Annotated in this window: 207 protein-coding genes and 1 tRNA gene (2 of these 208 cut by a window edge); 83 read left to right on the forward strand and 125 right to left on the reverse strand. The window is 44.3% G+C overall.

Annotation, left to right across the window (positions count from 1 at the left end; translation table 11 throughout):
- The 5 genes in view from cysD to GPLA_RS02470 are tightly spaced (at most 18 nt apart) and all read left to right on the forward strand, a layout consistent with a single transcriptional unit that may run on beyond the window.
- A protein-coding gene (gene cysD, locus GPLA_RS02450; protein WP_007103224.1) for a sulfate adenylyltransferase subunit CysD crosses the window boundary here: on the forward strand, positions 1-737 show its 3' portion. 178 nt of this gene lie to the left of the window's left edge; 737 of the gene's 915 nt are visible here — the last part of the coding sequence; the start codon falls outside the window, past its left edge; the stop codon is at positions 735-737.
- Complete coding sequence (gene cysC / locus GPLA_RS02455; protein WP_007103225.1) at positions 737-1,333, forward strand: adenylyl-sulfate kinase; 597 nt, start codon at positions 737-739, stop codon at positions 1,331-1,333. The genes cysD and cysC overlap by 1 nt, the downstream gene beginning before the upstream one ends.
- Complete coding sequence (gene cysQ / locus GPLA_RS02460; RefSeq protein ID WP_007103226.1) at positions 1,333-2,121, forward strand: 3'(2'),5'-bisphosphate nucleotidase CysQ; 789 nt, start codon at positions 1,333-1,335, stop codon at positions 2,119-2,121. The genes cysC and cysQ overlap by 1 nt, the downstream gene beginning before the upstream one ends.
- Positions 2,122-2,123: 2 nt before the next feature.
- Positions 2,124-3,533, forward strand: a complete 1,410-nt coding sequence (gene cysN, locus GPLA_RS02465; protein WP_007103227.1) for a sulfate adenylyltransferase subunit CysN — start codon at positions 2,124-2,126, stop codon at positions 3,531-3,533.
- A gap of 18 nt (positions 3,534-3,551) precedes the next feature.
- Entirely contained in the window at positions 3,552-5,279 is a 1,728-nt protein-coding gene (locus GPLA_RS02470; RefSeq protein ID WP_007103228.1) for an SLC13 family permease, read from the forward strand.
- Between the two features lie 171 nt (positions 5,280-5,450).
- Here the strand turns inward: GPLA_RS02470 and rluF are convergent, their stop codons facing one another.
- From rluF to GPLA_RS02505, 7 genes are all read right to left on the reverse strand, one after another.
- Positions 5,451-6,308, reverse strand: coding sequence for a 23S rRNA pseudouridine(2604) synthase RluF (gene rluF, locus GPLA_RS02475; protein ID WP_264370808.1), 858 nt, complete (start codon positions 6,306-6,308; stop codon positions 5,451-5,453).
- A gap of 177 nt (positions 6,309-6,485) precedes the next feature.
- Positions 6,486-9,284, reverse strand: a complete 2,799-nt coding sequence (locus GPLA_RS02480) for a DUF349 domain-containing protein (RefSeq protein WP_007103231.1) — start codon at positions 9,282-9,284, stop codon at positions 6,486-6,488.
- Complete coding sequence (locus GPLA_RS02485) at positions 9,274-9,555, reverse strand: YeaC family protein (RefSeq protein WP_007103232.1); 282 nt, start codon at positions 9,553-9,555, stop codon at positions 9,274-9,276. Before GPLA_RS02485 ends, GPLA_RS02480 begins: the two co-directional genes overlap by 11 nt.
- Positions 9,555-9,881, reverse strand: a complete 327-nt coding sequence (locus GPLA_RS02490) for a zinc ribbon domain-containing protein (RefSeq protein WP_007103233.1) — start codon at positions 9,879-9,881, stop codon at positions 9,555-9,557. Before GPLA_RS02490 ends, GPLA_RS02485 begins: the two co-directional genes overlap by 1 nt.
- A gap of 92 nt (positions 9,882-9,973) precedes the next feature.
- Positions 9,974-11,647, reverse strand: coding sequence for an alanine/glycine:cation symporter family protein (locus GPLA_RS02495; protein WP_007103234.1), 1,674 nt, complete (start codon positions 11,645-11,647; stop codon positions 9,974-9,976).
- Positions 11,648-11,732: 85 nt separating this feature from the next.
- The gene (locus GPLA_RS02500) at positions 11,733-12,860 is read right to left on the reverse strand and encodes a M14 family metallopeptidase (protein ID WP_007103235.1); all 1,128 of its coding nucleotides are present in this window, start codon (positions 12,858-12,860) and stop codon (positions 11,733-11,735) included.
- Positions 12,861-13,112: 252 nt separating this feature from the next.
- Positions 13,113-14,564, reverse strand: a complete 1,452-nt coding sequence (locus GPLA_RS02505) for a glyceraldehyde-3-phosphate dehydrogenase (RefSeq protein WP_007103236.1) — start codon at positions 14,562-14,564, stop codon at positions 13,113-13,115.
- A gap of 187 nt (positions 14,565-14,751) precedes the next feature.
- Between GPLA_RS02505 and GPLA_RS02510 the strand changes: the two genes are divergently transcribed.
- The gene (locus tag GPLA_RS02510; RefSeq protein WP_007103237.1) at positions 14,752-15,537 is read left to right on the forward strand and encodes a DUF2989 domain-containing protein; all 786 of its coding nucleotides are present in this window, start codon (positions 14,752-14,754) and stop codon (positions 15,535-15,537) included.
- A gap of 452 nt (positions 15,538-15,989) precedes the next feature.
- Here GPLA_RS02510 and glgX read toward each other — a convergent pair whose 3' ends face one another.
- Genes glgX through malQ form a run of 3 tightly spaced genes read right to left on the reverse strand, consistent with a single transcriptional unit; the run spans position 15,990 to position 22,504 of the window.
- A complete protein-coding gene (gene glgX / locus GPLA_RS02515) occupies positions 15,990-18,065 on the reverse strand; it encodes a glycogen debranching protein GlgX (RefSeq protein WP_007103238.1) in 2,076 nt (691 codons plus the stop codon).
- A 3-nt stretch (positions 18,066-18,068) separates the two neighbouring features.
- Positions 18,069-20,258 (reverse strand): 1,4-alpha-glucan branching protein GlgB, encoded by a 2,190-nt coding sequence (gene glgB / locus GPLA_RS02520; protein ID WP_007103239.1) that lies wholly within the window; start codon positions 20,256-20,258, stop codon positions 18,069-18,071.
- A 50-nt stretch (positions 20,259-20,308) separates the two neighbouring features.
- Positions 20,309-22,504 (reverse strand): 4-alpha-glucanotransferase, encoded by a 2,196-nt coding sequence (gene malQ, locus GPLA_RS02525; protein ID WP_007103241.1) that lies wholly within the window; start codon positions 22,502-22,504, stop codon positions 20,309-20,311.
- 212 nt (positions 22,505-22,716) lie between these two features.
- Between malQ and gap the strand changes: the two genes are divergently transcribed.
- The gene (gene gap / locus GPLA_RS02530) at positions 22,717-23,712 is read left to right on the forward strand and encodes a type I glyceraldehyde-3-phosphate dehydrogenase (RefSeq protein ID WP_007103242.1); all 996 of its coding nucleotides are present in this window, start codon (positions 22,717-22,719) and stop codon (positions 23,710-23,712) included.
- A 74-nt stretch (positions 23,713-23,786) separates the two neighbouring features.
- Positions 23,787-24,626: a D-hexose-6-phosphate mutarotase gene (locus tag GPLA_RS02535; RefSeq protein WP_007103243.1), complete on the forward strand. Its 840-nt coding sequence runs from the start codon at positions 23,787-23,789 to the stop codon at positions 24,624-24,626.
- A 134-nt stretch (positions 24,627-24,760) separates the two neighbouring features.
- Here GPLA_RS02535 and pnp read toward each other — a convergent pair whose 3' ends face one another.
- The 7 genes from pnp to GPLA_RS02570 form a co-directional block, all read right to left on the reverse strand.
- On the reverse strand, positions 24,761-26,872 hold the full coding sequence (gene pnp, locus GPLA_RS02540) for a polyribonucleotide nucleotidyltransferase (RefSeq protein ID WP_007103244.1): 2,112 nt from the start codon (positions 26,870-26,872) through the stop codon (positions 24,761-24,763).
- Between the two features lie 234 nt (positions 26,873-27,106).
- On the reverse strand, positions 27,107-27,778 hold the full coding sequence (locus GPLA_RS02545; RefSeq protein ID WP_051997626.1) for a pseudouridine synthase: 672 nt from the start codon (positions 27,776-27,778) through the stop codon (positions 27,107-27,109).
- 148 nt (positions 27,779-27,926) lie between these two features.
- Positions 27,927-29,210 (reverse strand): pectin acetylesterase-family hydrolase, encoded by a 1,284-nt coding sequence (locus tag GPLA_RS02550; RefSeq protein WP_007103246.1) that lies wholly within the window; start codon positions 29,208-29,210, stop codon positions 27,927-27,929.
- A gap of 418 nt (positions 29,211-29,628) precedes the next feature.
- Entirely contained in the window at positions 29,629-30,519 is an 891-nt protein-coding gene (locus tag GPLA_RS02555; protein WP_007103248.1) for an OmpA family protein, read from the reverse strand.
- 25 nt (positions 30,520-30,544) lie between these two features.
- Entirely contained in the window at positions 30,545-30,907 is a 363-nt protein-coding gene (locus tag GPLA_RS02560) for a DUF4398 domain-containing protein (protein WP_007103249.1), read from the reverse strand.
- A 604-nt stretch (positions 30,908-31,511) separates the two neighbouring features.
- The gene (gene rmuC, locus GPLA_RS02565; protein ID WP_007103250.1) at positions 31,512-33,011 is read right to left on the reverse strand and encodes a DNA recombination protein RmuC; all 1,500 of its coding nucleotides are present in this window, start codon (positions 33,009-33,011) and stop codon (positions 31,512-31,514) included.
- A gap of 166 nt (positions 33,012-33,177) precedes the next feature.
- Positions 33,178-34,701 (reverse strand): fumarate hydratase, encoded by a 1,524-nt coding sequence (locus GPLA_RS02570; protein ID WP_007103251.1) that lies wholly within the window; start codon positions 34,699-34,701, stop codon positions 33,178-33,180.
- 184 nt (positions 34,702-34,885) lie between these two features.
- On the opposite strand from GPLA_RS02570, the gene pabB reads away from it, so the two are divergent.
- The 3 genes from pabB (at position 34,886) to GPLA_RS02585 (ending at position 38,454) form a co-directional block, all read left to right on the forward strand.
- Positions 34,886-36,322, forward strand: coding sequence for an aminodeoxychorismate synthase component I (gene pabB, locus GPLA_RS02575; protein WP_007103252.1), 1,437 nt, complete (start codon positions 34,886-34,888; stop codon positions 36,320-36,322).
- A gap of 4 nt (positions 36,323-36,326) precedes the next feature.
- Positions 36,327-36,917 (forward strand): CoA pyrophosphatase, encoded by a 591-nt coding sequence (locus GPLA_RS02580; protein WP_007103253.1) that lies wholly within the window; start codon positions 36,327-36,329, stop codon positions 36,915-36,917.
- Positions 36,918-37,080: 163 nt separating this feature from the next.
- Complete coding sequence (locus GPLA_RS02585; protein WP_007103254.1) at positions 37,081-38,454, forward strand: L-serine ammonia-lyase; 1,374 nt, start codon at positions 37,081-37,083, stop codon at positions 38,452-38,454.
- Between the two features lie 140 nt (positions 38,455-38,594).
- On the opposite strand, the gene cysB is transcribed toward GPLA_RS02585, so the two are convergent.
- Entirely contained in the window at positions 38,595-39,569 is a 975-nt protein-coding gene (gene cysB, locus GPLA_RS02590; RefSeq protein WP_007103255.1) for an HTH-type transcriptional regulator CysB, read from the reverse strand.
- Positions 39,570-39,763: 194 nt separating this feature from the next.
- Here cysB and GPLA_RS02595 point away from each other — a divergent pair, with 194 nt between their 5' ends.
- Positions 39,764-40,459, forward strand: coding sequence for a sensor histidine kinase (locus GPLA_RS02595; protein WP_007103256.1), 696 nt, complete (start codon positions 39,764-39,766; stop codon positions 40,457-40,459).
- An 85-nt stretch (positions 40,460-40,544) separates the two neighbouring features.
- A complete protein-coding gene (locus tag GPLA_RS02600; protein WP_007103257.1) occupies positions 40,545-41,267 on the forward strand; it encodes a hypothetical protein in 723 nt (240 codons plus the stop codon).
- A gap of 45 nt (positions 41,268-41,312) precedes the next feature.
- On the opposite strand, the gene GPLA_RS02605 is transcribed toward GPLA_RS02600, so the two are convergent.
- Positions 41,313-42,206 carry a LysR family transcriptional regulator gene (locus tag GPLA_RS02605; protein WP_007103258.1) on the reverse strand — a complete coding sequence of 298 codons (894 nt, stop codon included), beginning with the start codon at positions 42,204-42,206 and terminating at the stop codon, positions 41,313-41,315.
- A gap of 119 nt (positions 42,207-42,325) precedes the next feature.
- Here GPLA_RS02605 and GPLA_RS02610 point away from each other — a divergent pair, with 119 nt between their 5' ends.
- The 3 genes from GPLA_RS02610 to GPLA_RS02620 all read left to right on the forward strand — a co-directional run bounded on the left by GPLA_RS02610 (position 42,326) and on the right by GPLA_RS02620 (position 45,145).
- The gene (locus tag GPLA_RS02610; RefSeq protein ID WP_007103259.1) at positions 42,326-43,045 is read left to right on the forward strand and encodes a CoA transferase subunit A; all 720 of its coding nucleotides are present in this window, start codon (positions 42,326-42,328) and stop codon (positions 43,043-43,045) included.
- 9 nt (positions 43,046-43,054) lie between these two features.
- Complete coding sequence (locus GPLA_RS02615; RefSeq protein ID WP_007103260.1) at positions 43,055-43,711, forward strand: 3-oxoacid CoA-transferase subunit B; 657 nt, start codon at positions 43,055-43,057, stop codon at positions 43,709-43,711.
- Positions 43,712-43,804: 93 nt separating this feature from the next.
- Positions 43,805-45,145 carry a DEAD/DEAH box helicase gene (locus tag GPLA_RS02620; protein ID WP_007103261.1) on the forward strand — a complete coding sequence of 447 codons (1,341 nt, stop codon included), beginning with the start codon at positions 43,805-43,807 and terminating at the stop codon, positions 45,143-45,145.
- 142 nt (positions 45,146-45,287) lie between these two features.
- Here GPLA_RS02620 and GPLA_RS02625 read toward each other — a convergent pair whose 3' ends face one another.
- Together GPLA_RS02625 and GPLA_RS02630 are read right to left on the reverse strand one after the other, a co-directional pair.
- Complete coding sequence (locus GPLA_RS02625; RefSeq protein WP_007103262.1) at positions 45,288-45,839, reverse strand: NAD(P)H nitroreductase; 552 nt, start codon at positions 45,837-45,839, stop codon at positions 45,288-45,290.
- A gap of 115 nt (positions 45,840-45,954) precedes the next feature.
- Positions 45,955-46,575, reverse strand: a complete 621-nt coding sequence (locus tag GPLA_RS02630) for an HvfX family Cu-binding RiPP maturation protein (protein ID WP_007103263.1) — start codon at positions 46,573-46,575, stop codon at positions 45,955-45,957.
- Between the two features lie 157 nt (positions 46,576-46,732).
- Here GPLA_RS02630 and GPLA_RS02635 point away from each other — a divergent pair, with 157 nt between their 5' ends.
- Positions 46,733-47,221, forward strand: a complete 489-nt coding sequence (locus GPLA_RS02635; protein WP_007103264.1) for an HAD family hydrolase — start codon at positions 46,733-46,735, stop codon at positions 47,219-47,221.
- Between the two features lie 21 nt (positions 47,222-47,242).
- Here GPLA_RS02635 and miaE read toward each other — a convergent pair whose 3' ends face one another.
- Complete coding sequence (miaE, locus tag GPLA_RS02640; protein ID WP_007103265.1) at positions 47,243-48,007, reverse strand: tRNA isopentenyl-2-thiomethyl-A-37 hydroxylase MiaE; 765 nt, start codon at positions 48,005-48,007, stop codon at positions 47,243-47,245.
- Between the two features lie 373 nt (positions 48,008-48,380).
- Here miaE and GPLA_RS02645 point away from each other — a divergent pair, with 373 nt between their 5' ends.
- Positions 48,381-48,980: a Yip1 family protein gene (locus tag GPLA_RS02645; RefSeq protein WP_007103266.1), complete on the forward strand. Its 600-nt coding sequence runs from the start codon at positions 48,381-48,383 to the stop codon at positions 48,978-48,980.
- 152 nt (positions 48,981-49,132) lie between these two features.
- Here GPLA_RS02645 and purF read toward each other — a convergent pair whose 3' ends face one another.
- The 16 genes from purF to GPLA_RS23845 form a co-directional block, all read right to left on the reverse strand.
- Positions 49,133-50,650 (reverse strand): amidophosphoribosyltransferase, encoded by a 1,518-nt coding sequence (gene purF / locus GPLA_RS02650; protein WP_007103267.1) that lies wholly within the window; start codon positions 50,648-50,650, stop codon positions 49,133-49,135.
- Between the two features lie 13 nt (positions 50,651-50,663).
- On the reverse strand, positions 50,664-51,152 hold the full coding sequence (locus tag GPLA_RS02655) for a CvpA family protein (protein ID WP_007103268.1): 489 nt from the start codon (positions 51,150-51,152) through the stop codon (positions 50,664-50,666).
- A gap of 137 nt (positions 51,153-51,289) precedes the next feature.
- Positions 51,290-51,907, reverse strand: a complete 618-nt coding sequence (locus GPLA_RS02660) for an SPOR domain-containing protein (RefSeq protein ID WP_007103269.1) — start codon at positions 51,905-51,907, stop codon at positions 51,290-51,292.
- Complete coding sequence (gene folC, locus GPLA_RS02665) at positions 51,904-53,184, reverse strand: bifunctional tetrahydrofolate synthase/dihydrofolate synthase (protein ID WP_007103270.1); 1,281 nt, start codon at positions 53,182-53,184, stop codon at positions 51,904-51,906. Before folC ends, GPLA_RS02660 begins: the two co-directional genes overlap by 4 nt.
- Positions 53,185-53,199: 15 nt before the next feature.
- Positions 53,200-54,048 (reverse strand): acetyl-CoA carboxylase, carboxyltransferase subunit beta, encoded by an 849-nt coding sequence (gene accD / locus GPLA_RS02670; protein WP_007103271.1) that lies wholly within the window; start codon positions 54,046-54,048, stop codon positions 53,200-53,202.
- 137 nt (positions 54,049-54,185) lie between these two features.
- A complete protein-coding gene (gene truA, locus GPLA_RS02675) occupies positions 54,186-54,977 on the reverse strand; it encodes a tRNA pseudouridine(38-40) synthase TruA (protein WP_007103272.1) in 792 nt (263 codons plus the stop codon).
- A 182-nt stretch (positions 54,978-55,159) separates the two neighbouring features.
- Complete coding sequence (locus GPLA_RS02680) at positions 55,160-56,509, reverse strand: sigma 54-interacting transcriptional regulator (protein ID WP_007103273.1); 1,350 nt, start codon at positions 56,507-56,509, stop codon at positions 55,160-55,162.
- On the reverse strand, positions 56,506-57,108 hold the full coding sequence (locus tag GPLA_RS02685) for a hypothetical protein (protein WP_007103274.1): 603 nt from the start codon (positions 57,106-57,108) through the stop codon (positions 56,506-56,508). Before GPLA_RS02685 ends, GPLA_RS02680 begins: the two co-directional genes overlap by 4 nt.
- Positions 57,108-58,511 (reverse strand): sensor histidine kinase, encoded by a 1,404-nt coding sequence (locus GPLA_RS02690; RefSeq protein ID WP_007103275.1) that lies wholly within the window; start codon positions 58,509-58,511, stop codon positions 57,108-57,110. Before GPLA_RS02690 ends, GPLA_RS02685 begins: the two co-directional genes overlap by 1 nt.
- Positions 58,512-58,622: 111 nt before the next feature.
- Positions 58,623-58,829, reverse strand: a complete 207-nt coding sequence (locus tag GPLA_RS23840; protein ID WP_007103276.1) for an EF-hand domain-containing protein — start codon at positions 58,827-58,829, stop codon at positions 58,623-58,625.
- A 523-nt stretch (positions 58,830-59,352) separates the two neighbouring features.
- A complete protein-coding gene (locus GPLA_RS02695; RefSeq protein ID WP_007103277.1) occupies positions 59,353-59,802 on the reverse strand; it encodes a tellurite resistance TerB family protein in 450 nt (149 codons plus the stop codon).
- 96 nt (positions 59,803-59,898) lie between these two features.
- On the reverse strand, positions 59,899-60,945 hold the full coding sequence (locus GPLA_RS02700) for an ABC transporter ATP-binding protein (protein ID WP_007103278.1): 1,047 nt from the start codon (positions 60,943-60,945) through the stop codon (positions 59,899-59,901).
- Positions 60,946-60,969: 24 nt separating this feature from the next.
- Complete coding sequence (locus GPLA_RS02705; protein ID WP_007103279.1) at positions 60,970-62,613, reverse strand: ABC transporter permease; 1,644 nt, start codon at positions 62,611-62,613, stop codon at positions 60,970-60,972.
- Between the two features lie 41 nt (positions 62,614-62,654).
- Complete coding sequence (locus tag GPLA_RS02710) at positions 62,655-63,671, reverse strand: Fe(3+) ABC transporter substrate-binding protein (RefSeq protein ID WP_007103280.1); 1,017 nt, start codon at positions 63,669-63,671, stop codon at positions 62,655-62,657.
- 82 nt (positions 63,672-63,753) lie between these two features.
- The gene (locus tag GPLA_RS02715; protein WP_007103281.1) at positions 63,754-64,203 is read right to left on the reverse strand and encodes a GNAT family N-acetyltransferase; all 450 of its coding nucleotides are present in this window, start codon (positions 64,201-64,203) and stop codon (positions 63,754-63,756) included.
- 143 nt (positions 64,204-64,346) lie between these two features.
- On the reverse strand, positions 64,347-64,580 hold the full coding sequence (locus tag GPLA_RS23845) for a hypothetical protein (RefSeq protein ID WP_226993041.1): 234 nt from the start codon (positions 64,578-64,580) through the stop codon (positions 64,347-64,349).
- Positions 64,581-64,778: 198 nt separating this feature from the next.
- Between GPLA_RS23845 and yciH the strand changes: the two genes are divergently transcribed.
- From yciH to pheA, 3 genes are all read left to right on the forward strand, one after another.
- A complete protein-coding gene (yciH, locus tag GPLA_RS02725) occupies positions 64,779-65,099 on the forward strand; it encodes a stress response translation initiation inhibitor YciH (RefSeq protein WP_007103282.1) in 321 nt (106 codons plus the stop codon).
- A gap of 31 nt (positions 65,100-65,130) precedes the next feature.
- Positions 65,131-65,931, forward strand: a complete 801-nt coding sequence (locus GPLA_RS02730; RefSeq protein ID WP_007103283.1) for a response regulator — start codon at positions 65,131-65,133, stop codon at positions 65,929-65,931.
- Between the two features lie 217 nt (positions 65,932-66,148).
- Complete coding sequence (gene pheA / locus GPLA_RS02735; protein WP_007103284.1) at positions 66,149-67,360, forward strand: prephenate dehydratase; 1,212 nt, start codon at positions 66,149-66,151, stop codon at positions 67,358-67,360.
- A gap of 69 nt (positions 67,361-67,429) precedes the next feature.
- Here pheA and GPLA_RS02740 read toward each other — a convergent pair whose 3' ends face one another.
- Genes GPLA_RS02740 through GPLA_RS02750 form a run of 3 tightly spaced genes read right to left on the reverse strand, consistent with a single transcriptional unit; the run spans position 67,430 to position 70,378 of the window.
- Positions 67,430-68,101, reverse strand: a complete 672-nt coding sequence (locus GPLA_RS02740; RefSeq protein WP_007103285.1) for a YoaK family protein — start codon at positions 68,099-68,101, stop codon at positions 67,430-67,432.
- Positions 68,102-68,147: 46 nt separating this feature from the next.
- A complete protein-coding gene (tyrA, locus tag GPLA_RS02745; protein WP_007103286.1) occupies positions 68,148-69,275 on the reverse strand; it encodes a bifunctional chorismate mutase/prephenate dehydrogenase in 1,128 nt (375 codons plus the stop codon).
- 11 nt (positions 69,276-69,286) lie between these two features.
- Positions 69,287-70,378, reverse strand: coding sequence for a 3-deoxy-7-phosphoheptulonate synthase (locus tag GPLA_RS02750; RefSeq protein ID WP_007103287.1), 1,092 nt, complete (start codon positions 70,376-70,378; stop codon positions 69,287-69,289).
- Positions 70,379-70,782: 404 nt separating this feature from the next.
- On the opposite strand from GPLA_RS02750, the gene GPLA_RS02755 reads away from it, so the two are divergent.
- Positions 70,783-72,984: a M3 family metallopeptidase gene (locus GPLA_RS02755; RefSeq protein WP_007103289.1), complete on the forward strand. Its 2,202-nt coding sequence runs from the start codon at positions 70,783-70,785 to the stop codon at positions 72,982-72,984.
- A gap of 114 nt (positions 72,985-73,098) precedes the next feature.
- Here the strand turns inward: GPLA_RS02755 and GPLA_RS02760 are convergent, their stop codons facing one another.
- From GPLA_RS02760 to soxR, 4 genes are all read right to left on the reverse strand, one after another.
- On the reverse strand, positions 73,099-73,746 hold the full coding sequence (locus GPLA_RS02760; protein WP_007103290.1) for a DNA-J related domain-containing protein: 648 nt from the start codon (positions 73,744-73,746) through the stop codon (positions 73,099-73,101).
- A gap of 29 nt (positions 73,747-73,775) precedes the next feature.
- Positions 73,776-74,357 (reverse strand): sugar O-acetyltransferase, encoded by a 582-nt coding sequence (locus tag GPLA_RS02765; RefSeq protein ID WP_007103291.1) that lies wholly within the window; start codon positions 74,355-74,357, stop codon positions 73,776-73,778.
- 29 nt (positions 74,358-74,386) lie between these two features.
- The gene (rlmF, locus tag GPLA_RS02770; protein WP_040513847.1) at positions 74,387-75,313 is read right to left on the reverse strand and encodes a 23S rRNA (adenine(1618)-N(6))-methyltransferase RlmF; all 927 of its coding nucleotides are present in this window, start codon (positions 75,311-75,313) and stop codon (positions 74,387-74,389) included.
- Positions 75,314-75,449: 136 nt separating this feature from the next.
- Positions 75,450-75,905, reverse strand: a complete 456-nt coding sequence (gene soxR / locus GPLA_RS02775) for a redox-sensitive transcriptional activator SoxR (protein WP_007103293.1) — start codon at positions 75,903-75,905, stop codon at positions 75,450-75,452.
- Between the two features lie 92 nt (positions 75,906-75,997).
- On the opposite strand from soxR, the gene GPLA_RS02780 reads away from it, so the two are divergent.
- A complete protein-coding gene (locus tag GPLA_RS02780) occupies positions 75,998-76,381 on the forward strand; it encodes a VOC family protein (RefSeq protein ID WP_007103294.1) in 384 nt (127 codons plus the stop codon).
- A 68-nt stretch (positions 76,382-76,449) separates the two neighbouring features.
- Here the strand turns inward: GPLA_RS02780 and rplS are convergent, their stop codons facing one another.
- From rplS to rlmE, 12 genes are all read right to left on the reverse strand, one after another.
- A complete protein-coding gene (rplS, locus tag GPLA_RS02785; protein WP_007103295.1) occupies positions 76,450-76,809 on the reverse strand; it encodes a 50S ribosomal protein L19 in 360 nt (119 codons plus the stop codon).
- The gene (trmD, locus tag GPLA_RS02790; RefSeq protein WP_007103296.1) at positions 76,802-77,599 is read right to left on the reverse strand and encodes a tRNA (guanosine(37)-N1)-methyltransferase TrmD; all 798 of its coding nucleotides are present in this window, start codon (positions 77,597-77,599) and stop codon (positions 76,802-76,804) included. Before trmD ends, rplS begins: the two co-directional genes overlap by 8 nt.
- Positions 77,599-78,129, reverse strand: a complete 531-nt coding sequence (rimM, locus tag GPLA_RS02795; protein ID WP_007103297.1) for a ribosome maturation factor RimM — start codon at positions 78,127-78,129, stop codon at positions 77,599-77,601. Before rimM ends, trmD begins: the two co-directional genes overlap by 1 nt.
- Positions 78,130-78,159: 30 nt before the next feature.
- Positions 78,160-78,411 carry a 30S ribosomal protein S16 gene (gene rpsP / locus GPLA_RS02800; protein ID WP_006994621.1) on the reverse strand — a complete coding sequence of 84 codons (252 nt, stop codon included), beginning with the start codon at positions 78,409-78,411 and terminating at the stop codon, positions 78,160-78,162.
- 311 nt (positions 78,412-78,722) lie between these two features.
- The gene (locus tag GPLA_RS02805; protein WP_007103299.1) at positions 78,723-79,826 is read right to left on the reverse strand and encodes an ABC transporter ATP-binding protein; all 1,104 of its coding nucleotides are present in this window, start codon (positions 79,824-79,826) and stop codon (positions 78,723-78,725) included.
- Positions 79,827-79,921: 95 nt separating this feature from the next.
- Positions 79,922-80,006 (reverse strand) — tRNA-Leu (locus GPLA_RS02810).
- A gap of 12 nt (positions 80,007-80,018) precedes the next feature.
- A complete protein-coding gene (secG, locus tag GPLA_RS02815) occupies positions 80,019-80,390 on the reverse strand; it encodes a preprotein translocase subunit SecG (RefSeq protein WP_007103300.1) in 372 nt (123 codons plus the stop codon).
- A gap of 9 nt (positions 80,391-80,399) precedes the next feature.
- Positions 80,400-81,149: a triose-phosphate isomerase gene (tpiA, locus tag GPLA_RS02820; RefSeq protein WP_007103301.1), complete on the reverse strand. Its 750-nt coding sequence runs from the start codon at positions 81,147-81,149 to the stop codon at positions 80,400-80,402.
- Positions 81,150-81,278: 129 nt separating this feature from the next.
- Entirely contained in the window at positions 81,279-82,622 is a 1,344-nt protein-coding gene (gene glmM / locus GPLA_RS02825) for a phosphoglucosamine mutase (RefSeq protein ID WP_007103302.1), read from the reverse strand.
- 2 nt (positions 82,623-82,624) lie between these two features.
- Positions 82,625-83,449 carry a dihydropteroate synthase gene (folP, locus tag GPLA_RS02830; RefSeq protein ID WP_007103303.1) on the reverse strand — a complete coding sequence of 275 codons (825 nt, stop codon included), beginning with the start codon at positions 83,447-83,449 and terminating at the stop codon, positions 82,625-82,627.
- Positions 83,450-83,536: 87 nt separating this feature from the next.
- A complete protein-coding gene (gene ftsH / locus GPLA_RS02835; protein WP_007103304.1) occupies positions 83,537-85,513 on the reverse strand; it encodes an ATP-dependent zinc metalloprotease FtsH in 1,977 nt (658 codons plus the stop codon).
- A 52-nt stretch (positions 85,514-85,565) separates the two neighbouring features.
- On the reverse strand, positions 85,566-86,195 hold the full coding sequence (rlmE, locus tag GPLA_RS02840) for a 23S rRNA (uridine(2552)-2'-O)-methyltransferase RlmE (protein ID WP_007103305.1): 630 nt from the start codon (positions 86,193-86,195) through the stop codon (positions 85,566-85,568).
- A gap of 95 nt (positions 86,196-86,290) precedes the next feature.
- Here rlmE and yhbY point away from each other — a divergent pair, with 95 nt between their 5' ends.
- Positions 86,291-86,587 carry a ribosome assembly RNA-binding protein YhbY gene (gene yhbY, locus GPLA_RS02845; RefSeq protein ID WP_007103306.1) on the forward strand — a complete coding sequence of 99 codons (297 nt, stop codon included), beginning with the start codon at positions 86,291-86,293 and terminating at the stop codon, positions 86,585-86,587.
- Between the two features lie 132 nt (positions 86,588-86,719).
- On the opposite strand, the gene GPLA_RS02850 is transcribed toward yhbY, so the two are convergent.
- Positions 86,720-87,211, reverse strand: coding sequence for an FKBP-type peptidyl-prolyl cis-trans isomerase (locus GPLA_RS02850; RefSeq protein ID WP_007103307.1), 492 nt, complete (start codon positions 87,209-87,211; stop codon positions 86,720-86,722).
- A 94-nt stretch (positions 87,212-87,305) separates the two neighbouring features.
- Positions 87,306-89,693, reverse strand: a complete 2,388-nt coding sequence (locus GPLA_RS02855; RefSeq protein ID WP_007103308.1) for a Lon protease family protein — start codon at positions 89,691-89,693, stop codon at positions 87,306-87,308.
- Between the two features lie 429 nt (positions 89,694-90,122).
- Between GPLA_RS02855 and leuS the strand changes: the two genes are divergently transcribed.
- From leuS to GPLA_RS02940, 17 genes are all read left to right on the forward strand, one after another.
- Positions 90,123-92,726, forward strand: coding sequence for a leucine--tRNA ligase (gene leuS, locus GPLA_RS02860; RefSeq protein WP_040513821.1), 2,604 nt, complete (start codon positions 90,123-90,125; stop codon positions 92,724-92,726).
- Positions 92,727-92,741: 15 nt separating this feature from the next.
- A complete protein-coding gene (locus GPLA_RS02865; RefSeq protein ID WP_007103310.1) occupies positions 92,742-93,263 on the forward strand; it encodes an LPS-assembly lipoprotein LptE in 522 nt (173 codons plus the stop codon).
- Positions 93,263-94,285: a DNA polymerase III subunit delta gene (holA, locus tag GPLA_RS02870; RefSeq protein ID WP_007103311.1), complete on the forward strand. Its 1,023-nt coding sequence runs from the start codon at positions 93,263-93,265 to the stop codon at positions 94,283-94,285. Before GPLA_RS02865 ends, holA begins: the two co-directional genes overlap by 1 nt.
- Positions 94,282-94,941 carry a nicotinate-nucleotide adenylyltransferase gene (nadD, locus tag GPLA_RS02875; protein WP_007103312.1) on the forward strand — a complete coding sequence of 220 codons (660 nt, stop codon included), beginning with the start codon at positions 94,282-94,284 and terminating at the stop codon, positions 94,939-94,941. Before holA ends, nadD begins: the two co-directional genes overlap by 4 nt.
- A gap of 48 nt (positions 94,942-94,989) precedes the next feature.
- Positions 94,990-95,307 carry a ribosome silencing factor gene (gene rsfS, locus GPLA_RS02880; RefSeq protein WP_007103313.1) on the forward strand — a complete coding sequence of 106 codons (318 nt, stop codon included), beginning with the start codon at positions 94,990-94,992 and terminating at the stop codon, positions 95,305-95,307.
- Positions 95,308-95,352: 45 nt separating this feature from the next.
- Positions 95,353-95,823, forward strand: a complete 471-nt coding sequence (gene rlmH / locus GPLA_RS02885) for a 23S rRNA (pseudouridine(1915)-N(3))-methyltransferase RlmH (RefSeq protein ID WP_040513822.1) — start codon at positions 95,353-95,355, stop codon at positions 95,821-95,823.
- Between the two features lie 2 nt (positions 95,824-95,825).
- Positions 95,826-97,757 carry a penicillin-binding protein 2 gene (mrdA, locus tag GPLA_RS02890; RefSeq protein WP_007103315.1) on the forward strand — a complete coding sequence of 644 codons (1,932 nt, stop codon included), beginning with the start codon at positions 95,826-95,828 and terminating at the stop codon, positions 97,755-97,757.
- Positions 97,758-97,772: 15 nt separating this feature from the next.
- Positions 97,773-98,897 (forward strand): rod shape-determining protein RodA, encoded by a 1,125-nt coding sequence (rodA, locus tag GPLA_RS02895; RefSeq protein ID WP_007103316.1) that lies wholly within the window; start codon positions 97,773-97,775, stop codon positions 98,895-98,897.
- 81 nt (positions 98,898-98,978) lie between these two features.
- Positions 98,979-100,049, forward strand: a complete 1,071-nt coding sequence (gene mltB, locus GPLA_RS02900) for a lytic murein transglycosylase B (protein WP_040513848.1) — start codon at positions 98,979-98,981, stop codon at positions 100,047-100,049.
- Positions 100,039-100,998, forward strand: coding sequence for a septal ring lytic transglycosylase RlpA family protein (locus GPLA_RS02905; protein WP_040513823.1), 960 nt, complete (start codon positions 100,039-100,041; stop codon positions 100,996-100,998). The genes mltB and GPLA_RS02905 overlap by 11 nt, the downstream gene beginning before the upstream one ends.
- A 180-nt stretch (positions 100,999-101,178) precedes the next feature.
- Positions 101,179-102,351 carry a serine hydrolase gene (locus GPLA_RS02910; RefSeq protein WP_007103319.1) on the forward strand — a complete coding sequence of 391 codons (1,173 nt, stop codon included), beginning with the start codon at positions 101,179-101,181 and terminating at the stop codon, positions 102,349-102,351.
- A gap of 17 nt (positions 102,352-102,368) precedes the next feature.
- A complete protein-coding gene (ybeD, locus tag GPLA_RS02915; protein ID WP_226993048.1) occupies positions 102,369-102,635 on the forward strand; it encodes a DUF493 family protein YbeD in 267 nt (88 codons plus the stop codon).
- 37 nt (positions 102,636-102,672) lie between these two features.
- Positions 102,673-103,326: a lipoyl(octanoyl) transferase LipB gene (gene lipB, locus GPLA_RS02920; RefSeq protein WP_007103321.1), complete on the forward strand. Its 654-nt coding sequence runs from the start codon at positions 102,673-102,675 to the stop codon at positions 103,324-103,326.
- Positions 103,319-104,281, forward strand: coding sequence for a lipoyl synthase (lipA, locus tag GPLA_RS02925; protein WP_007103322.1), 963 nt, complete (start codon positions 103,319-103,321; stop codon positions 104,279-104,281). Before lipB ends, lipA begins: the two co-directional genes overlap by 8 nt.
- Before the next feature lie 100 nt (positions 104,282-104,381).
- Entirely contained in the window at positions 104,382-105,293 is a 912-nt protein-coding gene (locus tag GPLA_RS02930) for a peptidylprolyl isomerase (protein WP_007103323.1), read from the forward strand.
- Positions 105,294-105,381: 88 nt separating this feature from the next.
- Positions 105,382-105,669 carry a hypothetical protein gene (locus GPLA_RS02935; protein WP_007103324.1) on the forward strand — a complete coding sequence of 96 codons (288 nt, stop codon included), beginning with the start codon at positions 105,382-105,384 and terminating at the stop codon, positions 105,667-105,669.
- A 206-nt stretch (positions 105,670-105,875) separates the two neighbouring features.
- Positions 105,876-106,385, forward strand: coding sequence for a cupin domain-containing protein (locus GPLA_RS02940; RefSeq protein WP_153810525.1), 510 nt, complete (start codon positions 105,876-105,878; stop codon positions 106,383-106,385).
- 30 nt (positions 106,386-106,415) lie between these two features.
- Here the strand turns inward: GPLA_RS02940 and GPLA_RS02945 are convergent, their stop codons facing one another.
- From GPLA_RS02945 to ppnP, 4 genes are all read right to left on the reverse strand, one after another.
- On the reverse strand, positions 106,416-106,745 hold the full coding sequence (locus tag GPLA_RS02945) for a hypothetical protein (RefSeq protein ID WP_226993042.1): 330 nt from the start codon (positions 106,743-106,745) through the stop codon (positions 106,416-106,418).
- Between the two features lie 83 nt (positions 106,746-106,828).
- The gene (locus tag GPLA_RS02950) at positions 106,829-107,881 is read right to left on the reverse strand and encodes a GGDEF domain-containing protein (RefSeq protein WP_007103327.1); all 1,053 of its coding nucleotides are present in this window, start codon (positions 107,879-107,881) and stop codon (positions 106,829-106,831) included.
- Positions 107,882-107,907: 26 nt separating this feature from the next.
- Positions 107,908-108,255 carry a hypothetical protein gene (locus GPLA_RS02955; protein WP_007103328.1) on the reverse strand — a complete coding sequence of 116 codons (348 nt, stop codon included), beginning with the start codon at positions 108,253-108,255 and terminating at the stop codon, positions 107,908-107,910.
- Positions 108,256-108,282: 27 nt separating this feature from the next.
- Positions 108,283-108,564, reverse strand: coding sequence for a pyrimidine/purine nucleoside phosphorylase (gene ppnP / locus GPLA_RS02960; RefSeq protein WP_007103329.1), 282 nt, complete (start codon positions 108,562-108,564; stop codon positions 108,283-108,285).
- Positions 108,565-108,769: 205 nt separating this feature from the next.
- Here ppnP and GPLA_RS02965 point away from each other — a divergent pair, with 205 nt between their 5' ends.
- From GPLA_RS02965 to ansA, 3 genes are all read left to right on the forward strand, one after another.
- Positions 108,770-109,507 (forward strand): dienelactone hydrolase family protein, encoded by a 738-nt coding sequence (locus GPLA_RS02965; RefSeq protein ID WP_007103330.1) that lies wholly within the window; start codon positions 108,770-108,772, stop codon positions 109,505-109,507.
- Between the two features lie 5 nt (positions 109,508-109,512).
- Positions 109,513-110,412, forward strand: coding sequence for a hypothetical protein (locus tag GPLA_RS23850; RefSeq protein ID WP_226993043.1), 900 nt, complete (start codon positions 109,513-109,515; stop codon positions 110,410-110,412).
- 83 nt (positions 110,413-110,495) lie between these two features.
- Positions 110,496-111,503, forward strand: a complete 1,008-nt coding sequence (gene ansA / locus GPLA_RS02975; RefSeq protein ID WP_007103332.1) for an asparaginase — start codon at positions 110,496-110,498, stop codon at positions 111,501-111,503.
- Between the two features lie 165 nt (positions 111,504-111,668).
- Here ansA and cspE read toward each other — a convergent pair whose 3' ends face one another.
- The 4 genes from cspE to prmB form a co-directional block, all read right to left on the reverse strand.
- The gene (gene cspE / locus GPLA_RS02980) at positions 111,669-111,875 is read right to left on the reverse strand and encodes a transcription antiterminator/RNA stability regulator CspE (RefSeq protein WP_006994582.1); all 207 of its coding nucleotides are present in this window, start codon (positions 111,873-111,875) and stop codon (positions 111,669-111,671) included.
- A gap of 321 nt (positions 111,876-112,196) precedes the next feature.
- Positions 112,197-113,330 (reverse strand): MFS transporter, encoded by a 1,134-nt coding sequence (locus GPLA_RS02985; protein ID WP_007103333.1) that lies wholly within the window; start codon positions 113,328-113,330, stop codon positions 112,197-112,199.
- Between the two features lie 50 nt (positions 113,331-113,380).
- On the reverse strand, positions 113,381-114,481 hold the full coding sequence (aroC, locus tag GPLA_RS02990; protein WP_007103334.1) for a chorismate synthase: 1,101 nt from the start codon (positions 114,479-114,481) through the stop codon (positions 113,381-113,383).
- Between the two features lie 71 nt (positions 114,482-114,552).
- On the reverse strand, positions 114,553-115,482 hold the full coding sequence (gene prmB / locus GPLA_RS02995; protein WP_007103335.1) for a 50S ribosomal protein L3 N(5)-glutamine methyltransferase: 930 nt from the start codon (positions 115,480-115,482) through the stop codon (positions 114,553-114,555).
- A 111-nt stretch (positions 115,483-115,593) separates the two neighbouring features.
- Between prmB and smrB the strand changes: the two genes are divergently transcribed.
- Positions 115,594-116,154 carry an endonuclease SmrB gene (gene smrB / locus GPLA_RS03000; RefSeq protein WP_007103336.1) on the forward strand — a complete coding sequence of 187 codons (561 nt, stop codon included), beginning with the start codon at positions 115,594-115,596 and terminating at the stop codon, positions 116,152-116,154.
- Positions 116,155-116,190: 36 nt separating this feature from the next.
- On the opposite strand, the gene GPLA_RS23855 is transcribed toward smrB, so the two are convergent.
- On the reverse strand, positions 116,191-116,376 hold the full coding sequence (locus GPLA_RS23855) for an EAL domain-containing protein (RefSeq protein WP_007103337.1): 186 nt from the start codon (positions 116,374-116,376) through the stop codon (positions 116,191-116,193).
- Positions 116,377-116,806: 430 nt separating this feature from the next.
- Between GPLA_RS23855 and GPLA_RS03010 the strand changes: the two genes are divergently transcribed.
- Positions 116,807-117,580: a Rossmann-fold NAD(P)-binding domain-containing protein gene (locus tag GPLA_RS03010; RefSeq protein WP_007103338.1), complete on the forward strand. Its 774-nt coding sequence runs from the start codon at positions 116,807-116,809 to the stop codon at positions 117,578-117,580.
- An 84-nt stretch (positions 117,581-117,664) separates the two neighbouring features.
- Here GPLA_RS03010 and GPLA_RS03015 read toward each other — a convergent pair whose 3' ends face one another.
- Both GPLA_RS03015 and GPLA_RS03020 read right to left on the reverse strand, forming a co-directional pair.
- Entirely contained in the window at positions 117,665-118,006 is a 342-nt protein-coding gene (locus GPLA_RS03015; RefSeq protein WP_007103339.1) for a hypothetical protein, read from the reverse strand.
- Positions 118,007-118,063: 57 nt separating this feature from the next.
- Positions 118,064-118,315 carry a hypothetical protein gene (locus GPLA_RS03020; protein ID WP_007103340.1) on the reverse strand — a complete coding sequence of 84 codons (252 nt, stop codon included), beginning with the start codon at positions 118,313-118,315 and terminating at the stop codon, positions 118,064-118,066.
- A gap of 137 nt (positions 118,316-118,452) precedes the next feature.
- Here GPLA_RS03020 and GPLA_RS03025 point away from each other — a divergent pair, with 137 nt between their 5' ends.
- The 4 genes from GPLA_RS03025 to GPLA_RS03040 all read left to right on the forward strand — a co-directional run bounded on the left by GPLA_RS03025 (position 118,453) and on the right by GPLA_RS03040 (position 122,007).
- Positions 118,453-119,883 (forward strand): ATP-binding protein, encoded by a 1,431-nt coding sequence (locus GPLA_RS03025; protein WP_007103341.1) that lies wholly within the window; start codon positions 118,453-118,455, stop codon positions 119,881-119,883.
- A complete protein-coding gene (locus tag GPLA_RS03030) occupies positions 119,880-120,575 on the forward strand; it encodes a response regulator (RefSeq protein ID WP_007103342.1) in 696 nt (231 codons plus the stop codon). The genes GPLA_RS03025 and GPLA_RS03030 overlap by 4 nt, the downstream gene beginning before the upstream one ends.
- 106 nt (positions 120,576-120,681) lie before the next feature.
- Positions 120,682-121,701, forward strand: a complete 1,020-nt coding sequence (locus GPLA_RS03035) for a YHYH protein (RefSeq protein WP_007103343.1) — start codon at positions 120,682-120,684, stop codon at positions 121,699-121,701.
- Between the two features lie 12 nt (positions 121,702-121,713).
- Positions 121,714-122,007 (forward strand): hypothetical protein, encoded by a 294-nt coding sequence (locus tag GPLA_RS03040; RefSeq protein WP_007103344.1) that lies wholly within the window; start codon positions 121,714-121,716, stop codon positions 122,005-122,007.
- 68 nt (positions 122,008-122,075) lie between these two features.
- Here the strand turns inward: GPLA_RS03040 and tmpT are convergent, their stop codons facing one another.
- Both tmpT and GPLA_RS03050 read right to left on the reverse strand, forming a co-directional pair.
- A complete protein-coding gene (tmpT, locus tag GPLA_RS03045) occupies positions 122,076-122,735 on the reverse strand; it encodes a thiopurine S-methyltransferase (RefSeq protein ID WP_040513853.1) in 660 nt (219 codons plus the stop codon).
- 143 nt (positions 122,736-122,878) lie between these two features.
- A complete protein-coding gene (locus GPLA_RS03050) occupies positions 122,879-123,421 on the reverse strand; it encodes an NUDIX domain-containing protein (protein ID WP_007103346.1) in 543 nt (180 codons plus the stop codon).
- Between the two features lie 191 nt (positions 123,422-123,612).
- Between GPLA_RS03050 and GPLA_RS03055 the strand changes: the two genes are divergently transcribed.
- From GPLA_RS03055 to GPLA_RS22875, 6 genes are all read left to right on the forward strand, one after another.
- Positions 123,613-124,182 (forward strand): RNA polymerase sigma factor, encoded by a 570-nt coding sequence (locus GPLA_RS03055; protein WP_007103347.1) that lies wholly within the window; start codon positions 123,613-123,615, stop codon positions 124,180-124,182.
- Positions 124,179-125,171 (forward strand): FecR family protein, encoded by a 993-nt coding sequence (locus GPLA_RS03060; RefSeq protein ID WP_007103348.1) that lies wholly within the window; start codon positions 124,179-124,181, stop codon positions 125,169-125,171. Before GPLA_RS03055 ends, GPLA_RS03060 begins: the two co-directional genes overlap by 4 nt.
- An 85-nt stretch (positions 125,172-125,256) precedes the next feature.
- Positions 125,257-128,433: a TonB-dependent receptor gene (locus tag GPLA_RS03065; protein WP_007103349.1), complete on the forward strand. Its 3,177-nt coding sequence runs from the start codon at positions 125,257-125,259 to the stop codon at positions 128,431-128,433.
- A 74-nt stretch (positions 128,434-128,507) separates the two neighbouring features.
- A complete protein-coding gene (locus GPLA_RS03070; protein ID WP_007103350.1) occupies positions 128,508-129,674 on the forward strand; it encodes a M14 family metallopeptidase in 1,167 nt (388 codons plus the stop codon).
- Positions 129,675-129,687: 13 nt separating this feature from the next.
- Positions 129,688-131,133, forward strand: coding sequence for an amidohydrolase (locus GPLA_RS03075; RefSeq protein ID WP_226993045.1), 1,446 nt, complete (start codon positions 129,688-129,690; stop codon positions 131,131-131,133).
- A 317-nt stretch (positions 131,134-131,450) separates the two neighbouring features.
- Positions 131,451-131,927: a GNAT family N-acetyltransferase gene (locus GPLA_RS22875; protein WP_226993046.1), complete on the forward strand. Its 477-nt coding sequence runs from the start codon at positions 131,451-131,453 to the stop codon at positions 131,925-131,927.
- A gap of 66 nt (positions 131,928-131,993) precedes the next feature.
- Here GPLA_RS22875 and GPLA_RS03085 read toward each other — a convergent pair whose 3' ends face one another.
- From GPLA_RS03085 to rimK, 9 genes are all read right to left on the reverse strand, one after another.
- Positions 131,994-132,902 carry an SGNH/GDSL hydrolase family protein gene (locus GPLA_RS03085; protein ID WP_007103354.1) on the reverse strand — a complete coding sequence of 303 codons (909 nt, stop codon included), beginning with the start codon at positions 132,900-132,902 and terminating at the stop codon, positions 131,994-131,996.
- 337 nt (positions 132,903-133,239) lie between these two features.
- On the reverse strand, positions 133,240-136,326 hold the full coding sequence (locus GPLA_RS03090; RefSeq protein WP_007103356.1) for a DUF748 domain-containing protein: 3,087 nt from the start codon (positions 136,324-136,326) through the stop codon (positions 133,240-133,242).
- 82 nt (positions 136,327-136,408) lie between these two features.
- Positions 136,409-136,978, reverse strand: a complete 570-nt coding sequence (locus tag GPLA_RS03095; RefSeq protein WP_007103357.1) for a DUF2780 domain-containing protein — start codon at positions 136,976-136,978, stop codon at positions 136,409-136,411.
- Positions 136,979-137,411: 433 nt separating this feature from the next.
- Positions 137,412-137,681, reverse strand: coding sequence for a hypothetical protein (locus GPLA_RS03100; RefSeq protein ID WP_007103359.1), 270 nt, complete (start codon positions 137,679-137,681; stop codon positions 137,412-137,414).
- 368 nt (positions 137,682-138,049) lie between these two features.
- Positions 138,050-139,279 (reverse strand): ABC transporter permease, encoded by a 1,230-nt coding sequence (locus GPLA_RS03105; protein ID WP_007103360.1) that lies wholly within the window; start codon positions 139,277-139,279, stop codon positions 138,050-138,052.
- Complete coding sequence (locus tag GPLA_RS03110) at positions 139,276-139,998, reverse strand: ABC transporter ATP-binding protein (protein WP_007103361.1); 723 nt, start codon at positions 139,996-139,998, stop codon at positions 139,276-139,278. Before GPLA_RS03110 ends, GPLA_RS03105 begins: the two co-directional genes overlap by 4 nt.
- Complete coding sequence (locus GPLA_RS03115) at positions 139,998-141,479, reverse strand: efflux RND transporter periplasmic adaptor subunit (RefSeq protein WP_007103362.1); 1,482 nt, start codon at positions 141,477-141,479, stop codon at positions 139,998-140,000. The genes GPLA_RS03110 and GPLA_RS03115 overlap by 1 nt, the downstream gene beginning before the upstream one ends.
- Positions 141,480-141,689: 210 nt before the next feature.
- Positions 141,690-142,730 carry a succinylglutamate desuccinylase/aspartoacylase family protein gene (locus GPLA_RS03120; protein WP_007103363.1) on the reverse strand — a complete coding sequence of 347 codons (1,041 nt, stop codon included), beginning with the start codon at positions 142,728-142,730 and terminating at the stop codon, positions 141,690-141,692.
- A 2-nt stretch (positions 142,731-142,732) separates the two neighbouring features.
- Positions 142,733-143,641: a 30S ribosomal protein S6--L-glutamate ligase gene (gene rimK / locus GPLA_RS03125; protein WP_007103364.1), complete on the reverse strand. Its 909-nt coding sequence runs from the start codon at positions 143,639-143,641 to the stop codon at positions 142,733-142,735.
- A 198-nt stretch (positions 143,642-143,839) separates the two neighbouring features.
- Here rimK and GPLA_RS03130 point away from each other — a divergent pair, with 198 nt between their 5' ends.
- Positions 143,840-144,568: a hypothetical protein gene (locus GPLA_RS03130; protein ID WP_007103365.1), complete on the forward strand. Its 729-nt coding sequence runs from the start codon at positions 143,840-143,842 to the stop codon at positions 144,566-144,568.
- Between the two features lie 16 nt (positions 144,569-144,584).
- Here the strand turns inward: GPLA_RS03130 and GPLA_RS03135 are convergent, their stop codons facing one another.
- Positions 144,585-146,201 (reverse strand): GMC family oxidoreductase, encoded by a 1,617-nt coding sequence (locus GPLA_RS03135; protein ID WP_007103366.1) that lies wholly within the window; start codon positions 146,199-146,201, stop codon positions 144,585-144,587.
- A gap of 402 nt (positions 146,202-146,603) precedes the next feature.
- Here GPLA_RS03135 and GPLA_RS03140 point away from each other — a divergent pair, with 402 nt between their 5' ends.
- Together GPLA_RS03140 and GPLA_RS03145 are read left to right on the forward strand one after the other, a co-directional pair.
- A complete protein-coding gene (locus tag GPLA_RS03140; RefSeq protein WP_007103368.1) occupies positions 146,604-148,778 on the forward strand; it encodes a prolyl oligopeptidase family serine peptidase in 2,175 nt (724 codons plus the stop codon).
- 167 nt (positions 148,779-148,945) lie between these two features.
- The gene (locus GPLA_RS03145) at positions 148,946-149,548 is read left to right on the forward strand and encodes a DUF4202 domain-containing protein (RefSeq protein ID WP_007103369.1); all 603 of its coding nucleotides are present in this window, start codon (positions 148,946-148,948) and stop codon (positions 149,546-149,548) included.
- A gap of 6 nt (positions 149,549-149,554) precedes the next feature.
- On the opposite strand, the gene GPLA_RS03150 is transcribed toward GPLA_RS03145, so the two are convergent.
- Positions 149,555-150,493, reverse strand: a complete 939-nt coding sequence (locus GPLA_RS03150; RefSeq protein WP_007103370.1) for an AEC family transporter — start codon at positions 150,491-150,493, stop codon at positions 149,555-149,557.
- A 339-nt stretch (positions 150,494-150,832) separates the two neighbouring features.
- Here GPLA_RS03150 and GPLA_RS03155 point away from each other — a divergent pair, with 339 nt between their 5' ends.
- On the forward strand, positions 150,833-152,983 hold the full coding sequence (locus GPLA_RS03155) for a M3 family metallopeptidase (RefSeq protein WP_007103371.1): 2,151 nt from the start codon (positions 150,833-150,835) through the stop codon (positions 152,981-152,983).
- 114 nt (positions 152,984-153,097) lie between these two features.
- On the opposite strand, the gene GPLA_RS03160 is transcribed toward GPLA_RS03155, so the two are convergent.
- Positions 153,098-154,420 (reverse strand): amidohydrolase, encoded by a 1,323-nt coding sequence (locus GPLA_RS03160; protein WP_007103372.1) that lies wholly within the window; start codon positions 154,418-154,420, stop codon positions 153,098-153,100.
- 229 nt (positions 154,421-154,649) lie between these two features.
- Here GPLA_RS03160 and GPLA_RS03165 point away from each other — a divergent pair, with 229 nt between their 5' ends.
- From GPLA_RS03165 to dgcA, 3 genes are all read left to right on the forward strand, one after another.
- Entirely contained in the window at positions 154,650-155,534 is an 885-nt protein-coding gene (locus GPLA_RS03165; protein WP_007103373.1) for a LysR family transcriptional regulator, read from the forward strand.
- Between the two features lie 206 nt (positions 155,535-155,740).
- The gene (gene dgcN / locus GPLA_RS03170; protein ID WP_007103374.1) at positions 155,741-156,745 is read left to right on the forward strand and encodes an N-acetyltransferase DgcN; all 1,005 of its coding nucleotides are present in this window, start codon (positions 155,741-155,743) and stop codon (positions 156,743-156,745) included.
- Positions 156,746-156,802: 57 nt separating this feature from the next.
- Positions 156,803-157,822 carry an N-acetyl-D-Glu racemase DgcA gene (gene dgcA / locus GPLA_RS03175; protein ID WP_007103375.1) on the forward strand — a complete coding sequence of 340 codons (1,020 nt, stop codon included), beginning with the start codon at positions 156,803-156,805 and terminating at the stop codon, positions 157,820-157,822.
- 129 nt (positions 157,823-157,951) lie between these two features.
- Here dgcA and GPLA_RS03180 read toward each other — a convergent pair whose 3' ends face one another.
- The 9 genes from GPLA_RS03180 to fadR all read right to left on the reverse strand — a co-directional run bounded on the left by GPLA_RS03180 (position 157,952) and on the right by fadR (position 169,266).
- Positions 157,952-159,028 carry a HupE/UreJ family protein gene (locus tag GPLA_RS03180; RefSeq protein ID WP_007103376.1) on the reverse strand — a complete coding sequence of 359 codons (1,077 nt, stop codon included), beginning with the start codon at positions 159,026-159,028 and terminating at the stop codon, positions 157,952-157,954.
- 56 nt (positions 159,029-159,084) lie between these two features.
- Positions 159,085-160,191 (reverse strand): tetratricopeptide repeat protein, encoded by a 1,107-nt coding sequence (locus GPLA_RS03185; protein ID WP_007103377.1) that lies wholly within the window; start codon positions 160,189-160,191, stop codon positions 159,085-159,087.
- A gap of 70 nt (positions 160,192-160,261) precedes the next feature.
- Complete coding sequence (locus GPLA_RS03190; RefSeq protein WP_007103378.1) at positions 160,262-160,801, reverse strand: Ig-like domain-containing protein; 540 nt, start codon at positions 160,799-160,801, stop codon at positions 160,262-160,264.
- A 10-nt stretch (positions 160,802-160,811) separates the two neighbouring features.
- Positions 160,812-162,410, reverse strand: a complete 1,599-nt coding sequence (locus tag GPLA_RS03195; RefSeq protein WP_007103379.1) for a DUF4331 domain-containing protein — start codon at positions 162,408-162,410, stop codon at positions 160,812-160,814.
- 150 nt (positions 162,411-162,560) lie between these two features.
- Entirely contained in the window at positions 162,561-163,301 is a 741-nt protein-coding gene (locus GPLA_RS03200) for an anti-sigma factor (RefSeq protein WP_007103380.1), read from the reverse strand.
- Positions 163,298-163,828, reverse strand: coding sequence for a sigma-70 family RNA polymerase sigma factor (locus GPLA_RS03205; RefSeq protein ID WP_193362932.1), 531 nt, complete (start codon positions 163,826-163,828; stop codon positions 163,298-163,300). The genes GPLA_RS03200 and GPLA_RS03205 overlap by 4 nt, the downstream gene beginning before the upstream one ends.
- Before the next feature lie 213 nt (positions 163,829-164,041).
- On the reverse strand, positions 164,042-166,024 hold the full coding sequence (gene mdoH, locus GPLA_RS03210) for a glucans biosynthesis glucosyltransferase MdoH (RefSeq protein ID WP_083881977.1): 1,983 nt from the start codon (positions 166,022-166,024) through the stop codon (positions 164,042-164,044).
- A complete protein-coding gene (locus tag GPLA_RS03215; RefSeq protein ID WP_040513825.1) occupies positions 166,011-167,717 on the reverse strand; it encodes a glucan biosynthesis protein in 1,707 nt (568 codons plus the stop codon). The genes mdoH and GPLA_RS03215 overlap by 14 nt, the downstream gene beginning before the upstream one ends.
- An 838-nt stretch (positions 167,718-168,555) precedes the next feature.
- Positions 168,556-169,266 carry a fatty acid metabolism transcriptional regulator FadR gene (fadR, locus tag GPLA_RS03220; RefSeq protein ID WP_007103384.1) on the reverse strand — a complete coding sequence of 237 codons (711 nt, stop codon included), beginning with the start codon at positions 169,264-169,266 and terminating at the stop codon, positions 168,556-168,558.
- Between the two features lie 245 nt (positions 169,267-169,511).
- On the opposite strand from fadR, the gene nhaB reads away from it, so the two are divergent.
- Positions 169,512-171,092, forward strand: coding sequence for a sodium/proton antiporter NhaB (nhaB, locus tag GPLA_RS03225; RefSeq protein ID WP_007103385.1), 1,581 nt, complete (start codon positions 169,512-169,514; stop codon positions 171,090-171,092).
- A 78-nt stretch (positions 171,093-171,170) separates the two neighbouring features.
- Positions 171,171-171,686 carry a disulfide bond formation protein DsbB gene (gene dsbB, locus GPLA_RS03230; protein ID WP_007103386.1) on the forward strand — a complete coding sequence of 172 codons (516 nt, stop codon included), beginning with the start codon at positions 171,171-171,173 and terminating at the stop codon, positions 171,684-171,686.
- Between the two features lie 90 nt (positions 171,687-171,776).
- Here dsbB and ctlX read toward each other — a convergent pair whose 3' ends face one another.
- Together ctlX and GPLA_RS03240 are read right to left on the reverse strand one after the other, a co-directional pair.
- Positions 171,777-172,730: a citrulline utilization hydrolase CtlX gene (gene ctlX / locus GPLA_RS03235; RefSeq protein WP_007103387.1), complete on the reverse strand. Its 954-nt coding sequence runs from the start codon at positions 172,728-172,730 to the stop codon at positions 171,777-171,779.
- 4 nt (positions 172,731-172,734) lie between these two features.
- Positions 172,735-173,802, reverse strand: coding sequence for an ornithine cyclodeaminase (locus tag GPLA_RS03240; protein ID WP_007103388.1), 1,068 nt, complete (start codon positions 173,800-173,802; stop codon positions 172,735-172,737).
- Positions 173,803-173,964: 162 nt separating this feature from the next.
- Between GPLA_RS03240 and GPLA_RS03245 the strand changes: the two genes are divergently transcribed.
- On the forward strand, positions 173,965-174,399 hold the full coding sequence (locus GPLA_RS03245) for an Lrp/AsnC family transcriptional regulator (RefSeq protein WP_007103389.1): 435 nt from the start codon (positions 173,965-173,967) through the stop codon (positions 174,397-174,399).
- A 302-nt stretch (positions 174,400-174,701) separates the two neighbouring features.
- On the opposite strand, the gene GPLA_RS03250 is transcribed toward GPLA_RS03245, so the two are convergent.
- The 13 genes from GPLA_RS03250 to GPLA_RS03310 all read right to left on the reverse strand — a co-directional run bounded on the left by GPLA_RS03250 (position 174,702) and on the right by GPLA_RS03310 (position 186,789).
- Positions 174,702-175,196, reverse strand: a complete 495-nt coding sequence (locus tag GPLA_RS03250; RefSeq protein WP_007103390.1) for a YcgN family cysteine cluster protein — start codon at positions 175,194-175,196, stop codon at positions 174,702-174,704.
- Entirely contained in the window at positions 175,186-175,569 is a 384-nt protein-coding gene (locus tag GPLA_RS03255; protein WP_007103391.1) for a hypothetical protein, read from the reverse strand. The genes GPLA_RS03250 and GPLA_RS03255 overlap by 11 nt, the downstream gene beginning before the upstream one ends.
- A 65-nt stretch (positions 175,570-175,634) precedes the next feature.
- Complete coding sequence (locus tag GPLA_RS03260; protein WP_007103392.1) at positions 175,635-176,294, reverse strand: fumarylacetoacetate hydrolase family protein; 660 nt, start codon at positions 176,292-176,294, stop codon at positions 175,635-175,637.
- A complete protein-coding gene (locus GPLA_RS03265) occupies positions 176,295-177,290 on the reverse strand; it encodes a lytic murein transglycosylase (protein ID WP_007103393.1) in 996 nt (331 codons plus the stop codon). It abuts the gene before it with no gap.
- Positions 177,291-177,372: 82 nt separating this feature from the next.
- Positions 177,373-177,660 carry a YcgL domain-containing protein gene (locus tag GPLA_RS03270; RefSeq protein WP_007103394.1) on the reverse strand — a complete coding sequence of 96 codons (288 nt, stop codon included), beginning with the start codon at positions 177,658-177,660 and terminating at the stop codon, positions 177,373-177,375.
- Positions 177,653-178,810, reverse strand: coding sequence for a ribonuclease D (gene rnd, locus GPLA_RS03275; RefSeq protein WP_007103395.1), 1,158 nt, complete (start codon positions 178,808-178,810; stop codon positions 177,653-177,655). Before rnd ends, GPLA_RS03270 begins: the two co-directional genes overlap by 8 nt.
- A gap of 80 nt (positions 178,811-178,890) precedes the next feature.
- Positions 178,891-180,549 carry a long-chain-fatty-acid--CoA ligase FadD gene (fadD, locus tag GPLA_RS03280; protein ID WP_007103396.1) on the reverse strand — a complete coding sequence of 553 codons (1,659 nt, stop codon included), beginning with the start codon at positions 180,547-180,549 and terminating at the stop codon, positions 178,891-178,893.
- 153 nt (positions 180,550-180,702) lie between these two features.
- Positions 180,703-181,545, reverse strand: a complete 843-nt coding sequence (locus GPLA_RS03285; protein ID WP_007103397.1) for an alpha/beta fold hydrolase — start codon at positions 181,543-181,545, stop codon at positions 180,703-180,705.
- A gap of 100 nt (positions 181,546-181,645) precedes the next feature.
- Entirely contained in the window at positions 181,646-182,239 is a 594-nt protein-coding gene (locus GPLA_RS03290; protein WP_007103398.1) for a Slp family lipoprotein, read from the reverse strand.
- 111 nt (positions 182,240-182,350) lie between these two features.
- Complete coding sequence (locus GPLA_RS03295; protein ID WP_007103399.1) at positions 182,351-182,662, reverse strand: hypothetical protein; 312 nt, start codon at positions 182,660-182,662, stop codon at positions 182,351-182,353.
- A 78-nt stretch (positions 182,663-182,740) separates the two neighbouring features.
- Complete coding sequence (tsaB, locus tag GPLA_RS03300) at positions 182,741-183,448, reverse strand: tRNA (adenosine(37)-N6)-threonylcarbamoyltransferase complex dimerization subunit type 1 TsaB (RefSeq protein WP_007103400.1); 708 nt, start codon at positions 183,446-183,448, stop codon at positions 182,741-182,743.
- Positions 183,445-185,559, reverse strand: a complete 2,115-nt coding sequence (locus GPLA_RS03305; RefSeq protein WP_007103401.1) for an ATP-dependent DNA helicase — start codon at positions 185,557-185,559, stop codon at positions 183,445-183,447. Before GPLA_RS03305 ends, tsaB begins: the two co-directional genes overlap by 4 nt.
- 246 nt (positions 185,560-185,805) lie before the next feature.
- A complete protein-coding gene (locus GPLA_RS03310) occupies positions 185,806-186,789 on the reverse strand; it encodes a hypothetical protein (RefSeq protein WP_040513826.1) in 984 nt (327 codons plus the stop codon).
- Positions 186,790-186,988: 199 nt separating this feature from the next.
- Between GPLA_RS03310 and GPLA_RS03315 the strand changes: the two genes are divergently transcribed.
- The gene (locus tag GPLA_RS03315) at positions 186,989-187,732 is read left to right on the forward strand and encodes a flagellar basal body L-ring protein FlgH (RefSeq protein WP_040513858.1); all 744 of its coding nucleotides are present in this window, start codon (positions 186,989-186,991) and stop codon (positions 187,730-187,732) included.
- Positions 187,733-188,923: a flagellar assembly protein T N-terminal domain-containing protein gene (locus tag GPLA_RS03320; protein WP_007103406.1), complete on the forward strand. Its 1,191-nt coding sequence runs from the start codon at positions 187,733-187,735 to the stop codon at positions 188,921-188,923.
- A 9-nt stretch (positions 188,924-188,932) separates the two neighbouring features.
- Here GPLA_RS03320 and GPLA_RS03325 read toward each other — a convergent pair whose 3' ends face one another.
- Both GPLA_RS03325 and GPLA_RS03330 read right to left on the reverse strand, forming a co-directional pair.
- Positions 188,933-189,277 carry a cysteine-rich CWC family protein gene (locus tag GPLA_RS03325; protein WP_007103407.1) on the reverse strand — a complete coding sequence of 115 codons (345 nt, stop codon included), beginning with the start codon at positions 189,275-189,277 and terminating at the stop codon, positions 188,933-188,935.
- Positions 189,278-189,419: 142 nt separating this feature from the next.
- Positions 189,420-190,922, reverse strand: a complete 1,503-nt coding sequence (locus GPLA_RS03330) for an Hsp70 family protein (protein ID WP_007103408.1) — start codon at positions 190,920-190,922, stop codon at positions 189,420-189,422.
- 335 nt (positions 190,923-191,257) lie between these two features.
- Here GPLA_RS03330 and GPLA_RS03335 point away from each other — a divergent pair, with 335 nt between their 5' ends.
- The gene (locus GPLA_RS03335) at positions 191,258-192,229 is read left to right on the forward strand and encodes a mechanosensitive ion channel family protein (protein WP_007103410.1); all 972 of its coding nucleotides are present in this window, start codon (positions 191,258-191,260) and stop codon (positions 192,227-192,229) included.
- Positions 192,230-192,355: 126 nt separating this feature from the next.
- Here GPLA_RS03335 and GPLA_RS03340 read toward each other — a convergent pair whose 3' ends face one another.
- The 5 genes from GPLA_RS03340 to GPLA_RS03360 all read right to left on the reverse strand — a co-directional run bounded on the left by GPLA_RS03340 (position 192,356) and on the right by GPLA_RS03360 (position 198,122).
- Positions 192,356-192,862, reverse strand: a complete 507-nt coding sequence (locus GPLA_RS03340; RefSeq protein ID WP_007103411.1) for a DUF3087 domain-containing protein — start codon at positions 192,860-192,862, stop codon at positions 192,356-192,358.
- Positions 192,863-192,975: 113 nt separating this feature from the next.
- On the reverse strand, positions 192,976-193,707 hold the full coding sequence (locus GPLA_RS03345; RefSeq protein WP_007103412.1) for a tetratricopeptide repeat protein: 732 nt from the start codon (positions 193,705-193,707) through the stop codon (positions 192,976-192,978).
- Positions 193,708-193,750: 43 nt separating this feature from the next.
- On the reverse strand, positions 193,751-196,102 hold the full coding sequence (locus GPLA_RS03350) for an FdhF/YdeP family oxidoreductase (protein WP_007103413.1): 2,352 nt from the start codon (positions 196,100-196,102) through the stop codon (positions 193,751-193,753).
- Between the two features lie 61 nt (positions 196,103-196,163).
- Complete coding sequence (locus GPLA_RS03355; RefSeq protein WP_007103414.1) at positions 196,164-197,060, reverse strand: formate dehydrogenase accessory sulfurtransferase FdhD; 897 nt, start codon at positions 197,058-197,060, stop codon at positions 196,164-196,166.
- Positions 197,061-197,195: 135 nt separating this feature from the next.
- Positions 197,196-198,122 (reverse strand): sulfite exporter TauE/SafE family protein, encoded by a 927-nt coding sequence (locus tag GPLA_RS03360; protein WP_007103415.1) that lies wholly within the window; start codon positions 198,120-198,122, stop codon positions 197,196-197,198.
- Between the two features lie 372 nt (positions 198,123-198,494).
- On the opposite strand from GPLA_RS03360, the gene GPLA_RS03370 reads away from it, so the two are divergent.
- On the forward strand, positions 198,495-198,992 hold the full coding sequence (locus GPLA_RS03370; protein WP_007103417.1) for a DUF2244 domain-containing protein: 498 nt from the start codon (positions 198,495-198,497) through the stop codon (positions 198,990-198,992).
- A 50-nt stretch (positions 198,993-199,042) separates the two neighbouring features.
- Here the strand turns inward: GPLA_RS03370 and GPLA_RS03375 are convergent, their stop codons facing one another.
- Positions 199,043-200,164, reverse strand: coding sequence for a DUF2855 family protein (locus GPLA_RS03375; RefSeq protein ID WP_007103418.1), 1,122 nt, complete (start codon positions 200,162-200,164; stop codon positions 199,043-199,045).
- A 169-nt stretch (positions 200,165-200,333) separates the two neighbouring features.
- Between GPLA_RS03375 and GPLA_RS03380 the strand changes: the two genes are divergently transcribed.
- Positions 200,334-201,290: an MBL fold metallo-hydrolase gene (locus tag GPLA_RS03380; protein WP_007103419.1), complete on the forward strand. Its 957-nt coding sequence runs from the start codon at positions 200,334-200,336 to the stop codon at positions 201,288-201,290.
- 561 nt (positions 201,291-201,851) lie between these two features.
- The gene (locus GPLA_RS03385) at positions 201,852-202,691 is read left to right on the forward strand and encodes an Npun_F0296 family exosortase-dependent surface protein (RefSeq protein ID WP_007103421.1); all 840 of its coding nucleotides are present in this window, start codon (positions 201,852-201,854) and stop codon (positions 202,689-202,691) included.
- Between the two features lie 107 nt (positions 202,692-202,798).
- Here GPLA_RS03385 and GPLA_RS03390 read toward each other — a convergent pair whose 3' ends face one another.
- Positions 202,799-204,196 carry a hypothetical protein gene (locus tag GPLA_RS03390; protein ID WP_007103422.1) on the reverse strand — a complete coding sequence of 466 codons (1,398 nt, stop codon included), beginning with the start codon at positions 204,194-204,196 and terminating at the stop codon, positions 202,799-202,801.
- 483 nt (positions 204,197-204,679) lie between these two features.
- Positions 204,680-206,545 carry a methyl-accepting chemotaxis protein gene (locus GPLA_RS03395; RefSeq protein WP_161601744.1) on the reverse strand — a complete coding sequence of 622 codons (1,866 nt, stop codon included), beginning with the start codon at positions 206,543-206,545 and terminating at the stop codon, positions 204,680-204,682.
- A 448-nt stretch (positions 206,546-206,993) separates the two neighbouring features.
- Between GPLA_RS03395 and GPLA_RS03400 the strand changes: the two genes are divergently transcribed.
- Positions 206,994-208,916 carry an alkaline phosphatase D family protein gene (locus tag GPLA_RS03400; protein ID WP_007103424.1) on the forward strand — a complete coding sequence of 641 codons (1,923 nt, stop codon included), beginning with the start codon at positions 206,994-206,996 and terminating at the stop codon, positions 208,914-208,916.
- Positions 208,917-208,979: 63 nt separating this feature from the next.
- On the opposite strand, the gene GPLA_RS03405 is transcribed toward GPLA_RS03400, so the two are convergent.
- Positions 208,980-209,570 carry a 2-hydroxychromene-2-carboxylate isomerase gene (locus GPLA_RS03405; RefSeq protein ID WP_007103425.1) on the reverse strand — a complete coding sequence of 197 codons (591 nt, stop codon included), beginning with the start codon at positions 209,568-209,570 and terminating at the stop codon, positions 208,980-208,982.
- A 40-nt stretch (positions 209,571-209,610) separates the two neighbouring features.
- Complete coding sequence (locus GPLA_RS03410) at positions 209,611-210,339, reverse strand: SDR family oxidoreductase (RefSeq protein ID WP_007103426.1); 729 nt, start codon at positions 210,337-210,339, stop codon at positions 209,611-209,613.
- A gap of 133 nt (positions 210,340-210,472) precedes the next feature.
- On the opposite strand from GPLA_RS03410, the gene GPLA_RS03415 reads away from it, so the two are divergent.
- Entirely contained in the window at positions 210,473-211,369 is an 897-nt protein-coding gene (locus tag GPLA_RS03415; RefSeq protein WP_007103427.1) for a LysR family transcriptional regulator, read from the forward strand.
- Positions 211,370-211,880: 511 nt separating this feature from the next.
- Positions 211,881-213,860, forward strand: a complete 1,980-nt coding sequence (locus tag GPLA_RS03420) for a glycoside hydrolase family 127 protein (protein ID WP_007103429.1) — start codon at positions 211,881-211,883, stop codon at positions 213,858-213,860.
- 113 nt (positions 213,861-213,973) lie between these two features.
- Here GPLA_RS03420 and GPLA_RS03425 read toward each other — a convergent pair whose 3' ends face one another.
- Positions 213,974-214,723: a GntR family transcriptional regulator gene (locus GPLA_RS03425; protein WP_007103430.1), complete on the reverse strand. Its 750-nt coding sequence runs from the start codon at positions 214,721-214,723 to the stop codon at positions 213,974-213,976.
- Positions 214,724-215,074: 351 nt separating this feature from the next.
- Between GPLA_RS03425 and GPLA_RS03430 the strand changes: the two genes are divergently transcribed.
- From GPLA_RS03430 to GPLA_RS03455, 6 genes are all read left to right on the forward strand, one after another.
- Entirely contained in the window at positions 215,075-217,150 is a 2,076-nt protein-coding gene (locus GPLA_RS03430; RefSeq protein ID WP_007103431.1) for a glycoside hydrolase family 31 protein, read from the forward strand.
- Between the two features lie 26 nt (positions 217,151-217,176).
- Complete coding sequence (locus GPLA_RS03435; protein WP_007103432.1) at positions 217,177-217,728, forward strand: TRAP transporter small permease; 552 nt, start codon at positions 217,177-217,179, stop codon at positions 217,726-217,728.
- A 1-nt stretch (position 217,729) separates the two neighbouring features.
- On the forward strand, positions 217,730-219,016 hold the full coding sequence (locus GPLA_RS03440; RefSeq protein ID WP_007103433.1) for a TRAP transporter large permease: 1,287 nt from the start codon (positions 217,730-217,732) through the stop codon (positions 219,014-219,016).
- A gap of 1 nt (position 219,017) precedes the next feature.
- Positions 219,018-220,058 (forward strand): TRAP transporter substrate-binding protein, encoded by a 1,041-nt coding sequence (locus tag GPLA_RS03445; RefSeq protein ID WP_007103434.1) that lies wholly within the window; start codon positions 219,018-219,020, stop codon positions 220,056-220,058.
- 399 nt (positions 220,059-220,457) lie between these two features.
- The gene (locus tag GPLA_RS03450) at positions 220,458-222,854 is read left to right on the forward strand and encodes a TonB-dependent receptor (protein ID WP_040513827.1); all 2,397 of its coding nucleotides are present in this window, start codon (positions 220,458-220,460) and stop codon (positions 222,852-222,854) included.
- A 298-nt stretch (positions 222,855-223,152) separates the two neighbouring features.
- On the forward strand, positions 223,153-223,494 hold the full coding sequence (locus GPLA_RS03455; protein ID WP_007103436.1) for a hypothetical protein: 342 nt from the start codon (positions 223,153-223,155) through the stop codon (positions 223,492-223,494).
- An 81-nt stretch (positions 223,495-223,575) separates the two neighbouring features.
- On the opposite strand, the gene GPLA_RS03460 is transcribed toward GPLA_RS03455, so the two are convergent.
- On the reverse strand, positions 223,576-224,211 hold the full coding sequence (locus GPLA_RS03460; protein ID WP_007103437.1) for a cation diffusion facilitator family transporter: 636 nt from the start codon (positions 224,209-224,211) through the stop codon (positions 223,576-223,578).
- 70 nt (positions 224,212-224,281) lie between these two features.
- Here GPLA_RS03460 and GPLA_RS03465 point away from each other — a divergent pair, with 70 nt between their 5' ends.
- Positions 224,282-224,671: a MerR family transcriptional regulator gene (locus GPLA_RS03465; protein WP_007103438.1), complete on the forward strand. Its 390-nt coding sequence runs from the start codon at positions 224,282-224,284 to the stop codon at positions 224,669-224,671.
- A gap of 110 nt (positions 224,672-224,781) precedes the next feature.
- On the opposite strand, the gene GPLA_RS03470 is transcribed toward GPLA_RS03465, so the two are convergent.
- Genes GPLA_RS03470 through GPLA_RS03480 form a run of 3 tightly spaced genes read right to left on the reverse strand, consistent with a single transcriptional unit; the run spans position 224,782 to position 229,960 of the window.
- Complete coding sequence (locus tag GPLA_RS03470; RefSeq protein ID WP_007103439.1) at positions 224,782-227,838, reverse strand: efflux RND transporter permease subunit; 3,057 nt, start codon at positions 227,836-227,838, stop codon at positions 224,782-224,784.
- Positions 227,835-228,887, reverse strand: a complete 1,053-nt coding sequence (locus GPLA_RS03475) for an efflux RND transporter periplasmic adaptor subunit (protein ID WP_007103440.1) — start codon at positions 228,885-228,887, stop codon at positions 227,835-227,837. The genes GPLA_RS03470 and GPLA_RS03475 overlap by 4 nt, the downstream gene beginning before the upstream one ends.
- Positions 228,887-229,960, reverse strand: coding sequence for an efflux RND transporter periplasmic adaptor subunit (locus GPLA_RS03480; RefSeq protein ID WP_007103441.1), 1,074 nt, complete (start codon positions 229,958-229,960; stop codon positions 228,887-228,889). The genes GPLA_RS03475 and GPLA_RS03480 overlap by 1 nt, the downstream gene beginning before the upstream one ends.
- 194 nt (positions 229,961-230,154) lie before the next feature.
- Between GPLA_RS03480 and GPLA_RS03485 the strand changes: the two genes are divergently transcribed.
- Positions 230,155-230,686, forward strand: the 5' portion of a protein-coding gene (locus GPLA_RS03485) for a TetR/AcrR family transcriptional regulator (RefSeq protein WP_007103442.1). It continues 188 nt past the right edge of the window; only the first 532 of its 720 coding nucleotides appear in the window; it begins with the start codon at positions 230,155-230,157; its stop codon lies beyond the right edge, outside the window.

Consider the following 230,686-nt stretch of genomic DNA (forward strand, 5'->3'; position numbering starts at 1 on the left):
TCCCGTTACTGCATGTTGACACCACCTGGAAGTTCCAGGAAATGATTGCGTTTCGTGACAAGATGGCAAAAAAACATGAATTAGATTTATTGGTTCATATTAACCAAGACGGTGTTGATATGAACATTAACCCTTTCATTCATGGCAGTGCTAAGCACACTGATATCATGAAAACCGAAGGTTTAAAGCAAGCGCTAAATAAATATAAATTTGATGCCGCCTTTGGCGGTGCTCGTCGCGATGAAGAAAAGTCACGCGCTAAAGAGCGTGTTTATTCGTTCCGTGATGAAAACCATCGCTGGGACCCAAAAAATCAACGTCCTGAGTTATGGAACATTTACAACTCGCAGATCAATAAAGGCGAAAGTATACGAGTATTCCCTATGTCAAACTGGACTGAACTGGATATCTGGCAATACATTTATATGGAAAACATTGAGATCCCATCTTTGTATTTGGCTAAGCCCCGTCCAGTGGTGGAGCGCGACGGTCTATTGATCATGGTAGACGATGAACGCATGCCACTTAAAGAAGGCGAGAAGGCTGAAATGCGTTCCGTTCGTTTTAGAACGCTTGGCTGTTACCCTTTAACTGGTGCGGTTGAATCTACTGCCGATACCTTGCCTGAAGTCATCCAAGAAATGTTGCTAACCAAAACGTCCGAACGCCAAGGCCGAGTAATCGATAACGATTCATCAGGCTCCATGGAGAAGAAGAAGATGGAAGGCTATTTTTAATGGAAGACAACATAGTTTGGCATCAACATGAAGTGAACAAGGCGCGGCGCGGCGAAGCGAAAAAGCAAAAACCTTGCGTTATTTGGCTCACCGGGCTAAGTGGCTCTGGCAAGTCGACTATCGCTAATTTATTAGAAAAAAAACTGGCGGACAAGGGTAAACACACCTACTTGCTTGACGGCGATAATGTTCGTCACGGCTTAAATGGTGATTTGACCTTTAGTGATAAAGACCGAGTTGAAAACATCCGCCGTATCAGCGAATTGGCTAAGCTCTTTGTTGATTCAGGCTTAATCGTCATTACCGCTTTCATTTCGCCATTTAAAGGCGAACGTGATTATTGCCGGGCGCTATTAGAGGACAACGAGTTTGTAGAAGTATTTGTAAACACGCCAATAGAGGAGTGTGAAAAACGCGATCCCAAAGGTCTCTATCAGAAAGCCCGTTCAGGTGAAATAAGCGATTTCACTGGGATAAGTTCGCCCTACGAAGCCCCTGAAACAGCTGAAATCACCCTAGATTTCAGCGGTCAAAGTGCCCAAGAATCTGCTGAGCAACTGTTCTCTCAATTGCAACAAAAAGGATTGATTGACTGATGTTAGATGACAAATTAATAGCCAGTATCACTGCCATCGCCCATCAAGCGGGTGATGCTATAATGACCATATATCAACGTGATTTTGCCATCTACGAAAAGTCAGATGCGAGTCCGCTAACCGAAGCTGATTTAGCTGCTCATCATTGTATTGTGGATGGATTGCGAGCGGTTTCTTCGTTACCGATTTTATCAGAAGAATCCGCCAACATTCCTTGGTCTGAGCGTCAAACATGGAGCCAGTATTGGTTGGTTGACCCGCTAGACGGCACTAAAGAGTTCATCAAAAAGAACGGGGAATTTACCGTTAACATCGCCCTTATCGACAATGGCGAGCCGGTATTTGGTGTTGTATACGCTCCCGTACTTAAACAAACCTACGTGGGTGTTGTTGGCCAAGGTGCATACAAGCTTGAAGGCGATAGTCGCGTTGCAATCACTCCAAAAGTTAAGACTGATGATGAAGAGTGGCGCATAGTGGGTAGTCGTTCACACCAAAGCCCTGATATTCAAGCCTTGCTCACTAAACTTGGCGGAAGTCCTGAGCTTGTGGCCATGGGCAGTTCGTTAAAACTATGCTTAGTCGCCGAAGGTGCTGCACATTTGTACCCGCGCTTAGGCCCCACATCTGAATGGGATACTGGAGCAGCCGATGCTGTGGTGCGCGCCGCGGGTGGCAAAGTGACTGTCATCGAAAGTGCTGCAGATGTATTTAACAAGGACGCCAAGCCCCTTAGTTATAATCAAAAAGAATCCGTTTTAAACCCTTATTTTCTTGTGAGTTGCTGATCATGAATAGCGAAAATGCCTTATTACAATCCGACATCCTTGCCTACCTAGAACAGCATGAACACAAAGACATGCTGCGTTTTTTAACTTGCGGTAGCGTAGATGATGGGAAAAGCACCCTGATTGGTCGTTTATTACACGACTCAAAAATGATTTATGAAGACCAATTAGCCGCTATCACCAAAGACAGCAAAAAATCTGGTACCACAGGTGATAAAGTTGACTTGGCCTTATTGGTAGATGGTTTAGCTTCTGAGCGCGAACAAGGTATCACCATTGATGTTGCCTATCGTTACTTCTCTACAGATAAGCGTAAATTCATCATTGCGGATACTCCTGGCCATGAGCAATACACCCGCAACATGGTTACAGGTGCATCAACCTGTGATTTGGCCATCATTCTTGTAGATGCGCGCGCGGGGGTTAAAACCCAAACTCGTCGTCATTCGTTTTTAGTCTCTCTACTTGGCATTAAGCATGTCATAGTGGCGATCAATAAAATGGATTTGATGGAGTTCAGCGAAGACGTATACGAAAGCATCAAAAAAGACTACTTGGTATTTTCTGAGCAGCTTGATATTCCTGATATACAATTTGTGCCTATATCGGCGCTGGACGGCGATAACGTCGTCAATAAAAGCGAAAACACCCCTTGGTTTGAAGGCACAACACTAATGAAAACCTTGGAAAATATCGAAATTGCCGATGATGCAAATATCGATGACTTCCGATTCCCAGTGCAGTACGTCAATCGCCCCAACCTTAATTTCCGCGGTTTTGCCGGTACCGTTGTCTCAGGCCAAATAAAGAAAGGCGATAAAATTACCGCCCTTCCTTCTGGTAAGCAATCTAGGGTTCGCTCTATTGTTGGTTTTGAGGGGGAACAAGACGTCGCCCATACGCCACTAACTACCACTATCACCTTAGAAGATGAAATTGATATTTCTCGTGGTGACATGATTGTTAAGTCAGATAATTTGCCTTTGCAAAGCAACGCCTATCAAGTGAATTTGGTGTGGATGGACGAGACCCCGTTAATGCCTAACAAACAGTATGGCTTTAAGTTTGCCACTAAATTTGTGCCCGGTAGCGTGACAGATATCGAGTATCAGATTGACGTCAACACGATGGAACACAAAGATGCCGTGCGCCTTAATTTGAATGAAATTGGGGTCGGTAAAATCAAGCTCACGCAATCCGTTGCTTGTGATCCCTATACTAAAAATCGTGAAACAGGTGCGTTCATCATAATTGACCGATTAACCAATGGTACCGTAGGTGCTGGTATGGTTATCGATGCCGTTCAAGAGTCTGGACAGAAAGCTGAGTTTTCAGAATTCGAACTTGAATTCAATACCTTAGTTAGAAAGCATTTTCCACATTGGAATGCCACTGATATCACTAAGCTATAGGCGCGACGTCAATATTATATGGACATAAACCAGTTACTGGTAATAGCGATATTTGCCACCACATTAGTGGCGCTTATTCTTACGAATAAGCGCCCTTCTTCTATTTTTGCAGGCTCGTTACTGGCACTTATTCTTTGCCAGCAATTAAGTGTTGTCGACGTTGTTAACAACTTTACTAACCAAGGTTTAATCACCCTGATACTGCTGCTTATCGTCAGTACAGCGGTGGATAAAACCTCATTAGTAAAACGCCTAGGCCGGACACTTATTGTGGCCAGTTTTAAACACAGTTTCTGGCGCTTATTTGGCTTAACGTTCTTCTCATCAGCTTTTTTAAACAACACTGCTGTCGTCGCCAGCTTAATCGGCCCCACTAAGCAGAATCAATATCATCCTGCTTCACGTTTACTTATCCCACTTTCCTACGCGGCTATTTTAGGCGGCACGGTTACCCTTATTGGTACTTCTACCAACTTGATCGTGGATAGTTTTATGCGTGAGCATGGTCACCCGGGGTTTAATTTCTGGGACTTCACGTTATATGGACTAGTCGCAGGATTAAGCTGTGGTTTGTTGATGTTTATCCTTACCCCTTTGCTGCCTGTGATTGAAAATAAGAACCGTCAGTACAACAGCTATTTTATCGAAGCAAAAGTAGAAGCAGATTCTGAACTGGTCGGCAAAAGTGTTGAACAAAACCATTTGCGTAATTTGCCCGAGCTGTTCTTAGTTGAGGTGGTCAGAAATGGTAAACTCATCAGCCCGGTGAACCCCGAATTAGTCATTCAAGAGAATGACAAACTGATTTTTTCCGGGGATATACATAAAGTTGATAATCTCAGTCATATCAAAGGCCTTACCTTGTTTGCTGAATCAAACGGTTTGTTAAGAGAAAACCTCACCGAGGTGATCATTTCCAACCGCGCGCAAATTATCGGCAAGACACTTAAGAGTGTCGGTTTTCGCGCATTGTTTGATGCCGCTGTGGTGGCAATACGCCGAGACGGTGAAACCCTGTCCGGTAAACTAGGCGAGATTAAACTTCAGTCAGGTGATTTTTTATTGCTCGCCACAGGGCCAGATTTTGTTAAACGCCAAAATTTAACCAAAAACTTTTTTATCCTGTCAGAGAAAAAAGTCGCCACAAAATTACTCAATAAACAAGAGTGGGTTACATTAGGCGGGTTTGTCATCACAATTGCGTTAGCGGCCACGTCTATGATTTCACTGGCCACTGGTTTGGTGTTCTTTTTGGCACTATTAGTTGCTACAGGCGTCACATCCACAAACGAGATTAAACGTCACCTCCCCCTTGAATTAATCATTGTTATCGTCGGCGCGCTAAGCCTAGCCAGCGCTTTAGAAGGCGCGGGGGTGATTAACTCCCTTACCCACTTAGTTGAACCCTTAATGGCCAACTCAAGCCCATTTATGGCATTAGTAATGGTTTATTTAACCACCTTATTATTAACTGAGGTGGTAACAAACAATGCCGCTGCAGCATTAATGTTTCCGTTTGCGTATGGATTAGTAGAAAGTTTAGGTGTGCCCCTTATGCCATTCGCTTTAGCCGTTGCCTTTGCTGCTAGTGCTAGCTTTATCTCACCCTACGGTTATCAAACCAACTTGTTGGTATTCAGTGCGAGCAACTATAAATTCAAACATTTTATTAAATTCGGTTTACCGATTTCCATTTGCTATTCCACTATCGTTTTAGCCTTGCTTAAATATACCTATCAGCTGTAATCATTGCCGCTCATGTCTGGCCTATTCTATTAAACAGCTGCTAACGGGATTTAAACACGACAAATAAAAAGACGAGTGTGATAACACACTCGTCTTTTTCAGGTTCGGTAAAGTATTTCCAGTCAGCCAACAAGCCATAATCGGCCTTGATTATCCAGAACTCCCGCTTCATCAACTTGGTTTAATCGGACGCCTAGGGTTAACATTTTTACGCTGTGTATGCGTCTTTCTTGCAGGGTTGGAATTGGTTGCTCGCACACTTGGCCTGATAGCCTTCGGTAATGGCTTAGTCGAGGCATCATCACTTAGCAAACCCGCATCTGGGGTTAAAGCGGTCTTGTTCGAGTCTGCAACGACGCTGTTAATCTCGTTCATTTCATCAGCCGTTAAATCGCGCCATTGACCAACTTTGAGTCCAGCCAAGCGAATGGACATAATGCGACTGCGTTTTAATTTAGTTACACCGTAGCCTAAATACTCGCACATTCTGCGAATTTGTCGATTTAGGCCCTGGGTCAAAATAATACGAAATACAAACTTGCTCTGCATGGTTACTGTGCAGGGTTTAGTCACTGTATCTAGTATGGGCACTCCTGCGCCCATAGCATGTATAAAGCGTTCATTCAATGGCCGATCGACAGTGACAATATACTCCTTGTCGTGCGCATTTTCGGCGCGCAAAATTTTATTGACGATATCTCCGTCACTGGTTAGAAATATCAGTCCTTCAGACGGTTTGTCTAAGCGCCCTATTGGGAAAATACGCTCTGAGTGACCTATGGCATCAATGATATTGCCTTTAATATGGCGCTCTGTGGTGCATGTAATCCCCACAGGTTTGTGATAAGCCAAATAGACGCGATCAGATTTATTCTCTGCGCTGGCTTGAATTTGGCTTCCATCGACACGAACGTCATCGCCGGGCTGCACTTTTGTGCCCAATTCAGGTATCACACCATTGATGGTAACGCGTTTACTTTCGATCAGTTTATCCGCCTCTCGGCGCGAGCAAAATCCTGAGTCGCTAATAAATTTATTCAAACGAATGTTGGATGCTACAGAATTAGATGTATTCAAATTATTTCGCTACTTAATGTGAGAAAAAGCGCACAGGTGCGCAGTCCTGTACATTAAATATATATTCGCTAAGCCTAGGTGACTTTCTTCCCCTCAGGGCTATTGCACGCGAATTTAACCCTATAACAACTATATAAAACAGCGCTCGGCACGAAGCAATAACGCGTGTTCTTGCTGTCCGACAGGACCGTGCTGGATCCACCGTTTAAGCAACACATATTTATCGTATTCAACGCCTTGTTGCAGTTTATCAGCCATTAACTGTAACTGTATTTCTTTGCGTAACGCCACATCTGAGTCAGGAGACGATACATCGCTAAGTAATTCAAGCATTAAAGTTAAATTATGCCTAGGCACATCAACATCGCATTGGCCCTTAAATGACTGTTGCCACTGAGCCGGCAACACATCAATATTTTGAGGAATTTCAGGTGATTCCCAGCGTTTTAAAATGGCAAACAGTTCGTTGAAACTTTCCTTCTTAACTTGGCGTTTTAACACCTCAAGCTTAGCTTGTCTTTCATCAAAAAGTGCATTTAAACGGCGACGAAAATTGATACTTAGCGATTTTGGTAATGCCTCTAACAGCGTCTCAAGTTCGCTTTGTACGCCAAAAGCGTCATCAAGTTCACCGATTGTATTAGCGTTTTTTAGCGACTGCTGTATCTGTTTCAATAACCCGTTAGCAATTTCACCCTGCTCTGCATCCGCTTGTTTTTGCTGTAAATTAAACGCTTTACGCTGTGCAAACACGCTGTCATTGGCTTCACGAAATTGATTCCATAATGGATTCTCAAGTTTGCGCTGGGCCGGTCCTACTTGCTTCCATCTTTCTTGTAATACTTTGGCTTGCTCAATTGCACCAGAGATATCTTCAGCGGCAGACAATGCGAGTGCCTGCTTGATTAACGCCTGTTTTTGCAGTGCATTGTCGCTAAAGTATGCTTCGACTTGCACTTTAAGAGGCATGAGTGCCTGGCGATATTCGTTATTCAAATCAGCTTTAAGGGTAAAGTCTACATCCCCTATCGCCTGCCATTTTTGCTGAATTTGCTGGACAGTTTTTGCCAATACATCCAGGGCTAATGCTTGCTCGCTCAACTGCGCTATTTGCTGGAGTACGGCCTGTTTGTGCACTAGATTATCCACGCGTTGCTGCTGCTGCTTTTCAAAGTGCTCACGGCATGGAGCAAATGCCTGTTCAATCAACACGTCAAACTGCATGTTGAGCCCATCGTCTTCTGGTGTACTTAGCACTCCAAGACTATTCCAACGCCGGCGTAACTCTTTAACCTGCTCTGCGCGCAATGAAACAGATACGTTTGCGGCCACTAAGTCTTGTGCCTCTTCGATCAATGCAGGTTTACGTGGTAAAGCAATATATGCCTGTAGCGATTTAAGTTCTTCAACCTTCAAACTCGTTTGCTCAAAAATCCGAGCGTTGCGAGCTTGTTCTTGCTCGGGCAATAGCGCAAACCACTTACTGACTTTACTAAATAAGCCCATTGCTGCTTTGTATTTACCCTGCTCGATCAGTGACTCGATGGCTTTGGTTTTACTGCGTATGCGATTGACATCTTGTGTCACGCCTGCCGAGAGTGATTTAATCGCGCTTTGCCATGCCCCCTGCGCACTTGCAAACTGGCTATCGAGCTCTTTAGGCCAGCTATCTTGATAGGATACTCTTAGCTCGCGCCATTGGCCTTTTATTTGCTGTAACACTGATTTAGCATTCTCAACCTCTGTCCCCTGATTCGGCACCGTTCGTTCAGCAAAGTCAGCTAACAACGCTCGCGCTTGCTTAAGGGCATCTTGAAACGCAGGAAGATGGTTATAGGTATGTTGACGCGTGAGCAGCGCATGGTGCATGTCTTGCAGTTGTTTAACCGCTTGCTTCATCCCAGCTTTTTCAGCATCACTCATCAAGCTTTCAAGGCGCGAAGTACGATTTTGAATTTCGGTCTGTGCTTGTTCTGTTTGCGCTAACGTCACAGCTGAAATATCACCAGAGACCATGTCAGATAACCATACTAACACTGCTTGGGTATCTGCCATTGCATGTTGCACGTTATTGAGCACGTCTTGTTTTCTTTGCTGTGCATGGTACATAGGTGCAAGTTCAGCATCTAAGATCGTCAGCTTATTATCGAGTTCGGCGTATTTACTGTTGAACGCCTCACGCTTGTCACTGCTAAGGCAATCAAACTGTATTTCAAATGCCGCGTATTCCTTGCTTAGTTCACCGCGAATAGCGACGAGCTTCGCATAATCTCGCTGGTCTTTCAGTGCCAATAACCGAGATAATACCAAGCGGGTGCCTTTTTCGACTTCAACGGGCTGGACTTTACTGAACTGAATACGAGTAAGCTTTTCTTGCGCTTGTGCTTTGATTTGTTCTGAGCGCGTTTTTTTGATTACCTTTTGTAAGCTGCTTTCAGTATCGGCATACACCAATAACGCGCTTTGCAGTGCTTCATCATCACTTGCCAGTAAAATGGGCATAGCCAGCTGTGGCTTATTGAGCGTAGCTAGAATATTCAGCACCAGTTTTGGCTCATGTTGCACCCATGATTGTTTCAGTAAGCGTTCAAGCAATTTATTATTTTTGCATTCATAAGCGAAGGCGAGTTTTTCATCTCTTGCCATAGTGCTTTCGTCGTCACTGAACAATGTGCTTTCAACTACTTGTTGAGCACGTTTAGCGATCCGATCATTTTTGGCGATTTCGGCCATTTTATACCACAGCACAAAACTATTTAATTTAGCCAGTGCCGCTAAACTCACGTTAACGTCTTCATCGTTAAATGCCAATTCGTGTAGAATCGATTTTTGTTCAGGTACTTCCGCAGAAAGACTGCCTATCGCTGTTATTCTGACCGCGGGTTTGGGATCTTGATGCTTAGGACGAAACAGGTTTTTAAATATCATTTTGAGTGAACCGCGCTATGGTGTTTGTTTCATTAAGCTCTTGCTTGAATTGCTGACGACTCTTTTGCACTATCTCGCCATCAGCACCTACTGTCATATGTTGATCAGATTTAAGCACTTTGGCTTGATATAGCATCACGGCTTGCATTGTAGATTCCCTTTGACCGTCCGTTAATGGTTTTCCATCTAACCATTTACCTGTTTCTACCGTTTGCAATAATCTTTGATAGACCTCTGGGGTCATCGACTTCAGTAACATTTCTGGGTTCATTAATTAGACTTCTTGACAAAAACTAAACGCACTCGATTGACTATGTACCAAACAAAACCAATTATCGCGACACCAACGGCAATATTGTACTGAAGCTCTCCAGGCACTGCCCCTCCCCAATACATAAACCCGAAACCCGCCACAAACATTAACATCGCGATCAGGGACTGAGTTTGAATACTTTGGGATTTCAGGTATTTCTGTAAATTGCGTTTACGGGCAATATCGTCTTCGCTAGCATTGCCCATTGCGAAACCACAGTGGTTACATTGCTCAGTTTTATCAGAGATTTTTTTATTGCACGATGGGCAATCAATTAACGCCATTATTCACTCCACTACATTTTGGTTAAACAAATTATCGTGATACTAGATCACGAAAGCGCGGACGGTGCCGCGCTTATTTTCTTAGATGATCATTACGATTTATGTTCTTTATTGAAATCTTCCCAATATTTATTGACAGATTCTTTCATTTCTTTGCGAAGCAAAAATATGCCTAGCAAGTTAGGCAAAGTCATCACAACGATGGCGACCGCCGAAAGTGTCCACACGAGAGTGGTGTCTGATACTGCTGCCCACACAAAAGCAAATACATATACCACGCGATAAGGCATCACCGAACGCGGCCCAAGTAAATAGGTCATGGCCCGGTCCCCATAATACGACCACGCAATAGCAGTAGAAAATGCAAACAGCAATAAGCCAACCGACACTATGTATTTACCCGACTCACCGAAGAACCCCTTGGTAAATGCCAACGCAGTCAAGCTCGCAGAATGAATGAGTGACTTACCTGACACCACTATATTCTCTTTTATCAAGCCCCCATCAACCACCTTTAATTTACCGGTAAACAAATCGTCATCGTCACCAAAGGAGAACTTGACGTCTTCAGCCACCGAGCGGGCATTGAGCAAGGTGTAACCTGTGCTAATCGATTTACCATTTACAATTTGAATTTCACCATTAAAAGGCATGACTTCAGAGGTATCGAGATCATTGATGTACGCGTATAACTGCTGACGATCGCTGTCGACTGTATCTGTGTAACTACCCGCAACTATCATCATGTCGCTGCGATCAAACACATTTTGATGTTTCTCTTTCCACACACCTGACGACAGAATAACGAGACCAGTAAGGGTACAAATAATAATAGTATCGATAAATGGCTCGAGTATAGACACCATGCCTTCGGACACAGGTTCATCCGTTTTAGCGGCGGCGTGGGCAATCGGAGCAGAACCTTGACCCGCCTCATTGGAGAATAAACCTCGGTTTACGCCGCGGTTGAAGGCATAGGCTATTGTCGCGCCCAAAAAACCACCTGTGGCTGCTGAACCTGTGAAAACATCACCAATCACAGAGGCAAATGCAGGCCCAATATTTTCTAGGTTTGCAAAAATAACGGCTAACGCACCAATAAGGTAAATCAACGCCATCAAAGGAACAATTTTCGACGTGACAGCAGCGATACGCGTGATGCCACCTAAAATAACCAAGCCCAGTAATACTCCCAACACACTGCCGACCATTAACGGATCGAAGCCGAAAGTAGACTCAATACTGGCCGCTATGTTGTTACTCTGGGGCAAGTTTCCGGTGCCAAATGAACTGATAACAGTAGCGATGGCAAATGCCACGGCCAACCATTTCATGTTTAAACGTCGGTCCATGTAATACATAGGGCCGCCAGCCATAGTGCCATCGGCTGTTTTTACGCGATATTTATGTGAAAGCGTTACTTCAACAAATTTGGTCGTCATGCCAAAAAAAGCTGTGGCCCACATCCAAAATAACGCGGCGGGTCCACCTAAAAAGATGGCAAATGCCACACCACCTATGTTCCCTGTACCAACTGTGCCTGATAGCGCAGTTGTTAACGCACGAAAATGGGTGGTATCCCCTGGCGAGCCTTTTTTATCAAACTTCCCAGTGACCACTTGCCATGCATGTTTAAAAAAGCGTACCTGTGGAAACTTAAGATAGATGGTAAAAAATAAACCTGTTCCTAATAACACGTATGGAAACCACCACGCGCCCCCGAGCATACTATCTAATAACTTCAGTAAATCATGAAAGCCTTCCACACTGTTCCCCTTACTTTATTTTATTTATTTTATTTTAATAATTTTATTATTCTAAGTTGGTGCGTTAATGTCCCAAATAAGCTTATTAACGCAGCTCATCAACCACAGCGCGTATGGCAACAAGTACGTCTTGACCCAATTGCTTACAACGGATAGGTGACCAGCCATAAGCTGTGTCAGGTATTTCTATATTATCTTTAAAAGGCATTTCTAAGGTATACGCTAAACATGAAAACTCATGGCCCACAGCATTGGTGGCTACGGTCATATTAGCTTTCCCAGGCGCATCTTTTTCATATCCGAAGGTATCTTGAAATTCCGGAGTGGCAGTTAACAATGCGTTTTTGAACGCCGTCTCTAAGCTCGCGATACGTCCATCATAGTTCGGGTTGCCTTCACTACCGGCCACAAAATTGTACGGCAGGGCTTCATCTCCATGCATGTCTAAAAACAGGTCAACCCCTGTCTGTTGCATTTGCTGGGTGACCAAAAAAACTTCCGGGCTATTTTCCATGCTCGGCGTGGCCCATTCACGATTGAGGTTAACTCCGCTTGCATTAGTACGTAAATGCCCCCGGGCAGATCCATCAGGATTCATGTTTGGTACCACATAAAACACAGCTTTATCTAATAATAAACGTGCAAGTCCGTCATCTTTGTCCAGTAATCGCTCTAAAAGCCCTTCAACAAGCCATTCAGCCATCGTTTCGCCAGGATGCTGACGTGCGGTGATCCAAACGGACTTTTTGTCGTCACCCGGCTCGCCAATGGTCAGCATTGTCATATCACGACCGTCCAAGGTATTGCCGAGGAACCTTTGTTCACATAAGTCGCTGGTCTGCGCCCACGCCAGTAAATCTAAATGGCGCTCATAAGAATACGGCGCAAAATAAGCAAAATAAATGTGTCCTTGCTCTGGCGTGTGCTCAATAACAAGGTTGTCGCCATCAAATTGGGTCTCAACTCTGAACCATTCTTCTCTGTCGTATGAGGCTACCGCTTGGTAATTTTTCCAACCATCTGGGTAAGCTGATTTTTCAAGATCAGTGATGGTAAGACGATGTGATATCCACGGACGGGTATCTAATTTAAAGTGAAACCACTGATAAAAGTCTGATTGATTATCTTTATTGATAGCTAACTGAATGTCGCTTTCACTGTTTGCATGAATAACGCGAATATTTCCACTATCAAAATTGCTACTAATTCTCACATTTACTGTCCATCAAATTTAACCGCCGACAATTTAGCATATTGTCGGAGTAAAAAGCCAAAGATGCACAGCTTTTTGTAATGGAAATTTGCAACATTCTGCAACGCATAAATTAGCGTTTGAACCTTATTGAATTTTGCATCTCGCCTTACCTACTGCCGCCCTTAATACTTTGCAGCGACCAGAAACGAAAAAGGCGCGCTACTAAAACAAGAAAGTAACACGCCCACTCAGAAACTCGGTTCTATTAAATTATTTCACTGCTGGTAAGCTAGGATAATGCAAACCAGCCATATCTTGCACAACGCGCAGAACCTGACAACTGTATCCAAATTCATTGTCATACCACACATACAAAGTCGCTCGGTCACCCGCCACAATCGTCGCTTGAGAATCAACGACCGAAGCCGCTCTTGAGCCCACCAAATCGGTTGACACGATTTCTTTTGAACTGGTGTAATCCACTTGATGTTGCAATGTAGAAAATAGCGATATATCCCGTAAGAAGGCGTTAATTTGTGCTTTATCGGTTGTTTGCGCTAAATGCAGATTCAATATCGCTAAGGACACGTTTGGTGTCGGTACGCGTATAGAGCTTCCGGTTAATTTTCCTTCGAGTTGTGGATACGCCTTGGCCACAGCACTGGCAGCACCCGTTTCTGTGATCACCATGTTTAAGGCGGCACTGCGTCCTCGGCGATCAGCCTTGTGGAAGTTATCAATGAGATTCTGATCATTGGTAAACGAGTGAACGGTTTCAACATGACCACCATTGATACCATATTGCTCATCTAACGCTTTCAGTACTGGCGTGATTGCATTAGTGGTACAACTCGCCGCTGATAAGATAGTGTCCTGGGGTTTGATGTCATTTTGATTGACGCCATAAACAATATTTTTAATCGCCCCTTTGCCCGGTGCCGTTAACAGTACTTTTTTCACGCCCTTAGCGTTTAAATGCTGTCCTAGACCGGCTTCATCACGCCACATGCCAGTGTTGTCCACCACGATAGCGTTTTCGATACCATATTGGCTGTAATCCACTTCATTCGGTGAATTCGCATAAATAACCTGTATGTATGAGCCGTTGGCTTTAATTGCGTTACGTTCAGTGTCTACTGTAATACTGCCGTTAAATGGTCCATGTACTGAGTCACGACGTAACAAACTGGCGCGTTTTTCTAAGTCACCTTCTTTACCACCACGCACGACAATGGCGCGCAAGCGTAATTTATTGGTTTTCCCCTGACGTTCAATCAGCAAGCGCGCTAACAAACGGCCGATACGGCCAAAGCCATAAAGTACAACGTCTTGGGCGGGGTGATTATCATCAACATCTAATATGTCGGCCAATTCTTCGCGTAGATATTCTTCGATCCCCTTGCCCTTGTGCTCATCTTTAAAATGAAACGCGTAGGCTAGCTTACCTAAATCAATCTGAGCCGGTGCTAACGGCAATTTGCTTAGCTCTTCAAGTATTGGCCAACTCTCACGTAAGCGCAGCTTCGTGCCTTCTTTTAAACGAACCGTACGATGGGCTTTAATAATATCGATAGTAGAGGCGCCTAACATAGGGCGACCGTATATCGATATTTCAACTGCTTTATTGCGATACAAATTTCCCAATAGCGGCAACATACGTTCAGCGTATTCTTGACGTTCTTGCCAACTGCTCATTAATGCTTGTTCAGATTGTTGATTCATGATCTTTAAAAACTCTCAAAAAATGTGGGTTGGCTCATAAAAAGAGACGAGATCGCTTGGTTAAAGCAAAATTCGCCGTTATTCTAATCAAAGGAACTAATTGCGCCAAATTGTTGAAAATTTACTAAATTCAACAATTAGTCGTCTAAAATGGCGATATATTGGTAATTTAACTACAAGGGAATTTATGCGTATAGCTGGCATTGTACTGTCGATTTTTGCCATAACTGGATGTGACGTGTTGTTTCCCATGACCGCTGCAAAAATTTGTGAAGAGCATGCCGAGTTTTGTGCTGACTTAAACCCTGACGGATGGTGTTTAGCCGAGAAGAGCCGTATCATCAAGCATAGGTACACCTACCAACAATCCCCCAGTGAACTACTGGATTATTACCTACTAGAAGATTTCGAAAAGTACAAAGTGTGCATTAATAATGCCGCGCAAATCGAGCATATTGTACAGGTTGAAAAACAAACAAAACGCAGACAGGCTGCGGTTAACGCCGAGCGTGAGCTAAACCGCTTAGTGCGCAAAACACGTCACTCCAAAGAGCCTCATTTATTACTCTACCATTGGTCACGTTTTGGCAGAAAAGATGCGTTGGAACACTTTTTAGTCCTGGAAAAACAAGGCAAACTCAACACTCCGAGCTTGCAATTAGGTTTAGCATCGTATTATGTTAAGTTTGATTTGGAAAAAGCAAAACGAGCGCTCTATCAGGCGCTATCCCTCTATACCAAGGACGATGATATCGACACAGAAATTTTCATCAGCCTCAGTACCATCAACTTAAAGCAAGAAAATTCCCCTGACGCCTATGTATGGGCTTATGTCGCCAGGGAGTTTAAGGTTGCTAATATCAGTCTCGGGGATATCAAACTCGCCCTACCCACTTCAACCGATATAGAGCAATTGGAGAACAAAGCACAACGTTTAATTGACGATATAGAAGACCGCGTTTTTACCCTATAAGAAAAAAAGGTCAAAATCAGGTCAAAAAACACGCACTAACTGAAAGTAACTTTCAGAAAATAATTGAAATATTTTCATTTATTTCTTATTGCAGGCACATTATTTTCTCATTACCCAGTTAAATCGTTACGATTTGCAGTTTTCTATGATTTGTCAGCACAGCAAATGGCTATAATAACAGTTGCTTCCGGTTATACAGCGCGGTTAAAAAAATGCCTAACCACACCCCCACTTCATCACCTCATGACAAATCGGCCGTGACGTTTATAGGCAAGTACCGTTAGATCCTAGGTGCGCGTTTGTGAAAATACCTTAAATGGAGCTAACCTGACCAAGCAAAGGGCATACAAAAGCGGGGATTGATCAATGCAGTGTCTGTAATTGAATCGACGCTGTTTGCTATGTACCCCGCGCCGACATCTTACCCAAAATACCGTATATGATATGGAAATTTAAATAGCGTTAAACAAGCAAATACTGTTTCTGGCTTGTTTATAGCTATTTTGCACCACCACATCGGGTTGCTCACTCAGCTCGCTATAGCGGGTATCAAGAACTAACTTCCAACGCTGATCTTTGATATAGGTCGGGCAGTTAAACTGTACGTCATGATCGCTAGCATTGAACACCATTAACCAATGCTCAGTTGTCTCACCGGTCGAGAACTCTTCACCGCGCAATTCAAAGGCGAAACACTGGTTATTCGGATCGTTCCAATCATCCTCTAACTTACGTGCACCATCAGGACGATACCAATAGATCTTGGCCACATTATGCGCCATATCGAATTTATCATCTTGCAATTGCAAATGGTGCAGCAAAACACTTTGTTTACGAATGCTAATCACATATTGACAGAAATCTAAAAACTGCTGCTGAGGTTTATCCAATTCCCAGTCAAGCCAACTAATGGGATTGTCTTGGCAGTACGCATTGTTGTTCCCTTGCTGAGTGCGACTTAACTCATCGCCACCTAAAACGTGGGGTATGCCTTGCGATAATAACAAGGTGGTAAACAAGTTGCGTTTTTGTTGTTCACGAATTTCAGTGATTGAAGCATCGTCGGTAGGCCCTTCAACACCGTAATTAGCCGACAAATTATGCCCATGCCCATCACGGTTTTGTTCACCGTTAGCCTCATTATGGCGTTCTTGATAGCTAACCAAATCATGTAAGGTAAAGCCATCATGATAACTGATGTTATTCACTGAGGTTAGAATCGAACGACTTTCTTTAGGGAACACATCCCGGGATCCCAACAAACGCGTAGCAAAATCACTGGTAGTGCCTTTATCGCCACGCCAAAATGCGCGAACGGTATCGCGATACTTGTCATTACATTCCAGCCAATTGGATGGAAATTGCCCTAATCGATAACCGCCATGGCCAATATCCCAAGGTTCAGCAATAAGCTTGCACCCGATGAGCACCGGATCTTGACGTATGGTTCTAAAAAAGCCCGACAAGGCCGAAAATTCATAGGGATCACGACCAAGACTCGCGGCTAAATCGAAGCGGAATCCATCCACACCCATTTCTTGAACCCAATAGCGCAAGGCGTCCATTACCATCTTAAGTACATAGGGAAATGCGGTGTTAACACTGTTACCGCAACCAGAATTATTAACAAATTTCTGATAATCAATGGCGCCGTATTCATTACGTTCAAAGAGGTAAAAGGATGAATTATCTAAGCCTTTAAACGACAAAATTGGCCCCTCTAAGCCCCCTTCTGCAGTATGGTTAAACACCACATCCAATATGACTTCGATACCTGCTTTGTGGAAGCCATCAACCATGGTTTTAAATTCACCGATGGCGTCGTTAATCGCATATCTTGGCTCAGGACTAAAATAGTTGATAGGGTTGTATCCCCAATAATTGGTCAACCCCTTATTAGTAATATATGGCTCTGGCATGAATGCGGCCACTGGCATCAACTGCACAGCACTAATGCCCAGTTTTTGTAAATGCTCAATGACGACAGGCTGACACATACCCAAAAAGGTACCCTGTAATTCAGCAGGTACTTGCGGGTGTTGGGCAGTCATACCCTTAACATGAGCTTCATACAAGACAGTGTGATCAAGAGGCGTGTTAGGTTTAGCGGGGCGTTCGTTGCTTACCGTATTCGCCACTACCACACTTTTGGCTATCATCTTTTGACTATCGTCGGCGTATAACTTAGCGTCCCAATGCATGGGTCGGCTCAGCGCTTTCGCATATGGGTCAATCAACAGTTTTTCTGGCATGAAGCGATAACCCATTAAGCCTTGGCTTTCACCAGATGTGCGATAGCCATACAACTGACCGGCTTGGATCCCGTCTACGTAGCAGTGCCACACTTTGCCTGTTTTAGCTGGCATGTTGATCACCGCTATCTGTGTTTCGTCGATAGCGCTAAATAAGCATAACTGCACCAAATCAGCATTCGGGCAATGAACTGCAAAATTACACCCGCTCTCATCGAGTACCGCCCCTAAATACGTGGCGCTTCCTGATTGGACCCGATACGTTACCGCTGTCATCGTTTATTTACCCTTATACAAAATAAATACCGTCGCTAATGGAGGTAGCGAAAGCTCAATAGAATACGTTTGATTCTGCCATGGTGTCTTATCCGCTAGCATTTTAGCATTGAGGCTATTGCCGCTTCCCCAATATTGCTTGTCATCGGTGTTAAGCAACACGGTATATTCGCCGAGCGCTTTAACACCCAGTCGAAACGTGCTGCGTGGTACTGGCGTGAAGTTGCTTACAGCATAAATTTGTTGCTTGCCGGCTTTTGACTGGCGTAACATTGCCACTGTACTTTGCTCAGCATTTTCGTGGTCAATCCATTCAAAACCTGTGTGATCATGGTCGAGCTCATGTAATGCAGGATAGTCAGCGTATAATTTATTCAAATCTCGATATAGGGCTTGGATTCCACTGTGCTTTTCAAACTCAAGCAAGTGCCAATTGATGGAACTGTCGTGGTTCCATTCAGCAGCCTGACCAATTTCATTACCCATAAAGTTTAGTTTTTTGCCCGGGTGAGCATACATAAAGGCAGCGTAACATCGAAGGTTCGCGGCCTGCTGCCACTCATCGCCCGGCATTTTATGCAATAGGGACCCTTTTCCATGCACGACTTCATCGTGGGAAATCGGCAGCACAAAGCTTTCATCAAAGGCGTACACCATGCTAAAGGTAATTTCACCATGATGATAACGACGATAAGAAGGATCTTTAGAAATATAGTGTAATGAATCATGCATCCAGCCCATATTCCATTTAAACCCAAAGCCAAGTCCACCCTCAAATACCGGACGTGACACTTTGGCAAAAGAGGTGGACTCTTCAGCTATCGTCATCGCATTTGGATAATGGGAATAAACCTCTTTGTTCATCCACTGCAGCAAGCTGATAGCTTCATAATTGTGGTTACCACCATCAACATTCGGTATCCAGTCGCCATCTTCTCTGGAGTAATCTAAATACAACATGGATGCAACTGCATCCACACGCAGGCCATCAATATGGTATTTATCTAACCAAAATAGAGCATTAGCAACTAAAAATTGACGCACTGTGTCTTTGCCAAAATCGTAAATACACGAGTTCCAATCAGGATGCCAGCCTTTGCGTGGGTCTTCATATTCATACACGTGCGTACCGTCAAATCGAGCTAAGCCATGACCATCTTCAGGGAAATGTGCAGGCACCCAATCAATGATCACTCCAATGCCATTTTGATGGCACTGATCAACAAAATATTTGAAATCATCAGGGCTACCAAAGCGGCTTGTAGGGGCAAATAAACCAACCGGTTGATAGCCCCAAGAGCCATCAAATGGGAATTCAGATATGGGCAATAGTTCGATGTGGGTATAACCCATATCAGTGACATAGGGGATCAACTCATCGACTAACTCTCGGTAACTTAGATATCTGGCGTCCGATTCAGCGCTCGGACGCTTCCATGAGCCTAAATGTACCTCGTAAATACTCATGGCTTGGGTGTATTTATCACCTTTAACTTGCTCTTGCCATTTGCTGTCTTGCCATTGGTATTGTTCATGATCAAACACCACAGAAGCATGCGAAGGATATTGATCCGCGTAAAAGCCAATTGGATCAGCCTTGTGGGGTAACTCGTTGCCAGCGGCATCTTTTATTTGGTATTTATATTTATCGCCAGCGTTGACACCTGGCACAACTAAGACCCAATAACCAAAATCGGTTTTTTGCATGGGTAAGCATGAGCCGTCCCAATAATTAAAATCACCAATGATAGACACGGCACTGGCATTTGGAGCAAATACGGCAAAACGCGTCGCGCTGATAGACTTGGCTAATCCTACGTCTAAATCCATTAGCTGCGCACCCAGTTGTTGATAAACGTTCTTCGGTAAATGATCAACAAAATGCACCGCGTGAAACGCTTGGTCTTGAAATTGATATGGGTCGATTATGCGATACGCACCTTGGGGATTTTTCACTTCAAAAGCATACACAGCCGGCAGCTTGCCTTTCGTAAACTCAGCACTGAACAAATCACTTGCAGCTTGCTTTTTAAGCGTCCCGATTGCTTTCTCTGTGGCTAAGTCGATGACCTTAACCGCTGTTGCGTTAGGTATCCAAGCGGTAATTGAAAAAGCATTTTTTGTATGCGTTAAACCAAGATGAGTAAACGGAAAGGTACATTGTGCGTTTTTTAGCTGTGTTTCTATTTGCATTGCATCGCCTTGCTGTATTGGCGGCCTACATCAAAGACCGCCAGGATTATTTATTGCTTGGCTTGACGTCGTACCTCAGTCAAGCGTTGGGCTAATGTTGTTAATTCAGGGTTATCAAAAATCTGCTGCAAACTCTTAGATAACTTACGCTGCCAGTTCGGATATTCGTTAAACGTTCCTGGAATATTAACGGGTTTATCCATTTCTAACCAATCTTCTAACTGTAAACTTAACAGTGAACTTGAGCCACCCGCCATATGAGTTTGCATACCAAAGTTCAAATTTTTACTCATACCCACATGATTCACTTCCCTGCCAATATCAGCGGAAATGGATTGATGACCATGCAGGGTATCTAATATGGCTTGTTTGTTATCATGTCTGCTCAGATACAAGCTTGCAAGGATCTCTTCTGTTGGATACAGACCCAACTCCTTGCCTAATTGCAAGTCGTCACAGTGCCAAAAACCTTTCAAGGTGGGCATATCATGTGTTGTCAGTGTCGACATAGACTGCACGGGGTAATGACTGGGTGAATAGAATCCGCCGTCTTTCGCCTGTTCAAAGAAGAATACCCTATACGAATAGACACCGTTTTCGGCTAGTTTTTCGCGGATTTCTTCTGGCACCGTGCCTAAATCCTCACCGATAACCATTGACTGATTACGGTGACTTTCCAAAGCCAGAATGGCCAGTAAATCATCCACTGGATAATAAACATACCCACCCTGCTTGGCACTATCACCTTTAGGCACCCACCATAAACGCAATAAGGCCATAACATGATCTATACGCAGCGCGCCTGTGGCGTGCATGTTAGCGCTAAATAAGTCGATAATCGGCTGGTAGGCTTGCTCATAAAGCTTATGTGGATCCATTGGGGGTAAGCCCCAAGTTTGACCAAGAGGGCCTAAAATATCTGGCGGAGCACCAACGCTCGCTTGGGTACAGTATAAGGCTTTATTACCCCAAATCTCTGCACTGCCTTCACTCACACCGACCGCTAAATCGCGATATAAACCAATCTGCATATTGTGTTCTTGAGCGACATTATTGGCTTTTTCAAATTGCAATGCGGCTTGCCATTGCAGCCACAAGAAAAATTGCACTCGCTTAGCGTTTGCTTTAGCAAATTTAGCCACAGCCGGTGAGTTAAAGTCAGCATATTCATCCGGAAATACCGGCCATCCCCAAGACGCTTTGCCTTTACCGGCAAGATCTTCTTGCAAGGCATCATAAACAGCTATGGTTTGTAGGCTTTCGCCACCTTGAGTGATAAACGCTTTAAACGCACGATTCTTTGAAGTATTTTTAGAAAAATACTGGGTACGTTGCCAATCAAACACTGCACTTAACGCACTGAGTTTTAATTTGGTCACACTGGGATAATCCACTAAATCCGTTTCACGAGCCTGATTCAATGTCGCTTGAAAAGCAGCTTCATTCACGATGACCTGCACGCTGTCTTGCTCATACCCATCGGTTGCGGTGACATCGATATAGATAAAGTTCAGCCACCGACGCGACGAAGGTCCGTAAGGACTGCATGCGCTTGGGTTAGCAGGGTAAAGAGAATGAATAGGATTTAACCCGATAAAATCGGCGCCTTTTTGTGCCGCATTGGCAGTTAAATATGCCAGATCGCTAAAATCCCCCACCCCCCAGTTATTATCGCTACGTAGACAATACAACTGAACACTCAAGCCCCAAACTTTATTACCGTCGGTCAAGGTTTTCGGTTGATAACATGCCTGAGGCGCAACGATCACCCGCATTTCGGCAAGCGATTCGCCATCTATCATCAAGGCGAGGTTGTGATAACCCAGCGGCAACTCACATTCAATCGTAATGAAGTATTCGTGAAATTCTATTTCATCAATATGCGTTACATTGACCAGCTCACCATCGATAGGCTCAAATCGATGCTCAATCAACTCACCCGATTCCAACGTTAGTGTCGCAATATATTCATCGGTTACCAATTCGATAGGCAGTCTAACGCAAACTGAGAGCGGTGTTTTATCGCGTTGCACATGTACAGGATTCAGCGGCGTTAACCAATCTTTGATCATGCCCTGCTTTACTTGTTGCTCTAAGGCGGCTTGCTCGTCCACTTCATAGCCCATCACACTCAATAATTTTTTCTTGACGGAAGATTCTATGGTCGCGGGCTTACCCCAAGCATCGGTGTAATGTGACTCAATACCCCGATGCTCTACGAGCTGGTCAATCAATGAAGCAGTCATTAACGTTAAATTCCTATAAATGGATACTATTTTAGCTAGCTATTATTATGCAAACACGTCTTAAGACGAAGCTGAATACGTTTGCATTAAATAAAACTGTAACAAAATAACATTTTTCAGTGATTATTTTGCCTTATTTGGCGATTTAGTCCATAATTTCGTAATTATATTTCACAATTCGAAATTACGACCCGTCTAGAGGATGTATATATATGACTATTAAAATTGGTATCAACGGCTTTGGCCGTATAGGTAGATTTGTTTTTCGCGCAGCATGTGAGCGCAGTGATATCGAAGTAGTCGGTATTAACGATTTGTTAGATGCAGAATACATGGCTTACATGTTGAAATATGACTCAACGCATGGTCAGTTTAAAGGCACTGTTGAAGTGCAAAACGGACAACTAGTGGTAAACGGAAAAACCATTCGTGTCACCGCTGAGCGTGATCCTGCTGCATTAGCATGGAATGACATTAAGGCTGACGTAGTAGTTGAAGCAACAGGTTTATTCTTAACAGACGAAACCGCGCGCAAACACATTACGGCTGGTGCCAAAAAAGTGGTTCTGTCTGCTCCATCAAAAGATGACACACCTATGTTCGTTATGGGTGTTAACCACAACACTTACGCTGGTCAAGAAGTGGTTTCAAACGCCTCATGTACCACTAACTGTTTAGCACCGCTGGCTAAAGTATTAAACGATAACTTCGGTATTGTTGATGGTTTAATGACAACGGTACACGCGACTACTGCAACGCAAAAAACCGTCGATGGTCCTTCCGCTAAAGATTGGCGTGGTGGACGCGGCGCTTCACAAAATATCATTCCTTCATCTACAGGCGCTGCAAAAGCCGTGGGTAAGGTTATTCCTGAGTTAAACGGTAAATTGACTGGTATGGCTTTTCGCGTTCCAACCGCCGACGTATCGGTTGTTGATTTGACGGTTAACCTTGCTAAGCCTGCGACCTATGCGCAAATTTGTGCCGTAATGAAGGCAGCTTCTGAAGGCGAGCTTAAAGGTATTGTTGGTTACACCGAAGATGCAGTTGTATCACAGGACTTTATTGGTGACACGCGCACATCAATCTTTGACGCGACCGCTGGTATAGCACTGACCGATACCTTCGTTAAATTGGTATCTTGGTACGATAACGAAATCGGTTACTCAAACAAAGTATTGGACTTGGTTGCGCATATCAGCAAATAAATCCACAGAGCTTTATTCCAAAAAGGCAGTCATCTACACTAGGTGACTGCCTTTTTTTGATCTTAAGGAATCCAATGCATCTTTCACAGACGACATCTTCGTTACCCCAAGGCGAAATTGAAATGCTGGTCGTTGATAATGACTATGCCCATGCGACTATATCGTTATTTGGTGGCCACATACTCAGTTTTACACCCAAACACGACGGGATACAGCGGTTATGGTTAAGTAAAAAGGCACAACTTGATGCTAAGCACCCTATACGTGGCGGGATCCCAATTTGTTGGCCTTGGTTTGGCCCACATAACACTCAAACTAACTTAAGTGCCCATGGTTATGTGCGCACTCAAGCATGGCACGTCGTCAACTGCGTAGATAATGACGACCATACCACTATATGCCTCAAGCCGAGCGTCACCAAAGGAGAGGGTTTTGACGGAAAGACACAATTAACTCTGATCATAAGCATTGGCCGTGAATTAGGCGTGAAACTGGTCACAGAGAATACCGGTGAGCAACCTTTCACGTATACCGGTGCGCTGCACAGTTACTTTCATATTGAAGATATAAGTGACTGTACGGTCACAGGTTTATCAGGACAATATGAAGATAAACTGCAAGCCTATAAGCGTTTACCCACACCTATGCCGTATGCGTTTAACAGTGAAACCGACAGAGTGCATTTAGTCACGCCCAAGGAACTAGCAATTAAGAGTAATGGACATGTGACCCACATTCATTCTGTAGGTCATGACAGCATAGTGGTGTGGAACCCTTGGGCAGAGAAGTCACGAACGATGCATGATATGGAAGATAATGGATATCGCAAAATGCTCTGCGTTGAAACGTCGGTTACCCAAGGACAAACTGTTTTACCTGGTCAACAACATGTGCTTGAGCAAGTAATAAGATAAGCAGTGTATTCAGCATGGTTTGTTCCAATTACAGACAGATATAAACGGGCACAAAAAAGGGAGCCGAAGCTCCCTTTTTAAACAATCAACTTGGTTAGAGGATAAAAATAATCTGCTCCAAGTTAACGCTATCCTTACTCGTTGCCTTCAGCAGCTGCTTCTGGCTTTTCTAGCAATTCTTTAATGCTTAAACGAACACGGTTTTGACGATCAATTTCCATTACTTTTACGTTAATGATTTGACCTTCAGATAAATGGTCAGCCACTTTATTCACACGCTCATGAGCGATTTGTGAAATGTGTACTAGACCTTCTTTACCCGGTAAAATCTCAACGAATGCGCCAAAATCAACGATACGTGTCACTTTACCTTCGTAGGTTTTACCTGCTTCAACATCCGCTGTCACTTGCTCAATTCTGCTGATAGCGATATCGGCTTTAGCACGCTCGGTAGCGAAGATTTTGATAGTACCATCATCTTCGATTTCGATGTTTGTGTCAGATGCTTCAGTAATAGAACGGATCATTGCGCCGCCTTTACCGATAACCTCACGAATTTTATCTTGGTCGATTTTCAATGTGTAAATACGCGGTGCGAATTCAGACATCTCATCACGGTGACCAGAAATCGCTTGGTCCATCACACCTAGAATATGCAAACGTGCTTCTTTTGCTTGTTTCAAAGCAACTTGCATGATTTCTTGGGTGATACCTTCGATTTTGATATCCATTTGCAGAGCAGTAATACCTTCTGTGGTACCCGCTACTTTAAAGTCCATGTCACCAAGGTGATCTTCGTCACCCAGGATGTCAGAAAGAACAACAAAGTTTTCATCATTTTTCACAAGGCCCATGGCGATACCAGCAACCGATGCTTTAATCGGAACACCCGCATCCATCAACGCCAAAGACGTACCACAAACAGACGCCATTGAAGACGAACCATTTGATTCAGTGATTTCAGAAACAACACGTACTACGTACGGAAATTCTTTTTCAGACGGCATTACCGCTTGAATACCACGTTTCGCTAGACGACCATGACCGATTTCACGACGCTTAGGTGAACCAACAAAACCTGTCTCACCTACGCAGTATGGAGGGAAGTTATAATGCAACATGAAACGGCTATCAACTTTGCCATTCAAGCCATCAATCATCTGTGCATCACGCTCAGTGCCGAGTGTTGCAGCAACGATAGCTTGAGTTTCACCACGTGTGAACAAAGCAGAACCGTGAGTACGCGGCAAGATGCCAGTGGCAACGTCAAGTGCACGGATCATCGCAGGATCACGACCATCGATACGAGGCTGACCTGCTAGGATGCGTGAGCGCACTACGTCGCTTTCTAGTTCATGTAAAAGCTCAGATACTTCTTTAGAATCTTGCTCTGCGTCAGCTTCCACGATTGCCGCAACTGTTTTATCCGTTAGTGCAACGATAGCGTCTTTACGAGCCATCTTGTCAGAGATTTGATAAGCCTCTGTCATTTGTGCTTCAGCTAATGCTTTGATTTTATCTTTCAAAGTAACGTTAGCTGGCTCGGCAACCCAATTCCACTTAGGTGTGTTCACTTCCGCTGCAAATTCGCTTACTGCGTCAACGACGGTTTGCATTTGCTCGTGACCGTACATAACGGCACCTAGCATCACGTCCTCGGACAATATCTGAGCTTCAGATTCAACCATCAATACCGCACCTTTAGTACCGGCAACGACAAGATCTAATTGGCTGTTTTCAAGTTCTGACGTACGTGTGTTTAATACGTATTGGCCATCGGTGTAACCTACACGCGCCGCGCCAACAGGACCATTGAATGGCATGCCTGAAATAGCAAGAGCAGCAGATGTACCGATAAGCGAAATAATATCTGTTGGAATTTCAGGGTTAGCTGAAACAACAGTGACAATAATTTGTACTTCATTCATGAACCCATCAGGGAACAATGGACGAATAGGACGATCGATCAAACGAGACGTTAAGGTTTCGTATTCAGAAGGACGACCTTCACGCTTAAAAAATCCACCGGGGATTTTACCAGCAGCGTAGGTTCTTTCTTGATAGTTAACCGTTAGCGGGAAGAAGTCTTGACCTGGCTTGGCGTCTTTTTTACCAACAACAGAAACCAATACTGATGTATCGTCCATGCTTGCCATAACAGCAGCGGTTGCTTGACGAGCGATTACGCCCGTTTCTAGCGTTACAGTATGCTGACCATACTGAAATGATTTAGTAATAGGAGTCATTTTTTTCCTTTAAATTTTAACTAATGCTTTCTTTATCGCTTTTAAATGCGGCGCATAGTATAGCGGTATGAGGCTGTTAAAAACAGCGACTGGAGCAAATAACCTGGAAAAACGTACTTTTAATTAAGCTTGAATGTGTCCCAACTCTCAGCATCACATTTTTAAGAACTCTTCGTGCGTAAAACCAGCCTTTGCCGATAGAATAGGATCCAAAAAACGGATCATTGACCATAGTTAAAATGGGCAAGGAGCTTCGATTTGCATCGACGTCCCAGTGTGAGGATGGGAAAACTTAATCCAGTGAGCATGTAACATCAAGCGCTTAGCTAATCCTTCACTTTGACTGTTACCGTAAAGATCACAACCTAAAATGGGATGGCCCACCGCCAAACTATGTATCCGTAATTGATGGGTACGGCCGGTTTCTGGGGAGAATTCCACCCGGCTGCAACTTGGATTGTCTAGGTAGCGGATCACGCGATAACGGCTGACTGCCTCTTTACCCGCTTCCCAGCATATCTTTTGACGAGGAAAATTAGGCGGATCTCGGGCAATCGGAACAGATATCATACCCTCTGCATCTGCAATGTGGCCCATTAATAAACTGATGTAACGTTTCTGTACACTGCGCAGTTGAAACTGTTTGGTCAGATTAGCATTAGTGGTTTTATCAAGGGCTAAGAGCAACACCCCAGACGTACCAAAATCTAATCGGTGTGCCATCAGGGCCGACGGAAAATCTTGTACAAGACGATAATGCACCGAATCTTTGTTCAACGGGTTTTTACCGGATAAACTTAACAGACCGCTGGGTTTGTTAACCACCAATAGATATTCGTCCTGATACAAAATGGTCACAGCCTCCTTACAATGAGGAGCGATGAAGGTGTCAATCACTTGAGTCATGGGTATTTTTCGTCATTTTCATTACTTATGTCTTTTATGTCCTTCGCTAAATAATGCCCAACAATCGAATAGTACAACGGCGCACTCAATCTTTAAATCGGTTCATTTTGACAGGCAGGTTGCTTACCGAAGCAAGCAACCTGAATCATTATTCCTCGTAAGCCACACTCTTATCTTGGAATTTTTTCGCATTAGCAAAACGAGCCAACCAATCGCTAAATTTGACGCCTTGTGCGCTGACCTCATCGTAAAAAGGATGCGGCATTTCAGGCGTAGCAAACGCATCGGTCAGTATGGTATGCACACTGCCCGCACCTATATAATACTGGTAGTTATCTGTAGTGCTTGACAGATAATCAAATGACGCTGTCATTCTTGCGTTCCACTCAGCAAAGTACAAATAATCCTCTGGACCAATGGCCCATGAAAACGGGTTCATATTGCCTTGATCAACTTGATCCATCACTTTAAGAAACAATACCTGTACAAAATCTTGAGCCGTACTGTATTGGGCAAAGTGGTTATTAGGATAAGCATCTGTTAATCGCTGAAATAATTCGACATTTAATCCTTGGCCGGTAAATGTTCCCAATGCTCCGTTAAAGATAGGTGGCAATGATTCTTCCAGTTTCCAATTGTTGTCCAAGGCAAATACGTCATTAACAAACCCTTCGGTGACTACGCCTGCAGACGCATCAGCTAAGACTGACACGTTGGCATTAGGAAATGCCGTTTGCACATACGGAAAATTAAGAGTGGCACCATATCCGCCCGCGCTTGAACCTGTGACCAATACCTTTTTCACCTTGTCTTTATTACCAACGAATTGACTTTTCATCCACTCTCTAACGGCCATAAAGTTATCAAACCCACGGTGTTTAACCGTGATCGGCGCGCCAGGCACACCAGTAATCAAACCATCCACATCATGATAAAGCGCCTCGTTTGAACCCACATGGATATCGCCAGTGCAATAAGGAATAAATACTTTGCTCCAGTCTTTAAATGGATTTTCTTTATTGTCATCATCAAACACACCACCCGCCCCAACAGGGGAGTTTTCTATTAAAACCGATGGGTTATAAGTTGGACGATTACCGGGCACATTTGCTAGCGCTAAGGACGCAACACAAGTTGCATCGTTCCAGCATGAGCCGCCACCGTTAAAGAAAACCAGCACATTTTTGCTTTTACCTTCTTTAAAGTAAAAACGAAAGGCATTATCCAATGGCGTGCCATCCACTGGGCTGGGAACAGTATCAAAGGCACAAGCAGGATTGATGGTTTTAGGCGTGCCCTCATCATCTATAATATCAATTTGCGAGGCCACGGGAATAGTTTGCCAACCCCCATCTTTATCGTCTTTTGGTTTAGCCATCAGCGGCAATGAACCAATTAGCAATACAGTACAAAACAGATATTTTATTTTCATTATATTCACTCCATGAGTCAGGTATTTAAACAGTATTTTTAATAAGCAATTCCATTGGGGAAAACCAATATTTAGTTCATTCACTACTTGCAGAAGTGGTGGTTGCTTCCACATAGTCCGCCGTACAAAGCCGGTAAGAATCTTGTTTTTGTCCTCGTCAAATCAGTCAATCGCGCATTCTTTATAACGAATCATAGACGGGAAATAGTTATTTCCATGCAACTTTGTGGATACCTGTATATAGCAAATACAGCTGTTTTGCCAAAAGCGGTTGGTGGATGATGTCAGCTAAGTTAAGCCGGACAATCTCCATACCAATAGCCAAATAGTGTCATAGCTTGACTAGCAAAACCTCCAAGGACCTATGCTCAACCGGAACTAGGAGGTGTAACAGTATGACGCGGCAGTCGAGACCTATTCACTCAGGTTTTTCAATGATAATTTCGACCCGGCGGTTTTGCTGACGTCCAGCATCTGTGTCGTTACTGGCAACCGCAAATTCCTCCCCTAAGCCTTTACTCTGCACTTGACTGGGCTCAACACCATTGGCTATCAAGGCATTTTTAACCGAAAGTGCCCGCTGCTCAGACAAGCTCTGATTATAACGAGTATCCCCTACGGCATCTGTATGTCCTTCAACGACAATGGCACGTTCGGGGTAATTGGTTAGAAATGCACTAATTTGCTTGAGGCTACGCTCAGAACCCGACAGTAATTGTGCTTTCCCGAATTCAAATAAAATATCGTCCAAGGTTAACACTAAGCCCCTATCGGTTGTTTTGGCAGATATCGCCGTCACATCTTGTTGTAGCTGTGCTGCTTTTACCTCCATTTCTCGGGCGCGTTGTTCGGCTTGTTGCGCGCGAACTTGCATAGATTGAGTTTCGTCTTTTGCCAGCTCTGCCGTTAACAGCGCTTGCTGGGCACTGGTCTTAGCTTGCTCTGCTTCCTCGGTGCGGGCTGCGAGCATAATGTCTTTGCGCTTAAGTTCCGCGCCGCTAACCATATCATCCGCCCTACCTTTGCGGATTTTTTCTTCGACTATGCCTAACTTATATTTAGTGGTCTGGGCAGAAAGCGTAATATCTTCAAGGGGCTTTCGTTTATCTGCCAATGCTTGAGTTTGGTTCAAGGCACGTTGTGCTTCATTCAATGCCACAGGTGCATATTGAGCAGCATCGCCAGCACGCGCCAGTCTCTCGTAGTGCAACTGCAATTCATCCACCAAAGCCAAATTGTTGGGGGCAGTAGCACAGGCTGTAATTAGCGTGGCACCTGAAAGTAAAATAGTAAGCGGTAAGGTTTTCATGATTTTTTATGTCCCTTAGTTAGATTTAATTATTTACTTCTTGTTCAAGCTGCTGCAACCCTTGAGATATTTGCTCAGCGGCTTTCTGGGCCTGATCAGCTTCGGATTTAGCGATAGCATATTCCGCTTCCGCCATCGCTACCTCTAAAAGAGAAGAAGCCGCTTGAAAATCCCCTCGCGAATTTGCCGCTTCTGCACGCTGCATATGTTCCTGTGCAGCATTAAAAGCCACTGGAGCATTTTGCGCAGCTCCCTGGCTCTGTGCTTGTTCGATAGTTTTTTGGGTTTCGATCATCAATAAGTTGGGCGGATTTTGGCGACTCGAACAGGCAGCCAAGATAATAGATACAACTACAACTATGGGCAGATAACTGTAACGCTTATTCATAATGCTCTCCTTGTTACCGGATAGTGATTTTTCAAACCTATAACGCTAATAGAAAAATCGGGTTAGGCAGAAAAAAGCAAGATTTACGCCACGCATAATTTTCTCCCAAGGAAACATGAAGGCAAACTCGCGTTAGTTTAATTGTACATAAGATACTGCTTTAAATTGAGTCGGCACCTAACCCACCGAACCTAGGGAGGCCAATGCATGCAGAGCAGTTTACACAAATAGAGTCAATGAGATAGAGCACAAACATACAGCCCGGTGACTAGAACATAACAATGAGAAAATTCGCTGACTCAACTCGACAGACCGTCTTAAGCTCGTATTTTTATGAATGTATAGATGAGGTTTTGCGCAACTTGGGAATTCACTCGGTAATATTTACCGAGTGAATAAATACCTCGGAATTAAATGTCGGGGGAATTCCACAGTATAAATTGTGTACGCTAAAGGGCGATGACAGAATAAAATGTTATCGAGACATTATTGTTTCACTTATGAGGTGATTGATACATCGCCACTTAGCATCGTAAAGGCAGCTAGAACAGAGGTCTATGCTTCTTCTTATGGCAACCGTAAAAATGGCTGTCTGCCTGACGCATTATTCATCATGCTCAGAAAGGTCTTCTAATCCGGCAGTATCCAGTAATACGTCAGCTAATTTTTTATTGGACTGCACACCTAAGCTTCGAAACTGTTCAGCCTGGCGAATAAGATTCCCCTTACCTGTGGTCAGCTTATTCATGGCTGCATCATAATGACGCTGAGTAGATTCCATAGATTTACCCACTTTTTCCATGTCACTCACAAAGCCATGGAATTTGTCATAAAGCTTAGCTGCATTGGCCGCGATTTTTTGGGCATTTTGATTTTGGTATTCATACTGCCAAATATTATTAATGGTACGCAGTGCCACCAGCAAATTCGTTGGACTAACTAACATAATATTGTTATCAAAAGCTAGTTTCACTAGCTCTGGCGCATGTTCAGCGGCTAACAAAAATGCAGGCTCAATTGGAATGAACATCAGTACATAATCAAGCGTGCGTAAACCTTTTAAGTCTTGGTAATCCTTACAGCCCAATTCCTTTATATGATTTCTAAGAGATGCAACATGCTGATTTAAGTATACTTTTCGTGACTCTTCATGCTCTTCGTTAAAATAGCGTTCGTACGCCGCCAAGGATACTTTAGAGTCAATGACCACATCTTTATCATTAGGTAAATGCACCACGACATCAGGTTGATAACGCTTACCACTGTCATTTTTAAGGGCCACTTGGGTATCAAATTCATGGCCTTCACGTAAACCGGATTCTTTCAATACTCGCTCGAGCACCACCTCCCCCCAGTTACCTTGCTGCTTGTTATCACCTTTAAGGGCTTTGGTTAACGCAGCGGCGTCCTGAGTGATCTGTTGATTGAGCTCTTTTAAGCCTAATATTTCTGTTTTTAATGAGGCACGCTCCTGTCCTTCTCGCACGTATTGGTCACTGACTTGCTTCTTAAATCCTTCTATTTGGTCTTTCAACGGATTAAGCAAAGCATCAAGCCCTGCTTTACTTGACTGCTGAAATGAGGTGTTCTTTTGTTCAAAAATTTTATTGGCTAAATTCTCAAATTGTTGCTGTAGACGTTGCTCTGAGGATTCGAGTAACGCGAGTTTATCTTCGTGGGCAATTTTTTCTTGTTCAAAACGCGCCGTTTTCTCCGCCAGTTCCTCACGTAAATCAGCTGCATGCTGTTGAATTTGTTGATAGTGCCCTTGCCAGCGTTTACTTTCTTGTTCGATTAAAGGGATGCGTGCGACTTGCTGCGTTAGTTGTCCAAGCTCATTTTGCTGGCTTGCCCGTTGCTCTCGAGCGCTTTTGTTCTCGCTAATGGATTCGTGCAATGCACCTTTTAAATCTAATACCTGTTGTTGACTGTACGCCTGTGATTGTTGGAAATTATGCTCAAGTTGCGCGGTTAATTCTTTACGTTTACGAGTGGAAAAAATCGCATTCACCAACCAACCAAACACTAGCCCAGCACAGGTAGCTGAGCCAATCAGAAGCAGTAAATTTGGATCGTCAAAAATGGGATGCTCAAGAAAATTCATAAGGTAATACTGATCCTTGGAAAAAATATTGATTTACAGAAAATAATAGCGAGAAAAAACGGATAACTCAGCCTAAATGAAAAGCACCTGGCTGGAACCCAGTGTAAAGCGACATAAAAAAGGCGCCATCAATACGGCGCCTATTTCTATTCCTCTATGCTAAACATTACGCTTTGGCATTGGCTTCTTGGATCTTAACTTTCCAAATCGCAGGGCCTGTCTCGTGAGCGTTAGCTCCCGTACTATCGACCGCCACAGTAACGGGCATATCTTGCACGTCAAACTCATAAATGGCTTCCATTCCCAAGTCTTCAAATGCGACTACCCGTGACTTCTTGATTGCTTTGGATACCAAATACGCGGCGCCGCCTACTGCCATTAGATAAACAGCTTTGTGTTTAGCAATACTGGCAACCGTAGCAGGGCCACGCTCCGCTTTGCCTATCATACCGATTAGGCCTGTTTGCTCTAACATCAAATCGGTGAATTTATCCATGCGGGTTGCCGTCGTTGGGCCGGCAGGGCCAACTACCTCGTCGCCAACAGCATCCACAGGACCCACGTAGTAAATAAATCGATTGGTTAAATCGACCCCATCAGGCAAGCCTTCACCATTATCGAGCATGGTTTGAATACGTTTATGAGCGGCATCGCGGCCGGTCAACATCTTGCCTGATAATAAAACCGTTTCCCCGACTTTCCATTCTTGAATATCTTCTTTCGTGACATCATCTAAATTCACCCGGCGGGTATCTTTGCTAACTTCCCATGTGACTTCTGGCCAATCATTTAAGTCTGGCGGTGTAAATTCCGCTGGACCTGAGCCGTCTAAGTGAAAATGGGCGTGACGTGTTGCCGCACAGTTAGGGATCATAGTGACAGGCAAAGATGCCGCGTGCGTTGGCAACGATTTAATTTTGATATCAACCACTGTGGTTAAACCACCTAACCCTTGTGCGCCTATACCTAAGTCATTTACTTTCTTAAATATCTCTAAGCGCAGTTTCTCTTCTGTGGTTTGAGCTCCTCGGTCCATCAATTCTTGAATATCCACCGGATCCATCAAACTTTCTTTAGCTAACACCGCTGACTTCTCAGCCGTGCCTCCAATCCCTATGCCTAACATTCCTGGCGGACACCAACCAGCGCCCATAGTTGGTAACGTTTTCACTACCCAATCAGCAATGCTGTCGTTGGGGTTTAGCATCACCATTTTAGATTTATTTTCTGAGCCGCCGCCTTTAGCTGCGATCATGATTTCAATCCCGTCCCCAGCAACAGTATCGATATGCACCACAGCAGGCGTGTTGTCTTTGGTATTTTTACGCGTTCCCGCAGGATCAGCAACAATTGACGCACGTAACGGGTTCTCTTTATTGTTATAAGCTCGGCGCGTTCCTTCATCCACCATTTGCTGTACGGTCAAATCAGTTTTATCCCACTGCACTGCCATCCCTATTTTCACGAAACAAGTCACAATGCCGGTATCTTGACACAAAGGACGCTTGCCCTCGGCTGACATACGAGAGTTAATTAGAATTTGCGCCATAGCATCTTTCGCTGCCTGACTTTCTTCCATGTTATAGGCCTTTTCAACGGCCTTGATATAATCTAATGGATGGTAATAGGAGATAAATTGCAAAGAATCTTCAATGCTATCGATAAAGTCCTGTTGACGGATAACAGCCATATATGCCTCTTGTTTGATGTGTCACATAATTCGACAAAGTATTGCCAAAGAGATCGACAATTGTCGTTCGTAAGTGGTGCTTATGATAACCTGTGAAACAACATTGCTCCACGATAAATCGCCTAATACTCCTTGCAATAAGATGTGTAGGCTAAAATTAAACACTAAGACAAAGCGTTTCACCATGGAAAATTCAGATTTGCCAACCTTGACCATCACGTCTTTAAATATGCCTAAGCACTATGCAATGAGCAGTTTATTTTCGCATTATTCAACTCAAGATTGGGCCATGTTACTAGATTCCGCGAATAGCACTCACGTCGATGGACGTTACGATATTATGGTCGCAAGCCCGCTAGCCACTTTGGTTACACTAGGCAAGAAAACCCATATTTCTTACCCCTCTACCCCGCAAAATGATCATATTAGTGACGCTAATCCCATGGCGCTGTTGCAAACGACACTCGATACCTATTTAGGCCTTCAGCACGCAATCGAACATGAAACGTCACTGCCTTTTAAAGCTGGGGCATTGGGTTATTTTGCTTACGATTTAGGTCGCCTTTTCGAAGTATTGCCACAACAATCAAACAATCAATATTCGACACCAGACATGGCAGTAGGTATTTATAATTGGGCCGTCATTAAAGACAATAAAATCGATCAGTTTTATTTATGCCATGTACCTGTAACACAGGGCGACACAGTGCCAAATATCAACGCATTGCAGGCGCTGCCCAACAAGCCATTGAGCAATAAGACGGCGAGGAACAAACCGTTTACCCTTGAAAGTCCGTGGCAATCCAATATGGACAAAAACCAATATGTGGCAAAAATAGATAAAATCCATGCCTACTTACACGCTGGGGACTGTTATCAAGTCAATTTAGCCCAGCGCTTTAGTGCCTCGTATAACGGGGACGAATATCAAGCTTATCAACGCTTAAGAGACGCCAACCAAGCGCCTTTCTCGGCATTTATTCGCATCCCAAATTCGGTGATTATCAGCATTTCACCGGAGCGTTTTTTATCTGTTGATCGTAATGGAAAAGTACAAAGCAAGCCGATAAAAGGCACCCGCCCGCGCTCTGCCAATAGGGAAACTGACCAGCTGAATATTCAAGCCTTACAACACTCAGCGAAGGATCAAGCAGAGAATCTGATGATAGTCGATTTGCTGCGCAATGACTTAAGTAAAACCTGTGAGCCTGATTCGGTGGATGTGCCCGCTTTATTTAAAATCGAGAGCTTCGCAGCAGTCCATCACTTAGTCAGCACAGTGACCGGCCAACTTGCGCCAAATATGACAGCATTATCGTTATTGCAAGGCGCGTTTCCCGGAGGATCTATTACTGGTGCACCAAAAGTTCGCGCCATGGAGATCATAGAAGAGCTTGAACCAGACAGACGTAATATATATTGCGGCAGCATTGGTTATATAGGCGTTGAGGGTGACATGGATAGCAACATTTGTATTCGTACACTTTTATTAGAGAATTCGCATATTTATTGCTGGGCAGGTGGGGGGATTGTGCTAGATTCAGTGGCGTTAGACGAATATCAAGAAAGTCTCGATAAAGTGTGTAAAATACTGCCCGTATTACTAGAAGAGAATAGTTAAGCGCATGACAAAAAATGAATTTCTCGCCCGTTTTCATCATGCCCGTACGATCCCGTCAGAGCAAGACTACCCATTACACAGTGCAGGTAAACCTGCTGCAGTCTTAATGCCTATGTTAGAAAAGCAAGGCCAACTTAGCATGTTATTTACCCTGCGCTCTAGGCATCTCAAACACCATGCAGGCCAAGTGAGCTTTCCCGGTGGCAAACAAGAGCCGAGCGACAAAAATTTACTCAGTACCGCTTTGCGAGAAACGCACGAAGAGATTGGTATTCATCCCCAGTGTATTGACGTCATTGGCAACCTTCCTCTTTATCGCACCGTCAGTCGTTTTGAAGTCGTGCCTTATATTGGTTTTGTGCAAATGCCACTTGAGCTGACCTTGGACACAAACGAGGTAGAATCGGTATTTGAGGTACCTCTTAATTTCCTATTGGACCAAAACAATCATTTTATACATTGGGTTAAGCGAAAAAATGCTCAGCAACATCCAGTGTATTTCATTAAGTGGCACGATCAGGTCATTTGGGGAGCCACTGCGGCTTTCGTACGTAATTTATCAAATCACATTAGCCCCAGCGCCTATTTCAACTAAAAACCCAACGTCGACAGCACTTAGTACTCACAGATTCAACCCTACGTTATTGCAACAATATGTTTACATTGCCCAATGGCAATATATGCAAAGTACACGTTGTTCATTCACTTACAAACCTGCACAATTGTCGCCTTATTTATTAAATAGGTTTTGCGTTTTTATGATCAGTGTTTTTGATATGTTCAGTGTTGGCATCGGCCCTTCGAGCTCACATACGGTTGGACCGATGCGCGCGGCGAAAGAATTTAGTCAGCAATTAAAAACCCTGAACTTATTCGAAAAAACCGATGAAGTACGGGCTGAGCTCTTCGGTAGTTTAGGTCAGACAGGTAAAGGTCATGGCACAGGCAAAGCCGTGATTTTAGGTTTATTAGGTCACGCCCCCGAAAGTATCGACGCCAGTGCTGTGGATGACATGCTTGCAGAAGTCGAGCACAGCAAAAAGATACTATTAGACCAAGTGCATCTCGTTCGCTTCCCGGCTAAAGATGCCATAGTGTTTCATCGCCGTAAGACACTTCCCCATCATGCTAATGGCATGACAATTCACGCATTACATAAAGGCGATATCATTGCATCCCAATCATATTATTCTATTGGTGGTGGATTTATAATCCGCGCCGAGGACTTTTTGGAGCAAAAAACCGCGGCGCTGACCTTAGTTGAAAAACCTGTCCCTTTCGCATTTTCCAGTGCAGAAGAGCTGGTGCGCCTGTGTAAAGAGAACGGGTTTTCTATCAGCTCTTTAATGTACAAAAACGAACAGGTATTTCAATCGAAGCATGACATCACCGCCAAGCTTTGGCATATATGGCAGGTCATGCACGAGTGCATACAAACAGGTATTAAAACTGAGGGCATCTTACCCGGCGGCTTAAAAGTGACACGCCGTGCCCCTGGTTTACATAGACGTCTGCAAAGCGAGAAAAATGCCGATCCTATGGTGGCCATGGATTGGGTTAATTTATTTGCTTTGGCGGTCAATGAAGAAAATGCCGCAGGCGGTCGCGTTGTGACCGCTCCCACCAATGGCGCGGCAGGTATTTTACCTGCGGTACTCAGTTATTTTGATAAATTTGTACGGCCTGTTGATGAAGATATTGTCAGTCGTTATTTACTTACCGCTGCGGCAATTGGTATTTTGTATAAAAAGAATGCCTCTATATCCGGTGCCGAAGTCGGTTGCCAAGGAGAAGTTGGGGTAGCTTGTTCAATGGCTGCGGGGGCATTAACTGAAATTATCGGTGGCTCAGTAGACGCAGTGGAAAATGCCGCTGAAATAGGCATGGAGCATAACCTTGGCTTAACCTGCGATCCCGTCGGGGGATTAGTTCAAGTTCCTTGTATTGAACGCAATGCCATGGGCGCCATCAAAGCCATCAATGCTTCTCGCTTGGCACTGCGTGGAAGTGGTCAACATAAGGTATCCCTTGATAAGGTGATTAAAACCATGTGGGATACGGGAAATGATATGAAGTCAAAATACAAAGAGACCGCTAGGGGCGGTTTGGCAGTCAATATTATCGAGTGTTAGAGACAATTTAACCTGCTCGTGCTAAATCAAATTAACATTGAATTTGATGCACAAAAAAAGAGGCAATACATTGCCTCTTTTTTTGTGCATCGGCGATAAATCCCCGATGTGGAAACCACTGCCTAACTTAGCAACACTGATTATTTAACCGGTAAGGTTAAACCTTTAAACATACGCTCAACTTCATCGTTGTTTTTCTGCATCATGGCTTTTTCCACCACGCTCTTGGTCAAATGCGGTGCAAAACGTTCAATGAAATCGTACATATAACTGCGTAAGAACGACCCTTTGCGGAAGCCTATCTTGGTGGTGCTATATTCAAATAAATGACTAGCGTCTATTTTGACTAAATCGCCATCCAGTTTTTCATCCACCGCCATTGAAGCAATGACCCCTATGCCGACTCCAAGTCGCACATACGTTTTAATCACATCAGCATCAGTTGCCGTAAAAACAATTTTCGGCTCTAATCCCGCACGGCTGAAGGCCTGATCTAACTCTGAACGACCGGTAAAACCGAAGACATAAGTCACCAAAGAGTACTGGGCAATGTCCTCAATCGTAATTGAGGTACTTTTCGCTAGCGGATGATCACGGTTAACAATAATACTGCGATTCCAGTGATAACACGGCAACATCACTAAATCGTTATACAAATGCAGCGCTTCAGTCGCAATAGCAAAATCCGCTTCGCCCTTGGCAGCGAGATCACTGATTTGTGACGGCGTTCCCTGGTGCATGTGTAATGACACTCGCGGGTATTTATTCATAAAGCCTTTAATCACATCAGGCAATGCATAGCGTGCCTGAGTATGGGTTGTGGCAATATTCAATTTACCCTGATCCGGTAAGGTATGCTCTCTGGATACGGCTTTGATGCTTTCAACTTTGGCTAGGATTTGCCGCGAAATATTAATCACGTCCTGCCCAGCATCGGTTACATGCGTTAAGTGCTTACCGCTACGGCCAAAAATTTGTACCCCCAGCTCGTCTTCTAGCATACGAACTTGTTTGCTTATACCAGGTTGAGAGGTGTATAAACTTTCTGCCGTAGCCGACACATTTAAATTATTGTTGAGCACCTCAACGATGTAACGCAGCTGTTGTAGTTTCATGGCTATGCCTTGATTGTTATATTCAGAGTTCTATATATATTAATTTCTTATATACCTAGCGGACAATTAATTCCATAACATTTTAGCAAAAGCTAAAATAATTCTATATAGATAGTCACTAACGCATTGTAAATTAAAGGATACTCGATTTTTATGCTAGTGTATTCAAGTCATTTATCAGCTCACGGTTAAGTATGAACAACGACAACGGACAAATTGATTTTGCCACAGTATTAGCCTCAGCGGTGCACGACATGAAAAATTCTTTGTGTCTGCTTATTCAATCGATTGAAAATCTCGGGCATACCTTAAAGGATCAAGATAATGAGGTGGGCGAACACTTTGCCTCTGCCCACTATGAAGCCTCTCGCTTAAACACAGGATTAGTGCAGTTATTATCTTTGTATCGCGCCGGCATGGACAACATGCCTTTAAACATAGATGAGCATTATATAGAAGATGTGGTGGATGAAATTCTTGCCGCCAATGAAAGTTATATAAATCACAAAAAAATCACCTTAAACATTGAGCAAGAGCCTGACTTAATGGGATACTTCGATGCCGATTTAATCAGTTTATTACTGAATGACATGCTTATAAATTCAATGCGTTATAGTAACAAACACATTTTACTTAACGTGTTCAGTGACGAGCATCACCTGATATTCGAAGTTCAGGATGACGGCCCTGGTTACCCGCAAAGTATGCTAGAAGCAAATACGGTCACAATGCAAAATTACGATATTAGCCAAGGGCGCACAGGGCTTGGCTTATTTTTTGCTAGATTAATAGCTGAGGCCCATAAAGCGCACGATAGTGTAGGCTCAATATCGCTGGCTAATGGCGGCATATTGGGTGGCAGTGTATTTACCTTAAAAATTCCTGTTTGACACTTTTATATTCAGGTCAGTAATGAGAATAGAGTAATAGATGGTTTTCCCAATAATAATTGTCCTTATAGTGTCTTTGATCGTGATGGCGATCATTGTGAATGCAGTGCAACAACACCGTAATAAGGTTGAGGCCGAAAAACGTGTTGAAGTTGCAAAGCAGAAAAACGTAATAGACGAAACAGAAGAAATCTTACTGGCGGCTGAGCATATCCCAATAGGCCAACAACTGAAGTTCATTTTACAACAACGTATATTGAACGCCTTAAAAATCATTGCTCAGGTTAATCCTGGGGTCATGGATATTCGTAGTCGCATCGAAAGTGCGGCCAACAAGTTAAAATCTCTTGCGGGTGACCAAGAGACAGGTTTGCCTGACGCCTTCACTTTACCCAGCAATGACAAGCAAGTGGTGCAATACATCAAATGTGTCAAAAAGATGCGTGGCTTATTACGTTCTGAATATACAAAAGGTCGAGTGGATAGCAGTGCCTTTATGGTCGAGGACAAATATCTAGAGCGTCTACAATTGCGCGCTAATGTGGAAACATTGATGCGACGGGGTGATGCCTCTTTGAAAGCTCAACAACTGGGCTCTGCCCGTCAATGTATTGAAAAAGCCATTGCCGCGCTTGATAGCCAGTCGCAACCCGATGAATATATATTGCAAAGAAAACAAGAACTCGAACAGCAGCTTAAGCAAATTCAAGACAGCTTGCGTACCGCAAACACTGAAGATGTGCGTAAACGTAAAGAATCAGAGCGTAACGAATTAGACGAACTGTTTTCTGAAAAGAAAAAATGGTAATCAGCCTCATTGCGCCCAAGCAATTTTGCCGAACACCTTGGCTTATTATTCAAGGTGCGTGCTCTGACTGACCCAATCCCACAATGCTTGTGCTGACACCGACATGTTCCCCTGCTTTTTTTTGACCATACCCACGCGTTTACTCAACCCCTCACCTTGAATGGGTAAACATAGCAAGCCCAAGCGTTGCATTTGCTGGCGACATAAGCCAGGCACAATAGACACACCTAACCCATGCTCGACAAATTGTCCTAAAGTGGCCAACTGCGACGCCTCTGCCACCATATTTAGTTTTATGTTCAGGGTGTCATAATAACTGTCGACCCAACGACGAATAGCCGAACCTCTATTCATCGCGATGAACGGGTACTGAGCAAGCTCAGTCCAGCTAACTTCGCTGGCATGATTTAGCGGATGCAATCTAGGTAGCACGGCGATAAATTCATCGCTGAACATTGGGTAAAACTCAAGACCGTTCAGCTGCTCAGTTTCAAAAGTAAAGCCAAGAGCGACCCGTTCTTCGGACACCGCTTTGATCACTTGCTCCATCACAATGTCAGCAACACTGACCTTTACATTAGGAAACCGGGATTGAAACTTCAGCAAAATTGCCGGTAAATATCCGACCGCAAAAGACGGCATAGCTGCGATAGACAGCTTACCTCGCCCCATCGAAAACACTTGCTGAAGATCGCTAAATGCATCTTGCCAATCGTTTAACAAGCGTATTGCCGTCGGAAAAAAATCTTCTCCTTCCGGACTTAAGGTCACTTTACGGGTCGTTCGAGAAAACAGCGCACCGCCCACCTGTTCTTCCATCTTTTTGATGGCACTGGATAATGCGGGCTGAGATAAACACATCTTTTGTGCTGCCTCCGCAAAGGTGCTCGACTGAGCAACTTGTACAAATACTTGCAACTGACGATAAGAAACGGCCAATGGAAACCCCTGAACAAACCTATTAATAAAAAAATTTATTAATAGCTATATTAATTCAACTTTACTATCAAAAGATAGTCTCTATATTAATGTTAAATAAACGTAAATGAGGAATGGACATGGCAGGGTTTGATAAAGTTGTAACCAGTTACGCTGAAGCAATGGCTGGCTTAGAGGACAACATGACCGTCATTGCAGGCGGATTTGGTTTATGCGGGATCCCCGAAGGCCTTATTGGTCAAATAAAAAAAATGGCCACCAAAGGCCTAACTGTCGTATCAAATAATTGTGGTGTAGATGGCTTTGGTTTAGGACTGCTATTAGAAGACAAGCAAATCAAAAAAATGATTTCATCCTATGTAGGTGAAAATGCGTTATTTGAACGTCAATTATTAGACGGTGAACTGGAAGTGGAATTAACTCCCCAAGGTACACTCGCAGAAAAAATGCGCGCAGGAGGCGCAGGTATCCCAGCATTTTATACAGCCACAGGTTATGGCACCCCTGTAGGCGAAGGCAAAGAAGTCAAAGAATTTAATGGCCGACCTTACATCATGGAAGAGTCGATTACCGGAGATTTTGCCATTGTAAAAGCCTGGAAAGCCGACCGCTATGGCAATTGTATTTATCGTCATACTGCGCAAAATTTCAACCCAATGGCCGCCACAGCGGGCAAAATTACCGTACTTGAAGTTGAAGAGTTAGTGGAGCCGGGTGAATTGGAGCCAAGCCAAATTCATACCCCAGGAATTTACATTAACCGGGTAATAGTGGGCCAATTTGAAAAGCGCATCGAGCGTAAAGTATTAGCAAAAACATCTAATCAGCTAGAGCAATAGGAGATCATCATGGCATTATCACGAGACCAAATCGCCATGCGTGTGGCACAAGAATTTCACGACGGGGATTATATCAACTTGGGTATTGGTATACCCACTCTTGCCGCCAGTTTTGTGCCTAATGATATGCAAGTCATGTTGCAGTCAGAAAACGGACTACTAGGCATGGGTCCCTACCCCACAGAAGAAAACGTTGATGCAGATATGATCAACGCGGGCAAAGAAACCGTTACGGCAGGTATAGGTTCTTCAATTTTTAGCTCAGCAGAGAGTTTTGCAATGATCCGTGGCGGTCATGTTGACGTGACTGTGCTTGGGGCATTTGAGGTGGACGTGACTGGCAGCATTGCCTCTTGGATGATCCCGGGTAAGCTCATTAAGGGCATGGGGGGCGCTATGGACTTAGTCGCGGGTGCCAAGAATATTATCGTGACTATGACCCATGCAGATAAACACGGTAATTCTAAGTTGCTCGATGCTTGTACTTTACCTTTAACCGGTGTGAATTGTATCAATCGCATTATTACTGACTTAGCCGTGCTCGAAGTCAAAGATGGTGCCTTTCATTTAGTAGAGCGCGCACCGGGTGTGAGTGTCGACGAAATCAAACGTAAAACGGCTGGTAAATTGATTGTCGGCAACGACATTCCTGAAATGCAGGTGTGAGTTCATCACTTGTGCGCAAAAACTAAAATAAAGCTCCATAAATAGCGCGGCAATTGTATAATGCGCTTAATTACATATTAGAGTACTTATTTTTTGCAATTTAGCGATTTACCATTAGACCACCGCTTAGGTAAAGCCTTAGAAATTAAAGGCTTTGCCGAAGCGACCGAAATTCAAGCGCAAGCCATTCCTTATGCCCTCATGGGGAAGGACTTAATTGCCTCGTCTAAAACAGGCTCGGGCAAAACCTTGGCTTTCCTGCTTCCTGCGGTGCAAAGGGTGCTAACCAAGCAACCCCTTAGCCGTAAAGATCCCCGAGTGCTCATTCTGGCCCCCACTAGAGAACTGGCTAAACAGGTATTTTTACAGCTTAAATGGTTGATCGCTAAACACCAATTAAAAGCCGCCTTGATCCTTGGCGGTGAAAACTTTAACGATCAGGTTAAGGCACTGCGTCATTATCCTCAGTTCGTAGTCGGCACAGCAGGCCGGGTCGCTGATCATTTGACTGGCAAGTCTTTATACTTAAATGGCTTGGAAATGCTCATATTAGATGAAGCGGATCGCATGCTTGATTTAGGTTTTTCCGCCCAGCTGAAGCAAATTAATGCAGCAGCGGATCACAGGAAACGTCAATCGATGATGTTCTCGGCGACTTTAGATAACGCCGCTTTGCATTATCTCACCCAATCTATGCTTAAAGCACCCCAGCGCATCAGTATCGGTGTGTCCGGTGCTGAACATAAAGATATTCAGCAACGGTTTTTCTTAGCTGATAATGTGACTCACAAAGAGCGATTGTTGGCGCATATGATCAACGAAAAGGATCATCGCCAAGTCATAGTATTTACTGCCACACGAGCCGATACCGAGCGTTTGTCGAATCTACTAAAAGAGCAAAGCTTGTATAGCATCGCCTTAAGCGGTGATTTAACACAAGGTCAGCGTAACAACATCATGAGTGAGTTTGGGCGTGGCCAACAACACGTGCTGGTAACCACTGATATTGCGTCTCGTGGCTTGGATTTATTAAATGTATCCTTGGTGGTGAACTTTGACCTACCTAAATTAGCTGATGAGTACGTACACCGCGTAGGTCGAACTGGCCGCGCTGGTAACAAAGGTGAAGCCGTGTCGTTTGTCGGTCCGAAAGACTGGGCAAGTTATTTGTCGATTAAAGACTTTTTACAACAAGAAATAAGTTTCAGTATGATCGAAGGCTTAACGGCTAAATTCAAGGGCTTACGCCCACCGAAAAAAGCGAAAGCCGCGGTTAAAAAAACCACGAACAAAGGGGCAAATACCCAAGGGAAGTCTGGAACTGGTGCAAATAATCAGGGCCCTGAACGAATTAAACCTATGCAAGGTACCGAAGTAGGCGATCGCCCAATGAAACGCAAACCACGTCAAACCGTGGACGACAACGACGAATAGATCGCCGCTCGAACATCTAACTCAACTGTTATTTAGCACGTGCGAATATGGGTTAATGCATATTGAATTGGCTTAAGCTTCGCTCTACTCTGGAATAAAAGTATACCCACCAGAGTAGAGCGCTTTATACCCTTATACCCTGCTATTTCCAATATTCAAAAAACTCACTTACATCTCTTGCTGGCTTCGGCGAAAGCTCAGATGCTGGTGTGCCTAAATATAAAAAACCAACGATTTCATCCTGCTCAGCACAGCCTAATGCGGTCTTTACATTCTCATTTTGAGCATAACTGCCGGTGCGCCAAATACCACTGAAACCTTGAGCGACGGCAGCCATTTGCATAGCATGAACCGCGCATGACGCTGATGCGACCTGCTCAACCCATGGAACTTTGCCATGTTCAACATATTTAGCGATAGCCACTATCACCATAGGTGCACGTTTAGGCAGCTCAGGCGCACGTTCAATTTCTTTTTCGGTCATATCTGCATCAATTGCAGCCTGTTCAAAAATATCACCTAATTTAGCAAGCCCTTTTTTTTCACAGACGATAAAACGCCAGGGGGATAAACAAGCATGATCAGGTGCACGAAGCGCCGCTTGCATAATATTTTCTAATTCATCACCTGCTGGTGCGGGTGCTTGTAATCTGGGATGAGAACTACGATTCAATAATAGATTTAAGGCGTCCATAGAATAGTAAGACCTCTAAGGATAAGGAAAATTTTGATCGTTAGTATGGCGACTATCCTATGCAGGAGCAATAAAAAAGGCGCGAAATGCGCCTTGTTTTTTAAAGAGTTGGGTTCTAATCAAACATGAATTTTTTGCGGAGAAAGTGATCGACACTCGTGAACTTACCACCGCCAGTGAAAAATAATGACAGCAACATAAAAAAATATGTCATCGCAAACTCAATACCATTGTTCAGTACAACAAACTTGCCACTTGAGGTTAACCAATTATAGTTGCCGTGCTCTTGTAACAAGCTTTTAGCAGCAGCCAACTTATCCGGCGCACTCATTACGTTTTCATTTAGCATTATGGTGCCATCAGACAACCAGCTTGATGCATCTGCAATTGCTGACCAACCGTTTGGCCAATGCACGGAAAACGCTGCGACCAACATTGTAAACATCAACGGAATGGAAGCCCATCGCGTCGCTAAGCCAATCAGAATGAATACTCCACCGAGTAGCTCAGCTGCTATCGCAAGCGATGCTAATAAAGCCGGAGCCGGCAAACCTAAGCCATATTCAGTGCTGGCAAACCAATCGACTGTATTTTCAAAACTGCCCAGTTTTGTCCAGCCAGCTTGGATCATAATGGGTGCTAAATACAAACGAAGTAATAACGGGGCGATGCCTTCAAAGACAGACGTTTTTTCTAAAGCGCGTTGCGCGCGGATTGCTAAACTTACTAAACTCATAATCATTCCAATAAAAATTGTTACTCATTAGATAGCCAATGTGCGGAAAAACTTTCAACGAACAGTGAACAAAAATAGACTTCGAATATAGAATGCTCGTAACGCGGGATATAAGAAACCACGCCGCACCTCATTATTTTTTACTTTGAGCAAGACGATGAAAAAAACCTATTTGTTCGATTGGGGGGATACATTAATGGTCGATTTCCCTGGATCTCACGGCAAAATGTTTCTATGGGAAACCTTGGAATGTGTAGAAGGTGCTAAGTCGACATTAAGCACGCTATCCCAAAGCAATACGATTTATATCGCCACTGGCGCGGTGGACTCCCGTGAGCATGAAATCAAAAGCGCATTTGATCGTGTTGGCTTATCTGAATATATTTCTGGTTATTTTTGCCATGCAAATATTGGTTTGCATAAAACCTCAGCCGCTTTTTACGACGCAATTTCTCAGCGCTTACAAATACCAAAAAGTCAGATATTTATGGTGGGTGATACGTTTGACAAAGATATCTGCCCCGCATTAACATCGGGTATAAATGCCATATGGTATAACCCGTCTAACCTGCCTCAGCCTGAACTAGAACTATCGAAAGGGCAATCGTTTAGGCTGATACATAGTTTATACCAGTTGTGTGAATAGTAATTTCAATTGAAATCATCGCTATTCAGAGGACGGAACGCCGCTATGAAAACGAAAATCATCGTCTGTAGACTGAATAATTTTTGCTTCTAGCTGACCAAAGTAGTTAACCCTTTCACTAATATCACCACCTGCAACGGTTTCCGCCAGCGCTAAATAGTCTTGATAATGCCTTGCTTCGCTACGCAGCAGTGAAACATAAAATTTGCTCAACTCACTGTCCAAGTGGGGCGCCAATTTAGCAAAGCGTTCACAGGAGCGCGCTTCGATGTATGCGCCACATATCAGCTTGTCGATAAGTGTAGCGGGTTCATGGGTCCTAACTTGGCGCATTAACTCTTTTGCGTAGCGCCCTGCCCTGACATTAGAGTATTCAATGCCTCGCGCGGTCATAATGTCTAACACTTGTTGAAAGTGATGTAATTCTTCCTTAATCAACAGCACCATCTTATCAACCAATTCAGCTCCAAACCTGACGTCACCTTTCGCTACTATCGCTTTACTTAACCCCCCATGTTTACCATTGAAACGGCCTTCAAAATCACGACGATAAACAAAATCTTCATACGGTTTAAGCCAAGCTAAAAGTTCAGCGGCGTTTTCTTTGTCCACGGCATATTTACGGATCAGCAACATGGCAGTTTGAGCAGCCTTGAGCTCACAATTACAGTGATCGATAAGCAGAACACTTTGCTGTTCAGGTTGCTTGGCTTTTTCGACCCAGCTGTCGGATGTAGGGGCGTGCAGAAAATGATGTATAGGCTTAAGTAAATCTGAGTACGGCATGGTGATATAAACGTTTATTCTATAAAGGTGTAATCATACCACGAGTCCCAGCACATGTGGGCTAGCGGCACTGCAGAAAATATCCATCATATCTGAGCAAGAGTACAAAACACGGTTTAACGATTCGGCGTAAAACCACAAGTAATATGGTGGGCTTTACGCATAATTACATTGAAGAGACGTCAAGCACCATAACGTTTTGCTAGCTTTTTAATTAAAGTTTAATTGGATTGCCTTAGTCCTATTTATCATTATGGCGAATTTCGAAAATGGGTAAAACATATAAAAGTGTTGACGAATTAACCAACCTACAACAGAATAAGTGTTAACCAGTTGTAAATTCATTGTTAATAACGCAAGAGCGAGTAGCTATATGATATTGAACCATCTGTGGGGTTTGTATGCCCACCCAAAAGAAGAATGGCACAGCATTGACGACCGACACGAAACCTATTTTTACAGCTTGAGCCACATCGCCCTTATCTCTCTAATTCCCGCCATTATGACCTACTACTCAACTGCATATTTAGGTTGGAGTATTGGTGTTGGCGATATCATTAAATTAACCAAGGAAAGTGCCGGGATAATGAGTATTGGCACTTATCTGGGTCTAGTCGTTGGCGTTCTAGCTCTGTCTGTGTTGATACACGAACTGGCCAAGGCGTTTGATGCCACACCTACCTATACGCAATCATTAGAATTAGCGGCATATACGGCGACGCCTTTATTTATGGTGGGATTTGCCGCATTTTATCCTGTGCTTTGGTTCGTGATGCTGATTGGTTTGATTGGTCTAACTTACTCTGTGTATTTGCTCTACACAGGCACACCTATCCTGATGCATATCCCAGAAGAAAAAGGCTTTATTTACGCTAGTTCTGTTGTCACCTGTGGCTTGGTTTTACTCACGATTCTAATGGCTGCTTCCGTGATTTTATGGAGCATGGGTATGGGACCGGTATTTACCGGCTAGTCGCTATGTTTGGTCTGCAAACCAAAGCAGACGCCACACCAACAGATACAAAAAAGCGCTGAATTTATCAGCGCTTTTTTTATTCGTTTTTCCCATCATGAAACACGTTGACAAGACAGGTCTAATGAGCGGCCATTCTTACTATAAAGTGTCTAATCTTGTTGCATGTTATGCATTTCAAGGTTGCTTAATTCGGTTTGAATGCCGGCGTTTTTCGCCCCTTCATTGCGAAGCGTATCGATACGCTCTAAATAACTTTGATCAACATCGCCAGTAATATAATTGCCATCAAATACCGACGTTTCAAATCGTCCAATGGCTGGGTTAAGCTCATTAACCGCCTCAACTAAATCACTGATATCTTGGAAAATAAGACCGTCTGCGCGGATCAAGTCACTGATTTCTTCAATCTCCCGGCCGTAGGCAATAAGCTCGTTCACTGACGGCATATCAATACCATACACGTTAGGGAAGCGTATCTCTGGTGCGGCAGAGGCAAAATACACCTTCTTGGCACCTGACTCACGCGCCATGTCAATGATTTGCTCTGATGTGGTCCCGCGCACAATAGAGTCATCAACCAACAAGACGTTCTTACCTGCAAACTCTGACGGGATGGCGTTTAACTTACGGCGAACGGACTTACGACGCATGGTTTGGCCCGGCATGATAAACGTGCGACCAATGTAGCGATTTTTCACAAAACCCTGACGATATGGCAAATTCAGTTCTAGGGATATTTGTAACGCCACATCGGTGGATGTTTCTGGGATAGGGATAACCACGTCTATGTCTAAATCAGCCCATTCGCGGGCTATTTTCTGCCCTAACTTACGTCCCATATTAACCCGGGACGCGTACACAGAAATGCCATCTATAAACGAGTCAGGACGAGCAAAATACACAAATTCAAAAATACACGGTGCGTTGAATGCACCATGGGCACACTGCTGAGTATGTAACTCACCGTTTTCAGTGACATAAATGGCTTCGCCTGGCGCAACGTCACGTATAAAAGTGAAACCCACCGCATCAAGTGCAACACTTTCTGAGGCGACCATGTACTCATCACCAAACTCAGTTTTGCGTTTACCCAATGCCAAAGGACGAATACCAAAAGGGTCTCTAAAGGCCAACATACCATTACCAATGATGGCTGCCACCACAGCATACGCGCCACGTATTTTCTTGTGGACAGTCGTCACCGCTTTAAACACCTCTTCAGGCGTAAGGGTTAACCCTTCACAATTATGTAACTCATGGGCAATGATATTAAGCAGTAGTTCGGAGTCAGAGGTGGTGTTGATATGACGCTTTGCGACTCGGAAAACATCGTCTTTTAACTCGTGGGCATTAGTCAGATTACCATTATGGGCAAAGGCTATACCAAAGGGTGAGTTAACATAAAATGGCTGTGCTTCCGCTGAACTTGAGCTTCCAGCAGTAGGGTAACGCACATGACCGATACCCAATTGCCCTGTGAGTCGTTTCATGTGGCGAGTATGGAATACATCGCGAACCAGACCATTGTCTTTACGAAGATGAAATATGCCTTCATCTATGGTGACGATCCCAGCGGCATCTTGCCCCCGATGTTGCAACACAGTTAGTGCGTCATACAAAGATTGATTAACTGGGCTTTTACCTACGATTCCGACAATACCACACATGAGAGTTACCTTTTTATACGGGTTTGATAAAGCTTGAGTTGCCTTGCAAATATTGAAAGAACCACTCTATAACTAAACTGAATTCTGGAATGAGCAATGATGTTTGCCACGCGCTAGCATCTGCTAGAGGGGTAAATGTATCGAGGAAAAATAGCAAAGCGCTAACAATAAGCACACCTCGAAGCACACCAAAAATGGCACCTAATGCGCGGTCGGTGCCTGACAAGCCGGTATAATGAACCAACTGGGAAATTAAGTAATTGAGTAATCCACCAAGGATTAAGGTCACGACAAATAAGATAGCGATTGCCACACCATTACGTATGGTTTGATCATCTATGCTGGTAAGAAACGTCGCTAAGTCAGCGTAAAATCGGCTGGCAATAAAAAATGCACAAAACCAAACAGCCAACGAAATGGCTTCTTTGACAAATCCACGTATTAAACTGATAACCGTAGAGAGCAGAATCACACCGATGATGGCGTAGTCTATCCAGTTCATATAAATTGATAAATCCGCTGGTGATGCATAACGTGGGTTACTTGCCTAAACCCAACTTCATGACTCTAAATTCGCGCGCATACTACCAAAAATCATGGCTGAAATCTTGCTAATTTTTGCTTTTATAGGGAATCACATCACTGAATGGTAAAAGGGGTCACCCGACCTTTTAAACGGGTCAGTTCAGTTAAGTTATTCAGCGATTTTTCTAAGCGGTCTTTTTGCAAGTCAGGTCCCACAAATACCTTGGTTAGTGTGCCGCTACTGGTTTGTACGGGTCGTGAAAAAGCACGATAGCCGCCTTTTTTCAACTTAGTCAGTAACTCTTGCACATTTTTTTTATGCCTAAATGTACCCAATTGCACGACCCAGCCAGCACCTTCTAGTAACGCCTGACTGTCTTCTACTTGCGTATCAGACTCAATCGTTGATGGCGCTTGAGCTACACTTTGCTCAGTGGTATCAGGGACAGCGGCGGACACCTCGGAGGCTTCATTGGTTGACGTATTCTGGTCTTGGTCGTCAATGGCTTTATCGTCAACAATTTCGATATCTCGGGTCGCGAGACCAACCACTTCTTCACTGGAAAAACCACCGGGTCTTTGCACCGTTTTAACGGCGGGCCTTTTTGGAAGCTCGACAAAAAGCTCTTTTTCGCTTTGCGTTTTACCGCTCAATAAATCCGGTAAAAAAATCACCGCAACAGCCACAATAATAACAGTACCTATTAATCGGTTTTTCAACGCAGATGTCACTTGCTTAATCCTTTATTTGTTAACTTCAGAATGTCCGAAACGGTAAAAAACGAACCGAAAACGACGATCAAATCTTGCTCTTGCGCTGATAATTTAGCCTGTTCAAACGCCTGAATAACAGAGTCAAACTCTAACACCTTTTGTGCATTACCTAATACCGATTTAATTTCTGAAGCGCTAGCCCCTCTAGGCACATCTAGCGAGCCCAACATCCAATGCCCATCCAGTACAGAAAAACCCTTTAAGCTGGCGCGAATATCTTTGTCTTTGAGCATACCGACCACCAGATAAAGCTTATTATAGCTAAGCATGCGGATCTGTTTTAGCAAGTACGCGGTTGCATGGGGATTATGCGCCACATCGACCATCACAGTCGGTGACTGAGCAATATACTGACATCGGCCTGGCAAACGTGTGTTTTCTATAATGTGAGTCAGTTGAGAATGATTTAAGTGCAATTCAAGCAGTTGAATAACCTGTAAGCCAGTGGATACGTTTTGCGCCGGAATATGCGGTGATGGCAACCCAGTATAACTTACCTGATCATTTTGCCAATCGAATTGGTTTTGCCCCAGATGATAATCAAAATCCTGATGCTGCCAATATGCATTGGCATTTAGCCGAGAAATAGCGTTAATTAATCCGTTGTACTTTATCGGCTCACCCAACACAACAGGGATCCCTGCTCGCATTATACCTGCCTTTTCCACCGCCACTTGCTCTTTGGTGTCTCCAAGCCAATCTTGATGATCCAAATCAATGCTAGTAATAACTGCAATATCTGGTGACACTACATTCACCGCATCTAAGCGGCCGCCTAACCCTACTTCGAGTAACGCCACGTCTACATTTGCATCGTGAACCAGTTTAAGACCGGCTAACGTACCAAATTCAAAATAGGTAAGGGGTATTTCACCTCGTGCTCGCTCAACGGCTTGAAAAGCCAAACAATGCGCTTGCTCTTCTGCGTCTTGTCCTTGAATACGAACCCGTTCAGTGTAGTGAATAAGGTGCGGCGAGCTATATACCCCTACCCGTCTACCTGCCGTTAGGCACGCTTGTTCAAGAAAAGCGCATGTGGTGCCTTTGCCATTGGTACCGGCAACGGTTACGACCGTTTGGTCTGAAAATGAAATATCAAGTCGTTTGAATACCTCGGCAACGCGCTCTAGGCCCATTGAGATATTTTTTGGATGTAAAGTACTGAGATGGTTAAGCCATTCATTTAAAGACCAGGCCTCAATATTTGAGGCCTGTTTAGAAGATAATATTGTCATTAACGTACTGGAGTATTAAGTGTGTTGATGGTGCAATTTCGATAACATTGCATGTAGACGATCGCGCATTTCACGGCGGTCGATGATAGCGTCAATCGCCCCCTTCTCTAATAAAAACTCACTGCGCTGAAAGCCTTCAGGTAAGGTTTCACGTACGGTTTGTTCAATAACTCTAGGTCCAGCAAAGCCAATCAAAGCTTTAGGCTCAGCAACATTCACATCACCTAACATAGCTAAACTCGCTGAAACACCGCCCATGGTAGGATCGGTCAGCACAGAGATATAAGGTAAGCCTTTTTCACTCATTTTCGCTAATGCGGCACTGGTTTTAGCCATTTGCATCAAAGACAACAAGGCCTCTTGCATACGTGCCCCACCGCTGGTTGAAAAGCAAATCAACGGCATATTGTGCTCTAAACAGGCATCGACTGCTTTAACAAAGCGTGCACCCACAACGGATGCCATAGAGCCACCCATAAAGGCAAATTCAAAAGCTGCAACCGCAACGGGCATACCCTTTAGTTTCCCTTTCATGACCACCATCGCATCTTTTTCATTGGTGGACTTTTGTGCAGCGACAAGGCGATCTTTGTATTTTTTTGAGTCTTTAAATTTGAGTAAATCTTTTGGCTCAAGCTCTGCACCTAATTCAACACGCTCACCTTGATCTAAAAATTGGTTCAACCGAACTCGCGCAGAGACGCGCATGTGATGATTACACTTAGGACAAACGCCCAACTGTTTTTCTAGCTCAGTTTTATATAGAACCGCATCACACTGGGCGCACTTAGTCCAAATACCTTCAGGCACATTACTTTTAGTGGGTGATTTAGTACGCGGTAATATCTTTTCAATCCAACTCATTACATTAAACCTTCTTGGGCAATCATATCGTTGTTTTTATTAAGGATATGCAACGACAGACGCAACGATTAATTTTCTAGGCACATTTAAACCGTATTAAAACACAGTTATCGAAAGTTACGAAAATAAAACTGGTCTTAGAAGTCATCGGTTAAAAACAATGGGCCCATTTTCAAACTCGGTAACGCAAACGTTTCTGGGTAAGTGACATGGACTAAATACAGGCCGTTGGGCAATGCAGTAATGCCTGCTTGTGTACGGTCTTTCACCTCAAGTAATTCATCAACCCACTCAATAGGCTTTTCCTTGTGGCCTATGGCGACTAGAGTGCCGGTAATGTTACGTACCATATGATGCAAAAATGCATTGGCTTTTACGTCTATAACTATATAGTCACCCATACGTTTAACTCGTATATGGGACATAGTTCGAGTGGCCGTTTTTGCTTGGCAGTTGACGGCTCTGAATGAACTAAAATCATGTTTACCCACCAGTTTTTGGGCTGCTTGATGCATCAATTCGTGATCAAGGTCGCCGTAAATATGAGTAACGCCGTTGGCTAAAATAGCGCTGCGCAATGTACTGTTATAAATAATATAACGATAACGTCTGGCGGTAGCAGAGAAACGTGCGTGAAAGTCATCAGGCACAGATTTTACCCAACGCACCGAGACTGTGTCTGGAAGGTAGGTATTGACACCTAATGTCCAAGCACGATCAGGGCGTTGACTGCTCGTTTCAAAATGTATAACTTGACCTGTCGCATGTACACCTGCATCTGTGCGCCCAGCACAAATAACACGTATAGGTTCGTTAGCAATACGCGTTAAGGCTTCCTCTAAGTGTTGTTGCACACTTATGACTTCGTTCTGCCTTTGCCAGCCATGAAAACGGGCACCATCGTATTCAACCCCTAACGCTATTCGCATTTAGCTATCAACCCCTTTAATAAATTGCTGCGTATTGTAAGGCAGGAAATAAAAATGTGTAGCACTAATCCGACTTCACTTTAATCGAGCGCCTAATAGGAGATGGTCAAACTGGGCGCTAGAAGCAAAAAACGCGAATAGTCTCATTCGCGTTTTTATTTTTTAAGCATTTACGTTAGACACTACTCGTGCTTAAAGTCCGTTGAATGCAAGTCATGCTTTTTCATCAATTTATGCAGATCAGTTCGGTTACGCCCAGCAATTTCAGCCGCCCGGGTAACATTACCATCGGTCATTTTAAGCAATTTTAATAAGTAACTCTGCTCAAATGCATCCCGAGCCTCGGTTAGTGTGGGCCACTTTTGCTCTGACGTAGATAACGCTTGCTCAACCAAGTGAACAGCAATAACAGAGGTTTGTGTTAACGCTACACATTGCTCAACAACGTTGACTAACTGGCGTACATTACCAGGCCATAATTCGGTCGTTAACAGTTGCATCGCATCATCAGAGAAACGACTAACACGTACTTCATGGCGTTCAGCGCTTTTTTTCAATAAGTAGCGTGCCAATAAAGGAATATCTTCAGAGCGCTCACGCAAAGTCGGCAAGGTCAAATTCACCACATTTAAGCGGTAGTAAAGATCTTCACGGAAGTTACCTTCGCTCATCTCAGTGGTCAGATTTTTGTGCGTCGCCGAAATAATACGTACATCCACAGGGATCTGTTTACTGCTGCCCACAGGACGTATCACCTGCTCTTGTAGCGCACGTAACAGCTTAACTTGTAACGGTGTAGGCATATCGCCTATTTCGTCTAAAAACAGCGTTCCACCATCGGCTTCACGAAATAAACCTTGATGCTCATTCACCGCTCCGGTAAACGCACCTTTGGCATGGCCAAACAACTCAGATTCCAATAAGTTTTCTGGCAACGCGCCACAGTTAATGGCTACAAAGGGTTTGCTGGCCCGTTTACTGGCTTTGTGGATCGCATTAGCCAATAACTCTTTACCTGTGCCACTTGCCCCACTGACCAATACGCTGACATCACGCTGCGCCACACGATGGGCTTGGTCGAGCAGTTGTTCCATTTGCATGGAGCGCGTGATAATTTGCTCCCGCCAATCGCCGGTCTGTGACCCCTGACTTTGACTGACCGCTTTAGCTAATAGATCTCGTAGCTCAGTATGATCAATTGGCTTAGTTAAAAATCCAAATACGCCTCTTTGCGTCGCTTCTACTGCATCTTGGATCGTGCCATGGGCCGTCATTAAAATAACCGGAAGGTCTTTGCCGAGGGACATAATCTCTTCGAATAAGCTTAATCCGTCTAAACCTGGCATTCTTAGGTCGCTCAATACCACATCAAAATTTTGGGTATTCATCAAACGCAGGGCGTCTTTACCACCTTCTGCACTTTGCACACTGTAGCCTTCACCTTCTAAGCGTATGGCCATCAAACGTAGTAAACTCTCGTCATCATCGACGAGCAATATCTGTGGCTTTAACGACGCTTCAACTTTACTCACTTAGGATCTCCTTTAGCGTTATCCATAATCGATGCTTCAATCTTTAAAAGCTGCTCAATTTGGCTGCGCTGTTGTTCGATTTGTTCTTGTTGTTGATCAACTAACTCTTGTTGCTCTTCAATTCGTATTGACTGGCCACCATTAATTTTACTTAACGTCACCACTGCCGATTCTGACTCAAGTAATTCTTGGCTAGGGTGATAGACCATGACACTGAGGATTTCTTGCATACCACCATCAAGATCTTTAATCAGGTTTAACGCCCATGACTGTGAACGTAACTTATCTTGATAGGGAGTATCTTTGCCTTGGCAAAGTAAAATTTTACGTAGCTGGTCCTGAGGACTAGTGGATAACAGCGCTATTTCGGCTTTACGTTGTGCCCAGGTCATTTCATCTATGTCTAACCAGTAACTCAACCAATAATTAACATCACAATTATGTTCAACCGAGGCGTCTGGAGATTGATATAAGCAGAAAGTCCTTTCATTGCTGATGTCGCTCTGAACATACTGGGTATCGTTCTCAGGTAGTAATTTACAACCAGATAAACTTAGAACGAATAAGCTTATCCCTGCTTTTATTATATTGGCACTCATTATTTTTTCTCGCTTAAGGGGATCGAAACGCGGAAGCACACATCCGCGTAATCCACGTCGACAATTTCAACTTTACCACGCATCATACGCGCACAATCGGCAACGATCGACAACCCTAACCCTGAACCAATAATACGATCATTTCGTTTGCCGTCACCGCGATTGAAAGGTTCAAATAAAATAGCTCTTTGTTCCGGCGAAATTTTTTGTCCACGGTTCGCCACATCTAATATTTGCACATGTTCCTGTTGATACAATTTAATGTTAATAGGGCGTCCTTTGCTGCCGTGTGCAATCGCATTAGACAGTAAATTATCGAGTATACGGCGGAACAAATTAGCATCTGCATACACTTGTGATAATTCAATTTTAGTCGCTAACTCATGTTTATTCTGTTGCAGTGCTAAGCGATTATCAGTGATAAACTCATCCATGAAAGTCGGTGTTTTAAACCATTGAAAATCAGGTTTGGCTTGTTGTAATAATAAATTGTAATCGAGCAATTGCATGATCAAGGTATTCAGCCTGTCCGTACTGCTATTGAGCAATGACATGACTTCCATTTGCCGATCGTTTAATTCTCCCACCACCTGCTCGGTTAATAATGAGCAGCCTTCCTTGATACTTGCCAGCGGAGTCTTTAGTTCGTGGGAGGCGTGGCGCAATAAAGCATGCCGCAAATGCTCTAGCTGAGTCAGACGGTCAGCCAGACGGTGTAACTTGCGTTCAACCAAAATAAGTTCTTTTGGTCCTGAATTAGAAATCTCCGGTAACTCGTCTTCTTGTTGAGAAATAGCTTGGATCACATGTTCCAATTTACGCACCGGTCTTAAAATCAGCTGACTGCCAAAGATAATCAATAACAAGCTAATGCTCACCAGTAGCGCCGTCAACCACGCTTGGGTTTGCTGCACCGAGCTAACATACGCTTGACGCTTTTTGATCCTATCATCCAGCAGTGAATCAACACTCTGTCCTAATTCAGTCAATGCTCGGCGAAACTCTGCCAGCTGCGCGTCGAGCAGCAATTGATCGCTCAATCGGTCATAACTACGAAACCATCTCAGGCGCTCAGTCAACACATTGCATTCTTCAGAACCGTCGAGTTGCAGACATAAGCTATCAAGTGACTCGCTAAAACGCTGAATGTATTTATCGGACAGTTCTTTCAGTTCGGCCTTGTCTAAAACGTGGTACTGACGGATAAGGCGCTCAATGTCCACTGAAAAACTCTCAAGACTATTGACTTGCCGCACCATAGCAACAGAAAACTCGGCTTCGTTAGTGGCGATTTCGCCCATTCTGCCTAGGGTTATTTGGCTGTGCCACAACAGTACCACAAGCGGTACCAACACAAGAGCAAAGCTGACTAACGTAAGCTGGCGTAACGATCCGAGCTGCATTGGCAATCCTATCAATCTAATCCTTCCTAATTCGCCAGCATAATAACAAAAGGTTGTGCCACTAGGCAGAAAATATCACTGGCTGCCTCCAGATGAGTGCTGAATGTCGACTCAGTTCAAGCCGTGACCGTGAGAGCGCCGTAAATGCACCGAGGTTAATTCATGACGGCTAATAATACCGTCACCGTTAATGTCTATGCGGCTAAATGATTCAAGAATGAAAGGGTCAGCAACGGCCTCTTTTATGGATATTTGACCATCGGCATTTTTTGTCCAGACGTTGCAGAATGTCGTCTTGAGATTGATGGGGAATGGCATAAGCGGGAATGCTCAGCAAGCTAAAGGATAAGGTAATAAGTAAGGGGTAAACAGCTTTCATGGGGTTAACATCCAATGCAATGTGGCAAAAAAGGGGTTCATTGTAAAAATGATGAGTGGCATCCATGCCTTGCAGTAAGCGCGGCCCGTAAGCTCAGCTAAAAAAGATAAGAGTCATTAGTTGCAAACGCCATCGCAGCCAATAACAGTATTAGTCTTGACCATTATCATTTTCACCGTACTCGCTATCCGTGGATTATTCCCGAGGAACCAGTCGAGATAAGCACGATTACGACCTTCGTATAACAAGTTTCAAGCCAACAATAAAAAACCATTAAGTATCATATGGATATGAAAATTCGGTGGGGTATTTTTGCTACAAACACTGGGGTTGTGTCGCGAATATAATACATCTAGCACAATGTGATTAACATTCATCCTCAATCGCTTTAGAAAGGAGCTATCCTTATCAATTTACGCCGCGGCTTCATGTCTTATATTTGCAACACCATGCAAGTAGCGGTTAAAGCTGTCCTGCTGCGTCGAGTTTACTTTTAATAAATTGGCTGTGGGGAATGTATAACAGGTCGGCAATTTTCCTGATCAAGTACTCTTCTTCGGGGTCCAGAACGCTATCAGCATAGGCTATTTTCCATAAACCATCGATGATGCCGCGCTTCTGCTCGCCAGAGCTCACATCATTGATCACTCGAGTGAATTGCGCAAAGTCTGTGGCTTCAGCCGCTTTGTCTTTGGTTAGATTAAGTAGCTCGCTTAACTGGCTCTCACCTAAGGAAAAGTGACAACGCAATACTTGTTCGTATGCTTCTTGCTCTTGATCAGTAAACTCGCCGTCGGCACGCATCAATTCATACAATATTACAGCGGTCGCCACTTCTTGGCTGTTCCCCTGCCCTGATTGTATTTCTTGACGCGTTATCTCTTCAAACCAATTAACCAATTTAGTGATCATTACCCTTCCTAGTCGAGTTTCTCAATAGCTCTATATCTAACGATCATTTAAGGGAAATCAAGGTTATACCTAGCAAGTATCGATAAAACCCTGTGTTTATGCGTTAAACATCACTAAATGTTTAAGATCTAAACGAATACCAATTCGTTCACCGAGTTCATGGTCGTGATGGCTCGGAGCAAGGCAGAGTACTCTGAACGCGGGATCATCATTTAACGCAAGCTCGTATAATATGTGTGCGCCTTTAAATGCGCGAGATAAAACCATCGCCACATTCGTGCTGCTATCGTCGTGCACAATATCATCAGGCCGTACCAGCACATCTAGAATTTTTGCCCCAGCAAATTGGGTCACTTGCGGTGCGGTTAATTGAAACAAACCCAGCTCAGTTTGCAGCATACTATTGTCAATCAGTGTTCCGGGCAGCAAGGTGCCTTGACCGATAAAACCAGCCACAAACTTATCGGCTGGTCGGTGATACAATTGATAGGCGCTGGCCCATTGTAGTAACTGCCCGCCCTTTAGCACACCTATAGCATCTGCCATGGCAAATGCTTCATGCTGGTCGTGTGTCACCAATAATGCACTGGTGCCCTCATGTTTAAGAATACGCCGAATGTCCTGAGCCAACTCTTCCCGTAATTCTGCATCAAGACTTGAAAAGGGCTCATCAAGTAATAACAAGTCAGGCCTAGGCGCTAATGCTCTAGCGAGTGCAACGCGCTGCTGTTGTCCACCTGATAATGAATGCGCAAATCGCTCACTGATATCCGGTAATCCCACGAGCGCTAATAATTCAATTACCCGCTGAGATTTTTGTAATGCACTATGGCCGTGTAATCCAAAGGCGATATTTTGCCCCACATTTAAATGCGGAAATAAGGCAAAGTCCTGAAATACCACCCCTACCTTACGTCTTTCAGGTTCGGCATGGATATCCGCTCCTGCGACTAAAGTCCCTCTCAGGTGTATGTCACCTTCACTAACTGGTTCGAAACCCGCAATGGCCCGTAAAATAGAGGTTTTACCACAGCCAGATGGCCCTAATAGGCAACCAATTTCGCCACTTTCAATCGAAAAAGAAACCTTGTTGACCACAGGTTTATTATCATAAGCTACGCAAATATTGCTTAAACTGAGCATATATATTCGACTCTTTGCATAAGATTAATTCGCTTCATTTTTGCTTAGTTCCAATGCTCGCGTTAACAACACGACGGGTAATAAGCCTACCAACACGATCGCGACAGCGGGCACGGCAGCATCTTGAAGGCGCTCCTCAGAAGCGAGTTCAAAAGTGCGCACCGCCAAGGTATTAAAATTAAATGGCCTGAGAATTAAGGTAGCGGGCAACTCTTTAAGCACATCTACAAACACCAGTAATAAAGCACTTAGCACACTGGCGCGCAATAGTGGAATATGCACTTTTTGCAGCACAGCAAAGGGAGATAACCCCATAGCGCGCGCCGCATCGTCCATACTGGGTTTAATACGCTGTAATCCCGCTTCTACGTTATGTAAAGCCACAGCTAAAAAGCGTACCGAATAAGCCAATAACAAAGCCACTAGGGTGCCTGAAAAGACTAAACCTACACTGGTATCGAATAAGGCTTCGGTTAACTGGTTAAGGGCATCGTCTGCAGCACTAAGCATCAACATTGCTCCGATGGCTATGACAGTGCCGGGGATCGCGTAGCCCAAGCTAGCAAGTTGAACCTGACTATTTAGCAACCAATGGCTGCGCAAACGCTTTGCGTAAGCAAAGAGTATCGCCAAGCCCACAGCAATGAAGGCGGCACTGGCGGCCAAATAAAAACTGTTCCAAATGAGATTAACAAACTGCTCATCTACTTGACTAGTGGCACGCTCAATAGCCCAAAAAGTCAACTGCACACTAGGGATAATAAAGCCTAAGGCAACCGGTAACAGGCAGAATAATACGGTCCAAAGCTGTTGTACTGGGGACAATGTTAGCCGTTTAGCACTGTGCTGATTTTGTCCTTGATGAAAGTAACGTAACCTGCGACGGGAATGCTTTTCTATCAACAATAAAACCAATACAAAGCTGGTAAGGACAGCGGCCAATTGTGCCGCGCCAATTGCATTTCCGAGGCCATTCCAAGTACGAAATATACCCGTGGTGAAAGTGCTGATCCCAAAATACTGCACCGTTCCATAATCGGCAAATGCTTCCATCATAGCAAGCGCAGTGCCCGTTAAAATAGCAGGTCGAGCCAGGGGAAACGCTACTTTGCGAAAATATGCAAAACCACTCACTCCCATGCTACGACTTGCTTCATAAAAGCTGGCGGACTGTTCACTAAAAGCCGTTCGCGCCAGCATATACACATAGGGATATAACACCAAAGAAAGCATCACAATGGCACCGCCAAGCGAACGTACATCAGGAAACCAATAATCATGATACGTCCAGTTGAACGTGTCTCGCAGTTGAGTTTGCAGCGGCCCTGCCACATCTAACATGCCAGTATAGGTGTAAGCTAGGATATAAGCAGGCATCGCCATGGGAAGTAAAATAAGCCATTGCAGTGTACGCCTGCCAGAAAACTCATAACGGGCAACTAACCACGCTAAGCCGGTACCTAAAATTAAGGTAAGCGCACCTACGCTGAATGCAATCAATAAGGAGTGATAAACGTAATCGCTTAACACGGTTTCAAAAAGGTGATGCCACAATTCATATTGCGGCACTAACACACTGGTGAAGATCAATAAAACCGGCACTGCCAAGAGTAAACTAAAGACAGTAACGGCCCATAACCACGGCTCACGCCAATTACGTTTTTTCAAAGCAGTAGAAGCAAATTAAAGTATAAAAATTAGTTAATGTGTTATTTCCAGCCCGCTTTATCCATTAGGATTACCGCTTGGCGATTCAACTCGCCAACCCGAGACAAGTCAATATTCTCAGGTTTAAAGTCACCAAAGGAGGTTAATACCGCACTTTGCGCTACACCTTGACGCAAAGGGTATTCGTGATTGGTTTTTGCATACCACACTTGTGAATCTTCCTGCAGCATGAAATTGACTAACTTCTGAGCAGAAGCGGCATTTGGTGCATATTTGGCAATCGCGGCACCAGAGATATTGACGTGGGCCCCACGGTCTTGCTGATTTGGCCAAATAACCTCAACCTTGCTAGCCGTCTCTCGAATCGCCTCATCGTCATCGCTTGCCATACCGGCTAAATAATAGGTATTGGCAATCGCAATATCACACTGTCCTGCGACCACAGCTTTAATTTGATCTCTATCACCGCCTTTTGGTGTACGAGCAAAGTTTTTAACAAAATCATTTAACCAAGTTTGGGTTTTGTCTTCCCCCAGTTGCTCAATCATGGCAGCCACCATGGATTGATTATAGATATTGCTTGAAGAACGAACGCAGATCCGACCGCGCCATTGTGGGTCAGTTAAATCTTCCATTCGAGTCAATTGGGTTTTATCAACACGCTCAGGTGCCACCATTAACGGACGAGCTCGAAGGGTAAATCCAATCCAATGGCCTTGGGGATCAATATAATTCTGTGAAATCAGATTATTAAAAGAGGTGGTATCAATGGTTTGGGTCAGGCCCTGTTCTTTCGCTCGGTATAGCCTACCTACATCCGTCGTGATGAGAATATCTGCTGGGCTATATTTTCCTTCGCTTTTTAAACGTGTGATCAGTGCATCAGCATTGCCCGTTACCAGATTGACCGAAATTCCTGTACTGGCACTAAATTTATCCAGTAGAGGCTTAATCAAAGCCTCTTTGCGTGCCGAGTAAACATTTAGCTCTTGTGCATTAGCAAAAGACGCAACAGAAACACAACTTACTAGCGCAACTAATTTAAAAAAACGTTTCAAACCCATATCCTATATCAAATTAATATGTAACGAATACTAACCAGCCTACCCCAATTGAGAACTATTATCAATTAGATTCAGCTTATTTGCCTTCAAACATAAGGTAGTGACTTTCTTCCATATCCAGTGCTTGGTAAGTACGTTGGGCAACACGGTTTTCCCGCTCAACATACAAGCGGTAGCCACATACATTTTGAGCCTTATCCCCTAAAGCTTTAACCTCATTATACAGTGCGCTATATAGACCCTTGCGACGAAACTTAGGCACTATATACACACTCTGCACCCACCAAAATTCACTGTTACGCCAATCACTCCACTCCGTAGTCACCATCAAACTACCTACAACCTGCTTATCAACTTCGGCGACCAGATAAAAACCTTTATTGGCATCGTTGATAAGATTACTTACGCCCAACGTTAAAATGTCACCGTCGAGTTGCTTACCTTCGGTTTCTTTGGCCATTAATTGATTAAAATTAACCAAAGCCTCGATGTCACTAACCTGTGCTTTTCTAATTGTTGTTTGCATATTCTCACCTTTATAAATTGAATATTACTTCCACTACATTGCCGCGTTCTAAATAGCGTACCGAACCTGTTAATTCAGCCACTAGCTGCATTCCTCGCCCGAAGCAATCCTGCAAATCAGCCGGAATTAAGTGATGTTGGTAGTTAAACCCCGCCCGAATCCCTCACCACTATCTTGAGTAAACGTTCGGTCGGCTCATACGTAAGACTGAGCTTAATATTGATATTTTTCAATTGCACTAAACGCTGTGTCCGCAGTACAAAATATTCCTCCAAACCATCCGGTGAGTGTTTCAACTCGGAATCTAACGGTAACACGCCATGAGCCAGTGCATTATTATACAGTTCGCTTATCACAGTAAATAATCTTGTGTGCAAAGCAACCATACCTGTTTAACTGGATACCATGTTGATCAAGCCCCCTACCGGATCGCTCGTGCTAATTCCTCTCCCTAGTGCGGCACTTCATTGCTCATGTGCTAAATAGCAGTTCGCTCAATTTGCCTATAAAGATTGCGTTTTTTTTAATAGAATCACATTTAAAATCTACTCCCTTAAGCTAAAGCGATAGTGAAAATGAGCCAAAACAATCTTGTTTATAGCACTGACGGCGGCCGAATTGCCCCGAAAAAATCTCAACCATCTAGTGTCAAAACTGACGGTATTATCCGCATCCGCCGGGAAACTAAAGGTCGTAAAGGTAAGGGAGTCACCACCCTTTCAGGTATGGACATGGACGCTACGCAGATTAAAGCGTTATGTTCCGAGTTAAAGAAAATGTGTGGCACAGGCGGTGCCGTAAAAGATGCGGTGATAGAAATTCAGGGTGGTAATAGGGACAAAATAAAATTAGCCTTAGAAAAACGTGGGCATACTGTCAAACTCGCTGGCGGGTAATCCGTTAAATATCTCTACCATAAGGTTTACCATGCAAAAAGTATTATTAGCTGACTTAAGCATTATTTTAGTCGAGCCATCCGACACTCAACGCAAAATTATCAGTGCTTTACTACACAAAGAAGATGTAAAGAACGTCAATGCAGTGAGTAATGTAAAAGAAGCCATTGAAGCCATCAACAAACAGGGGGCTGATTTAGTGGTCAGTTCCATGTATATGGAAGACGGAACTGGCCTTGATATTCTGACTTCAATAAAAAATTCGCCTGAACATTGTGCTATCCCTTTTATGTTAGTTTCGAGTGAAAGTCGGGCTGAAAAGCTCGAGGAGTTTAAACAGGCTGGCGTTGCGGCAATGTTGCCTAAGCCCTTTAGCACCGAAAACTTATCTCGCGCGTTAAAGGCTTCTTTGGACTTAATAAACACCGAAGAATTAGACTTAAATTTATTTGATGTGCGCCAAGTTCGTGTGCTGTTAGTGGACGACAGCAAACTAGCGAGAAATCATATAAAACGTGTATTGCAAGGGCTAGGAATAGCCCAGATCATTGAAGCTGAAAACGGGGCGATGGCCCTGACCAAACTAAAAGAAAACACCTTTGATTTGGTGGTGACTGACTACAATATGCCTGAAATGGATGGGCGCGAATTATCAGAGTTCATTCGATTTAACACCGAAACTTCCCATATACCCATTATTATGGTGACGTCAGAATCGGTAAATAGCTTGCATATGGCCAATATACAGCAGACTGGTGTGAATGCCTTGTGTGACAAACCATTCGAAGTCGAGCAAGTCAAAATGTTACTTATGTCCCTTCTTGAAGAGTAAAATCGAAAGGAAAACATCTTCTTTTAGCTGGTTTATAGGAAATATCTACTCTAAAGGACTTTTTGGCATAAGGTAAAGATTGACATTGAACGCTCGACTTAATAGATTCGATAACCCAGTGTAGTCAACTGATAATAGTTTCAGCGCACCAAGCCTGTGTTAAATCATTTATGTACAAAGAACTTATGCCTTACTTTAAAGGCTTTTTAACCCATTTATGGAAGTGAATAAAATGTCGGTCGTGGAGCTAGATAAACTAAGAGAACAAATTACCTCAATTGATCAACAGTTATTAAAACTGTTAGCTGAGCGTCAGCAATGCACAAACCAGGTTGCTGAAACCAAAATTACCCATCATATTCCGGTAAGAGATCACAAACGAGAAGAGCAACTACTTGTTAGCCTTATTAAGCGCGGCCAAGGCCATGGCTTAGATGCCCATTACGTCACTCAGCTATTTCATGTCATCATCGAAGACTCAGTGCTTAATCAACAAGCATTACTCGCTGCACGTGCGAATCCTGGTAGCAGTTTACCGCTTAATCGCGTGGCATTTTTAGGCGATAAAGGCTCCTATAGCTACCTAGCAACACAAAAGTACTTTTCTCGACGTCCAGGTGAACTGTTAGAAATAGGTTGCCAGAGCTTTGGCGAAATCATTAAAAAGGTTGAAACCAATGAAGCAGACTATGCCGTTTTACCCATAGAAAATACCTCCTCTGGCAGTATCAATGAAGTGTACGACCAACTGCAACATACGCATTTATCTATTATTGGTGAATTGACCCACCCTATCAAGCATGCTTTGTTGGTGACTCAAACCACTGACGTAAATCGCATTAAAACCTTATACGCACATCCGCAGGTGTTTGCTCAATGTAGTCATTTCCTAGCCGAACTTGGTAATGTCGAGGTGATAACCTGTGACAGTACTTCTGCGGCGATGATGACAGTTAACGAGCTGCAAAGTGATACGGTTGCCGCAATTGGTAGCGAAGCAGGTGGCGCGTTGTATGGTTTGCATGCCATAAAGTCAAATTTAGCTAATCAGAAAGAAAACCACAGCCGTTTCTTTGTCGTCGCTCGTCAACCGGTCAATGTGCCATTACAGGTCCCAGCTAAAACAACCTTGGTCATGTCAACCGTGCAGAAATCCGGGGCACTAGTAGAAGCCTTGTTGATCCTTAAAAACAACAGCATTAACATGACAAAGTTAGAATCCAGACCGATTACGGGTAACCCTTGGGAAGAGATGTTCTACATAGATGTAGAAGGGAATATCCAAGACGGTCCCATGCAGGTTGCACTGGAAGAACTTAAAAACACCACCCGATACTTCAAGGTTTTGGGTTGTTACCCGAATGATGAAATCAATCCCACTAAGATTGCAGCTGTAACGGCGTTGGCTCAAGACAAGCAGGAGGGGTAGTTGTAGCAAGGGTCTTGTCTACTATGTGAAAGCAGAATTAGGATAGGCTCATCTCAAGTAAAAAGGCGCTTAGTTAGCGCCTTTTTGCATATCGGTTCGATAAAATCGATAACCCAAGGCTAAAAGAAAACACAAAGATGCAGGGGCCAACAAAGCATTAAACCCTATTCTTGCAAATAAGCTTGCCCCCACAAGGCCCCCACTAATAAAACCACTGATCAGTAGTAAAAACAAAATAGCCTTTCGCTTATCAAATACTTCATTACGTAAACGCGCACCTAACATGATACCCAGATCGGTGAATATCCCTGTCATATGTGTGGTGCGAATAATCGCACCACTATAGGTAGTAGCCAAAGCATTTTGTAATCCGCAGGCTGCAGACGCAGTGTAATGTCCAGCAGTTGAATTGCCATTAAGTAACCAGATAGAAATCAGGAGTAAACCGCCTTCAACAAGCAGCAGAGAATCATAATGACGGGATAACTTTAGTGTGCGGCTACGTAAGAAAAAACCGGAAAATGCCGCCCCAAACATGAAGCTAAATAAAATGGCAACGAGATGTAGCATGTCCGTCAGCGGAGCCGTTATTATGCTTGCACCGATAAGCGTGGCACTACCTGATAGATGTGAAATGGCTTGATGGGTAAAGCCTAATAAACCAACGGCGTTTACGCTACCAGCAATGAGAGCGAGCACAAAAGCGCCGTATTCAACCCATTTAGGTAACTTTGAGACCATTAGCCTAACAGTGTCTCAGCAAAGAAAATCAACCAGCAAACCATCACTACTCACTTATTGTACGGTCATCATTGGCTTTAAGGAGTAACTTTTTGCTATCGACTAAAGACTGTTTCGAGTAATCCCCAAACCAGGCTCCTATTTTAAAAAATAATTTAATAAATGCGCCTTTGTCGCCCTTTTTCAGCATATCAAGTGCATTATCAAATGTATCTCTAAAGCTAGTAAGCACTGCAACACTGTCTTTATTGTTAAAAATAATATCTGTATATAAAGCAGGGTCTTGAGCAAATAATCGCCCGACCATTGCAAGCTCTAATCGATATATAGGTGAACTCAATGAAATTAACTGATCAAGTGGCGGGTTTTCAGTGAGCAGGTGCGCACCGAACACGTAACTGGAGAAGTGCCGCATGACTTGAATAAAGACCATGGCATCATCATGTTCTTGAGCATCGGTTTCTTGCAACGCAGCGCCCCAAACTCGCATTTGTTGCAGCAACCACTGGTATTTCTCTTCACCACGTCCGTGGCAGACCACCACAACTTGTTTGACCATACTGGAAACGTCTGGTCCAAACATTGGGTGTAGACCAACCACAGGCCCCAAATGGACAGCCAACATTGCCTTGAGTGGAACGGCTTTGGTACTGGTAATATCCGCTAAAATACAATCAGTTGGCAGATTATCCAGCTTGGCAACAATTTGTTCCGTCAACTGAATGGGCACGGCAACCAAGACTAAATTTGCTTGCGCAAATATCTCATCCGCTCTTGGCCAATCCTTTTGTTCCAAAATGTCGACCGTGTAACCGCTACGAGTGAACATATCAACGAAGATTCGCCCTAAAGCACCTGCGCCACCAATAACGACAATTTTATGCACTTCTGGCGCACAACACATGTAGCGTTTATTTTGCGTGTGATAAGACTCACGCATTATCCGCCTTAATAAATCCTCAACCAAAGCAGGTGGCACGCCCAGCGCCTTTGCTTGCGCGCAGCGCTGTTCGATTAACTCAGCTTCCCTAGCGGGAACATAAATAGGTAAGCCAACCTTACTTTTATACATGCCAACCTGCTCAGTTAGCGCAGCACGTTTTGCCAATAACGCCACTAATTCAGAATCGACTGTGTCGATTTGATTGCGTAATTTTTCAAGTTCGGTTGACATCTAAGTTCCTTTTAGTCCGGGCTGTGGAGTTTATTTAACCGCAATGGCAATACCGTAATGAGTTTATCACGCATATGGTTAATTAACTCGTCTGTTGATTCCCAGTCAATACAACCATCGGTGATCGAAACTCCATATTCTAACTCACTAGCCGTTTTACCTTTATTGCTCTGATTGCCCGATTTCAAGTGACTTTCAAGCATGATCCCAATCACCGACTGATTACCTTCAAGTATCTGATTAACCACGTTTTTAGCCACTAACGGCTGACGACGATAATCTTTACTTGAATTTGCGTGACTACAATCAACCACCAAACCTGCACTGAGTTTTGCAGCGCGCATTTCTTCTTCACAATCAGCAACACAAACTGAGTCATAGTTGGGCTGCTTGCCGCCGCGCAGAATAATATGACCATCAGGATTACCCTGAGTTTTGATTACGCTGACTTGCCCTTGACCATTAATACCCATGAAGCTGTGACCTGATGCAGCCGATTGCAGTGCATTTATAGCAATATCAAGGCTACCGTCAGTGCCGTTTTTAAAGCCAACAGGCATTGAAAGACCACTGGCCATTTCACGGTGAGTTTGTGACTCAGAGGTACGAGCACCAATAGCTGACCAACTAAATAACTCTGCAAGGTATTGCGGACTAATCGGATCAAGTGCTTCAGTTGCAACAGGAATTTCCAACTCCGCTAACCAAATCAGCAATTCACGCGCCTTGCGCAAGCCGGTTTCAATGTCGAAAGTATCATCAATATGTGGATCGTTAATGAGGCCCTTCCAACCCACAGTGGTGCGAGGTTTTTCAAAATACACTCGCATGACTATATACAAAGTATCCTTACAGGATTCATGCATCTCTTTAAGTTTAAGGGCATATTCTTTTGCAGCGTCGATATCATGAATCGAACAAGGTCCACTGATGAGCAAGAATCGGTGATCTTTGCGATGAATAATATCGGAAATAATTTTTCGTGATGACTGAATAACTGACAAAGCATGGTCAGTCACAGGAAGCTCTTGCTTCAATGCTTCAGGGGTAATCAGTACCTGTTCAGAGGTAACGTTAATATTGTTAATGTTGTCGCGTAACATAATCTTGACTCACAGTAGTGATGGGTAATACACGATCTGCTAAAGCAGTCGCACTGGAAATGACAAATTCAAAGTAAGCGGCCAATTAAATGTAAACATATAATTACAACTGCAAATTAACTTTTTATGTAATTTAATTGACTTTTTAACAGTTCATTATTTTTTTCGCAAGGCTTAATTTGTTTAATCGCTATTTTGCGCAAAATACCCACACGTTAGCGGTAAAAATAAACCACGCTTATAACTGCACATCAACGCTTACACTTTGTTGACACAGTATAGAACAACAAATTTGCGGTTATACAACTGATCGCGATAGTCTTTAGTCGTAACCGTTGCAACGACACAATGGCCATAAAACGAACGACAACATAGTCGTCATTACACTGATATCAGGGATCCATATGAACAAAGCAATACTCAGCCCAATCGCACTGGCTGTCATGCTTGCTGCGTGTCAACCAGACACCAACAGCCAAGTAAATGAAGCGCTAACTCAACAACAAAAACGTAATCAAGAAAAAACAAAATCAGTACAGCAAAACAATCCATTGTTAACCGAATCAAACGCGCCATTTGGCGTACCGCAATTTGAAAAGATTAAGATCGAGCATTACGAACCGGCATTTGATTTCGCGATTGCGCAAAATAAACAACAAATTTCAGACATCGCCGCTAATAGCGAAATTGCCAGCTTCGAGAACACTATTGAGGCAATGGAAAAATCAGGTCAAACACTGAGTCATGTAACCACTATTTTCTATGCGCTAAATGGCACCGATACAACGCCTGAGATGCAAAAAATAGCTAAGAAAATGTCACCTCGTTTATCAGCATTGAACGATGATATTTACCTTAACGCTGCTCTTTTTGCTCGGGTTAAAGCCGTATATGAACAGCAAGAGCAGTTAACGCTTCGTGCTGACCAGAAAACGCTGCTGGCAGATAGCTACCAGTCGTTTGTGCGTGGCGGTGCTAATTTAAATGACCCTGATAAAGTTAAACTGCGCGACTTAAACGGTCAGTTATCCAAATTATCTGTTCAATTCGGTGAAAATTTACTCGCTGAAACCAACGCATTCGAATTGGTTATCGACAATAAAGAAGATCTCGCTGGTCTACCAGAAGATATTATTGCAGCAGCAGCGGTTACTGCCACAGAGCGAGATCACGATGGGAAATGGGTCTTTACTACCCATCGCCCGAGCAAAAATCCATTTTTAACTTATGCACATAACCGTGAACTGCGTAAAGCCTTATATGAAGGCTACATTCAACGGGGCGATAATGACAACGCTAACGATAATAAGAAATTAGCCTCCGAAATTGCCTCCCTTCGTTATCAAAAAGCTCAACTACTTGGCTACAAAACCTACGCGGATTTCGTGCTTGAAAAGGCTATGGCAAAAACCCCTGAGAATGTTTATGGCTTGCTTAACCAAGTCTGGCCTGCGGCACTAGCCCAAGCCAAAAACGAAGCCGCCGATATGCAAAAAATGATCAAAGCCGAAGGGGGTGATTTCACACTCGCAGGTTACGATTGGTGGTACTACGCCGAGAAAATTCGTAAAGCTCGCTACGATCTAGATGCAGCGCAAACCAAGCCTTATTTTTCACTTGATGCTACTCGTGAGGGGGTATTTTACACCGCAGAAAAGCTATGGGGTGTAACGTTTCAAGAGCGTCAAGATATTCCAAAATATCACCCTGATGTACGCACTTTTGAGGTTTTTGATAAAGGCGGATCAAGTATAGGCATATACATGGCTGACTACTACGTGCGTGAGAGCAAACGTGGCGGCGCTTGGATGAACTCCTACCGTAAACAGCAAAAAATGTTTGGCGAGAACGTTAAACCGATTATTTTCAATGTACTCAACTACCCTCGCCCCGTTGGTGATGCACCCGTTTTGCTTACATTTAATCAAGCATCTACTTTGTTCCATGAATTTGGTCATGCCATTCAAGGTTTACTATCAGACGGTTATTATCAATCACAGACTGGTACTTCTTTGCCACGAGACTACGTAGAGTATCCATCCCAGGTAATGGAAAACTGGATGATGGAGCCTGAAGTGCTAGCGCAGTTTGCCAAGCATTACAAAACAGGAGAAGTGATCCCCCAAGCGTTAATCGAAAAAATTCAAGCTGCGGGTAAATTCAACCAAGGTTTTGCCACCACAGAATACATGGCGGCTGCCTTACTGGATATGAAATGGCATACCCTTGAAACAGCCACTGAGCAAGATGCAGACGCATTTGAGAAAGCGGCAATGGATGAGATTGGATTAATTCCGCAAATCACTCCTAGATACCGTACAGGTTACTTCTCACATATATTCTCTGGTGGATATGCCTCTGGCTATTATGGATACATCTGGTCAAACATTTATGATGCCGATACGTGGCAAGTATTTAGTCAAAACGGTATTTTCGACCAAGATACCGCTAACGGTTATCGTAAACATGTGCTGGAAACCGGTGGCACTGAAGATCCAATGATAATGTACCGCCGTTTTAGAGGCCAGGATCCTCAAGTGTGGCCATTACTCGAGCGCCGCGGTTTATTGACTGAAGAGGAATTAAAAGCAGCAAAAAACCAGTAAAAATGGTATTGACTGCTCCGATTTTAACGTTCAAGCCCTGCTATGCAGGGCTTTTTTATACATGTCGCAAAACCCAAAAATGCTCTCGAGAAAATTTTTCGACTCAGAAATGCGTTATCCAAAACGGCGTATATAGGCATACGCCACTTGCACCTTTTGCGCATCACAGGTGTGGCCACCTTTATCAGGATGATATTGATGGAGCAATTTATGATATTGCTGCTTAACGTCAGCAAGACTGGCATTAACTGGAAGGTTTAACGCGGCGTAACTTAATAGCAGTTGCTCAGCTGTTTCGTTTGAACGCTGATGGCTCACGCCATTTTTATCTTTCGATAAACATTGCCAAAAGTCATCAAACAGATTGTCTACATCCTCTGCTGTGGTCTGTAGCAAATTTTGCCAATCTAAGTAATACTCGGCTAATAAGTCGGCCGCTAGTAGCGTATTTTCATAAGCGGCAGGCGTATATGCAACGGCTTGGATCTTAAGGGTGTGAATAGTAAGATCTCCTAGGCCACAGGCGCGCCAATCTTGTTGTAACTTATACAGAACGTGAAATAGCACAAAATGACTTTGAAACAGACGCAGGGGATCCTTTAGGGATAATTGGCTAAAAATCCTGTCGCTACCCTGATCATTTTGTAATTTCTTAAGTAAGTCATATTCACTTATTCCTTCGGGGTATGTTAACAACAGGGATTCAAGAGTCGCCAACAAACGCTCAGCGAGTAACGGCCATTTTTTACTATGGGAATTCATTTATCTTAGCTTCCCCTTTAGAACTCTGATTATACAGATATCGTATCTTCGTTTTCGATTTGGCGGATCACGACAGCAGGTACCCCCGCCACCACAGTATTAGCAGGCACGTCTTTATTGACCAACGCACCGGCAGCAATCACTGCATTGTCACCAATCGTAACGCCATCAAGGATTTTTGCTCCCATGCCGATCCATACACTGTTGCCGATGGTAATAGGCTTCGCTGTTTCTAGACCCTTGTTACGCCTTTTGGCATCCAGTGGATGAGATGCAGTCGAGATTAAAACCCCTGGGGCAAGCATGACATCATCACCAAAAGTCACTGGCGCAGCGTCAAGGATAACCACATTATGATTTGCATAGAAATTTCTGCCCATGTGAATGTTGTAACCATAGTCGCAATAAAATGTTGGCTCTATCCAAGAATTAGGAGAGGCTGCGAATAAACCCTGTAGAGCCCTAAGCGCAGATTTATTGGCAGATTCCGGGGCCAAATTAAATTGCTGGCATACTGCTTTCGCTTTAGCTCGGTCTTGCTGTAGGACCTTATTACTTGGGAAATAATACTCCCCGCTGAGCATTTTTTCTTTTTCGGTTAATGTTTGCATGTTTGCTCCTTAGGGGGATTGGTACATTTTTATGTGGCGACCGAGTCATTAAAGGTCCATGCGACAAAGCGACTTTGCTTCTGCCCTTGTCCCATATCAACTTTTACGAACTTAGCGGCACCATAGTATTTAATACTTGTTTTAATGGCCTTCAAGTGGGCACTTTTAGACACCAAGCACGTAAACCATTTAACCTGCCTTTTATATTCAACACTCTGGCTGATCATACGTTGAATAAATGCCAATTCCCCTCCTTCACACCATAGTTCATTACCAGTGCCCGAGAAATTAAGTGGGGCTAACGCAGAATGTGACTGATTTTTCGAGGTACGTTTTAAACGATTGTTTTTTAAACCTATGGTTTTGCGTTGGCTGCCAAGTGCAGCATCTTCTGGTGATTTATGAAAAGGCGGATTACACATGCTAAAGGCGAAATATTCATTTTCTTTGATGATACCTTTAAAAATATACGCAGAATTATTTTGCTTACGTACCGAAAGCAACGGGGCTAATCTAGGATTCAGACGTGCTAACGTATTTGCTGACTTCACCGATGCGGCATCAATGTCACTGCCAACAAAAGACCAGCCATAGCTGTGGCTCCCTATGATGGGATAAATAACATTAGCGCCAATGCCGACGTCTAACCCCCTAACTTCTTTACCGGTCGGAATATTCCCTGCGTAATCGCTTGCGAGTAAATCAGCTATACCATGAATATAGTCTGCTCGACCTGGCACAGGTGGGCAGAGGTATCCGTCAGGTATATCCCACACTGTCATACCGTAATAATAAATGAGCAAGGCTGCATTTAGTGCCTTAACGGCATCCGGATGTGCAAAGTTAATGCTTAACTTGCCGCTATTTGCATTAACTAGGTGGCGCTTTAACGCGGGATACGCTTGGCACAACTCAGTCATGGGGTAACCCTCTTTGTGGAGGTTACGGGGATGCATGCTGGTAGATAAATGTGTGACAGCCAATTAGCCATTCCTTTTTAAACATTAAGTGGATTAATCTTTTGTTTATCGCTGTAGCGATTTAAGTTTGCGTATCTACAAAACTATCGACCTTTCGTTCTAGCATAGTAATTCAAAGAACAGGACTATCGCCAAGTAAAAATCGCGCCCCGGACCCTTCTGATGCCATTTTATCTTCTTTGTTGTACAGGCGACACTTTTCTAGCGACAAACAACCACAACCAATGCATCCCGCTAGCGAAGATTTAAGTTGATTTAGCTCCGCAATGCGTTGCTCAATATGCGCATTAAAAATCTCACTCAAGCGAGCCCAATCTTTTTTGTTGGGGGTACGATTATCCGGTAATGCTCTTAGCAAGAGTTGAATTTCCTCTAAGCTGTAACCCATATTTTGGGCGATCAAAATAAAAGAAACACGCCTTATCACTGAGCGAGGAAATACGCGATTTCCCCCTTCAGTACGAACAAAAGGAATGAGTTGCTGATTAGCATAATAGCGAATAAGAGACACCGCATTGCCAGTGCGCTTAGCAATAAATCCAATACTGACCAAAGGCTCCGGGGGCATAAGAATTATCTCAACATTTTTCTTGATCTAAAGTTAGCTTTAGATATTAAACTTCCTACATACAATAATCCAGCAATGAAAGAGGAATCATTATGCGCCCAGCCATGTTTGAGCATGTTAATCTCACCGTCACCGATCCGGACAAAATAGCCAATATAATCTGTCTGTTATTTAATTGGCATATTCGCTGGTCAGGTCCAGCCAAGGACGATGGCTATACTGTACATGTGGGCTCAGAGACTGCGTACTTAGCACTTTATCAGCCAAAGCAATTTATCGATGCAGAAATCGATCACCGTCATGTTGGTAAAGTAAACCACTTAGGAATATTGGTGAATGACTTAGATGTTGTTGAAAAAAACGTCATGTCTCTAGGTTTTGAAACCTTTAACCATGGTAAATATGAACCAGGTAGACGTTTCTATTTTATGCTCAGTGATAGTATTGAAGCAGAAGTAGTCAGTTACACGTCCTAAAATCAAGTCAGTAAAAAGCCCGCAAAATGCGGGCTTTTTTATAAGTTAACGGTAACGCAAAATTAATATTAGTTAAGCTTTTCTTTGATACGTGCAGAACGACCTGAACGGTCACGCAAGTAATAAAGCTTAGCACGACGAACATCGCCACGACGTTTCACAGCAATTGAACCAATTGCAGGGCTGTGGGTCTGGAACGTACGCTCAACACCTTCGCCGTTAGAAATCTTACGAACTGTAAAAGCAGAGTGTAGGCCACGGTTACGTTTAGCGATTACAACGCCTTCGTATGCCTGAAGACGCTCTTTCTCGCCTTCTTTAACGCGTACTTGAACAACAACTGTATCACCAGGGCCAAATGCAGGAACATCAGTTTTTAACTGAGCTTCTTCAATGCGCTTGATGATATCTTGATTGACTTTACTCATCATATCCTCTCATCCCAGAATAACTGCCATTTTGCTGCAACAACTCTTGTTGATATTCATCTAACAAACGTTGCTGCTCCTCAGTCAGAGCTAGGTCGTTTAATAATTCAGGGCGTCGTTGCCAGGTTCTACCTAGCGACTGCTTTTCGCGCCACTGTTTGATTTTTTGATGATCACCACTCAACAATACAGAAGGAACTGATTGACCGTGCAAATTTTCTGGCCGTGTATAGTGCGGACAATCTAGCAAACCGTCGCTAAACGAGTCTTGCTCGGCAGATTGTGCATGCCCTAAAACGCCGGGTACCAGTCTTGCTACAGCATCCATTAACACCATCGCGGGTAACTCACCACCGCTGAGAATGTAGTCACCGATAGACCATTCTTCGTCTATTTCGGCTTCTATCACTCTTTCGTCAATACCTTCGTAGCGACCAGCGACCAGAATTACACTTTCATTTTCAGAAAGCTGTTTAACACCACGTTGAGTTAACGTTTTCCCCTGAGGTGAGAGATAAATCACCTTAGTTTTTTTCTCGGCCGCCTGTTTGGCTGCACGAATTGCGTCTAATAATGGCTGAACCATCATCAGCATCCCTGGGCCGCCACCATATGGTCGGTCGTCAACAGTACGATGTTTGTCGTGGGTAAAATCCCTTGGATTAAAGAAATCTACCTTTAACATACCGCTCTTAACGGCTCGTCCTGTCACGCCCTGTTCGGTAAAAGTCTGAAACATTTCGGGAAACAGACTCACTACCCCAAACCAACGCTGCGTATCCAAACTCATTAAAAGCTCGGATCCCAATCAACCTGAATGGTCTTCGCCTCACGGTCCACTTGTTTAACGACTTGATCGATTAAATAAGGCACCATGCGTTCTTTTTGACCGAAAGCGTCCTTTAAATTGGCTTTGATTAACATGACGTCATTCGCACCCGTTTCAAACAACTCTTTCACGACACCTAAGTTGTAACCCTGTTCGGTTACCACTTGCATGCCGACTAACTCTCTCCAATAAAATTCATCACCATCTAATTGAGGTAGCTGCTGTGCTTTAATTGAAATGTCGAGATTTTTGACACTTTCAGCATCATCTCTTGTTTCAACCCCAACCAGTTTGGCGACCAATCCCTTATTGTGGGTTCGCCATTGGTCAACGACAATTTCTTTAGTATTACCGTCTTGACCCACGAGCCAAGGAGAATAACCAAAAATACCGTCTAATTCATCGGTATATGATGTGATTTTGACCCAACCTTTAACACCGTAAGGTGCACCGATTTTGCCCATCACTAATGTGTCAGACGCGTGACTCATTTATACCTCAATTTTTCTTAACAATTGCAATTAAGCAGCTGCTTTTTGTGCATCTTTAACCAAGCGAGCAACACGGTCGGATAAGCCTGCGCCATTTCCTACCCAATGCTCTACGCGGTCTAGATCAAGACGCAAACGCTCTTCTTGACCTTGTGCTGTAGGATTAAAGAAACCAATGTTTTCAATAAAACGACCATCGCGTGAACGACGGCTGTCAGCAACCACTACTTGATAAAATGGACGCTTTTTCGCGCCACCACGCTGTAAACGAATAGTAACCATAAATGCCTCAAACTCGTTGTAGCGTTAACGTTAACTTATGTACCTTTTTAACTATCGAGCAGATTTACTACTCGATAAAAGGACGCCGTATTGTACGGATTTTGCGCTTGATTGCAAGCCTAGATAGTAATGAATAGCTTATTGATTTATTACAAGATTGGCATTCCCTCAGACCCATTAGCATGTACAGTATGCGAAGGGATTAAAGTTCTTCTGGGTAGCCCTCATTTAGCGATACTCAGGCACAGCATACGTATTAAGCTATTTCGTTTATCAAGCAACGACGTGTGGGTAATCGCTATTATCAATTTCTAGATTGAAATACGCTGTTTATTCTCGTCAAACAGCAAGATATCAGCTAGTTCAAACGTTAAATAAACCCGTTGGTTTAACGCTACCGACATTTCATTTACCACAGCAATCACTTGGGCATCATCTATTGTTGCCTCGTCTACTCCACTATGGGGGTGTAGATACAGGTATTGCGTATCACCTAAGTACTCAATTCTTGCTACTAGCATGATAAAGCTATTGTTAACGGTACTGGTCGATAATTTGAATGCTCTAGGGCGCACAGCGATAGTCAATTTTGTATTAAACAATGATTCAGGCACATGACATTCTAGGCAGTAATTAACGTTGCCCTGCAGATGCAAGCCCTCACTATCTGCTCTACCCTCAAATAGATTTATTTTAGGATCACCAAAAAAACGAGCGACATAAAGATTATTAGGTTGCTGGTAAATATTTTGCGGAGTGTCGAATTGCTCAATACCGTTTTCGCTCAACAATAAAATACGCTGGGCTAACGCCATCGCTTCATGTTGGTCGTGGGTCACAAATAAAGTGGTCGCTGATAAATGTTCATGCAAGTTTTTTAGTTGTTGGCGCATCTGTTTTCTAAGCTCAGGATCGAGATTAGAGAATGGCTCATCAAATAAAAACAGCTGTGGTTTGGACAACATCGCTCGCCCGATTGCTACTCTTTGTCGTTGCCCGCCTGACAACTGCCGGGGATAGCGATTTAATAATTCGCCAATAGCTAAACGTTGAGCGACGTCTATGACCTGTTTACTAATCTGGGATGCAGTCGCGTGTTTGATGCTCAGCGCGTAGCCGAGATTTTGTGCGACAGTTAAATGCGGAAACAAAGCATAGTTTTGAAATACCATGCCCACGTTACGCTTATGGCTTGGTAAATCATCAACTTTGACATCGTCGAAGTATATTTCCCCTTCGTCATGGGTCTCCAGTCCCGCAATGAGTCTGAGCAAGGTTGACTTGCCAACACCAGATGGCCCAACGATTGCGACAAATTCACCTCTTGCAAATTCAACAGTAATCGCCGGTAAACAATAACGATTTGTGCCACTGCCGAGGGTTTTAGTAACTTGCTTAAGACTAACTTGACTCATGATTACTCAAATTAAATGGCCTAATCTAGCTGGTAGTGCCAAAGGCACAACAATAAAAAAGGGCCGTAACTCACGTTACGGCCCTTTTTTTAATATGGTGCGGATGGGGAGACTCGAACTCCCACGGCCTAAGCCACAGCCCCCTCAAGGCTGCGTGTCTACCAATTCCACCACATCCGCGTGGTAATACTTTTAACTTTGAGGTATATCGCTTGCAGGTACTTCTGATGTAGTAACGGGCACATCAGACTCTACCGGTGCCGTTGTAGATTGAGCTGGCTCATCTAAAACAGGCACTTCAATGTTCTGCCAATCGTCAACCGCTTTTTCTTTATCAGCTGTTTGATTGCCTAAAATTAAACTAATAACGAAGAATAATGTAGCTAATATTGCAGTAGTACGCGTTAGGAAATTACCTGAACCTGATGAACCAAAAACGGTGTTTGAACCGCCACTACCAAATGATGCGCCCATATCTGCGCCTTTGCCTTGTTGAACAAGTACAAAGCCGATCAACATAATCGCTACAATCAAATAAACTACAATTAATACTTCGTAAAACATGTGTCGCCTCTATCGCTTTGCCGCTAGGCAAATGCTTAAAAAATCTTCTGGGTTTAAACTGGCACCGCCAATCAAACCGCCATCTACATCAGGTTGAGAGAACAGCTCGACAGCATTGCTGCCTTTTACACTACCACCGTACAAAATCACACATTGCTTAGCGATATCACTCTCTTGCTTTGCCAAATGTTGACGTATAAATGCATGCACTTCTTGTGCTTGCGCTGGACTTGCTGTTTTGCCTGTACCTATGGCCCAAACCGGCTCATAAGCAATCACAATATCGTTAAATGCAGCAATGCCAACTTTACTTATTACCGCGTCTAATTGCGCAGCAATATAATCAAATAATTGCCCACTCTCGCGAATGTCTTCTGGTTCACCAACGCAAAACAATGGTATAAGTCCGTGTTTTAACGCTACATCAACCTTTTCGGCAACAAGTTCATTCGACTCGTTGTTATCAGCACGTCGCTCTGAATGGCCTAAAATAACATATTGGCAATTCATTTCTTGCAACATACTTGCAGCGGTTTCACCCGTATGTGCACCAGATTCAAAATGGCTAATTGTTTGTCCACCTAAGGCGAACGCACTACCATTGAAACCACCTAGATAAGGAAAAGGTGGGCACACAACAACATCTACATGGGAAAGCTCTGCGTTAGAAAATAACGCTTCCATCTGTTTAATTAAAGCCAGATTTCCGTTCATCTTCCAGTTACCTGCCACTATCGGCCGACGGTTACTCATATGCATCCTAACTCCTGTAGTGCCAGTGAAAAGCGCGCGAGATATTAACTAACCTGTTACCATTATACAAGTAGCAGAATTGAATTTTAACGACTTTTATTCGCTAAATAAAGGAGCGCATTTAATATTGCTGACTTATTGTCCAGTTGCCGTACGTACAGCATCTGCAATATGCTCTGCCCACTTCCTAGAATCCATAGCGTCATTCGCCTCAACCATAACGCGGATCAAGGGTTCAGTACCGCTTTTTCGCAGTAATACTCGACCTCGATCGCCCAATGCATCCTCCGCTTCGACAACGCTACTTTTGACGTCTTCAGACTGTAAAGGTGTGTCCCCTTCATTGAAACGAACATTAATAAGCGTTTGTGGGAACTTTGTCATTCCACGACTGAGCTCGCTTAACGTCATATTGGCGTTTAACATAGCCGCTAGAACTTGTAAGCCTGCAACTATACCGTCACCGGTTGACGCAGCCTCTAAATTCAACACGTGCCCTGAACCTTCTCCGCCAATCGACCAGCCTTTACGACGTAGTAATTCAAGAACGTAACGATCGCCAACTTTACTGCGTTCAAACGGCACACCTAAGGTACTCAGCGCCACCTCTAAGCCAAGGTTGCTCATCACAGTGCCCACGACGCCACCATTAAGTTTACCTGCCTTGAGCGCATCACGGGCAATGATATATACGATCTGGTCACCGTCGATTACATTACCGTTATGATCAACCAACATAATGCGATCACCATCACCGTCTAAGGCAAAACCAAGATCTGCTTTGTTCTTGATGACACTATCAACAATCGCTTTCATTGAAGTTGCGCCTACTTTACGATTGATGTTCAAACCATCAGGCTGCGTGCCGATTTCAATGACATCCGCGCCCAGCTCACTTAATACATTCGGTGCGATGTGATAAGTGGCACCATGGGCACAATCCACCACGATCTTTAAACCTTTGAGGGACAGATTGGACGGGAAGTTGCCTTTACAAAACTCAATATAACGCCCTGCTGCATCGGAAATACGCACTGCTTTACCTAATTTATCAGAGGCAACACATTCCATAGGTTTGTCCATCTGGGCTTCAATGGCGAGCTCAATGTCATCATCTAACTTAGTGCCGTCTGCAGAAAAGAATTTAATACCGTTATCATAATAAGGATTATGCGATGCACTAATGACGATGCCAGCCTCAGAACGGAAAGTCTTGGTAAGATAGGCAATTGCAGGCGTAGGCATAGGGCCAAGTAAACCAATATTGATCCCAGCAGCAGATAAGCCAGCCTCGAGTGCCGATTCCAACATGTATCCTGATATTCGGGTGTCCTTACCGATTAAGACTTTATTGGTACCACTGCCCGCAAGCACTTTCCCTGCAGCCCAGCCAAGCTTCATCACGAATTCGGGGTTGATCATATTTTCCCCTACTTTGCCGCGAATGCCATCGGTACCAAAATATTTTCTGTCTCTCATTATTATTTTTCCTTTTGTAACATCGACACTATTTTTACTGCATCAACGGTTTCTTTTACATCGTGTACACGAATAATCTGCGCGCCTTTCAGCGCGGCTATCGTCGCCAATGCCACACTCCCTGCTAAACGCTCTTCCACTGGTCGATTAAGAAGTTGTCCGATCATAGATTTACGCGACATACCGACTAACAATGGATAACCATGGCGGTGCATATCATCCAATTGCGCTAATAGCTGATAATTATGCTGCAAGCTTTTACCAAAGCCAAAACCCGGATCAAATATTATGTTTTCGCGTTGTATTCCCGCTTGCACACATACGTCCGCTCTGGTGAGTAAAAATTGCTCTATATCGCCCATCAAATCGTCATAGTGAGGGGCGTGCTGCATACTTCTGGGCTGGCCACGCATATGCATTAAACACACAGGTACATTCGCTTGAGCAGCCGCTTGTAAAGCGCCCGACTCCTGTAATGCTCGCACATCGTTAATGAGTCCAGCTCCAGCTGCCACCCCCGCCTTCATTACCTCGGCTTTACTGGTATCGATGGAGATAAGGGTATCAAACCGAGCATTCAACGCTTCAATCACTGGAATCACTCTATCAAGCTCAGCTTGTAGGGTAACATCTGCCGCACCAGGACGAGTAGACTCTCCGCCGACATCGATAAATTCGGCGCCCGCTTCGATCATTTCACACGTATGAGCAATCGCCTTATCGATATGAGTAAAAGCACCACCATCAGAGAAAGAATCAGGCGTTACATTCAGTATTCCCATCACTTTTGGGCCATTGAGGCTCAAGCTTTTGTCATTAAAATTCATGGTTATAATGCGTACACACCTAATTCGCGCTAAAAAAAACGCTTTGTTGATCACTCAACAAAGCGTCTGTCTCTCATACAAGTTTAATTAGTTAGTCGCATCGCCCGGCTTACCAACCGTCGACTCAGACTTTTTCGGCTCTTTCGTTTCGCCAGAATCATCTTTCCCCTTAGGTTCATCACTTACAGATGCGCCACCAGTCGGAGGCGTACTGTCATTTTTCGAATCTTCAACCCAATCAGCAGGTAAGCGCACATCAGTACGTGCCATTAAATCATCAATCTGTTTTGCATCAATGGTTTCGTATTTCATTAAACAGTCTTTCATGGAATGCAAAATATCGATGTTATCAGTCAGTATCTGCTGTGCACGAGCATAGTTTCTATCGATCAATGCTTTCACCTCTGCATCAATAGCTCGAGCGGTATCATCCGACATATGCTTCGATTTAGCCATACTGCGCCCAAGGAATACTTCCCCTTCTTCTTCAGCATAAAGCATAGGTCCCATTTTGGTTGATAACCCCCACTGGGTAACCATTTTACGCGCGATGTCAGTGGCACGTTCGATATCATTCGATGCCCCTGTGGTAACGCGATCTTCACCTAAAGTTAACGCTTCGGCAATTCGACCGCCAAACAAGCTCGAAATCATGCTTTCAAGATGTTGCTTGCTATGACTGTATCGATCCTGTTCAGGTAAGTACATCGTTACGCCCAACGCGCGACCACGAGGAATAATCGATACTTTATAAACGGGATCATGCTCAGGCACCAATCGGCCCACAATAGCGTGACCAGCTTCGTGATAAGCAGTATTGGTTTTTTCTTCTTCTGACATCACCATGTTTTTGCGCTCAGAGCCCATCATGATTTTGTCTTTGGCTTTATCAAACTCTTCCATTGAAACAGTACGTTTACCGCTTCTGGCTGCAAACAATGCCGCTTCGTTAACTAGGTTAGCTAAGTCTGCACCTGAGAAACCAGGCGTACCACGCGCAATGTAAGAAGGCTCTACGTTGTCGCCTAATGGCACTTTACGCATATGTACTTTCAATATTTGTTCACGTCCGCGAATATCCGGTAAACCTACGTGTACTTGACGGTCAAAACGACCTGGGCGCAATAATGCGGGGTCAAGTACGTCTGGACGGTTAGTCGCCGCAATAACAATAATGCCTTCGTTACCGCCGAAACCATCCATTTCAACTAACATTTGGTTTAAGGTTTGCTCACGTTCATCATGACCGCCTCCCATACCGGCGCCACGTTGGCGACCCACTGCGTCGATTTCATCGATGAAGATGATACACGGTGCGGCCTTTTTAGCTTGTTCGAACATATCACGCACACGAGAAGCGCCGACACCTACAAACATTTCTACAAAGTCAGAACCTGATATTGAGAAGAACGGCACTTTCGCTTCACCAGCAATGGCTTTTGCCAATAGTGTTTTGCCCGTCCCAGGAGGACCAACTAACAACACTCCGGTAGGAATGCGTCCGCCTAACTTCTGGAATTTGCTAGGGTCACGTAAGAAGTCAACTAATTCGGAAACGTCTTCTTTGGCTTCATCACAACCGGCAACATCTGCAAACGTTGTTTTGATTTGGTCTTCACCCATCAGCTTAGCTTTACTTTTACCGAATGACATGGCTCCTCGACCACCGCCGCCGCCTTGCATTTGACGCATGAAAAATATCCATACCCCAATCAGCAATAACATTGGGAACCATGAGATAAAAATAGAGGTAAGCAATGAAGGCTCTTCAGGTGGTTCGCCAAGAATTTTTACATCTTGTTTTACCAAATCTGAAATAAGCTGATCATCAAAGTAAGGGATATAGGTAGAGAAGCTCTCCCCTGACCGTTTAGTGCCTTTAATTTCTCGTGATTCACTATCAATACGCACTTCACGGATTTGTCCTTGATTTGCTTCTTTAAGAAACGTTGTATAATCCGTTTGTACCTTTGATGACTCCCCCGGAGAAAAACTCTGGAAGACTGACATCAAAACGACAGCTATGACCAACCATAAGATTAAATTTTTTGCCATGTCGCTCAAGTTGTTGACCTCTGTTATTTCAATTCTGTTGCGTATCTCACGCCTGAGAGTACTATAATTTAAAGCCCGTCGCTACCAGATAAACCTCTCTGGAGCGCGCTCGGGATGAATCAGGTTTACGGGTTTTAACCACTTTAAAGGCACTTTTTACCTCATTAAAGAATTGGTCAAAACCTTCACCCATAAAAACTTTAACGGTGTAGTTGCCGTTTTTCTTTAGTACCTGTCGACACATATCCAGTGAAAGTTCGACTAAGTACATCGATTTCGCTTGATCTGCTGTATCGTTGCCCGTCATGTTCGGCGCCATATCGGACATAACAACATCTACGTTCTTTCCGCCGATTTTGTTCAATAATGTATCGAGTACGGCTTCCTCGCGAAAATCGCCCATTAAGAAATCAACGCCAGGTAAGGGATCCATCGATAAAATATCACAGGCGATTACCTGTCCTTTATCCCCGACTTGTTTAACCGCATATTGCGACCAACCGCCAGGAGCAGCACCCAAATCGACTACCGTCATTCCTTCTTTAATCAGGCCGTCTTTCACCTGAATTTCTTCTAGCTTAAAAACAGCCCTAGAACGCAGACCTTGTTTTTGTGCCTGAATGACATATTTATCGTCAAAGTGCTCTTTTAACCAGCGTTTACTGCTTTCAGATTGCTTATTTTTACCCATTGGCTTCGTTTGTCATTAGGAATACTTGCAAGATGGCGCTAGAATACTGGTTTTCAACTGTTCACATTCAATATAATTGTAAGAAATATTACTCAATGACTCTATCAAACAAGCAAAAACAACACCTTAAGGGCCTCGCCCATTCACTTAAACCTGTGGTACAACTAGGGGCAAATGGATTGACCGAAGGCGTATTGGCTGAAATTGAAGGCGCACTTAGCCATCATGAACTCATTAAAGTTAAAGTACCCACTGAAGACAGAGAAGAGAAAAGCTTGATCATGGATGCCATCATTCGTGAAACAAAAGCAGAAAAACTACAATCTATCGGACATACCTTGGTATTATTTCGTCAAAGTGACGAGAAAAAAATCGAACTACCGAGAAAATAATAGTTACATTGCAAAATATCCCGTATTAAGAGGTTAATTTAGCCGCCTTAATACGGGATATTTTGTCCAATGAGGTTCAACTTTCTAATCGCTAACCCGCTTATACTTGCTGTATCGTGCGCAATTTTACGATTAGTGGTGGTGACCACCCACGCCGTGAGCATGCCCATGCTGAATTTCTTCTGACGTAGCTTGACGCACGTCTACCACCTCTAAATCAAAACTCAGTGTTTTACCGGCCATTGGATGATTCAAATCCACAGTCACCATAAATTTACCGACTTTTATCACAGTAACTTCGCGCTGACCTTTTTCGGTATTTACGACTGCCGTCATACCCGCCTTCCACTTTTTGGTACCTTGGGCATCTTGCAAATGTTTCATAGGTATACGCTGTTCTGCGTCGGTTTGAATTTCACCATAAGTTTGAGCAGGCTCAAGTTCAACGGTAAAACGATCCCCGACAGCCTTACCTTCAAGTGCTGATTCTACCCCCGGCATCATGTTGTCATGCCCATGAAGATAGGCAACCGCCTCGGCATCACGATTGTTTTCAAGTTCAGTACCGTCTAATTCGGTGATGATATACCTGAACTGTACTACTGTGTCTTTTACGATTTGCATGGATATTTTCTCGTCATAAATAAAGTGCGCCGCAGTCTAGCAAAAACACAGAATTGTGAAATCATATTTGACTGGGATCTATTATCGGTAATGTCTATTCGTCGTCGCTACCGTTCACCACATTTGCAATATTCAGTAAACTGCTTACGGCCATGTAATTGATTGTCCCTTTGGGGTAGCGACCTTTAGTGTTCATTGTGCCTACGTCTTTATCCATCAAAAGTTCAAGGGCTTGATCGACCGTTTCTACAACACAAATGTGAAATTTTCCTAATTTAACGGCTGCGATGACATCCTTATCTAGCATCAAATTAATTTGATTAGATTTAGGGATAATCGCCCCTTGATGACCCGTTAAACCACGATGTTGACAGAGTTTGAAAAAACCCTCTATTTTCTCATTAACCCCGCCTACAGACTGCACCTGACCATACTGATTGATCGAACCCGTAATGGCCAAATCTTGGCGAGTGGGGATATTCGTCAAGGCCGAAATCAGCGCAACTAACTCAGCCAATGAAGCACTGTCACCGTCTATGTGACCATAGGACTGCTCGATTGCAATATTCGCTGACAACGTCAGCGGAAACAACTGTGCGTATTTATGCCCAAGGTAACCCGTTAACAACATCACGCCTTTTGAATGTATTGGTTGCCCCAACTCTACTTCTCGCTCGATGTCCACCACACCGTTAGCACCGGCATACACAGTTGATGTGATACGCGCAGGGGTGCCAAATAAACAATCACCTACCTCGAGCACAGTAAGTCCGTTGACCTTACCAACATCAACGCCTTCGGTGGCAATCAATATTTGTCCCTGTTTGATGTCATCTAACACCGCTTCACTTACGCGCCCAGTTCGGCGAGTTTTTGCACTTAACGCGGCCTCTATATGTGTAACGTCTAAATCCAGATCCTGGCTTTTCCGACAAAAATACAAACTCTCATTGAGCAGCTCTATCACATCAGAAAAACGTGCTGACAATCGTTGCTGATGTTCGGCCATGCGCAAACTGTATTCCACTAACCGGTACATAGCTTTGGGCGAAATACTGTTTAAACCTAATTGCGTCACTTGGTGACGCACACGACCAACAAAATCATATAAGGTTTGCTTATCGAGCTGAATTTCATGATCAAAATCGACCAACACCCGAAATAACTCGTAGAATTCATCATCGTAATCTTGCAAGTTGTAATACAGTTCACGGGAACCAAGTAATACGACCTTGACGTTAATAGGAATTTGTTGCGGATTCAGCGTAATCGAGTTGACCATGCCTACATCGGCCTGAGGTAAGTCCATTTTTAAATGGCCCGATTTCAGAACCAGTTTTAGCGTCTCCCAAGCGAAAGGTTGGGTAATCAACTTATCTACATCAAGCAACAAATACCCACCATTGGCTCTATGTAATGCACCAGGGCGGATCATACGATAATTGGTAAATACCGAACCAGAAACGTTGGTATATTCAACACGACCAAACAGGTTCTGATGAGTAGGGTTCGGTTCATAAATAACCGGTGCGCCACTGTTTAATTCGTGACTAACCAGAATATTAGGTAGGTATTGCTCTTCCAATACAGAACGCCTGTCGTACTCATCATGTTTTTCGTCTTTTTTATCATCCGCCAGTATTTCTACTATGGTTTCGACTAAATGGGGTTTAAGTTGGCGTAAGAATTTCAATATACCTAAATCAGCAGCATATTGATGTTCAAGCTCTTTCAGCAAGGGTTTAATACCTTGCTCTGCCGTATCTTTTTTGAGATGGCGAAGTTGCTCTGAGGAGGCTCGCTTCCATTTGGGTAACTCAATCAAGGCTTCACTTAATCGATTCTCAAGTTCATCGATTAAGTGATAGTACTGCTGGCGATCATCATCACTTAATTTAGCAAAGTCAGCGTCTGTGATCGGTTTCCCATCCACTATCGGTGAAAAACTAATGTTGCCATTTTCTTCGTACAAAGCCACATTTTGCGCTTGAGCGAGCTGCTCAACAGTATCAATGGCCTGCTCATAACGTTGATCAAATTCCCGAGTAATCGCCACCTTTTTACGTTGATAACCAGGGTTATCAAATGCTGCGGGAAAGGTGTCAAGCAGCTCGTCGACTAATTGCTCCATATTTTTAACTAAGCGCTTACTTTCCCCAGGAGGCAAACGTAGGGCAAAAGGTTCGCGCTCATCATCAAAATTGTTAATGTAGCACCAATCATCTGGCGTCAGCACTTTGCGTACATACTTGGCAATGTATTCGTGCACTAAGGTAAAGCGACCCGTTGCTTGCTCACCCATCACATATAAATTATACCCCTTGGCATCTATGCCTAAACCGAAATCGAGGGCTTCTCTAGCACGTGCTTGACCGATAAACGTTGCCTGAGTGGCTTGCTCATCTTTCAAAGCGTGATTAATCAAGCGCCGACTCGGTTTCGCGGTAATATCTTTCAAACTCAGGGCGTATTTAAGATGCATAATAGAAGTGAGTTTTCCTTTTCGGACAAATGAAATATGACGGTTTTATACTGCACACTATCGATCATCGTATTGGCAAAAAATGCTTAGCGCGAAAGCTAGATATAGAGCGTTAATAAGCCGCTTCAATTTATAAACTGTTGCTAATCAAATGTATAATAACAAATATTCTGGAATAACATGCCGCACTTTATCGCCATTTACGCATTTATGTTACGTGTCCACCAGTAACACTCCTTTACTAATGACAACTTCCTAACATTCAATTTGTATATAACTTACAATTTGACGATAACTTTAGTGCTGTTAATAGAGTTTTTACGATAAATGCTTGGAAAACGGTGTTCTGCTCTTGTGACTCAGCAAACCGTTAGGGTATTCTTACCGGCTATCTTATTTAATACTTTATCTTCGCGGAAACTCTTTTTAATGGCCGAAAAAAATTACGAACCTCAGAAAATAGAACAAGAGGTACAAGCGCTTTGGGAAACCAATCAAACTTTTAAAGCAACAGAACAAGAAGATAAAGAAAAATTTTACTGCTTGTCTATGTTTCCTTATCCAAGTGGCCGCTTGCACATGGGTCATGTGCGTAATTATACCATTGGCGATGTAGTCAGCCGTTTTCAGCGTATGAACGGTAAAAACGTATTGCAACCTATGGGTTGGGATGCATTTGGTTTACCCGCCGAAAACGCTGCGTTAAATAACAACACAGCTCCAGCCAAATGGACTTATCAAAATATTGATTACATGAAAAACCAGCTGAAATTGTTAGGCTTTGGTTATGACTGGGATCGTGAAGTCGCTACCTGTAAAAAGGACTACTACCGCTGGGAACAATGGTTCTTTACCCGTTTATATGAAAAAGGCTTGGTTTATAAGAAAAACTCAACCGTCAACTGGGATCCTGTTGACCACACCGTACTCGCAAATGAGCAAGTTATTGATGGGCGTGGCTGGCGCTCGGGCGCTTTAGTTGAGCAAAAAGAAATTCCTCAGTGGTTTATCAAAATCACTGATTACGCAGAAGAATTACTGTCCGATTTAGAACAACTAGAAGATTGGCCTGAGCAAGTCCGCGCCATGCAAAAGAATTGGATCGGCCGTTCTGAAGGCGTCGATATCACTTTTAACCTGAGCGAAAGTGCAGCTGACATCAGTAGTTTCGATGTCTATACCACTCGCCCTGATACCCTTTACGGTGTGACATATGTGGCCGTCGCGGCACAGCACCCACTAGCATTACACGCAGCGCTAAGCCGCCCAGTTTTAGCTGAATTCATCGAATCGTGTAAAAATACCAAGGTTGCCGAGGCTGAACTTGCCACCATGGAGAAAAAAGGCTGTGACACAGGTTTGTTCGCCATTCACCCGTTAACGGGTGAGAAAGTTGCAGTATGGGTCGCCAACTTCGTACTTATGGGTTATGGCTCGGGTGCCGTCATGTCGGTACCAGGGCACGACCAACGGGATTGGGAATTTGCCCAGAAATACAGTTTGCCCATTAAGCAAGTTGTACAGCCAGCACCAGATGACAACCAAGAGTGTGACTTGTCTGTTGCTGCTTACACCGAAAAAGGCCTACTGGTTAACTCCGAGCAGTTCAATGGTTTAGCTTTTACAGAAGCATTCGATGGGATTGCGGCCAAACTTGAAGCGCTTGGTGCGGGCAACAAAAAAGTTAACTATCGTCTTCGTGATTGGGGCGTTTCACGCCAGCGTTACTGGGGCTCACCTATCCCTATGCTAAATCTCGAAAACGGTGAGTCAGTGCCGGTCCCCGTTGACCAATTGCCCGTAGTGTTGCCTGAAGACGTGCAAATGAACGGTGTTATTTCACCGATCAAAGCCGATCCTGAATGGGCAAAAACCGAATATAATGGCCAACCTGCCCTACGTGAAACCGATACGTTTGATACCTTTATGGAATCGTCGTGGTATTACGCTCGCTACTGTAGCGCGCAAAACCAGGACGCAATGCTTGATCCAAAACAAGCCAATTACTGGTTACCTGTGGATCAATACGTAGGAGGCATCGAGCATGCCATACTGCACCTTTTGTATTCCCGTTTCTTCCACAAATTACTGCGTGACGAAGGGCTTGTTAACTCCGATGAGCCATACAAACGCCTATTGTGCCAAGGTATGGTACTCGCTGACTCGTTTTATAGAGAAGACGAAAGTGGCAAAAAAGAATGGTTTTCGCCAGCGGATGTGGACACGGTGAAAGATGAAAAAGGCCGTATCACCCAGGCCCAACTAAAAGCCGACGGCAAACCTGTTGAGCACGGTGGCATGACCAAAATGTCAAAGTCGAAGAACAACGGTATAGACCCACAACATGTAATTGATTTATACGGCGCAGATACCATTCGTGTATTCACCATGTTCGCCGCGCCACCAGAGCAAACATTAGAGTGGGTGGATTCAGGTGTTGAAGGCGCAAACCGTTTCATTAAGCGCTTATGGAAACTTTCCCAGGACGTAATTGATCTAGGTGATGTGCCAGTGGTTGATATAAAGTCATTAAATGGCGAGCAGAAAAATCTGCGCCGAGCAATTCATCGTACCATAGCAAAAGTGACCGATGATGTAGGCCGTCGTCAAACCTTTAACACAGCGGTTGCTGCGATTATGGAGCTTTTAAATAACTTACAAAAAGCACCACAAGTTACACCGCAAGATAACGCTGTTTTGCGCGAAGGTGTTGAGGCCATGGTGTTGCTTCTTAACCCCATTGCGCCGCATATGTGTCACGTGTTGTGGCATGACTTGGGCCATAAAAATGATATTGAAACAGCGCCTTGGCCTAAGGTCGATGAATCAGCACTTGTGGAAGACGAAAAGCTGATCATTGTCCAGGTTAACGGTAAAGTTCGCGCTAAAATCACCGTCGCCGCAGATGCAAGCCAAGAGCAAGTACAAGCCCTTGGCCTAGCACAAGAAAACGTGCAGCAATTTGTGGAGAATAAAACTGTACGAAAAGTTATTTATATTGCAGGAAAACTGCTAAATATCGTCGCCAACTAACGAGTAGAAAACGCAATGCGAAACCTAATCACCTGTTTATTATGCAGTTTTATCATCAGTGGATGTGGTTTTTCATTGCGTGGTAATTATGAATTGCCGGACAGTATCTCTCAATTACGCTTGGCCTCTGCTGAAACTCATTCAGCCCTTGAACGAGCCCTGCGTAATGAGCTGAAGCCTTATAATGTGGATATTATTGAGTCTGGCGTTGCAGGCGACTCAAATCTACTCAATGTGTATCTTCTCAGCGATACATTAGATCGACGTCTACTGTCATTGTTTACCACAGGGCAAGTTGCAGAATATGAATTAATCTATACGGTACGTTATGAACTACAGTTTTCGCAACGCGACGCACAACTTGTGGAATTTGACATAAAACGCGAGTATCAAGACGATCCTGACGCTGTATTAGCGAAATCTCGAGAACTTGAACTGGTGTTATCTGAGATGCGCAAACAAGCTGCTAATCAGATCATTCATCAGATTTCTATCGCCCAACGATCTTCAGCAAATACTGCGATCCCTAAGATTTAATGCAAGTTTATCCTAACCGTTTTAACGCCTCGTTAAACAAGGGGCTACAGCCCTTCTATCTAATATTTGGCGATGAGCCACAACAAAAGTTAACGGCTATTCATCAAGTTAGAAAAGTAGCATTAGCAAACGGTTTCGACGAACGTCAAACCTTGGTTGCTGACGCCCAATTTGACTGGCAGAAATTACTTGAGGCAACACAAACCTTATCGTTATTTTCGTCTAAGCAGTATATTGAACTTGAACTACCTACCGGCAAACCAGGCACCCAAGGTAGTAAAATATTGATTGAGCTATGCGCGCAAAATAATCCAGATATATTACTGGTTATCCACGGGGCCAAAATAGCCAAAGACGTGCAAAATAGTAAATGGTTTAAAAGCCTAGATAAACTAGGTGTGTATGTGCCTTGTTATCCGTTAGAAGGTAACGCACTGCAACAATGGTTAATGGAGCAAATGCGCACTCAAGGTTTGCAGGCCTCAGGGGACGTTACACAGTTATTAGCAGAGTACTGTGAAGGTAATTTACTGGCTGCCAGTCAAGAGATTGAGAAACTATGTTTACTTTATCCTAAAGGCAACCCCACCTTAGAGCAGGTTGAGCAAGCGGTGGTGGATCAGTCCCGATATAACGTATTCCAGCTAATTGATGTTTTGCTCACTGGTGACAGCCAAAAGGCGGTTAAGATGCTTTATCGCTTAGAAAGTGAAGGGATCGAACCCAATATCATCATGTGGGCATTGACCCGAGAATGGCAAACTTTACGGGCATTGCAAGCAAGTAAGCAAGCGGGCCAAGCAATTAACTGGAATCAACACCGTATATGGAAAAACCGTCAAGGTCTGTACCTGTCTGCGTTACAGCGTTTAACCCCTTCGCATCTGCAACAACTGCAGTACAAACTCAATATCATGGACAATGCACTAAAGCAGTCTCAAGTTCAGCGTCCTTATGTTGAACTGTGTCATCTGTGTTTGCTGTTTGTACCTGTCTCTCTTGAAAATTATGCTTTAAATTGAATAAGTTACGACCAGCATTAGGCATATTCGGCGGTACGTTTGATCCGGTCCACTATGGTCACATCAAACCGGTTATTGACGCGGCACAACAAGCAGGGGTGCAATCAGTCGCTATGTTACCCTGCCATATTCCAGTGCATAAAGACCTCGCCCCCAGTGCAGCAAAACATCGTTTAGCCATGCTTAAATTAGCCATTGAGTGTTATCCTCAATTGTATATCGATGACCGTGAAATACACACCTCTGCCCCGTCGTATACCATACATACATTGCAAGCGCTGCGCGCTGAATACCCAAGACACCCCTTGTGTTTTTTCATCGGCATGGACTCGCTGCACTCACTCGCTACTTGGCATGAGTGGCAAGCGTTATTCGATTACTGTCATTTTGTCGTCTGTTGTCGCCCAGGCTCACAAACAACGCTATCCAAAGAGCTCCAGCAGCTGTTAAACGAGCGTCAAGTCATGACAAATAATGCTTTACACAATGCCTTGTACGGTAAAATATTTTTGGCGGACACACCCCTACTGGCAATTTCATCTACGGATATTCGTCAACATATTCAACAGGGGTTATCTACCAATAATATGGTTGACCCCAAGGTACGGGCATACATACAGACACATAAGTTATATCAGCCAAGTACCACTTTCTGATAAACTAACGATAATTCATTTAATACACATTTTATAAAAGGAATCCCTTTGGATCACGAACAATTAAAAGCCTTTGTGGTAGAAAAAATTGAAGACCTAAAAGGTCGAGATATCATAGATTTAGATGTATCAGAGAAATCAAGCATCACTGAAACCATGTTGATATGTTCAGGTAACTCAAAACGTCACGTGGTATCGATTGCCGAAAATGTTGTGGTTGAAGCAAAGCAAGCGGGCAACCCTCCATTAAGTATTGAAGGACGTGAACTTGGTGATTGGGTATTAGTTGACCTGGGTGACGTGGTTTTACATGTGATGCAAGATGATGCCAGAGATTTTTATCAATTAGAGAAACTTTGGGGCTAATAAGCCCTCAAACCCCTAGCTTTACATTACCAAGTAGATAACGCCATGCGAATTCAACTAATAGCCGTTGGCAGTAAAATGCCAGGTTGGGTCGAACAAGGTTACCAACAGTACGTTAAACGCTTCCCTGCTGATATGCCACTTAGCTTGACAGAAATCCCTGCCGGTAAACGTGGTAAAAATGCCGATATAAAACGCATTTTGCACAAGGAAGGTGAGTTAACCATGGCGGCTATCCCAAAAGGAAATCGTATTGTGACCCTTGAAGTCACAGGTAAGCCTTGGGATACCCCTTTACTTGCTAGTAATATGCAAAAATGGCAAATGGATGGCCGGGACGTCAGCCTGCTGATCGGTGGACCAGAAGGATTGGCCCCCGAATGTATTGCTGCATCTGAACAAAAGTGGTCTTTATCACCGTTAACTCTCCCCCACCCTTTGGTGCGAATTATCGTGGCAGAAAGCTTATATCGCGCTTGGTCCGTTAACACCAATCACCCTTATCACAGAGAGTAACAATGGCCCGCCCACGTGTGACGATAAAGGATCATACTGCTGAAGCAAACCTGTTTGCTCGGCGCACTGTGATAGCGATGTTAGTTATTTTTACCATGATCGCCATGGTATTGAGTAATCTATACTATCTACAAATAACCCGTTTTGAGGATTATCAGACTCGCTCAAATGGAAACCGTATAAAAATACTCCCCGTCGCACCTAATCGAGGCTTAATTTACGACCGAAATGGTATTTTATTGGCCGAAAACCGTCCCGTTTTCAATCTTGAAGTCATTCCTGAGAAAGTCGAAAATTTGGAAAAAACACTCGGTTTGCTAAGTGTTTTATTGGATATTGATGAAGACGAAGTAACTGATTTTTATCGTGAAATAAAACGCAATCGACGCTTTAAGCCTGTTTCATTGCGAAAACGTTTAACCCCAGAAGAAGTCGCACTGTTTTCAGCCAATCAACATAAATTCCCCGGCGTCAGTGTTGAAGCACGTCTAACACGTCACTACCCCTATGGTAAAACCCTTACGCATGTGTTGGGTTACGTGTCAAAAATTAACAAAAGAGACTTACAGAAACTCAGCGAAGCTGGGCTGGAAGCGAACTATGCTGCCACCCATGATATCGGCAAACTCGGGGTCGAGAAGTATCATGAAGATATTCTCCACGGTCAGGTGGGTTATCAAGAGGTCGAAGTCAATAACCAAGGGCGAATTATCCGCACCTTGAATTTCAATCCCCCGGTGCCTGGGCAAGATATAGTGCTCAATATCGATCTTGCATTACAGCAAGAAGCTGAGAAAATTATGGACGGCGATAAGGGTACTGTGGTTATGCTCGATTCCAACAATGGCGGTGTTCTCGCCATGTTTAGCAGCCCAAGTTATGATCCTAATTTATTTGTGCACGGTATCAGCAGCAAAAACTACAATCGGTTATTGAATTCAAAAGGACGCCCACTTATTAACCGTGCGACCCAAGGCCAGTACCCTCCGGCGTCCACGATTAAACCCCATTTAGCCTTAGTCGGATTAGAGCAAAAAATTGTTACCCCCGAAACACGCATTTTTGATAATGGTAAATACCGCTTAAAGAATGTCGAGCACGTATGGCGAGATTGGAAAACCTGGGGACACGGATGGGTCGATTTAACCTCCGCTATTGAGCAATCCTGCGATATTTATTTTTATGACCTTGCTTACCGATTAGGCATAGATAAAATCAGCGACAACATGTTTGAGTTTGGTTTTGGTGATTACACCGGCATCGATTTACACGAAGAATCAGATGCCAATATGCCCAGTCGCGGATGGAAGCGGGCACGATTTAATCAGCCTTGGTACATTGGCGATACCATTCCGGTAGGGATTGGCCAGAGCTATTGGACAGTTACCCCAATTCAATTAGTACAATCCGTTACCACGTTAATGAATCACGGGCGGCGATTCATCCCACAAATCATGCGCGGCAAATATCAGGACAAAGAAGTGGTATTAGAAGGCAGCAAAGAGCGTAGACCCTTGGATGTAAAAAATATTAAAAATTGGGATATTGTTCTCGATGCTATGTATGGTGTCGTCAACCGCAAGACAGGAACGGCACGCAAAGCATTTATTGATACCCCCTATGTATCTGCGGGTAAATCAGGTACTGCGCAATTGGTCGCCATCGCTCAGGATGCAAAATATGATGCTGATAGCCTCGCGGAAAACTTACGTGACAATGCTATGTATGTGGGTTTTGCCCCTTACGAAAAACCTGAAGTTGCGGTGACCGTAGTCCTTGAAAACGCCGGAGGCGGCAGTTCACAAGCAGCACCTTTGGCAAGAAAAATGATGGATAAATATTTTGCGGGGCGTGAATTTACCCCTCGGCCCGAAATACAAGAACCCAGCAAGTCCCAAGATGTCGCCCTTCACTCATCTGCTCACAACCATTAATCCTTGGCTATCGCTATGAATATGATGTTACGTACAAAACTTGACCCCAATAAACGTTCGTTGCTCAATCGCATACATTGTGACGGGCCGTTATTGCTTGGGCTATTGGTGCTAATGGCCGTAGGGTTGGTGACAATATATTCTGCCGGAGGCCAAGACTGGCAGTTGATTGACCGCCAATTGGTGCGTTTAGGTTTAGCTATGGGTGTTATGTTGGTTGTGGCACAGATCCCAACCTTGGCCTATCAAAAACTATCCATTTATTTTTATGTTGTTGGGGTGGCTATGTTAGTAGCCGTGATCATTTTTGGTGATATAGGTAAAGGCGCACAACGTTGGCTAGACTTAGGCGTACTGCGCTTTCAACCGTCCGAAATAATGAAGCTTGCCGTCCCTATGGTAGTTGCTTGGTACATCAGTCAATTCAATTTGCCGCCTAAATTACGTCATATATTGATAGGTTTTATATTGGTAGGGATCCCGACTTTGTTGATTGCCCAACAACCTGATCTAGGTACCTCGTTGTTGATTGCCAGTTCCGGGGTTTTCGCGCTTTTCCTCGCGGGTATGAGTTGGCGCTTTATTGGCGCAATTGCGCTATCAGTCTCTGTTTTCAGCCCTATTATGTGGCACTTTTTGATGAAGGACTACCAGAAACAACGGGTACTGACATTCCTTAATCCCGAAAGTGATCCTCTCGGTTCAGGTTACCATATAATCCAATCGCAAATTGCCATCGGCTCCGGCGGAGCGGAAGGAAAAGGCTGGTTACAAGGCACCCAATCTCAATTGGAATTTCTGCCGGAACGCCATACAGATTTTATCTTCGCTGTATTCAGTGAAGAATTCGGCTTTTGGGGCGTGGTCGGTTTATTGGCCATTTATACCTTTATCGTCATTCGCGGCATGATCATCGCCAATCGAGCCCAAGACGCCTTTAGTAAAATTTTAGCTGGCAGTATTACCCTGACATTTTTTGTTTATGTTTTCGTCAACATGGGCATGGTATCTGGCATATTGCCCGTGGTTGGCGTTCCGCTTCCATTGGTCAGTTATGGCGGTACATCAATGGTGACCTTATTGGCGGGTTTTGGCATGCTAATGGCGATTGCGACGCAAAAACGTTTATTGTCCCGTTAGCCTAAGCTGGTTATTCTTCCGGTTATTGTTTTTTAGTTTGTTTTAGATGGAGAGAAAGTGCAGATCGTAACCTCACCCAGTATGCTATTAAGTCGTTTTTTATGGATAGTTTTTACTCTTCAATGTGCCATATTTTCTACACTAAGTTGGTCAAAATCAGAAAACGACCAAGAATCTGCCTTTATCAGCATGATGGTAAATGAGCACAAGTTTAATGCCGAACAACTTGCTCAGCTAATGAATAGTGCCGCCAAAGAGCAAGCGGTAATCGATGCCATTAAGCGACCTTGGGAGGCGAAACCCTGGTATCAGTATTACCCGATATTTTTAACCGAAAAACGTTTACAAAAAGGCCTCAGCTTTTACCAAACACACCGTGAGACCCTCGCGCGGGCTGAGAAAGCCTATGGTGTACCTAGCGAAATCATTGTTGCGATTTTAGGCATAGAATCTTTTTACGGCACCTACAAAGGTAACTATTCCGCTTTTAATGCATTGTACACTCTTGGTTTTCATTATCCGCCTCGCGCTTCGTTCTTTAAAAAAGAATTTGCACAACTGTTACTGCTTGCTAAAGAAGAGCAGTTCAATCCCTCCGAACTACAAAGCTCCTATGCTGGAGCCCTAGGCTGGGGACAATTTATCCCGTCAAGCTATCGCCATTACGCAGTAGATTTCGACAACGACGGCGTGCGTGATTTACTTAACAATCCCATGGACGCAATAGGCAGTATTGCTAACTATTTTAACAAAAATGGTTGGCGTAATGGTGAGCCAGTAGCTTATCCCGTGAATGTTTCAACAGAACACGCCAAACCTTGGTTGAGGAAATCACTTAAATATCGAGAAACTCTGCGTCAATTGAAAGACAGTGGCGTTAGCATGAATGTCGAATTAGCCCAGACATATGCTCTCGACGAAGCGCAGGAACAATGGGATAATATCGCCGATGACAGTAGCGCAAAATTACTCGATTTTGTTCAAAGCGAAGGCAAAATTTATTGGCTTGGGTTGAGAAATTTTTATGTTATCACCCGTTACAATCACAGCAAATTGTACGCTATGGTTGCATTTCAATTTAGTCGTCAGTTAGCCCAAGAGATGCAAAAAATAGACAAAAAAGCTGCAGAGGCAAGCCTAGATGATGCATAAGTTAGCCGTTTATGCCTGCACTTTATGCCTAATATCAGGCTGTTCCCAGACACCAGAATCCGGCAGCAGTCGCTACACGCAATATAAAGACTCTGCCCCAAGTGCCATTAAAGACGGTATGACATTCGACGATGCTGAGCCAGAATATGAACCTTACGCTTTAGCTAACTTACGCAGTTATTCAGTGCTTGGCAGACATTACACTCCTCTAAAAACGGGGAAAGGTTATTCTGCAACAGGCGGTGCATCCTGGTATGGCCAGAAGTTTCATGGCCATTTAACATCAAATGGTGAAATCTATGACATGTACGCCATGTCTGCAGCTCATAAGACTTTGCCACTGCCCTCTTACGTGCGGGTAACCAACTTAAAAAATGGTCGAGAAGCCATTGTTAGAGTGAATGATCGCGGGCCATTTCATGATAATAGGATCATCGACTTGTCATATGCGGCAGCGATGAAACTTGGCATGCTAAGCACAGGTACGACACAAGTTAAATTAGATGTTATTCATGTTGATGAGCAGGGTATGCAAACCGTGGGAAATGGGCTTTCTCTTCCTCCTGCACCATTAAAAAGTCAAACGACAGCAAATACTCAGGTGCAAATAGCTCAGGTACCTAGAATACCGGCTATGGCGCCGGCAAGTAATGCAGTCACTCCCGGCCCATTACCCGCTGTGGATTCAACACCCTCTCCAGCAGCCAAGAATACAATCCAAGATAATGTTTTTATTCAGATCGCGGCTCTGTCTAACAATCAACGTATTGAAAAAATCGGTTCCGCACTGGCCAATCTTTATCAAGTACCTTATGTCGCTCCATTTGAAGCGGGTCTATATCGCTTACGTTTGGGGCCCTTTACCACGGAAACACAAGCCCGTGATATATTGGATCAATTACGCAACACAGGATACAGGGACGCATATAAGTTTTATCCGACAAAATAACCAAGTGGTCAAACTTTTTCTGATAAAACCTGTCCTAAAGGAGACTTTCGGAATTGCTTTTATGTAACAATTTTTGTTGCTAGCGCAGTAAAGCACTTGGAAAACTGATATATTAGCCGTCGTTTTAAGCACGACACGTCATTTCTACATTCTTAACAAAAATCACATTACGGTAGGTCCATGCGAAACACCAAGACATTAATTTTAGCGATATTTAGCTGCTTATCCCTTTCCTTTTTTACTCATGCGGCTAACGCGGCGGTTGTTATACCAGACGCCCCGTCAGTCTCAGCTAAAGGCTTTATCTTAATTGATTATCAAACGGGCAAAGTCATTGCAGAGCAGAACGCGGATATTCAAATTCCGCCTGCCAGTTTAACCAAAATGATGACCAGTTATGTCATTGGCAAAGAAATTGAGAATGGCAATATCAAAGGCACCGATATGGTCACGATTTCTGAAAATGCTTGGGCCAAGAATTTCCCAGATTCTTCTAAGATGTTTATTGAAGTTGGCACTCAGATCTCAGTGAGTGATTTGAACCGAGGCATTATCGTGCAATCGGGTAACGATGCCTGTGTGGCGATGGCCGAACATATTGCCGGTAGTGAGGATGCCTTCGCAAGCATGATGAACTTGCATGCTGAAAAATTAGGCATGACATCGACTCACTTTGTTAACAGCCATGGTTTGCAAGACGCAGACCATTACACCTCACCGCGGGACATGGCTACTTTAGCCCGAGCATTGATAAATGACGTACCAAATGAGTACAAGGTTTACAGTCAGAAAGAATTCACTTACAACAACATCAAGCAATACAATCGTAACGGTTTGTTATGGGATAAAAGTCTAAACGTAGATGGGATCAAAACCGGCCATACATCAGACGCAGGTTACAGCTTAGTATCATCTGCAACTCAGGGTGACATGCGTCTGATTGCTGTTGTCATGGGTGCTGATAGCGAACGTGCGCGAAAAGTAGAAAATAAAAAGCTACTTAAATATGGTTTTAGATTTTATGAAACTATTACCCCTTATAAAGCAGGCGAAAGTTTTGTATCGCACCGTATATTCATGGGTGACAAAGAGACGGTTGACCTTGGTATTTCACAAGACACCCCCATTACCATTCCCCGTGGTCAAAGCAAAAACTTAGAAGCTAATTTCGAGCTAGACAAAAAGCTTGAAGCGCCCTTAGCCAAAGGCGAAGTAGTAGGTAAGTTATTCTTGCAACTAGACGGTGAAGACGTAGCTGAATACCCTTTAGTTACATTACAAGAAGTGAAAGAAGGCGGTATGATTGACCGCCTTATTGACTTCGTAAAACTGCAACTTGGCTTTGATAGCTAAGGCATATTGAACAGATTATTATGCAAACTCAATTTGATAAATTACTCGATTTCCCCTGCCACCAAACATTTAAAGTATTGGGCGTGGCAGATGAGGCTTTACCTGATCATGTGATTAACTGCTTGCAAAACCACGCTCCTGGCGATTATTCGCCTAGCGTTAAGCCAAGCTCTAAAGGCAAATACCATTCATTGTCTATTAGTGTACGCGTGACGAGTAAAGAACATATGGAAACCATCTATACTGAGTTATCCAAACTTGAATTAGTGCGTATGGTGCTTTAAGCACCATTCTTTTTCGAAAAAAGGACACCTTGAAGGTTTGAACAACATCGCCCCGGTCATTATTCGCCAACTCGGACGTCAGGCATATTTGCCCATTTGGCAAAAAATGCAAGATTTCACCGATACACGTGATGTGCATAGCCAAGATGAAATTTGGTTAGTTGAACACGACCCGGTATTTACCCAGGGTCAAGCAGGCAAAGAAGAACACCTACTTGCTCCAGGTGATATTCCTGTGGTTAAAGTTGACCGTGGTGGCCAAGTTACTTATCACGGTCCTGGCCAACAAATGATGTATGTGTTGCTTAATTTAAAGCGCCACAATTTAGGGGTTCGCACGCTAGTGACCGCTCTTGAGAGCTGCATTGTTGATACGCTTAACGGCTATTCTATTGAAGCCTATCCTCGTGCAGATGCCCCTGGTGTTTACGTAGACAGCAAAAAAGTCTGCTCCATTGGCTTACGTATTCGCAGAGGATGTTCGTTTCATGGCTTGGCCCTTAACGTCAATATGGATCTCAGTCCGTTCCAGCGCATCAATCCTTGTGGTTATGCTGGCTTAGAAATGATAGATTGCACCCAATTAGGTGGGCCCGACACCCTTGCGGTTGCCGGTCCTGCTATCGCCGAAAAATTATGTTCATTGCTTGGTATTGCAAGCGTCGAAAACAAAGAAGGTTTTGATGAGTAACGCACGTCCACAAGCCGGAGTGAAACTCCGGGATGATGAAAAAGTTAAACATATCCCTATCACCATCATGCCGACCGAAAAAGCGGAGATGTTACGTAAACCTGAGTGGATTAAAATCAGGCTGCCACGCACCACTGACCGCATCGATCATATTAAAAAAACATTGCGCAAAAATAACTTGCACTCAGTATGTGAAGAAGCGAGCTGCCCTAACCTTGCGGAATGTTTCAATCATGGCACCGCAACCTTCATGATCCTAGGTGACATATGTACTCGTCGCTGCCCATTTTGTGATGTGGCCCACGGTAAACCTTTACCGCCGAGTGCTGAAGAGCCCATCAAATTGGCGAAAACCATCGCTGAAATGGGATTAAAGTATGTGGTTATTACTTCGGTAGATCGTGATGATTTACGCGATGGTGGCGCACAGCATTTTGTTGATTGCATCAATGCAATCCGCGAGCACAGCCCTAGTACTAAAATTGAAGTATTAGTGCCTGATTTTCGTGGGCGCATGGATACTGCACTAGAGATTTTAAAAAATGGTGTGCCTGATGTATTCAACCATAATTTAGAAACCATTCCTCGTTTGTATCGTGAATGTCGTCCCGGTGCAAACTACCAATGGTCTCTCGATTTACTGAAAAAGTTCAAAGAACAGCATCCAGACATTCCAACCAAGTCAGGTTTAATGATGGGTATGGGTGAGAACAAAGAAGAAATCGCCGAAGTGCTTAAAGATTTACGGGCGCATAATGTGGAAATGCTTACTTTAGGGCAATATTTGCAACCAAGTAAACACCACTTCCCGTTAAAACGTTATGTACACCCAACAGAATTTGATGAATTAGGCGAGATTGCTAAAGACATAGGTTTTACCCATGCAGCCTGCGGTCCTATGGTACGTTCAAGCTACCATGCAGATAAACAAGCGGCTGGTGTCGAGGTTAAATAACCGATTATAAAGCCTGTATATACGAATAAACAAAACTCGCCAATCGGCGAGTTTTTTGTTTCTATAGGAACGTCATACTGCTAACCGAAAAATATTCACTATGCTTTTATCACGTATCATTTTTCAATCCCTATTCATACTCAGTCTGCTCTTGGGTATATCCGCATCCAACGCTCAAACAAAGAAAATCCAAGACGCCCAAGGACTCCTAGGGGGAATAGAGGAATGGCGCACTCCCAAGCCGGATGCTCTGATTTACCTGCAGCTCGAAACAGGCCTAGTGATTATTGAACTCGCGCCATTTATGTCTCCTGTTAACGTGGCCCAATTTAAAGCCTTAGTCAAAGCTGGCTTCTACGATGGACTCGATTTTTATCGCGTTATTGATGGTTTTGTAGCCCAAGGCGGTGATGTCAGCGGAAACAAGCAGCATAAATATACTAAGCAGCTACCCGCAGAATTAAGCCGTTCAATAAACGAGTCCAGTTCCCCAGACGAATTTATGTTGGTGCAGTCCCCTGATTTTATTGCCTCACAAACCGGTTTTCTCCATGGTTTTGCCGCTGGTCGTGACCCCAACACTAAACAGGAATGGTTGCTGCACTGTCCCGGTGTCGTGGCTATGGGCCGTAACAATGAGCTCAATAGCGCCAGCTCTGAATTTTATATAACAATTGGTCAGGCGCCCCGCCATCTGGATAGAAATATGAGTGTGTTAGGTAAAGTGATTTACGGTATGGATAACGTTCAGCAAATTAAACGTGCTTCGGTGAATAATGCGAGCGGAGTTATTGACGAACCGAGTAAACGCACTGGCATTCGCTGGGCCAAATTAGCAAACGACATCCCAGACGAAGCACGCATTCAGGTACAAGTTCAAAACGAACGCTCCGAGGCGGTCATCAATAGACTGGCGAGTGGAAGATCACTCAGCAACCCGTTTTTCCACTTTAAAGGTAATGGTAACCTAGACGTGTGTTACTACAATTTGAAGACACGGGTCGTAAATTAGTTCGTCTAATGACTGAAAACCTTATATTTAATGTAGTATGGGTTACTTAACCTCTAGCCCTTCAAAAAGTACAATGAGTAAAAAATAAATGAATGTAGATAAAGCACAAAAACGTATCGAAAAACGTGTAAAACGCGGATTCCATGGTTACCCTATGATTAGCATTCGCTATTTTGGACCCACTGCAGAGCTGGCGACCAAGGTAGAAGTGGCATTTATAGAACAAGAAGCCGCTGAGCCTATGGTTGAGAACTTCAGTAGCACTGGCGATATTCGTAAAGACGAGACAGTACAAACCACCATCATAAAAATTATCGACAGAGTCGACGCTAAAACAGTGACCTTAGATGAGAAAATCACCTTACAGCTAAAATAAGAACAATACACAAATTTACCCTCTTATGCTTATGTAGTGCCACCGAAATTTTTCCAGAAACTCAATCCAGGATAATAACAACGATGCAACCTGCCGCTTCCTCCTACATTTATCATCTGGTTATTAAGGCCTTTCGTCCTAGCTTACTCAATGCAAGCCTACTCGCTGCCTCTCTCTATGTAGGCAGCCTTGCTGCTCAAACTAACATGCAAACTCAAGAATTGACTAAAGAACAAGTTATCAAGCTATTACAGTTAGAACATCACTTCGAAGGGGGATATTTTCGCCAGTCATTTAAAGCAAATCACAGAGACAAAATTGCCACACCTAGAGGCGATCGCAACACCATGACCGCCATTTATTACATGTTGAGCGAAGATAACAAGATCGATCACTTTCACACCAAGTACTCAGATGGGATCGAGTTTTATCATATGGGCTACCCCATCACGTATCACATGATTTACCCAGATGGACATTATGAAAAAGTGGTGGTTGGCCCAGATATAGCAAATGGTCAGCAACTTCAATTAGCTGTGCCTGGTGGTACATATAAAGCCGCTGAACTCACTGAGGGAGCGTATGGATTAGTCAGTGAGGCCGTCGCCCCTGGGTGGGAGAAAGAAGATATGATAGATGTTAGTCAAGCTGAATTACTTGAAAAATACCCACAACATAAAGCTCTTATTGAACGCTTAGCAAATAAAAAGGATTAGCGATTAAGACACCTTTCATTCTGCCAACTTTTATCTACGTTTGAATGAAAACGTTAGTTGGCAATCTATGTGTTTGAGTAGCTTGTTGACGATGGAAGGCGTTGACACCTCAACGCAAAAAACATCTGCCGCCTCAATATGAATATCACAATCACTTAAACTGATCTGCTGACGCACAAAAAAGATATTTAGCTCGTCTAACCGATCCTCTTGCAAACTCACCCGGCCCTCGTATCGCCCTGCTTTATCCAGCTCACGATAGCTTGCACCTTCGACTTCCTTGGTTAACGTATATGCTTGCATTTTATCTAAGCTTAGAAAGCGAAATGTCACACTTGGTATTGTATTATGTTGAGTCACACGGGTTCCTGAATCTATATTAACGTGGCGTAAATTGGTTGAATTGTCTTGGATTCTGAACTGGTGAATTTGGCCTATGGACATCAGGCCGTAAAAACTTGATTACGCCCTTCTCGCTTCGCTCGATATAGCGCATTGTCAGCACGATCTAACAATGATTCGGCACTATCACCAACACAGTTCTCAGCCACCCCTATACTAATAGTCAACGACTTTTTGGCAGTCGCGTGTTTCGCAATACCCTTGCGAAGACGTTGCGCAAGTTCCATTGCTTCACCTAAAGGCGTATTCGCACATACAACAACAAACTCTTCTCCTCCCCAACGTGCGATAATGTCGCTATCACGTATCACCTGCTTCAATTGCACAGCGAGGGCGCTTAACACCCGATCCCCCTCTAAGTGACCATACTGATCATTAATACTTTTAAAGTGATCAATGTCTATAATCATCACACTTAGGGCACTGTCATCTGTCAATGATTGCATGCATTCGGCTAGCACTGTATCTAATTTATCTCTGTTAAACAGGCCGGTTAACTTATCAATTTCAGCCATTTTAATAATCTCAGCATTTCGAATGGCCAACTGCTGATATGCCGACGAACGAGTGCGCTCGTAAAATCGAAACAATAATATGTGTGCAATACACACTTCGATGACGTTTAGCAGCGACCCAGTATTAAAAGTGACTGATTGCTGGGCTTCTACTTGTAAAAAAACTAACACCGCACAGACAACAAAAGCACAAACACTTATCACCGTTCCCCATGTGCGTCCGATAAGGAAGAATGCAAAAGGCGGAATAAGGCTTGCCCAGAATAACGAATGGGAATAACCACCTGCGGTAACGACAAACAAAAGTATTAAAGCTGTGACTAATATCGTTAGCGCCCAGGATGCACTATCAACCTTACCTGTTCCACGAAACCAAACGAAAATGCCCAGTGAAACGAGTAACCCAACACCATCAAGTAAAGCTAAGTGATGATCATTGAAAGTCACAATATTGATAACGGTGAGGATCAAAAAATAACATGTGGTGATAAGTAAAGCATGGGCAATCAAACGAGTGCGCCAATAGTCGATATGATCCGCTGGATATTGCGGGAATTCTTTAAACCAAAATTTCAGCATAAATTCTACGTTTTAGCTTAGGCGCATCAGTGCGTTTTTAAGCGTAATTGCCAGTTGCCGTTATTTTGCGCTGCACATGCCTGCTCACTATCAAAGCGCACATGATGCCGAGCATCCTTTAACTTAACCCCTACTTTCAATAATTGAGCTTGGATCTGGCGACGTAAAAAGACATCTTGCTCTTCCAATTTAGCGCGCGCTAGCGACGCGTCAGTATCAAACACGCAAATCACCGCTAAGCTGCTAGGAAAACGCGCATAACTTGCAGTATGCGTTATCCACTCAAACCCCAAGACTTGCTGTTTAGCTAGTTCGCAGACGTTTGTCAGTGCTTTAATCACATTTTGATCAAGCTTCTTAACGGTTTTTTGCATACCTTAAATCAACTCAAAAATGTATGCTTAAACATAGTCACAAAGATAAGCAGTGTTAACTGACACTTGAGCTTGAAATTTTACGTTCGCCTCAACTTTGAAAACTTGACCCGCAACAAAGGTTTCCCATTCGTTTGCGCCTGGTAACTTAACGGTCATTGCACCGCTAACAACACTCATGGTCTCGTGCTGAGAGGTACCGAACTCATACTCGCCTGGAGCCATCACGCCTAACGTCGAATTACCCACTGCAGTATCAAATGCGATAGACTTTACGTTACCTTCAAAATATTCATTTACGTTAAACATATAATTACTCCTATTGATGAATTTGTGCGGCGCTAATGTAGCAGCTTTGGCCACTAAGTTCATTGGTAGATAGTGACTTTAATCAAAAGCCAATATCGCCATCGACGGCGGCGCTAGAAATAACGGTATATGATGTTTTCCTTCAAACCATTTACCGCATGCATTATTCTACCTGCATTCACTCTAAACTCAGTAATTATCCTTCATGATCATTCAATCTCACCAAACACTTATCTCGACCCCCACTGGCAATATGCAAACCTCCGTTTATCGTCCGCTGGAAAGTGGTACCTATCCCACTATTATCTTCTACTCGGAGATATTTCAAGAGACTGCCCCTATCACGCGCAGCGCTAAACTAATGGCTGGTCACGGTTTTGTCGTGTTAGTACCTGAAGTATTTCATGAACTAAATCCGGTCGGTACGGTTCTGGCCTATGACGATGCGGGCAAAGATAAAGGCAATGCCGACAAATTTTCTAAACCATTAGAGCAGCATGACAGTGACACGCAAAGTATGATTCGTTTTATAGACGAGCAAATCTATTGCAGCGGGCGGGTGGGTGCCATGGGGGTATGTATTGGTGGCCATTTAGCATTTCGTGCCGCACTAAATTCGCGAATTGAGGGTGCATTTTGTCTTTACCCCACAGATATTCACTCAAATACATTGCCCTGCGAGCTAGGTAACGACTCGTTGAGCCAATGCCACATTATTAATGCTGAATTATGCATGATATTTGGCAAACAAGATCCCCATGTTTCCCGGAAAGGGCGAGAGCTTATCAACACCACAATGCAAGATCACAACCTGCTATATTCCTGGCACGAGTTAAATGCTCAACATGCTTTTATGCGCGACGAAGGGGACAGATACGACCCAGCTATTGCACTTAGCTGCTATCAAATGGCAATCCAGCTATTCAACAGGCGACTGAGTTAAGCCCTATGAGTCGTTCAACTAGCAAGTCGGCATATCTTTCATGTGGGATTATATCCCTCGTTTGGCTTGCGTTCTTAGGGAAGGTGTACGCCCAGCAAGGTTTTCACGACAGTGTTGAGAGCAGAAGCCTGCATGTTGCCAATACCATCGAACAGATTAATCAAGGAAAGTTCGACAAATTTGAAATTCATGGTTTATCTCGATTTGACGATGAAAAAAAAGTAGTTCTAAAACAATGGGTTAAAACAGGAGTTAACGCCACAAGAAATGCTTTAGGCGTATACCCTTCACGCTTAATATTTCACTTAGTGCCTAAAAAATCGAATCAACCTGTACCTTGGGCATATACTCGGCGAGATAATCCGCAACGTATTTATTTACATGTAGATAGTCGATTCCCGTTACAAAAATTCATCGACGATTGGACGATATATCATGAAATTAGTCACCTTGCGATCCCATATTTAGGTGAAAAATATGCGTGGCTAGCCGAGGGATTTGCCAGTTTCATGCAATATCAAGTCATGGGCAAAGCAGGCATATTAGACGGTACTCCTGAGCAGCATTACCGTAAAAAAATAGCACCTCATTTAAAATGGTTTAAAAGTGACTTACCCCCTGCTGCTATCGCTCGTCGTCTAATGAATCAAAAGCAATATCCTGCTGCATATTGGGGTAGCGCTTATTTTTTTATTCTGGCCGATAACGCATTTTCCAGCCAACATAACACGTCACTCGCTAGGCTGATCAGTCAGTACCAGCTTTGCTGTCATGCACGCCACGGTGATGTAAACCAGCTAATGAATGATTTAGATACATTGTTAGGTGGGTCAGTGATGACAAAGCTACTAAGTGAATTTGAACATCAACCCGCCCGTGAGATTTACCCCATCGAATTTGAATAGGCATGAACGAATATATTCATAGGGGATCTTAGCCGGCGACTTACGTTACAATTCTAATAATTTATTTAATGAGAGTTCCCGCCTTGAAAAAGCAAATTTACGTCGCCTACACAGGCGGTACCATAGGTATGCGTCCATCGTCGAAAGGATATGTACCGGCTGCCGGTTTCCTATCAGATACCATAGCTAAAATGCCTGAATTTCATCGCCAAGAAATGCCTGACTTTACCATCAACGAATATGAAAGCTTGATTGACTCTGCCGATATGAGTCCCAGAGACTGGCAACAAATCGCCAACGATATCCAGCAGAATTACCAAAAATATGATGGCTTTATTATTCTTCACGGTACCGACACTATGGCATATACCGCATCCGTATTATCCTTTATGTTAGAAAACCTCGGAAAACCGGTCATAGTCACAGGCTCGCAAATCCCCTTGGCTCAACTGCGCTCAGATGGCCAAGAGAACCTATTAAACGCGCTATATCTAGCCGCTAACTACCCTATAGCTGAAGTCAGTTTGTACTTCAATAACAAACTATTTCGCGGTAATCGTAGCCGTAAATTAGACGCCGATGGTTTTGACGCGTTCGGCTCGCCAAACTTCCCTATGCTGCTTAAAGCAGGCATCAACATAGAAGTAAAAGCAGGTAAAGTTACCCCCATCAGTCAGCAACCACTTGTTGTAAGTAAGGTAACCCCTCAACCTGTGGGTGTGGTGAGCTTGTATCCTGGGATCAGTGCTGAGGTGATAAGAAACATTTTACAGCAGCCCGTTAAAGCCCTAATTTTACTCAGTTACGGGGTTGGTAATGCACCACAGAATCCCGCCTTGTTAAATGAACTAAGGCGCGCCAACGAAGACGGTATATTAATCGTAAACTGCACTCAATGCCTGCGAGGAAAAGTCAATATGTCAGGCTATGCCAACGGTAATGTACTGCAAGATGTAGGCGTTTTATCCGGTGGTGATATGACACCTGAAGCCGCATTAGCAAAGCTACATTATCTGTTAAGTAAAGAACTCAGTGTTGATGAAATGAAAAAAAGGTTGACCAGTAACCTTAAGGGAGAGCTAACCATTTAGCTAAGCGATGGGAGGCATTCCAATAAGGGGACGCGCTCTGCCTAGTTTTGTAGCAAAGAGCAACAGACATTGTATTAGAGGTAAATTGTTGAATTTCAGGTATAAAAAAAGGCAAACTAAAGTTTACCTTTTTTTGGAATTCGTATTTAAACAAGCAAGCTTGAATTAAAGTACTACGATATTCTCTGCTTGAGGACCTTTTTGGCCTTGAGTTACAGTGAACTCAACTTTTTGGCCTTCAGCTAGTGTTTTGAAGCCAGTACCAGTAATTGCACGGAAGTGAGCAAATACGTCAGGACCATTTTCTTGCTGAATGAAACCAAAACCTTTAGATTCGTTGAACCATTTAACTGTACCAGTAGTAGTAGACATAGTCTTTCCTATATTTTCAAGAGTAATAAAAAAACCTTTTTCAAGGCGAGATGTGCTGAAGCGTGTTGCTATTACTTATGATATACAAGACGAGGTACTACAATGGAACATCGAAACAGTGTGCATAAATATCAAACGTACTTTCAAGCGCGGTTAGGATACCACCCTGCACAGTGACGTCAACCTTTATTATCCATTCCACTGGTCTAACGAGCCCTTCTTTATCAATATTAAATCAACCACATACAGAGAAAAATCCAGGTAAAAACTAAGTTAAAAAATGCAAAAAAACCATTTTTTCCGTCAACCTAACGAAGGTAATTATTTGGCCATATGCCGACTAGGGATACAGGCAACCAGTGCCGCTCCCAATAGTGCGAATCCTGTGGCCAAGGTAAACGCTAACTCAGCCCCCTGCCCTTGATGCCAAATTAAACCGGCACCGTAATTGCCAGCGGCCCCACCAATCCCAAACCCGATACTGATATACAGAGCTTGCCCCTGACTTCGAAATTGCCCACCAAAATAATGATGTATAAAATTAATAGAGGCAGCGTGTATTAAACCGAAACTAAGAGCATGTAACAACTGACTGACCACTAATGCCGGCCAATACTGGGCAGCAATGGCCAATAAGTACCAGCGCACAGCGGTAAACAACATACTAACCAATAGCGTGCGCTTAACTCCGAACCGACTAATGAGCTTTCCAGCCATTAAGAAGATAATCACTTCCGCCGCGACACCTAACGCAATTAAGCCACCCGTTTCTTGTCCGCTATAATCTAAATCCCGGGCATATAGCGCAAAAAAACCGTAATAGGGTCCAAAGCTAATTTGAATCAATGTTGAAGACAAAATAAAAGCAATAAACACCTTACTGCGTACTTTTCGCCAGATAGACTGACCCGCCACTTGGGTATTATCTGTTGCTGGAGCTTCTTTTAATTTCAGTGTGATTAAAAATAAACTCAGTAGAACGACACCGCTGATGTAAATGGGGGCGTCACTGGAGAACACATCTATCAACTTACCCGCCACAACAGTCAACACAATAAAACCTATGCTTCCCCACACACGTATGCGGCTGTACTTGGTTGCATCTCCATGCACACAGCCGAGGGTGATGACTTCCGTTTGAGGTGCAATGGCGGTAAAAAACAGCATCATCAAACCAAATGCTAGGGTTAACCCCCAAAAGCTATCCAACCAAAAGATTGAGCAAAATGTGACAAAGGTGAGAAAAGCGCCAAACTGCAGTATGCGTAGGGACTTACCGGACTTATCGGCAACAGATGCAAACAAATTTGGCCCGATAATACGCATAAGCGTTATCAGTGCGAACAATTCACCAATATCTTGTGAGCTAAAACCTCGACCATCAAGAAAGACCCCTAAATAAGGGACCAGCACACCGAATTGGCCGAAATATAAAAAGAAGGTCAGCGACAGCATAACCAAATTACCTTTGGAATATGCTGCCTGGGAAGATACCACCTGGCCGCTTATTTAGTTTGCGCAGGAATAACTGGGGTAATGGACTTCACATCAGCGTTTTGACCGCGATGACGCAGATAATGATCCATCAATACCAATGCCATCATGGCTTCAGCAATAGGCACAGCCCGTATACCCACACAAGGGTCGTGTCTCCCTTTGGTCACCACTTCAGCTGCTTGCCCGTGAATATCGATACTCTCACCGGGTACACTAATACTGGATGTGGGCTTAAGCGCCATGTGTACCACTAAATCTTGGCCGCTTGAGATCCCTCCCAATACACCGCCAGAGCGGTTTGATTTGAATCCATCGCTGGACATCAAATCTCGGTGCTCGCTTCCTTTTTGCTCCACAGTGGCAAAGCCGTCTCCGACTTCAACACCCTTAACGGCATTAATGCCCATCATTGCATGGGCTAAATCCGCATCTAAACGGTCAAAAATGGGCTCGCCTAAGCCAACCGGCATATTCGTCGCCACCACTGAAACTTTAGCGCCAATGGAGTCACCTTGTTTTTTCAGCTCGCGCATGTAGTCGTCTAGCGCTTCCAATTTACTTTCGTCGGGACAGAAAAAAGCATTAGTATTGGTCACACTATGATCAATCTTGTCCATTTTAATGGGTCCAAGCTGGGACAAATATCCTCGGACCTCGATACCTAAATGGGTTTTTAAAAACTTTTTGGCTACCCCGCCGGCCGCTACTCGGATCGCAGTTTCTCTAGCTGAAGAACGCCCGCCACCTCGGTAATCTCGTAGGCCGTATTTTTGCTGATAGGTATAATCAGCATGCCCTGGACGAAACGTATCTTTTATTTTGGAGTAATCATTACTACGCTGATCAGTGTTTTTAATCAGTAAACCAATACTGGTACCTGTGGTTTTGCCTTCAAACACACCAGATAAAATCTGCACTTCATCTTCTTCTCGGCGCGCAGTGGTGTAGCGTGATGTGCCCGGCTTACGTCGATCCAAGTCGACTTGCAAATCAGCTTCACTGATTTCCAATCCAGGGGGGCAACCGTCGATCACGCCGCCAATTGCAATGCCATGACTCTCGCCAAAAGTACTTAAAGTAAAAAGCTTGCCGAAGGTATTGCCAGCCATAGTAATGATTTCCTCGTATTCGAATTATGTCTAATGCTTAGTTAATGTTATCAAGGCGCTGCTACAAACATTTACTGGTCGAAGTACGCCACTAAATCGGCTCTACTGATGGCAAAAACGCCGTGACCACCACGTGTAAACTCAACCCATTGTAGCGCTAAATCAGGATAAATATGCTCCATATGAATTTGGCTATTGCCTACTTCAACAAACAACCAACCATCATCAGTTAGATGCTCAGGCGCTTGGCGCAGCATTTTATGAACCAAGTCCAAACCATCATCTCCAGCCGCCAATGCCAGCTCGGGTTCATGATGAAATTCATCTGGTAAATCTGCCATGTCTTCAGCATCAACATAAGGCGGGTTACTGATAATCAAGTCGTATTTTTGACCTGTTAAAGCGTCCATTAAATCGGATTTAATCGGGTATACCCGTTCGCTTAGCTGATGTTCAATAATATTTAACTCTGCGACTTCAAGCGCTTCTGGGCTGATATCGACAGCATCCACTATTGCATCTTCAAACGCATAAGCGAGTGCGATTGCAATGCAGCCTCCGCCCGTGCACAAATCAAGAATTTGCGTAGGGGTTCTAGACAACCATTGAGCAAATTTATCGTCAATTAGCTCTGCAAATGGCGAGCGTGGTATTAGCACACGTTCGTCAACATAAAATGGTAAACCACAGAACCAAGCTTGATTCATCAAGTATGCTAATGGAATACGTTCCTCGACTCGGCGCTTAACTAAAACCGCTACTGCGCGCTTTTCAGTTTCGGTTAAGCGAGCTTGAAAAAGTTGTTCACCGGTTTGCTGCAGCATATCTTGGGGTAAATTAAGTGTGTGTAGCGTCAAGCAAACCGCCTCATCCCAAGGATTGTCAGTACCGTGACCATAAAACAAACCTGCTTGATTAAATTGACTGACCGCCCAACGCACCATATCCAACATTGAATGCATGTCACTTACGGCTTGTTCAATATCCACACTATTATTCATTCTCTACCTAAATTTGTTTAGTCTAAACAAGCGCCTTACATAGTTTCAACCGCCAGACTTTGTTAAACTTGCCGTCTTGACTGCCTTATATTCGATACCTTGTTTACCACTATGAAAAAAAATTCTGCACCTGAATCATTCGATACAGCACTATTTCGTAGTGAGTTTACCGATGTAAAGCCCATAAAGCAGGACAAAATACCGCCTCAACGCTTTTCCAGCAAGCATAAATCAGCCCATCTGGGTAAAAAGCCTGTATCGCAAAGCGACCTCAAGCAACAGAATGCCACTTTTCAGTTTTCTGACGGCTTCGAGGGGCATTTCGATTGCGATCAACCACTAAAGTATGTACAACCTGGGGCAGATACCTTTGAGGTAAAACGTTTACGACGAGGGGAATACCCACCAGATTTGATCCTTGATTTACACGGATTAAATAAAGAGCAGGCTAAATTAGAAATTGCCGCCCTAATTTATGCTGCTCAAAAACGGCATTATCATTGTGTGTGCATAGTACATGGGATAGGCAGCTACGTGCTGAAAAAAAACGTGCCGAATTGGCTAATTCAGCACCCCGCAGTCAAAGGTTTTCATCAAGCCCCTCTCGAATGGGGCGGTCAGGGAGCAGTCTTAGTTTTAATTGATCTACCCCAGATAAACAGTAAGTACTAGTTAATAAAAGGTTGTTGTAAAAGTCGCTTTTTAAACTCATTTAGGTAGCGCATGATTAAAATAATAACCTTGAATATAATCGCACTGATAAGGCTTTAACAGGTCAACCTGCCCTGCTAGTTCTACGCCTTCTGCCACCACTGAAATGCCAAACTCGCGGCACATGGTGATCAATCTCGCAATCGTACTTTGAATTTCTTTATGGTCCTCAATACCATCCACTAGCACTTTTGTCGCGATTCAATACATCTATGGGTAACTTAGCTAGGTATGCAAATGCTGAATAACCTTGACCTTTCCCCATAACTCATCAACAAATTCATTTAGCGTTACAAAAAGCATACCTTTCAACAAAAGATCTCCTTACTGATGCTCCCCTGCTATAACAGTTAAAGCGGAATACGGGTAAAAAAACATCTCATATTCGACGATTTATTAGCCACAACTCAGCGTAAATTAGTCTACCTAGGCGTGTAAACTTGTCTTAATTTTGCAACATTTCAATATGTGAAAAGGCATCAAATATAGCTTAACCATATGTTTTTAATAATTAAATTAATTATGGAACAGGATCTGCTAAATACAAAGTAACAAGAATGTTGACCCTGACACCTCGCTTAGGATCAACATTAAAATTTACAAGGAAAATTAAATGTTTGATTCTCAGCAGCTAGATTCTACCCAAGCCTACAGCGGCTACTCTCATCAAACGCAGCCACAGCTCGCGGTCGATAACACCCGAGGATTCAGTCGTATAGTGGCATTCAGTGATGGCAGCGAACAGCACTATCAGCTCCCGAAGTGTCGAAATAGCAAGCAAATTAGTGTGTTTGGATTAGGCCATAATGGGGCACTGTCAGCCATATGCATGGCCGCTCTTGGACACAAAGTGATCGGCGTTGACTTAGACCAACGCAGAATCAATGCCCTCAACCAAGGCCGCACATTTTCTGAAGAAGAAGGGTTGCCTGAGTTACTTTCACAAATTAGTTCATTCCATAATCTCGTTGCGACTGATGATGCATTTAATGCATTAAAACGTACGGACTTTTCGCTAATTTGTGTAAACGATGACACAAATGATGACTCTGACGCCAGCGTTGAAAAACTTAAAGCCTTGTGTGAACAGATTGGATTGAGTTTGCGATACAAAGAGCATTTTCACAATATTGTATTTTATCAACACATAAACGCTGATCTGTTGAAAAACGTATTGCTGCCAATATTAGAAACACAGAGTGGGAAAAAAGCATCACAAGCATTCGGTGTGGCGTCGGTACAAAGTGGTAAAGATAATGAGCGAACCATTAAACGCTTTTACCAGCCGACGCAATTAACGATTCAATTTTTAGACAAGCAGAGTTGTCAGCTAACGGAACAATTATTCAGTGGCTTCAAGACAAGTATTAGACGGATAAGTTGGTAGGCAAAAAATAAAGCCTAAGTAATCAGTATAATTCTGTTTCTTAGGCTTTAGGATTTTTCATTGCATGAACAAAGTGAGTCCCAATTACGCAAACGTATCCACTTGATTCAAAGACGCCGGCTCAGACTGACCGGCACTCAATGTTGACAAGATGTCTTTAAATGCCGTTCCCATTTCTTCTTGAGACAAATTAGCCGCACCATCTCGTAAACTATCTAACTGAGACTTCAGCGAAGATTGCTGATCTTTGCTTAGGCTGGCTAACATGTCAGTTACCGCGCTTTGCTCTTCGCTAGACAGAGTAGAAACAGCCGTCTCTAACCCTGTAGGCACACCACCTTCACGGGGAGGCGGTGGTGGACCTTTAGGCTTACTCACATCTGACGAAAGCGCATTAATCGAACCGCTTGAGGAATTTATCTGCATACTACTTATCCTTATTAGTTGATAAAATTAGGCTAGAGAATGAGTAAAAATCACAAATTAGTCTCGCTTGGCATTGTCAGGAACAGCAACTAACGCATCGTCCTTCATCTGGCACGTTCCACTGAGTGAATCACCGCGTCTGGTTTCGAACGTCACGCTATCCCCTTCAGCTTTATCAGCGCACGCCTCAAACGCTTCCGGTGGTGGACGACGCTCGCCGCTCCCTTGCCCACGACCTTCTTGGGCTTGAACACCAACACTGCTTATTACTAACATACTGACCACGAAAAATATTTTTGATAACTGCATAATTTTTTACTCCGGATTGATTCTACTGCAAATACTAACAAGCAAATGTGCAGAAACGATGGAGATTGCATGGAGAACTCGGCTATTCTGCATTCTGACACTGGCATCAGCAGCTTTTGCGCAGGTATACTGGGCACATGAATATATTCCGCAAAGTCTTTTTATCCTTTCTTGGGCTAACCGCTCTGACGTTACTGATCACATTAGGCTTAGCGCGCTGGAGTTTTGACCAAGGTTTTCTTAATTTCGTGGCTGGCCTTGAGCAGCAACGACTCAGTTTACTCGGCGAAAAACTATCTGGGATATATGCACGTGACCACAATTGGCAACGAGTAGTGGATTCAGGTTTAGAGCGCTATCTTACGGCGGATCCACTTAGGCAAGGGGGGCGACCACCCAACTTGTCTCAACCCTCCCCACTGATGCCCCCAGGACCTAGACAAGGTGGTCGCCCGCCTCACCTTAGAGACCGTCAAAGTGACGCTCCTCCAACTGCGCTATTTGATGCCCACGACAATTGGATATCTGGCGTCAAGCCAAAACCGGATGCAAAAGAGGTACTTAATCACGCTATTTATCTAAGAGGTGAGAAAGTCGGTGAATTGCGCAGCTGGTTAGACGCCATACCTGAGCGTTCTTTGGCTTCGTCGTTTTCTATGCAGCAACGCTATGCCAGTCTTGCCATTGGCTTGTTGTGTCTACTGCTTGCTAGTGTGGCATCATTTCTACTCGCTAGGCGTTTAACTGCCCCGGTAAATGACGTACTTCAAGGCGTGGAGCGATTAAGCCGAGGTAACTATGATGTCAAGCTCGATACCCTAAGTAACGACGAGCTGGGCACATTAATGCGCAACCTTAATGGTTTAAGTCATATATTGAATGCAAACCGCAGTGCAAAAAACCGCTGGTTTGCCGATATCTCTCACGAGCTGCGCACGCCACTGACTATTTTAATTGGCGAACTTGATGCATTAGAAGCTGGCATACGCCCCTTTGGCGCCGAACAAGTTGCCTCATTAAAACATGAAGCTATGTTGTTACATCGTTTAGTGGACGATCTTTATCAACTCTCTATGTCTGACGTCGGTGGGTTGAAATACCACTTTAACCAAGTGGATATTAGCGAGAGTGTTGATAATATATGCGCGGCAATGAACGCAAAGGCACAGCAGAAAGACTTACGAATATCGACAAACATCCCAACAAAACCAATATATTGTTTGGCGGATCCTCAACGCCTTGAGCAGCTTTTTATCAACTTACTCAACAACGCCATCTTGTATACCGATGCAGGAGGCGAAATCGTTTTATCCCTAACTTACCGTGCCGATAAAGTGATATTTGAAATCAACGATACTTTACCCGGTGTCCCACTGGGTGACTGTGACAAATTATTCGACCCTTTATATCGTCAGAACCCGTCACGAAACCGGGCGGCTCCAGGTGCTGGGCTAGGTTTAACAATCTGTAAAAACATCGTCACCGCACATCAGGGTAAAATCAACGCATCTCCTTCGTCGTTGGGAGGACTATGTATCAGAGTCGAGTTGGAGACAGCTAAAAAATGAATACGAACAGCAAACAACAAATCTTAATTGTTGAAGACGAGCCTAAAATTGCACAAATTCTAGTCGACTTCCTTACATTAGAAGGTTATTCAACACGTGTAGTCCATCAGGGAGATGAAGCCGAAGCGGTGATAAAATCTGACCAGCCCAACTGTGTAATATTAGATTTAATGTTACCCGGTAAAGATGGTTTAACCATCTGTAAAGACGTGCGCAAATTTTCTCAAGTCCCCATCATTATGTTAACAGCCCGAGTTGATGAAATAGACAGGTTGATGGGTTTAGGTTTTGGCGCAGATGACTATGTGTGTAAACCCTTTTCGCCTCGAGAAGTCGTTGCCAGAGTACAAGCTGTGCTGCGTAGGTCCTCGGTTATAGCCCCAACACCAGAATCAAATACATTGAGTTTTAAACATATCAGCATAAATACGGAAAGATTTGAGTGCACCGTAAATGGCACCGGTGTTGAGCTCACACCGGTAGAGTTTCGTTTACTTAAAACCCTACTTGTCCGCCCCGGCGCGGTATTTTCTAGAGAGAGTTTAATGCATAGCTGTTATGACGATTCACGTATCGTGAGTAACCGAACGATAGACAGTCATATGAAAAATCTCAGAAATAAAGTGACCTTAGCAAATGACCCTCAATCTATCCTGCAATCTGTATACGGGATCGGCTATAAATTAATGTAATACCTCTTGAGGAGTTTGGTTATACGCTGTAACTCCTCATTGACTGCACAGTTTCTGCGTTTTATTGACCTAAAGTGTTAACAAGCTCATAAACAAAGATAAACTCATGAAACCTATTTCTCTCTATGCCCAAACTTTAACCATTTATTGCCTCGTATTATCACTGTTTGCTTGTGGTGGCAGTACAACCGATACCACCAGCACAGATACATCTGCAGAGCAAACCACTGACGACACAGTAACAGAGCCTGAGACAGACACCCTGGTAGAAAGCCTACAGTCCCCGTATTTTTTTGATGATGCGGTGATCGAAACCATCACCACCGAAAGTTGCACCTTATCAGGCGGCACACAAACCAATTGTTATCGCATTACAGTAGCAGGCGAACCAGTAGTTGATGAAATAGGTCCATTTTGCCCTTCTACGATTGATTCCGATGCGTCACAGGGCGGAATTTGGTTCGATGGTTCAGGTGAGGTATATGACATAGACGGTGCATTCATCGCTAACCTAGACTCGTTATATGGTGATGGCTGGTTGCTGTACGATCCGAGCACAGGTAAAGTTAACATCACTGACAGCCAAGAGTCATGTGAAGCAGCGGCACGACCAAACGTTGATGTGGCCTATCAAAACTATTGCGTACAATGTGACTTAGACTATTACGGCGGTGGAATAAGCGAAACAGTGCTGATCCCTGTCACGCCCGTACCGCTGAGCAACCCCAATTACGTAAACGACAATATGGGTATTTCCCTCAACGGGGTGATTTTAGCTGCACAAGCGCCAGTTGACGCCATATTGAGTAATTACACCATTGCCGCATTTGACGATTGTGGTGGGCATATAAACCCATTTGACGGCTATCACTATCATGCCGCCACGGGTTGCTCAACGGGCCCTGACGAAGAAGATGGTCACGCAAGTTTAATTGGCTACGCCCTAGACGGATACGATATCTACGCTATGTTAGATACATCGGGATATGAAGAAACAGATCTTGATGAATGTAGAGGACACAGCGATGACACCAGAGGCTATCACTACCATGTTGCCAGCCCAGGCGAAAACATGTTTATCGGTTGCTTCCACGGGGAGCAAGGTGAATGGTTGGGCACTGAATAAGGAAAATAAAAGATGAATAGCACGCCATTGATTAACGACAAAAAGTACCTAATTCCAATATTACTGGGCACGATCGCCAGCGCGTTTTTAAGTGTGAACGCAATAGCCCATGAGGGCCATGTAGATAAAGATGCGCAACTAGCATGTGAAAAAAAGGTGCTACGAGCATCGTGTCAATACATGAAAGAAACTGACCAGAACATAGCTAAAGTGTACAGCGGCTATTGTCAAAAAATATCTCACAATAAGATCTGCGTGCGCAATCAACCCATCAAAACGATTGTGCTTGAACCCCTAAGCAATTAACGATGCTTGTTTAGAGGAAAGTCAAAATGCCTCATCATAGACGAGGCATTTTGCTGGACAGCCCGCTCTTATGTATTTTTTTGCAGCAGCCACACTTCCTCATTTGCCGCTATCTTACCTTTCAGCCCACCTTTGACGTCTTCGCTAGCCAGTAATGAAATGCGGTAGTTATCACCATAATGCTGAACAATTTCATCCCTGTTAACGCAATAAGGTGGCCCAGGTAAAAGATCTTGCTGATAGTCAAAACTGATCAGCAATTGAGGCGCGTTATCAGTCAAGTTGCGTATATGTCCGGTGTACTTTTCGCGCATCATCAACGGCAAAGCAACGAGGGCAGCCCTGTCGTATACGGCATCAATTTTTCCGATTAATGTTTCAGTTAAACGAAAAATATCACCCACATAAATATCAATCCTCAGCCCATTGGGATTGGCCTGATAATGGATTAAATCTGGCTCAACAAGGTGCATTACCTTAGGTTCGATTTCCATATCTGCAAATAACTGCACCACAGCGGCCTCGTGCAACTCTGCCGCCACCACATGATGACCATTTGCCACCAACCAAGCTATATCACGGGTTTTCCCACAAAGGGGAACCAAAACTCGGCTTTGCACGGGTAATTGCAGCGCTGAAAAATGCGCTTTTAACAATGGACTGCCCTTAAATTGGTGAAACGCAATATCCCCTTGTTTCCATTTCTCATGCCAATAACTTGCTTGCATATCCACTCCATCATAAATGCTGGTCATTACACCATATGCCGATAATAAATTTTTATTCTGCCCTTTACCCTTGTTACGTCTACGCAATGTGACTAAACACCCACGGCCGAACAAAAGACCGTACTGGTACATAATAACAAGATTTACAGCATACCTTTTAACTTGGCGATACCATAAGCGTTCACAGTGGACGCATCTTGAATTTCACCCGATATAATCATGTTTTCAAAACTAGCCAGAGAGATTTTTTGGGTAATTAATCCCTCTTCCTCAGGATCGAGACTCATTTCGGTAAACGTCAGTTGTGTCGCAAAATAGATATGGTATTTCTGATTGCAAAACCCGTATGCCAAATACTGCTGTCCCAAATAGTGCATTTTATTCGCCACTAAACCCGTTTCTTCTTTTAATTCACCTGCCGCTAATAAAGCATGGTCTGCATCTGGATTTTGTTCCCATGCGCCTTGGGGTAACTCCCAACAACGTTTTTTGATGGGATAACGATACTGCTCAACCAAATGTATATAGCCATCTTGCACGGGTAGAATCACCACAAAATCGGGTTTTTCCACTACCCCATAGATACCTTCACTACCACTGCTGCGACGGATTTTGTCTTCCTTTAGGCGCATCCACTTATTTTCATAAATGACGGTACTGGTTAATGTTTGTATTTCGTCACGCATCTACTCACCTTAGCATTTGCTCATTCTCATGTTCACTCATAACGTGCGAGCTATATGCGCACCCATAGTTTTTATCTTATCGTAAACGCCTGCGTTTTTGTGTTGATGGCTAAAATTTGTTGAGGATTTATTGAGGGATCTCATATTCACTGCGTATACGTAGTAATATAAGGTAATTTAACGGATAAGGCGTGAAAGTAATTCACCTCAATCGGGCAAAAAAACAGACCTTGGCAGGTAATAAAAAATGTCAATTAGTCGAACAGTTATATGCTGAATACGGCAGTGCTCTGCGCCGTTTTATTCGCGTGCGCTCGCGATTAAATGAAGGGGATTGCGATGATGTTATGCAGGAAGTGTACGAACGCTTACTAAAGTTAGAAGGTTTACAGCAAAAACTAGCGGGTCGAATGGATACCGTCCGCAACTATCTCTTTCAGATTGCCAGCCATATTTTAATTGACCGGGATCGCAGAGCAAAAGTGCGCTGCAAAGACAACCATATCAGTGACCATGACACAGCGATTTTTTCTTCCATCTTCTCGCCAGAACGCGCGTTGCAAAACCGCAAACAGTTAAGACAAATCGAGATGGCACTAGCAGAGATTAAAACCAGCCACAAACAGGCATTTATGTTAAACAGAATTGAAGGCATGAGTTACCGAGAAATCAGTGACTCATTAGGTGTATCAGTCAGTACAGTAGAAAAATACATATCTGCTGCTCTGGTTGTGATCAGAAGTAAGGTATCGCCAGAATGAATAATGAAGTGAACCAAGAATTGATTAGCCAGCAAGCTGCGAAATTCGTAGCTCGTTTATATTCAGGTGAATTAAGCCCAGAAGAAGAAAAGCAAATTTATGCCTGGTGTGAGCGACGCCCTGAACATCAACACGAATTTGATACCATGCTCGCTCTTTGGGACACTAGCGGTCAATTGTATCAAACACCAAAATCGCCGCACAAATCCCCTCGCGGTTATTGGTTTATGGGAATGGCAGCAAGTTTTGTTTGTGCCCTGTTAGCAGTATGGTTTTTAGCCGTCCCTCAGCCAAATGCACTATATCAGCTAGCAAATGAACGACAGACTCAATATGAAACGGCCATCGGTGAAATCAGCACAGTTGGTTTGCCAGATGGCAGTGCCGTCACCCTCAATACAGACAGCGCGATCAACATTGACTTTTCTGGTGTACAACGTCGTATTTGGTTAATCAGAGGCGAAGCTTTTTTTGATGTGGCAAAAGATCCAACTCGTGTGTTCAGTATTAATACTGGCGAAAAAACCATTCGCGTCATAGGCACAAAGTTTAATGTACGTAAATCGGAGCAGACTCTAAAAGTATCGGTAACAGAAGGCTTGGTTGCGGTGCAGCCCTCAGCACGTCCCTCAGATGATCAAATTGAATTTGATAAAGCTGAAACCTTATTGGCAGCAGGCTCAATTGGTGCATTTAACGGCACCAGTGAAGTGATAGCAAAAGTCACTTCCAAAGAAGTGCTCGCTCATCAACAGTGGCGTCAGGGCGTTTTTCGTTTCGACAATGAACCCTTATCCAAAGTAATAACTGAGTTTAATCGCTATCGCCTGAAAAAAATCACCCTTCGCAACACAGATTTAGGCAAACTAAAAATAAGCGGCGTATTTAAATTAAAAGACGGTGATAGCATTTTATCTGCACTTGAAGCCGCACTGCCAGTAGAGGTCGAGCGCTATCCTAACTACATAGAATTGACTGCTAAAAACTAATTTCAATTTTTATGGAGGATCATTTTGTGCCTTGCGTATACCTCTAATAGGAACAGTCATTTCTAATAATAATAGAGGCACACATATGAAATCACGTCAGTCATTTACACTCAGCACGCTTGCGTGCAGCGTCATGTTAATGATGCACACAGGCCACAGTTTTGCCGCCCAAGACCGACCGCAAAACATTGATATTCCAGCGCAGAACATTGATTCCGCATTACTGGAACTGGCTGAAGAAAGCCAAACACAGATTTTGTTTTCTTCAGCTATTACGCCTGCCATAACCACGCGTGAAATATCTGCCACGTTGACAGTGGAAGAAGCCTTGAACATTCTGCTAGAAAATACCTCGTTAGAATATATCAAGCGCTCCGCAAGCACCTTTGTCATACGTGAAAAGAACAGCGTATCTCAGGAGGTACCACAGGCAAAAGCAACAAATACCAGCAATGGTGCTGATGCTACGATAACTGCGACATCGGGCACACAAACAAAAAAGGCTGACGGCGAAGCCAGTGTTGAGCGCATCCGCGTGGTTGGCTCAAATATCCGCGTCAACCAAGATTCTGGCGCATTACCCATTACCACTTTCAGCGCCGAAGATTTTGAAGATTTGGGAATATCCAGCGGTGCTGATTTATTGGCTGAATTGCCCCAGCAAGGCGAAGTAAGCTTTAACAGCGAACGTGTTGTCGGCGGTGTAAATGACGCACGAGGAGACGTTTCCTCAATCAATTTACGCGGTATCGGCACGGGCTATAGTTTAACCCTATTAAACGGTCGTCGCTTAGTACTTCATCCGGGGACCCAAGCTGAAGATCTTGTGCCCGTTACCACAGTTAACTCTAACGCTTTGCCCGTTCGCGGCCTGAAGCGGGTTGAAGTATTGCGCGACGGTGCTGCGGCGATTTACGGTACGGACGCCATTGCCGGTGTTATTAATTATGTCTTAAAAGATAAAAATACCGGTGGCGATTTACAGTTACAATACGGCAAAAATGATGGCACTGATAAAGACACCATTAGCTTATCAGGCTCTGGCGGCTGGTTTTTTAACAACGAGCAAACCCATTTAACTTTAAGTGCCAGCCTTTACGAGCAAGATATGCTGATGGCATCTGAACGCGATTATGCCGCAAGCTCTGATACCCGTAATTTTCCGGGCCTGGAACCAGAATTTGTTGGCAATACGTCACTCGATGGACGCACCACATCTAGCCCTTGGGCTGAGCTTAGCTCTGACAGCTTAGGCACGTTTCATATTCAGCCTGACACGTTTGCCGGCTGCGAGGTGGCACTGGGTAATAACATTTGTGCCGATGGTGGCAGCTTAGATCGCGAGTTAAGATTTGATTCCAACTCAGAGCGCTCCCTAAGCTCCGAGGTGAGCCGAGTTAATCTATACGCACTGCTCACTCACAACCTAACCGATGAAGTCGAGTTATACGGTGAAGCGCTTTATTACCAAGCGGAAGCTGACCGTTTACGCGAACAAAGTGGAAATCTGACCGCGCAACGTTTTACCATATCCAGTGATGCATTTTATAATCCTTTTGGTGAAGACGTTACATTGCGCCGGTACCGCCCCATCGATACTGGGCCACGCAAAATTAACGTTGAAGATTATTCCTACCGATTCTTAACCGGCCTACGGGGTTACTTTCAAGACTGGGATTGGGATACCGCCCTGTTGTACTCAAAAGCCCACACCCTAGATTCCGCCAATCGCGTTAACAGCACGTTATTCCAGCAAGCGGTCAATAGCACAGATCAAAGTAGCGCTTATGATATTTTTAACGGCGGTAGCTTAGACAATCCAAACATAGGTGATGCCACTGGCAATCCTCAAGATGTGATTGATAGCTTCATGTTCAATATTGAGCGTGAATCTGAAACCGAACTTGCGTTATATGACTTCAAAATATCCCGTCCTGATCTTTTCGCTCTACCAGCGGGCGATGTAGGCATGGCGGTGGGAATAGAATACCGCTACGAAAGTTTTTCCGATGCCCGCAGCGATGCACTAAACGGCACCGACAATTTTATTGATGTTGTAACCGGACAGGAGTCAACGCTTGCCAGTACCGTACTAGGCAGTAGCCCAACACCTGACTCATCAGGTAGTCGCAATGTATTTTCTACTTACCTAGAATTTGCTGTGCCACTGCTAGCCGATTTACCCGGTGTGCAAAGTCTGAATATGCAACTTGCTGCACGTTATGAGCGCTTCTCTGATGTCGGAGATATAACCAAACCAAAAATCTCATTGGCTTGGCAAGTAAACGATATGGTTCAGCTACGGGCAGCCTATGCTGAAGGCTTTAAAGCGCCGGGGTTACCGCAAACTACCGCGGTCGATGTCTCACGCTCCAACACACGTTCAGATCCAATTTCAGGGATTCGCCAAGGCACCCTAGAAATACGCAATGGCAGTGACGATTTAAAACCAGAAACCAGTACCAATACTTTCACCGGTATTGTATTCACACCTACGGCTAACTTAACGTTAACCGCGGACTGGTGGCACATTAAGCAAAAAGATGTGGTAGGTATTTTAAGTAGCCAGACCCAGATATTGTACGATGCCCTACTTCGCGTCGATGGCAGTAGCAACGCCAACGTGATACGCGATGACAACAACGAAATATTGTATGTTACTAACGACTATACAAACTTATTGCCCCGTGAAATCAAAGGTATCGATTACAGCATTTTTTATAAACTAGATACTGAACTGGGTAAATTTACCTTTACCGCTAATGCAGCCAATCTGAAGCAATTTGATCAAGGATTAGACACAGTCACTCAACGCGTGGTTGATGCCCAGGCAGCGGGCAATGAAGCGGTACTATTTAACGGTGAAGCAGTGGGTATTCCAGGTGCTGCCGGTGATTTATTGACTAAAAATGGTCGCCCAGAATGGCGCAGTAATATTGGCCTAAAATGGCAAAAAGACAATTGGGGAGCAGGTGTAAAATACAAATATATCAGTGAACTGGAAAACATCTTTTTGTCTTACTTTGATGAGAGTGACGATTTGGTTTATCAAAAAATTGATAACTGGTCGACCGTTGATGCCTACGTAAATTATTCATTTACCCAACAAAACAGCTGGTTGAATAAGACTAAAGTAACACTAGGAGCGCGAAATATTGGTGACAAAGAACCACCTTTCACCTCTGGTACTTTTGGTTATGAAAGCAGCGTTCATTCTTCATCAGGACGTTATTTATACATGACGTTAAACAAAAAATTCTAGTCACCCAGCCAATCAGATCAACACGCTGATTGGCTTTTTTTCTCGCAGACAAAAATAAACGGATCGCCTAACCTATGCTTCGATATTTTATTCCCATACTATTTTTATTAACCGTTTCGCCCCTTAGCCATGCACAAGCCTGTAAATTTGACGATGTCACCTTCGACAGTGATTTCAGTGGCGCACGGTTGGATAGCTGTGAAAAACTAGCCAAACATCAATACCATATCGGTATATTGCCGGAAAACGAGCCGGTAAACCCCAGTCCTTGGTTTAGTTTTAAGCTGCACTCTGAAGATGCAGCCAAGGTACAAATCAAATTAACATTCAACGGTAACAACCCGCGTTATTTACCCAAGCTCAGCACGGACGGGATACATTGGCAAAACATTGCCTTCGATACCAAAGGCCAAGCAATGTGGCTCAGTGTTAATACCAACACTAAACCCGTGTGGATATCCGCCCAGGAAATTATCGATAATCAAGAATACGATACTTGGTTAAATGCGTTACAAGCCCAACGTCCTGGAATATCTGTGGAAACATTGGGTCAGTCAGAAAAAGGCCGGCCGATTAAAGCGCTGGTTAAACAATCGGCACAAAATAAAGAATGGTTAGTGATCATAGGCCGCCAACATCCACCGGAAGTAACCGGAGCCATGGCACTTTTCGCTTTTAGTGAATCGTTACTGCTAGATGACACACTAGGCGACCGATTTTTTAACCGTTTCAATTTATTGTTAGTGCCTGATGTCAACCCTGACGGTGTCGAAACGGGCAACTGGCGACACAACGCCAATGGCGTGGATTTAAATCGTGACTGGAAAAACTTCGCTCAAGTGGAAACGCGTTTAGTAAGAGACAAAATGGCCAGCATAGTGGAAAACGGCGGCAAGATTGTATTTGCCATTGATTTTCATTCTACTTTTCATGATGTATTTTACACCATGCCGCAGGAGCATGATTTAGCGCCAACTCCCCTGATGACAGATTGGTTAGCTGATCTAGAAGCTGAAACAAAATGGGTGTTCAAAACCGTTAATAAGTCCGCCTCATCGCCAGACAGAGGTATTTTCAAGCAATACATTGCAGATCATTACAAAGTACACGGCGTGACCTATGAAGTCGGCGATAACACCAATCGCCAGCTTATTCCTTATGTGGCCAAACAAGCCGCGAAGGCGCTAGTGGATAATCTATTAAAGGTAGAACCCGCGGCATTTTATGTTACGCAAAAATAACCGCATAGCAGCAATGAAAACAACACTTTCATACACTTTGTTGGCGTTACTGGCGACGCTTTTCCTGCATTCAGGGGTCGCTATCGCTGCGAAGCAGACCAGTGGGAGTTATGTTGCACAAGACGTAACACGCCATCAAGCCTTGAGTAATGAACTGGCGCAAAACTTGTGGGACTGGGCAGAAACACGTTTTCATGAAAAGAAAAGCAGCCATGCTATGCAGGTGATACTGGCAGAGCAAGGCTTCAAGGTTGACGTGGGCGTTGCAGACATGCCCACTGCATTTGTCGCTAGTTACGGCTCAAAGGACGGCCCCGTCATCGCCATACTGGCAGAAATGGATGCCCTACCCGGTTTATCGCAACAAGCACAGCCTTATAAACAATCCATTGATGGCAAAGAAGCAGGGCACGCTTGTGGTCATCATTTGTTTGGCGCGGGCTCGTTAGCAGCGGCATTAACCGTCAAAAACTGGTTACAACAAAACAACATACAAGGTCAAATTCGACTCTATGGGACGCCTGCAGAAGAAGGCGGTTCAGGCAAGGTATACATGGTTCGCGAAGGACTCTTTAGTGACGTAGACACGGTATTACATTGGCACCCTGGTGGACAAAACACCACCCAACCCATGTCAACCCTAGCCAATAAAACCGCTAAATTTCGTTTTCATGGCATTGCTTCTCATGCAGCCGCAGCCCCAGAGCAAGGTCGGTCAGCGTTAGATGCGGTTGAAGCAATGAATTACATGGTAAATATGATGCGCGAACACGTACCGGCTGATACACGTATTCATTATATTATTACCCATGGAGGCGATGCGCCAAACATAGTGCCTGAATTTGCCGAGGTCTATTATTATCTACGTACTCCTTCAGCGGCCGATCTACCGGCATTATGGTCGAGACTAGAAAAAACGGCACAGGCCGCCGCTATGGGTACAGAAACCCAAGTAGACTGGGAGATAATGTCAGGCGTATGGAGCACCCTACCCAACGCCACCTTAGCGAAAGTCGCCCACGACGCAATGGACACATTTGGTGGTATTAAATATTCGCCCCAAGAGCAAGCGTTTGCAGATGTCTTGCGCACAACACTCAGTAAGAGAGCGGTAAAGCAAATCGGTAATGAACAAAACATTATGCCCTACACTGACGATATTTATCACTCCACGGCGTCAACCGATGTAGGTGATATTAGTTGGAACGTGCCTACCGCAGGTTTTGTTACAGCAACTTGGGTGCCCGGTACAGCTCCTCACAGTTGGCAAGCTGTGGCTGCTGGCGGTATGAGTATTGGTTATAAAGGCATGCATTTGGCCAGTAAAACGTTAGCATTGAGCGCCATTCGTTTGTTTGAACAACCAGATTTAATCCAACAAGCAAAAACGGAATGGCGTGGGCGTGTGGGTGACGTGCAATACCAATCACAGATTGGTGATCGCTCTCCTATTTTGTAAATAGCAAAAACCTGTGCCTTATATTTGATTTAATAAGGTGCATAGGGTTTATCAAATGACAAAAGCCTTACCCTTTTGGCTTTAAGGTCAATAACGTTATGGATAACTATAGTTAACCTTATCCTGCACAATAAACTAAAACCGTGTTTAAACTGCGTTTTATTGCGCAACATAATCCTCCGGGGGAAGTATGGAATTAGTTTATCCGACCTATGCCCATATCGACCAGCTCATGACGTGGTTCAAAGATGAGGCCCAAGTGACTATCTGGTCTGGGCCTAATTTTAGATACCCGTTTGATTTCGCGTCGTTTAAATATGATCTTAAATTGCCCCCTTCACTCTTACTCATTGATAGCCGGAGCAAATACAGTATTAGCATTTGCTCAATATTACTTGCGCGAGGGGAAATGCCACTTAGGCCGTTTAGTCGTTAATCCAGCATTTCGCAGGCAAGGCCTTATCACAGAATTAATATGCCGGCTCTGCGAATTAGGTAAAGCTGAATTCGCGGTAGATACCTGCTCTTTGTTTGTCTTTACGTACAATACTTGGGCATTAAATGCCTACCAAAAGCTAGGATTTAAGGTTGCAGACTATCCTGAAGATATACCACTGGAAAACTGCGTATACATTATACATGGTGCAGTCAAGCGAGCGACGTCACAGCCATTAATAAGCGATAACAAAAATCTCAAAATAAAGACCACTCACCCGTCTGTGTATGGCACTGACCATGTCATTATTCTTCATTCTATTGCTTGGTTTAAAGCCCAGCTCAACCATATAGCTTGATGAATAAAGAAAATAACAGACCATAAAAAGCCCTCCGTGGAGGGCTAAACGCTAAGTCATACGCCTTCAGGCTAGGGTCTTACGTCTGACTCGCACCAATCCAGCTAATCCAATAGCAAATATGGCGAGAACAGCGGGCTCTGATACATTTAGAGCTGCAAGTGCTGTCGCGGCTATAATTTCATGGCCGACTGCTGTTGGGTGAACGGCGTCCCACAATAAGTAATCATCAGGATTAGTACAGACGACGCCGCCACTAATACACGGCTGCGATACATTACTGAGTGCGTAATCACTTGGGTTAAGCGTTATGTCGAGAAACGTACTGAACATGTCAAGTTGGGTAATATTGAGTCCGTTGCCCAGTCCGTTTAAACCACTTGCCAAGGCCGAGTTAAAAGCCAATGCCCAAGGATCGGCAAGAGGAAGGTTAGGAATTAAAAAGTCCACGGCCCCTAAGGCTGATAGGTTTAAAATACTATCAATGATGTTATTCACCGCGTTCATTGGACTGTATGTGCCAAGGGGATTGTTCTGCAGAAAATCGTTACCTCCAGCCCAAATCACGTAAAGTCCATCGGCGTCAGCCATACCTCCGGTATTGTTCATGAAGAGAGGTATTTGTCCATCGAGAACCTGATCGCTTCTTTGCCCACCAATGGCATAGTTCGTGCCGCCTGCGAAAGCAGACGTTGCTGACAACCCTAAATCATCAGCCAACAACTCAACCCACACTGGGCCATTAGAAAATCGGCAATCGAAATAAGGTGCAGGAGGGCAATTTGTCGGGGAAATATAGCTGAGTGCCCCAGGGTCTGAGAGTGAATCACCAAATATGTATAGGTTGCTGATGGGTGAAGCTGAGGCTGTCGCGCTGACAAGCAGCAGGAACGCCAAGGTTACAGAAAATGTCTGTTTGACTTTCTTGCAAAAAAGATTGGTTACGCTAGACACCGGAAGGGTTAGTGTTTTCATTAAATCACCTTTGGACGATCGTAAACTCAACGACGCCATATAGAATGTATTATTGTCAGTATCCGGTTAAGGACACGCTTCAGCCAAGAATCCCCCAACAGCGAATAGACGGTTTCCATGCTAAAGAGGCTCTATGCATAATTCGATCCTCACCAATAAAATCAATAATTTAGCTATCTTTTGGTTGAAATAAAGACGATGAGTGCAAAAAAAACTGACACACCTTATCCACTTTCACTGTGCGCATATCAGGCGTATCGATCCCCCTATGTATTTTACGCTTAAATATGCCCAAGGTAGAGCCAATTAGGCTGTTGCAATCAATACAAATTCCACGTTAATTTGCTTCAAGTGTTAACGCAACGCCGCTACTATCCGTTTGTAAGTGATGGCGGCTGTTGAGTAAAAACAAGCGATTAACCTCAACGTCTTGCACATTGGCCAAATAGGTTTTAACGACTTTAGCTCGGTTATCAGCAAGTTTTGCCAACGCGCTAGGAGATATCTTAATAGCATTTCGGGTTTGGTTGTACATGGCGATAAGCAGTGCTTGATGAAGGTGATCGGGAGCAATGATCGTCTCAACATCCCCATGCTGAAGTTTGGCTTTGACTAACTGCCGCTCTTCATCAACCGTTTTATTAGTCGTGTTAGTAAACAGCAGGCCTAACGCTTCGCTTATTGGCCCGGCTAAAGGGACCGTACTGGCCGATAATTTCTCAGGGAGTGAATCTTGTCCCGTCAGTTCCCGTAATTGACTTTGTAGTTTTTGCTCAGCAAGTTCATAGGCATCCGCTACCTCGTTTACGGTTCCTTCAATATTAACCCGTAGGCCTGGGCGCTGTGCTAAGGCACCAGCTAATGTTGCTAATTTCTGCGACATGTCGTCGCTTAACTGAAACGAACCTGCAGCAAAGGTTATTTCATTGAGTTCATCATCGCTTCCTACCAAATTCGCCAGCAACGAAAAGGGAGCGCTAACCGCTTTGATAATTAAATTCTTAAGTGTTTGCAGTACGATTGAAGCAAAACCAAAACTGGGATTATCCAAATCCCCTGATACTTGCAAACCGAGGTCAATCACCCCATTTGAATCTTGTAATAGCGCGATAGCTAATCCTAAAGGCAAGCTTAAGGCTTGGTCTGAGTCTGTTTTTTTGCCCAGTGTAAGTTGATCAATAATAACGTGATTATCACCCGTCAATTGATTGTTTTCCAAGGTGTATTTAACATCTAATGAAAGCAAACCTTTGTCTATAAAATGCCCCATATAGGTGCCTGAATAAGGGTTAACAGAGGTGAGCTCTGCACCACTAACCGAAAAGTTAAGATCCAGGAACATATCGTCAATAAGTGGATTTAACGAACCTTGCAGCGCCACAGGCGCATAGCCGTCTATTTTACCGTTTAAATCGACATTTGCTGCACTATCGGCGCGAGAAGATAGTGCCGTAATGCTGCCGTTTAATGCTTCTATGCCTGAGGCAAAACGCGGTCGCAACGAGTTGTCGGCAAAATACGCACTGCCATCTACGACGCTCACCTCTTCAATTCGGATAGCCATAGGCTCAGGGGTTGACTGAGCTGGCTGGATATTTTTGCCAGACGACGGATCATTTGCAGCAACAGCACTGTCGGCCGCTGGTTTGAGCAAAATACTGTCGATATTAGTTTGCTTATTTTCATCAATAACAAGCTTCGCATAAGGCTTCTCTAATTCGACTTTTTGCACTGCCAGTGCGTTCTCATTCGAGTTAAACTGTATGCCTGTTATCTGTAGGTTCTGCCACTTAACTAAAGGCTCTTGTTTCAGGCCATCATTTACCATCAAACCATGAATACTTGCCTGCCCATCGAAGACAAGCGAGCTTGGCGCACCGGCTTCAAATCCACCTGAAAGGGCTGCTTCGCCCTCTTGCAAGATAAGGTTTGCGTATGATCTAACATAGGGCTGCAGCTGTTTTAAGGCGAATTGTGTAAAGTCTACTGTGCCCGATACTTGTTGCCTGTGGACGTTAACCGCACCTTCACTGAGTATCGACCCAGCCGCACTCACAGGACGTTGCGTTTCGTCGCCCGCAAGGCCTAATGCTAGCGTATAATTAATAGGGGTTTCGAAGCGCGTGTCGACAACGCCTGTTGTCCCATTGATTGAAAACACTCGCCACTTTACTCCCTGTGATATGGCGCTTTCGTTCAAATCGATACCACCATTGTTAAGGGCAAATGATTGCAGAACAATACGCCACGACGGAGTGGTATCTGTCACTTTAGGTGCTGTGTTACTAAGTTCTGGTGGCGATGTAGTTGCGGATGTTTTCGATGTGATTTTTGGCGTCAACATAGTAATGAGATCGACACCATTCTGGTCAAAGTTGGCATCGAGCCAAGGTTCATCAATGCTCATCTCACTGATGTCTACTTGCTGGGTATTGGTATCGAGTTTGAGGCCACGAATGTTTAGGCCTGCAATGGTTATTCTGGGTTTATTGCTATCTGCGATAGCTAGCTCAGATAAAGTTAAGTGGCCGTTATCTGCTTGAAAACGAATGCGCTCCGATTCTTCAGACAAAAGATAATCAAGTTGGAAATTCAGTAATCCGCTTGTGATTTTACCTTCAACCACGTCGTCCGATAATGGCCATAACGGCGACAGCGCAACACCGACGAGCTCAAGGTGACCTTTGACTTCAAGTGGTGCCAACTGAAATTGGCCTTCGACACCCAGCGTACCACCTTCGCTAGTTACCAGTTTAAAGTGGTAGTTATTTTGCGCTCCTTGGGAGCTGTGATCCGCCGGTTCAATATAAATGGCGGCTAACGTATCCAGTTCAGTCAACTCGAATGCTAACTCTGGGTAGTCAATATCAGTCCCAGTGACCCCATCAGATAGAAGAACATGACCATCCTTAAGACGAAATTTGCCTAATCGAATATGAGGGATCTGCGCCTGCTCGACGTTGTCAGCTACTGTCTGTTCTGATGATGTCTGACTAAGGGTATTAATGATATCAGTCACGTTAAATTGGTTTGTTTCACCGCCTGACGTTCTGGCTAAATGCGCATAAGGGGCATCGATATATATATGCTCAATACTGAGGGTGAAATGCATCAGTGTTTGCCAGAATCCAGCATCTACCTCTAACAGGTCAAAATGCGCAAACGGCTCACTAATCTGCCCTTCTTCTATTAAGAAATTAGATACCCGCATACGCAGTAAAAACGGGTTTATGCTTATTTTTTCAATTGTGACCGTGCGCCCAAGCTTGTCACTCAATACACTTGGTAGTTGTGAATGCAATACTAATGGGGTGAGCACACCCAACATTAACGCATAAATTAAAGATCCAGCCATGATATAGCTGGAAATGCGCAACCATTTTTTTTGTTTATTGAATGTGTCAGCCAGATTTTTGAAGTACATAGTCTGTTCTATTTAATTAGACGCCAAAGTAGTCATGAAAGTGTGGGCCTGCTAACGAGTTAACAGGCCCACTGGGAATGTCTTAAAGAATAGCCGTCAGTTTGCCAAGTCCGGACTGTAGCAATGCTTGGGTGTCTTCATCATCACTAATATACGTACTAATTTGAGAAACAAAACTACTTATCATGTCTGTATCTAAACCGAGCGCTTCAAACTGCTGTTTTAGCTCATTAATAGCGCTTAATGAACTGCTGTATTCCGATGCTTTGCTTAATAATCCAGACATGCCAGAACTCTTTGATGACGAGTCGGTAGCAATGTCGGGCGCATAGGCTAACAAAGAATCCAAACCCGGCAAGCTACCAGCAAGCTGCGTGTAATCAGTCCCAGACAGATTACTTTTTGCATAATCGAAAATTGATGCTAAACCGCCTTGTGACTGAGTTTCGCTTACGCCTAAATTATCCGAAACCATGCTCACTAAGCTTGATACATCGAATGATTCAGATGTTGATGACGCAACTGCCACCGATTCAGTAGAACTAGTGCTATCCACTAAGCCCTTCAGTTTATCCAGTGAACTAACAGCAGATGCGTGGGTTGAAAGGGTTAGTGTCAGCGTGGCGATCAGTAAAGCAGGTATATTTTTCATTTAAGACTCCTTTGATTATGGGTATTCTGGCAGATTTAATAGCCATAAATAAGTAAAAAACTGACCCAGCACTTGGACGTGTTACCCGTTAATAATGTAGATACAAACGAAGCACTTAGTTGACTATTTCTGCGCGGCATCCTAGCGTAAATCAACACTAATTACCTGCGTAAAAGTGTAAAGAATATCTTTACACTTTTACGCACTTTGAAATCACGTTAGCGACCCAAAACCTAACGCGTTGGCACAAAGGAGTGAAGACCAACAGGTAAAGGTTGATGACATAAAAAAGGGCAAATGAGTGCTGGCGATTACTCATTAATCGGCGGTCAAACGCGGGTGTGTAAGTGGCTAACTGTTCTGATGGCATGCCGAGGAAATGAGATTAAAAGGGGGACCTTGAGAGGCGCCTCAGTCCAATGGCAATGTTTGTTTATTGGCCTGAAAGCATTCGCGCCAACCGGCTAAACAAGCCTGCTTTTACCTGTTGCTTTGCCTTAACGATTGGCGCTTTATTTGCACTATTATCTTGGGCTTGTTTCCAGCGTTTATCGGTGGCTAAACGTTTTTCACGGCGCTGCTCAGCACGGTTTGCCACATCGGTGAAGCGCGCTCTTTGCTCTGCAGTAAAACCTTCAGCGAAGCTTTTACTCGGTGCACTGCGCGGACGCCTTGAACCACTGCTTTTAGGTGAACTACACATAACTATCTATCCCCAATAATCTGCTCATATTAATATAGACAGAGTAATCGAAAGATTTATTCCCAGTGAGCATAATAACTGTTGGACCTCATTCATTCGCCAAAGAATAGGGAGCGGGTATGTCCCCTTAACACCACACGTCACAGGCGAGTGCTAGCCACTAGCGAGTTAGCCTAATAGGCCGAGACAAGCGCGAAAAATGACCGGATACGGCTGATTAGATAAAACGAACACCCTAATCAGCAGCACTACTGTTGTGTGTCTGCTGCATTTACTGGTGAGTCGCGACGCCGCCCTGCGCTCCAGGCCGAAACAGTGCAAACGAGGAATATACTTGACGGGTTTCAATCCTTTGACTTAGGCACACTTTATTCGTACCTAAGGGCATCGATTGGGGCTAAGCGCGACGCTTTGAGTGCGGGGTAATAACCAAAGAAAACCCCAATCAGGCCAGAGAACCCTAAACTCAATAATACGACTTGGGTTTCAATGATCCCCCCTGCCCCAATGCCGTATTGGTTGCCGATAAAAACAAATCCGTAAGCAATCATGACTCCAATAAAGCCGCCTAAGCCACACAACACGATGGACTCAATCAAAAACTGATACAAAATATCAGAGGGTTTTGCTCCCACCGCCATGCGTAGGCCAATCTCACGGGTGCGTTCGGTCACCGAGACCAACATAATGTTCATAATACCTATGCCGCCCACTACTAAACTTACCGAGGCAACCCAGGCCAATAATGTGTTGAATACTTGGATGGTTTCGGCTCGGGTGGCAATCATTTCTGACACGTTGCGAATACGAAATAAATCATCCCCGCCAACCGGAATGCGCATACGTTGACGCAATAAACGAGTCATTTCCTCTTCTATGTAACCCATATCTTCACCGTCATAGGCGCTGACTTGAATAAAGCGCACGGATTTCGGATTGGTTGCCGTTACCCCAGTAATTTTGTTACGCACGGTTTTAATAGGTAAAAAGATCACGTCGTCTTGGTCTTCACCTCTGGCATCTTGACCCTTTTCATTCAACACCCCAATCACAGTAGCATTAAAGTTTGTAACTCGTAGGGTTTGCCCAATAGGGTCGCTTGCGCCAAACAACTCACTGCGCACTCGCTCACCAATAATCACCACCTTACTGCCTCTACTGACTTCTGCGGCAGTAAACTCTCTGCCACTGGCGATCTCCCAGTCCCGTACTACAAAATAACGATTATCTATGCCGTCGATTTCAGTAGACCAATTTAAGTTGCCATAAATCACTTGCCCTGATGCCGACAAATAAGGTGCGGCAGCCTCAACTCCCGGCACTTGTTTTTCAATTAAATTAGCATCGTCTTCATTTATTTTCACCACAGAAGCCGAACGTGCGCCACCACTTTGGCGAAAAGCCCCAGTAACAAAAAACACATTGCCGCCCAGTGATTTGATTTGCTCGTCAACCTTCTGTTGCGCGCCTGCGCCCATGGCCACCATGATAATCACCGCTGCCACACCAATAATGATACCCAACATGGTTAAGCAACTACGTAATACATTGACTCGTAAAGCGGTGATCGCCGTTTTAAGTAGAATCACTATTTTCATGCTGCACTTTCCTTTGCTGCCTGTTTTACGTATTCATTGCGCACGTCGCTAATAAGCTCTCCATCACGAAACGTCAGTTTGCGCTTAGCAAATTGCGCAATTTCCGGCTCATGGGTAACCAGAACGATGGTTTTGCCTTGTTGATTAAGCTGTTGAAAAAGCGCCATCACTTCTAACCCCGTTTGGGTGTCCAGTGCACCTGTGGGCTCATCGGCTAAAATCATCAAAGGATCATTAATTAACGCCCTAGCAATGGCAACGCGCTGCTGTTGCCCCCCGGATAATTGACTTGGGTGATGGTCCATACGCGACGCTAACCCTACGCTTTCTAGGCATTGCTTGGCACGAGAGAGCCAATCAGACTCGGGAATTTTGCTGTACAACAAGGGTAACGTGACGTTATTCAGCGCGCTGGTGCGCGGCAACAAATTAAATTGCTGAAAAACGAATCCAATGCGTTGATTACGCACGCTGGCCAATTCATTCTTACTTAAACTTGATAGCTCTTGACCTGCAAATGCTATGCTGCCTTCACTGGCGATATCTAGGCAACCTAATAGGTTCATCATGGTGGATTTACCGGAACCAGATGAGCCCATAATGGCCACAAACTCGCCTTGGTAAATGTCTAAGTCCACTCCTTTGAGAGCCCATACCAATTCATTTCCCATGGCGTAGACTTTTTTCGCCTGACGAACACGCAGTAAAGGCTGTGACATTAGTCCGTCACCTTCTGAGCACGCACTATGACTTTGTCACCGTCGCGCAATTGCTTTGCTTGCATTTCACTGTATTCAAGATCCGCAATACCAATTCTGACCTCTACTTTTACCGGCTGACCATCACGCAACACCCAAACCGTGCCACGCTGATAATCTTGGTCCCCAGCGGAGGCTTTGCGCTGACCGGTGCGGGATTGGCCTAGGGTCTTATATTTACCCATTTGCTCAGGGGTTAATATACTTTGCAGTGCAATATTCATCTGGCTACGTACTTTTTTCATTGCATCGTTACCAGATGATGGCCGGCCACCTGGGCCACCCGGCCCAGCTTCACGAGCCGCGCGCATTGACTCGCGCATTTTTTGCATCACATCTGCTACTTGCTCTTGTTGTAACTCATTCAACGTAAGTTGTTCGGTTAATTCAGCTAAGCGCTCATCAGCTCCTGTACCACTATTGGCGGCAGAGTCAGTGTTGCTGTCGGGTGAGAAACGCAGCGCGGAATTAGGTACGCGCAATACATTATCACGCTGACCCAACACAATATCTACATTCGCAGTCATGCCAGGTAGCAATAACAAACGCTCATTCTTAACGCCTATGATCACCTTGTAGGTCACCACGTTATTGGTCACAGTAGCGGATTTTCGAACTTGGGTAACGATGCCGCGAAATTGCCTTTCAGGGAAAGCATCAACGGTAAAGTTTACGTTTTGCTCTTTTGCAATGCGTCCAATATCTGCCTCGTCCACATCAGCCTCTATCTGCATAGAAGCCAAATCTTGGGCTATCGAAAATAATGTGGGAGCAGATAGACTTGCCGAAACCGTTTGGCCCTTATCAACTTGACGATCTATCACCACACCATCTACCGGAGAACGAATGTAGGTACGGTCTAGGTCTAACTTAGCTTGCTCTAACATAGATTGAGATTGCTGTATTTTAGCTTCGCCTACCAAAATAGCCGCATCGGCGGTATCGATGGCTACCTTGGCCAGCTCATAGGAAGTTTCACTGATATCTAATTCAGACGCACTGACTAGGTTTTTATCACGCAATTCCCGTGTACGTTTGTATTCGCGCTGGGCAAGTTTCTCTTCGGTTTTGGCTTTTTGCAACGCCGCTTTTAACTGCACCAAGCTGGCGTTTGACGAGGCTAAATCGGCTTCGCTTTGACGCAATTTCGATAACACAGTGCGATCATCGATACGTGCAATTACCTGCCCGCTTGTGACCTCATCATTAAAATCCACATTCAATTGGGATACCAGCCCGGACAGCTCCGAGCCAACCTCAACGGTTACCACAGGTGATATCGAGCCTGATGAGTTAACCGTGCTCTCAATTTTACCCATCGACAACGGTTGCGTGTGGTACACAATGCGCTCACCCGCTTGCTTAGGCTGGGTCAACCACCAGAATGTCACTGCAATTGCAGCGACGATAACCAGTCCCTTTATTAACGAGGTATTCTTCATAGTGTGATATCTGCTAGATGTATTTAAACGTTTGAATAATGGGAGAATTAAAGCACTTATCAGATACAAATACTGTCAATGAAATGTAAAGTTATCTAAAGTTGACGTTTCAAGCCATGATAACGTCCCCATCTGTATTAACTCGCTATTGACGGGCATAAAAAACGTCACCTAAGTGACGTATTTTTTATAACGTAAAGTGGCTCAGGCTTAAACCAACATTGATTGCGGATCGATTTCTGGCATCAAGTTTTCGTGCAACTGACCCATGTTGTCTACCACATCTTTAGGATCATCAAATAAAGCAATATGGAACATGGCATCACCTTCTTGAACCAAAGGAATGTTCTGCTTACCAATAATGATACCTGAACGATTTGCTAATAGAGGTTTACTGTAAGCACCCGTAGGACTACAAACATCGGCTAGCAAATCACCGCGTTTAACATAATCTCCCAAGCTTTTTCGATCACGTACTATGCCGCTTTCAGGGGCGCGTAACCATGAACTTTTATAGGCAACTAACGGCTCTATTTTTGGCTCAGTACGCCGACGTTTAGAGACCATACCCAAAGACACCAACACATTGAAAATCCCTTTTATGCCTGCTCGAATTGAAAGTTCATCAAAGCGCAGCGCTTCACCGGCTTCATAAAGTAGCACCTTAGTACCAGACTCATCTGCAGCTTGGCGCAATGAGCCATCACGCAGATCCGAATTAAGCAGAACCGGTACCCCAAATGCGTGGGCCAGTTTAGCTGTTTCCGGATCTTTCAAATTAGCCCGAATTTGCGGTAAGTTACTGCGATGAATGGCCCCTGTGTGCAAATCAATGCCGTAATCGCACTTAGACACGATTTCCGTTAAGAACATGTGCGCTAAGCGAGACGTTAACGAGCCATTTGTTGAGCCTGGGAAACTGCGATTTAAATCACGTCTGTCAGGCATATAACGACTTTGCATCAACATACCGTAAACATTGACTATGGGCACGGCGATAACCGTGCCACTGATCAATTTAAACGAAGGCGAATCAAGCAGTCTGCGCACAATTTCAATGCCGTTAAGCTCATCGCCGTGAATCGCTGCACTGATAAACACGGTAGGACCGTCTTTTTTGGCGCGGATCACCTCAACGGGGATAGACATATCGGTATCTGTATACAAGCGGGCTGCAGAGAGTTGCAGCTTGACCCGCGTGCCAGGTTTAATTATGTGCTTACCTATTTCCAACGGTGTCCCCGTTACCATAACTAACCATTGCCTCGTGTTTTGGTGCTGTGAGGCTTAGATTTTTTATTCTCGATAAACTCGATAATCATGTTCGCCACATCTTTTGAGGTCGCCGCCTCTATGCCTTCTAAACCGGGTGATGAGTTAACTTCCATTACCACAGGGCCATGACTCGAGCGCAATAAATCTACGCCGCACACATTCAGTCCCATCGCCCCTGCTGCTGCAACAGCCGTTGCGCGCTCTACCGAAGTAAGCTTAACTAATGTGGCGCTGCCGCCACGATGTAGGTTTGAACGGAACTCACCAGGTGCTCCTTGGCGCTTCATTGCTGCAACAACTTTACCACCAACCACGAAACAGCGAATATCCGCGCCGCCCGCTTCTTTGATGTATTCTTGAACTAATATGTTGGCTTTTATGCCCATAAACGCTTCGATTATACCTTCTGCGGCTTTGTTGGTATCTGCTAACACCACACCAATACCCTGGGTGCCTTCAAGTAGCTTGATCACAACTGGGGCGCCGCCCACATTGCTGATCAAATCCTTAATGTTATCAGGACTGTGAGCAAAGCCAGTACGAGGTAAACCAATACCTTTGCGTGACAACAACTGCATAGAACGCAACTTATCTCGTGAACGACTGATGGCAACCGATTCGTTGACACTAAAGCTTCCCATCATTTCAAATTGACGCACCACAGCCGTACCGTAAAACGTAACCGATGCACCGATGCGCGGAATAATCGCATCATATTGTGGTAACGGTTCACCGTGGAAACGAACAGACGGCTTGTTGCTTGATATGTCCATGTAACAATGAAGCGTATCTATGATGTCAACTTCATGGCCACGGGCGATTGCCGCCTCTTCTAAACGACGGGTGGAATAAAGCTTTTTGTTGCGAGATAAAATGGCGATTTTCATCATTTTTTCTTCTATGAGTGAATGAATTTAATAGACGTAGTAATACCGCTAAAAGTCACCGAATGTAAAACTAATTATGTAAAATCGTACTTTACCCGCAAATTCGGTTATTTAGTTAGGGATTGCTTGCTTCAATCTAAGTGCAATGTGTTATTTTGCAACACTAATGAGCAAGTAAACCAGTCAACATTTACCTAGATGAAAACACCGCGACTATTCATAAGCCCTTTGTTCGGCGCCCTAATCTTTATCCTTGTCACAAGCATAGGGACGAACGCGCAACAACCGGTCGGGTCAAAAGCCATAACGCCTGTTGTACCTGACACATTTAAACCGCAATTTTTAATTACTTATGTGGATTACCCAGGTGCAGAGCCTTACCTAGAGGTGATTAAGGAAATTTACACCAAGCTTGGATTTAACGTTCATACCCTTCCAGCGCCTGCATTACGGGGATTAGCGTTTTTAAGCGAGGAGCAAGTCGACGCAGATGCATTTAGATTGGGCCGGGTGGCAACGAAATTCGACAATGTTATTCTGCTAAAGCCTGAGCTTATTCGTGCCATGCTGGTGTTACTTTGCCGTCCCGAGGTAAGTTGTGATCAAGCTGCACTCATCAATAGCCAAAATACCATACTCACTAATGAGCGAGCATTGATGTATTTACAGGATGTGGATATTCACGCAACACTTTTGAAAAAAGAAGTCATCAAAGACACGGTGAACATGCTTAGAACGAAGCAGGTCAGCTATGCCACTTATATGTTTGATGAAAGAGAAATTATTCCAGATGACATGCAAGTGCTGAAATTACGCAGTATTTTCTTGTACCACCTTGTTCAGAAAAAGCATGCTGCTTTAGTGCCTCTAATCGAGCAAAAATTACGTATTAAGCGGGCCGCCCTAGACCGTAAATTTGCTCACTGAATATTTTAACGCTGCTCTAGTTATATTGCTGCTTAATAAAATCTGCCGCTCGCTCGGCAATCATAATCGTCGGCGCATTAGTATTGCCACCAACCAAACTTGGCATAACGGAAGCATCAACCACCCGTAAACCTGAAATGCCTATAACCTTAAGCTCACTATCTACCACCGCCATTTCATCTGTCTCACTGCCCATTTTACACGTGCCTATGGGGTGATAAATGGTTTGCGCATTTTCTCGCAAGAAAGCCAACAATTGCTCGTCTGATTGTTTATCCCCTCCTGGTAGCTGCTCGGTCCCTTGGTACTGCTTAAAACCTTGGGACTGTAAAATTGCCCGGCCTTGACGAATGCCGTCAATCATCACTTTTTGATCATCAGGATGAGTTAAGTACTGGGGATCAATCACCGCAGGTTGCGCGGGGTCTGCTGAGCCCAGAGTTATTGTACCGCGACTTTTAGGATACAAATAACACACATGAACGCCAAAACCATATCCGAAAGCAGTTTGTCGTCCATGGTCGAGCAGAGTAGCCGGTAAAAAGTGATACTGAATATCAGGCAATGCTGCTGCAAACTGGCTTTTTACAAAGCCCCCCGCCTCGGCAATATTAGAAGAAAAAATATCATTGCGCTTACGCCAATAACGAAAGGCGGCTTGAATATAACGTGGTAATTTACCCAAAGAAATGGCGTAGCTCTGCTTGGTAACACAGTGATATTGTATGATGGCATCTAGGTGATCTTGCAGATTCTGCCCTACGCCCGGCAAATCAATGGCGAGGCGAATATCATTCTCAGTCAAATGCTGTTTGGGGCCAATACCTGACAACATGAGTAATTGAGGCGAATTCACCGTACCGGTACATACCAACACTTCTTTGGACCCATGAATAATCTGTGATTGGCCATTTATCTTCAGTGCTACGCCTGTGGCGCGCTCTTCTTCAATGATAACTTTTTCCACTAAGGCGTCTGTGATCAAAGTGAAATTTGCCCGGCGTTGTGCCAAAACCAGATAGCCCTTGGCGGTAGAGCAGCGTTGACCGTCCTTTTGCGTCACTTGGTATAAACCAAGCCCTTCGTGCTGAGTACCATTAAAATCTTCACTTATGGGCAATCCCACATCCGTAGCTGCATCCACAAAGGTCTGTGACATGGGGTTAACATAACGTAAATCATCAACACATAGCGGTCCATCAACACCATGATGTGCATCACTGCCACGTTGCTGATCTTGTGATTTTTTAAAATAGGGTAATACCGCATCCCAGTCCCAACCTTGTGCACCTTGCTGGGCCCAATTATCATAGTCTTCGGGCACGCCGCGCACGTAGCACATGGCATTGACTGCACTTGAGCCGCCTAAGGTTTTTCCTCTAGGCCAGTACAATTGACGATTATTTAATTGGGGCTGAGCAGCCGTAGTGTAATTCCAATTGATATTTTTAAAACGGGAAAGCAGTGATAAGCCAAAAGGAATATGAATAAGCGGATTGCTGTCTTGACCACCCGCTTCAATAAGACATACGCGAAATTGGCTATTTTCCGATAAGCGTGCCGCTAATACACAACCAGCGGAGCCAGCCCCAACAATAATAAAATCGAAAGAGTCAGGCTGAGCTGATGACATAATGTAGGCTTCCAGATGTAGTGATGCAGTTCCCATCTGGTAAAATGGGAACCAGAATATATTTATATCTTAAGCAGAATGGCGTTTGAAAAGGCGTCGAGGCAAATTCGCCTTCTTGTTGTGCTTTTATTACCTCGACTATTCCGCCGCTACTTGGCTCATTACGCTCGCCAAGCCAACGCAATGTAAACCAATTGTTAATGATTGTCAGCATTTTTTTACATAAATGATTGTTTTATTTGACTATTCACAACCCAATTAGATACTCATAAACAAAACTAATACATCATTTCTCACAGTATGGGGTTTTTCATCGGTCTAATGAATAGGGTATTATCTAGCGCTAATACGCGCCAAAGACGTATCCACAATAACGAAAAACGACAATTATCAGGGTAAAAAATGAAAATAACGTTAATAGCCGTTGGCATCAGTGCCATATTAATGGGCTGTACCAATGCCAGTAATTCTTCTAATCCGCTATCACCGATAAGTGAAGCCGCTACCGCGAGTACTCAATTACAACGTATGAATATCTCCTATCCACAAACCTTCAAAGGCGACGTTAAGGACAATTATTTTGGTACCCAAGTGGCGGATCCTTACCGATGGTTAGAGGACGATATGAGCAGCGAAACCGGCCAGTGGGTAAAAGCAGAAAACGCCGTTACGCAAGCCTATTTGGCTCAAGTTCCGTCTCGGGATAAGCTCAAAGAACGTCTTAAAGTATTACTTGATTATGAAAAAGTCAGTGCGCCATTCAAAGAAGGCAAGTATACCTACTTCTTTAAAAATGACGGTCTACAAAACCAAGCTGTACTGTACCGCCAAATAGGCGATGAGGAAGCCCAGGTATTTCTCGACCCTAATACGTTCAGCGATGACGGCACCACCTCGTTAGCAGGCTTAGACTTTTCGAAAGATGGCAGCCTAGTCACCTATATGATTTCAGAAGGCGGCAGTGATTGGCGTAAAGCCATCACCATCAATGTTGAAACGAAACAAACCGTCAGTGAAACATTAAAAGACATCAAATTCAGCGGCATTTCATGGCTTGGTAACCAGGGTTTTTATTATTCCAGCTATGACAAGCCACAAGGCAGCGAATTGTCTGCGAAAACAGATCAACACAAGCTGTATTTCCATCGTTTAGATCACAAGCAAACTGAAGACACGCTAGTATTTGGCGGCACTGACGAACAAAAGAACCGTTATGTGTCTGGTGAGGTCACCGAAGACAATCAGTATTTACTTATCAGCGCAGCCGTGTCGACGTCAGGCAACAAGCTTTATTTGCAAGACTTAAGCAAGCCTGATAGCCCACTTGTCACCATACTAGATAACACAGATTCTGATACGCACCTGCTGGATAACGAAGGCAGTAAATTACTATTGGTCACAAACCTAGATGCGCCTAATAAACGTGTCATATCTGTTGATGCGCGTCACCCCCAGCCTAAAAATTGGCAAGACTTTATTGCACAAACTGACAACGTGTTAGATGTATCAACCGGCGGAGGCGTTATTTTTGCCAGCTACATGGTCGATGCGATTTCCAACGTTAAGCAGTTAGATAAAAATGGCAAACTGATCCGTGAAGTCAGCTTACCCGGCGTCGGCACAGCCAGCGGTTTTGATGGTAAAAAAGATCAGCAAACCTTGTATTACAGCTTTACTAACTACAAAACCCCCAGCACCATCTTTAGTCTAGATGTGCAAAGCGGTAAATCATCTGTGTACTTGGAATCAAAAGCTAAGTTCGACAGCGACGCCTATGAGTCAAAACAAGTCTTTTATACCTCAAAAGACGGCACCAAAGTGCCTATGATCATTACCCATAAAAAAGGCCTTAAACTTGATGGCAGCAATCCCACCATGCTTTACGGATATGGCGGTTTTAATATCAGCTTACAGCCTGCATTTAGCAGTACTAATGCAGCTTGGTTAGAGCAAGGCGGGGTATACGCAGTGCCAAATTTACGCGGTGGTGGCGAATACGGCAAAGCATGGCATGACGCAGGCACTAAGTTGCAAAAGCAAAACGTTTTTGATGACTTTATCGCAGCAGCTGAATACTTAATTGCAAAAAATTACACTAGCCCAGACTACCTTGCTATTCGTGGTGGCTCTAACGGTGGTCTACTCGTCGGCGCAACTATGCTCCAGCGCCCAGATTTGTTCAAAGTCGCGTTACCTGCGGTAGGCGTGTTGGACATGTTGCGTTATCACACCTTTACCGCCGGTGCGGGCTGGGCTTATGACTATGGCACAGCGCAAGATAGCAAAAAAATGTTCGATTACCTGATGACATATTCACCGGTACAAAACGTGCGTGAAGGGGTTAACTACCCGGCCACGCTTATCACCACAGGTGATCATGACGACCGCGTGGTACCCGCTCACTCGTTTAAGTTTGCTGCTGAGTTACAGGCCAAAAATACTGGCCCTAACCCTATGCTGATCCGCATTGAAACCAATGCAGGCCATGGCGCAGGCACCCCTATCAGTAAAACCATTGATCAATATGCCGATATTTTCGGTTTCACTTTGTTCAATATGGGTATCAAGGTAAAATAAAATACGCTAGAAAAGTGCAATGCGTCACCGTGCATCCAGTGTGTTCACTCAGTGCACGTAACCAAGACAAGAGCGAATATACACTCTTGTCTTGTCTTTTGCGGCGACTCATCATCGCCTAACGATAGTCAGATTTATCACGCCAACCTATTTTCACGGAGAGCAACATGACCCAAGCCGCTTATGAGCAAGCTGTTAATTTGATCGATAGCGCAAATAGCGAAGACCCAAATATCGAGCAAGCCGAGGGGAAAGAATGGCCAAAAGAGCTGTTGTACAGCCTGCGTATGTCAAATATGTTGGAGCGTTACAGAAGTGATGCTGATCATGTGGTCAAACTTGCCATTCGAGGCCAACATATCCAGCGCTGGCAGTCACCTCGTAGTGCTTACCCGATGGATCGTCAGGGCTATCACAAATGGCGTAGTGATCTTTACCGCTTTCACGCTGACAAGGTGGCAAACCTTATGACCCAAGCCGGGTTTAACGAGCACGATATTGAGCGGGCTAAAAAAGCCGTTGCCAAAGTTGCCATTAAATCAAACCCGGATACTCAATTACTTGAGGACGTTGTGGGCTTGGTCTTTATCGAACATTATATGTTGGCTTTTGCTGCAAAACACCCTGAATATACTGAGCAAAAATGGATTGATATTATCCGTAAGACTTGGGCAAAAATGTCTGATGATGCCCATGTTTTTGTATTAGCAGGAAAAATAGCCTTGCCCGAGTCATTAACCCCGGTAATTTTAAAAGCCGTACAGGCATAAGCGTGTTCAAACCCACCCTAGGTAGTGCAGTAAAAACAGTCCGAGAGTCGTGCTAAACATAGACAACAAAGTAGTACCGGCAATAATTGCGGCGGTTAGATGATGATCGCCGCCAATAGCTCGTATCATTGGATAGGCAGCGGCGGCTGTGGGTGTCGCCATCATGATATACAACACACCTAATTCTTCATTTCTCAAACCACATAAATAGCCGATGACCGTTGTCACCAGTGGGATAAACACTATCTTGCTGGCAATGGCAATATAAAGCAGTTTTGACGCCTTAAACTCTTGTAATCGAATAGACGCCCCCACACAAAGTAACGCTAACGGTAGAGTCATCTGTGCCAAATAACTACCCGATTCATACAATAAATCTGGCAGCTGAATCGGCACAAGTGCCACAATGATGGCTAATACAATCGCAATAGCTAACGGGTTTTTCAACACACTTAACGCTACCAACTTCATCGAAACGGAAGTTGATTGGTGGTAATACAGAGTCAAAATTGAGTACACGTTATACAAGATAACAATAGCCGCTAAGTACATGGACGCCAGCGCTTGAGCCGGCTCCCCAAATGCACTGACTGACAACGCCAAACCGATTATGGCCATATTGCCGCGGCACGCCCCTTGTGCAAACGCCCCCCGGGCGTCTTGCTGCTTAATCTTTAACGCTAATAGGTTAAACACTAAAAATGTGAGCGTAGTGGCAACCGCTGCAAAACCCAATAAGTAGCTAGGTGTAGTAACACTTAAGTCAGTTTTAGCGATATTTACGAACAACAAACATGGCAAGGTGACGTTAAAGACTAATCGAGAGCCGACAATAGCAAACTCTTCGTTTATCCAGCGGATACGCTTAAATACGATCCCCAGCACGATCAATAGACTGATGGGCAAGGTGACTTCTATTGCGAACAGCAATGATTGAATAGGCATGGTGAAATTAATGGCTTCCTGAATGAACCTAAGCGCTAGAACGCAACGTGTTTAAAATATGCTATCACAGGGTAAAGTCTATTTTTCACTGTTGCAACGGCATCCCAACACAACCCTCTTAAAAACAGCACTTTAACAAAAGTATGTACCGTCAGACACACTTGTTACAAATACTCGCAAAATACTCAGATAATTTGCGACAAAGCCCATGATTACTAGGCCTGATGGGATTGTGGGCGCTACCAGAGGCTTGCTAAAGTAGCCGGGTCATATATGCCTAGTAAATTTCCTATTTTGCCCCTTCTTGGGCATGGCATATCACTAATTTATGGAGTTCTAATGCGTATTTCAATTATTGCCGCCGCTGTCGGTGCTACCCTTGTTTTAGGTGCCTGTTCGAGTAATGTGGTGAATCAAGCTCAAACCACCGTGAAGCAGACAAAAAACATGGTCTCACCCACTAGCAATGTATTAATGAGTAAAAGCCCCTTAACCTACCAAGCACCGCAATTCGATAAGCTGAACATTGCCGACTATGAGCCTGCGTTTGCCGCGGGCATAACGCAACATAATGCTGAAATAGCAGCCATCGCCAATAATCCAACAGCACCGACGTTTGATAACACAATCGTCGCCATGGAGAAATCCGGTACGTTACTGACTCGCGTAAGTAAAACGTTTTACAACCTAGCCAGCGTCATTTCAAACGACGATTATCAGCGCATCGAGGCGGACATGGGGCCTAAGTTGACCGCACATGAAGATAATATTTATCTTAACCCCTCTTTATTTACCCGCATTCAAACGATTCACGCTAATAAAGACTCGCTAAACTCTTTAGATCAGCGTTTGGTTGAGCACTATTACACTAACTTTGTTCGCGCTGGGGCCAAGCTAAGTGATGCTGACAAAGCGATAGTGCGTAACATCAATGGCCAACTTTCGACGTTAGCCACCGAGTTTTCACAAAATATTTTAAAGTCATTTAAAGAGGATACGATTTTAGTCAGTGATAAAACCCAGCTTGCTGGATTGTCAGACAGCGAAATCGCTACCCTGGCCAGTGCAGCGCAAGAAGCAGGCAAAGATGGCTACTTGATTACGTTGGTCAATACGACGCGCCAGCCCATATTGGGTAGCCTTGAAAATCGTAGCTTACGCAAAAAAATCTGGCAGGCGTCTTCACAGCGCGCTATGGGTACAAACGGTCCAGTGTTGATTAAACTCGCTGAATTGAGAGCACAAAAAGCGCAATTACTTGGTTACCCAACATGGGCTGCCTATGTAACCGCGGATCAAATGGCCAAAACCCCCGCTGCAGTTTATGAAATTCTTGATGATCTCGCCCCCAAAGCGGTGGCAAAGGCCGAAGTTGAAGCTCAAGCCATTCAGGCGCAAATTAAGGCGTCCGGTGGCAACTTTAGCGTGCAACCTTGGGACTGGGCCTTTTATGCCGAGAAAGTGCGTAAAGCGAAATACGATCTAGACGAAAGTGTTATCAAACCGTATTTCGAACTGGATCGGGTGTTACATGACGGCTTGTTCTTCGCCATGCAAAAGCTTTATGGTATTACCTTTAAGGCACGTAAAGACCTGCCAGTTTATCACGATGATGTGCAAGCCTTCGAAGTCTTTAACCAAGACGGCAGCAGCATTGGTTTATTCTACTTTGACCCATATGCCCGCGAAGGTAAAGGTGGCGGGGCATGGATGGACGAATTCGTCACCCAAAGCGAACTACTCAAGCACAAACCAGTGGTCTATAACGTACTGAATATTCCTAAACCAGCCGATGGGCAACCTACCCTGCTCACGTTTGATGAAGTCACCACTTTGTTCCATGAGTTTGGCCATGCTGCCCATGGTTTATTCTCACAGGTGAAGTACCCAAGCCTAGCGGGCACAGCTACCGCCCGTGATTTTGTGGAGTTTCCATCTCAGTTCAACGAAGATTGGGATATCGACCCACAAGTGATTGCCCACTACGCCAAGCACTATCAAACTGGGGAAGCTATCCCCAAGGCGCTGTTGGATAAATTACTTGCTGCGCATCACTTCAATCAAGGGTTTGATACCACTGAATACTTAGCGGCGGCTTTGCTCGATATGGAATGGCACTCTATTTCCGCCGGCACTAAAATTGAAGACGTCGCGGCGTTTGAGCAGCAAGCCTTAGCCAAACACGGTATTGACTATGCGCCTGCTCCACCACGCTATAAATCGGCCTACTTTAGTCATGCATTTTCTGGTGGTTATTCTGCGGGTTACTATGCGTATTTGTGGACCGAAGTATTCGCCGCAGACGCCTTCGCTTATATGGCAGAGCACGACGGACTAAACCGAGACAACGGCGATAAATTCCGTAGCCGCGTGTTGTCTATGGGTAACAGCCAAGACTTGATGCAAGACTACATTGATTTTCGCGGCGCTAAGCCCACTGTGGATGCACTATTGAAACGCCGCGGCTTAGTAGACTCGTCCACGCACTAACAAGGAAAGTAGAATAGAGCACTAAAAAGCCCCAGTGAATTAGCTTATTCACCGGGGCTTTTTTACTTATGTCTGCAAACTCACCACTGATTGAGTTGTTATTAGGTTAACGGTCTACTTTTTTGCCATAATATCTAATGCAGCAGCGGTGAGCGCTTCGGTGGCCGTGCTGATAACCGAATCCGCTTTTGGAGCCCAATACGGACTATGCAATGACGGTAGCGAAGTGCCATTTTCCTTAGCATTTTGCCAGTCATCATCTCTTACACCACCGACCCAAAAAATCAAACTTTCGATATTTTTGTCCGCACGGTAAAAACGCCCAAAATCTTCTCCTCCCATAACGGCTGGGGTTTCAAGCACACGCTTTTCGCCAAAGCGCTGGGTAAACAAACCGGCCATTTTTTGCGTAAACTCAGGGGTATTAAACGTTGCAGGAGTATATTCGTCTTTTATGTTTACCTCCGGCATTAAATCTTCTGGTATACCGGCGGCAATTGCTTCGCCTTTTGCAATGCGTGCAATACCGTCAAGTAACTTTTGTCTTGTTTCGTCTGAATAACTGCGCACAGTCAGTAGCAAAGTCGCTTGATCTGAAATGATATTGTGCTTGGCGCCTCCGTGAAAACTGCCGACTGTGACCACAGCTGAATCTTGTGGATCCGTTTCCCGGCTCACTAACGTTTGTAATGCTCCAACTATGCGACTGGCCAATACGATAGGATCTTTGGTGGTATGAGGATAAGCGCCATGACCGCCCTGACCTTTTACAATCACATCAACGCTGTCCACATTGGCTAACGCAAAGCCTGGAGTATAGCCGATGGTACCTGCTGGCAAGCTTGCGGCGTCGTGAAACGCTAGGGCAAAATCTGGTTTAGGAAATCGCTCGTAGAGACCATCCGCAAGCATATCTCGTGCGCCTTTGCCCCGCTCTTCTGCAGGTTGTAATATCATCACTAAGGTACCAGACCATTTATCTTTCATGGCCGTCAGCGCCTGTGCAGTACCAACCCAGCTAGTCATGTGAGTGTCATGCCCACAGGCATGCATCACGCCTGACTCGATGCCATCCTCAGTGGTAGCGCGTACCTTAGACGCAAAATCTAACCCTGTTTGCTCAATAACGGGTAAACCGTCCATGTCAGCACGGATCATCAGCACAGGCCCAGGACCGTTTTTCAGCACAGCGACCACACCTGTGCCACCCACGTTCTCAGTCACGTCAAAACCTAACGCCTTGACGCGTTTAGCCAATTTGGCTGCGGTATTCACTTCGAAGCCACTTAACTCAGGATGAGCATGTAAATCTTTGTACAGCACCATGAGTTTGGGCATATCGGCATTCACTTTATCACTAATGCTGTCAGCACTGGCGGTCATGCTTAGGGCAAATGGAATGGCGGCAATAGCGGTGTATACTCGGCGTAGCTTCATGTTGTCTCCTAGGAACGTTTTGATTATGCATATCAGCGATACGTGAAAAAACTAAAAGACTATTTCAGATGAAAAACTCAGTCTTGATAACACGTTAGCACAAATTCATTGCTCTGAGCCAGCCACGAAAAATTCCGTAAAAATGTTCAACTAAAAGCGAGATTTAAACCTTAGGTTTGTTTAGGATAGACACCCTATAATTAATTTTTGCTGCTCACGAGACCCTCCTTTGCGCCTACGCCACATCGAAATATTTCACGCGATATACACCACGGGTTCGATTACCAACGCAGCCAAAATTTTGCATGTGTCTCAACCTGCGGTCAGCAAGGTCTTACATCATGCAGAATTGCAGTTAGGATTTGCCTTATTTACCCGTAACAAAGGCCGATTAGTGCCCACGCCCGAAGCCGACATGCTGTTTAATGAGGTGGACAAAATCCATCAGCAAATGCGCAGTATCGACAATACAGCGCACAACATTAAACATGCTCATTTTGGTAAAATTAACATAGGTATTACCCCAGCGCTGGGATTTGATGTGCTACCCAAAGCGATTGCCCGTTACCATCAGCAACATCCAAACGTCAGTTTTAACATTAATACCGTGCACAACGATGCGGTGCTGCAAAGTCTAATAGAGCACAAGTCAGACGTAGCCGTGTTGTTTCAACCCAGTTCCAAAATGGGCGTTAACAGTATTGACTGTGGCCAATCAGAATTGGTGGTGGTGTATCCCAAGGCGCTCTTTCCTCATCTGCCAGAACAGCTAAATATGCAGACATTTAAAGATGTCCCCTTCATCGACATCAGTGATTCAGGGCCGTTAGGTGATATGCTCTACAGTCGCCTGCAAAGTGAAAATATGCAGCTACGCAGCCCTATTCAAGTGCAAACCTATTTTATTGCCGCCAGATTAGTCGCCCAAGGTTTAGGCATTTGTGTGGTCGACCGGCACACCGCAAAAGGTAATTTAACTGACGACACGGCGATAGCCTCTTTTGCCCCACCGTTGGGGTTTTCAATCAACGCTGTGCACTTGCAAAATAGACCGTTATCAAAAGCCTTACAGGGTTTTTTACCGTTTTTACAAGCAGAGATCAGTCAATATTAAAGCGTTAATTTACGGCCTAGGGTGACCATAAAATATCAGCGCAATAACACCCATAACCTTGGGTTATACCTTGGCTATATTTAGTCACTTTATTTTCCCCAGCATCACGCTAGCATGTACCCTATCAAGTATACTCAATCAGAGCATACATTTACTTTTGCACGGTATATCCAATCACTGTGCACTATTTTTCAAGGATAATATTCATGGTCATTCACGCGCCTTATCTACTTTTTATTGGTGATGCCACCGACGCCCTATCAATCAAAATGGCGCAAAGTGTGGCTCATTGGCGACCAGACTTATGCGTGGGTGAATTAAGTGTTGAAGGCTGCACTGTTAGCACGGGCTTAAGTAAATTGAGCATTGAAGAAGCCGCTAAGCAAGGCGCCAAAAGCTTAGTCTTGGGTTTTGCCAATAGCGGTGGAATTTTAGATAAAAAATGGCTGCCATTAATTGAACTGGCTATTAAAAAAGGGATGCATATCGTCAGTGGCTTACATCAAAAACTGACTAGCTACCCAGAATTAGTGCACTGCGCGCAACAATACAATGTTGAATTACTCGACATTCGCCACCCGACCACACAATTTATCACGGGTACGGGTCGTAAACGCACAGGTAAACGTCTATTAACCGTGGGTACCGATTGCTCTGTTGGTAAAATGTATACTTCTCTTAGTATTGAAAACGCGATGCTAGAGCAAAATTTGCCCGTTGATTTTCGTGCCACCGGTCAGTGCGGTATCTTAGTTGCCGGCTCAGGTGTAGCAATCGATTGTGTCGTAGCCGATTTCATTTCTGGTGCCGCTGAGTCGTTATCGCCTGACGCGGATGACGACCACTGGGATGTTATCGAAGGTCAAGGCTCGTTATCTCATCCTGCTTTTGCTGGGGTTAGCTTGGGGTTACTGCATGGTTCACAACCTGATGCTCTCGTCATTTGCCACGCGCTCAATCGCACGCATATGCGTGGTTTACCCAACACGGCATTCCCGAGTATCGAAAGCACCATCGCTCTTAACTTGCAAGCAGCTCGCTTAACCAACCCGAATGTGCTGGTAACGGGTATTAGCGTGAATACCTCTGCCGTCAGTGTGGCTGAAGGTCGAGCTATCTGTGAGCAATTAAGTGAGCAATTTTTACTGCCCTGTGTTGACCCGTTACGTGACGGCACAAAAGCCATTATCGACGCCCTCGTCCAGCTGTAATCGATGTCCATGAACACGAGTTTTATCGCAAATTAATTCACAATAAAGGAAAAACACATGGGTTATCAGGTCAAAGCACAGCATCAGGCACTACCACTAAAAAGCGTATTTCGTATTGCCAGAGGTGCGAAAACCCAAGCCGACGTAGTCGTTGTCACCCTGAGTGACGGCGAGCACACTGGCTGGGCTGAAGCGGTGCCCTATGCTCGTTATCAAGAGTCGGTGCAGAGCGTTTTGACACAAATTGAACAAGTCGCTGAGAAACTAACGCATTTTGACGGAACGGTATCGGCGGCAAACGGGCTTATAGACACCCTCCCCGCTGGCGCAGCGCGCAATGCACTAGACTGTGCCCTGTGGGATTTGCAAGCCAAACAACAAGGAAAGTCGGTCGCTGATATGTTATCGCTAAAAGAACCTGTACCTTGTATCACAGCGCAAACCTTGAGCATTGACTCGCCAAAAGCAATGGCTGAAGCAGCAAAAGCCCTTGGTCATCCTCCTATGATCAAAGTGAAATTGGATAACCAAGATATTGTCACCAAAATGTTGGCCATTCATCAAGCTTCCCCTGACAGTAAATTCATTGTGGATGCCAATGAGGGTTGGTCAATTCACGACCTAAAGGCCTGCTGTGATAGCTTAAAAGAGCTCAACGTTGTATTGATTGAACAACCCTTGCCTGCCGGTGATGACGCCGAGCTGCTGAATTACTCAAGCCCGATCCCATTGTGCGCCGATGAAAGTTGCCATACTCGAGAAGAGCTTGAATACTTAAAAAATCGCTACGATGTAGTCAACATTAAACTTGATAAGACAGGTGGTTTAACGGAAGCCTTTTTACTCGCTCAAGAAGCACAATCTATGGGCTTTGAGATCATGTTGGGTTGTATGGTCGGCAGTTCGCTTGCTATGGCACCGATATCATTGCTAACAGACTGCGCCAAATTTGTTGATTTAGATGGGCCGTTATTGATCAAAACCGATGTTAAGAATGGCTTTGACATAATTGAAGGGATAATGCAGCCGCTAAATAGCGCTTTGTGGGGCAGTGCAAACAGCCGAGTTACCGTTTAGCGAGACACAGTGGCAAATGGACTAAAACGCTTTTAGTCCATTGACCTATATTAGCCCAGTGGTTTAATTAACCACTGGGCTTTTGATATCAGTCGTTGTGCTAGTTAATTGCAAAAAATCAGTCGGTAGTTAAAAGCGTTCAATTGCCCAATTTAATGCGATAACCCCAATAACCAATGATGCACCAGGCATTAACCAGCGGCGATAAATCAGCGTTTTTCCCAGCAAAATAAGAATTGGCAACGCCACTAACACGATCGCCAATTGACCGATTTCAACGCCTACATTAAATGCGAGAATAGATAGCAGCTTTTGGTCGCCTGGCAAACCAAGCTCCCCCAACACGCCAGCAAATCCCATTCCATGCAATAAACCAAAGCCGAACGTCAGCCAGCCTAAACGCAGAATAATTGGTTTAACATTGTTCAAAGCGGCAAATAATACCGACACTGCGATCCCAAACTCAACCCAGCGGCTACTTGGCACTATCCAGCCAATGGCGGTCGCAGTTAATGTCACTGAATGCGCTAAGGTAAACGCACTGACAATCCAGACGGTGGTACTCAAGACTTTTTTCAATTGCGGATTACGCTGCCAATGTCCGTCTTTGCGGATCAGTACACACGGCAGCAACAACGCTAATAAAAACAGAATATGATCGGTACCAATCAAAATATGAATGATCCCCTGATACACAAACTCCTTAAACGTTACCCAACCGCTTCCTTCAGCCAAATCGATCTTAATGTGTCGCTGTGACTCATCCAGTACAAAACTTTGTGTGTTGTCTTTGTCACTGATGTTTACCACCACTTCATGACTGTCGTCTTTATCGAATATTGCGCTGTAATCGATACTAAGTGTGCCAATTAATGGGCATTGCGCACTAAAATCAGTCACCGCATAAACCGCATCAGCATGATCTTCTAAACGCTCTAACCCTTGGAATTGCGTGGTACAGGCCAACTGCCCACGATTGATATGCATGTGCTCAGCTAAGTAACTGGCAATGTCAGCCCGCCGGTTTGTCACTTCGCCCCAGGTGAGCTCACCATTTTGGTCGGCATCTAAACCCAAAACCAGCTCTAAATCCGTTAAGCCCAACTGCCACTCACCTGTGATACGTCCACTCTGGTCTAGGTTGGCAATAATGTAACCAGTACTTAGTTGGTGGGCGGTAATGGGCAGACTAATTAGGCTGATCATGAATCCTAAAAAAATAAATAAGGATCTGATCTTATTGTGGTTATTCTTCACTACTATTACATTCCTGCTGGCTGCTGAGGGTCATCTTGAGTGTTATATTGTACGTTCATAGCACGCTCTAGCAAGCGTTGATCTGCATCGAGTCGCGCATGTTGCCAGTTAATTTTGGCCCAAAAAAGCGCTTTTTTGCGATCCGGTGAAATGTCCAAGTAATAGCGCGCTATATCAGCGGCATGGGCCGTGTCTTGACGTTGCAGGCGCACATTAATACGCTGGGTTAAGCGCTGAGCCCACAAGCGTGTCTGTTGACTTATCTGCTGCTCAGCCAACGCCAAGCGCAGTAATAATGCATCATCAAAACTATCGGCCTGCTCAACAATCGGCCCTAGGGTGCTCATCACCTGCTGGGCAGAATCGTTTGCCAGTTGAATATCGGCCCATAACACCAAATAACTCACGGGTACCTGGGTTAAATCAAATGCCGCCAAATGCTCCAGTGCAATGTCATACAACCCTTGTTTGGCTGCTAATTCAGCTAAAATTTGCGACAGCCAAAGTTGCTGCTCAATTTTAACATTACTGTTTGCTGATTTGTGTTGCGTCAGGTTTTGCAGCTGGGTATAACTCACCTCGGCACTATTGCTTGCCTTGCCCTCTTGTGCATTTACCTCCAAAGCACAGGCGCCGCTTATCCATAACTCAGTTACACCGAGCAGTTGCAGACACGTGCGCTTGGCTTGGGTTAAATTACCCTGGACTAACAAAATATTAGCCTTTAATAACAACGCTGAAGCGTGGTTAGGCTGATAACTTAGTATGTCGTTTAAAAGCACGAGGGCTTCATCGAATCGATGATAGTGCTGGGCTATGCGCGCTTTATAAAATAATAATTGGCGATCCTTGGGAGATGCATTGAGCAATTGTTCGGTCAAGGCACTGGCTTGTCCATAGAAACGACTGGCTAAGCCGGGCATATTGGCTTGCGCTAATAAACTGGCCACTTTCTCCCTGGGAGAATCACTCGAGGTCACCACCGTCCACTTAGACACCACGGTATCCGAAGACGTTGGTACATAACTTTTAGCACTTAAATACGTGCTCATGAACAGCAAAAACGCCCCTAAGAGCGTCGCTGTACGTATAGCAAAAACCTGCTTATCCACCTTTAATATCTCCTTGAAGGGGCGCCTTCCTTGGCGCTGTCAATCGATTGATTTATGCTTGAACTATTTATCAGTTAGTTGGCAATAAATCATTGTAAGCGTCAGGCTCTTCCACATCCTGAGTAAACGAACGGCCATTTGTTACCAATGGCTCGTCTTGCGGTTGCTGAGCAAAAGCGGCTCTGCTTTGTGTGCTAAACGAGACCGTTAGCGCTTCAATGGTGATATTCACCGTGCCACTGGCAGGATCATTAATCCCATCACTGACTGAGAACGTAAAACTATCACTGCCCGTTACCTCTGGGTTTGGCTGATAAGTAAAGTCACCGTTATCACTGACAGTTACGCTGCCCAGTGTGGGCTCATCGCCCACACTGAATATCAAACTGTCGCCATCGTCGTCAGTAGCAGTGAGCATGTCCATAATCGCGGTCTCAGTCTGAGTGGTTAAATCCACAGACACAGCATTGGGTGCGACATTTTTGTCATCATCGTCACTGCCAAAATTACAACCGGCTAGGATAACCGTCACCGCCAATCCGAGGCTTAGAACTCTTAGTTGGCTCATGCCTGTTTGATGAGGTAGTTTTCTCGTTTTTTTGTTTCTCATTTTATGCTCCTTATTCTGCGCCAGAACCAGGCAATGGCATCGCTAAATAGGGAAAGCTTGTTTCCATCATAGATGCATTACTAGGTGCGCCATCCGTAAAGGGCACATTACCAACACTGGCATCTTCAGGCGCACACAAACCTAGGTCTGTATCTGTGCCATTAACCGGAATGGGATAACACAAACGTCCCATTACCACGCGAAGCGCAATATCGACCACATCATCTCCTGGGCGACGACCATTTGGGAAACCGGCTAAATCATCACCAGCAACCCCAAATGGAGACTGCATGGCCGCTGCTTTAGCTTCAATACCCGTATTCAAACGCAACATTTCAGATGGCGTCACGATTGAAAGCTGATTCACACCTTCAAAACCGGTCAAAAACGCCGTTACCAAATCGGTACGTGGGAAGTTAGTCGGGGCTAGAGTCTCAATTTCAGCGCCTAAGGTTGTGTTAACCGCATCTTTAAATAAAATGTTGAGTAACTCAGGTAGCGTAGGATGGGTAACATAATCGGCAAATTGTCCATCGTCCTTTGGTGCCGCACTAGAAAATGTATCTTTATCCGCTAGACCAATCACCAACTCATTAACCAAAGGAGAACCCAAACGAGATACTTGTGTCATAGCGCCGCCATTGACTTCGGTGTTATCAAAGCTGGCATTTGGATTTAAAATACGGGCTTGTGGCAAGCTCGCAGTCGTCCATGCACCTATACTGCCATTACCAGAACCGGTTAAACACGATTTAGGTACTTCAATGGCGATACTGGTGACATTTTTATCCGCTAAATCGTCGTTGTCTGCAGATTGCGTAATACCACCTGGGAATCCCCCCGCGTCTCCAGCACCCGGTGCGCTGTCTCCTTCAACGGGCACAAAGTTAACTAAATCGAACACTTTACCTAGGTTCACCGTGAACGCATCTTTGCGCTGACCAACGAATATTTTCGCTGGGCTATCGCATCCGGGTATGGTCGCGCTGTATACAAAGCTATCTGCGTAGGCCTTGTATTGTTCAGCGCTAGCAAAGGTTTTATTACCGATGTAATCAAGTGGCTTACCAAAGCTTGCACCACCTGACGTATCGTTCATTACCGAAGCACTCGTACCTGTGCGCATGGGGCCAGTCACCAAATTAACGGTGTAGTTCTCCATGAAATTGGCATTCGTTTGATCACCAGCACTGACGCCTCCCACATTTTTTAGTGGTACGCCTACTGACTTTTGTGCACCTTCAGGGCCGACCATAAGAGCAACACCCGCATTGTCATTAGGCAACGACTGGCTAAAATTAAACGTGAAACTCATGTCTTCGACAGCATCACCATCGTTATCAATATGGATCGCATACATAGCAGCAGGATCCATGGCGAAGTAATTAGGTCCGCCGTAGGCATCTTGTAATGGAATATAATTCGCAATCAGGGTGACGTATTCACCACGACCTTCTTCATAACTGTTAAAGGCGTAGAAATCAGTTGAATCAACCGTTGGAGAGCGTGTGACATTAGGTGCTTCTCTATGGCTAGAAGCTTGTGCTGCCTGGGCTAAGGTTAAACTTAGTATGGCCGAGGCAATCAATGTTAATTTTGTTTTTTGCATGACGTTTCCTTTTTATGTACCTGTTGAATTAAGTTAAACGGGCGAATCAGGTTACTGGATGCAAAAAAGTTAAAAAAAGATTAAAAAAAAAGCGAAACTTTCGTTTCGCTTTTTATAACACTATGAATTATATGACTTTAGTTTGTTATTTTATAGCAGCACTAATTTCCCTGTATACAAGACTTCAGTTGGTGCGCCATTGGGTGAGCCGCCTAATGGTTCTAAACTGACCGCCAAGGCTGCGATAGTGATTTGCTCAAACAACTGAGGTTTAAGCAAAGTACGCTCCCCAACTTTAGGCAGTAATCCCAATGAGATAGGAGCACTGCCATCTTGTGGCACTATCCACAGTTCATAATCCGCATTTGACTGTGCTTGTAGTGCCTTAGTGGCACGCACTGCAATTTGCTGTTCCGTGATCTCAATGCTCCACAACAGCTCAGTTTGCTGATTATTGATCATGGCTAGCTGTTTCACTTCAGGACTCTGCATAGGCTGTAATTGGAGCAATAAAACCGCAAGGACCACGGCTGCAGCCGACGCAAGTCCCGCTAAGCTCGGCCAAATACGTGATTTATGCGACTTAAGTGCAACAATATTTGTCTCTGCTTGCTCATCATTTGGGGGGCCAGCAGATATATTTGACTTGGCTTGAAGCGAACTAAACCCTAAACGCTGTTCTATTTTTTGCCAAACACCGTCATCAGGAGCCACGTCTGGCAGCTGTTCACCAAGAGAGTTTAGGTACAGCTCCCAATGATTGACCGCGTCACTGATCACACTAAACTCCATGACCAGACGACCAAAACGCCGGCGGGCGGGCCCACGTAAGGTACCCAGCACATACTGCGCAGCAAGGGGATTATATAACTCAGGGCGTAAATAATTCATAACTTTAAACACCTTTGTAATGATTGCAATCCTCGTCGGATCCAGCTTTTAACCGTTCCAAGGGGTAAATCTAAATGGGCGGTCACTTCGTGATGAGACATGCCATTAAAATAGGCCAGATGAATGGCTTGTCTTTGCTGCACTTCCAGTGCCGCCATACATTTTTCCAGCAGACCTTGTTGTGTTTCTGTCATCGGCTCACTAGTGAGCTGAGTTCCACCGTCATTGTCACTGAGATCTTCCTCTTTACGCACGGCATGGTAGCGCAGTATGTCTAAGGCTCGATAACGAACGATGCTGATCATCCACGTCAAGACTGTGCCCTTGCCTGCACGATACTGAGCTGCGTTATGCCAAATACGAACATAGGCTTCTTGCAACGCTTCTTCTGCTAACTCTTTACGTTTCAGCATTTTGAGGCTAACAGCATAAAGTTGTTTGCTCGATGCCTGATAAAGTTCGGCAAAAGCCGCTTTATCTCCTTGGGCGGTCGCACTGAGTAAGTTCAACATCGGATCTTGTGTCATATCGTCCTCTATCATTGGTTGAAGCAGGGTTAATACGGTTAAACGCTTAACGCTGCAATTTAGATTCAATTACTTGTCATTATTTTTTTATAGATAAAAAAATACCGACCCTAGGGTCGGTACAAAGCAGTACTCATGTTGGTACAGCTCCCATGTTAGGAGCTGCCGAAAAAGTTAGGTGCGCCCTAAGGCGGCTCAGCACAAGTAAGCGAATTAGCTTGGCTTATTGTCGCTGGCGAAGCGCTGTACCGGCATATCGACGCTGGATGACAAATAGGCAAAACTTTGCTCAGGCATGTCTTGCCAGTCTTCAGGTGGCATTGGTGGATTAGACAACACGACCTCATCTTGGCGTTGCATATTCGCCAAACGGATCCTAAGTTTTCTAAGCGCTGGTACTTCTTCTACTTCGCTAGGACTGACAAACATGCCCCAGTTACGGCTTAATTTGCCTAAATAGAGACTACTGGAGAAACGTATGATCGGCGCTGCTAGTAATAAGCCGAATAACACAGGGGCGAGCCACCAAAATAGAATCGGTGTTAATGCTAGTGTTACCGCTCCCCAAACGATGGCAATGGCACTGGCTACCCATGTTCGTTTAAAAGCTTCTTTCCATGGAACCATACGCCCTTCACGTCCTTGGGCATCCCAGCTAACATTCTTGCCCACCAATACATTGAGAACAAAATAGGCGTGGTAGAGCATCATTAATGGGGCAATAACAATCGCCACGATGGCTTCTATCAAGGCACCCGACATCAAGGCAAACCCACCGCCAAATTGCTCACGGCGCCTGACTAACGCGACAATTGCCCCCAATAATTTTGGGCCAAGCAACATAATGGCAGTGGCACTGAGTAACATAATAATGTAGTCGGTTTTGACTACTGGCCAAGCCGGAAACAGTGAGTAATTAGAGGCAAAGAAGACCTTATCTGTGGTCGCGCGCACGACGGCATCTATGGTACTTAACACCAGCATAACCAACCAAACTAACGAAGACATATAGGCCAATGCACCAAATAGAAAATGTAAACGGTTGACTGTGTGTAGACCTTTACCATTAATAATACCTAGATGCTGAATGTTACCCTGCACCCAGCGTCTATCTCGCGTGGCATAATCAATAATATTACTTGGAATTTCCTCATAACTACCTTCAAGATCGGCCAAGAGTACGACGTCCCAGCCTGCCCTTCTTAGTAAAGCAGCTTCGACAAAATCGTGACTTAAAATATCACCGCCAAAAGGGGCTTTTCCCTTAAGTGTGGGCAATCCACAATGTTGAATAAACGCATCGACGCGGATAATGGCGTTGTGTCCCCAGTAATTTGCACTGTCGGTTTGCCAAAAAGCTTGGCCGGTGGCTAACATTGGGCAATATAGACAGGATGCAAATTGTAAAAAACGACCGAATAAGGTTTGTGAACGCACAGGAATAGGGACAGTTTGTATCAAACCTGACATGGGATTTTGCTGCATCGCTTTAACCAGCGTCAACATACACTCCCCGGTCATCACACTGTCTGCATCGAGCACGATCATCGACTGGTATTGATATCCCCAGCGCTGACAAAAATCAGCTAAGTTACCCACTTTACGATGGATATTTTTCTCACGGCGACGGTAATAAATATTTTCAGATAATGTGCCCACACGTTGACACAGTTCGTGCCATGCGGTTAATTCAGCTTGCGCCATATCTGGGTCCTGAGTATCGCTAAGCATGTAAAAGTCGAAATGTTCAAGCTGACCGGTACGCTCTAAATCCACCAGACAAGCTTCAAAGCCCGCCATAATACGATCCGTATCTTCGTTATATACCGGCATAACCACCGCATGACGGTCTTGAATAACGACTTTACTCACCTGTGCTGCAAAATGCTTATTGCGACTCAGTTTGAGAGGGTCGATATCGAATAGCTGTAAGATAAAACCAATGAAGGCACTCCAAAATGCAGCCGATATCCACAAGAACGTAATACTGAACAACACGAGCAGCACAATCTCTAAAATGGTGATCCCGCTTTCAGAAAATATTTCGTACATCATCCAACTACCAGCGATGGACGTGATAAATACCATCACAGCGTATGCCCACTTACGAACAGCTTTGCCCTTTATATCAATAAACATAGCGTTACTCTCAGAGTTGTGTTGATTATCTTGGAAAACAGAATTACTCGACCTCATTGCTGCTCCACACGTAATTCCACACTTCACTTATCGGCTCATCGCCGAGGGTCAAAAATAGACGCATATCAATGGCTTCGTCATTTTCAGGCATTAATTTGAACTTCGCTCGCCAGGTCTTCTTGTCGGGTAATTGCACAACCTCTAGGTCTTTGAATTTGCCCGAAGACAAACTTAAATGGGGCGTTAAACGGATGGACTGGCCTAAATGAGCAAATGCTTGTGCGCTGAAATCCACAATCATTTGACGCTCACTTTTATCTGGCGCATTGTCCTGCCCCGGTAGCGCCGCCCAACTATTAAATACTCGTGTTACTCGTGCCGTCACATCTTCATTAAGTGCACCGTTCACCGTTTTCACGGTGTAATCAAATTTCCGCATTTCGCCTTTTTTAAACGGTTCTTCGGGCACCCAGTAGCTAACAATGTTGTCGTTAGTTTCTGAATTAGTTGGAATTTCGACTAACTCAACACGGCCTTTGCCCCATTGATTATCCGGCGTTATCCACATACCTGGACGTGCATGGTAGTTCGCTTCAGTATCTTGATAACTGGTAAAATTTTGGTCTCTTTGCAGCAAACCAAAGCCTTTCGGTTGTTCGTCCTGTAGCGATGTCACGCGTAATCCCTTAGGATTATTGAGCGAACGCCAAATCCACTCACCACTTGAGGTGTGCATTGATAACCCATCTGAGTCATGCACTTCTGGACGAAAATCATCAAATTTTCGCGTGGCATTTTCACCGCTTAAATACATACTGGTTAGCGGGGCAACACCCAGTTTTTTCACGTCTTCACGAGCAAAAACAGTACTTTGCACATGCATCACAGTATTTAAACCTGGGACGAGTTCAAAACGATACGCCCCTGTGACGGATTTACTGTCTAATAATGCGTAGAACACTAACTTGCTGTCTTCAGCGCCTGGCTCAATCATCCAAAATTTACTGAACGCAGGAAACTCTTCACCACTGGCTTCAGCGGTATCTATGGCTAAACCTCGAGCTGAAATACCAAATATTTGCCCAGGGCCAATTAAGCGAAAGTAGGACGCACCAAGGAACACAGCGACTTCATCTTTGTAGTCAGTGGTTTTTAACGGGTAATGCACTCTAAAACCAGCAAAGCCGGCATCTTTGGGTACTAACCCCTTAAGGGGAGCAGCATCTTTTTCATAAATGAAACGGTCCGTTTCAAATAACATGTTCTTAGTACCGCTGTTTTCATCAACCACTTTAATTTCAACTGGCGTACGGTATAAGAAGCCAGGATGAAATAGTTGCATCTCAAACTTCGCTTTGTCTTTCCACTGGGCCTGTTGTGGATTAAATCGAATGGCGCGGTATTGCTGATAATTCATATCAGCTAATTCAGCCGGTAAGTTTTGTTTTGGCTGTGCATAAGGTTTTTCAGCTAAGCTTTTGGCTTGCTCTGTGACTAAATCAAACACCCGCTCTTCACTGGTTTTCACTACAGCAGGAACGGGCTCTTTTACCACCGCTGGCTGCTCTGCAGCATTTTGCTGGCGCTGTTGTTCTTTTTTATTAACGGGCTCTTGAACTGGCGTTTGTACCTGAGTTGACGCACCGACACTGACCACTAGACACACTAAACCTGCGAGACGCGACAACGTATTCCGTTGACGTGACTTTGTCTTAGGATGCGCTTGATTGAAAGAATTCTGGGTTCTCATTTTGGTTTGGGGTTCCTTTACTGGTTTGGCGTTTTAATACACTGGGTACTGTTACTACTCAATGAAATTGCAACTTTTGATCCAAAAATCAAAAACGTGCCAAAATGAATCCCTATTAGACGAAAGAATGAGAACTTGCCGAATAAAGTTATTGTTAAAAAATGTCCATAATCACACTTTAGATAAAATGTGCGCCCTTAATTGACAGGATGCTTTCACTTAATGGATAAATGTCTGCACCCGAGCGTGCGTAAGCGTTACAACCCATGGCGACGATGCTCAGCTAGGCATTCCTAGGATAAAAAGAACCTACACATCTTGTGATGTTGCTTCAACTGTTGGGTTTGCTTGATAGCCTGTTAACAAAACTAAATAGCGGGAAAATAATTTGGGCCGTCGCAAAAAGGTTCCACCCCTCTATAAAATTACGCCTGTGGGACATGAAAATCGACTTAAACTGTTCCTTTTTAAAGACAGCACTCAGGAGGAATAATTATTATCATTATTATTCATATACTTACAAGCGAGTCATAGTTATTGATAATTGTCTGTTATGGGGAACAACACGCGCGAGCAGCGAAGATTTAGCCAGTATATCCCCCATACCCAGTCAGGTATATTTACGCTGTGTGTGTAAATTTTACCCGCTGCATAATGAAGTAAGATCTCGGTTGGTTTTTTATGGCGCGGCTTGCAAGGATAATGTGACTACCTGCAATAAAGCAGCAAATACCATAAAAGCAGCCCTTTAGCCTTTAACCTACAGAAACAAAAAAGCCGCAGTAATATGCGACTTAATCAAAATGTTATCACTGCCTTAACTAAGTCAGTTCATGGGCTAGTCTGCTATACCTTTGGGCATTTCGTCACGCATTTCATGCCACAACTTGCCACTTTCTATGCCGTATTTACGAATGATCAAAGGCACACTTTCGTAATCCCCCTGCTCAGCTAAGGCGAGTAGTTGTTTGTAATAGCCACGGGTCAAAGCCCGAGATTTTTCGCTTGAGAAATAATAACCGCCGATACGTGAATATAAGCCTTTAAAACCATTCATCATCAACACATATACTGGGTTACCAGAAGCAAACGCCAAATCGTGGTTTAGCTGATAGTCTTTAACGGCAAATGTCGTCCCATCATCCCCATCATCTTCATATTTTTTCAGGATTTCGATGGTTTTCTCGGCGTTATTACGGATCGCGCCGCGAATAAATACCGCACTTAAATTGGTTCGTGCAGCCAGTAAATGATCGACCAATTCAGAGATCCCGTCTTCATCTAAACGCGCAAGGGTTTCTAATATATTCAATCCTGAGGTTTCCCAGAAATTGTTTACTTTAGTAGGTTTACCATGCTGAATCGTTAACCAGCCGTCACGGGCGAGACGCTGCAATACTTCGCGTAATGTGGTTCGGGTTACTCCAATTAATTCTGATAGTTCGCGTTCAGCGGGAAGAATAGTGCCAGGCGGAAAACGTCCGCTCCAAATAGACTCAACTATATACTCTTCGGCAAATCCTGCTGGACTCTGTGCCTTATAAATCATTTCATTGCTCGCAAGGTTATCAATATTAATTTGCTATTAACTGATTGTACCAGATGATTTTTATCGGGAACAATGAATCTTTAACAAGATGTTAAGTTATATACTGACTGTCACATTCAATAAGTAAACTTTTAATCACTTAATTTAAGTTAAATGTAGCTAAGCATGCGATTTACCTTGCATTTTTCAGTTACAAAATTTACAAAGTAGTTATAAAAGCTAGAAAATTTCAAAGGTTTCCATCTATGCAACAATCAACCGTAGGCGCAGTTTATAGTAATTTTCTGGGGCAAGCCCCTGATTGGTATAAAAAATTCATCCTTGCATTTCTAATTATCAATCCCTTTTTATTCATGGCTGATCCGTATTTAGCCGGTTGGGCTTTGGTATTAGAGTTTATATTTACCCTAGCAATGGCGTTAAAATGCTACCCATTGCAGCCAGGAGGCCTGTTACTGATAGAGGCATTGTTCATCGGCATGACGTCCCCGGAACACATGAAGCATGAAATAGTGGTCAACATTGAAGTGGTATTACTGCTGGTCTTTATGGTGGCAGGTATCTACTTCATGAAAGACATGCTGCTGTTTATGTTCACTAAGCTGCTGCTTAAGTTAAAAAACAAAACCGCCTTATCTATCTCGTTTGTGGCCGCATCAGCATTTTTATCCGCCTTCCTTGATGCGCTAACGGTAGTCGCAGTGATTATTGCGGTAGGTATGGGCTTTTATTCCATCTATCACAAAGTAGCGTCGGGCAAAGACTTTAACTCAGATCACGACCACACCAGTGACGATCACGTTGACCAACCAAAACGTCAGGATTTAGAAGACTTTAGGGCGTTCTTGCGTAACCTGATGATGCATGCTGCCGTAGGTACCGCGTTAGGCGGAGTCATGACCATGGTAGGTGAGCCACAGAACTTGATCATTGCAGATAAAGCGGGCTGGAACTTTACTGAGTTTTTTGTGCGTATGTCGCCTATTACTATTCCCGTATTTTTTGCCGGTATTGCCACTACCTTCATGCTGGAGAAATTCAAAGTCTTTAGCTACGGTGCCAAATTACCGATAGTCGTGCGTGAAATTTTGACCGCTCACAGTGAAGAACAAGAGAAAAACCGTACTAAGCAAGACAGTGTGAAATTGTGGATCCAGAGCCTGATTGGCGTTTGGTTAGTGGTTGGCCTTGCGGGTCACTTTGCCGCTGTTGGCTTAATTGGTTTATCCATTATCGTATTGGCGACCTCTTTAAATGGCATTATTGACGAGCACTCCATTGGTAAAGCTTTCGAAGAAGCGTTGCCCTTCACGGCACTACTTTGTGTGTTCTTTGGTATCGTCGCGGTGATTATCGACCAAGGTTTATTTACACCGGTCATTGACTGGGTACTGACCTTTGAGGGGAAATCACAATTAGTGATGTTCTACTTAGCTAACGGGGCATTGTCCATGGTCAGCGATAACGTGTTCGTCGGTTCGGTGTATATTACTGAGGTAAGCGCCGCATTAAAAAATGGTCAAATTACCCGAGACGAGTTTGACATGTTAGCTGTGGCCATCAACACGGGTACAAACTTACCCAGTGTCGCTACTCCTAACGGGCAGGCTGCATTTCTGTTTTTATTAACCTCTGCTATTGCTCCGCTATTACGTTTATCATACGGCACTATGGTGTATATGGCGCTGCCTTATACAATTGTGCTCACATGTGTAGGCCTAGCCGCTACCTACTTTGGTTTGGTTGATTTGACGGCTTGGTTGTATGATATGGGCTTGATTCAACACCACAGCGCTATCATAGGTACAGACGCAGCCGCTCACTAAAGCTGTTTTATATTACGAAGCACCGCCTTAGCGCGGTGTTTTTTTGTTTATACGTGACGATTTTTAAAGAGTATTAACATGAATTATTTTTCAAATTTAGCCCAAAGCCGCTCCGCCTGGGCTTTATTGTTTTTGTCCTGCGCTGTGTTAGAAGCCTATGCGTTATTTAGCCAGCATGCCATGGAACTGCGTCCTTGTATCATGTGTATTTATCAGCGTACCGCTGTTTTTGGGATATTATTTGCGTGCATCCCAGTGCTTATCCGCAACAACATCTTAACGCGCTTATTCGGCTTCACGATTTGGGGAATATCTGCGATTTGGGGCGGCTTAATTGCTTGGGAACACTACGACCTTCAACATGCGGCTAATCCATTTTTTGCCACCTGTGAAATTGTGCCTAACTTTCCATCTTGGTTACCTTTACATGAGTGGTTACCTAACATCTTCGCTGCCACGGGTGATTGCGGTGATATAGATTGGGTTTTCATGGACATGAGCATGCCTCAATGGATGATGATTATTTTTGCCATTTACAGTGCTATTTGGCTGCTGGCTGTAATCAGTCGTCTGGCAATAAAGCGCGCTATGTAGACACGATTAAATAAACATTCAAGGAGCACTTCGCTCCCTTTAATGCTTAAAACGTCCTGTTGTTGGAGGTGACTATATTGCCCTCACGCTTCAAACAGGACGTGACGCCAAGTGCACCCCAGCTAACATGCACCGAATTGATCCACCAGCTGTTTCAATGGCCGATACATCAAGGGGTAACAAGGTAACTGACTTTTCAAGGATCCCCCGCTGTTGAGAATTAAGTGCATTATATGCCCGCAATGACAACGCCAATAACCGTTGAGTGTCACTTTGCAACTCTAAAGCATTGCCACAAAATTCAGTGATTTGTTGCTCCGTTAAATAAATCACCTCACGGCCTGAGCCTTCGAAACGAGCAATGATTTCGTTACGGCGAGTATCGCTAGTGACCATATCGCCGCCTAGCATGACAAAGTCGGTGCCGATACACATCAATACGTTCGTGTGATACACAGCAACTCCATTCTCATCCTTGGCATCAAACAGCATAGGCTCATAGTTAAAATGACTACAGAAGCGCTCTAAAGCGAGTGGGTTTGCTCTATTCGATTGCACCGCATAGGCTACGCGTTCGATATGATCGAGCACCATAGCACCTGTCCCTTCTAAATATAACTGATCTTGTTCAAGGCCTGAGTAATCGATAACGTCTTGTACACGGTAGGCCTGTTTGAGCATATTAATAATATCACTGCGCCTTTCTAGGCGTCGATTGTCGGCATACATAGGATATATCGCAATATGTCCACCACTGTGAGTAGAAAACCAATTATTGGGAAAAACAGAATCAGGGGTTGCATAGCTTTCATCTTCAAAAATATGTACCCGTATACCCTGCTCTTCTAGCTGCTTAGCCGCCGTGCTGACTTGCTGAAAAGCTAGACTATCCAAAGGCGTTGCTGTCATATGAGCAACGCTCTCAGCATTGTCCCCAGCCAGCGCTTGAAAGGCGTTATCTCCTTGAGTTTGCGGGTTTGCGTAAAAGTGATGAGGGCGGATCATGATAACCGCCGATGGTGCCTGAGGATTGCGCTTATTCATAAATTTAGGCCACCTTGCAGGTTTGATTGTGAGCCTTAAATAGACCGAACAAATTACGTGGTTCATCGGGCCTAGCAATGAGTTCGAGCTCTTTAACGGATAAGTATTGCTTCATAAGTTTGTGCACATAACACAAGGCAGAAAAATCCTCAGTGGCAAAGCCAACGCCATCAAAAATGGTCAATTGCGTTTGCGTTGTGCGTCCCGCCGTGTGGCCGGCTATTACGTTATGCATTTCTATAACGGGGAAGTCAGCGGCCAATTGCTGAATGTCGCCTTCGATGCGCGTTTGCTCTTCGTACTCAACAAACACATCAGCGCGCAGCAATAACGCTTTATCAATTTCCGCTTTACCAGGACAATCACCACCAATTGCATTTACATGAACACCGTCTTTGACCATATCTGTGGTTAGTATGGTTGCGTTACGTTTGTCTGCCGTGCACGTAGTGATGATGTCCGCTCCTACTAAAGCTTGCTCAGGTGATGTGCAAATCGTCACGTCAAAACCATACTGAATAAGATTAGCTTGACACTTTTTACTGGCGTTAGTGTCAACATCATAAAGTCGTAATGTATTAATGCCCAACAGGGTGCGAAACGCAAAAGCTTGAAATTCAGATTGCGCGCCATTGCCAATCAATGCCATACAAGTGCTGTTTGCTGGGGCTAAATAGGTGGCCATAAGTGCAGATGTCGCACCTGTGCGTAGGGCGGTCAGTAAAGTCATCTCAGATAACAAAACTGGGTAGCCTGAATCAACATCGGCCAGTACCCCAAAAGCAGTCACAGTCTGCAAACCCAACAGGGTATTCTTTGGATGACCGTTAACGTATTTAAAACTGAAACGTTGACCATCACTGGTAGGCATCAATTCAATGACCCCTTCAGGAGAGTGAGCAGCAAAACGCGGGGATTTATCAAACTGTGCCCAACGCTTAAAATCGTCTTCTATGGTATTAGCAAGGCCTTTAATAAAGGACTCAATACCGACCCGACTCACTAAGTCCAAGACATCTTGCACACTTAGAAATGCCACTTGTGATACCGCTGTTTGTTTGCTGCTTTGCATGATTACCTCATTCTCTAAAATTCAGAAGAACAGTGTAAGTAACCACACAGTCAGTTTAAATGCTAAATAGTTACAACTTTTGCTAGAAAATAAAGCAAATAGCTACCATCAAGCTAACAATATGTTAAAAAGGAACAACTAAATGGAAATACCAGTGAAATCATGAAAGAAACGCAATTGCTAGATGATCTAGATATTAGCTTAATCGCTATTTTACGCAAAGATGGCCGTGCGCCTGTCGCAAAACTGTCGCAAATACTGGGGGTATCTCGAGGGACAATACAGAATCGACTCGATAGGTTGCTGAGTTCAGGAGCAATTTTAGGCTTTACCATCAGAGCCCATCATGAAGTCGAGCAGAACGTCATCAAAGCCATTATGATGATTGAAGTGGCGGGTAAATCTACTTCACAAGTGATTCAAAAGTTAAGGGGTATACCTGAATTGACCTACCTGCATACCACCAATGGCGCGTGGGATTTAATCGCCAACATTCAAACCACCACCTTGACCGAGTTTGACCGCGTATTGCGCGTGGTACGAATGACGCCTGGGGTTGTTAACAGCGAAACCAGCATTTTACTCAGTTCAATTTAAGCCATGCGAAATCGTGCTTGACCTTCATGACAGATGCCTCCTAAAGCGACTCCATAGTAATGCATAATCGATCTAAAAATAATGGGGTGTTGGTTAGTCGAAGACGATCTGTTTTCTGTTGATGATAAGCTCCCTCGATGACTGAGTATTTTCAACGATTGTCTGTACCAGATATTCATTGTCATTGTCTTAAATACCCAAGCTGACACGCCTAGTCTAGCGCGTTTTTTCAGGGTTAATAGCGCACCACATCGGGATTTTACATACATTAGATCCCGTGGACTACGTGCTAAAAACGCTGTTTACTCCACGTCGTCTTGGGGCCAAACAGCAATATAATCTTCAAAATCATCGAGTTCAACATCATGATCAAAGACCGTTTTACCTCGCACTGACATACCCACTTTGTGCATTTTTGCTTTTTTGCCTTTATTCAACAGCGGATGCCATGATGGTAAACCGCGGCCTTCATGCAAGCGCCGATAGCTGCAACTGGTCGGCATGAAGAATATATCGTCGATATTGCTTTTAGTCAGCTTTACACAGTCGGGCACTAATATTGTGCGCTCTTCATAGCGCGTACAATTGCACGTTTTTGTGTTTAATAGACCACAGGCAATATTGGTATAGTGAATTTGTTCGCCGCTATTGATATGTGCCGTTGGTGCTGCAGTTTCAGCAGCGTCATCGTCAATAAATTTATGCAAACAACATTTTGCACAGCCGTCACAAATAGACTCCCATTGGGTTTCGTTCATTTTTTCTAGTGGCGTATCTAGCCAAAATTTATCGTTCATAATTATACAGTAACCAGGCGATTGCCTTACTTTTAGTTTCAAAATTCTTAATTGGTAAATCAAATTTTTGGCAGATGTCGTCTATCAACCCATGGACATTGCCTAAAGTAGGAACCAGGCGAGCCATGCGTAAGGTGCCCAACCAATCTTCGTCGCGCATACGTACTAATACGTTCATCATCATGGCGTTATCATAGGTAACACTTAGGTCTGTCAGCTCCAACAAGATCCCTTTTAGATTATGTATATGGGCTAAGTTGATCGCTTTTTTGATGACGACTTCCATTTTATCCACATGATCTACGTGACCTGAGGCTTCGAAAATCACCAACTTATTGGCTAAATCTAAACGATGATGTTGGGTGAAAATCATTAGGTATTACTCTCTTTCACTGGTTAGTCAGCTACTTTCAATGCTAGCTAACGCAGTTTTTTTATTCAAATGACTTTAGTCTTAACGGAAAAGTGATCCGACAAGCATATGGTTAAATCGTCATTTTCAGTCAATGGCCCAACCCCTTTAGGGGTGCCAGTTAACACGATATCACCTGGCAACAAGGTGAAGGTTCGAGAAATTTCCACCAGTAAAGATAAAATGTCGTGCATCATATGCGCACTATTACCTTGCTGGGTGAGTTTACCATTGACCGCCATACTAAACTCGATGTTTTGCTCTATTGCGATGTCACTAATGGGTACAAATGTTGATGTGGGGCAGCTCAAATCAAAGCTCTTTGCCCGTTCCCAAGGTTGACCCTGGCCTTTTAATCTGTCTTGAACTTCTCGCAGCGTAAGATCAAGACTTAAGCCTACGCCCAATATACTTTTCCTTGCACTTTGCTCGTCACTATTGGTTAAACGTTGACCAATTAAAATAGCAATTTCCAATTCGTGGTGACAACTTCCCTGCCCTTTAAGCAGATTGATAGGTTGGGCTAAATCACACAAGGCCGTGTTGGGTTTGATAAACAACAGTGGCTCTTGTGGTACCTCATTATTTAACTCTTGAATATGCTCAAGGTAATTACGACCCACGCAAACAATCTTACCCAAGGGTAAATCAATGATTTCACCGCCTAAAAACTTGTGTTGATACATTTAACTGCCCTTCTTAATACGATCAGCCAAATAACTCACCGCCACAGCAAAGTAGCTTGAGCGATTCCAACCTAACAAAGTGTGAAAGTTATCATAGACCAAATAAATTCGACCTTTCTCGCCATCAGGCATAATTAACGAGGCTTTTATATCAACCGAGGGTAACGGACTACCATCGTAACGCCGGACGCCCTGAGCCTGCCAGTCAGACAAGGAGCGCATTTTATTTTGCGCTAATCCAGCAAGGGAAAAGTCGAACCCTTTTTTGAGTTTCACTTGCCGTCCCCAGGTTGCCTTGTTATCCCAACCTTCACTCTTAAGGAAATTAGCAATTGAGGCAAATACATCGCTGGGGTTGCCCCAAATGTCTTTTTTACCGTCGCCGTCAAAATCGTAGGCATAATGCAAAAAAGAAGTGGGCATAAACTGACTTTGACCCATCGCCCCAGCCCATGATCCTAAAAACTCATCTTGGCTAATATGTTCTTGCTGCAAAATATCCAGGGCGGCATACAATTGCTTACGAAAAAAAGTTTCTCTGCGTCCTTCGTAAGCCATAGTGGCCAATGATGATATAACCGGATAATTGCCGGTGATCTTGCCAAAATTACTTTCATTTCCCCAAAGGGCGACAATATAACGTGCCTGCACCGCGAATTTATTTTCAATTTGAGCCAGTACTTCTTTGTGTTCTTGGTAAAGCGCGACCGCTTGTTGCACTTTCCAATCTGGCACTCGGGTGGCCAAATAAGTATCCAGCGTTATTTTGCGTTCAGGTTGGTTTTTATCTGCCGTGACCACACGCTGACGAAAGGTTGCGCCACTAAATACCCGGTCAAGAAACGGCGTTGGGTAACCCTTTTCTAAGGCCTCTACCTTAAAATCGGTTACGTAGGCTTCGAAGCCAATTTGGCTTTTCTCTTGTTCGGCTAATACGGCGTGACTAAAGAGCAATGCATAACTTATAAAGACGAAACGAACAGCAAAGCGAGACATCATATACTCCTTAAATACAATCAATAACTGACGAGTCTGAGCCAATAACAGCACATCACTAACCGCGTCCCACCCCAAAATATTAAGACTTCGGGGGTTGCGCGGCTAAATGTTGTTTAAGTAAGTTCTCTTCAGGTGGCGGAAGTTGCAAGTAGAAACCATTTTTTGTTAGCTCGTCGCGAAGCGTTTGAATATCCACTTGTCCCAGGGCACGATCCTTTTTAATCGGCATAATCATAATAAAACGCGGCGCACCAAACATTTTCATTAATGGTTCAGGCACACGCGAGAAATCGTCGCGTCCCGGCACATACAAGTAGGTATCCGCTTTTTTGCTACTTTTGTACACGGCACACAATAAATTAAGCATGAGTTGGCTCTGGAATATTTAAGCCGTCGACCTGAGATAATTGTGCCCTCAGGTATTGTCCACGCCAACCTTCCAGTAGATCAGGTTGTAAACCTTGGGCTCTGGTATCATCGTCACGCAACCAACACCACTTAATCAATTGGTTGATTTGCTTCTTAGATCCAATCAATTCAACTGGTACAGCAATTTTTTCAGCACTTTGCACACAGACCTGACGTACACCAGCTGCGACCTTTTTAAACCGAGGGAAATCGACTAGGCGCTCAACGGCTTGAGGATACTCACTTTCATCAACGCGGTGCGCAGCTTCAACGATATCGAGCATAGCTTGGCCATTGATACGAATTTCTTGAGGTGTCAGGCCAGCTATTTGGTGAAGGGCATTTCTACTGGTGGGTAGGTTTTTCGCCACCTCCAGCAAATTAGCCTCGCGCACCACGAAATTTAGCGCGAGATCACGTTGCTGGGCTTCTTTTGCCCGCCATGCAGTTAATTGCTGCAACACGTACAAAGATTTACCCGTTACATGCCAGTTATTTTTGATATTCAAATACAATAAGTCGTAGGGAATGTGACTTTGTTTTTTACGCACCAGATTGTCCATTTCAGCAAATACCCACGCTTGACGGTCCTGGGCGATGGTTTTGTCACGCAGGGCTGGATATAACTGAAACAAATACAACACATCGTAGGCGGCGTACTGACATTGCTCAGGCGACAAAGGTCTGGCCAACCAATCGGTGCGAGACTCACCTTTATCTACTTGCACACCCAGCATAGTCTCTACTAATTTGGCATAACCCAATGACGGTCCCATACCTGTAATAGCAGCAGCAAATTGGCTATCAAAAATCGGACTCGGCACGATATTTAAGGCACAGATAAAGGTTTCGATATCCTCAGAGCATGAATGCAACACTTTAACAATATTGCCATCAGTCAAAATATCTTTAAGCGCACTAAAGTCGTTAATTTCCAGCGGATCTATGAGGGCAATTTGCAGGCCATCGTAAATTTGAATTAAGCCAAGTTGCGGGTATAAGGTGCGCGTGCGCACAAACTCAGTATCCACGGCAATCGCTTGGGCTTTTGCCAATTGAGCGCAGTAGGCGTTCAATGCTTCATCAGTGGTAATTGAAATATATTGCACGTCTTTCCATACACATAAAAAAGCCAGCAAAAAGCCGGCGTTTATCTTTAAAACAATAACGAAAGCCTGTTAGGCAGCTATTATTTCTCGTCGCGAAGTTCTCTACGCAGTATCTTACCAACATTCGATTTTGGAAGCTCGTCTCTAAACTCAACTTTTTTCGGAACTTTATAACCGGTCAAATGTTTACGGCAGTGATCGATGACATCTTGTTCAGAAAGATTGTCATTGCGACGCACAGCAAATAACTTAACGACCTCTCCAGATGCTTCATGGGGAATGCCTACAGCCGCTACTTCAACTATGTCCTCGTGCATGACTGCCACTTCTTCGATTTCGTTAGGAAACACATTGAAACCGGACACTAAAATCATATCCTTTTTACGGTCAACAATATAAAAATAGCCGTTTTCGTCGCAGCGAGCGATATCTCCAGTGGCAAGCCAACCGTCTTTCATAATTTCTTCTGTGGCTTCAGGACGATTCAAGTAACCCAGCATGACTTGTGGCCCTTTGACCAACATTTCCCCTGGTTCACCTTCTTTCACATCGACACCATCGTCATCGACCAAACGTATATCAGTAGAGGGCAATGGCAAACCAATTGAACCATTGTATTGCTCTAGCTGTGGCGGGTTAACACTCACAATTGGGCTACACTCGGTCAGACCATAACCTTCAAGCAGTACATGCCCAGTTAATTTGTACCAACGCTCTGCAACTGCACGCTGCACGGCCATGCCACCGCCAAGTGAGAACTTGACGTTAGAGAAATCAAGTTCAGTAAAACTAGGGGTGTTTAGCAGACCGTTGAACAGCGTATTCACCCCCGTTAACACGGTAAACGGATACTTACCCAATTCAGATACAAACCCAGCCATATCTCTAGGGTTGGTGATCAATAAATTGGCACAACCTAATTTTAAGAACAACAGGCAGTTCGCCTGCAATGCAAAGATGTGGTAAAGCGGCAATGCCGTCACAACTAACTCTTTATTTGCCTCTGTCACTGTATTTAAAATAGCCGAGGCTTGCTCTAAATTAGCGACCATATTTCTATGGGTTAGCATTGCACCTTTAGATACGCCGGTAGTACCGCCTGTGTATTGCAAAAAAGCGATATCATCGCCATTTATTTCTGGACGCAAGTAGGTTTGATTGGCACCTTGTTTCAAGGCATCCATGAATGGTATCGCCTTGGGTAATGAATAGCCTGGTACCATTTTTTTAACGTACTTGACCACAAAATTAGTCAGCCATTTTTTCGGCACGCCCAACATATCGCCAATTCGCGTGAGTAACACGGTTTCAATCGATGTATCTTCAATCACTTCGCTCAAGGTGCAGGCAAAGTTCTCAACGATAATGATCGCTTTCGCATTCGAGTCATTAATTTGATGCTTCAATTCACGCGCTGTGTATTGCGGGTTCACGTTCACCACAACCATGCCTGCACGTAAAATACCAAACAAGGCCACCGGATATTGCAGTAAGTTAGGCATCATGATGGCGACGGCATCGCCTTTTTTAAGGCCTGAGTTTTGCAAGTAGGCAGCGAAATGAGTGACGTGTTTTTCAAGCTCAGAAAAGGTAATCGACTTACCTAAATTGATATAACTGATGCTGTCTGCGTAGGTCTTAACAGACTGTTCAAAAATATCGACAACAGAAGAATAATTGTCAGGGTTAATCGTCTGTGGCACTCGAGAATCGTAACTTTTTAACCAAGATTTTTCCACTTTGCCTCCTCGGCGCAACCTCGACCACAGGAAAACGCAGAGTGCGTAATGGCCGACGGTAATTATACTACTTAACGCCGCGCATAATACCCAAAGCTAGTGGAAAGATAAACGAAGATCCCTACATGAAATTAACATTTTGCCTATAAATAGTTAATTTTCGTGTAAAAAACGCAAAACATGAGCGGAAACTGCTTGGGGATTATCTAAATGCGGGTGATGGGAGCCTGGGGATTTGACCAATTCCCCGTCACTGAGCCAACTTTGTCGTATTTCACCGTTTTTCTTCATCATATCGTAACCGTTGTCTGCAATAATGATAAAGGTCGGACAAGTTATAGCATTCAAAAATCCTTTTGCCTGAGACTCCGTCATGCGCAAAGATGAAAATGTGCGCAATCGTCGATCAGTGGTAAATTGCAGTTCACCGTCAACCTCCTGTAAATTACGCTCCACCAGCAAGCTTGCACACGCCTCAGAAAAGCCTCCTGCAATTGCTCTGGCACGAATAACGCTCTGTCTATTACTCGGATGCTTACCCTGCCCAGCAGCACTTTGTAGACGACTTTGAATAGACTCCCGCAATTGCTTTGGGCTGCTTTCACTGTCCTTGGTGACCGGGCCTAATGATTCAATTGTTATATATTTACTGACTTTTTCAGGAAAACAACTGACATACATAGAGCCGATAATGCCGCCCATAGAGTGACCTAATAAAATAAAACTGGGCCAGCTTTGAGACTCGATTAGTTCATGTAGGTCATACACGAAGTCAACCAAATGGTAATGGGCATCTTTACTCCTGTGATCAGACTTACCATGACCTGCAAGATCGAGGGCAACAATGTAATAATCGTTCAAATATTGCGCAAGCGGGATAAAGGTCGCAGCATTGTCTAGCCAACCATGTAACGCGACCATTAGCGGTTTATTTGGATCGCCAAATGCAAGGCCCCTAATGGTGATATGACGTAACGGAAATTCAACTTCTTGCATAATTCATCCATAAAAAAACGGCTATCAGAAATACCCTGTTAGGTATGACGTGAGTAGCCGTTTAAACAACCTGCCTTACGCGAAAGCAGGTAGTGCTAAACTAATTGCTTTTGCTGGCAGCCGGTTTCGATCTTGCTGGGCTACTTCTAGTGTGATGCGTGCTACGTAATATGACCCGATTATGAAACGGGCGATTATACCAACCGTATCGCCAGTAATCATACGGCCAAACGTTGATCATATTCACATCAACTTGCTGAATCTCTTTCCATAAGTAATAGCCAGTGGACTCAAGAGTAGGAAACACATATTCATGTTCGCCGACCATGCCTTTTTCTAAGCGCACGAAGTCACCGGTAAAGGTCATAGTACGGCCTTGTTTGTAGACCATAGGATCTAAAAAGCCTTTCACATAAACACGAAAACGCCCCATGCTTTCGTCACCTTGTAACGGACGACCATAACTACGCAATGGGTAATAGACCATTTCGATAAGCGTATCATCAGGTTTATTTTCTATTCGGGCTATGATGCCACCCCAGCGGGCTTTTTGTCCTAATACCTGCTCGGATTTTGCAGCGGCGTCTTGATAGGTTATCAAGTTACTGTTATCTGGTAATTGAATCGGCTCTGGAAGGGTTGAACACCCTGCTAACCAAAGCGTAACCAGTAGGAAGCTCAATTTAGAATACATAACTACCTCGAAAAAAATACAACATTGAAATCACGATACTACAGATCATGCTAGATATTAACTTAACATTTTATGAATGGCTTGTATCAAAACGTAACCGCCGTGTTTGGATCACGCGAAGGTATCAACACCGAGCAGTTGCTGGATCTCACTGCGCCGCTCTTCTCGAGAGACGCTTTGATATGTATCAATGGCGCTTTGTGAACTAAACGTAGACGTGTCATCCGAGCGTGTGGTTTGCCGAAAGGAGTCTGCCTGACCAAATGCTTCCACTGAGCCTTGGCGAATAATATCCTGCACATCCTTGGCGCCACCAAGAGCCGATGCCACATCTGAATTGGCATTCTCTTGTTGTTTATTACGCTTAATCGCTTTGTCGTTTAACGGACTTTGTAAAGCGCTTACGGACGACTCGACTCTCACAGGTACTCCCAGCAACCAATAGTTAAATACTTATCTTGTTACTTATAGCACAGGTTTACGCCAATTTGCTATTAGCCGTTATTCTCTCCCTGGGAGTTTTTTCCAGGTGACTTTGTCACGCAGATACACGGGCTCTATCTGTTCCACCTCTTTTGCATGGCCTTGTTGTACGCCAGCTTCAACCAATGCCAACATATACTGTGCAGCGGGATAAAGTATATCGGTCAAGATGACAGGTTTGCTCTTGGCATTAAGTGGAGTAAGTAATGCCTCATATGCAGCCCAACCGGTACCCACTCCGTGAATCAAGTGGTCGCTTTGGTTTTTAAGGAGTATTTCAGCGGCGACTTCTGGCGGTAAAACCCGCTCCTCATCAACTAAAGTGGCCAGACCGTCGGTTGCTTGATAACGAGCGAAATACACCTCGCCCATACGCGCATCAATCGCACAATACACCTCGCTAGCTTGGTGCTTATCTAGCGCTTGTTGGGCCATTGCCGCCATGGTTGAGACACCGACTACGTGTAACCCTGTGCCTAAGGCAAGGCCTTGCAATATCCCAGTGGCGATGCGCACGCCAGTAAAACTGCCTGGCCCGCGACCAAACCCAAGATAATCAAGTTGGGCCAAAGTAACGCCAGCGTCTTTAAGCACGCCATCAATCATAGGTAATATGCGTTGACTATGCTGCTGAGGGCAAATTTCAAATTGTTGATAACGCTGGCCATTTACCTGTAATGCAACAGAACATGCTTCTGTTGCGGTATCAATGATCAAAAGATTCACTGTATTTCCTTCTTTAACATGTCACGGGTATCCAGGGCATTTTGCCCATTTGAGTGTTGTTCTGGTGTCCCTTGGTCCGAAGCAATCAGACTATCTTGATTTACATCTTGTTGCGCTAATGCTTGGGCTGCTTTATTCGTTACTTCTTTAGCAGCAATCTTAGCGGCTTGCTGGGACTTTTTGCTTAGCTGGGCGTCGTGATGGATTTCTTCAAGAAAAGCCAGTGCATTGGGCAAATGTCGGGTACGACGCATGTTCGGCAGACTGCGCAAAAATGTTTTTGCATAATCTTTGGTGACCAGTCGATTATCACAGATCACCAGCACCCCTCGGTCGGTTTCGTCACGGATTAATCGCCCTGCCCCTTGCTTAAGAGCAATAGCCGCTTGGGGAATTTGCAGTTGACCAAACGGATTACCGCCAGCTTTACGACAATCCTCTATTCTAGCTTGTAACAAGGGGTCATCCGGTGACGCAAACGGTAACTTATCAATAAGCACACAGGTTAAATCATTACCCCGTACGTCAACGCCTTCCCAAAAAGCACCGGTTCCCAATAAGACCGCGTTGTCGCTATTCACGTAAGACTCCAACAACGCCCGCTTAGTGGTTGTACCTTGGACTAATATGGGGTTTTCTACTTTGTCTTCGAGCATGGCTGCAATCGCCCGCAACGTGGCATGACTGGTAAATAACAAAAAGCAGCGTCCGCCGCTGGCAGCGATCAATTTTAGCGAGATATCCAGTAAGGTCTGGCGCATTTCTCTGGCATTGGGCTCAGGTAAAAAACGCGGCACGCAGAGCATTGCCTGCTTTTGATAGTCAAAGGGGCTATCTAATGCCAATGTCTTAGCTTGCTGCAAGCCCATTTGACGTTGGAAATGCTCAAAACCATCTCCGACCATCAAGGTCGCCGATGTGAAAATCCACGTGCGCTCAGGAGACGATACCATTTTCGAAAATTTCGCCGCAATACTTAAGGGGGTTAAATGCAAGACGATGTGACGCAAAGTGGTTTCATACCAAAGACTGACCCCTTTTTGGCCTGCGTCCGTTAGCCGCGCGAGCTTTGCTCGGGCATCACTGACCCGCTCAAATATACTGTCTAAATCTTTGTCTCGACTTAAATGCAGCTTAATTACTTCGTACAGGATATTTAATGCGTCGTTCAGTTTACTGATTTGGGTTTGCACCTCATCACGAGTCAACATTTCCCGCCAGTTGCCTTTTTGCGCTTGCTCAGGAAATAACAAACGCAGATCCGCAGAGATCATCTTGCATTTTTCACCTGCCGTATGCAGCTGCTTGGCATCTTTGAGCGAGGTGCGATACACCAATTCAAGATCGCGACTTAAATCATGTAATTGTCTGCTGGATAACGACTCACCAAAATACTCACTGGCGATATCAGGGATTTGATGGGCTTCATCAAAAATTACCACGTCAGCCTCAGGAATAAGTTCACCGAATCCTGTGTCTTTGAGTGCCATGTCAGCAAAGAACAGATGGTGATTCACCACCACTAAATCCGCATCTAACGCTTTTCGCCGTGCTTTGATCATGTAGCAGTCTTCATAATCAGGGCAGTCTTTACCTAAGCAATTGTCCATGGTTGATGTGACAAAGGGTAAAACTTTGGCATCTTCGGCAAGGCTTTTCATTTCGCCCATATCACCGCTTTTAGTCGATGTTGCCCAGCGTCTTACATCCGACAGTTCTACCATAGTCGTGCGATCAAGTAAGGTGCTACTGCCACCATGTTGGCGTAGACGATGCAAACATAGGTAGTTTGAACGGCCCTTGAGCAAAGCAATTTTACCGTTTACCCCAATGGCTTTTTTGATTAGCGGTAAATCTCTGTGGAAGAGCTGCTCTTGCAGGTTTTTTGTGCCGGTAGAAACAATGGTTTTCTTTTTTGCTTGCAGCGCAGGAGCGAGATATGCAAAGGTTTTACCTGTGCCGGTTCCTGCTTCAACAATCAATGCAGACTTGTGCTCTATGGCTTCTTCTACGGCATTGGCCATGTCAGTTTGCGCCTGACGCACTGTGAATCCGGAGATCGCTTGAGATAAAATGCCATCGGCGGCAAACAGCTTAGAAGACTTTGACATAACGCGCGGTGCAAGTGCCTTGAAATAAAAAGAGAGGGATTATGCCAAACTATGGGCCGATTTTCAGAGATTAATCATCCTTAAGCCGATAAATTATCCTTGTTTTTACAAAGCCCTTTTAAACACGATGAAAAGTGAGCAATACGATGGTGCTGATACCGCTTAACCAATTCAATTAAAATACGATAGCAGTCGCGCTTTGACAAAATAAGGGCGGTGATTAACGCCCTTATTATCATTACGTCATTAAAACATACGTGACACAAACTGATAGGCATTGCTGGATTGCTCGATGGGCTCATCGCTGGTTTGAATAGCCTGCTGGGCAACAGCCGCCGCTGGGTTATCAGCAAATAAAAGACCAGCATAATCAAAATCAACAATGGCATCACTCATGGTGCTGCCGGTATAACTCTCAACAAGTAAGTCAACCGCCGAAAGTGCCAATCCTGTTGGGCCACCATACAAAAATCCACCCGCCAAACTTGCAGCGGCGCTCATATGCTCGCCGGTCATGTCTTGATACAAACTCGAAACTATTGGCACATGCTGGGCGATGTTTATCGTGTCAAACACCTCATTTAATCCGAGACCATCCTCACCAAATGAATACTGCCCCACGTCCTGTAAAAATGTACTTGCAGGCTCAGTAATGCTATTACTTTTAAGCAATGCGCTACTGTTGGTGATTGCCCCGCTTTGACCAACACTTGAATCAGTAATATTTGTTAACGAACTGAATAAACTCGTTTGTAAATTGCTCAGTAAGTTTGACTGCATACTGGAAATAGATTGCTCAGAAAATGAAGCGCCTAGATCTGACATCAGTGCACTTGTGCCTTCAGCTCCTTCCCCAAGAAGCCCACCAAATAAGTTGGCGTTTAATGACGCCATTAATTGTTGTTGAATTTGGGCAATGCTTTCATCGGCACTGATAGCACCACTGATTAATGATTCACCTGATACAGCACCAGAAGTCATATTTGATGAAATCAACGCAGCAGCCCCATCAGATACAGCGGTTTTCGATGGGGAGTTATTGCTTGTTGCCCCCTGTAGGCTCGCCAATAAATCTGCGAAGTAGGCACCAACACCAGTAACACTTTCCAATGAGGATGAACTTCCAGTGTCCGCTGTGGTGGAACTAACTGTCTCACTATTAGTGCCTGATATTAACGAAGCGTCAGCCCCTAGAATATTACTTGCTGAGAATTGCTCAATGATACTCACTGCGTCCCCTGAATTTACGTCTATAAAAAATTTAGTATTAATATCAATGTCATATCAGAACTAAAGGGAACACAGCATAAAACTTACTTAACTTTGCAAAACTGACCTTTCATTACACAACCTTGACACTACTCATACAGACAAGGTTTGGGGGAATATGCGACCATCATTCTTTGCTTACTCATTTGAATATAAAGTCATGTTAATCAGAATCTTAACTGTTTGGTTGGTCGTTTTCATCGCCGCATGCAGCACCTCGGTACCCAATGACGAGCAGGTCATTGCCAGTAGCCCCACTAATCCAAATGTACAGCAACGGGCGATTGAAGTAAGCACTACAGGGCCTGAGCGCGGCGAACCCGAATTTCGTCCTGTGCGCGTTGATCCATTCCCTTCAGTAAAGGTGCCTACAGGCTCATTGTTCGATCCCGACAACCTTGTGGGCTTATATCAACGTAACAATCGCTACCGAGTGGGCGACATGATTTTGGTCCAACTGGCTGAAAAGACGTCATCAAAGAAGTCGCTCAACTTTAAACGTGATAAAAGTGGAAACTTCACGCTTGACCCTGTCACGGTCAATGCGGGTTCGCTCAAAATTAACGGCGATAATTTGAATGCCGATTTCGAACAAGAAAACGAATTCGACAGCTCAGCTGAAACCAAGCAAAACAATTCATTAGAAGGAGACGTAACCGTTTACGTCCTTGAAATTATGCCAAACGGAAACTTGTTGGTAGCAGGAGAAAAATGGATGACTCTGAACAAAGGTGAAGAATACATTCGGTTTTCAGGGGAAATACGGCCTACTGATATCGACAACGACAATACGGTTAGCTCAGTAAAAATCGGTAACTCTCGGATCGAATTCAGCGGAAAAGGTGAATTACAGGACAATCAAGAATCGTCCATATTAGGAAAACTATTTGGCATTCTCGAGTAAATGATGACCTTACGTTTCTCCCCATTCATTTATCTATTTGGCTTAATAGCATGTGCCATGTTCAGCCCCTATACCTCGGCGGTTTGGTATCAAGGTAACGCGCAGCTGGCCGTTAACGGTGCCGATTTAAATGCCATTCGCGTGGCAGCGATTAAAAATGCCATTGCCGACGCCTCATTTCAACACGGCATCATGATCACCGCCAAGGATATTTCCTTGGACGGGTTACTGCAAAGTAGTAAAACGGAATTACGCAGCGAAGGTAAAATACGCAGAGTCGAGATCCTCAGTGAAGAAGTCATCGAGGATGTTTTACACGTGTTTGTGAAAGTAGATATTGAACCCTTATTCGATTGCAGTCATGACAACTACATGCGTGCCTTACTGGTTACGCAATTACCCGTATTGAAACCAACACAAGCCAGCCATGGTGCAATATTTGACTTAGGTCCTCAGGTTAGTAGGCGTGTTGAACAACAATTATTGTCAGATGAACTGGTGGCTAAAGTACAGCTTATCAATCAGATTTTCACGCCTAAAAGCGTGCTGCAAGAACCCACTTTTAATTATATCTCGGATACCGCCCGCTACCTTGCGAATCAATACCACAGCCAATTTGTACTCTTTGGTTATATCCGAGACATCAGTTTGTTCGAGCAAACCACCAAAGGGTTGATAGACGACGATGTTGCGCTTAGACGCAATTTCACCTTACAGTTGCATCTGTTTGATGCGTTTAACAACAAAATGCTCCTAAGCAACAGCTATCATGGTGAAGCCGATTGGGACTTCAAGACTACCTATCCGGTAGATACCTACAACAGTCTATTTTGGCGCAGTGGCTATGGACGAGTCATATTGAACACAGTTAACAGCGCGGTAATTGATATCAGTAATACTCTCACTTGCCAGAAGACCTTGGGGCAAATTATCCATAAAAATAACCAACACATCATTATTAATATCGGCAGTGAAATGGGCGTGGCTGAAGGAGACAGGTTTCAGTTAATAAAAAGTGAATCGGTACCTGCGCAAAATGGGGATATGTTCAACATGTTAACCAGCGAAAAAGAGCATGAGTTAACCGTCACCAGTGTGGATGCTCAAACCGCGACACTCACCAGCAGCAATGCCAGCTTATTCGACAATAGCCACTTATTTGACCTCGTCAGTCCGCTTGCGGGGTATTAACCTAACGTCTTACTCGGGACAATAACGACTGCTAAATCCGACAGGATCACGCGTAAAGTATTCAACGCAGGCGGCGCAAATGCAGCGCTGCCCTTTGCTGCTCAGCGGCACTAAATCAATTAATTCATGTGGTATTTTTTGTACAAAACACCAACAGCCAGTTTGCTTGTCCATGTCACTCAAGTTGTCGGGATAAAGCGCGTCTTGCGACAAGTCATTATCCGCTTTTAGCGGCATTACATTTTGAACCGCTTCTGGGGAAGAAACGGAACGGTTGGCACTGACACTCATGCACTTATTATCATACTGACAAAACGGGCAGCGCAAGGTGATAGCAATCGGTAACGTATTCATGTGCAGCCTTTCATGTAAAAGCGATCCCCAGCAAAGCATTTAGTTAACTTATTATCGTCTTGTTTTAAGGGTTACGCTTCAATGTTTAACCCTTAATGTCACCAGACTTAACGCTTTCGATATGTCAAAAGTGCAAGTAGCCTTATGCCAACTTGGCGGCCTGAATTGCGAGTCCTTCGCACACAGAATTAAATGCATCGCCTTGCATAACCGGCAAATGGGGTAACATGATCTCCTCTAGCTCTTTTTTCACTATGGGCGACAAACTCATGCCGCCCGTAATAAATAACATTTGCGGCTGCTCGGCGCTATTTTGCAAACACTCACTAACCAAAGCCTTCACTTTTCTTAACCAAGATTGCATCGAACGGCTAAGCTCTTCGATAGTAATATCCACGTCGTAGTCCGGCTCAATATAATGCAGCGGCAGAGTAATGATGTCTTTAGAAGAGAGCATTTCTTTGGCCAATCGGGCTGAATTAACTAACCTAGCTGACAATTTTTGTTCCTGAACGGCCAATAAACGTCCTAACATCTTTGACTCTTTCACGTCGGACTTGGTTTGCACAATCTCAAGCCACGACTCATCGGAGAAAAATCGATTAAGTTTGGGAATATCGTCTACCGCACACATATCTGAAAAAAACGTTGGTGGTACGGGCAATCCATTACGCATCAGTAAACCGCGTCCCATGGTGGGCGCAATTGATTGAATAATGAGATTTTTATCACATTCCATACCTCCTAGACGGGCGCCCGTAACAGACAACACATCTTGTTGCCGGTCAAGGTTAGCCTGTTTAGCGGGTGATAATTTAATGCAACAGATATCTGTGGTGCCACCACCAATATCTGCCACCAACACGTTGGTATGATTATCCAGGGTGCGCTCAATTTTGTAAGCCGCAGCGATAGGCTCTTCAAGAAATTCAATCTGATTAAAACCTGCCTGTGTGGCAGCCTGGGTCATAATGTCAACGGCTTGTTTATTTCCTTCATGGCCTCGGGTGCCATGAAACTTCACCGGTCGGCCAATTACGGCAGTGTCTACTGGCATGTTAAGCTGTTGCTCAGCACTTAAACGGAAGAACTCTAATTGCTTGGCGATCAAGCCGACAAATGCCTGCTGTTGTCCGGCGACCAAGTTAGCCCCTAAAAAGTTTTTAGGCGAGTAAATAAGCCGACCTTTATCAGGGGTTTTGAGGTAACGTTTAAAACCTTCTTCACCGAAGGCAAATTTCCCCGTTTCCACCAGTTGTTTTAACGGCAGGTCCTGCACCGTCATGTCTTTCAACAAAAGCTCAATGGCCCGGCGTTGCAACGCCGGCAGATTATGCAATTCAGCACGAAAGTCGTCGATTTGATCACTGAAACGTTGCTGTTCTTTGCCATCTTGGGCTTCGTAATACCCTTCTTTGGCCTTATCAATCTGTTCAGTGATCGCACGCTTTATTTGTGCGACTTTTGCTTCAATCATCGAGGTCGGCGGTGTAGGCAGCTCATTTTCATAGTAGATAAAAACCGACGAACGGATCTTATTTGCCCCATCAATATTGGGATCGAGCTTGATAAAGTGATGCTGTTGCCCGTCGAAATAAGACACCTCAGAATTTGAAGTCCCATAATCTATACCTATTGCTGCCATACCCACCGTTCATTTGCCGAAAATAAAGCCGCGAAGTGTAATGTAAAAATATACTCAATTCATTAACTGTTTTAGTGGATAGGTCGTTATTCCCCGTCTAAACGCTAACTGCTCCATAAGCGTGAAAAGCACAATGACACATAGATGCTGACACAACAGACTAAGCTGCCGTAAACACAATTATCTGGCGCAATAAATAGCTAATGAATGGCATCGTTCTGGGCGTTAAGAAAAATAAGGGCTATGGCTATCCAATAATGAACCACTTAGTATGCTCATTATTGGTGTTTTCTAAATTCAGCGAACGTCATGTAAATTGACTACGGAGAAGCAATATGAAAATCGTCCTGATGGCTTTGTTGTTTATTTCTTTTAATGGCTATGCCCAGCTGAGCAGCGACCAAGAAATTCCACCTCCTGCTTTTTCTGTCGAAGCGGCCAGTCAAACCCTACAAGAAACCGTGCTTAAAATTTGGTATGACTTTATAGGACATACCCCTTATATCGTCGTCGCTATATCAGTGTTACTGCTAACGGGTATTTCATCCATGCTCATTAGCAAGCTAATCGGAAATATGACAGGGCGCAGCAAAATGCGTGGATCACTCAGGGAGCTTACCCAGCGCTTTGCAAGGATAATCATCTGGCTATTCGGTATATTGTTAGCCTCGCTGATCGTTTTTCCCGGTCTCACCCCAGCAAAAGCTCTGGGAGGACTAGGATTAGCCTCAGTGGCCATCGGTTTTGCTTTTAAGGAAATTTTTGAAAACTTCTTTGCCGGTATTTTACTGTTATGGAAGTACCCGTTTGAAAAAGGTGACTTCATAAAATGCCAAGCAATATTAGGCCGAGTAGAAAACATTTCAGTGCGTATGACTGAATTACGGCAACCTGATGGTGAATTGGTAGTCGTGCCCAATTCATTTTTATTTAAGAATCCAGTGTTTGTGCTGACACATGAAAACAGCCGCCGTATGCAAATTATGACGGGCGTTGCTTATTCCGAAGACGCCCAAGCGGCACTGCCCATTATTAAAAAAGCAGTTGAACGCTGCGAATTAATTGTCAAAGAAAAAGGCGTGGAAGTTTTCCTGAACGGCTTTGGTAGTAGCTCAATGGACATAGAAGTAACTTGGTGGGCGGATCCTACGCCACTAGGTGAGCGAAAATCACGCAGTGAAGTTGTTGGTGCAATAAAACAAGCTCTTGACGATGCTGGTATCGAAATACCCTTCCCTTATCGCACGCTGACTTTCAGTGAGCCCTTGCCTGTGCGCTCTGTGGACAACAACAAACCGTCTCAATAATGGTGGTTATGCGAGCAAAATGTCTTTTGCTCTTTTATCGCCCCTTTGCATGCTTAACAGCGACAGATAAGCAGCTCGCTTTTCAGTCGCTATTAGCGATTACCTTTTCAAACGCTCTAGCCAAGGTTAAAATTGCTTTAACATTTTGTCGTTGTAATCATTTGCATCAAGCGTTAACTGATACTGGGCGGCAAGGTTATCAAGCTTTTTTTGTTCGATTGCGAGTTCATCCATGATAATAGTGTTGTCATCGAGGTGCCATAATAAACGAGAACCTGCGTAGCTGTAGTGAATAGCCAGTAATGCATCGCCATTGCCTGCGTCTGCCGCTATTTTTAACTTAGGCATTTTTCGGTTAATTTTATTTAACGCTTGCTTCAATTCCCAGACGTAAACGACTTCGCGCATGTAGTCATGAGTCCGGTATTTATTCAGTATCCATCCAATCGTCACACTCGATACAATCACACCGAGTAAGTTCCAGTGAAAGTGGCTACCACTTTCATCAGGGAATAGCGCAATAAGCGCTTGAGATAGCGTTAAACTGCCAACCGCTAACACGATAATACAGGCGACGATAACTCGGTTTAGATGACGGCGATAACGGGTTTTATTAATTTCAATGAGTTGCATAATAACCAAATGTAGAATGACAAATATATAGGTGTGGCACTGGCGACGAAGTAGCGAATTTATGCGTAAAAGATCCGATTTTCGAAACATTTCCCCCTAACGTTAAGCGCCGTTTATTGCTCACTGGCGATCTCGTTTAGCAAAGCATCGACTGCAATACGTCGATATTTATCGGCCATAGGACGATTGGGTCGAGCCGGTGCTTGCTGCGCGCGAAGCAGATATTCCCGAGCAGTTTTGTTATCCCCATCGTCATACAAGAACTCTGCATAGAAAAAGTTAGCATCTATGCTCTCGGGGTGAGCCACCACAGCGGATAACAACAGTTTCTCGGCTTTTTTGTCGCTACCAAAGCTTAGCGGCCAGCCCGGCAATTTATGATAAAGCGCCCCTAAGGTTGTAGTTGCAGCACCATCTAACGCCTGCTTATCGATGGTAATTGATTTTTCAAGTGATATCTTGGCTTCTTTGGCCAGTCCTAACGCACCCGTACCACCGATTGCGGCGGCCGCTGTTGATTGACAAATGCCTAACCACGCCCAATTAGCAGCGCTATTGGGCTTTTCTTGGGTGAGCACATGAGCCTGGGCGATTAAGGCTTTAAAGGCCATTTTTTGCTCTTCGCCCTGTAAGGTGTAATTTACCTTCGCCCATCGTTGTTGCAATGCGTAGAGTTTTGGCGAGACCGCTAACGGGGCCACGCGCAGTGACATACTCCGGGCGTGTTCTCCTTCCTCAGTATTTGCAATAGCACTTTGCTGACTATAAGCACTCGTTGCTGCAGTCATTGCTAGCCCAAACGTACTAATCAATAGCACGCCCTGAGATATGTTACGCATTTTCATCTTTGTACATTACCTGTGTCATTCAATATAGGGTTGTCGACCATTATGCGTCTTTAGTTTGTTTAGGGTGCAAGCTGATCACAATGGACTTGTAAGCGGGCGTATTACTTTTATCAGCCACGCTGCCTATGGGGATCAAGTCGTTTGTTTCCGGATAATAAGCCGCTGCGCAGCCTTTAGGGATCGCGTACTCCACCAGCTCGAAATCACTGACTTCCCTAAGCGCCACCTTATCATTTGGCCAATGGCTACGAATGCTCACATGCTGACCCGGTTGTAAGCCTAATTCGTCAATATCCCCTTTGCTAATAAACAATACCTTACGCGTACCATGAATACCGCGATAGCGGTCATTATTGGTATAAATCGTAGTATTAAACTGATCGTGACTGCGTATGGTCATCATTAACAAGTGGCCCTTAGGCACCTCGATATTGTTAATGTCGTGCACCACAAAATTAGCCTTACCGTTCGAGGTATCGAATTTCCGTTGATCACGCACGGCATTGGGTAGTACGAACTCCCCTAAGTCATCGATACGCTGATTAAAATTTTCAAATCCCGGGATCACATTGCCAATATGGTGACGAATCAGCCGATAGTCAGCGCTCATGGCGAGCCAATCAATAGCTGTGTCTTTACTAGCAAGCCCCTCGTTGGTCAGCGTGTGGTGTGCAAGTTGAGCGATAATGTCCACTTCACTTTTAAGTAAGTCAGACGCTGGAGGGATTTTGCCATGGGAGGTTTGAACCACGCCCATGGAGTTTTCCACCGTAATGGTTTGAATACCACTGGCTTGGGTATCAATTTCGGTGCGCCCCAATGCAGGCAGAATAAGGGCTTGTTTGCCGGTATGCAGATGAGAACGGTTTAGCTTGGTGGACACCTGCACCGTCAATTCACATTGGGTGAGCGCCTCATCATTTGCTTGGTGATCAGGCATGGCTCTGAAAAAATTACCTCCGAGGGCAAACAAAACCTTTATTCGTCCTTGTTGCATGCCGTGCACTGTCTCAACAGCGTCCACACCATCTTCCCTTGGCGGGTTGAAATCAAATTCTTTGCCTAAGGCATCTAAGAATTCGGGCTCGGGTTTTTCCCAAATGCCCATGGTGCGATCCCCTTGTACATTACTGTGTCCGCGCACAGGACATACGCCTGCGCCAGGTTTACCCAAGTTACCTTGCAACATTAAAAAGTTGGTCATTAATTGGATATTCGCCACGGCATTTTTATGCTGCGTCATCCCCATCGCCCAACAACAAATGGTTTTCTTCGACGTGCTGGCGATATCGGCGGCTTGCTCTATTAGACTTTGAGTTAAGCCACTGCCTTGCTCAATTGCTTGCCAAGAGGTTTGCTCTATATCCGCTTTGAAAGCATCAAACCCATGGCAGTATTGCTCGATAAAATGGTGGTCAAGCACTGGCTGGTGATGACTGTCCCGCTCAATTAAGGCTTTGCACAAACCTTTAAGCAGGGCGACATCGCCGTTAATTTTCACCGGTAAATAGAGATCTCGCAAGGCTGTACCACTGCCAATCACACCTGACACTTCCTGAGGGTTTTTAAAGCGCTTAAGACCCGTTTCATCCAAAGGATTAATCGCGACTATCTTCGCCCCTTGACGTTTTGCTGCCTGCAAAGATGACAACATCCGAGGGTGATTGGAGCCAGGGTTTTGGCCAAAAACGAAAATGGCTTCAGCGTGCTCTAAATCTTCTAGACTCACAGTGCCTTTGCCCACACCTATGGTTTCCCCTAGACCTACGCCACTCGATTCATGGCACATGTTAGAACAATCCGGCAGGTTATTCGTGCCGAATTTCCGCACAAATAACTGATATAAGAATGCCGCTTCATTACCGGTGCGCCCAGAGGTATAAAATGCCGCTTGGTTAGGGTGATGCAACGCCTTGAGTTGAGCACTTATAAGGGTAAACGCCTGAGTCCAATCAATGGGCTGATAATATTCTGCACCTTCAGGTAACCACATGGGTTGAGTCAGGCGCCCTTGATCGTTTAACCAACGGTCAGATTGTCCGCGCATCTTACTCACACTATGGCGGGCAAAAAATTCGCTATCTGCTCGCTTTGTGGTGGCTTCATCTGCCACGGCCTTTGCGCCATTTTCACAAAACTCAAACGTGGCACGTTTGGCTAACGGGTCAGGCCAGGCACAACCGGGGCAATCAAAGCCTTCAATTTGGTTGAGATCCGTCAGCAAACGGGTGCCTTTTATCGGTCCTGCTTTACTGGTGACGTTCTTATAGGCTGACAACACGGCCGGGATGCCGGCAGCCCATTCTTTTGGCTGGCTAATTTCAATACGTTGGGTGTCCGTAGGGTCAAATGAGTGAGCTTGCGTGTCGGTTGACGATGATGTGGTTTTCATAGTGACTCCTGTAATAAATTATCGCTCGAAAAGAACGTATCTGCGGCCCACGACGAATAAATTAGCGCCGAGTGATCCGCTTAGCGCAGGTATATACATTAACGCGTTTATGGTGAATAAAACCCACTAAACAGATGTCGTATTCCTGAGCAAGTTCAATGGCTAAACTAGACGGGGCCCCCATAGCTAAGACAAATCGCACGTTAGCCATGGCCGCTTTTTGCACAAGATCAAAGCTGATCCGAGAGCTTAGTACCACCCCGTATTCGCGCTTACTGTCAGCAAGCAAGGCCGGCAAATGTGCTCCTATGAGTTTATCAAAGGCATTGTGGCGGCCAATATCTTCGCGCACATCTAATAAGTGGCTGGCCAGCTCACTACCGGTAGTCGCCTTAGGTAATGCCTCGGGCGATGCCTCAAGGCTGAACAAACCGGCCCCGTGGCTACCTCCAGTGGTTAAAAACGCCGTTTGTTTCTGCCTAAGAGCCTCTGACAAAGCTAAAATGCTAGGCACCGACAAGGTATTTCCACTGACGTATGCTGCACGCGGCAGCTTATCAAGCAGCACATCAATTGAGCGTTGTCCGCACACGCCACAGCCAGAATTTACATAATCAATATGACGGCTAGCGCTGTTTTTAGGTGAATCAAAATCGAAATGTGCTTGGGGGTGTAAGCTAATCAAAACCTGATTGCCGTCGTTACTTTTGAGTCGTTGGCTACCGGTATGGGTGATACTGTGAATGTCTGCCCCGTTTTCTATTAAGCCGCTAGTATGCAACCATCCCCGAACCAAAGCGATATCGTCACCAGGGCTGCGCATGGTGGTCAATAATAGGCTCGCTTTAGCCCCATTTCTAAGGGGGTGTTTTAGCCAAATTTCTAGAGGCTCTTCACTAACAACTTGATCATCTAACTTAATGATCTGCCCAGTGTCACCGTTTTGGGTTGACGCCAATGACGTGCTTGCCGTAAATCGTGTAATGGGAAAAGTCTTAACGGTGTGCCCCTTTTGGTCATGATGGCGAGTGTAAAATAACGGTCAATATGTTGCTTTGCTACTCATTTACATCTTAGGTGCTAAGGCAGTCCGTTACAGTACGAGACCGGTTAGACCTAACAGTAAAATCCAGCTAGCAAAAAACAGTTTCAAATGTTTTGCCGAAAAACGCAGTACCAAACGCTTAGCTAAAATCCCTCCGAGCGCGGCACCCGGCCCAGCAAAGAGAACCACAGGCCAATAAATTGTCTGGCTCACTAGGGCATGATAAATCACTCCGGACCAGACGGTTATCGCACTTAAAATAACGGCGCACGCAATGGAGAAAGTCACATTGAAGCCGCGCATAATTAAATATACTGCCAGCAACTCCCCTACCCCTATGGATAAATATGCCGTAATTATGCCGCCACAAATACAAATAATCGGTAACAAAATACTATCTAACGGGCGCAATTGGCTTATCGGTGGCTTACGCCCTGTGAGCGCAACCATGAAAAACATGCTGATGGCGAGCAAAATAGAAAAGATACCAAAGCCAATATGCAACATGTCGCCGTTAGCCAAAGGCCCAAACCAACTAGGGTTAAACTGGGCGATCAATAACCCGACAACCGACGTGGGGATCACCAAAATCAACACACTATAGATGCTTTGCCATTGCTCGTTATGCATTTTTTGCGCACTTTTTTGCGCACGTTTTTGCTCAACTAAAGTGCTTTGCTTTTGATGAAAACGCCACCACGTTATCGCACCGGCGGTCATACCGAAGCATTGAATGGCAAAACTGGTCGCGACTGTCGCACTGGGTGTAAAGCCCATTTGGTTAAAAAACGGGACAAATACCACACCGCCTCCGGCTCCTGTGGCATTGGCAAACACAGCGCCCAACACACCTAACAAAGTAAACCCGGCGTAATGAATAAATAAGGTCACAGGGTCATGTCGCGTAGCAAATACCACGCACCAAGTGACTAACATAAGCCCACGAATGTGCTGAGCAGAAAATTGAGAAAACATTGAATTTACACTACATTTTGATATCGACAGAACTGTGCCAGAAAACCTTTGCTGTCGCTAGCCAATTAACTGGCCTCCCATTGGATATTGCGCTGTTGCTAGCTAACACAGCGAACAACCTTAATCTTTTTTCACTTTTAATAGCTGGCTTGCCAACAATGGTGGTGCGCTTAATATAAATGGATAGGTTCCAAAATGATAAGTAAGTAAAAAATGAATTTCGACAGACTTATAATGATATGCCCCCGCGCAATACAGCAAGACTGCAGCCCGGCCTTGTGCAGCCACTTTAGCAGTGTTGTTGTTCTCATTGCCAATTGCCGCTAAGAGCAATGGTGCACACGTTCAAACAAGTACCATGGAGCTCATGTCATGGTTAAACTCCACCATGCAGGCGAGCGTTGGGTATTGACCTTATCACCGAATCGCTCTGCAAATTGGGTACAAACGAAATTATTAATAACAACTATGGCGTTTTTCGTTTTGATTATCGCCCTCGCATGGACCTTGGTTGGCGCATGGTTGGTATTGCCCTTTGCGGGAATTGAAGTGGCTTTGCTGTGGTTTATTGCTTACAAAGTGTCGCTTTATACCTATCAACAGCAAGTGATTACGATTACTGCAACGTCAATAGAATTGCAGCTAGGTACCTACCGTCCGCAAAAGAGCTGGACGTTTAATAAATCAGATACCTATATTGCTCTTGTTGAGGCAAAAAACGCCTTTGAGTGCATACAGCTGCGCTTTATTGATGGATCACGGCAGATTATTTTTGCAGAATTTTTGAACCAAGCAGATAGAAAAGTCGCACTTGAGTACTTAAAAGCAGTGCCAATTCGGGTGCTAAGTGACAAATGGTGGCACGCTTAACGCGCCACCCTTTCACCGATTAATTTAACGGCTGTTAACAAAAAGCACTTTTAGAAGGTTAATACATTGATCTCTTCGTTATTAAGCGCCCCAGCTAATCCTATTTGATATAGATCAGCAATCGCTTGCGCGCCCTTATACTCGACTACACTAATTTTACCCTGCATATTATGACTAAAACTGTTCCAAGCTTGCGCATAACGTTCATTAAAACCTTCTCGAGTCCACTCTTCAGTACGTTTTTTCACCTGATGAGGTGCAAAGAATAACTCTCCGTGAAGCTTACCCTTAGGTTTATTGGTTTGCGATTTAACATCCGTCGCCCCAATGAATACTTCACGGCTCAGCTTATCGCCAAGTAAATCTTGTAAGTCGAGCAGTAGCTGTTTATTACCAGCAAAATCCAGCACCCAGCTTTCACCTTCTTGGTTTATCTGGTCAATATCAGTGTATTCAAGTACCTCGTCGTAACACGAAAATGACTCAGTAAGCGTTTTATTGGCGGCACTGGTTAATCCCACAACACGGTAATGTCCACCACGTTGCGCTTTGTGTTTCATTAATAAATGCGCGCAGCCATATGCTGTTTTACTCGATGCACTGGTCAATAGAACTGTGGTGACCTTTTCGTCAATGTGCTCGCCTACAAAATCATCCAATACGAATGATGTCATAAACAAGGGACGGTAATTTAATAGCCATGCCTCAGAATCTTGCTGGTAAGCAGCATCTTGTGCGCAGCGTAAATAATTATCATACACTGGCGAGCTACTTACCCGTTGCGGATGGTTATCAAAAAAGCTGATCTCGTTAGCCTTATCAACATTAATCACTAAATGCGTGCCCATCGGGAAGTAGCCATAAACGACTTCACCCACTTGTGCCTTTGGATGCTTAGACGCGATGACGGTGCCAAAACCCCAAACAGGTACTATGCCCCACTGCTCATCAGCGGGGAAAAAGCCCCAATACCCCATCTTGTCGCCGGTCACAGCGTACGTAATATTATTCGCAGAAAAACCAAAGCTATTCAGCTGCAATATAGCCTGACCGTCTTGCAATTGTGTGCTGTCTAGTTGCCCGTGCACAATTTTGGTTTGTGAAACATCCGCTTTATTTACCCAAACTTCTGTACTATTTATCTGTGTGTTGTTGAGCTTATTATCTGCCATGAGAAGTATCCTTATTATGAGAGCATCTATGAGAAAACGTGCTAAAAATCTTGAATGATTATAGGGATGTAGTGAAATTTTTATGTTAGAAAATCCATCATATTTGTGAATACGAGCACATAACAGCGACTAATTTTCGCGCATTCAGCCGATTTCCCAAGGATCCATCATGCCCACAACTCAATTAACGTCACCTTATTCAGCACTTAAAAACATCCGCTTCAAAGCCTTATTAACCCTGGCGCTAGGACTCACTGTTCAGCCCGTTTTTGCCCAAACGCAAAGCTGTCAGCAGCAAGACGTGACATTGCAAGTATTGGGCTCCGGCGGCCCCGAGTTAAACGACGGCCGAGCGTCTGCCAGTTATCTTATTTGGCATAAGAATAAAGCGCGAGTGCTAATCGATGCAGGTCCAGGAAGCAGTGTCAATTTCGGCGCCTCAGGCGCTAATTTCTCCGACATCAAAGCCCTACTGCTCACGCACCTGCATGTTGATCACAGTGCGGACTTACCTGCCTACGTAAAAGGCTCTTATTTTACTCAGCGAAGTGACAATCTCACTATTTTTGGCCCTGGGGGTAACGCGCTCATGCCAGCTACCAGCGAATACGTCACCAGCTTATTGGGCAATAAAGGCGCTTTCGCCTATTTGAGTGATTACGCTGATCCCACCAGCAATGCCGCTTATCATATTAAAGCGCAAAATATTCCTCTGACCCCAATTAAACTGCGCAGCCAAAAAATTGATGATGACCTGACAATTTCTTCTATTCCTGTGCATCACGGGCCAGTCGCCGCAATTGCTTGGCGAGTCGATATCGATGGATGCAGAATCACCTTCTCCGGTGATATGAGTAATCAGTACAACACCTTAGCCACCTTAGGTAAAAAAAGCGACATACTCGTAATGCATAACGCCGTACCACAAGGTGCAAAGGGAGCAGCAATAAACTTGCATATGCGCCCACTAGATATTGGTGTGATTGCCAAGCAAGCCAATGCCAAACGCGTGGTGCTATCCCATTTCATGAATCGCACACGTAATGATAGTGAGGCGACACTAGGGTTTATTCGTCAGCATTATTCTGGAGACGTTGAGTTGGCAACGGATATGGCAATCTTTTAGACCTGTCTACGTCAGTGGGCGCACTTATGCCTCGCGCCCACTGACGTAGGTGGAACTGATTGATTATGCACAGCGTTGAATTTATTTGGCCCAGTGGCAGTTGACTGACTGCCTTTTTGAAAAATTGCGTTGTCCGTAAGAGCGATATAATCAAAAACGACTGACTGAAAACTTCATTTACAGCCTGTTATCACGATAATTTTTACACATTTATTTTACGCTAGTGCCTAGCTATAAATGGCAACTACTTGATTATATTCAGGTTTCAAATTTTACCAACGTCAACCTTAATAAATTCCATTTAAAAGCGCTTACAGATCAACTGCTTGTTTTTTAAGCGGTAAAAATTACAACCGATTGATTATGCTTGAATTTGGTCTTTTCCTTGTTGCCATTACCTAAGCACAGGTTCGCGAAAACCTTTACACATGGCTGCAAATCTTCACGGTAAAAAACGATAAGCATATGATTTTTATAATGTTTAAAATGATGGATCAATCCATGCTAATGCGCTTTCCACAGTATCAACAACCTAACTGTCTTAGAAGGCAAATAAACCATATGTACGCGTTAATGAATAAATCGAAATCCGTTTCAATCGCAGCACTTTTAACGCTCGCGGCAGCTCAACAAGTAAGTGCGGCAACCATTACCTTTGGTGGCCAAGCGGCTACTGATGGCTCGAATAAAACCAGCAAGAATGTCAATGCTGATAATACTATTACGTCCATAAGTGATGGCTTTTTCATTTCTACTTTTGATACCGCAACCGCAATACCAGGCATCCCTGGTGGTGGCGATACACAATATAACGTGGCAGGTAAATCTGAGGGTTGCGCTCTTAACTCTCCGTTAGAAATTACACCAAGCGGTGCGAATGTGTTAAACGTTCGAAAAGGCTCTGACGGCAGTATCGCTGCTGCCCCTGCAGGCGATAGCACATGTTACGCTTATACCACACCAACAACAGTCGGTCAGCCAAGCTACGTGGACATCGACTACACAGACTTTTTAGCGAATATCGGCAACTTATCAGCGAACTTAGCCGGTTCTAGTATCAACTACTTGGGATTTTATTGGGGCTCAGTTGATGCTTACAACTCATTTGAGTTTTACTCTGATGACCAATTAGTAGCCAAGATTACTGGCCCAGAACTTTTGGCCCAATTAAATGGTAAGGCAGGTGATCAAGTAGCTGATTCTTCTAACGTCTATGTCAACATCGACTTTAGTTTTGATGAAGCATTTAACCGGTTCCGCGTGATTACCTCTGGTATCGCTGGAGAGTTTGACAACATCGTAGTCGGCTTGGATCAACGCCCTGTTTCAGCTCCAGCAAGCCTAGCATTTTTAGGATTGGGTTTGTTAGGTCTGGGTTTAGGCAGAAGATTTAAGAAATAAACGCTCCTTTAACTCGCAATGTAACGTTTAAAAGCCGGTTCGCCGGCTTTTTTGCTATTCAGTCACTCGAACGACATAACCCTATTTCGATTGTACATGGAGGGTACTTAAAATAGCGTAATTTCAGACGACTCAAGAACCAGGCCTGTGTCATAGTCGCTGAAATAAAGCTCTTGTATGTACCGTTCATTAGTCACTTCTAGCATATCCCCAAAACCAAAAATATCATCACCTAAGTAAATTTTAACGTCTTCAATAGATAAGCCTTGCTTCAACTTGCCTATTTGCCACGGAGAATCAAACTTTAGCTGCGTTTTAGAAAATGCAGAATCAAGTAAATACACTTTATTTAATTCCTGTCCTTTAATATCGAGCACGATATGATTGTCCATGATTAACATTGTACTGTCTTTGTCACTGCGCACTAATCCTAACGCTTGGGACTTCAATGTTTGAATATCCATTTTATCGCCTTTAAGTTCGATAAATTTGGAAAGCGTGTCAGTGGCGCTTTGGTTGGTTAAAATATTTAGTTTATCAACGGTAAAATTAGCGTTTGATAGGGCATAAAACGTCACACCATATTCCGGTAGCTCGTTTAGCACAACTCGTTTGGCTACACCTTGCAGCGTTATCAAAAGACCCCCTTGCTTGATGCGAACAAAATGTCGAGGATCTTGTTTAGTCTCTAATAATAATGCGATATCTGTCATTGGCATATTCAATTTAATATTGTCTAAAATTTGCCAATTTTGAAGCTCGAAACGTCGGTCAAACTCCATCATACTTAAGAGCTCGTTACTCAACCAAACATTCTGATTTGTAACGCTGATAAGCTTGTCATTATGAAAGGTTAGCCAGAAATCGCGACCGTAAGAAACAACTTTACGTTCGCCTCCTAGTTTAAATACCCCTGTAGGCGTGCCAAAGTGTTGCAACATTTGCTGATAAGTGCTGTTAAGCGGCAAACCGAAAGCTCCTTGCGTGAAGTTTACCGTTTGGGATGTTAACGCAGGCGCAGGATGCTGACTCTCAATGTCATAGGTAATAATATGTTTAGCATCAGCCAAAATATTGGATGAGAAGTTTATAGCTCGTTTCTTTAAGCCGTCTTCGTCAAACGGAGTGGCATTTTCAGATAACGGCGCACCAATATAACAATTATTCACCAATTGGGCTTTGAATGTTACCCGATTTCTAGTGATACGAGTTTCTGTAGTTTTATCATCTAAGTAAGTGGATTTTTCGGTTAGGATTGCTCCGTCGGCACCTTTTTCGCCTGCGAGCTGTAAAATATCTTCAATCACACTAAGTCGCGTTTTATCTAATGACTCTTCCCGAGTACTCCCGTGTGAAAAGCGCAATCTGCCGCTAACATTAATAGTATCGATAACGTCATAATCGCAATCAGGGTAAAATTGAAATAATTTGACCTCCGTAGAAAAAGCAACTTTTGGGAATATTAACAAGCTGATATGAAGTAAAAAAATAGTGCTTTTAATCATATAAATCCTTGTGATGACACGATGTAACGAGCTTACTGCTAATCTTTCTTTCGCTTATAATTCAACCTATAACAGGTAATTAGCAGCCCTTTATACTGTAACAGTGTCGGGTAATAAAACTCACAATGCAATTACTCATTATTTTCGGTTAATTGGAATTCACGATGCTGTTGCTTGATGTAAAGGTTACTTGAAGAGCATGCAGCGGTGCTTAGTATTGCAGGGTAGATCAACGAGCTACTGATAAAAAAGACCAAATATTTTAGAGCGCAACTTCATTAAAACAGAGTAAGAAAACAACCGTAATAATATTCGTCTCAAAATTAACTCGCGGCATAAGCGTAGGCAGCCAATCGGAAATCTGGCCTAGCAAAGCACTGAAGTAATGCATAGGTTACGCATGTTCACATATTTGAACATGCGACATAAGAATATCTGGTTCTATTAGGATGTTGAGCTATCAGGCTGCGCATCGTTAACAAATCAAACAATAAAGCGGCTGACTTCCTCATCTAATAATTTTGCCACTGAGTCCAACGTACAGGCACTCTTTTTTAACAGCGCCGCATTTTCGTTAGTGCTCAGGTAAGTTTGCTGAATATTAATGATATTTCTATTCACTTCATCTACGGTCGCTGACTGCTGCTCAGTCGCCGCTGCATTTTGCAAATTCATATCACTGAGCTGCGATGACTGACTGGTGATATTTTCTAATTGAGTGAGTACGCCTTTAAATCCAACAACAGTTTGGTTGGTTGATTCTTGACTATTTAGCATAGCTTGAACGGCTTGTTTACTGCGGCTTTGTAATTGCTCTATCATGCCCTTAATACGTGCTGTAGACTCCGCTGTTTTTTTCGCTAGAGAGCGGACTTCATCAGCAACAACGGCAAAACCACGCCCTTGTTCACCTGCGCGTGCGGCCTCAATAGCCGCGTTTAACGCTAATAAATTAGTTTGATCTGCCACGCCGTTTATTACATCTAATATACTGCCAATTTCATCACTGTCGTCGGCTACCAACTGAATAATATTTTTTGTTTGATCAATCTCACTGGAGAGCTTAGTTACCTTTTCACTCGCTTCATTGACGAGCAGCTCGCCGTTATTTGCAGCGTCATTCGCTTGTCTAGACTTATCAGCCGTACCCGCGCAGTTGGCAGCAACTTCTTGTACAGCGGCTTCCATTTCATTAATGGCAACCGCCACTTGTTCGGTCTGGCTTAAACCTGAGCGAACCTCTTGATCTACGGTGTTAGTGATAGTCGATATTTCTGAAACGATTTTGACAAGATCATGACTGGCATTGCGTACATTGCTGGTCAGTGATGCCACATGCGTTACCATTTCGTTGAAATCAGCCGCCAGTACACCTAACTCATCCTTGCTCAGTTGCTTTGCTCGAGCGGTAAGATTTGACTGTTGCTGCACTTCCATCATGGCTTGTGAGAGTGAATTGATTTGTTGGCCAATTTGACGCAGCAAAATAAAACTCAGACTCAAACTAATCATTAGCATCAGCGCAGACAGAGCGATAAGCCATTGTAAATTGCTAACCGCAGCCGCTTTAGCATCGTCAATAGACTGAACAAGCTGTTCGGCTAATAAATTTTCAAATGCTTTGAGTTGGTTAATTCGCCCCGTGGCCACCTTGAACCACTGTGTGGCTGCAATCCCGAAATTATCTTGCTGTTGTAATGCAATTTGTCGCATACGCTTAACGTCAGTGACATCTTGCCCGGTAACCACCTTATCTAGCGCTGCAGCTTGTGTGGGTGATGCAAAGTCTACGAATACGTTCATATAGGTGACTTGTTCAGATAATAAGGTAATGAATTTCTGGTAGTCCCCATTTGCAAATTTTCCTGCGGAGAAGGTATTACTTAACACCGCCCGTTCAATACCCGCTCGCTCTTTACTCTGCAAAAAGTTCAGATATGCAGAAACTTGATTGCTGATCCGAGGATCTTCAATGGTCGTTGAAATAATGCTGCTAATACCTAATAAAACGGCATTTGTTTCAGTGTAGTAACCAATGGCGTCGCCCACAGGAAGAGTTTGCTGGCGAATGTCGCGGCGCATATTACTAATTTTATCCATGCGTTGCCCAATAGATGACAGCACAGATGCGAGGCGTGGATCGTAATGATCGTGTTCAAGTTGAGCCACAAATTGCTGGTAATTCGCTAATCGATTATTCGTAGCAGCAAGTTGTGTATTTAGTTCATTTGAAAACTTCAGGCCTTTTGAGCCAAGGTAGCCTGCTGAAAACCCTCGCTCTTTCTGTAGTTCATGAACCAATTGACTGGCGGTGGTTGCCAAGCCTCCTAACTTTTGTGCCTGACTCATAGACGTAAGCACTTGATAATTCTTGAACACACTATTCAAAATAAAAATTAAGGCTAAAACGAGGGGTCCTAACGCTAAAAAAAGCAATTTATATCTAATCGATAAATCTCGTAAAAAAATCATCTACATCCCTTCAGGTAAAACCAAATCCAAATCTTGTATTGTTTAAAAACAACAACCCTAACCATGACACCTTTATCAAACAGACGGCCAAACAATACACGCTCAGTCCTTTAAAATCATCACCTTAGCGCTGCAAACTAGACTAATGTCTTAATAAAAAGACTCGCGCAAACAAAAAGGCCACAAAAAACACAAACAGAACATTAAATGAACATGCCCAGTTAACACTTCTCCATTAAAAGCCCATACATGCTGGATAACCCATTAATAACATTGTTAAAGTAGCTCTTTGAAAAAACAATCACACCTGAGGCAGGAAGACGGTTTGCAGCAAACAGATTTAGCGATTCTCGCGGGCCCTATATTAAAAAAGTTGAGCGTCAATCAAGTCACCTTATGGTTAGTGACATCTCACCCCGTTGATATCACCCTCAGACTGATGCCTGACGGCCAGACTGAGCAAACGTTTGCCCTTAGTCAGACTGCCGCAATTGACAAAACACGTCAGCATAGGAGCATCAACGCAGGAGAACATCTATACATTCATTTGATTGAACTGACACTAGCGGACCCCTTACCTGCAGACTGTTGGATTGGCTATCAATTAGATTTTTCGCCCGTTGACATTGATATTAGCCCAGCTCTGCTAACCGATTTAATCAGCGACATTTGCTATCCACTGCGCCCTACGCCTGGCTTTGTTATTCACTCTCGCTTGCATAAAATTTTACATGGCTCATGTCGAAAGCCCCACCATAAAAGTGCTGATGGGTTAGTGATTGCCGACAAACTGCTGAGTGAACTGCAAGACACGCCCCAGCAATGGCCTAGTCTATTAATGATGTCGGGGGATCAAATATACGCCGACGATGTCGCCGCTCCCATGTTAGCGGCCATCCATAGTGTCATTCCTAAGTTGGGTATAACCAATGAGACGTTTGCCCAATCAACCGTGGTTGATAGCCATGCATTGCACAGCGATCAAGCCTTGTATAATCAGCGGGTGCACATTTTACCCAGCGATACCAACAGCCAAGCGCTACGTATTCCGTTATTTAAATCGGCCGAAAAACCGGTATTTACCACAGTGCATGCCAATAATCATTTGGTTTCGTTCGCAGAAGTCATAACCATGTATTTACTCTGTTGGTCGCCAGAATGCTGGAACATGGCCAATACCAACATGCCCAAGTCGATCGACAAGAATAGCGTTACGGGTTATCAAGATGAATTGGCCGTGATCGAACAATTTGTGACGGGTCTGCCCCAAGTACGACGAGTAATGGCGCACCTTCCCTGCCCGATGATGTTTGATGATCATGACATAACCGACGACTGGAACCTCACCGCAGATTGGGAGCAAACAGCCCACTCAAATGACTTTTCCCGGCGCATTATAGGCAATGCACTCATGGCCTATTTACTTTGCCAAGGCTGGGGTAATGCGCCAGAAAATTTCAGTGATACATTGCTCAATAACGTGCAACTGAGCCTAAAAAACTTAGGCGGTGAGCAACACGATAGCACCATCAATGATTTATTAGATTTTGAGCAATGGCATTACCATTGGCCCACGTCTCCTAAGCTATTAGTACTCGATACACGCACCCAGCGCTGGTGGTCAGAATCTAATCCAAATAAGCCTTCTGGATTGATGGACTGGGAATCCCTAACGGAGTTACAACAGTTGCTTATCAACGAACCTGCCGTGGTGTTGGTGTCCCCAGCCCCTATATTCGGGGTAAAGTTAATTGAAGCAATACAAAGAGTTTTTACCCGATTAGGTAAACCCCTGATGGTTGACGCCGAAAATTGGATGGCTCATCCAGGTAGTGCCAATTATTTATTAAATCTATTTACCCATCGTAAAACACCGCAAAATTTTGTCATCTTATCCGGTGATGTGCATTACTCCTACGCCTATCACGTGAAATTGAAACGCCGGCGCAATAGTCCAGACATATGGCAAATAACCAGCAGTGGTCTGCGTAATACCTTTCCTGACGGTTTGCTCAATTGGCTAGACAGATTAAATCGCTGGTTATACGCCCCTTACTCACCACTGAATGCGTTTACCAAGCGACGCAACATGCGCGTAACACCGCTTAAGCCCTCCCATGCATCAGCCGGTGAGCGCTTGGTCAATGGTTCAGGCATAGGGTTAGTCGAATTAGACGAGCTTGGTAAACCAGTACTTATCAGCCAATTACTTGCAGATGAACAAATCAACTTCACCCCAGATGGCTAATCCCTAGCCCCTAGCCCCTAGCCCCTAGCCACAAAATGCTAACGGGGGAACCTACAGAAGATCTTACCGCATTAACTCCTGTTCGATAAAATCGAGACGATCTTGACCAAAATACATCTGCTTACCAATAAACATGGTGGGTGCTCCGAAAACGCCTTTTTCTATTGCGCGGCCAGTATTTTCTTTTAGTAGATCTTTAATTGTCTCTTGGCTCGTTAAGCTGAGCAATTTGTGGCCATCAATGCCTGCCCCTGTAAGCTCTGCCAGAAGTACAGTTTCGTCTGCCAAATTTAAACCTTTGACCCACATGCCGTTGAATATCACAGTGAGGTAAGGTTCAAAAATGTCCATTACTTTGGCTGCGTAACATCCACGCATTAAGGTCAGTGTATTAATCGGGAAATGGGGGTTCATGTTAAATTCACAGCCATAGCGCTGGATAAAACGAGGTAAATCATGCTCTGCCATATATTTACCTTTGGCCGGTATTAATGCAGGGGACATATTTTTGCTGGCTTGATGCACAGCGCCCAGCAGCATGGGCTCATATACTAATTCGGCCGCATATTTTTCAGCCAACTTTCTAAGCTGTCCGTCCGCTAAAAATGCAGTGGGACTGCCTACATCAAAAAAGAATTCTATTTTTTTACTCACGTTACTCACCTTTATATTTAATTGTTAAACGACGTGTTAATTACCACTTCTCAACCCATGGGCGAATATCTAATTCAAAGGTCCAAGCACTTCTTGGTTGCTCGTATAACATGACATAGTTTTGCGCCAACTCATTAGGCTTCACTATGCCCTCTTGAGCATTTAACGATTCGAAATCTGGATGATTTTCACGGATCCATTGTGTGTCTACCGCCCCATCAATAATGACATGAGCGACGTGTATATTCTTTGGTCCCAGTTCTCTGGCCATACTCTGGGCGAGGGATCTTAGGCCGTGTTTAGCACTGGCAAACGCCGCAAACATGGCTCCTCCTCGCACGCTGGCAGTCGCACCAGTAAATAGGATCGTTCCGCGTTTACGTTCGAGCATTTTGCGCGCGGCCTCACGGCCCACCAGAAATCCCGAAAAACAGGCCATTTCCCAGATTTTAAAGAATTTTTTGGCACTTGTTTCCACAATGCCCATGGGAACATTCGCGCCAATATTGAATACGACGACCTCAATTGTGCCAATCTCTCGTTCTATCTTGTCGAACAACGCAATGACTTGCTCTTCATTACGCGCATCTAAAGGAAAACCGTGCGCATCAAACCCATCACTGCGCAGAGTTTCAGCATAGCTTTGCACTGCATCAGCACTGCGCCGCGCAAGACATACAGTCAACCCCTTCTTAGCAAACTCGGTGGCAATGGCACTGCCAATCGCATCCCCAGCGCCAACAACTAACACGACTTTGTTATTTTGCATCTCGTTATCTCCTTTACCTAGCCGACAAACATGGACTTAATGAACCAAACATAAATTAAACTATTCATTCATGCGCTAAAAGCTGTTAAAACTTACCTATAAATAAGTTTTTCTTACCTTAAGGTGACGTAAAGTGAATCCTCCTCCTATTCAGTGGCTTGCTGTATTTGCAGCCGCTGCCAAATACAGCAGCTTTAGAAAGGCGGCGGACACATTACATGTTTCACCACCTGCGGTAAGTCAGCAGATTAAGGCCTTAGAGGAATATTTAGGCAGCAAGTTGTTTAGGCGCAACGGCCCTCGGTTGACTCTCACCTCAGCCGGCGAGTTTTACTATCAGGTTGCCGCTAACATCATGAGTCTGCATCACAGCGGCTTCACTGAATTTGATCAACGATTCAATAAACGTTCTTTGCGTTTAAGCACACCACTGTTTATCGCTCAAGAACTACTTATTCCCCACTACATGGCATATAAGGAACTTCAATCTAAAGCAGAGCTGCGGATCACCACTGGCAGTGAATACATTGATTTTGATACTGGGCAAGCTGATGCGGCCATACGTTTTGGCCATGGAGGCTGGCCTAATTTAGTCAGTCGTTTACTCTGTAAAGTGCACATTAGCCCCGTGGTATCACCGCTTTATCAGGCAAAATGTATGCGCCAACCGCAAAGCGATTTAGCTAGCTTAGTGAACAATCACATTCTGATCACCACAGATGAAAATCTACAGGATTGGTATTCGTTATTTCCTGATATTCACCCTAAAGATGTCATCGTCTGCGATTCCTATTTTTCAGCAATCAAATCAGCGGAAAAGGGTTTGGGAATTGTGCTGGGCTTGTTTCCAGCCATCAATAACTGGGTTAATGAGGGACGACTCACCCAGCTAAGTAACGGGTATTTTGACACGCAATCTGCCTATTGGTTAGTGAGCCCTAAACAACAAGAAGATAATCCGTTAATAGCCTCATGTTTCACCTGGGCTAAAACACTATTTGATGGCTTACCGGCTTTACACAACGAGTGATGATGCAAACCCAAGGCGACTAATGGTTCAGGGTTCAGCGGTTACTCACGGCACCAGAGGGGCGTAATGGACAACATAATAGGCCTCAACAATGTTGTGGTTTCATTGCTTAGTCACTGCTGCTCAGCCGATTTTTGTGCAATAAATTATCTAGCGGGGACAATAACTTGCAAATCGACTCATTTATATTGATGGGCCTTTAAAAAATATTATTTGTTTGCGCTAAAAATAAAATCATTTTTATTCATATAGTTATGAATGCCTTGAAATGTCCCGCCTATCAAAATTTAAGGATTAAGCAGAAATTAAATGAAAATGTAGACAGGAATGTTTGAAAACATAAACGTCATATGTTTATATAAATAGCATATTTATTTAACAAATAAGTCATCAATTCATAGGTACTGACGCGTCATCGGTCAGCAGAGTAAGTCAATCTTCACTGCCTGTTAATTCAATGCTTATTAATTCGATGGCGTATTTAGTCAATAACGTACCTAGGAAATAATCAATGAACAGTTTACATACCCACAAACGGGCAATAAATGCGAACAGCAAAAGCCCTCACGTAAAATTTAGAAGCATTGACGTCGGTGACTGCGTTTGGACCAAAGGCTTCTGGGCCGATAAATTTAAACAGGCCGAAGGGATTATGGTGCCAAATATGGGGGCGATCCTCAAAGGTGATGTAGGCCATGCTTACAATAACTTTAAGGTTGCTGCCGGTCTTCAATCAGGCGAAGCCAAGGGTATGCTCTGGCACGATGGTGATTTTTATAAATGGATGGAAGCCTCTATCTATGTATACGGCATTAATAAAGATGCAAAAATTTTGCTCGAAATGGACGAGATCATTGACGTTATTCGTAAAGCGATGTGCGAAGACGGCTATATGCACACCCACAACCAAATCCTAGACAAGCCTCGCTGGGAAACAGTTTGCGATCATGAGTTATACAACGGCGGCCACTTAATCACAGGGGGGGTTATTCATCACCGCATTACTGGGCAAACCAATTGGTTAGACTTAGCGATTAAACACGCCGATTACCTTTACGCTGTATTTAAACCACGGGAAGAACAGCTTGCACGTTTTGGTTTTAATCCTTCACAGATCATGGCGTTAGTTGAGCTTTACCGTGAAACCAATAACAAAAAATATTTAGAGCTTGCGGATATTTTTGTCACTATGCGCGGCTCGGTGTCTATGGAATTACATGACAGCGTTCCTTATTGGTTTACGGGCGATCAGTGCCAGATGAAAACACCTTTGCGGCAAGAAACGGAAGCCGTAGGCCATGCTGTTACTGGTATGTATTTGTATTCAGGAGCCGCAGACGTATATGCAGAAACCGGTGAAACCGAACTGCTTGATGCGTTGAAACGTATTTGGTCAAGTGCCACTGAACGTAAGATGTACGTGACAGGTGCGTTAGGTCAGTGTCACCACGGAGCCTATGATGATCAGAATATGATCCATGAAGGTTTCATCGATGATTACCTTATGCCCAATTCAACGGCCTACAATGAAACCTGCGCGAATATCTCTAATGCAATGTTCAATTGGCGTTTACTGGGTATCACAGGAGAAGCCAAACACGCGGATGTCATTGAACTCGTTTTACATAACAGCGCCATGGTAGGGATAAGCACCGAAGGGGACAAATATTTCTACGCTAATCCTCTCAGAATGAATTTTGGTCAACGTGAATATTCCGATCACTGCGATTGCACTGAATCTCCGGATCGTGAAGCGTACATCGAGTGTTTCTGTTGCCCACCAAACTTAGTACGCACCATCGCTCAAGTATCAGCCTGGGCTTATAGCCTGACGGATGTAGGGCTGGCGGTAAACCTATTTGGTAGCAATGCGTTAAACACCAAGTTACTGGATGGCTCAACGCTTCGCCTTAGCCAACAAACTGACTTTCCATGGGACGGCAAGGTTGCGTTAAAAATTGAGGAATGTAAGAGCGCGCTTTTTGACATACAAATACGTATTCCAAGCTGGGCCAAAGGTGCCACTTTGAGTGTCAATGGTGAAACCATTCCTGTCGTAGAAGCGGGGCAATACACCAAAATTGAGCGACAGTGGCAAGCTGGTGACAATATTACGTTAAACATGCCCATGGACATTCAGTTCGTTGAAGGCCACCCACGTATTGAAGAAATTCGTAATCAAGTCGCGGTTAAACGTGGCCCTTTGGTTTATTGTATCGAGACTCCTGATATACCAGAAAGTAGCAGTATTTTAGACATGTATATCGGCTCAGACTCGGCATTGACAGCGCACTACCGAGACGATTTTTTAGGTGGCATGACAACGATTTCTGCGGATTTATTGGTGCGAAAAGACAGTACCAGTGAAATGTATAATCAGGTCAAAAAGCCCCAGTGGGATGCAATTCGTACCGAATTTGTGCCCTATTATGCATGGAGCAACCGAGGTACTGCAGAAATGACGGTATTCTTACCTATCGTCTGGAAGTAACACTCAATACATAACGAATTTATTTTTGGCAGGTCGCGGTAACCGATACCGTCCTGCCTTAGCGTTTACGTATTATCTTCGCTGTTTAACCGAGCAACACGCAGCCCCTGAGACTAATTCAATTCCACCAAATAATGATATTTGTCACTGCGACAACGACTGATGCGATATTCCATCGGCTTGTCGTTCAACGACTGCGCAATGCGCGTGACTTCTAACAACGGCTCACCCAATTTAATATTTAAGGTATCCGCATCACTTTGCGTTGCCAGATCCGCTTTTATGCTATCGCGGATAGTATGTACCGTCAGATTGAAGTTCGTTTGATAAAAATGGTACAGAGTGTGTGGTACATCTTTTTCGTCTAACAAGGCTTTAAACCACTTATGTGGCAGATAAATGGTTTCGGCAATGCAAAATTCGTTGTCCAATATGCGCCTTCTGATTAACACGATCACTTTATCTTTAGGATTCAGTGATAACGCCGCAGCCACTTTCTTATTTGCCGTTTGGGTTGAAATAGACAGCAACTCAGCTTTGGGCAACTCTGGGCTTTTGCCGTCCGCGATTAAAGGGTAAAAACGATAAAGACCATGATGTCCGGTGTGCTCGGAAACGAAGGTACCAATGCCTTGGCGGCGCGTCAGAATTTTTGCACTGGTTAAGCTATTCAGTGCTTTACGCACCGTCCCCTGACTGACGCCAAACTCACTGGCGAGCTGAAACTCGTTGGGTAGCATTTCACCGGGTTTCCAGCGCTGCTCAACAATAAGCTGAGTAACTTGCTCTTCCACCTGTTTATACAAGGGTTGGAAAGCTAAGCCTGGGCGACTAAGTTTATTGTCAAAGCGATTCTCGTTCATATACAGCAAATTTATTAAAACATTATATAAGAGTAATATTAACTACCTGTCTTATACAAGATAATATCGATTGGTTTACATTAAACTTTGCACTGAATTAATTTACTGCAGATCCTCAACCTCAATACCTCCCTAGATTTAAGGCACTTTTAAGCGTCTTTTCAAGTACTTAAAAAACACATCGCCTCTTCTAAAAATCGCTACCGCAACTAATAGACAACAATGATTGACAAGAATTTAACACTACTATAACTTATATCTTATATAAGATTGGATTAGGTTAACGCGTTGCACTGCATCATCCTTCGCGCTTAACCTATGTTATGTCATTATCACCAGTGAGAAAAATTCATGTCTGCATTTGATGTTACCGCTCCTAATTGGAATCAAATAAAACAAGCCAATGTTACTGGCGCAGCCAGTCTAGCAAGCGATGGTGGTGTAATATTACCCACGTCACAGGGTGATTTACACATCACATTTCATACCTTTGGTGTGCGCCTGCGGATCGGTATCAGTGGGCAAGCCGATTATGGTCTATTGGTGACCACCCCCGATATCATCAGCCCTGACATAGTCAACAGTGAACAGCAATGCACACTTATCGCTGGTGACAGTAAATTAGTAATTAACCACACCCCATTCACGTTTGAACTTTTTCAAGGTAATAAAAGTGTGCAACAAACGGCGAATGACGGCCACTTTGTACGCCGTTACCGTCTGCCGCCATTAGCGAAAGTAGATGAAGGCTGGTTAATCAGTTTAGAACTTGGCACCGAAGAAGCGGTTTATGGCCTAGGCGAAAAGTGGGCCAGTTTAAACAAACGCGGACAATTAGTACGCTCTTATAATCACGATGCCCTAGGCGTTAACGCTGAAATTTCTTATAAAAACACGCCATTTTGCTGGAGTCCAAGCGGGTGGGGAGTATTTGTGCATACACCATCACCCGTGACCCACGCTGTAGGTTATGCAACTTGGTCACAGCGCTCCTACGGTGTGTTAGTAGAAGATGAAGCTTTAGACATTTTCCTCATGCATGGTGATGACGGTCAGGCCATCATTAATACCTACACAGATTTAACCGGTAAAGCACCTACCCCACCGGTTTGGAGCCTAGGCGTTATCTTATCGAAAGCCTATTACAAAGACGTGCCGGAATTGCTGGCTACAGCAAAAGACGTGCGGGCGCATAAAATGCCCTGTGACGTTATCACTCTTGATGGTCGTGCTTGGCAAGATACCGATACCCGCTTCGCGTTCGAATGGGATCCTAAACGCTTTGACGATCCAGCGGCGGTCATCAATCAACTAAAAGCTGACAATTTCAAAGTGTGCATTTGGGAATATCCCTTGGTGTCGGTACAACATCCTTTGTTTGCTGAAATGGCCAAAAAAGGCTGGTTGTTGAAAGACAAACGCACAGGCGAAGCCTATCAATATCAATGGGATATGAGTGCATTCGCAGAAGTACTTACTCCTTTGCCTGAGTCTGGCATTGTCGATTTCACTCATCCAGACGCCTATCAATTTTGGTTAGAGTCGCACAAGCCATTATTTGATTTAGGTGTGGACATGATCAAAGCAGACTTTGGTGAGCAAGTCGAAGATGACAACATGTTGGCATATAGCGGCGACTCAGGTAATCGCCTGCACAATGTGTACAGTTTTTTATATAACAAATGTGTGTATGAAGCGGCCGAAAAGTATTCCAAAAATGGCCCATTTTTGTTTAGCCGGTCTGCGTGGACGGGTTCACAACGTTTCCCAAGCCAATGGGGCGGTGACCCGCAAGCAGATTGGGGCGGCCTAGGCGCGAGTATTCGTGGCGCCTTATCATGGGGCATGTCAGGAGCACCATTTTTTGCCACTGATGTAGGCGGTTTCTACAAAGACACTCGAGACCAAGAGCTTTTTATTCGCTGGTCACAAGCGGCAGTATTCAGTGCCCATATGCGTTTGCATGGCATAGGTCAGCGCGAACCATGGAGCTACGGCGTTGAGGCAGAAGAAGCGGTAAACCAGGCCCTTGTGCTGAGATACCGTTTACTGCCTTACATCTATAGTGCTATGCAGCAAGCTACTCAAACAGGCGTGCCATTGATGCGCGCCATGGCCCTGGCCTTTCCAAAAGACCGTCTAGCGGCTGCATTCGAGCTGCAGTTTATGTTCGGTGACGATATGTTAGTGGTGCCATGCTTGAAGCCCGGCGGTGAAGTGGACTTTTATTTGCCCGAAGGCGAATGGGAACGCTTCCCAAGCGGGCAAACCTACCAAGGTGGGAAAACTTATGCCTTAACCCTGGGGTTACAGGAAATGGCGGTATTTGTACCAAAAGGTAAACGCATCCCCTTAGGTCCTGACGTTGAACACACAGACGCGTTGGCGGATCAGCAACCGCAAATTAGTCATTATTGGCCTAAATAGCACCCTACTCTGCCGGAGAACACCTCATGCAAAATGCTGTCAGTCGCGGGTTACTAGCGCTTAATCGCCCGTTAGGTAAGGTCAATTATACCATCAGCTCCCTAGGTAAAAATATCGCGGGGGTGTTACTTAGCGCTATGCTGCTGATGATATTAGCCCAAGTGTTCTATCGCTACGTATTGAATGACTCATTAGCTTGGACCGAAGAGCTCGCCAAGTACCTTATGGTGTGGGTTGCATGCTTAGTCGCACCATGGGCATATAGAGAAAATTTGAATGTTTCTATTGAGATGTTCGCCGATGCCCTGCCGAGCGGACTGCGCCGAGTAACCGAAGTCATCATTACCTTATTGGTTATCATGATAAGTGGAATGTTTTTTAAGCAGAGTGTGGCGTTTTGGCAAGGCGGCATGGAAATCTATGCCTCATCAATGCCGATCAAACTAGCGTATTTCTACGCTTGTGCACCACTGATGTTTGCCGCGTTATTTTTAGTTGGTATTGAAAACTTAATTAAACAACTCTTTGCCCGAGATTATCTCACCGAGCAAACTATTCCCCCAATGGAAGTCGAATAATATGTCTATCAGTTATTTTTGGGTTTTCATTTTATTGTTAACCGCCGGTACACCTGTGGTATTTGCTTTGTTAATTGGACCGGGCGTGAGTTTGATGCTAGATGGTAATCAAGTGTTTTTCTCAGCGCTGTTAACCCGATTATATTCGGGGATGAATTCATTTCCATTGATGGCCGTGCCCTTTTTCATCTTAGCCGGTGAGCTGATGAATCAAGGTGGTATTACGCAATCAATCGTGCGCTTTAGCCAAACCTTAATTGGTCACTATCGTGGCGGCTTAGCACAAGTGAATATTTTATCCTCGGTATTATTTGCGGGGCTTTCAGGCTCAGCGGTAGCTGACACATCGGCTTTGGGGAAAATGCTTATTCCCGCCATGGAAGAAAACGGTTACAGCCGGCGCTTTGCCGCTGCGGTGACAGCAGCATCGTCAGTCATCGGACCGATTATTCCCCCATCGGGGATCATGATCCTGTACGCCTTTATAATGAATGTATCAGTAGCAGGCATGTTTTTGGCCGGCATTACCCCAGGTTTATTGATTTGTGCAGGCTTAATGATTGTCACCAGCCGCATTTCCAAAAAACGTAATTATCCGGTAGCCAATAAAAAAGCCACTTGGTATGAACGTGGTAGTGCCTTTAAAAAATCATTTTTACCCTTGTTAACACCGGTTATATTGTTAGGCGGTATTGTATTGGGGGTATTTACACCGACAGAAGCAGCCGCTGCCGCTGCGGGTTATGCACTGATCATTACCTTGTTTGTTACCAACACCCTCAAATTCGATAAGCTACCGCACATATTAGTGAATGCGGCAGTTCAGTCAGGCACGATATTACTATTGGTCGGCTCGGCAGTCACCTTCGCCTGGATCATAACGGTATCGGGTATGGCAGATATGCTGGCTGCAAATATCGTGGGTATTACCGACAACGTGTTATTACTGTTGCTTATCATCAACCTGTTCTTATTTGCCATCGGTATGTTCCTCGATGCAGGTCCTGCGATATTGATCCTAGGCCCAGTATTGGCTCCAATATTTATATCCTTGGGGATAGACCCACTGCATTTTGCGGTGATCATGTGCGTTAACTTAACGGTTGGCCTCGCGACCCCTCCCATGGGCTTGGTGCTTTTTGTAGCTGCATCAGTGTCAGGGGAAAAAACCGAGAATATCGCCTATGAGATGCTGCCCTTTTTAGCAGTAGAAGCCTTGGTAATATTCATCATTACTTATTTTCCTGCGGTCACTATGACCTTGCCTCGTCTATTTGGGTTTGCCTGATATGAATACAAAACGCATCGTACTTCTTGCTGTTTATGCCTGTATTGCAGTTGCCAGTGTTGTGGGTATGGTTAACTCAAATTCTGATCGCGCCGAATTCATCATTAAAGCGTCCATACAGGCGTCGACCCAAGATGAAGACTATGTGGGCTTGCTCGCATTTAAAGAATATGTTGAACAGGCCAGCAAGGGCCGAGTTCAGGTACAACTGTATTCATCAGGGCAGTTTTGTGGCGGGGTACCTGAGTGTATCGGTAACCTGCAAAAGGGTGTATTGGAAATGTTTCCTACCACAGCTGGCGGGACGGGGAATTTCTTCGCGCCTGCTCAAGTGCTTGATTTACCTTATGTATTCGATAATGACAAACAAGCTCAATGTGTTCTCGATGGACCGATCTTAGGTAAAATGCGTGAAACGGTATTGGCGCAAAATCTACAAATTCGCTTAATGGGTGTGACCAACACTGGTGGCTGGCGTAATTTCGCCACGACCCGTAAACCGATACATCATCCCCGGGATTTAGTCGGGCAAAAAATTCGCACCACCCCAGCCAAAATACAACAAGAACTGGTTCGTCAACTTGGAGCAAACCCTACCCCAGTGTCATGGGCTGAACTGTATACCGCCTTAGCTACGGGCGTGGTCGAGGGCAGTAAAAACGGGATTCAAGATATTATCGGCGCTAAATTAGAAGAGCACTTAAAATACATAGTGCTCGACGGTCATTCATATATGGCTGCTTTATGGTGGTTTTCTGAGCCCGTATGGCAGTCATTGCCAGCTGATATTCAAGAAATCATTGAACAAGGTTTTGTCCTCCAGCAAAAAGCGGCAAATGATCTGGTCTTTAACCAAGAAGCCAATTCGTACACCTTATTCGAAAAAGCCGGTGGTACCGTTTATCGCCCCACTGCGGATGAAAAGCAGGCATTTAAAGATGCGTCAAAAGATATGCGTCAATGGTTTGAAGATAATTATGGCAATGACTGGCTACAATTATTAGAAAGTTCAGTGGCTCAATGTTCGCGTCAATCCGGTTAACTCTGTTAGCAACTTGTATCAATTCTATTTATAACCGTTATAAGCAGACCTAACATTCGTTTATAGGTCTGCTGCAAGGTGCCTTGTATATAAGGCCTAGCAAGCTTACTCCGATATTCCTGACCTACCAGAACTCGAAAAACTGTTTTAACAAAAAGATTGCAATTAGTTAACTTTATGGTTAAATTTTGTCTATCTTTTGTCTTATATAAGACATCTAATGTATGACACAAGATGCCCTATAAGTCATCGTAATGACTGTTTCGCTCAAATCAGTGGAACTGCATATTAAATGAAGAATGGTAAGCCGAGATAATAAACACACTGCTCAATTGCTGTCTGGACACACGGCAACTGAATACTGGACTTACCCCTAAAACAGAGATCGTGGAGAACACCATGTTACTAAAACCTAGCACACTACATACTGGCATTACGCGCGCACTAGCCATCGGTGCATGTATGACCATCGGCTTCGCCGCTAGCGCGCAAGAAGCCGCGCCTGTTGAAGATAAAGGCTTAATGGAGAAGATCACTGTTACGTCGCAAAAACGCGTAGAAAACCTCAACGAAGTTCCCGTTGCCGTATCTGTGTTACGTGAAGACCAAATTAATTCTGCGTTCTCTGCGAACATTGAAGGCCTACAAGCATTGGTGCCTTCCGTTAGCTTCCGTAAAGGTAACACCAACCGTAACTCCGCGATTACCGTGCGTGGTATCGGTACTATATCATTCAGTGTGGCGGCAGAGCCAAGCGTATCTACCGTGGTTGATGGCGTAGTGTTAGGCCGTTCAGGACAAGCATTCGTTGATTTATACGACTTAGAGCGTATCGAAGTATTACGTGGTCCTCAAGGTACGTTATTTGGCAAAAATGCATCTGCTGGTGTGGTAAACATTACCACCAAACGCCCTTCTGATGAATTTGGCGGTACGGCTGAAGTCACCTTGTTTCAGGGCAATGAATACCGTTTAAAAACCAGTGTCACCGGTGCCCTAAACGATAATGTAAACGGTAGCTTGACCGTATTGAAATCTCAGTACGACGGCTACATCGACAATGTCTATAACAATGAAACAACCAACGGATACGACAAAGAAGGTATTCGCGGTATGTTAGACATTGATGCCGGTAACGATACCGACATTTTGTTCATTTTTGAAAACGTTAAGTCTAATGATAACTGTTGTGCAGATTTAGAACTTGCGCCAAGCAACCGTTATCTTTCCTCTGACGCTGCACCAAACAGCACAGGCAACGGCGACCTAGATTTAGAACAACGTAAAATTGACCATGATTTTGAAACACGCACCATAGATGAAACCACAGGTTTCTCAGTGCAAGTAGACAAAATGATCGGCGATCACGAATTCACCTCAATCACAGCGTACCGTAGCTGGGACAACACAGAGTTCCGCGAAGGTGATTTCACCTCAACAACGGGTTCAATTCCGTTACCGGTTGATTTCGGTAGCGTTCCGGATGGTGGCGTAGGATTTCAACTGCACGATACGGGTGTACAAAACTGGAAACAAACCTCTCAAGAGTTCCGCATTGCCTCTCCTGTAGGCGGTGATTTTGACTACCAATTAGGTGCATTCTGGTGGACACAAAAATCAGAGCGTAACTTTACCCGTGATGCCAGCTGTCAAAATAACGGTGGTCAATTCCCAGCAGCAATTGGTACGTACTTAACAGAGAGCCTTGGCATAGCAGATCCATCTGAAGCGCAGGTTAATCAGTTTATCGCCGATGAGAACTTAAGCTGTAATGCTAACGACATCGTTGGCGCCACTGCGTTCATGCGTACACAATTTGATAACTGGGCATTATTCGCTGACGGTAAATACCACATCAATGATGACTTACGTTTACTGTTCGGTATTCGCTACACTGACGATGAAGTGAGCTACTCACATGACCGTAGTAGTAATGACGAATACAAACGCACAGGTGTTGGCGTACGTAGCTTTGAGACCAATTATCAAGGTGAAACCGATGAAACCAATGTGTCTGGTAAAATTGGTGCCCAGTATGACTTAACTGACAGCAGCATGGCCTACTTCACCTTCTCACAAGGTTACAAAGGCCCAGCATTTAACGTGTTCTACAACATGGCTGATGCTGATTCTTTACCCATCGATAAAGAAACCTCTGATGCGTACGAGTTAGGCTATAAATACGCAAGCAATGACTTGATATTCAACGCGGCAATCTTCAGAACCAACATTGATGGTTTCCAAGCGAATAACTCTGAATTATTGGATGGCGTAACCATTACCCGTTTAACTAACGCCGGCTCAGTTACCACACAAGGTATTGAGTTTGACGTGATGTGGCAGGCAACTGATAACTTCACCCTAACCGGTGGTTTATCTAGAGTTGACGCTGAAGTCGATGAGTTCAAATGCCCAGTGACTGATGCTAATTGTACTGGTCGTTCTGGTGCAGATTTGCCTTTCTCGCCGGATCTAAAATACTCAGTCACTGGCGAATACTTATGGGAGCTGGATAACATGAACGTTATCTTAAATAGCTCATATGTATACACTGACGAAATGTACGCTGGCGCACCGGGTGGCACTGCGACTGCTATAGACTTACTACCAGACTACGGCATTTTGAACGCAAGCTTGGCATTCTCGTTTGACGACGATGCTTATCGTATAAGCTTGATTGGTAAGAACCTTACCGATAAGAGCTTTGTTACCACTTACAGTGGCGATAACTTCCGTTATCAAATCCCACGTGATGCAGACCGTTACTTCGGTGTGCAATTACGCGCACACTTCTAACTATCCCTTAGTATTTGTTTAGGGCGCCTTTTTGGCGCCTTTTTTTGTGTTCAAAGGAAAGTTTATGCTACTTATTCCGCACAAATTTAAAACAATCCTTTAATTCCATTTGCGGCTGGGGTAAGTTTATTTATAATCAGCTTCTACTCATTATGCATACGAGCCATTAGCCGATAAAATTCAAGTAGTTGGTTTTAAACTGTGTTTTCCTTGCGGTTTATTCTGTGAGTGTAGAGACACGTAAACTGATATGGCTACGCCATGTTGTTACTTTTTATTGATGATCTATTAGTAAATTATGAAATTTCACATTCAAAAGCATTTAGAGTCGTTCTTAGTAAAAGAACGTGTACCAACAGAATACAAAAAATTAGCCATGAGTTGTGAGTCACAACTCGAAGACACCTGCACCTTGATCACCTTCCCTCACGATCGTAAAAACATGGTGAAAAGTGCTTTAGTGCATAAAGCACTAACAAAGCTGGGTGAACTGGAAGATCAAAGTTTAGTGGTGATTGGCGGTTGTTTTACGTCAGAATCAGTCGAGCTGTTGAATGAGGTTGATGCGGTCATTTTATCCCTATCAGAAGGGCATTGGACCGATACCAGTCGAGGGCATATCCGCGCAGACCACGACTGATCATTTGCATTAGCCCCTCAAATACTTAGAAAAGCGACTGCAAGACCAGTCGCTTTTTATTGCCTAAAGCACGTCATGGTATTAAGAACCACAGCAAGACGACTTGGCTTTCTTTTCAACTTCGCCTTTGAGCAGCGCTTTGGACTCTTTGACTATTTTCAAGGATGACTGCACGATAACAAGGGCGATAATAGTGCCTATCACCAAATCTGGAATTGCCGAATCTAGCCATACAACGAGAACAGCAGAAATAATCACCCCAACATTGGCAATCATGTCATTGCGAGAGCAGATCCAGCTGGCGCGCATGTTGATATCACCAGTACGGTAACGGGACAGCAAGATAAAACAAAACAGATTCACCGCCAGTGCAAGTAATGAAATCCACAGCATAATGCCCGTTTGTGGTTCGCTGCCTCCCACAAGACGCATCACCACATCCAGCAATATGAAGCCAGCTAACACCAACTGCAAACTGCCGTTAAATAACGCCGCTTTCGCCTTATATTGTATGGCTTTGCCCACAGCGTATAATCCCACCATGTAAACCATGGCATCAGCCAGCATATCTAGCGAGTCCGCCATTAGGCCACTTGAGTCCCCTAACCATCCGGCAATGAATTCAACAAAAAACATGCCTCCATTTAACCCAAGCACTGTCCATAATAAGGTTCTTTGTTCTTTATCTTGGGCATTAACGCCACAGCACTCACTCATTGGGTTCTCGTTACTTTGTTATCGAATCAGCGTAGAATAAAGCTTCCAGCTACAGGAAGGTCAATCGATTATGCAAATAAAACAACTCGCCAGTGTCACCGGGGTCAGTCCAAAGACTATTCGCTATTACGAAGACATTGCTTTACTTCCACAAGCAAAGCGCGGTGACAACGGTTACCGTTATTATCAAGAGCAAGACATATCATCCTTAAACTTTATTCGTCGTTGTAAGGAATTACGTATGCCGCTGGCTGATATAAAAAGATTGCTCGCCGTGCAAAGTGATGGCAACGCACCTTGCGCCCAAGTGGACGGGCTCATTTCACAGCAGCTCGAGCAAATACGCATCGCCCAATATGAGCTTCAGCAGTTAGAGCAAAACCTGCAAGCACTGGCCAATTGCTGTGGCAACGAGCAAATAAAAGACTGCGAAATTTTGCAGCAATTACGCGCTAACTAATGACTGAACGGATCACCACAAAAAAGGCCCTACAAACGTAGAGCCAAACGTGCCTAGGAAGGCTGCTAACTATTCCCGCAAGGGAGAAAACGATTGAGTGAATTATCAGGTTAATTTGTTACCGGTTTAACCTTATAAAATAGAGCAAACAGGACTGGCACCAATACCAAGGTGAGTATGGTAGCAAAACCTAACCCTGCCATAATCGTGATCGCCATTGAGCCAAAGAAGGCATCAAACATCAAAGGGATCATACCCAAAATAGTGGTCATCGCAGCCATGCTCACCGGCCTCACCCGACTGATCGCACTTTCAAATACAGCCTGATAGGCATCTTTGCCTGAATCCAATTCGATATTAATTTGATCCATCAGCACAATGCCGTTTTTAAGGATCATACCGCTTAAACTGAGTAGACCAAGCAGAGCCGTAAAACTAAACGGCATGCCGGTGCTCAAAAGACCAACCGATACACCAATAATGGCAAAGGGCACAGTTAACCAAATGACCAGTGGCTGACGTACCGAATTAAACAAAAACACGGTAATAATAAACATCACAAGCGCCCCCAAGGGCAAGGATTTAAACATTGCTCCTTGGGCGTCATTGGTCGACTCATACTCTCCGCCCCAGGTTAGCTCATAACCTTCTGGCAACGGCAGTGCTTCGACCTTGGGTCGTAAGCGAGCAAACAAGGTTGCTGCGGTTTCATCTCCTAACACATCATGATCAGCCATAACGGTAAGGGTTCGTTTACGGTCGCGGCGTAAAATTAACGGCTCATTCCACTCTAGGGCAACACCGTCTATCACTTGCTCAACGGGGATATACGTTTGTAACGATGGGCTCCATATACGCAAGTTTTCCACAGACGCAAAATCCACCCGTTCCTGCTCAGGTAAGCGCGCCAATACAGGCAACATGTGTGTGCCATCACGCAGTATCCCTATGGTACTGCCGCCAAACGCCATCTGTAAGGTATCTGATAAGTCTTGCTTTGAAATACCCAAGCGCCTAGCTTTCGATTCATTGAATTGCGGGACCAGTTCTTTCGTCCGCTCACGCCAGTCGTGGCGAATATTACGTGCCCCTGCATCGGCATAAAATACATCTTCAATTTGACGCGCAATACCGCGCAGTACGTCAGGATCAGAACCACTGATACGTGCTTCAATCTTTGATGCGGGTGTGGGACCAAACTCCATCACTCTCAAGCGAAATGTCGGTTGGGAAAACTGCTTATTTAACTTGTTTTCTAAATCATCAAGCATGGCAAACATATTTTCTCTACTATCAGCACGTACCGTTAACTGAGAGAACGCCGCATAACTTTGCTCTGGCTGATAGGTCAGCATAAAACGCTGCATACCTCGGCCTACTGATGTAGCAACAAATTCCACATGGTCGAGCTTGCCTAAATACGCTTCGACTTCGCTATTTTTTTCAATGGTTTGTTGAATATCGGTGCCCTGGGGCATCCACATATCCACATGAAACATAGGCGTATTCGAAGGCGGGAAAAACGATTGCTTAACATTGCCAAAGCCAATAACAGCTAACACCAATAAAGCAAACATACTGGCAATGGTTAACCAGCGAAAACGCAAGGCAAATTTAAGCATGCCCCCGAACGCGACAAACAGGGCACCTTGGTAAACATCCTCGTCCTGCACTTCGCTAGTCAACTCTTGTTTGAGTAATAAATTGGCTAAAAACGGAGTAAGCGTCAACGCAGTTATCCAGCTTAAAAACAGCGAATAACACAACACCCAAAACAAGGATCCCATAAACTCCCCGGTGGCATCTTCTGACAAACCAATAGGGGCAAAAGCCGCAATCGCAATCACGGTTGCCCCCAGCAACGGCCATTGAGTTTGTTTTACAATGTCCACAGATGCTTGCAATGTACTGCGACCTTTTTTAAGGCCCACTAAAATACCTTCGACGACCACTATGGCGTTATCCACTAACATACCTAGAGCAATGATCAGCGCACCGAGGGAAATGCGATGTAGCTCAATGCCGCTATAACTCATCAACATAAAGGTGCCAAACACAGTCAACAACAAAACGGTTCCTATGATGATCCCGCTGCGTAGCCCCATCGCAAAAAGAAGTACCACAATCACTATCACCACAGCCTCTGCCAGGCTGATCACAAAATCATGTACTGACTGGTCTACCTCAGCGGCTTGATTGTAGAAATAATTCAGCGCGACGCCTGCTGGTTTGATGCTTTGCAGTGTTTCAAACTCTTTTTCAATATGGGCGCCGATTTCCACCACGTTCACCCCAGGTATAAAGGAAATCCCTAAGCTAATTGCCTGACTGCCATTGAAGGTCACTACATTACTTGGGCGCTCGGCAATACCACGAAATACCCTAGCCACATCTTTTAAACGAATTAGATTGCCGGTGTCACGGCCATGAATGATGAGATTTTCAACTTCCTCTACTGAGCTCATCGTGCCGCTTGGACGGATCACTAGGGTTTGCCCATTGACCATCACCTGACCTGATTGCTGCACACTGTTTTGTTGACTGAGCAAACCCGTAATTGCGCTAATATCCAGATTTAAGGACGCCAAGCGTTCTAGGGACACTTCGACAAATAATTGCTCTTGTTGATCGCCGGCAATAGACACTTTCCCGACCCCATCCACCAGCTCTAGCTCACGGCGTAACTGGTCTGCATAACGTTTTAACTCAACTGGGTCAAAGCCGTCCCCGGTGATCATGATCATAATGCCGAACACATCACCAAAATCATCCAAAATCTGCATAGAGCTCACACCAGACGGTAACGTGGGCTTGACGTCATTTATTTTACGGCGCATTTCATCCCATATTTGCGGTAATATTTCAGGACCATAAATGGACTTCATACTGACTTTGAGCTGGGACATACCGTTAGATGAAATCGAGGTAATATTATCGATATAGGGTAACTGACGAATTTCACGTTCTAGGGGGTAGGTCAGCTCCTCTTCCACTTCTTGCGGTGTGGCACCAGGATAGGTAGACACAATCAATGCGTCTTTTAAGGTAAAAGCAGGATCTTCTAAGCGGCCCAAACCGTTGAACGCTGAAATTCCTCCCAAGGTCAAAATCGTGAAAAATAGCCAGCTAATGACTTTGTGTTTAATTGAATATTCGGCGATGTTCACAGTCTGGGTTCCTCTAAGCTCATTCCCGCTCTTAGTTTTCGTAGATTTGAGTTCACCAGCACATCTCCTTCGCGCAAACCACTGATGGCAATAGCACCTGTAGAATTGACCGATTCAATTTGTACCGTTACTGGCACGGCTTTATCTTGTTGAATTTTCCACACTTGAAAACGCCCCAGGGACGCGGTATCTATTGCAGTCATCGGTATTTGATAGCCTGATGGCAGGGTTAAGCCAGACTTCGCCATATCAATGCGCACTTGAGCATTGTTACCAGGTAAAATAGCCGGGCTCACTTGTGGCATAGATAACCAAAACTGATAGGTTTGTGATTGTGGATTAAGCTCACTGGTGTGTTCTAAATACCTCAGTGGGTACTCTTTATTACTCCCAGAGAAGTGCGTAATAGCTTGATAGTTTAGGTTGTTGAGTAACGGTTTTAGACTGGTTAACACTGTGTCTGAAACCGATATTTCCACATACACATTTGCATTTTCATATACACTCAATACCGTCTCGCCTGCGGTTGTGCGCTCAAAATTCTGCTTTGAAACTTGTGAAACAATGCCATCAAATGGGGCGTTGAGACGGGTGTAATTCAACTGCACCTGAGCAAGCTCAGCATTGGCTAATGCCAATTTATAATTCGCTAGCAACTCATCGAGCTCAGAGCCAGAAATCATCTCATTAGGACGCAGTTCTCTACCCCTATCGAGTTGACGGCGCACCAGACTCAATTTTGCTTGGGTATCCACTAGGTTTTGTTTTAACTTCGCGTCGTCTAGCATTGCCAGTAATTGACCTTTTTTGACCGCGTCCCCTTCATGCACGATGACATCAAGGATTTCCCCTTCAAGGCGAAATGCCAAAGGGGTAAGCTCAGGTGGTATAACTTGACCGTTGAAGGTACGTACTTGTGTCTCAATCGGCGTCATCACGGTAAACGTGTCAACAATTAAGGGGGGTTTCGCTCTGTGCTCGATGTTCGGTGAACACGCTTGAACAGTGAATATCATCAGTCCTGTGGCCATGAATTTCAGCATATTCATTAAATTCCATCCTCTTCTATCCAAGCTTTTACTCGTTGACCTTCTCGCAAGTTTTCAATGCCGGTTTGCACAACCAAGTCGCCTTGAGCGAGCCCCCCTTGCACAAACCCGTGACTATCTAACATCACCAGCACTTGAGTAAGACTTTGCTCGGCTTTATCAAACTTCCATACCCGGCCTTGCTGGTCGTTGCGACTTATCCACGCTGTTTCTGGTAGTCGGAATAAGCGACTTTCTTCTTGATTTAGCAGGTGAACCTGCCCAGACATATCCGTCAATAACGTCAGATCCTGCGGGCGCTTAATCGTCACTCGAGCCGTATAACTATTGGTGTCTTTGTTGGGTTGAGTCGATATTTCTTTAAATTGTGCAGGGATCATTAGGCTACGCTTAGCATCCATAGTCACAGACAGCCTTGATTGACTAATTTTGTCGATACCGTATTTTTCAACATAACTAATTGGTAAGGTAAAAATCACATCCATGACTGTGTTATTGAGTAATTTCACAATCGGCTGCTTTGCCCCCACAACTTGATGTGACTCAGCCATGGTCAATGACACTATACCGTCAAACGGTGCCGTGATTTTACTATAGGTTAAATCGGTTTTTGCCTGCTCGAGTTGCGCGCTTGCAACTTTTAAATTTGTATCGTTTTGCTCGAATTGGTCGGTACTGATCAAACTTTCGGCAAATAGCGCGTTAGCACGTAGATATTGAGTTTTGGCTAAGTCAAACTCGGCCTGACGTGCATCCAACGTTAACTGGTAGTCAGTTGGGTCAAGATAAGCTAATACCTCACCCTTTTTAACCTGCCTGCCCATGCGCACCATTTTTGAGTCAATTTCGCCAGCGACGTTAAAGGATAAAACCGCCCGCTCGGTCGCATCTGTTTTACCGATGAAACTGTCAGTATGTTGTTGGTTTATATTGGGTACTTTGCTCAACTTTACCGGTTTGATGATGCTGTCGACTTCTTGTGAGTTCACGCTATCGCAACCCGGTAGCAGCACACCAACATTTAACACTAAGCCAACAAGGGCAATCAAACGACCCAACTTTTTACTCAACATAAGCCACTCTCTCACTATTGGGATTTGAACACGCCGCCATTTATTACACACTTGTATAGCTATTTATTACACAGGCGTGCAGTATATTGAGTAAAGCAGCAAGATCAACTTATATTTACCACTTGGGCAATATAAAGATGAAAAGCGCGTAGATATCTGTTAAAACGGGGCGATATTTAGTCACAATGAATGTAATGAACGAACGAAAGCAAGGGCGCAGAAGCGCCGAAGACGCAGAAAAGACCAAACAAGATATATTACAAAAGGCCGCCGAATTATTCTGTGATCTCGGTTATGAGCAGGTATCGTTACGTAATATCAGTGAAAAGGCGGGGGTATCCCATAGCCTTATTCGACATCATTTTGGTAGCAAAGAGAATATTTGGCATTGCATCAGTGATGGATTACATCATTTCATCGCTAGATATGTGGTGGTCGTTAACCAACATATGCCCGAAACCTATCCATCTAACATTAGGCTTTTTGAGTTTTCGGTGCGCATGTTGGCGTATATGCTGACGTTTAAGCAACCGGTACAATTGCTTGCTGATGCGGTTCGCCAGGATGACGCCTTAGTGGACTATTTTATTAGCCAAGGCGATGGCATTGAAGATTTTGTTGAAGGTCTGGTTAAGGCCCACAATAGCGACTTCCCCGATGCGCAAATTCGCATGTGGGATCTTAAGTGGCAAATTATTATGTATGCTCACGCAGCTGCTTCGTTGA

This window comes from Paraglaciecola polaris LMG 21857, from assembly GCF_000315055.1.
Classification (GTDB): Bacteria; Pseudomonadota; Gammaproteobacteria; order Enterobacterales; family Alteromonadaceae; genus Paraglaciecola; species Paraglaciecola polaris.

Bases quoted from the DNA above. Each gene is read 5' to 3' on its own strand.
- cysC (WP_007103225.1), top strand. From the start codon at position 737: ATGGAAGACAACATAGTTTGGCATCAACATGAAGTGAACAAGGCGCGG.
- cysQ (WP_007103226.1), top strand. From the start codon at position 1,333: ATGTTAGATGACAAATTAATAGCCAGTATCACTGCCATCGCCCATCAA.
- cysN (WP_007103227.1), top strand. From the start codon at position 2,124: ATGAATAGCGAAAATGCCTTATTACAATCCGACATCCTTGCCTACCTA.
- GPLA_RS02470 (WP_007103228.1), top strand. From the start codon at position 3,552: ATGGACATAAACCAGTTACTGGTAATAGCGATATTTGCCACCACATTA.
- GPLA_RS02480 (WP_007103231.1), bottom strand. From the start codon at position 9,284: ATGATATTTAAAAACCTGTTTCGTCCTAAGCATCAAGATCCCAAACCC.
- GPLA_RS02485 (WP_007103232.1), bottom strand. From the start codon at position 9,555: ATGAACCCAGAAATGTTACTGAAGTCGATGACCCCAGAGGTCTATCAA.
- GPLA_RS02490 (WP_007103233.1), bottom strand. From the start codon at position 9,881: ATGGCGTTAATTGATTGCCCATCGTGCAATAAAAAAATCTCTGATAAA.
- GPLA_RS02505 (WP_007103236.1), bottom strand. From the start codon at position 14,564: ATGAATCAACAATCTGAACAAGCATTAATGAGCAGTTGGCAAGAACGT.
- GPLA_RS02510 (WP_007103237.1), top strand. From the start codon at position 14,752: ATGCGTATAGCTGGCATTGTACTGTCGATTTTTGCCATAACTGGATGT.
- glgX (WP_007103238.1), bottom strand. From the start codon at position 18,065: ATGACAGCGGTAACGTATCGGGTCCAATCAGGAAGCGCCACGTATTTA.
- glgB (WP_007103239.1), bottom strand. From the start codon at position 20,258: ATGCAAATAGAAACACAGCTAAAAAACGCACAATGTACCTTTCCGTTT.
- malQ (WP_007103241.1), bottom strand. From the start codon at position 22,504: ATGACTGCTTCATTGATTGACCAGCTCGTAGAGCATCGGGGTATTGAG.
- gap (WP_007103242.1), top strand. From the start codon at position 22,717: ATGACTATTAAAATTGGTATCAACGGCTTTGGCCGTATAGGTAGATTT.
- GPLA_RS02535 (WP_007103243.1), top strand. From the start codon at position 23,787: ATGCATCTTTCACAGACGACATCTTCGTTACCCCAAGGCGAAATTGAA.
- pnp (WP_007103244.1), bottom strand. From the start codon at position 26,872: ATGACTCCTATTACTAAATCATTTCAGTATGGTCAGCATACTGTAACG.
- GPLA_RS02545 (WP_051997626.1), bottom strand. From the start codon at position 27,778: ATGACTCAAGTGATTGACACCTTCATCGCTCCTCATTGTAAGGAGGCT.
- GPLA_RS02550 (WP_007103246.1), bottom strand. From the start codon at position 29,210: ATGAAAATAAAATATCTGTTTTGTACTGTATTGCTAATTGGTTCATTG.
- GPLA_RS02555 (WP_007103248.1), bottom strand. From the start codon at position 30,519: ATGAAAACCTTACCGCTTACTATTTTACTTTCAGGTGCCACGCTAATT.
- GPLA_RS02560 (WP_007103249.1), bottom strand. From the start codon at position 30,907: ATGAATAAGCGTTACAGTTATCTGCCCATAGTTGTAGTTGTATCTATT.
- rmuC (WP_007103250.1), bottom strand. From the start codon at position 33,011: ATGAATTTTCTTGAGCATCCCATTTTTGACGATCCAAATTTACTGCTT.
- GPLA_RS02570 (WP_007103251.1), bottom strand. From the start codon at position 34,701: ATGGCTGTTATCCGTCAACAGGACTTTATCGATAGCATTGAAGATTCT.
- pabB (WP_007103252.1), top strand. From the start codon at position 34,886: ATGGAAAATTCAGATTTGCCAACCTTGACCATCACGTCTTTAAATATG.
- GPLA_RS02580 (WP_007103253.1), top strand. From the start codon at position 36,327: ATGACAAAAAATGAATTTCTCGCCCGTTTTCATCATGCCCGTACGATC.
- GPLA_RS02585 (WP_007103254.1), top strand. From the start codon at position 37,081: ATGATCAGTGTTTTTGATATGTTCAGTGTTGGCATCGGCCCTTCGAGC.
- cysB (WP_007103255.1), bottom strand. From the start codon at position 39,569: ATGAAACTACAACAGCTGCGTTACATCGTTGAGGTGCTCAACAATAAT.
- GPLA_RS02595 (WP_007103256.1), top strand. From the start codon at position 39,764: ATGAACAACGACAACGGACAAATTGATTTTGCCACAGTATTAGCCTCA.
- GPLA_RS02600 (WP_007103257.1), top strand. From the start codon at position 40,545: ATGGCGATCATTGTGAATGCAGTGCAACAACACCGTAATAAGGTTGAG.
- GPLA_RS02610 (WP_007103259.1), top strand. From the start codon at position 42,326: ATGGCAGGGTTTGATAAAGTTGTAACCAGTTACGCTGAAGCAATGGCT.
- GPLA_RS02615 (WP_007103260.1), top strand. From the start codon at position 43,055: ATGGCATTATCACGAGACCAAATCGCCATGCGTGTGGCACAAGAATTT.
- GPLA_RS02625 (WP_007103262.1), bottom strand. From the start codon at position 45,839: ATGGACGCCTTAAATCTATTATTGAATCGTAGTTCTCATCCCAGATTA.
- GPLA_RS02630 (WP_007103263.1), bottom strand. From the start codon at position 46,575: ATGAGTTTAGTAAGTTTAGCAATCCGCGCGCAACGCGCTTTAGAAAAA.
- GPLA_RS02635 (WP_007103264.1), top strand. From the start codon at position 46,733: ATGAAAAAAACCTATTTGTTCGATTGGGGGGATACATTAATGGTCGAT.
- miaE (WP_007103265.1), bottom strand. From the start codon at position 48,007: ATGCCGTACTCAGATTTACTTAAGCCTATACATCATTTTCTGCACGCC.
- GPLA_RS02645 (WP_007103266.1), top strand. From the start codon at position 48,381: ATGATATTGAACCATCTGTGGGGTTTGTATGCCCACCCAAAAGAAGAA.
- purF (WP_007103267.1), bottom strand. From the start codon at position 50,650: ATGTGTGGTATTGTCGGAATCGTAGGTAAAAGCCCAGTTAATCAATCT.
- GPLA_RS02655 (WP_007103268.1), bottom strand. From the start codon at position 51,152: ATGAACTGGATAGACTACGCCATCATCGGTGTGATTCTGCTCTCTACG.
- folC (WP_007103270.1), bottom strand. From the start codon at position 53,184: ATGACAATATTATCTTCTAAACAGGCCTCAAATATTGAGGCCTGGTCT.
- accD (WP_007103271.1), bottom strand. From the start codon at position 54,048: ATGAGTTGGATTGAAAAGATATTACCGCGTACTAAATCACCCACTAAA.
- truA (WP_007103272.1), bottom strand. From the start codon at position 54,977: ATGCGAATAGCGTTAGGGGTTGAATACGATGGTGCCCGTTTTCATGGC.
- GPLA_RS02685 (WP_007103274.1), bottom strand. From the start codon at position 57,108: ATGAGTGCCAATATAATAAAAGCAGGGATAAGCTTATTCGTTCTAAGT.
- GPLA_RS02690 (WP_007103275.1), bottom strand. From the start codon at position 58,511: ATGCAGCTCGGATCGTTACGCCAGCTTACGTTAGTCAGCTTTGCTCTT.
- GPLA_RS23840 (WP_007103276.1), bottom strand. From the start codon at position 58,829: ATGCCATTCCCCATCAATCTCAAGACGACATTCTGCAACGTCTGGACA.
- GPLA_RS02695 (WP_007103277.1), bottom strand. From the start codon at position 59,802: ATGATCACTAAATTGGTTAATTGGTTTGAAGAGATAACGCGTCAAGAA.
- GPLA_RS02700 (WP_007103278.1), bottom strand. From the start codon at position 60,945: ATGCTCAGTTTAAGCAATATTTGCGTAGCTTATGATAATAAACCTGTG.
- GPLA_RS02715 (WP_007103281.1), bottom strand. From the start codon at position 64,203: ATGCAAACAACAATTAGAAAAGCACAGGTTAGTGACATCGAGGCTTTG.
- yciH (WP_007103282.1), top strand. From the start codon at position 64,779: ATGAGCCAAAACAATCTTGTTTATAGCACTGACGGCGGCCGAATTGCC.
- GPLA_RS02730 (WP_007103283.1), top strand. From the start codon at position 65,131: ATGCAAAAAGTATTATTAGCTGACTTAAGCATTATTTTAGTCGAGCCA.
- pheA (WP_007103284.1), top strand. From the start codon at position 66,149: ATGGAAGTGAATAAAATGTCGGTCGTGGAGCTAGATAAACTAAGAGAA.
- GPLA_RS02740 (WP_007103285.1), bottom strand. From the start codon at position 68,101: ATGGTCTCAAAGTTACCTAAATGGGTTGAATACGGCGCTTTTGTGCTC.
- tyrA (WP_007103286.1), bottom strand. From the start codon at position 69,275: ATGTCAACCGAACTTGAAAAATTACGCAATCAAATCGACACAGTCGAT.
- GPLA_RS02750 (WP_007103287.1), bottom strand. From the start codon at position 70,378: ATGTTACGCGACAACATTAACAATATTAACGTTACCTCTGAACAGGTA.
- GPLA_RS02755 (WP_007103289.1), top strand. From the start codon at position 70,783: ATGAACAAAGCAATACTCAGCCCAATCGCACTGGCTGTCATGCTTGCT.
- GPLA_RS02760 (WP_007103290.1), bottom strand. From the start codon at position 73,746: ATGAATTCCCATAGTAAAAAATGGCCGTTACTCGCTGAGCGTTTGTTG.
- GPLA_RS02765 (WP_007103291.1), bottom strand. From the start codon at position 74,357: ATGCAAACATTAACCGAAAAAGAAAAAATGCTCAGCGGGGAGTATTAT.
- rlmF (WP_040513847.1), bottom strand. From the start codon at position 75,313: ATGCATCCCCGTAACCTCCACAAAGAGGGTTACCCCATGACTGAGTTG.
- soxR (WP_007103293.1), bottom strand. From the start codon at position 75,905: ATGCCCCCGGAGCCTTTGGTCAGTATTGGATTTATTGCTAAGCGCACT.
- GPLA_RS02780 (WP_007103294.1), top strand. From the start codon at position 75,998: ATGCGCCCAGCCATGTTTGAGCATGTTAATCTCACCGTCACCGATCCG.
- rplS (WP_007103295.1), bottom strand. From the start codon at position 76,809: ATGAGTAAAGTCAATCAAGATATCATCAAGCGCATTGAAGAAGCTCAG.
- trmD (WP_007103296.1), bottom strand. From the start codon at position 77,599: ATGAGTTTGGATACGCAGCGTTGGTTTGGGGTAGTGAGTCTGTTTCCC.
- rimM (WP_007103297.1), bottom strand. From the start codon at position 78,129: ATGAGTCACGCGTCTGACACATTAGTGATGGGCAAAATCGGTGCACCT.
- rpsP (WP_006994621.1), bottom strand. From the start codon at position 78,411: ATGGTTACTATTCGTTTACAGCGTGGTGGCGCGAAAAAGCGTCCATTT.
- GPLA_RS02805 (WP_007103299.1), bottom strand. From the start codon at position 79,826: ATGAGTCAAGTTAGTCTTAAGCAAGTTACTAAAACCCTCGGCAGTGGC.
- secG (WP_007103300.1), bottom strand. From the start codon at position 80,390: ATGTTTTACGAAGTATTAATTGTAGTTTATTTGATTGTAGCGATTATG.
- tpiA (WP_007103301.1), bottom strand. From the start codon at position 81,149: ATGCATATGAGTAACCGTCGGCCGATAGTGGCAGGTAACTGGAAGATG.
- glmM (WP_007103302.1), bottom strand. From the start codon at position 82,622: ATGAGAGACAGAAAATATTTTGGTACCGATGGCATTCGCGGCAAAGTA.
- folP (WP_007103303.1), bottom strand. From the start codon at position 83,449: ATGAATTTTAATGACAAAAGCTTGAGCCTCAATGGCCCAAAAGTGATG.
- rlmE (WP_007103305.1), bottom strand. From the start codon at position 86,195: ATGGGTAAAAATAAGCAATCTGAAAGCAGTAAACGCTGGTTAAAAGAG.
- yhbY (WP_007103306.1), top strand. From the start codon at position 86,291: ATGACTCTATCAAACAAGCAAAAACAACACCTTAAGGGCCTCGCCCAT.
- GPLA_RS02850 (WP_007103307.1), bottom strand. From the start codon at position 87,211: ATGCAAATCGTAAAAGACACAGTAGTACAGTTCAGGTATATCATCACC.
- GPLA_RS02855 (WP_007103308.1), bottom strand. From the start codon at position 89,693: ATGCATCTTAAATACGCCCTGAGTTTGAAAGATATTACCGCGAAACCG.
- leuS (WP_040513821.1), top strand. From the start codon at position 90,123: ATGGCCGAAAAAAATTACGAACCTCAGAAAATAGAACAAGAGGTACAA.
- GPLA_RS02865 (WP_007103310.1), top strand. From the start codon at position 92,742: ATGCGAAACCTAATCACCTGTTTATTATGCAGTTTTATCATCAGTGGA.
- holA (WP_007103311.1), top strand. From the start codon at position 93,263: ATGCAAGTTTATCCTAACCGTTTTAACGCCTCGTTAAACAAGGGGCTA.
- rlmH (WP_040513822.1), top strand. From the start codon at position 95,353: ATGCGAATTCAACTAATAGCCGTTGGCAGTAAAATGCCAGGTTGGGTC.
- mrdA (WP_007103315.1), top strand. From the start codon at position 95,826: ATGGCCCGCCCACGTGTGACGATAAAGGATCATACTGCTGAAGCAAAC.
- rodA (WP_007103316.1), top strand. From the start codon at position 97,773: ATGAATATGATGTTACGTACAAAACTTGACCCCAATAAACGTTCGTTG.
- mltB (WP_040513848.1), top strand. From the start codon at position 98,979: ATGCTATTAAGTCGTTTTTTATGGATAGTTTTTACTCTTCAATGTGCC.
- GPLA_RS02905 (WP_040513823.1), top strand. From the start codon at position 100,039: ATGATGCATAAGTTAGCCGTTTATGCCTGCACTTTATGCCTAATATCA.
- GPLA_RS02910 (WP_007103319.1), top strand. From the start codon at position 101,179: ATGCGAAACACCAAGACATTAATTTTAGCGATATTTAGCTGCTTATCC.
- lipA (WP_007103322.1), top strand. From the start codon at position 103,319: ATGAGTAACGCACGTCCACAAGCCGGAGTGAAACTCCGGGATGATGAA.
- GPLA_RS02930 (WP_007103323.1), top strand. From the start codon at position 104,382: ATGCTTTTATCACGTATCATTTTTCAATCCCTATTCATACTCAGTCTG.
- GPLA_RS02935 (WP_007103324.1), top strand. From the start codon at position 105,382: ATGAATGTAGATAAAGCACAAAAACGTATCGAAAAACGTGTAAAACGC.
- GPLA_RS02940 (WP_153810525.1), top strand. From the start codon at position 105,876: ATGCAAACTCAAGAATTGACTAAAGAACAAGTTATCAAGCTATTACAG.
- GPLA_RS02950 (WP_007103327.1), bottom strand. From the start codon at position 107,881: ATGCTGAAATTTTGGTTTAAAGAATTCCCGCAATATCCAGCGGATCAT.
- GPLA_RS02955 (WP_007103328.1), bottom strand. From the start codon at position 108,255: ATGCAAAAAACCGTTAAGAAGCTTGATCAAAATGTGATTAAAGCACTG.
- ppnP (WP_007103329.1), bottom strand. From the start codon at position 108,564: ATGTTTAACGTAAATGAATATTTTGAAGGTAACGTAAAGTCTATCGCA.
- GPLA_RS02965 (WP_007103330.1), top strand. From the start codon at position 108,770: ATGATCATTCAATCTCACCAAACACTTATCTCGACCCCCACTGGCAAT.
- GPLA_RS23850 (WP_226993043.1), top strand. From the start codon at position 109,513: ATGAGTCGTTCAACTAGCAAGTCGGCATATCTTTCATGTGGGATTATA.
- cspE (WP_006994582.1), bottom strand. From the start codon at position 111,875: ATGTCTACTACTACTGGTACAGTTAAATGGTTCAACGAATCTAAAGGT.
- GPLA_RS02985 (WP_007103333.1), bottom strand. From the start codon at position 113,330: ATGCTGTCGCTGACCTTCTTTTTATATTTCGGCCAATTCGGTGTGCTG.
- aroC (WP_007103334.1), bottom strand. From the start codon at position 114,481: ATGGCTGGCAATACCTTCGGCAAGCTTTTTACTTTAAGTACTTTTGGC.
- prmB (WP_007103335.1), bottom strand. From the start codon at position 115,482: ATGAATAATAGTGTGGATATTGAACAAGCCGTAAGTGACATGCATTCA.
- smrB (WP_007103336.1), top strand. From the start codon at position 115,594: ATGAAAAAAAATTCTGCACCTGAATCATTCGATACAGCACTATTTCGT.
- GPLA_RS03010 (WP_007103338.1), top strand. From the start codon at position 116,807: ATGTTTGATTCTCAGCAGCTAGATTCTACCCAAGCCTACAGCGGCTAC.
- GPLA_RS03015 (WP_007103339.1), bottom strand. From the start codon at position 118,006: ATGCAGATAAATTCCTCAAGCGGTTCGATTAATGCGCTTTCGTCAGAT.
- GPLA_RS03020 (WP_007103340.1), bottom strand. From the start codon at position 118,315: ATGCAGTTATCAAAAATATTTTTCGTGGTCAGTATGTTAGTAATAAGC.
- GPLA_RS03025 (WP_007103341.1), top strand. From the start codon at position 118,453: ATGAATATATTCCGCAAAGTCTTTTTATCCTTTCTTGGGCTAACCGCT.
- GPLA_RS03030 (WP_007103342.1), top strand. From the start codon at position 119,880: ATGAATACGAACAGCAAACAACAAATCTTAATTGTTGAAGACGAGCCT.
- GPLA_RS03035 (WP_007103343.1), top strand. From the start codon at position 120,682: ATGAAACCTATTTCTCTCTATGCCCAAACTTTAACCATTTATTGCCTC.
- GPLA_RS03040 (WP_007103344.1), top strand. From the start codon at position 121,714: ATGAATAGCACGCCATTGATTAACGACAAAAAGTACCTAATTCCAATA.
- tmpT (WP_040513853.1), bottom strand. From the start codon at position 122,735: ATGCAAGCAAGTTATTGGCATGAGAAATGGAAACAAGGGGATATTGCG.
- GPLA_RS03050 (WP_007103346.1), bottom strand. From the start codon at position 123,421: ATGCGTGACGAAATACAAACATTAACCAGTACCGTCATTTATGAAAAT.
- GPLA_RS03060 (WP_007103348.1), top strand. From the start codon at position 124,179: ATGAATAATGAAGTGAACCAAGAATTGATTAGCCAGCAAGCTGCGAAA.
- GPLA_RS03065 (WP_007103349.1), top strand. From the start codon at position 125,257: ATGAAATCACGTCAGTCATTTACACTCAGCACGCTTGCGTGCAGCGTC.
- GPLA_RS03070 (WP_007103350.1), top strand. From the start codon at position 128,508: ATGCTTCGATATTTTATTCCCATACTATTTTTATTAACCGTTTCGCCC.
- GPLA_RS03075 (WP_226993045.1), top strand. From the start codon at position 129,688: ATGAAAACAACACTTTCATACACTTTGTTGGCGTTACTGGCGACGCTT.
- GPLA_RS22875 (WP_226993046.1), top strand. From the start codon at position 131,451: ATGATCTTAAATTGCCCCCTTCACTCTTACTCATTGATAGCCGGAGCA.
- GPLA_RS03085 (WP_007103354.1), bottom strand. From the start codon at position 132,902: ATGAAAACACTAACCCTTCCGGTGTCTAGCGTAACCAATCTTTTTTGC.
- GPLA_RS03090 (WP_007103356.1), bottom strand. From the start codon at position 136,326: ATGTACTTCAAAAATCTGGCTGACACATTCAATAAACAAAAAAAATGG.
- GPLA_RS03095 (WP_007103357.1), bottom strand. From the start codon at position 136,978: ATGAAAAATATACCTGCTTTACTGATCGCCACGCTGACACTAACCCTT.
- GPLA_RS03100 (WP_007103359.1), bottom strand. From the start codon at position 137,681: ATGTGTAGTTCACCTAAAAGCAGTGGTTCAAGGCGTCCGCGCAGTGCA.
- GPLA_RS03105 (WP_007103360.1), bottom strand. From the start codon at position 139,279: ATGAAAATAGTGATTCTACTTAAAACGGCGATCACCGCTTTACGAGTC.
- GPLA_RS03110 (WP_007103361.1), bottom strand. From the start codon at position 139,998: ATGTCACAGCCTTTACTGCGTGTTCGTCAGGCGAAAAAAGTCTACGCC.
- GPLA_RS03115 (WP_007103362.1), bottom strand. From the start codon at position 141,479: ATGAAGAATACCTCGTTAATAAAGGGACTGGTTATCGTCGCTGCAATT.
- GPLA_RS03120 (WP_007103363.1), bottom strand. From the start codon at position 142,730: ATGGTAACGGGGACACCGTTGGAAATAGGTAAGCACATAATTAAACCT.
- rimK (WP_007103364.1), bottom strand. From the start codon at position 143,641: ATGAAAATCGCCATTTTATCTCGCAACAAAAAGCTTTATTCCACCCGT.
- GPLA_RS03130 (WP_007103365.1), top strand. From the start codon at position 143,840: ATGAAAACACCGCGACTATTCATAAGCCCTTTGTTCGGCGCCCTAATC.
- GPLA_RS03135 (WP_007103366.1), bottom strand. From the start codon at position 146,201: ATGTCATCAGCTCAGCCTGACTCTTTCGATTTTATTATTGTTGGGGCT.
- GPLA_RS03140 (WP_007103368.1), top strand. From the start codon at position 146,604: ATGAAAATAACGTTAATAGCCGTTGGCATCAGTGCCATATTAATGGGC.
- GPLA_RS03145 (WP_007103369.1), top strand. From the start codon at position 148,946: ATGACCCAAGCCGCTTATGAGCAAGCTGTTAATTTGATCGATAGCGCA.
- GPLA_RS03150 (WP_007103370.1), bottom strand. From the start codon at position 150,493: ATGCCTATTCAATCATTGCTGTTCGCAATAGAAGTCACCTTGCCCATC.
- GPLA_RS03155 (WP_007103371.1), top strand. From the start codon at position 150,833: ATGCGTATTTCAATTATTGCCGCCGCTGTCGGTGCTACCCTTGTTTTA.
- GPLA_RS03160 (WP_007103372.1), bottom strand. From the start codon at position 154,420: ATGAAGCTACGCCGAGTATACACCGCTATTGCCGCCATTCCATTTGCC.
- dgcN (WP_007103374.1), top strand. From the start codon at position 155,741: ATGGTCATTCACGCGCCTTATCTACTTTTTATTGGTGATGCCACCGAC.
- dgcA (WP_007103375.1), top strand. From the start codon at position 156,803: ATGGGTTATCAGGTCAAAGCACAGCATCAGGCACTACCACTAAAAAGC.
- GPLA_RS03180 (WP_007103376.1), bottom strand. From the start codon at position 159,028: ATGATCAGCCTAATTAGTCTGCCCATTACCGCCCACCAACTAAGTACT.
- GPLA_RS03190 (WP_007103378.1), bottom strand. From the start codon at position 160,801: ATGAGAAACAAAAAAACGAGAAAACTACCTCATCAAACAGGCATGAGC.
- GPLA_RS03195 (WP_007103379.1), bottom strand. From the start codon at position 162,410: ATGCAAAAAACAAAATTAACATTGATTGCCTCGGCCATACTAAGTTTA.
- GPLA_RS03200 (WP_007103380.1), bottom strand. From the start codon at position 163,301: ATGAATTATTTACGCCCTGAGTTATATAATCCCCTTGCTGCGCAGTAT.
- GPLA_RS03205 (WP_193362932.1), bottom strand. From the start codon at position 163,828: ATGACACAAGATCCGATGTTGAACTTACTCAGTGCGACCGCCCAAGGA.
- mdoH (WP_083881977.1), bottom strand. From the start codon at position 166,024: ATGAGGTCGAGTAATTCTGTTTTCCAAGATAATCAACACAACTCTGAG.
- GPLA_RS03215 (WP_040513825.1), bottom strand. From the start codon at position 167,717: ATGAGAACCCAGAATTCTTTCAATCAAGCGCATCCTAAGACAAAGTCA.
- fadR (WP_007103384.1), bottom strand. From the start codon at position 169,266: ATGATTTATAAGGCACAGAGTCCAGCAGGATTTGCCGAAGAGTATATA.
- nhaB (WP_007103385.1), top strand. From the start codon at position 169,512: ATGCAACAATCAACCGTAGGCGCAGTTTATAGTAATTTTCTGGGGCAA.
- dsbB (WP_007103386.1), top strand. From the start codon at position 171,171: ATGAATTATTTTTCAAATTTAGCCCAAAGCCGCTCCGCCTGGGCTTTA.
- ctlX (WP_007103387.1), bottom strand. From the start codon at position 172,730: ATGAATAAGCGCAATCCTCAGGCACCATCGGCGGTTATCATGATCCGC.
- GPLA_RS03240 (WP_007103388.1), bottom strand. From the start codon at position 173,802: ATGCAAAGCAGCAAACAAACAGCGGTATCACAAGTGGCATTTCTAAGT.
- GPLA_RS03245 (WP_007103389.1), top strand. From the start codon at position 173,965: ATGAAAGAAACGCAATTGCTAGATGATCTAGATATTAGCTTAATCGCT.
- GPLA_RS03250 (WP_007103390.1), bottom strand. From the start codon at position 175,196: ATGAACGATAAATTTTGGCTAGATACGCCACTAGAAAAAATGAACGAA.
- GPLA_RS03255 (WP_007103391.1), bottom strand. From the start codon at position 175,569: ATGATTTTCACCCAACATCATCGTTTAGATTTAGCCAATAAGTTGGTG.
- GPLA_RS03260 (WP_007103392.1), bottom strand. From the start codon at position 176,294: ATGTATCAACACAAGTTTTTAGGCGGTGAAATCATTGATTTACCCTTG.
- GPLA_RS03265 (WP_007103393.1), bottom strand. From the start codon at position 177,290: ATGTCTCGCTTTGCTGTTCGTTTCGTCTTTATAAGTTATGCATTGCTC.
- GPLA_RS03270 (WP_007103394.1), bottom strand. From the start codon at position 177,660: ATGCTTAATTTATTGTGTGCCGTGTACAAAAGTAGCAAAAAAGCGGAT.
- GPLA_RS03285 (WP_007103397.1), bottom strand. From the start codon at position 181,545: ATGCAAGAAGTTGAATTTCCGTTACGTCATATCACCATTAGGGGCCTT.
- GPLA_RS03290 (WP_007103398.1), bottom strand. From the start codon at position 182,239: ATGTATTCTAAATTGAGCTTCCTACTGGTTACGCTTTGGTTAGCAGGG.
- GPLA_RS03305 (WP_007103401.1), bottom strand. From the start codon at position 185,559: ATGTCAAAGTCTTCTAAGCTGTTTGCCGCCGATGGCATTTTATCTCAA.
- GPLA_RS03315 (WP_040513858.1), top strand. From the start codon at position 186,989: ATGTTAATCAGAATCTTAACTGTTTGGTTGGTCGTTTTCATCGCCGCA.
- GPLA_RS03320 (WP_007103406.1), top strand. From the start codon at position 187,733: ATGATGACCTTACGTTTCTCCCCATTCATTTATCTATTTGGCTTAATA.
- GPLA_RS03325 (WP_007103407.1), bottom strand. From the start codon at position 189,277: ATGAATACGTTACCGATTGCTATCACCTTGCGCTGCCCGTTTTGTCAG.
- GPLA_RS03330 (WP_007103408.1), bottom strand. From the start codon at position 190,922: ATGGCAGCAATAGGTATAGATTATGGGACTTCAAATTCTGAGGTGTCT.
- GPLA_RS03335 (WP_007103410.1), top strand. From the start codon at position 191,258: ATGAAAATCGTCCTGATGGCTTTGTTGTTTATTTCTTTTAATGGCTAT.
- GPLA_RS03340 (WP_007103411.1), bottom strand. From the start codon at position 192,862: ATGCAACTCATTGAAATTAATAAAACCCGTTATCGCCGTCATCTAAAC.
- GPLA_RS03345 (WP_007103412.1), bottom strand. From the start codon at position 193,707: ATGAAAATGCGTAACATATCTCAGGGCGTGCTATTGATTAGTACGTTT.
- GPLA_RS03350 (WP_007103413.1), bottom strand. From the start codon at position 196,102: ATGAAAACCACATCATCGTCAACCGACACGCAAGCTCACTCATTTGAC.
- GPLA_RS03360 (WP_007103415.1), bottom strand. From the start codon at position 198,122: ATGTTTTCTCAATTTTCTGCTCAGCACATTCGTGGGCTTATGTTAGTC.
- GPLA_RS03370 (WP_007103417.1), top strand. From the start codon at position 198,495: ATGGTTAAACTCCACCATGCAGGCGAGCGTTGGGTATTGACCTTATCA.
- GPLA_RS03375 (WP_007103418.1), bottom strand. From the start codon at position 200,164: ATGGCAGATAATAAGCTCAACAACACACAGATAAATAGTACAGAAGTT.
- GPLA_RS03380 (WP_007103419.1), top strand. From the start codon at position 200,334: ATGCCCACAACTCAATTAACGTCACCTTATTCAGCACTTAAAAACATC.
- GPLA_RS03385 (WP_007103421.1), top strand. From the start codon at position 201,852: ATGTACGCGTTAATGAATAAATCGAAATCCGTTTCAATCGCAGCACTT.
- GPLA_RS03390 (WP_007103422.1), bottom strand. From the start codon at position 204,196: ATGATTAAAAGCACTATTTTTTTACTTCATATCAGCTTGTTAATATTC.
- GPLA_RS03395 (WP_161601744.1), bottom strand. From the start codon at position 206,545: ATGAGTCAGGCACAAAAGTTAGGAGGCTTGGCAACCACCGCCAGTCAA.
- GPLA_RS03410 (WP_007103426.1), bottom strand. From the start codon at position 210,339: ATGCAAAATAACAAAGTCGTGTTAGTTGTTGGCGCTGGGGATGCGATT.
- GPLA_RS03420 (WP_007103429.1), top strand. From the start codon at position 211,881: ATGAACAGTTTACATACCCACAAACGGGCAATAAATGCGAACAGCAAA.
- GPLA_RS03425 (WP_007103430.1), bottom strand. From the start codon at position 214,723: ATGAACGAGAATCGCTTTGACAATAAACTTAGTCGCCCAGGCTTAGCT.
- GPLA_RS03430 (WP_007103431.1), top strand. From the start codon at position 215,075: ATGTCTGCATTTGATGTTACCGCTCCTAATTGGAATCAAATAAAACAA.
- GPLA_RS03435 (WP_007103432.1), top strand. From the start codon at position 217,177: ATGCAAAATGCTGTCAGTCGCGGGTTACTAGCGCTTAATCGCCCGTTA.
- GPLA_RS03440 (WP_007103433.1), top strand. From the start codon at position 217,730: ATGTCTATCAGTTATTTTTGGGTTTTCATTTTATTGTTAACCGCCGGT.
- GPLA_RS03445 (WP_007103434.1), top strand. From the start codon at position 219,018: ATGAATACAAAACGCATCGTACTTCTTGCTGTTTATGCCTGTATTGCA.
- GPLA_RS03450 (WP_040513827.1), top strand. From the start codon at position 220,458: ATGTTACTAAAACCTAGCACACTACATACTGGCATTACGCGCGCACTA.
- GPLA_RS03455 (WP_007103436.1), top strand. From the start codon at position 223,153: ATGAAATTTCACATTCAAAAGCATTTAGAGTCGTTCTTAGTAAAAGAA.
- GPLA_RS03460 (WP_007103437.1), bottom strand. From the start codon at position 224,211: ATGAGTGAGTGCTGTGGCGTTAATGCCCAAGATAAAGAACAAAGAACC.
- GPLA_RS03465 (WP_007103438.1), top strand. From the start codon at position 224,282: ATGCAAATAAAACAACTCGCCAGTGTCACCGGGGTCAGTCCAAAGACT.
- GPLA_RS03475 (WP_007103440.1), bottom strand. From the start codon at position 228,887: ATGAATATGCTGAAATTCATGGCCACAGGACTGATGATATTCACTGTT.
- GPLA_RS03480 (WP_007103441.1), bottom strand. From the start codon at position 229,960: ATGTTGAGTAAAAAGTTGGGTCGTTTGATTGCCCTTGTTGGCTTAGTG.